This is a genomic window from Peribacillus sp. FSL P2-0133, assembly GCF_037975445.1.
In the GTDB taxonomy this organism is placed as follows: domain Bacteria; phylum Bacillota; class Bacilli; order Bacillales; family DSM-1321; genus Peribacillus; species Peribacillus simplex_E.
In genome coordinates this window covers 2,820,387-3,051,072 of record NZ_CP150254.1, presented here as the reverse complement: position 1 = coordinate 3,051,072, position 230,686 = coordinate 2,820,387, and the positions used below count along the sequence as shown (strand labels likewise).

Genomic DNA, 230,686 nt, shown 5'->3' with positions numbered 1-230,686 from the left:
GTGTTGACATAAATAAAAAAACATTTAATTGCATAAAAATACAAAATAATATATTTTTATAATAAACATTCTAAGATCTAATAAGGAGATAAAATATGGATATTTATCATGCAGTAACTAGTGATGTTAAAAATATTTATAATTTAATACAAATTCACGCTGAACAAGGAGTAGTTTTACCTCGTACAAAATTATCCCTATATCAACATTTACAATGTATGTATGTCATGAAAGAAGATAATAAAATACTTGGGGTTGCCGGATTACATGTTTTAGGTCAGGACCTGGCAGAGGTACGTTCATTAGTCGTTGCTCCAAGTCATTCTGGTCAAGGTATAGGTCGTAAATTAGTTAATCATATTATAAATGAAGCCTCACGACTTGAAATTAGCAGATTAATATCATTAACATACGAAACGGAGTTTTTTAAAAAATGTAACTTTGAAATTATTTCAAAGGATACTTTGCCAGAAAAAGTGTGGATTGATTGTATGAATTGCCCAAAGTTTAACTCTTGTGATGAAGTTGCAATGATTAATTATATTGGATAAAAAATTATCATCAGTCCATTCAATTATGGCTGTCCTTAATAAAGGCGGATTACATATTTCCGTTAATGTAATTTTAAGTAGAAAGCACCTTATGATAAGTGGTTAGAAAGAGAGGGTGACACACGAGAGTGATGAGTATATTTAAGTAAAATATGTATTTATAGCTTTAAAATATAAAAGTAAAGGTTACGAGAGAAAGAGAATGGCCCCCTAACGATGGTGCCATTTTCTTCGTCCTTTCGGAGAGAAGTTAACGCCGAAAAAACAATTTTGGAATAAATTCTAAATAAAGTACTAGCGATTGAATTAGATATTACAAGTCAAACGTCAAATCATATTTCGAAATCTAGGAATATGTTTAAACTCAACATCAGCTAGTGTCCGTGCAAATACATTAAGAAAGCAAAAGTAAAATGTGTTTTTTTACATAACTTTGAGGTAGCGTACCTAGTCTGATCCCGAAGAAGACGGTATTTATCACAAAGATTCTTAAAAAATACAAATGCGAAAATGGGATAATTTTTAAGAAAAAAAAGATTGACAAAGGCAAACAGTTAGTTTAATTTTTAATTAAGAATATTCTGATTAATAAAAAATTTTTAAACTTTATTCTGATTTACACATGGCCGACTGGAAAATGATGGTGTATTTGAATATCTTTTTATAAGATTACATCAAGAACTAAATAACATATTATTTTTTTAAAACATTTGCTTTTTCTGGTTATACTGGTAATACCGGTGTAACCAATAAAAGAAATAAGGTGATTAGAGATGAGTGGAAATTTATTATATTTTGAAGTAGCTGAAGAAATAGAGAACAAAATTAACAAAGGAATTTATGAAGAAGGAGAAAAACTTCCTTCTGAGAGAGAGTTAACACAATCATACAATGTAAGTAGGAATGTGATTAGGCAAGCACTCACTATTCTCAGGGAAAAAGGGTTAATTACCATAAAACCAGGAAAAGGAGCTTATATTACAAAGATAAAAGATACGTTAGTTACTGAAACTTTGAAAAGAGTAATTGACAAATATGACTCCTCTATTGAAGATATCCAGGAGGTTCGTCATGAACTTGAAACTTTAGTCATTAAATTAGCTGTTAAAAAGGCTAGTAGTGACAATATCGAAGAATTAAAAAGCATTTGTAACCAAATGGATGAAGACATCAGTATCAGTAGTTTTTTAGACTGGGATTTAAAATTTCATAGGACTTTAGCTAGTTCAACTCAAAATCCAATTTTTTCTGTTTTAGTTAATTCATTCTTTGATATGACTGAACATACGACTTTCTTATTAACTAACTATACAAGTAGTTTTATCAATGTAATGGATAAAGCTCAAGAACATCATTGGATGTTGATAAAATCAATTGAATCAAGAGATGTTGATCGTGCGATATTAGTCATGCATGATCATATGAATTTATTCGGTGAAGAAATCAGTTTACTCAAGATTGATAAACTAATTTAAATAGCTACTTTGAAAGGGGTGATGTACTAAGGTTTTAGTTATACGAAAAAACAAAAAAGGGGTTGTAAAAAATGGATAAGAAGCTACCGATTTTTCACCCTGGGATTCCAGCTACAGTAAGTATTGTAATTGCGGTAATTACTGCATTGTTATGTGCAAACTGGCTAGACAATATTATGAAATTATAGTTAGGAGTGAAAAAGTGAAACCACCTTTAAAGTATTCTATTTATTCAATTTTATATTTTTCCGAAGATGGAATTTGGGAGTATGAAATATACCAAGGATTAAAGAATCATTACAATAAACAATCGCTAAGTAAAATTCGCTCTATATTACTTGAGTTATCGAATAAAAGTTGGACAGATGAAGTGGAGGTGGTAACTCACAATGACTCTATTTTAAGGAAGTATAAATTACAAGCACGTCACAAGGAATTTATTGATTACCAACTCTCACCTCGAAAAATTATTGATGAATTAGGTTTAAAAATAGGAAATCTAATTACGGGGAGGGGCACTGCATGAGCGCCGAGTCTTTAGAAAAAATTAAAATGTTGCAAGAATCTCGTAAAGTTCGAATAGGGATGGTGTATGCAGCACTTGGTGCTCCTATGCTAGGAGTAGCTTTTGGTTTTGCAGGTTCAGCAGGGACTTTAGCCCCTTTTAATATGGCATTCCCTACAGGTTCAATGGCATTTCAATTTTTTGAATATATGTTTGGTCTGCTTGCTATCTTTATCTATTCTTTTATGGTTGGAAGCGCAAAAGATAATTTTAGAATTTTCAAATCAAAAATTTCATGGTACGGGGTTTTTACCGCCATGACGGGTATGATTGGCGATTTTCTATTCTTTTCAGCTTCTGCGATAGTAGGAGGAGCAATTGCTGGTCCTTTAGCAGCATTGTTTGGATTTTGGGGAGCTGTCATTACTTCACTAGTCTATAGGGAAAAGATACTGCAAAAGTGGACAATAGTAGGAGTTATCTTTATAGTAGCTGGAATTTGGGTTGCATCTGGTGGAATGAGTATTGCAGCTCCAGAGGGTGTTTCGGGAACAATTGTTTTGATAGGTGCTGCTATGGGACTGCTTTCTGCCATCATGTATGGAGTTGAGAACTTTGCGATTGCTGCTGGTTCAGATATGATCCCTGAAGAAAGTACATTGTTTTGGAGAGCTGGCTGGGCATTAGTCGCTTTGATTATTCTTAACTTCACAATAATGCCTAAGTTTACAGATATTGCTAGTATAATGTTTCAAGAACCTATGTGGTGGGCATATGCTGCAGTAACTGGTGGTGCTTGGGGAGTCTATATGATTGTCGCTCTATATATAGGAATAAATACAGCAGGAACTGTTGGTGGAGGATTATTAGCGAGTACAGGGTTTGTATGGACAACACTTCTTTCGATGACTGTTTATGGCGGAACTTGGAGCACTTCATTATTAATAGGTTCCCTAATCATGTTTGCTGGAATTAGTGTTATGTTATTAAGGCCGTCCAATTCAATAAGTAAATTAAGAGAATAGAAAAGGAGTAATGCCAATTGGATGAGATCAAAAACGAATATTTAAAGATATCTGAAAAAGAAGCCAATTACTTAATTCGTGGTGTCCTTGCAAGTTCAATGGTATTTGTTATTCCATTTATCATTATTATTATAAATGGTTGGTGGGAACCGTTAGGTACTTCACAAGACGGCTGGCGTTGGGTCGCTACTTCAACAGTACTTATTGCTTTAGTATATATAGCGTTAATCTTTGATAAGAAGTATCGGAAACATTAATTTTTGAATCAGTAACGGATTTCATTTCTTTAAACGGTCAAGTAACTATATCAATAAATTTTGTAATATTTAAAATAGTTAGAATTAATAAGGGGGAACAAGTATGAGTAAGTACATTTGCGGCATTGACATGGGAGGTACATTTACTGATTTTGTATCTTTTAACACAGAAACACAAGAAGTAGAAGTTTGGAAAAATCTATCTACTCCTAAACAACCTATTAATGGTTTATTGACTGGATTAAATAATTTTGATGATCTAACAAGTGTAGGTCAAATACGTCATGGCACAACCATTGCCACAAATGCAATTTTAGAAAGAAAAGGGGGAAATGTGGCATTTATTACAACAAAAGGCTTTAAAGATGTCCCATTTATTCAACGGGGAAATCGAAAAAAACATTATGATATCAGTTGGATTAAGCCTGAACCACTGGTAAAACGGAGGAATTGTTTTGAGATTACAGAGCGATTAACTCATAAAGGCGAAGTATTACAGGAAATAAATGAAGAAGAAGTAAAACAAATCGCAGAAGAAATAAGAAATAGAGGCGATATTGATTCTATTGCAATTAACACTCTATACTCCTATGTAAATCCCTCACATGAACAACAAATAAAATCTCTCTTTAAAAAATACCTACCTGAAATTCCAGTTTCGATTTCATATGAAGTTCTCCCAAAATGGAAGGAATACGAAAGAGGCAGTACAGTTATTGCAGATGCCTATATTAAACCGATTGTTTCAAACTATGTGAAAACGTTAGAAGAAAACTTTGAAGATATGAACATCACAAAAAATGTAGGAATCATGAAATCAAATGGTGGAATTATGACCATCGATGCTACTGATCAAGCTCCGATTAACACTGCAGTTTCAGGCCCAACTGGAGGAGTTGTAGCTGGAAAATCAATTGCAAATCTATGTGGAATTGATAATCTTGTCACACTTGATATGGGTGGAACTAGTACAGATGTAGCGGTAATCGTAAACGGAGAAGAACAATTTACGACGAACTTTGAAATTGAATGGGGAATCCCTATTCAAGTACCAATGATAGATATTCGTACAATTGGTGCAGGTGGCGGAAGTATTGCTTCTATAGATAAAGGCGGAATGCTAAATGTTGGACCAGAAAGTGCAGGTGCACATCCAGGACCAGTGTGTTATGGAAATGGTGGAGAGAAACCGACTGTAACGGATGCCAATTTAGTATTAGGCCGTTTAAATCCACAAAATTTCCTTGGTGGAAAAATGAAACTTGATTATGATTCTGCTTATAAAGCTATCGAAAAACTGGGTGAACAAATAGGAATGTCTGTAGAAGAAACTGCACTGGCAATTGTGAAGATTGCCAATAACAATATGGTTGGAGCATTAAGAATGGTATTAATTGAACAAGGATATGATCCACGTGACTTTACAATGCTCAGTTTCGGTGGAGCGGGCCCTGTACATGCAAGCGACATTATTGATATCGCTGGTATTCCAAATTGTATTGTTCCAGTGTACCCAGGACAATTTTCGGCGTTTGGCTTTGTCCAATGTGATGCCCGAGTGGATTTGCAGCGAACTGTCCAAATGACCTCTAAGTTTTTTGATATTGATCGAGCAAATCGAGTATTCCAAGAATTAAAAGAAACCGGTATGAATGACTTAATTTCACAAGGATACAGAGAAAATCTTGAAGTTATTACATCCATTGAAATGAGGTATTTAGGCCAAAACTATGAATTAGATATTCCTTTTACTTATGCCCAAATTAATGAAGATAATGTTCAACATATTTGGAATACTTTCCATGATATGCACAATGATCGTTTTGGTTTCAAAATTGACGGTGAAGTGATGGAGATTGTTAACTACAAAGTTACAGTCATTAGTAAACCTGAGAAAGCAAAATTAAAAAATATTGACTTAGCAAATGGAGGAATCGCAGTTCCAAAAGATGAACGTTTAGTTCGATTTGATGATGAATTTTTGGCAACAGCTATTTATGATCGAGATACTCTATTAGCCGGTCATAGAATTGCTGGTCCGGCAATTATTGAGGAAAGTGCATCTTCAACTGTAATTAGGCCTAATCATATCGTAATAGTTGACGACTTTGGAAATCTTCATATTAAAACAAAGGAAGGGTGTTAATAAATGGATTATGTAACAATGAATATTATTAATTCTGCAATGATATCAATTTGCCGTGAGATGGGAATTACTCTCATGAAAACCTCTTATTCTACTATTTTTAATGAAGCTTTAGATTTTACATGTGGTCTTGCAAATACAAAAGGGGAATTAATAGCAGTTGCTGATTTCTGCCCTGCAATGATTGGTGGTATGCCAGTTTTAATTGATAACTGTATCAAAGAAATACCTGTTTCTGAAATGAAGCCTGGAGATGTCATTCTTCATAATGATCCATACAGAGGGGGATTGCATATTCCAGAACATACATTATTTAAACCTATCTTTGTAGACGGGGAAGTGGTTGGTTATGCGGTCGCCATTGGACATATAGCAGAAATTGGTGGAATCGTTCCAGGAGGTTTTGCTGCAGAAGCAACGGAAGTATTTCAAGAAGGGATAAGATTACCTCCTGTGAAAATTATTAACGAAGGAAAAGACAATGAGGCTGTGTGGAAAATTATGCTAGCTAATGTAAGGACACCGAGACATAATTACGGTGATTTAAGAGCGTTAATCAGTTCTGTTAATTTGGGTGAATCAAGATTATCAGAGCTAATCATTAAATATGGAAAAGAAATCTTTACACAGACAGTAGATGATCTATTGGATTACTCTGAACGTCGTATGCGTGCAGAATTAAAGGAAATTCCAAATGGTTATTATGATTTTGAAGATTATATTGAAAATGATGGAATTGAAGATAAGACTTTCACGATTAAAGCAAATGTGTATGTGGAAGATGAAGAAGTCATTGTAGACTATACGGGAACTTCACCACAAGCACGTGGACCGATTAATGCTACTTATGGTGTATCTGTTTCAGCAGCTTATAATGCCTTATTGCATATTACAGATCCTGAAATTCCAAAGAATTCTGGATGTTTTAGACCTATTAAAGTAGTAGCTCCTCCAGGAACAGTAGTAAATGTTGATTTCCCAGCACCGGAAGTAGGGGGCAATACGGAAACACATCCAAGAATAGCATTAGCTATTATAGGTGCTTTCTCTAAGGCAGTGCCAGAGAAGGTCATGGCTTGTGAAGGTGGTACTCATCTAAACTTTGTATTTGGAGGGCATCACGATGACTATGATGAATATTATGTTTGCTATGATTTAGAAGCTGTAGGATGGGGTGCGCGCCCATATGCTGATGGAAACAATATGGTTGACTCGATAAACGGAAATTGTCGTACGACACCAACTGAAGTTTTTGAAACGAGATTTCCATGGCTTATAGAATCTTTTAATTTAAATCAAGATTCTGGCGGCCCTGGAAAGTATCGTGGTGGATTGGGTGCTGAAAAGGTTTTAAAATGTGTGGCCCAAGAAATAACTGTAAGCCAAATGTCAGATCGACATCAAATTGCGCCGTTTGGATTATTTAACGGTCAAGAAGGTGGACTAGGTGCAACGCTCGTGATGAAAAATGGAGAGAGTGAATGGAAAAATGTAAAAGAAGCTTATGGAAAGGTTTCTTCAAGTAAATTCTCCAATCTTACGGTGAAAAAGGGAGATAGAGTAAAGATAGTTACACCTGGTGGTGGCGGATATGGAGATCCATGTGATAGAGATAGAAGTAAACTGGAAGAGGATATTAAGGATGGTTTTGTGTCCGAAGGAGCAGCATTATCAATCTATTAAAATCCCTGAATGTTAAAATATTTAATTATGAGGAGATGATTTGATGAAATTCTCGAGTAATGGTTATTACGTGGAAAAATATGAAAAATGTTCAGTATGCGGAAAATTAGTTTATGAGAATAGAATTGAGACATTAAATATCCATGGAGTACAATCATTATTTTGCTCAGATTGGTGTGTGGATTGGGAAAAGATTAGGGTTCAAAAAAAGAAACAAGCCCAAAATTTATTAATCTAAATAAAAAATTACAGTATTGAATATGATAACAAATTACTAATAACACATTAAATAAGGGCAAGAAAAACGTCATACATGGCCTTTCATACCCAAATGAAAGGCCATGTATGATATGAAAATAAATGAAGTTGTAAATAGTGTAACGGGAGGTCTAAAATGGAAATATTAAAGTCTCCAAAAAAATATCAGCTATTTATAAATGGGGAGTGGAAGGATTCAATTTCCAATCAATTTATTGAAGTGGTAAATCCAGCAAATGGAAATGTTGTGGGGCAAGTCGCTTCCGGAAACATGGTAGAGACAAAGGAAGCAATAGATGCTGCTTGTAATTCTTTTTTGAGTTGGTCAAAAGAGACTCCTAAAGCAAGAGCGGATATTTTATTGAGACTCTACTCCCTTTTATTAGAAAATGAAGATCATTTTGCGTCGGTCATTACAAATGAAATGGGAAAACCTATTGTTCAGGCACGTAGTGAAGTGCAGATTGCTGCTGAACATTTTCGTTGGAATGCTGAAGAAGCACGGAGAATTTACGGTCAAACGATGCAATCATCTGAAAAGCAAAAACGTCTTTCCATTATACGTCAATCAGTTGGACCGGTTGCAGCAATCACACCATGGAATTTTCCTCTTTCAATGGTGGCTAGAAAATTAGCACCCGCGCTTGCTGCAGGTTGCACAGTCGTATTAAAACCAGCCGAACAAACCCCAATATCTGCTATTGAATTTTTTAAACTAGCAGAGAAAGCTGGAGTTCCTAAGGGAGTTATTAATCTTGTGATTGGAAATCCAAAGGAAATAGGAGATATCCTATTAGAAGATAAACGAATTAGGAAGATTACTTTTACTGGTTCAACAGAAGTGGGAAAACTTTTATATAAAAAAGCAGCTAACCAAGTTAAACGAGTTTCTTTGGAACTTGGCGGACATGCACCAATTATTGTTTTTGAAGACTGTGATTTAGAGAGTACAGTGAATCAAGTAGTAAGGAGCAAGTTTAACAATACAGGGCAAACTTGTGTATGTCCTAATAGAATTTATGTACAGGAGTCAATTAAGGATACATTTATTAATTTATTTAAGGAAAAAGTCCAATCTCTAAAAATGGGGTATGGAATAGATGAAAATATTGATGTTGGACCAGTGGTGAATAAAAGTGGGCTAGACAAAGTAAAAAAACATGTAGAGGATGCTCTGCAAAAAGGGGCCACCTTAGTAGTTGGAGGGAAAGTTTCTGATAAAGATCATCACAAAAATGGTTATTTTTATGAACCTACAGTCTTAGATTGTGTAAATGACCAAATGTTAATTGCTAATCAGGAAACATTTGGTCCCGTCGCTCCTATATTTAGCTTTGAAATTGAGGAAGAAGTAGTAAAAAAAGCGAATAATACAGACTATGGTCTGGCGGCATATATATTTACAGAGAATCTTTCTCGTTCAGTTAGAGTTTCTGAGGCATTAGAATACGGAATGGTAGGGATTAATGATACAGTAGTCTCGCAAGTAGAAGGATCTTTCGGTGGAATAAAAGAAAGTGGCATCGGGAGAGAGGGCGGCCCTGATTGTCTTGACGATTTTCTGGAAATGAAATTGATTACTACAATTATTCGAGATTAGACAATGTGTTGACATATGAAAAAAACAGTAGAGAACTTTCTTAAATGGTAATACCAGTAATACCATTTAACAAATTTTAGATAGAAAGGGTGTTTAGACTTATGAGTAACAAAAATAGATTTCAAGAGTTGAGCGAGTTAGATAAAAAACACTTTCTACATCCTACATCCTCGATAAAACAACAACAAGAAGATGGTCCTGCCTTTATTTTTTCTGAAGGAAAAGGTATTTATCTTTATGACATATTAGGGAATAAAGTTATGGATGGAATGTCGTCACTTTGGAATGTGAATATAGGCCATGGCAGAAAGGAAATAGTAGAAGCTGCAGCGGAACAAATGTCAAAGTTAGCATATAGCTCATGTTTTAATACATTTAGTAATGAGCCAGCTATTAAATTAGCAGAGAAAATTTCTCAAATCACACCAGGTGATCTGAATACGACTTTTTTCACTTCTGGTGGATCGGAATCAAATGATACAGCTATTAAACTAGTACGACATTATTGGATATTAAAAGGCGAAAAGGACCGAAAGAAGATTATTTCTAGGAAAAAATCCTACCATGGTTTAGCAATGGGAGCCACCAATGCTACAGGTCTAAAACCATTTCGGGATTTTTCAAACACATTTTCTCCAGACTTTTTCCATGTAGAAGATCAATCAATAGAAGCCCTTGTTGATTTAATTGAAAAAGAGGGACCTGAAACTATTGCTGCATTTATTTCGGAACCTGTTCAAGGGTCTGGAGGAGTGCATGTTCCTCCTGAGGATTATTTTAAAGAATGTAGAAGCGTATGTGATAAGTATGGAATTCTATTTATTGCAGATGAGGTTATAACTGGATTTGGAAGAACAGGGAAATACTTCGGTATGGAACACTTTGGTGTTATACCTGATATTATGATTATTGCAAAAGGGGTTACAAGTGGATATGCACAATTAGGTGGTGTGGTAATAAGTAAAAAAATACATGAAGATCTAATTGAACTTTCTACGGATACTTTTCTTCACGGATATACTTACAGTGGTCATCCAACTGCATGTGCTGTAGCTTTAAGAAATATCCAGGTTATTGAAGAAGAAAATTTGATTGAAAATGCTAGATTGATGGGTGAGGAGATGTTGAAGGGATTTAAGTGGATTCAACAAGAACAAAATATTGTTGGAGAAGTACGGGGACTAGGATTATTAGGAGCAATTGAATTAGGAAAAGATAAGACAAATGAAAGGTTCAATAACCCTCTAGCTCCTTTGGTTGTAAAAGAAGCTGCAAAAAGAGGATTAATGTTTAGATCGGTTATTTTTGAAGGCCAAGATACGCTTGTATTCTCCCCTCCCTTAATTATTAATAAGCATGAGGTTCATAAAATGATAGAAGTTATATCTGATTCTATATCTGCAGTTAAAATGAAGCATAACGAAAAAGAGCTTATCTAAAGTATTAAAGTATTGATTCAGGGAAATTGGATTGATGGCATTAATTCATGAATTAATTTTTTTATATTATGATGGAGAAATCTTATGTTTCTAGCGAATGTTTTCTCCACTCGAAACGTAAACCTGCTGCTAAATTGAAGAAATAAAGAATATAAATTCATTGGGGTTATATCTCAATAATGTTTTTTTTGATTAACTAGGTGGGACCGTATCAATTTTAATGTATTTTTAAGAAGGAAAATTCGATTCTTAGATTAATATTTCATTTAATCAGAAACATTGATCTTGATAAGTTCTTTTGCAATTGTCCGCTTGAATTTAGATGTAAGCACATATACCTATTTTAAAAAGAAGTATCAAAGAACAACTCAACGTTCTTGATACTTCTTTCTTCAATTTTATTGAAGGATTAACTGTAATCTCGTTTATTATGCCATTGCAGGTACCATAGGAAGCATACCAAGGCGCTCATAGCTTCTATCTTATGCTAGTTTCTTTTGTTTTTGGTCTAAGCGATGACTTAGGAAAGTTAGAAGACTTGCAAAGATAGCAACCAGCCCACCGACCCATGTCACACTCATTAAATTTCCCTGATGGTAAACAATTCCCCCTAAAGCGGAACCAAAGGCGATACCGACATTGCTTGCTACTGGCATCAGTGAAGCAGCTAGCCCTGTAGCTTTTGGTTGATAAATACCGGCAAGGTCTATCAAATAAAGCTGGGTAGATGTTGTTAAAAGGATGGCCATTAATGACATCAAGCCAATGTTAATCAATCCAAAGATAAAATTATTTGTCGTCCAATATAAACTGATCAGTACGATTGCTTGCACGAGGAAAACAAACCGGAGGCGTCCGATAGCATTGTGGCTGGCAATTTTACCCGCGAGTATGTTACTGAAAATGGAAATGAATCCGTAGCCAAACAAGATCAAACTAATTGAATTACTTGGTGCTTCCATTCCTTTCAAGATCGGAACAAGATACGTATAAACGGCATACGTTGCACCAAATCCAAGAGATGGAATGAAAAAAGCCATTAAGATTCGTGGGTGTGTTAACAAAGAAAATTGCTCACGCATTGAACTGCGAAATGTACTGTTCATAGTAGGCAAAATGAAGAAAGATGCCAAAAACGCAATTCCACCGAGAAAAGTAGTTAACAGAAAGGTTGCATTCCAGTCGTACCAATCAGCGATGACAGTGCCTATTGGTACTCCAATTACATTTGCAAGAGTAAAACCACCGAAAACGAATGATATAGCAAGTCCACGTTTTGCGATTGGCATGGTTTCGCTTGCAACAATCATGGCAAGCGAAATTAAAACTCCTGTTACGATTGCTGTCATCATCCGAAGAGCAAGGAGCATGATGTAGCTCGTCGAAATTACGCACAAAGCATTCAAGATGATGAACGACCCTATCAAAAACAACATCCATTTACGTTTTGGAAAATGGCTTGTTGCCGACATCACGAGTGGTGTCGCAATGGCAAACGTAATCGCAAACGCAGAAACGAGTGTACCTGCTTTTGCATTTGTAATATGGAGACTCGAGGAAATATCGGTTAAGATCCCGATGATAACAAATTCGCTTGTCCCGAGAACAAATGTTAATAAAGTAAGTGTTAAGATGAGTAGCCAATGTCGCTTGGATAATTCTGTGTCGTGCATAAATACCTCTTTTCTTAGATGAATGTAAATGTGTCACAGGGTAGATAAACAATCTAACTATCATATCATAAAAAATATTTATGAGGAAAACCCTTGCTTAGTTATCGTTTGATATTTTGCTAAAAAGCTTGTACTTGAATCACTAATATTACCGTAACCTGTTTTGTTATAGAACAAAAAATAAAATGGATTAAAAAGGAAAAGCATAAGGATCTTGATGGTTAATGAAAATAAGCAAAAAAAAACAAACGGGAACAATGGAAAAAGAAAGTTAAGGATAATCTGAAGAGGGAAGCTGTCAAAAATATCATAGCAAAAACGGGAGACCTTGAATGCTAAAGTCAATAATACTTACACTTTAAACATCAAGGATGGAAGGATGATAAGCAAAATATAAATTGGAAGTGAGTTGTCATTAATGGAAAAATCCAAGTCAAGAAATTCTGGTGTTAAGTTAATTTCAAACACCTTATGTGGAAACGGCAACATTGTAGGTATGTAACTTATAAAATAACCGAACCGGAACTTATTATTCACTTTGTTTTTTACCCGAATTACATGACAGATTCATGTTACTAACGGTTTTAATTCGGTGTATATTTCTTCTTTCTGATCTCATACTAAAAATAAGAAGGAGGGGTATCCATGGCAAAACGAACAAAGAAAAATGATGCAGACCAAAAGAACAAACAAGGATTCAATTCAAGCAAAACTGATTCAGAATTTTCCCAAGAATTTGGCAGTGCAAAAGCTAATCAAGCACATAAAAATAAAGCAAAAAAAGAAAAAGCATCTAAAAATCAAGGTGAGTGGAAAGGCATGCATTAATTAATACTTGCTAGACTCGAACTGATGATAAGTGATGACTGCACCGAGTAAAAAGACTTTATGTAAAGGAGCTTATTTAGATGACTCAATCTAAGCGACAAGAAGAACGCCAATGGAAAGATCGTAAACAATCGCAGAATCCACATGGTAAGGTTAAATCATTTGAACAATTAGCTGAAGGCATGGGCAAAAATGAATCTGAAAATAAGTAAAACTGCTTAAGAATGAGAGGCTATCCCAAAGGGGCAGAGGCCCACATAATAGTGAGGTCACTTCCTTTGGGGTACCTCTCTTTGTCGTTACCGATGCTAAAAAAATGGTTGAATTAAATGAAAAGGAACTATCGTTAATACAGCATCAATCCATGGGATAATGGCAGCATTTGGAAGTATTAATTACAACCCAGCTAAGGCAGCTGTGGTTATGATGTCTAAATCTGGGGCATTAGAGTTAGCTGAACACGGTATCCGAGTTGTAGGAGTTGCTCCAGGATTCATTGATTCGTCCATACTTGGTGACAATGAAGAAGTGAAAAATGCTCTAGCTGCACAGCATATGCGGGAAAAGCTCATCCAGCCGAAGCAAGTGGCCAGCGTAGTGTTGACGATGGTTTCCTAAGTTTCAAATCTATATAAGATTTTCTTTAAAAAAGACTTAACGGTGTAAATTCGAAAATTCCCGAATTTACACTGTATTTTTATGTATTTATAGTGAATTAGTTTTTATGTCTAATACACTGTAGAAATGTATACCGACTAAAATAGGAATGCAACCTTCCTTCCAGAGCAGTCGTAAGATTGTGATTAGTTTATTGAGGGAGGTTCGAACTGTACTTACCGTTTGTATCCTTTGAATAAATTACTCCTTTAAAAGCCAGATTATTAACATAGGAAATACGAGTGATATAAATGAGGGTACATTATGAACCAAGCTGGTGTGAATGAAAAGTATAAGGTATCGCCATTCTATGTGTTTTTTTTACTGCATTCCATGCAAACAGGATTAGGCGTGTTGAACTTTCAAAGAGATTTAGCCAAGGCGACGGGGACGGATGGCTGGATCTCCATACTCCTAGCCGGACTGATTGTTCATATCTTAATTTGGCTTATATATAAGATTTTCAGTATTGTTCCCGGTGATATCATTTCTGCTAATAATCATGCATTGGGTAAATGGATTGGGAATTTCTTTAGTCTCTTATTCATTCTGTACTTTTTCGCCCTTGGAATGACGATCATAATCGGCTATATAAATGTCATTCATGTTTGGATGTTTGAAGAGGTACCTTCTTGGGCATTTGCTTTGGTTTTCCTGGTCCTGATTTATTACATCATTTCGGGAGGGTTCCGAACCATTACGGGTATTGCCTTTTTAAGTGTAGTTGTTTCATACTGGCTTTTATTTGTACCTCTATATGGTTTTAAATACGCTGATTTCACCAGTTTTCTCCCTATTTTCGATCATACGTTAATCGAAATAATGAAAGGAACCAGAAGTACATCATTATCAATGCTCGGTTTTGAAATGATCCTGATGTTTTATCCGTTCATCAAAAATCCTGAAACATCACAAAAATATGCTCATGGGGGAGCCTTGGCTACTACGCTATTGCTCCTATTACTTTATTTTGTTTCGACAGTCTTTTATTCACAGAAACAGTTGGTCCTTACCCTTTGGCCAACACTCTCATTGACCAGTATTATTGAATTGCCCTTTATACAACGGTTCGAGTACATAACCGTTTCTTGGTGGAACATCGTTATTATAACTAACATGGTCATTCCTTTGTGGGCTGCTAGCAGGGGGGTCAAGCGCCTATTCAACGTCCAACAAAAGTATCCCTTATGGGTAATGTCCATAATCATAATACTCGTCAACATATTCTTTTTCGATGTCGATTCCTTATATGTATTAAATAAAATAATCAATCCTTACAGCGTGGCCTTCCTTGTTTTATACTTGCCTCTTCTTTTGGTTTTAATAAGCATAAAAAAGTGGAGGAACCGTTTATGATCCAATTATCATTTATATAAAATGCAAAAGAATTAATAATATATTACTTAGACAAAACTCGAAGAAAAGAGAGTTTGCCTGCATTTTATTTCATTTGAAAAACGTTCCAGTTAATTTCCGAAATCCGCTCCCTTTCCGCCGACTGTTTGCCAAGCCACCTCGCCGGTAATGGTGATAATTACCTTCAAAATATCGTGAAACATAATATTACTTTAAACAGGAGTTGCTTTGGCAGCTCCTTTTCTTATGGAGCAAACAGGGCAGTTTAGTTCAATAACTGAATATAGTTTATTTAATGTATAATATTGGTAGAAATCATAACAGGAACTGAGGATTTGAAAACAATCAGTTACCACAACTTAAAGGCATTTCCCTGGATGTACTCATAAATGATCATGGCGATGTTATAAGCATGATTAAATCTTTATGCTACCAGTTAACAGATAAACAGTTAAATCAACAAGTTGAATATGAAAATGGTAACGAAGCCACAATTAAATGGGGTATTTGGCACATGGCAGATCATAATAGATATCATCAAGCTCATATTAGCCTAGGTAAATGGTTTAGCCAAAGTTGAGATGTTCGTTATTTTGTTCAACTAACGGGTGCTTCGTATTATAAGGTTGACCAGTAAAAATTACTGGTTGACCTTTTTTTAATAGAATCTATTATATCAGTAGCCAGGGTAGGACGTACGGGTGCGTGGGACATGATCCCGTGAAGTAAACTGTCTGCCCCCTACTTGTAGAAACATGTTTGAGGCTGGTTGGGACGTAGATCTCGTATAACAAGCGAAGCTATGACACTACATGGAGGACTAGGGGTACTGGTTAATAAGTAGAGGAGGTAAAGGTAATGAATCCAGTTGTTGGTCTGGATGTGGCAAAAGGAGAGAGTCAAGTTCAGGCATTCTTAGATCAATCTAAACCGTATGGGAAGAGCTTTTCAATGAAGCATACCAAGGAGGAATTGGATCATTTTTTAGACTTTTTAAAAGAGGTTGAAGAAGTGACAGGGCAGATGCCTATGGTCATTTTAGAATCTACAGGGCATTACCATACTCCTGTTATTCAATACTTGGAGGAACAAGGGATTCTATATATCTTACTAAACCCCATTATTTCTTATCAGGCAAAGAAGACCAGTTTACGAAAGGTAAAAACAGACGCAATCGATGCGTACCAGTTGTGTGTGCTGTATTACAAAGAGGATTTAGAACCTCATAAAATTAGAGAAATTCAGCTATAAGACCTTCGGAATTTGTCCAGACAACAGGAAATCGTAACGAATATGTATGTGGAAGCTAAACTTCAGTTTCACACCATTTTAGATCAAGTGTTTCCTGAATACCGGAAGGTTTTTGGGGATCTATATTCGAAGGTTTCTTTATTGATGTTAAAGGAATATCCTACTTCAGAGGCGGTATTAACAGCCGGAGAAAGTAGACTAGCAAAGAGTGTTATAGAGTTCTGTTCTAGCCGATCGGGTGAATGGGCATGGGAAAAAGCAAAAAAAATAATGGACTCCGCGTCTCGAAATCCATTTCAAATAAACGTGTATCAAAGTCACGTAATCAATCTTCGTATGACCAGGGACACCTCTCTGAGTTGGAAGATCGTATAGTGGCCCTGGCAAATGAACTGGAAGAGTATAAGATCATCCAATCGATTCCCGGTATCGGAGAAAAAATCGCAGCCACGATTATCTCTGAAATTGGTGAAATCGATCGGTTTAATCACCCGAAAAAACTGGTTGCCTTCGCTGGAGTAGATCCAAGTGTTCACTCATCGGGTAAGTTTACGGCGACCATTAATCGTATTACAAAAAGAGGTTCGAGCAGACTACGTCATTCTCTGTATCTTGCCGTACTATGCGGCATAAGAAGTTCAAGGAACAAAAAGCTTAAAGCATTCTATGATAAGAAAAAATCAGAAGGAAAACCTGCCAAAGTGTCAATCGTTGCCTATATGAATAAGTTGCTTAATTGGATTTATGCTTTATTAAAGAGAAAAGAAACGTTCCTAGATTTAGCCTAATTAACGGTTTTGTGAAACAGAGAAAAATCCTTCCAAAAGGGTTTTGGAGGGTTATTTGGCATGGTCAAAAATAGTATATCATAAGGGAAATGAAAATATTAGAGAAAGATATTGACATCCTATTAGCTGGTTTAGTTCTACAAGGATCGCTAAAAATAATCAATCTATTTTATAAAAATTGTTTACTAGAAAAGAATCTATTTTGATCAATCTATATTTCAAAGTTACAGTTGATTCTTTTTCAACAGATGCTTTAGCACTATAAGAGAAATAAAAAAAGTCATTTCCTAACGTACAGGAAACGGCCTTTTTTGCTGGGATTTGCTTAGCGTACAAAATCCGAAATGTTGGCGGTACCCCTTCTATACGCCTTTTTCTATGACAAAAAAACGACAAAACAAATGAAAAGTAACAGTAATTATATACGTGCAAAATAGCACTTAAAAAAAGTGGGAATTATCACCTAAAGTAACAAACATTCATTTCAACGGGAATTTGAGCGTGTTCAGAAAAGGACGAGTTTTGGAACAAATAATAACTTATTTATGAAATGTTTGCTTTTTTACTTTTGTTCAGCAATCGGTCCATTTTGTGGAATAACTCTTTATAAGGAAATTGAACATTTATGTAATAAGAATAAAAAGACCACCAATAAAAATATGAAGGTCTTTAAAAACAATGAGGTATACAATCTTCATTGTATATCGAGATTTACCACTTTTAAGAATAAATGAATATGTTAAAGGATGTCCAAAAATCATCTTCCCAATTATGTAGAATCGAACACAATAAAATATAATGAATTAGAAGGTTGTTCGAAATGAAAATATGGAACCATTAAGTATGACGGGAAGGAATTATAATTATAGTACCGGGGAGTTTTAAAATGGATATTCAACATCTTAAATATTTTGTAGAAGTAGCCAAACAAAAGAATTTTACGAAGGCATCTGAGAGCCTACATGTATCTCAGCCTTCCATTAGTAAGATGATAAAAAGCCTGGAAGTGGAGCTTCAAGTGATGTTGCTAGATCGTTCGGAGAGAAAAGTGGAGCTGACAGATGCGGGCAAGATTGTTTATGATCAAGCATTGAAAATTTTGCAGATGATGGAAGATATCCATTCTTCTGTAAACGAAGTCGTTCATGTAAAAAAGGGAACCATTAAAATGGGATTAATGCCGACTTTGGGTGTAATGTTATTTCCGAACGTGCTGGCTGATTTTAAAAAGGGTTATCCGCAAATTGAAATGCAAATGGTCGAATTTACCGGGAAACAATTAGAACGAAAAGTAGTACAAGGGGAAGTGGATGTGGGTATTACCGTATCACCAGTTGACTCTGAAGTGTTCGGATCCATCCCCTTATTCAAAGAAGAACTAGTTGTCATTGTTGACAGGGATCATTGGCTGTCGGAAAGAAAATCAGTACTTTTATCTGAATTAAAGGAGGAAGCCTTTATTCTTTTTACCGAAGAATATGTTCTGCATGATGTGGTAATGAAGGCCTGTTTGCAATCGGGATTTGAACCCAATTTAGTCTACAAAAGTTCCTTATGGGATATCGTTGGAGAGATGGTAGCGGCACAATTTGGGATATCTGTTGTTCCTAAGTCGGTAGCAAACCGATTTAAGGATCAGGTTTCTATTGTTTCTATTACTTCACCTCAGGTTGATTGGGAATTGGCATTGATTTATAAAAAGAATAAGTATCTTTCCTATGCAGTTCGGGAGTTCATTACTTATCTTCAGGAAGGATAACCTAACTATAACTTCATGGAATAGTTTTGATGTCTTTTATATATTTTACGAATCGTGAATCTCCAAGTAGAATGATCTATATTACATATTGTTCTATTTCGGAGGTGTTGCTCTTGAAAAAGGGCTTAACAATTTTATTGCAAATTGGGGTTATTATTGCATTTACCTGGATCGGTGACTATATTGTCTCTCTTCTTCATGTACCTATTCCAGGAAGTATTATCGGGATGATTTTATTACTCTTCGGTCTTCATTTACGCTTGATTAAATTAAATTGGGTGCAAGCGGGGGCTACGCTTATTATTTCCGAGATGATGTTATTTTTCATACCGGCAGTCGTTGGATTTATGGAATATTCATGGATATTTGGCATCAAAGGCCTAAGTATTTTATTCATTGTTGTTAGTGGTACAGCACTTATGATGATAGCAACAGGTGTCATCTCCGATAGGATTTTAGAAAGAAAAGACGGTGAAGCAAGGAAATGGTTACCAAGATCTTTTATGTAATTATTACTGTCCTTTTTTATTTTTTGGCGAAAAAGATTAATCGGAAAAAACCAGGATTGTTATTTTCACCAATCATTCTCACTCCTGTTATGCTCATTGTTCTCCTTTTGATAATGGATATACCATACAAAGAATATGCTAATGGCACTTTTCCACTAAATAAATTGTTAGACGTTGTAACCGTTGCATTAGCCATTCCATTGTATCGAAACTGGTCGTTTCTGGCGAAAAATTGGCGCGTGATTGTATGTAGTCTTGCAGCCGGTTCCTTGATTGCTGTTGTTTCTGGCATTTTATGTACTTACCTGCTTGCAATGGGAAAGGATTATACGCTCAGTATTATTCCTCGCATTGTCACCATTCCAATTGCTGTCAGTTTGTCTGAATCCATTGGAGGGACCCCTGCCATAACTGTTCTTTTTAGTATGTTGACATGCTTTGTAGGTGTCTTCATAGGGCCAGCTATAATGAAGCACTTTTCCATTAAGCATCCATTGTCTATTGGCATGATGTATGGTTTGGGTGCACAGGCACTTGGGACTGCAAAAGCGTTTAAAATCGGGGAAAAAGCGGGAACAATCTCCAGTGTATCCTACATTCTGACTGCCATCTTTACAGTCATCTGGGCATTAATCCTAACACCTTTTATCCATACTTTGAACGTGTAGGAAAATTGGTGCCACCCCTTACATTAAAGGGCGCGATTCTTTAATAAGAATCGCTTTTCTTAATGAACTCCCTCAGTTTAATAGATAATGCTCACGAATACTCGCTTATTCGCAGGATTTCAAACCACATGGTATAGGTTGCTTTAGATGAACGAAAGAGATAGGACCGTTTTGATAAGATGAGGGCAGAAAACGGCCTGGCAATACCTTTTTGCTAAGGTTCCGTTTGAATAGATGGAAGGATGTGAAATATGCCTAAAACCTTCTCCTTCACTATAATTCAGGATGAGTCAAAAAAGTACAAGCTTAAAATGCTAAATCAGACGAAGTGGGAAAGTATTTAATGACCAAAAAGGAATGACACTTTATTATTTCACAAAAAGTGATTCAAGCGTCAGTAATTGCAAAGGTCAAGGTAGTGAAATTTGGCCGCCTTTCCATGCAGATAACATCATCTCCTCTAAATGGTTGGACAAAAAAGAGTTTAAAACAATCATAGGAGATGACGGACAAAAGCAAACAACGTACAAAGGGCATCCACTTATTACTTTGTGAAAGATAAGCAGGCCGGTGATATAAATGGTCAAGGCGTAAATAATGTCTTTTGCAAAAATAAAGAATCAGGAACGCTGATAAGTAGCAAAAAAGTTGTTTAAGTTAGAAAACTTGAACACCAAAAACCATTCATTTTTTTGAACAGATGAAAGATAAAAATAGTATTTCCAGAGGTGGATTAAAATGAAAAAATTTAGTTGTTTTTTAGTGGTGATGATTTTTATGCTTTTAATGACAGCTGGCTGCAGCTCTAATGTTAACGATGAAAAAGCCAATGAAGAGCAAACAGAATTAACAGAAGACGGAGCAGACAGTGAACAACCAGAAAAGCAGACTGTGGAAGAAGCAACAGCAACAAGTGAAGACATGCCAGATTTTCTTTCAAGCGGTAGCGAAGAAGTGATCATTTCACTGCTGGAACTAAAGGCCAATATAGAAACAGAGTCTGAAAATACCGAGCAAATCCAAACAACAGGCAAAGACCTTGAAGAAAGTTGGGATTCAATAGAAAAACAAGTAGAGGAACAGCACCCTGTAGATTATAAAAACATCGAAGAAAGTCTTTATCCACTCATCGATGAAATAAAAAAGGATCAATCAGATGTGGAAAAAATAAAGCAGTTAACTAATGACACGACAGAAAAAATGAAGGCATTTAAAGAAAAAATAGCATCTGCTTCTTCATAATAGTTATTATGGTGAATTCGAAATCTATACAGAAAAAAAGCGACACGTACAGAATGACAGAAAGGTGTTTTTCCTTTCTGATCAGTCTGTAGTGCTGCCGCCCAAATATATATTTTGGGATCTCTAAAGTTTAAAATAAAAGCTGATCGCAAACCTAACTGAAAGTGAAAACATACCTTTTACCAGACAAAAACACTACTTTTTAAAATAATGTGATGCTGAGAAACGCTCTACAACGAAATTAACTACATTTAGACTTATAATTACCTATTCGATTCAAATAAATAGGGTCATACATTCCATAATTGACGTCCGGAAAATGGGGATTTCCAACGTTAAGAAGGTTTCAACCCCAAAAAAAGATCAATCTCCTGTAGAAATCGACCTTTTTCTAATAATTATACAAAAATATTAGTTTCTTGGATCCACATAATCTGGATAATCCGTAATAATTGCGTCAACTCTCATATCTAATAGGAAATCTGCTGCCTCTTGACTACGTACTGTCCATGATCCAATTTTCATATCAAGAGAGTGAACTTGATTCACTAATTCTTTAGTAACAATTCCATAGCTTGGATTAAAATAGTCAGCATATGTTGAAAATTCCTGTAAGGCTTGTTCTGTTGTGTCAGCTCTTGAAGATGTTAACACACCGATTGGAACTTTAGGAACGAGATCATTCATTTTTTCCATTGATTCATGGTTAAATGATTGTAGAATGATTTTTTCATTTTGTGGTTTATCAAGATTTCGTTTTTTTAATTCTTCAGCTACACTTTCTTCAATCCCAGGATATAGCTCTGGAGCCTTTAATTCTACTAATATTCCAATTTTTCCGTGGTAACGATCAAGAATCTCATCAAATGTTGGGATTTGTTCACCAGCAAATTGCTCACCTTTCCAGCTGCCTGCATCTAGGCTTCTTAGTTCTTCAAACGTGAAATCACCAACTTTTCCAGATCCATCCGTTGTACGATCAACTGTCGTATCATGGATAAGTACTAATTCTCCATCCTTGCTTCTTTGAACATCAATTTCAATATAATCTGCCTTCATTTTTACTGCTTTATCATAAGCAGCAATCGTATTTTCAGGTGCATATGCCGATGCACCACGATGGGCAACATTATCAACCTTTCTTAAGTCTCCTATTGTTTCTGCTGCAAAAGCTTGACTTAGTGGACTGAATAACAACGTAAACGCTACCCCGGCACCTGCTAATAATTTTTTGTTCATGTTCTCCATCTCCAATCTAAAATATGTATACAACTATAATTATAGAAAAGAAATGTTGAAGCATTGTGTTTATAATGTATTGGTTTTATATGTTTAAGATCCTTTTTGATTTATCTAAGTTATGGAATAATCAACTTTTGTTAGTATAATATTTAGTTTTCTTTTTTTCACTTTGAAGAATTCAAATCCTAATGCTACTAGGTGATTGAACAGGGAAATGAGTTCGTTTGCTTGATACTAACTAGATCGCTGTACAATACCAACTTGTTTGGCGATATCTTGTAGGACTACTAGAGATAAAAAGCATTGTTGTGAAATGATTCAGTTCACATGAAATGATGTTTAATTGAAGATAGCTTGCCGAAAAAAGGATTAACCTTAATAAACTCCCTCAGTTTATTAGATAATGCTCACGAATACACGCTAATTCGCAGGATTAAAAAATAATATTAAATAAGAGCATGTTTTGATCAATCTTTTATCTCTAAACATGCTCTTTATATTTGAACTTATATCAAAATTGAAAGCGTTAATTAAATCAAACTTTATTTCAAAGCTACATGATCGTATGAATATAAGATTATGTTAGCTTGATAACGATGCTTTGTTACTAGAGTTGAAAAATTTTAGTTTTATGATGATCAATAAAAACGAAAGCAGTGTAAATGTGAATCCGCTCCAGATAAGCTGGTGAATGCCTAATTGAGAAATGAACGAGCCGCCAATAGAGGTTCCTAAAGCAATTCCAAGGTTGGAAAACGAGACGAATAAGCTATTGCCAAATTCCGGAGCTTCTTTTGCCTCACTTATTAACCATGTTTGACCAACAATTAAACCGCCGGAATGTACGATTCCCCAAATGAATACCATAAAAATCATTGGAACAAGATAAGACCCTAAATAATAAACCAATAAATAAACGACTGAATATAAAATTGGGAAAAATATTAAGGTATTTACTATACTTTTTTGCAGAAAAACTCCAAATAAATGATTACCTAAAATCATAGTGACACCAAATATGAATAGCATGATACTGATGAGAGAGCTATTCATGTCTGTTACTTTTGCAAGGTACTCGGCAAAGTAACTGTAAACTGAAAACATGGCTGCAAAAAGAAAGGTAACAGTTGCGATATTTAACCATAATGCTGATTTACGCAATATACGAATTTGCTTGCCAAAAGACATTTTTTCTTCAACGGGCATGGAAGGAAGCAAAATCAATATTCCGATAAATGCGAGAGCATTTACAAATGCTCCAAATAGGAACGCAATTTCTAATGAAAACTGTTCTGCAAGGTAAGAAGTCAATGGTACACCTAAAGCAAATCCAACAGTAATTCCCGTAAAAACTTTTGTAACTGCTTGACCGCTATTTTCTGGAGGGACAAGTTTAGCAGCAGTTACAAGAGCGATTGAAAAGAAGAGTGGGTGAAGTGCTGCTGGTAGAATACGAAAAATGAGCATAATTTCAAATTGTGTTGTATAAGCGTAAATCATATTAGAGATAGCAAAAATAGATATTGCTGTTAATAAAAGTATTTTACGATTAATCCCAGATACGAGCAGTATTAAAAATGGTCCAGAAATCGCAACAACTAGAGCAAATATACTTACTAATAATCCGGCTTGTGCAGTTGAAATTCCAAATTTTTGAGTGATTTGTGGTAATACGCCGACAATACTCATCTCTGTTGTAATAATTCCAAATACACCTACTGCTAGCATAATAATAAGTAGATGGTTTACTTTTTTCATTTATAAAATTCTCCATTCTTATATTGATTTTAAAAGTATGTATACATAAATGCTTAAAATTTATAGGGATCCAATTCATTAACGTAAAAAATAGTTGGGTATTGTTGCAAGGGGATATCACTAAAAATGTCATTGTTCTCTTGTTTATTCAAACATACAATAACAGATATCTATATAATTAGATATGAAATCTTTAAAAAAATCCTCCTTTCTATTTGTCTCGCATGAACGAGCAGTAAGGTTCCTTTCGCAAAATGGTGAGGTGGAGAACCGGCTTCCTGTAAAAGCAGAATTCGAGAAGACTAAGAATCAGTGAGGGTGAAGAAAACTCCCACTGATTCAAGTTTCACTTTATAATTTGTTTTGGACATAATTGGAAAATTCTTGTATTTTTTTTTCATTTCGCCGATAATACGTCCATTTCCCAATGCGTTCGGATTCTAATAATCCTGCATTTTTCATAGTTAATAAATAATTAGAAACAACAGATTGGGCTAATCCAGTTTTGAGCTGGATATCTCCTACACATACTCCAACTTGAAAACTAATTCCTTGTTCTAAATAAGGCTTTTCGTCAAAAAACTTTTCTGGATTCTTTAGCCATAATAAGATTTGACGTCTAGTATCATTTGATAATGCTTTATAAATTAATGAAGGTTCCATAACAACAATTATATCTACTTTTATAGATTTGTAAATAGGAGATGAAATTTCTATTCTCACATATTCGTACTCAACAAATCGACTATCTCTTCGTTTCCAAGTCGTTTGGCAGCCTCAATAGGGAAATCATTCTTTCATATTCATCATTGTAAAAAGATAAAACGAGAACGATTGGAAAGCCATTTGTATGGGCAACTGATTGCCATTCTATTCTGTTCTTCTACCATGTTTCAAATGCGGCAATTACTCCTCATGAAGAAAAAACGAGAGCTTAGTGAATATAAAGCCATATATATGATTAAAGATTATTTTCTTCTTCTATTCCAAGCTATACAGAAAGACACCCAAGAGCTATCAAAGATTCTAATTCGCCTGTTCAACCTCCTACAGCAAAGCGGGCGAAAATCCCATAGGTATGATAAGAAAACAATCTTTGATATTTTAGGCGTCGTATACAATTATTCCATGTCTCATAATCATGCAGCTTAATTTAAAAAAACAAAACCCGTTAGGGTTTATTTCGTATGCCATTCTTTAAATAATATACAATTAGTCTTTAGAAAATAGGAATCTTCTCACCTGAAATTGGTTTTACATAAGCTTAGCTTGATGGGCATGTGGCGGTACCCCTTAAATAAAATATTTGGTTGATGAACTATTAAGTTTTCCTTGAATATACTAGGTACTTTTATCTATAATCTCATTATTTTATATAAGTTGAAATTTTCATACATTATTTATAAATACTATACGGGAGTGGTGCCGTAGGAGGCATTTTATAATGTAGGTAGACATTTACCTTATTCTATATTTAAAGATAGTTGCCTGCCAGATTTACTATAAATTTACTCTGAGAAAATATAAATATAATATTTTTACATTACAATACAAAAAGAGCCTATCCAAAAAGCACCATTTTTGTTTAATGAGAGCAGCAGAAGGAGAAAATCAAGGTTCCAATATTAGAAACGAAAGGGGGATTTCCGTGACGAAAAATCTCCTCTCATCCCGATCGATGGGAGGATGCCCGCCATCCTTGTAAAGCGGGGCGACCTTCTCCAGCACAATGGAGTCGTCGATATGATCGATATAATCAATGAGTTCCGCACCAAAGTTTCGCTAAGGTGCGTTTTTGTTTTTTTACTTAATTTTACGAGATTTTTGAACAGGCTCTTAAAATACTAAAAATATGGAGGTTTTCTGTAATGAAAAGAATTTTATCCATTTCCCTCGTATTAACGATGATATTCGTTATGTTATCGACCACCGCAGACGCACTTGCAAACAAATCGGGCGACAAAATCGTCAAAATCGACAATATGCAGCCGGTTTACGGTCAAAAGATCACCGCCAGTGTAATCATGGATCATGGTTCAATGGGCAAAAATCTAACATTTCAATGGCAAGTACAGGAATCACGTATAAGCGATAAATATATTAATGTAAAATCGGGTGGTACATCCAAAAGCTACACCGTAACGTTAAATGATATTGGTAAAAAATTGCGCGTTGTAGTTTCAAAGCGAAATGGTGCCAGTAAAACTTCATTGCCCACGAACGCAGTATTAAATGCCAACCCCCTTATTGCATCGATGAAATTCGACAATAATTTAAAGGACGATGCAAATCAAGAGAACTTGGAAGGGAAAGGAAATTATAGTTATGTAGACGGTGTATTACCCGGGACCAAAGCTCTGCACTTAGACAGCGGAAACGGCAATTATGTCGGTACGAAGCATAGCTTGAATTTTGGTAATGACAGTTTTACTCTATCCTTCTGGTATAAGGGCGACACGAACAAAAATCAGGTCATATTATCAAACAAGGATTTTAGTAACGGCTCTAACGCAGGCTGGGCGATTTACACATCAGCCAATTCGGTCAACATGAATTTAGGATTCCCGACCGCAAAAGAAAAGAACATTTCCTTTGGGCGCAATACGTTTAATGCTTCCGATTGGCGTTACGTGACATATGTTGTAGACAGAAATAAAATGCTCGCGTCGTTGTATATTGATGGTTACGAAATGGCTGAAACTACGCTGAAACTCGGAACTTTAGATACATCGAACCCATTAAAAATAGGTGTCGACGGATTGGGCAACCTCGGCGGTAATTCATTCGATATAGCTGATCTGATGATTTGGAAAGGCGTATTAAGCAGTGATGTAGTTCAAGCGAATTATAATAGTTACGCTGTAAACAAAGTAGATTTGACTGCACTTAACGACACAATATCAGAAGCAAATGCAATCAAAGCAGGCGGTCTCGGCAACGGCTTCAGCGAATCCGATTTTGATTATTTGAAAAAGGTTTTGAATAAGGCAACTACGGTTGCAACAACGCAAAAAGAAAAATTATTTACACAGGAAACGATCAATTATTACGAACGTGAACTAACCAATGCCATCTTCATCTATCAAAAAAGTAATAAAACAGCAACGCCCGCCGATTTAAATATGATTGTGAACAGCGACACGGAAATCAGTGGTAATCCTGCTGCAATCGCGCGCGTGGAAGATGATTTCAGAAAAAGCCTGAAAATATTCTCGCAGGCAGACGTAATGTTGATTCCTGGCGACGTTACCGGCGGTAACAATGCTATCGAATATCTATGGATGAATGAGCTGACAAAAGTCCACAATAAACTTAAAGATGAAGGTTTATTTGACAATATCGCGCTTTATTTGGTAAGAGGCAACCATGATATGGGCGGCGCCGAAAAATTAATTCCTGTCGGTTCGGCGGGCGCGTGGAACGAATCTACGAAATCGTACGATAACAATTTCTTTAACGATGCTTATCGGGTCAAGATAAAAGGATATAATCTTGTGGTTTTTGACGGAAATTATGACAACAACAACACGTCTGGAAAAGCTAAAAATTTCCTTGACCAAATTACAAAAGAACCGGACTACGATCCAACCAAACCGATATTTGTATCTTCTCACTTCCCTATCAGCGGAACCAATTGGGGATCGGGATGGAGCACCTCGGCAAGTAATAATGTAGGTAAATATATTGCTGACAATAATTTGTCGCAGGTAGTCTATCTGTCAGGTCATACGCATTACGATCCGACCGACGAACGTTCACTCTATCAAGGTGCAGCATCGTATTTCGATGCTGGTTCGACGAGTTATTCTAGTTATATTGATGGCGGTCCGTCCGGCGGATATATTGAAGGTGCATATATCAATTATAATACCACACCTCGCATCTCGAATTTCATAGAGGTTTATGGTACAAAAGTTATCATCAAACATTATAATTTAAGCACAGAAGAATTTGTAGGCATACCTTCTGTAGTCTACGTTGGCGAAGGCAAAGATGCCTTTACGTATAGCAAAAGCGATACAAGAGAACTCATCGCTCCGGAGTTTGATGAGGGTATTACGATCAATTCCTTCAAAAACAACGAACTTACTTTTACAATGAAGCAAGCCAATGACAATGTGCGTGTGTTGGAATACAATGTTCAGCTTATCAACAAGCTTACCGGGGAAGTTGACAAATCGTTTAACAGTCTTTCGCTGCCGCTAGACAAGCCATTCGATGAACACAGGGAATACAAGATTACAGGTTTGTCGCCGATTACTCCATATACCCTCCGAGTATTCGCTGCGGATTCCATGTATAACCGTTCGTCGCAGGACATTGACATTTCGCCTCAAGGTGTTAATTTAGAGAGCATCACTGCACCTGCTGACAAAACAGGGGTGGCAATCGGAGCGGCGAAGACAGCAGACGCCCTTGGATTGCCAAAGATAGTATCCTTGGTTACCGATGGTGGTGGTGGCGATGCCAAAGTGACATGGGATGTAGATGCTTCAAACTATGATCCTGCTGTAACGACTGTACAGACCTTCACTGTAAATGGAGCTGTAACTTTGCCAACTGGGGTGGCAAATCCAAATAACGTACCTTTGACAACAAGCATTAAAGTAACTGTTAATAAGATCCCTCAGTCACAAATGACGGCAACGGCGACAAGTCAGGAAACAAGTGGTGAAAATAGTGCTGCATCCATGGCGATTGACGGAAACCCAGAAACGCTGTGGCATACAAAGTGGGATAAATCTGATGTTCTCCCTCAATCGATTACTTTAAACCTTGGAGGAGCTTACAAAGTCAATAAAGTCACGTATTTACCAAGGCAATCGGGGCTAAACGGAAATATAACAAGCTATAATGTATATGTAAGTACGGATGGAGTGACCTTTACCAAGGTTGCAAGCGGAAGTTGGTCAAATAACAATGTGGAGAAAGAAGCAATTTTTGACTCGACAGATGCATCATATGTCAAGCTCGAAGCAACGGCGGGTGTTAACGGCTGGGCATCGGCTGCGGAGATTAGCGTCCTTGCATCAAAAACTGTAAAGAATTAGCTTCTAACTTAAAAGAATTTATTGTATTGAATTCTGCATTTGAAGATGAGATTGATGAGGATTAATAAACAAAACTTTCCAATACTAGCTAATTCCGAATAGTTCTATAAATAATTAAGAAACCCAGCTAATCTTCTTATATGAAGGTAGCTGGGTTTTTAAAGTTGGATGTGCAAAATAACACGAGTTTTGGAACAAATATAAAATGTATGCTTGTTTAACTTTGTTCAGCAAACGGGCCAGATAATTGAATAACACAAGGTGTTTTTTTTGTTTTAAAGGCAGACCTATATAAACTGTACCCTGTATACTGTTTGAGTTGGTCAAAGGTCTTAGCAACAAAGAAATTGCTGAAGCTTTATTAATCAGTGACAAGACCGTCAAAATTCACATCAATAAGATTTACAAAAAGCTGAATGTAAAAAGCCGTTCACAGGCAGTCATTTAAGCCGTTCGAAATCAACTTGTTCCGTTTTCTTATTTAAAAATCACTTATAAAAAATGTCCTGTCCCTTATTATGCCACTCTTGGTATAGTACTTTTGTTTTATGTAGGTATAGAACCAATAACAGCAAGAGTTACATCCTATGATTAATTTTCAGAAAAGGAGAAATGTGGGATGATAAGGGTTAATTAGATGATATTTCTGAATATTAAATAAACTACTAGTTAATACTAGATTAGTTGAAAAATTTTAATAATCTGATGTTGAAAGACAGATCAGCGTATTAAATGTGAAGTTAAGTCATCAGCACGAAACCTTCACATTTTTACAAATATATTAATCTACTATTTAGTTAGGAGGGGGAGAGGTTTAATGAGGAAAAGGAGAAAAAAAGCAAACAACAAAAGTAAGGTCGTAAAAAGCTTAGCTGTATTTGCTCTATCATCTAGTTTTATTTTAGGTTCACTTGGACATGAATCAAATGTTACCCAAGCAGTTGGTAATACGAATGTTGATAGTTTACTTGCTAATTTAACATCAGAACAAAGAGAAGCTCTTAACCAACTTTCAACAAAAGAAGAGACAGGTCTTCAAATTTCTTCTGATATTGATTTAACGACAACGGAACAAACCCATGTAATTGTTGAGTTTGCAAATAAACCAGCAAAAGTTGCTAAGTTTGAAGCGGCATCAGAAGGTCAACAACTATCAGATTCTGAAGCATCAAATTTAGTCGATCAAGATCATGAAATATTTCAAAAAGATTTAGGACAAGTATTAGCTGATAAAAATAGTAAAAAAGTAAATTATAAGATTAATCGCTCATATAAACATGCATTTAATGGTGTTTCAATGAGTTTACCTGCTAACAAAATTAAAAGTCTATTAAAATCAAAAGCTGTCAAATCCGTTTGGAGTAACGAAACGTTTACGATTGATCCGCCTGTTCAAGGAAAAGATAATAATCAATTAAAAGCAGATGAATTCAATATCGCCAATTATACTCCTTATGATGGATTAAACCGGTTACATGCAGAAGGCTATACCGGTAAAGGAATTAAGGTCGGTATTCTAGATACAGGTATTGATTATAACCATCCAGATTTAAAGGATGCTTATAAAGGTGGATATGATTTTGTAGATGACGATAGTAATCCGATGGAAACGACCTATGCTGATTGGAAACAATCAGGTAAGCCAGAAATGAATGGATCGTCAGCTTATTATACTAATCATGGTACACATGTTGCTGGGATTATTGGAAGCCGTGGAGTAGCGAAGGATACTGAGTATACAACAGTTGGAGCAGCACCAGAAGCAGATATTTATGCTTACCGAGTGCTTGGACCATATGGCAGCGGACAAGCTGATGACATAATTGCAGCTGTCGATCGAGCTGTGAAGGATGATATGGATGTTATTAATATGTCACTAGGTAATTCACTTAATGATCCATTATATGCAACTTCAATTGCTGTAAACAATGCAGTATTAAGTGGAGTAACAACCGTTGTTGCAGCGGGGAATAGTGGCGATAAAAATTATACGCTAGGTTCACCAGGTGCTGCAGCCTTAGCGTTATCTGTTGGTGCATCATCTGTTGCAATTGATATTTATCAATATGCAGGTGCGCATAATGGGGAGAATTACAATTTAAGACAATTAGCAAAAAACTATAAAGATGATTTGTCTACATTAAAAGGAAAAACCCTCCAACTTGTTGATGTGGGGCTCGGAGATAACTATACAGGAAAAGACGTAAAAGGGAAATTTGTACTCATGAGCCGAGGAGTTTATACATTGGACTCTAAAATTGCGAATGCCAAGGCAAAAGGTGCTGCTGGCGTTATCATGTATAATGATGAAGCAAACAAGGCCGAGGGTGCAATTCAGTCTTTCTTAGGTGAATCAGTTAATGCGATTCCTTCATTCTCTGTTTCAAATGAAGAAGGATTAACGATCTTGGAAGCATTAAAAACTGGTAAAACTGATATCACATTTGGCGATTTTACTAAGATACAAACAGCATCCGATGAGTTAGCATCATTTAGTTCTAGAGGTCCATCTCGAATGAATTATGACATTAAACCGGAAGTAACTGGACCAGGTGTTTCGATACTTTCAACCGTCCCATTTTACGTAAACGATAAAACAGTAGATGGAACAAAACCGGAAGATTATAAATATGCATATCAGCGTTTATCAGGAACTTCAATGGCAACCCCTTATGTGGCAGGTGTTTCAGCATTATTATTACAATCGAATAAGGATCTTGAGCCTGCAGACATTAAATCAATTTTAATGAATACGGCTGATCCACTTTCAAAAGCTTATAGTGTATTTGAAATCGGTAGTGGTCGTGTTGATGCATATGAAGCACTTCATTCTAATGTCGAATTTGAAGTAGTAGATAAAACACCTACAAATATCAATGGAAAACAAAAGGTAATCAAAGAACTAACGGGTGGAATCAGTTTTGGTTCATATGGATTTGATGACCAAGATATTCATGATTCACGTAAGATTACATTGAAAAATAGAAGTGAAAAAGCAAAAACATTTAGTGTAAATGTTAAATTCCAAACAGAATTAAGAGGTTCCAAAGATGCAGCTCAAAATGGAGTGACCTTAACAGGTCCAACTTCAGTTAAATTGACCAGAATTAGTCAAAAATCAATTAAATTTGACTTAAACATTCCGAAAACAGCTGAAAAAGGAACATATGAGGGATATATCGTCTTTACAAATAATGCAGATCCAACTGAAAAGTATCAAATTCCATTTGGTAGTCGTGTAGTAAATGAAGGTTTTGATACACTAACCATTGCTAATCCAATGTATTCTGGTGATACACGTTGGCCAGAACAAGCAGCTCCAGGCATGTCATTTAGTTTTTCAGTAAGATCGCACATGAGATATATTGACGTGGTAGTCCAAGATGCAACAACTGGTGAAGATATTGGATACCTTGGAACTTTAAATGGTTTCGGAGTAAATGAAAACACAGTTTACGGGATTGCATATGCATTTACAGGGGCTTATTTCCCATTCACTGGTGATCCGAAAAATCCGATTAGCAGTGAGCCTGTGTTTGCAAAAACAGGTAACTATAAATTAAAAATGATTGGAACAAATGATCAAGGGAAAACATTCTCTAAATCAGCAGATTTTATGTATGAAAAGGGCGCACCAATTATGACTTCAAGCTTTGATAAGTTAGATCAAAAGGTTATTGAGTATAAAGATAGCCAATTTGATTCAAACGGTGAATATTTATATGACTTTAATATTAATTTAAATGATCCTGAGACAGATGAGGCAAAACAAGAAGGTTTTCCTGTTGATCAGTCAAGTAATAAAATTTTATACCAATATGATAGTCCATATATGTCAGATCCAATAAACACAGATAAAAATGGAAATTACAATGATCAAATTTTAGTTAAAAAAAGAACGAGACCTTTAAAAGTTCAGTTTTATGGAATGGATGCGGCTAGGAACTTTACTTCAGGTCCTTCGGAAATGCTAAGGGTAGCTTTTGTTTCTAATACTTACCCTTACTATTACTTAAAAGCAAATAAACAAGTCGCTTCAACCGGAGATACTATAAATTATTCTATTCGTTCAAATAATATTAAAAACCTAAAAACATCAAAGATTACAATTCCAGTATTAAAAGACAACGGTGACTTAGCTACAATTAATAATGTTGTTGTAAGTGATGCAGTTAAGCAATATGGGGATGCACAAGTATCTGTAACATCAACATCTGATGATGTTTTAACGACTTATACAATTACTTTTAACTATTTAGGAAATAAAACATTACCAGAAGATATGCAATTAGTTAATTTCGATTTAAATACAGTTAAACATCATTCGCCAAAGTCAAGTTTCTCTGTCAATTGGTTTAACATGGAAATGACTGGAACTACAATTGATCAATCAAATGCAGTAACAAATAATGTATATACTTATATGGATAGTGTTAATATGAAAGAAAAATATTCAAGAATACAGGGTTACTTGAAATTAGAAGGAACGACTGATCCTTTAACAGGCCAACCGAATTACGCGTTTGATCACACCAAAATTGGTGCAAAAGTAACGGTAACGTCATATGATGGTAAAACTGTTTTTGAGGCTGCTCCAAATAAAAATGGAAACTACACTGTAGATGGAATGAATGCTGATAAAAATGCTTATACACTAAAAGTAGATGTACCAGGTCATTTTACGATGTATAATTCGTTTGTGCTATCAGATGACGTTCGTGGAAAATTAATCGGAAATTTAAGAGGTTTTTCCAAGCAAGCTAAAGCTGGGGATGCAAATAAAGATAATGTAATTGATATAATGGATGCAATATATCTACAAACTTATTGGGGAACAAATAAATCAGGTGCAGATTTGAACTTCGATGGAGTTGTTGATAAAAAGGATATGGATCTTCTTATTAAAAACTATCGATTACAAAATAGGACAGTTCCGAATGCACCTAAAGCGAAAACTAAGTATAAAGGTTCTACATTAGATACTGTGTTAAATCAGTTAGGATTAAAATAATCCTAAGCTAGTTTCTATAATCAAACGAAGAACCATTTTATGGATTACTACAGTAAATAGACAGTAATTAAATAAGATTTTAAGTAGCCTTAGCCCTGTATTTTATTGGGTTAAGGTTTTTTAATTACTTTTGAAATCAATCTCTCTGCGTTCAAAAAGCATCAGTTCCATCTTCACTTAATTCCAAAAATTTATCTTTTGGTTCTTTTTCTTCAACGTCTTTTATTGGGGATGAAGTTTAGTTTACTTACACTTTTTGTACTATATAATCTACAACAAAAGACCATGACATTTACAACATTTGATGAGCAGGCAAATAAAGAATCTAAGAGTATACTAGTATTGTGTCTTGCCATTTAGGGTAATGGCACAGCCGGTGATTGGCTAGTGGGTATTTTGCCATTTTGCCAGTGCCGGTTTTTTGTTAGATAATGATAGACAATGATTCTTGCAAATAAAGGAAGGTGCCGTTTTGAAAAAGATAGATTCTATCACTAGGAGGGAACAAATAGCGAGTTTTTATCTTTATTCTATTTCTATTCTTGGTATGATTGCTGTAATCAATTCCATATTTAAAAGTGAAATGCCTTCTGAATTCATAATCGTTTTGTTGTTAGCAGTGTTTATGGGGATTATTGAATATTTTCCTATCCGTATTGGAAGAGGAGGTATTACACTCAGTCTTACGCTTATTTATCCAATGAATTGGGAGTTTGGTATACATATAACGGTTGTTGCTTGTGTATGTGTGATGGTTTTTACACATACCCTTCGCCGCTTACCAATACAAAGAACACTATTTAATTGCACTCAATTTGCTTTTAGTATCACTTTGGCAGAATGGTTTTCCAACGAATGTATTTCTTTTTTTATTACGGAGATGAACCTGCCAGTTTTATATGAAGAATTAATAAGCTTGCTTTTATTTACCGTATTTTTTTGCCTTTTCAACACCCTTTTATATGATCTTTTAATGGTGATTCTGCCTCAGCAATATCCACTAGAACAGTGGTACAAGAAAAATATATTTTTATTTTTGAGCGCAAGTTTTTGTTTATGTTACGCCTCCCTTATTTATATCTTAGAACATCGATATCGAGGGGAGTTGGATGGAATTACCGTTCTGTTCTTCTTTTTCCCACTTGTAGCAATCTGCACCATCAGCTCCTTCATGAGGCAAATAAGGATTGAAAAAGAACGATTATATAACCTTTTTACCATTACGACGGAGTTAAGTCACGGGCTGTCTGCCGGAAACTTAGATCAAATGAAACAATCACTTAAAGGATTCTTGGGAATACAAGCATATGCTTTATGGGCAAAAGATGAGGGGGATTGGCAGCTTCTATTAAAGGATGGAAAAGTACATACCAATATTTCAAGTTCTTCTGATATCCATCCGAATTTTGAAGAAATATCTGAAACCTTTGTTGTTACTGATTGGAAAACAGGTATGGCCCCGGGAGATGAAGTATTTGAAGATGTCATACGTTCCCTTGTCTACCTGCCTCTTATAGTAAATCATGAATTAGTAGGGATGTTTGTTGCAGGTAAAAGCAGGGGGGCGAGTTTTATTACCGAAGATATACAGTCCTTATCTACGTTTGCCAATCAATTGAGCAGCTTGCTGAAAACACGGTCCCTCGTCGCTGAACAAGAAAAACGAATGATTCTGGAAGAAAGAAATCGGCTTGCTCGGGAAATTCATGATGGAATTGCACAAGTATTAGCCGGGGTCATATTTCAGCTGGAATCAGCTCTGAGGCAGTCCGCAGATCAATCAGGAAACATGGAGCAAGTGGTAGACAAAAGTATAAAAAAATTACGGAAGAGTTTAGGGGAAGTTCGCTATTCTATCTATGCTTTAAAGCCATATCCTACCCAAAGTCTAGGGTTAAAACAAGCGATTGCAAATAAAATTCAATCGATAAAACAAGAAAATAATCTAGCGATTAAATATCATGAAAGGGGCCGTTCTCGAACACTCAGTTTTACAATAGAACGAGCCATCTTCGATACTTTACAGGAAAGCTTGCAGAATATTGTAAAACATGCAAAAGCGGACGAAGTTGACATTCTTCTAAGCTATCAACGTGAACATGTGCTTTTAAAAGTGAAGGACAACGGGGTTGGCTTTTCCCTTTTTGAATCCATGATTAAAACAAAGCATGAGCCCCATTATGGCATTTTACATATGAATGAACAAGCTGAACAGCTAGGTGCTACCCTTCAGATTGATAGTTCCACAGGAAAAGGTACAGTAATTACATTGTTCATTCCAGATTCAGAAACAAGGGAGGAGTATCATGATTCAAATATTATTAGTAGATGATCATACGGTCTTGCGTGATGGAATTCGGAGTATATTGGATCTCGAATCAGACATCCGAGTCGTGGGTGAAGCCGTGTCCGGGGAAGAGGTGTTGAAGAAAGTAGAGGAGTATCGACCTGATTGTATTTTGATGGACATCAATCTCCCTGGAAAAAATGGCATTGAGGTCACGTCCCTCGTGAAAAGTCAGTATCCGAATTGCCGCGTTCTTGTATTGACGATGTTTGAAGATAATGAATACTTAATGGAAGCACTTCGGGCTGGTGCAGATGGCTATTTATTGAAGGATTCGTCATCCGAACAAGTGGTAGCAGCGATTCGAATGGTGTCACAAGGGGATTCGGTTATTCATCCTCGCATGACCAAAAAGCTGATAACGTATCATCACCAGCAAACGAAATCAGAGCCAAACGAAAATATTTTGACTAAGCGTGAAAAAGAAATACTGTTTGAGTTGGCCAAAGGTCTTAGTAACAAAGAAATCGCTGAAGCCTTATTTATCAGTGATAAGACCGTCAAAATTCACATCAATAAGATTTTCAAAAAGCTGAATGTGAAAAGCCGTTCACAGGCAGTCATTTATGCCGTTCGAAATCAACTTGTTCCATTTTCATAAATCATAATTACTTAAAAGGTTAAAAGAACTGTTCAGTATCCTTATTATTTTTCTTTAATAACAGATCTGGAATAGTTCTTTAGTTATATATTGATCTAGAACCAATAGATGAAAAATTACTTCTTATGATTAATTTTCAGAAAAGTAGAAATATGGGATGATATATTGAATCTTAGTTTACTAGATATATGAATTCATCTTTAAATGAATTGTTTATGAAGAACAAATGTTTAGAGAGAAAATAGTAATTATATAGGATAAGGGGATGCGGTATGAAGAGGAAAAAAATCAGTAAGATTCTTACAGGAACGCTAGCTGTTGGCATGTTATTATCTCAAGGCGCTCCGTATAATGTATTGGCGAAAAGCCCGTTTGAGTTGAATCCAGTTGAAAATGCGGAAGAGATCTTAGCGAGCCTGTCTGTAGAACAAAGAAAGGCGTTAGAGCAATTGGATGCCAATCCAAACTTTACGATTTCTCCGGATATTAATGCAAATAGTCCGGAATTAGTCAAAGTCATCGTCGAATTTGAACAGGCGCCAGCCAAAATAGAAGTGATGAAACAAGCGGCGAAAGGAAAGAAACTATCTTCTGCAGATTCGAATGAGAAAGTGGAAAAAGCTCATAAAGATTTTAAACAGCATGTGCAATCATTGAAATCACAGAAAAATGTGACTAATTACAAAGTGGAAGATGTAAAGATCACAAGAGAGTATAAAAACGCCATCAACGGCGTAGCGATGACACTTCCTGGTGTGGCAGTTAAGGATTTGCTGCAATCTGGAGTAGTTAAACGTATTTTTAAAGATTACGAGGTAAAAGTGGAACCGCCGGTAAAAACGAAAGAAGCCATTGAGCCGAAAATGGCAGACAGTATTCCGCAAATTGGCGTGGACAAGCTACATGCCGAGAACATTACCGGTAAGGGAATAAAAGTCGGCGTTCTTGATACAGGTATTGACTACAATCATCCTGACTTAAAAGAAGCTTATAAAGGCGGATATGATTTTGTAGATAATGATGCCGATCCAATGGAAACGACCTACGAGGATTGGATTAATGCTGGCAAGCCAGAAGAACCAGGCTATGTGTATTACACAAACCATGGGTCACATGTCGCAGGGACGATTGCAGCCCAAAAGAAAAACAATGTTGATTACGCTGTGAAAGGGGTAGCACCTGAAGTAGATTTATATGCGTATAGAGTATTGGGACCTTGGGGAGGGGGATATACAGAAGGAATCCTTGCTGGAATCGATCAAGCGATTGAAGATGGCATGGACGTCATCAATATGTCGCTTGGCGCGCAGACTAACGATCCTTTATACGCCACATCTGTCGCAGTAAATAACGCCATGCTTTCAGGCTTGGTGACCGTCGTTGCTGCAGGTAACGCCGGACCGAACGAGAAAACTCTTGGTTCTCCGGGAACAGCGGCTCTTGGCATATCAGTAGGTGCAAGCGATGCCTCCATGTCCATTCCTGCATTTAATGGAAGCGCTTCCGCCGAGAAATTTGAAAATATGCAGCTGCTAGGCAAAGATTTTTCTGATCGATTAGAAGAATTGCAAGGGAAATCCTTACCAATTGTATTTGCGGGACTTGGTAAAGCAACTGATTTTGCTGGGAAAGATGTCAGCGGGAAAATTGCGTTGATTCAGCGCGGGGAACTTGCGTTTGATGAAAAAATCAAAAACGCCAAAAACGCTGGGGCTAAATCAGTGATTGTGTATAACAATGTCGACGGGCAAATACCTGCCTACTTGGGTGAGGCCGTCGGGTTAATCCCTTCTTTCCGCCTGTCAAAAGCGGATGGTGAGCGATTAAAGGGGCTGGGCGAGGGTTCTTTCACATTTGAAACGTTAAATAACACAAAAACGGAAGGCGATCATTTAGCAGATTTTAGTTCACGCGGACCGGTAAATGGAAATTATGATATTAAGCCGGATGTAGTCGCTCCAGGTGTGTCGATATTCTCTACGACACCGGAATTCATCAACGATCCGCAGGACGGCATTAATTACGGGAATGCCTATGTGCGCATGTCGGGTACATCGATGGCTACGCCACACGTGGCAGGTGCAGCAGCATTGATTTTGCAGGAGAATCCGGAATACACTCCTTTCGATGTAAAAGCGGCACTCATGAATACATCGGATGATTTAAAAGGGAATAATTCTGTATACGAAGTGGGTGCAGGACGAATCGATGCCTATCAAGCGGTTCATACAGACACATCCATCAAAGTATGGGATAAGACAAAAAATATCGAAAATGGAAACCTCGTAGAAATTGACGAACAAACAGGCTCCATCGTATTCGGCAGATATTATAAAAAAGGTAATGAACCAATTGAAGCAAGCAAAAAGGTGAAGGTTCAAAACAACAGCCAGGAAGAGAAATCTTTTAAACTAGAAGTGGAGTATCACGGTGAGCGTAAAGGCATTCAAGATGCCGTAAAGAACGGTGTAAAAGTGGCGGTGCCTTCATCGATTACAGTGGGAGGCGGCCAAGTACAGGAGCTCCAGCCAAAAATAACGATTCCAACCAGCGCTGCGGCAGGAAGATATGAAGGGTATATTCATGTGACCAACGCGAACAATCCAGCCGAATCCTATCAAATTCCATTTGCTGTTATGGCGACGGAAAAAGGATTTGATTATGTCAAAGCGACTAGACCATCCGTGACAAATACAACACCTTTCTGGGAACTTAATGACACAAGGATCCATTTCATCATGAAGTTGAACAGCCCAATGACAACCATGGATGTGCTTGTAAAAGACAGTAAAACAGGAAAATCTGTAGGGTTCATAGGGACAGCGAACACTAACTTTCCAATAGATAGAGAAGTGTATCTTACGGGTGCGTTCAGCGGTACGGTCTTACCATTTACAAATGATCCGTCCCAGCCAATCAGTGATATTCCTATAAAGCTTCCAGCAGGCGACTATATACTGGAACTGATTGCACACGATGAGGATGGGAAATCATATGTTTTCCACAATCCACTTATCGTGGACAATACAGCACCAGAAGTCAACATGGATATAAAATCGGGTGTAATCGAAATCAATGATTCTATGTTTACAGTAGAAGATGGCCAAAAAGCGGTGTGGCTGCATGGAAAAGCTAAGGATGAGACAGTGGATCTATTACAATCTAAAGGGTTGGACATCGATCAATCGTCTAACACTATGGCTTACTATACAGGTGCCTCTGGATATATGGCTGGGTTCTTCCCGATTCAAGCGAATGGAGATGTGAAGTTAGGAATTGAGGAAAGTGATATTGCAAAACAACCTATGAGATTGTGGTTGAGAACGTGGGATACTGCAACGGCAGTTGGTTACCAAAAGTATTACTTCATGAAAGAAGGAACGGAATATACGACTTCCAGTTATAACAAGAAAGAGTTAAAAGTCGGCGATAGCTTTACGATGACACTCAGCCTTAATAATGTGAAACAGCTTGTCTCGGGAGAATTTAATGTAGAGTACTACAAAGACTTCTTCAAGTTTTCGAACGTTAAGCTGAACAAGGCAGTCAAACAATATGCAAAGGAAAAAGGCTTACAGGTATCACTAGATAAACCTGTTGTGACGGAAGGTACATTCAATAATAGTTTGAAAATCGGTGCTTCCATTACTGGAAATGCATTCAGAGGACTGGATGGAGACATGCCGTTCCTCGATGTAACGTTTAAAGTATCGAATGATGAAGTTTACGATGAAATTCCTGGATTTGAGGTAAAGAAGGGGTCTTATAAGAAATCTGGACAAACAGCAGACACTGCTATTCCTTTTTACGGCACTGAAGATCTTAAATTAATTCCTACACATACACAGTTGCTGGGATCCATCTTACCGGAAGCATTTTTGATATATGAATCAGGATCAGCATTTTTGAAAAAAGCGGATTACTCAAAAATAGGAGCACAAGTATACGCTCTCTCTAGAAGTGGTAAAAAATATCCAGGAACAATTAATAAGAGTGGAAAATTCACAGTCAATGATATTCCTGCTTCCGATCAAGTATATACAGCTGTTTTCGATGTTCCGGGGCATCTTAAAGTGATGAAGAAATTCATTCCTGGATATCATGATGCAAATGGAGAGCTACGAGGGCAATTTTTAAGAATTGGTCAGAGAAGTCTTGCAGGGGATGTGAATGGCGACAAAATGATTGATATCCTCGATATCCAGAGTGTCGTTGATGCATATGGTACGAAGGATTCATCCATCGTGCCGCAAGATATCAATCAAGACGGAGAAGTGAACGAGACAGACATTCGCTTCGTTGAGAAAAATTTCTTAACGAAGGGACCGGATGCGCCTGCCGATAAACAGCCGAAAGAAAAAATTGGGAAAAAAGGTCTGGAATACTTCCTGCGCCTGATCGGACTGGAGCCAAAGCAATAGCAAGAAAAGAGGGGAAGGAATGCAGAGCATTCCTCCCTTTCTTTTTTTATAAAATAAGAAGAGCAGAGTTAAGAAAAGTTGCTAAGTCCTCTTTTTTAGAAGATATGAACGGAGTACCAGATTTCTTCAACAAAAGGGCACCGACCCATCAGGTTAGCATAACTGGCCTCCACCCCTTGGAGAGGCATGACGAAGGAATGATAGGGCAATTGACCCGTTGAACATGGGAGGGAAAGCCTCCAGGGGGCCAGTGGAAGGTCAGTACACCGAAAAGTGGTTGGGGAGAATACCCTCAAAAACTAGGTGTAGGTTTACATGGCCAACTAGCAACCGGAAAGGGCTCAGAAAATTCAGCAACTGGTTTGAATACAGGAAATTCCAACCGATCAGCTTCAAGAAATGCATGAGCAGCCATTGTGGATTTAAAGGATTATAAAAGTGAAAAGGATGAAGGGGCAACAGGTTAAGGAAAATAGTAATGGGGAAATCAGTAATGATTGAAGAGTATAACCCTGAGTGGGCCGTTTATAGGTTGTTTTTTGATAATGTAGGATTTTTTCTTATTAAGCAATCGGGCCAGATTGTACAATAAAACTAGATTTTTAGACGACTTTATTGCTAAAGTATCTTTTATAAAAAAATTTAACAACTCATTTACTCCCATCTAAATAAGGACGGGGGTATGTATGTTTGAAGTATTAAAATTAAATAACTTATTGTAATCTTGACATTTCCATATTGTGGGTACTACCAGCGAAGCTGTCACTACCCGCAATATAGGAAGTATGAATATGGGAGGGGAGTAATTTAGAAAATGTACCTCAACCGATAGATGGAGAAATCCCGATATAAATGAAACAGGTTCATAAATAATTCACAACATACCGCAAAGTGAATCCTCCGAATCTTTTAGGTTTTCCCTAAACATCCAGACAGATTATTTGATTTTATTTAAATATCTATAAATAGTGGCTTCGGATACGTCTAAATATTTGGCTACCTCGCTTACGCCGCCTTTAAGTAAAAAAGCTCCCTTTTAGCCGATCGGGTGAATGGGCATGGGAAAAAGCAAAAAAAATAATGGATTCCGCATCTCGAAATCCATTTCAAAAAAGCGTGTATGAAAGTCACGTAATCAATCTTCGTATGTATATTGAGTTGCTTTTTCATTACCAGGGACATCTTTCTGATTTAGAAGATCGTATAGTGGCCCTGGCAAATGAACTGGAAGAATATAAGATCATCCAATCGATTCCCGGTATCGGAGAAAAAATCGCAGCCACGATTATTTCTGAAATTGGTGAAATCGATCGGTTTAATCATCCGAAAAAACTGGTTGCCTTCGCTGGAGTAGATCCAAGTGTTCACTCATCGGGTAAGTTTACGGCAACCATTAATCGTATTACAAAAAGAGGTTCGAGCAGACTACGTTATTCTCTGTATCTTGCCGTACTATGCGGCATAAGAAGTTCAAGGAACAAAAAGCTTAAAGCATTCTATGATAAGAAAAAATCAGAAGGAAAACCTGCCAAAGTGTCAATCGTTGCCTGTATGAATAAGTTGCTTCATTGGATTTATGCTTTATTAAAGAGAAAAGAAACGTTCCTAGATTTAGCCTAATTAACGGTTTTGTGAAACAGAGAAAAATCCTTCCAAAAGGGTTTTGGAGGGTTATTTGGCATGGCCAAAAATAATATATCATAAGGGAAATGAAAATATTAGAGAAAGATATTGACATCCTATTAGCCGGTTTACTTCAATAAGGGAGATTGCTGAGGCAGCCTTTTTCATTGTTGATGAACCAATCACAATAAATGTGGGGTGAATGATACGTGAAGTCATTTCAACTAAACGAAAAAACAATGTCTTTTTTATCGAAATATCAATTATTCGAGGATGATTTGATCCAACAAGTTCAGTTGCAGCACCGGTTGGAATTAGTAAAAGCATTTGGGATTCAAAAAGGAATGCGTGTATTAGAAATAGGTTGCGGGCAGGGGGATACAACTGTTGCATTAGCCGATGCGGTAGGAGAAAACGGATGTGTTGTCGCAATAGATATTGCTAGTCCCGATTACGGAGCACCGTTAACTTTAGATCAAGCAACTGAACGTATTAAGAAATCTCTATTAGGAGAACGTATTAACTTCCATTTTGAAATGGATTTTGATTTTTTTGAAGCAACTATGCCATTTGATGTGGCGGTATTATCCCATTGTTCATGGTATTTCAAGCAACCAGAAGATTTATTGAATTACTTTAGAAAAATTCGTGGTTTGGCAAAACATATATGTTTTGCAGAATGGGACCTTGATTTTACCTGCATTACGCAACGTTCCCATTTTTGTGCGGTATCCATTCTGGCATTGTATTCAAACTTCGTTAAGAATGAAGGAAATATCCAAAACTTGTTTCATAAAACTCAAATTCACCAGCTACTCCAGCAAGCAAATTTTGAAGTGGTGAAACAACTTACAGTCGATGCAACCTTATTACAAGACGGTCAATGGGAAAAAAGTTATGCAAATAGTATCCGTGCAGAATTTATTAAAGTTCCTTCCATGATACAAACGTTGATAACTAGTTATTATGAATTGATGAACACTTCAAATGGAAATGAGAATTCATTAAATTGTTTCATTGTTTGTGCAAAGTAATACTTTCCTCTTTTAAGATATGCTTTTCGGTATTTGTATGATTGTGAAGGAATGTACTGCAACTAACGAGTTCAAGACTAGATCCGCCGTATGGGTTGCTTTTTTGCTAATAGAATGAACAGGTGGTTCAGTTCAGCAATAAATTAAATTAGGACTGCACATTTTAGAAATGTCTAAAATGTGCAGTCCTTTTCATATCAACTGTTACGCTAATTCACCTTAATATAAAAAAGTGTTTTGTTTTAGAAGGTGATTCATTTATTTTGTTGTATTTTTAATAATTGGTAGATTAATTAAAAATATAGAAAAAATGGAGGTAAATTCACATGTTTAACAATTGGAAAAAAACACTAATGGCTGGAGTGATCAGCTTATCCCTGCTAGGTACAGGGTACGTCGGTCACGATCTGATCTCCTCGCAAAACGTCTCGGCTGAACCGGCATCAGAAAAGGCCCCAGGGCATTTGAAAAAAGTTGAGGCTTCCCAGCTTGATGAAATAATCAAACGTGGATACATTCGGGTTGGAATGACCGGCGACTACAAACCTTTTACCTATTTGAATCCGGAAACAAATGAGTATGAAGGCTTTGACGTGGACGCTGCCAAAGAACTTGGCAAAGACCTTGGTGTGAAGGTGGAATTTGTCGCTACTACATGGCCTGCGATGTTGAAAGACCTGGAAGCGGACAAATTCGATATCGCTGTGGGCGGTGTGACTCGCAATACAACGAGACAAAAAAGCGCTTATATATCCCAAGGTTACCTTTCATTCGGTAAGGTGCCTTTAATTCGCAAAGAAGATAAAGACAAGTATCTTACCATTGAGGATATTAACAAGCCATCTGTACGCATCGGCGTAAATCCAGGCGGAACAAACGAAGAATTTGTCCGTCAGTATCTAAGCAAAGCTAACGTAACCGTTGTAGAAAACAACCTTGATATCCCACATCTTGTTGCAGAAGGTACGTATGATGTCATGATCACTGACACAGTAGAAGCAATGCTGTATGCAAAAGCTGATCCCAGACTGTATGCGGCTCAAACTGACAAGCCTTTCACAAACAGTGAAAAAGGTTATATGATCCCGAGAGGTGATTTCATTTATGCAAGCTACTTGGAAATGTGGATGGATGAAATGAAGCTACAGGGAAAATTTGATGCCCTATACAAAAAGTGGATGGAATAGAATATAAAGGTGTGTGGTCAGTTTTTAGGGTAGATTTTTTTGTAAAAATAAAAACAGAAGAGTAAATTACTTCTCCTTTTTCTTCAGGAAGTATAGGGACGGGTTAAAGGAAAAAGGAACAATTCTATCTATTAAGTAATAAATAGAAAAAAATTTGTTTCTGATTATTTCGACTGTAAATAGATGATGAAGGAGGAGTACTCATAGAAAAAATACCTGTTAAAACTTTAAAGAAGATAGAAGAGGACATTAAAAATAATGATTTAGGAAAAGCAAGAGATAGAATACACGGGTTAATTATCACCTTTCCAGATGAATTAGAACTCCGTAAAAAGTTAGGCGATATTTATTTTGCATTAAAATATCCCTCGATGGCCGGTCGATATTGGTATCTAGAAAAGAATAAGACACCTGAAATGGTAGATGCGTGCATTCAGTTCGAAAAGTCCATGGGTAACGATCCTATTAGAATTGCCAGAGTTCTAAAGTTTAAAGGAGATAGTGATATTATAAAAGGACTGCAAGATCAGGCAATTTCTCCTATACAAAATAAAGTTAAAGAAAAATTGACTGAAGAACCTGATGAGACATTGGAGGATAAGTTATTTACTATTGGGTGTATCACGATATTAATATTAATCATTTTCTTTACATTAATCGGAATTTACACACTCTTTAGCTGGATTTTTTGATTCCTGGAATCTTTCTTCAAGAAAGGTATTTATAGTTGTTGTTCTTTAGCCAACAGTCCTTTACTTCATTACCAAGAGTTGATCAGCAGCTCCTTTTCTTATGAAACAAATGCGGCAGGTTAGTTTTACAAACAGGATTTATTTTACGGGTTAAAGAAAGTCAGATTAGGGGGATATTTAGATGTCAAACAATGAAAACGAAGAAATGCTGACAGGAGGGAATGTCTCTAACGTTTATCGTTCGGGAGATACTGTGCGACGGGAATTAAAGCCAGAAAGTCCTAAAGTTCATAAGCTATTAAAGCATTTAGAGAACAAAGGTTTCAGTTATGCCCCAAAGTTTTTAGGTATTGATGAAAAAGGAAGAGAGATATTATCATTTATTGAAGGAGAAGCTGGTAATCATCCTTTAAAAGAATACATGTGGTCTGATGATGTCTTAATGGAAATAGCGAAAATGCTCCGTCTTTATCATGACTCTGTCAGCGATTTTTCATTTGATGATAGCTGGCAAACGATAGATAACACCCCCCAACAATTTGAGGTACTATGCCATAATGATTTTGCGATATACAACATTATTTTTAAACATGAAAGACCAATAGGTATTATTGATTTCGATGTCGCTGGACCTGGCCCAAAACTTTGGGACATAGCGTACACTCTTTATACTGTTGTCCCCTTAAGTAGATTTAATCTTTCTGAAACAGGTGAGAAAGTTTATTATAATTCATTACAGCACGCTAACCGTATAAAACAAAGAGTTAGATTGTTTTTTGAATCTTACGGTGAGGGAATAGAAGAAGATTATTTGGAAATGGTATTGCTACGATTGGAAGGGTTATGTAAAACAATTACAAGAAAAGCCAGTGAAGGTGACATTGCTTTTCAAATGATGATAGATGAAGGGCATCTTGAACATTATCAAAACGATATTAAATTCATTCGTGAACATGGAAAAGAGTGGATTTAAGCGTAGGTTTTTTGTTGAACTAACGGGTACGTTAGCTGAAGATCGGAGCTGTCTTTAAGGCAGCTTTTTCTTTATGCAACTAACGGGGCAGGATAGTTGAAAAAGAAATGATAACAGTGAGGGTGTTATTGGTTGAATATATAGAACTATATAAAGAAATTTAATTGCATCTGTACTGATATCAAATGGTATTATTTAGTTATGGATGATGTGTAACATTTTACCAAAAATAATGTGTTCAAATGCAAATGGAAGGTAATTTTATAAGAAAAAAGGTGAGTGAATGACCAGTTGGAAAAATCCTATTCTTTTAATATCAGGAATAGGGGTTTCATATTTAGGGAATTGGATTTACTTAATTGCACTTAATATTTCGATATTAAACTTAACTGGCTCTGCAACAGCAGTTGCGGTGCTCTATATTATAAGGCCTATTGCCGTATTAATCACTAATACGTGGTCTGGGAGTGTCATTGACCGTGTTAATAAACGAAGATTAATGATTTCAATTGATATTATAAGAGGTGTCTTAATATTTGTGATTCCTTTCATATCATCATTATGGACTATATATACAGTACTTTTATTGATTAATATTGTCGGTTCATTCTTTGGTCCAAGTTCATCCGTTTACATAACAAAGCTGGTTCCTCCTGTAAATCGAAAAAGATTTAATTCGATTATGAGTTTGGCCAGCTCCGGTGCATTTTTATTAGGCCCAGCTATTTCAGGGATAATTATTATGTATGCAGGGACAGAATTATGCATAGTAATTAATGCGATTACTTTTATAATTTGTGCATTTTTTATCTATCTTCTTCCTGACGTTGATGAAGATTTAGATAATATAAGAGAACCAGTTCGGTGGAAAACTCTCATAAACGACTGGAAAGCAGTTAGGGAATTTACAAAGGATGCAAAGTTCTTTGTATCAGTTTACTTATTGTTTCAATGTGCAATGCTAATTGGCTTTGCACTAGATTCACAAGAGGTTACTTTTATTAAACAGCACTTGGAGTTGTCTGATAGTGATTATGGCTTAATTGTAAGTATTACTGGTATTGGGGCGTTGGGAGGAGCTACTGTCGCTGCCGTTGTATCTAAGAAGTTGCAACTAAGGTTATTTATAGGTGGTGGAATGTTACTGACATCAATAGGATATGTTTTGTTTTATGCATCTTTTAACTTTATAACCGCAACATTGTCATTTGTATTTTTAGGCTTCTTTATGGCATTTGCGAATGCAGGATATGCTACCTTTTTTCAAAATAAAGTACCAGTAGCAATTATGGGAAGGTTCGGTAGTATTGCAGATATGGTTCAAGGTATAATTCAAATTGGATTGACACTGCTTTTAGGGTTAACAATAGAATGGGTTTCATTACAAGTTGTTTGTATTATTTTTTCTATTGTCGGAACAATTCTTGCAACCGTACTTTTCATTACAATATTTATTCCTTCAAAGGCTGAATATTTTGAAGAAAATAAAAAAATAATTACTGGCTAAAAAGACAATATTTAAAATATCTTCATCAACTAACGGGTGCGTTAGCTGAAGATTAGAGCTGCCTTTAAGGCAGCTTTTTCTTATGGAACTATCGGGGCAGGTTAGTGGAATAAAAAATTTTCAATCGAAACTCAATCGAAAACCTTTAAATGGTAAAATTGAAAAATAATGAAATTTTATAATTGAGGAGGAGTTAAGTTGAAGAAAATTTTTACTGTATTATTTTTAATGATGGTTTTAATAGCTTGTTCAGATACAACTAACAAGGATGCTAAATCGGAAACCACTAAAAAAGATACAAGTTCGGAAGCGACTGAACATAATTATCAATTTATAGGAGAAAGCGAACATTGGGAAGCTGTATATTCTTATATAGGAACCGAATTATGGGGAGAAGATGACGGACAAACAACTCATTCTAGCAAAGATAACTATAAACTTGTATTAACATACAAGGGGTCTTTGGAAGAGTTATCCTCGATAAAAAACCTTGAATATACTTATGAAACAACCACATCAAGCGGAAGTAAAACAGAGGCATACACTGAACCACCTAGCGAAAAAGTATTTACTATTGGTGGAGGTTCAGAAAATGGAGCAATAGTAGGTGAAGGCGAAGTTATAAAAGTAAATGTAAAATGGGATGGCTTTGAAGAGTCATTTGAACTGCATAATAAAGTTAAGTGATTTTGTTGAACTAACAGGGCAGTTTAGTTTAATAAGACTTTTAGAATCAAACTGTCAGATGGAACCTTTTTAGGAGAAATCTCGTATACAGATTTAGGAAATTTTTTTTAGAATAGGAGAAACAGGTTATGTTTATAGGGGATATAATATTTCAAGTTATTGTTTTCGGAGGTATAGCATTAATTTTAGGTGTTATAGGTTATTTATTTTTTAAGAGGATCAAGAAAAGCTAATTAAATTTCTTATTCAACTAACAGGTGCGTTAGTTGAGATCCAGGGCTGCCATTTGGTAGCCTTTTTTGCTAAATGAACTACCGGGGCAGGATAGTTCTAGAAGCGTAACTTATTCGAACCTTGTTCATTGACTATTTATGTAACATCACCTAAAATTTAGTTAATGATATTAATTGGGCGGTGCAAATTTGTTAACTACTATAAATATTCCAGGATTAATTCTAACTTCTCTTTTCGCAATATTAGTTTTGTTTTTACTAAGAAAACTAGTGCAATCTATTAGACGGTAAAACCGTCTTTTTTTATGTCACTGTATATGTCACCTCTACAATAAGTCTTATGGAACTACCGGGGCAGGATAATAAAGGAGTGTTTTTTTGAAAAAAATGTTAATAGGTATTATTAGTATTGTGGTTTTATTTATAGGTTTTTTCTTTTTTTTGAAATTAAACCAACCCTTAGTAGCTTATCCAAGTGCTTCAGCGAATGATAGACAGGTACAATTGGTTTCGGTAGGAAATAAAAGTCCATTTGGGGATATTCAAATTGAAGAAGTTCTTGTCAATGATAAAGTTGTACCCTCCAAAGTGAAATTACAAGTGAGTTATCATCCAAAAGGGTTTATTATCTCTGACCATTTTAATGGAGAAGAAGAAAGTGAATATACCTTCAAAGGATTAGATTCTATAACTCTTAAACCAAAGACAGACCCACAAAAGCAACTCGATAAAGTAAATGCTGGTACTGCAACAGAAGATGATACTATTTATGCTCTTTCGTTAGGGCATGAACATAGTATTGACAGAGTCATAATTAAATACCACCATCTTGGCATGTCACATGAATTGGTTGTGTCAATGGTTGGATTGTGAAATCCTATACTTTAACTAAAGGGTACGTTAGCTGAAGATCGGAGCTGTCTTTAAGGCAGCTTTTTCTGATGGAACTATCGGGGCAGGTTTGTTGAAGAAGGATTGAAACTTTATTAGTTTAGGAATCGTATAAAAGAGAGTAATGCGGGTAGGATACGATAGCTTATTAGGGATGATAAATAGTGGAAACTTGTAGCAAATGCGGCAACGAACTTACGAAGGCCTATATTTCTGGAATTCAAGGAGAATTTCAGATAAACAAAAAACCAAGAGGTTTTTTTAAGGATAGTCCGATTTACAGCAAAGTATTTCCTTATGTTTGTTCTAAATGTGGGTATATAGAGTTCTATGTAGAACAACCAGGCATATTCAAATTATGAAAGTGATTTCTACCTCTTGTACAAGACTCAAGGTTGCTGCGGCAGCCTTTTTCATTTGTCACTGTCACTAACGGGGCAGCATTCCTGTTAGAAGGATGTTCGAAGTCTTGAAAGAAAAAGAGCCCTCTTGTATGATGCATGAGTGTCAACGACCATTGACTCAGCATCAAACAAGGAGGACTTCTCTATGCAGTTTAAATGGAATGAAAAAATTAATCAAGTTACTGAAAATACACTCGTTGTTGGTATGGATATTGCCAAGCGTGTTCATTACGCTTGTTTTGTTGATGAACGAGGGCGCGTGATAGAAAAAGCCTTCGCAGTACATCAATCAAAAGAGGGCTTTGAACACCTGTATGAAAAGATTCGTCAAACGATGAAGGAAGCTAAGAAAACAGAAGTAATTGTTGGAATTGAGCCAACAGGCCACTACTGGATGAACTTAGCTAATTTCTTAGATCATTACGGCATACCACTAGTCATGGTGAATCCAATGCATGTCAAACGATCGAAGGAACTGGACGATAATTTACCGACAAAGAACGATAAAAAAGATGCATTAGTCATCGCTCGTTTATTGAAAGATGGGCGTTTTAGCTATCCACGTTTATTAAAAGAAGTAGAAGCAGAACTTCGTATCGGATCTACTCTTCGTTCAAAGTTAACGGAAGATTTAGCGAGTATTAAAAACCGGATCATTCGTTGGCTTGATCGTTATTTTCCCGAGTTTACTCAAGTCTTTCCGGCTTTCGGAAAGATGGCTCTAGCTACATTGGAAATGACTCCGTTGCCACAGGATATCGATGGAAAAAGTGCTGAGGAGCTTGTCTTTCTTTACCGTAAGGTAAAGGGAATGAGAGCCCCACAGCTACCAAAAGCAAAGCTACTCATTGAAGCAGCGACGAACTCAATTGGACTGACAGAAGGGACACAGATGGCCCGACATGAAATTGCCACGCTCCTGCGTCAGTATCGCTTACTAGAAAACGAAATTGAATCTGTGAATAGTCAATTATCCGAAATGGCCCAAACAACTATGGAATATGAGCTGCTGGCTTCAGTTCCTGGATTAGGAGATGCAACCATTGTTGATTTGCTTTCAGAAGTTGGAAGTTTTTCACTTTATGAAAATCCACGCCAATTGATTAAACTAGCGGGATTAACATTACGTGAAAACTCATCTGGTCAACATAAGGGACAAAAACATATCTCCAAACGAGGAAGAAAGCGACTTAGATATATTCTTTTCAAAGTAATAGTACCACTCATTCGTCACAACGAGGGGTTTAAACAGCTTCATGAATATTACACAACACGCCAACAAAATCCCTTACGCGGAAAGCAATCGATGGTGGTACTCTGTGGTAAATTGTTGAAAGTATTGCATGGTATTTGTAAAAAGAAAGTCCATTTTAATGAGCAGAATATGATGAAGGATCTCTACTGCCTCTCAGAGGCAGCGTAAGCATTTCTAACTATCGATTTATAACAAGAAGGATGACACGGAGAAGCCAGCAACATTACTAAACTAAGACCAAGAGTCCCCGGGGCAGCTTAGCAGGCCTCTGCCTTATGAATAGACCGAACGAAGGAATGTAAGCGCAAATGACGCTAAGAGACATGGGAGGGTACGTCATCATAAGTTTCGCAGAGATCTATTGTGCATCACAAAGTGGAGAAAATAGCTAATGATTTCCATTAGTTTTAGCGAAGCGTACGCTCAATTTAGTAATAAAAACCAGAATTTCAATACTCTGTTTAAAAGTAGAATGAAAAAATAATTCCCCTAATACACCGAGTGGTGCAAACCGTTGATACATCAATGTTTATAGAGGGAGGTTAGTTCCACAAGAAAGTTTGTAGCACGGGAGAGATAAATGATAAAAAAAAGGAAAAACCGTTCAGTTTTCTGAACGGAAACACTCCGGTTTTTATACCAAAGTCCACTAAAAATAAGCCAGTTGATTTTGGAAAACATTTTGGAATTTTTTGCGTAATCTATTAGATATACAAGAGTTAGAAACCATAATAGGTACATTAGGTACATTTTATAAATGATTAACTTTCTACATTTATCCTCCTTTGGTGAAGCAAAGAGAATTGTTTCGCTAGAAAAGTCGGAGTATATGGCATATCATTTTGAAGCCACGAAACGATTGTGCCTATTAAAGCTGAAGTTTCATACCATATCAAAATGTCTTCCTTTACAATTTCAGTTAGAATGTGGGATGACCTTCCGTTTTCCTCTATCTTAGTAACTATCCTTTCCCTTAAAAACATTGTTAGACGTTCTCTAAAGATAGGGACTTTCTTAGAAGCCAAAAGGTTTTTATAAAAATTCGAATGTTCAGCTATATGCTCAAGTAAATTTTCGACTATTTTCCAACTATTCTCTTCAGAGGATGTCTGGTCCGTTGGTGTATTACAAAAAATCGTTGAAATGTCTTCAATCATATCGTCTGCCATCTTTTCCAACATATCTGGAATATCACGATAATGTAGATAAAAGGTAACACGATTGATGGTTGCTCTCTCTGCCAATCGATTAACCGTTATTTTTTGCACATCCATTTCCTCAAGTAATTCAACAAATGCATCTTTAATTAATTGTCTTGTACGGAGTATGCGAGGGTCTGTGTGAAGCTTTTTCTTTTCCATCAGTCTCTTTCCTTTCTTATCAAATAGTAAGCTACACTTCATAGTGTTACGTCGTATTTCTTCTCGATAAACAACATAAACCTTATTTTTGTAAATTAATATACACTTTTTGGAATTTTGTAGCTTGAAAACATTATAAATTGTACTTATAATCTCATTTATACATTGTAAATTATACAACACAGTGTAAATTTAATCCACGATGGCTCGAGAGGATGTATGAAATTGAGTAAGAATTCAACAATCAAAAATTCTATCAAAAAGGGACCAATCATGTTTGTGTTGATAATAGGTGCTTTCCTGGCCACGTTTAATCAAACAATCATGAGCGTTGCCATTCCGGAATTAATGAATGATTTTAATATTAAAGCTTCAACAGCTCAGTGGCTTACAACAGGTTATATGTTAGTGAATGGCGTTTTAATTCCTATTACAGCCTTTTTAATCCAGAGATTTTCCACTCGTCAATTGTTCCAAACTTCGATGATTATTTTTCTAGCCGGAACGATTGTTTCTGCAGTCGCATCCAATTTCCCTGTACTTCTGACTGGGCGGCTGATTCAAGCAGCCGGTGCTGGCATTATTATGCCTTTACTCATGAATGTTGTGTTATCCCTTTTCCCGCCAGAGAAGAGAGGGTCTGCTATGGGTTACGTCGGGTTAGCGATTATTTTTGCGCCTGCAATTGGACCAACACTTACCGGCTATGTTCTTGAGACATTTCCTTGGCAAGCCATGTTTTATGGCATGATTCCATTTACAATTATTGTTATCATCTGCGGTTTTATTTATCTGAAAAATGTTTCAGAACCTGTTCATTCCAAGGTAGACTTTATTAGTGTAGCCCTTTCAACCATCGGATTTGGTGCATTAATGTACGGCTTCAGCGAAGCAGGCAATGCTGGTTGGTCAAGTACAGAGGTAGTTGTTTCTCTAGTAATAGGAATCCTGGCCCTTGTCCTGTTTACTTGGAGGCAGCTGATCTCCAAAAATCCGCTACTGAATCTCCGAGCATTTAAATACAATATGTTCACCTTGACTACCCTTATAAGTATAGGTGTTACCATGATGATGTATGCAGATATGATGCTGCTTCCTCTGTACCTTCAAAATGCCCGCGGTTTTACTGCATTGGAGTCAGGTATACTGATGCTTCCAGGGGCACTCCTAATGGGGTTACTAAGTCCTGTAGTTGGAAAGCTCTTCGACCGATTTGGAGCCAAATGGCTTACTATTATTGGTATAGCAATTATTATCATCTCAACCGTTGGCTTTATAGATTTGACGGACTCGACCAGCTACACGTTTCTCATTGTGATGTCTACAGTTCGTCGTATTGGGATGGCTATGTTCCTTATGCCTGTACAGACTGCAGGTTTAAATCAATTACCATCCAGTCTTTATGCACATGGTACTGCTATTTCCAACACTATCAGACAAGTAGCTGGCGCAATAGGTACTGCACTACTTGTGACAGTAATGACAAACAGTACAAGTAATCATCTTCAGGACTTAGCCACTGGAGGAGCCCGGGGTGAAACACAACAACATATGGTTATGGAAGCTTCTATCCAGGGGATAAATGACGCATATTTTGTTATTCTTATCATCGGAATTTTTAGTTTATTGCTTTCCTTCTTTATCAAACGTGTTAAGAACGCTTCCGAAGGAAGGCAACACAAGATTAAAGAAGCCACTAAGAATTTAAGAGGCAAATCCACAATATAAAATATGTATAAATTATCCCAATTGTAAACTAAGGAGGAAATGGGATGTTATTTAAAACTTAAAGATTATCATCCTGATGGTTTTTAAAAGGTATTTTTAGGTCAACAAATAATTCCTTGGACAATATTTAAACAAACAGATGACTCCCGTAAAGGGCACAATGAGAAAGGAAGGTTGTCATGAATAATTCAGATCAAAACTTACCAGAGAAATCCATATTGGACGTGTTTAGTGGTGAAAGTGGTGAAAGCCCATTTCCGATATTCGTTAAGATGCGGACAATGGGAGCCGTTATTCCTATCCCGTCTCCGATTAGTGGGATGGATGGCCAAGCATGGATGGTTACGCGTATGGAAGAAGCAATGCAGGTGTTAAAAGATCACGCCCGCTTTACTGTAGACGGGGGCTCCATCAATGGTAATAGTGATATCAGGCAAAAAAATGCTGATCCATCTGCTCCCCCTACCTTCCTTAACGCAAAATCCATGCTTTCTGTCGATGAACCCGATCATCGACGGTTGCGCAGGTTGGTGTCCAAAGCTTTTACGCCCAAATATATGGAAAGCTTACGCCCTCGCGTCCAGGAAATTGCTGACGAATTACTTGACCAGGTACAAGATAAAGGCGAGATGGACCTTGTCAAGGACTATGCCTATCCCTTACCAATCAACGTCATTTCACATATGCTTGGGGTGCCTCAAACAGACCAGGTACGAATTCGGGGCTGGTCTGAGGCCATCGCGCACGGTCTGGGCCTAGGAAGACAAGATCCGGGGGTAGCAGAGCGGATACGAGCATTCGGGGAATACATCGTGCAGCTTGTCGCCGACAAACGTCAGCATCCTGCAGATGACTTAATTAGTCAGTTGGTTGCTATCGAAGAGGAGGGAGATCGACTCGACGAAGCAGAACTAATCTCGATGATCTCGCTATTGATCTTTGCCGGTCATGAGACAACCTCGAATCTGATCGCTACAGGCACTTTGATGTTGCTGGATCATCCTGAGCAACTGGAAATGGCAAAAGCCGACCACAGTCTCGTTCCTGCAGCTGTGGAAGAACTACTGCGCTTCAATGGGCCTGCCACAATCGCGGGACCACGTTTTGCCACTGAAGATATCGAGCTAGCAGGGCAGCAAATCAAAAAGGGAGATATGGTTATTCCCGTATTAAAATCAACGAATCGGGATGAGCTCCAGTTTACGGACCCAGAGGGGCTGGATATTACGCGCACAATCAAACGTCATCTCGCCTTTGGACATGGCATTCATATGTGTTTGGGAGCGCCACTAGCCCGTGTGGAAGGTGACGTTGCGTTTTCCACCCTGTTGAGACGCATGCCCAACCTACGACTCAGCGTCCCTCGGGAGAACGTCAACTGGCACTTCATGCTGAGTTCACAGGGGTTAACATCCCTGCCAGTCGCTTTTTAGTGGAGAGAAAGAACTCCCTACTTGACGGGTGTAAGTTCAAAAGCCAACCTTTCAAATTTTCACTGAAAGCTAAAACTAAAGTACTGATAAAGAGCTGCTCAAATGATGGGCGGCTTTTTTTAGCCTGATTTCAGAAGCGGGGATACAGATACCAAAAGGTACAGTAATTGTTGGGTTATTTATTCTATATATAGGTAAACAACAAGTAGCCCCAAATACGTTTACGAATAGAGTATTTAGGTCCCATTAAAAAAAGATGTATAGACTTTTTGCAGTTTAAAAATCGTCTTTTAACCTATTCATTTTTCACATTTAATGGAGACTAGGAAGGTCAATGTGGTTATCCTGAGGGTTCACTTCTTTGCAGACCCTGATGTTCCATAATTGTTAATCGTTAATTTTACATTGTAGTTGACCGGGGTTTCACTGAATGTTTGGTCCCAATCCTTTTTGACCTTCTTCCATACTTTGGGGTTCTCAATTCTCAATCGATTTCCGAAGCCAGCAACGTCCACTTGGTATTCTTTTTGCATTTTTTCTACTACATTTCTCACCAAGCGTTTTACTTCTTTTTCAGAGGATTTTTCTGCTTTTTTTAGAAATTCATTATTAAAAGCATTTCCCGGAACCACCCAAGTTTCAGATAGTCTTCCCTCTGATTCAATGTTTACATCAAAAGAGATGTTGTTTCCATTAACTCGAGGTTTAATTCTGCTTTTCATGGACTCTATCTCATACACAATCTGCTGACCAGTCTCTTTATCATAGCTTTTCACTACACCGCCTTTTCCCTTGCCTTTTATCCACGTTATGCCTTCTAGTTCTTCCTCATTCAAAACACCTGTCATTTTGTGGGTCTTTCCGTTGATTACTGCGGCTCCGGCAAATTTGACTTGCCCATTCACTGATAATACTTTTTGCAACAGAAAACTAGATCCTGAAAGGAGCATGCTCTGTACTTTAATTTGCGGCATAGGAGGCAAAATCCTCGTTGTTCGATAGGCATTTTCTACAATGCCAACCAGACGAAACGATGGAATCTCTCCTGCTGTCTTTGTTTCCAGTGTCTCACTTGCTTTTCCTTTACTAATGAGCACAAGACAGCTTGGTCTAATTTCATTATCACGAAGAACTTGATCAAGTAAATTTCCCAATTTAAACGATTTTGCAAGATCTTCACTTATGACAATCACTTTCATATGAGTACTTGTTATGGGATTTTCAATTTTTAATGAGAGTTCACGAACCATCTGATGGACGGAATCTCCAGTTTCCGAAAAATTAATATAAGATTTTTGTTGTGGTCCGGCTTGTATAGTTGTTGAACTTGCAACTTCTGGGGTGATAAATTGATAGGTTGATGTAATCAGGTCTTTTTTTGAATAATATCCTTCCTTTTGTCCATTAAACTTTTTCTCAATGATGGACTCCTTGCCTTTATCGAATGCCAAACCTATACCTAAACTTTGCTCTTCAATTTCACGAGTGCTCCAACATCCTGTAAGAGATAAGAACAAGAGAACGGAGAGTGAAACGAAGAGGGGCCGTATATTGATTTGTGATTGTTTCATACTTTCCTCTTTTACTCTTAAGATAATAAGCAGGGGTAGTGGGAGTAAACCGAATAACAACAATGCGCCATTGCCGACAGAATCTCCAAGTTTTAAAAGGTCAATGATATTTTTCGGTATCATGGCAATCATATATAAAATCGGAAGCAAACCATAGGTACTTGTGTGAATGCTCTTTTTCGAAAGTAATAAATCGACATGATTTATAATGTGCTGTTTCAAAGAATAGTATGCATGAAGTAATAGATATGAATAATTTACAAAAAATCTTTTTTAGCTCACGTAATTACACACACTATTCGAGATGAAAAAAACCTAAATTTAACCTTGTATTTACTCTTTTTTAATCTCGCATTGCTCCTGCCTCTCGGGAAGTCATTGCACCTTGTCCTTCGCTTACATCTTTTTGAATTTCTTGTTTTACTTTTTGTGCATCAGTTCCTGAAAATCCTGGTTTCATAATTGAACCCGAATTCTTTTTAGCTTGGTGATCCTGTTGCATACAAGTCCTCCTTAATCCATTGTTTAACACTCTTATTATTCACAAATGGTACTCAGTATATCCCGAGGATTTGAGCGGATATTAATACAAAAGGGGAAGGTTAGTTCCATAAACGTAGCAACAGCGTTATGAATGAATTTGATACCTGGTGTTTTTTTATCACACAAAAAAAACGCTCTCCTTTCCAGCGTTTTTCCCATAATACATGCTCTATTCTTCATTTCTTTTGTTTAAAAGCCATTTTACCCCTAAATATAAAATAAATAATCCTCCAGCAGCAAGTGATACAGCCGAGATTAATTCCTGTCCTGTCAAGGAGAGGGCTTTTGCCAATTCGACTGAATATGATAGGGACGAGGCTGTCATTAGTTTTGATAGTGAAGCGATCAGGATAAATCTGCTGAAAGATACTCCGCTTATCCCCGATCCGAGGCAAATGATTTCATCTGGGAGAATCGGGATAACGAACAGAAGTAAAAGGATAGCCGTTTCATTTTTTTGCATATATTTCTGGTAGCTTTGCAAGTGTTTTTCTTTTACTAATCTTAATGCAAGCTTTTGCCCACCAATCCTAGCTATAAGGAACATGACTGCTATTCCGGAAATAGTTCCGAAAAAACTTAGATAAGTTGCGGTGAATGAGCCAAAAACTGCACTGCCTGCAGGAACCGTTAAAGCTTCAGGCAAGGGCAATATGATTGGCTGAAGGAAACAAATAAGGAGGAAAAGGAGTTTACTTAAGAGGGGGGTTCCTCCTAAAACGCTCCCAATACAGATCCCGTCTGTCAGAACCAAAAACTTTGTTGTATAAAAAATCAGACAAACAATAATCAAAAAAATGCTCAAGTACACTAGTGCGAGGCGTGTAAGTTTTAAATAGTTTTCTTTTTTCATGATTATCAAAACAAGATTAATAGACAGAATGCTTATTAAAATGACTATAAATATAACTTTATATATTGTCAGCAGCGATGGCAAAAACACAAAAATGCACATGGCTACAAAAGCGCCCATCAATAAATGCGTCCACAGCTCATGTTTCTTTCCAAGAATCACAGTATTCTTTCTCCCTTTAAGTGAATTTTATTTGTATGATTAAGTGTACTGACAAAGCCATCTTAAGAAAACAGGCCTGGGGTTTAATTGAAAGTAAGACCTGAGGTTTAGAATCCCTACTAGGACACGGGCGAGTTTTCATGATGGATTTAATTTTCTTAATCTTTTTCACTTTAACATTGTTGGAGTGTAGGGCTTTAAACTCAGGGTTATTCATCACCAGGCTCATGGTCGCAAGGAAGGATAACGCCGCAGTCGTGATCCTCCACATTTGGAAAGGACAATTTGGCTTTTTCACATCCCGGAGCTTGCCTCAGCGAGATGCAATCGTGCATGACGAAGGAGCGCAAAGCCGAAATAACGAACTACAGGAATGCTAATAGGGGCAGGACAGTTCAACAAGGAATTAGAATTAGACTTCATCCTGGAACTAGCAAGGAGTAAGAGGTGTTATAGGAATGGTTGTGGTTTTAACTAACATATTGCTACTTGGGGATTTAAACGTAAAGTTCAAAAAGACGAAGGGGATATATCTTTATTTGCAACCCTGTCTCTTACTTTAGTTGTCTTTCCTATTGTTCAATTCTTTTCATCCAGACGTTATATTAACGGAACCCATACACAAAAAGCCTTAGATTCTATTGAATTCAAGGCTTTTCGAAATGTAACCTTATTTTCGTTTATCTTTTTTATTCCATTATTGGAACCCATTCCCGCATTTGATAAAGTATAGTATCATGAATAGGTATTTCAAACAAGGAGGGGATATGACCAAAAGCCATGCAAGCTAATGTCGTTCCATTTCAAAAAGTACTAATTTCGCAAGTACACGAAAAGATTGACTACAATCAGAAAGCGCTTACTGACGAAAAACCAAAACGATATCTTCAGAGCTATTTACGACAATTTATTCATTGGATCGATCACACTCCTGTTCTAGTTTAACAAAAGGAGATTATCAGTTTTAGATAAACTTCTTTTAAGTTGCATTCATGATAAAAAAGGTATTGGATGGGGAATTGTTACAAAACAGAAAATGAATCATCGGAACAATAGGATTCATTATGCTTGGAGTCCGCGACATAAAACGTGAATAAATAGGCTACGGGATTCATCCGTATTATTAGAGAATAGGATATATATCGGAATATTTTTTGGAGGTAGAAAAATGGCAAAAATTACTGTAGGAACCGAAAATGAAACACCGATTGAATTATATTATGAGGATCACGGTACAGGGAAGCCGGTAGTATTAATTCACGGATGGCCATTAAGTGGCCGATCTTGGGAATATCAAGTTCCTGCTCTCGTTGAGGCTGGATACAGAGTCATAACTTATGACCGTCGAGGGTTCGGGAACTCTTCTCAGCCATGGAACGGTTATGATTATGACACATTCGCTACTGATTTACACCTGTTACTAGAGCATTTGGATATCCAAAATGTGACACTGGTCGGATTTTCAATGGGGGGTGGAGAAGTAGCCCGCTATATCGGAACTTACGGAACAAATAGAGTAGAGAAGGCTGTATTTGCAGGAGCTGTACCACCATTTCTTTACAAGTCAGCAGAACATCCTGAGGGAGCATTTGATGATGCAGTCATTCAAGGATTAGAAAATGGAGTAAAAAATGATCGCCTAGCATTTCTTGATGAGTTTACGAGAGGATTTTTTGCTGCTGGAGAACGAACTGACTTAGTCAGTGAACCATTCCGACTTTACAATAGGGATATTGCAGCAGGTGCATCGCCTAAAGGGACACTAGAATGTATTTCTGCTTTCAGCAAAACGGATTTCAGAGAGGATTTAGCCAAGTTTAATATACCTACCCTTGTTCTTCATAGTGATTCAGATGCAATTGTTCCATTTGAATATAGTGGGAAGCTGACACATGAAGCAATTCCTGATTCAAAGGTAACTTTAATAAAGGGTGGTCCACATGGGTTCAATGCAACACATGCCAAAGAATTTAATGAAGCACTGCTAACATTTTTAAAGGGCTGATTACAAATGACCGTAAATTGTTGCAAACTGATCGATAAAAATCGTTTTTTTTTTGATAAAATCAACAATGAATATAACAGAGCCACTTTAAAAACGGGTGCGTTAGTTTAAGATTGGAGCTGTCTTTAAGGCAGCTTTTTCTTTATGATTGGGGCAGGATAGTTGAACAAGAAATCATGGTGGAATTCATAAGAATTGTCGAGGTGATTGTATGAAATATACTTGTCCTTGCTGTGGATATAAAACATTAGATGAAGAACCTCCTGGAACGTATGATATTTGTGAAATCTGTTTTTGGGAAGATGATGGTTACCAATATGAACATCCAGATGAGGATGGAGCAAATTATGTTTCCTTTAGAGAAGCACAACAAAGTTTTAAAAAATTTGGGGCTAAAGGTGAAAGAAGTTTACAGTATGTAAGAAAGCCAAATAAATCCGATATAAAGGACCCAAATTGGAAACCGTTAGAGTGAGGTACATATAGTAGTTATTATTTTGATCTTCAACTAGCGGGTGCGTTAGCTGAAGATCAGAGCTGTCTTTAAGGCAGCTTTTTCTTTTTGCAACTATCGGGGCGGATAGTTCATTAAGAGTTATAATTTAAAAGGAGAATTTTTACTTGCCTTCGTTATTTAATAGGAAGTTTTTACTTTGAAGAAAACAAATATTTCTTTGGTTACATTTGCCGTAATCATTACAGTTTTAAATCACTTTGTTTCTCCAATTTTCTTAGATGTAGGACCTGATAGTTCAGGGACTGGCTTATCAATTCTTTTATTGGCTATTGCACTATTAAATCATCTTAGGGAAAAATAATAATTGTACTAATAGGTGCTTGAAATAAAAATTTTACTGTTATTAAGCTGTTTTCTTGTTACACTAACGGGTGCTTTCCTTCATTTAGGCCTAGTCACCACAGGGGTGCTGCTTTAATCCGTCGTGATTTACTGAGGTAAACCTAGTGTGCCTTGTCTAAATACTTATACAGGTCTCCCGCCTTTCTTACCTCTTGATCTTGCTGCTTGAAGATCCGACTTTATTCGTTCACTAATAATAAGCTCGAAAATGGAGAAATACGCTACAAAGTTTTTTGATTTTGCCATGGTCCGCCAAAAGGTGACAGAACTGCAAAAAAAGCTCAGGAGCAAGCTTCGCTTATAGTCGAATTAACGTGAAAAAATTCTTTCAAGTTCTTTATTTTGAAACGAAGCGATAGAAGTAGGAGTCATTAATTATACAAATATGCGAAAGAACAAGTACTCCTATACTTGTTCTTTCGCATATTTGCATGCGTAAAAAAATGGGCGCGTTTACATTTCAGAATATTCTAAAATAATAAATGTGAGTTTTTGTAGTTTTTTGTAGGATGTTGTAATTTCGATGATAAAGTAAATGAAAAGTTAAGTTTTTATTAACAATGGTAATCGTTAGGGGATACAGAGTCATGGTAGTAAAGGTCAAAAAGTAAAAAGAGCTTAAGCATAATGAAAAGGGAAAGGTGAGGAAAGTAAATGAAGAAATTTAAATTAAGTTTAGCTAGCCAAATTTTCATTGGTTTAATTCTAGGGATTATCGTTGGTGCCATTTTTTATGGAAATGAGACGGCCCAAAACTTTTTACAGCCATTCGGAGACATTTTTCTACGAATGATTAAAATGATTGTTGTGCCAATCATTGTGTCAAGTCTTATCGTTGCAGTTGCTGGTGTAGGTGATTTGAAAGCGGTAGGTAAACTAGGTGCTAAATCATTATCATACTTTGTAGTGGTAACTATGATAGCGATTGCTGTTGGTTTAATTTCAGCGAATATCATCCAGCCTGGTGCTGGTGTGAATATGAATAATCTGGAACAAACTGATATCTCTACATATGTGGATACAGCAGAAACTAAGCAGCATGAATCCTTTGTAGATACACTCGTTCACATTGTACCATCCAATCCAGTTAAAGCCATGGTAGAAGGCGATATGCTAGCGATCATTTTCTTCTCCGTGTTGTTTGGGCTTAGTATTGCGGCTATCGGTGATAAAGGTAAACCAGTATTCCGTTTCTTCCAAGGTACAGCAGAAGGAATGTTCTACCTAACTAACATGGTCATGAAATTTGCTCCTATCGGGGTATTTGCACTAATCGGTGTGACCATCTCCAAGTTCGGTTTGGAATCTTTAATTCCGTTAGGAAAGTTAGCGCTTTCTGTATACGGCTCAATGATTTTCTTTGTAATTGTCATTCTGGGTCTTATAGCGAAATTTGTAGGATTCAATATTTTTACGTTGATTAAACTTCTAAAAGAAGAATTGATACTTGCGTTCTCTACAGCAAGTTCAGAAGCGGTTCTTCCGAAAATCATGGAAAAAATGGAGAAAGCGGGATGTCCGAAACATATTGCTACATTTGTTATTCCGACTGGATACTCTTTTAACCTTGATGGCTCTACATTATATCAAGCGTTAGCAGCTATCTTCATCGCTCAAATGTATGGAATTGATTTAAGCGTGTATGAGCAAATTACGCTAATGCTAGTGTTAATGATCACGTCTAAGGGGATTGCGGGTGTACCAGGTGTATCTTTCGTAGTTCTTTTAGCGACATTAGGAACAGTTGGTATTCCTATTGAAGGTCTAGCATTTATTGCCGGTATCGACCGTATTCTTGATATGGGACGTACAGTAGTAAACGTTATTGGTAATTCACTTGCGGCAATCGTCATCTCTAAATGGGAAGGTCAATTTAATGAAGTGAAAATAAAGTCGCATAATGTTTCATGACCGAGTTTAATGACTAAGAATAGGAATCGGAATTCTCTTTGAAGAAATTAACCTAAATGATTGGAGGTTCATCCTCAACATAACCGCGATAATGTTTTTATGGTTCTGGTGTAAAACTTCAAGATTATAGTTGAGAAGAGATGGACTCTTTATATGAAGCAAGTAATCCAGAGTGATTTCCAAATTTCGATTATCATATACTATATATCGGTCTTCCGCAATCGGGCGCTTTTATTGAGTAAGGATCACAGAAGTGATCAAACTTTTTTATAAAAGAATGATTGAATTGAATATATTAAGAGCGTGTTTTGATCAATCTTTTTTTCAAAACACGCTCTTTCTTTTTGTTGTTTATCAAGGTTATTATTATCAATTTGATCAAACATTAATCTAAAGCTACAAGTCTTATGCAACTAACGGGTGCGTTAGCTGAAGATCGGAGCTGTCTTTAAGGCAGCTTTTTCTTTTGGAACTAAATGGGCAGTATAGTTCAATAAGGTTTCATTCCTTTATATGGGTTAATTTGGAAACAGATAAATTGAAACACCATTGATTCGGAAAACGTATAAGAAGAAACTCTAAAAAAGGAATTGAAGAATATTGGCACAGTATTTCTCTTTACTAATCTTGTCATTTGTAATGCTTGTGGGAATGTCGGCTTATTTTTGGCATTTTTATAAATTGAAAAAGAAAAACGGAGATTCGTATAAGATACCGATCAAGGACATTCTTGGAGTCGCCTCTTTATTTCTCCTATCAGGGTCCCTATTTGTTTATTCTTTGTTAGACCTGCCTAACGTTTTAGCTGATAAGACGAAACAATATAAAGGGGATTGTGAGATCGTCATATTCGATATTCCCACGAGGGGGGCATACGGAGGCTAACTTTGGAAAGCATAGCATTATGTTTCCTAAGAATTATCAGGGTGTAGGAGAAGGTAACTACTACTGTGAAGTGGATTTTTATCCACGAACTGAACAAGGAAAGTCATTGAGAATATGAAGGCAACAAAATTGGATATGTAAATTTATATTATTACAAAAAAAACGTGGAGAGGGTCTAGGAAAAAAATTGCATGAATATGCCTTGAATTTCTTTAGAAACAATGGAGTTGATGAATACCACCTTCGAGTGTCACCAAGTAACAAACAAGCAATTGCCTATTATAAAAAAAACGGAATGCTAGAACTTAAATCTGAGTTAGTTGGGAAGGTAATTAGAATGAAAGGTATAATTTAACTTCACTCTTTTCAACTAAGAGGATTCTTTACTTCAATAAGGGAGTTGCTTCGGCAGCTCTTTTTCTTATGGGGCTAAAGGAGCAGGATAGTGCGCTAAGACACAATTTATGAAAAATAGATTATACCCCATTACCTCGGACTTCTATGAACATAAACTAATTTAATGAAAGGAGATAGATACGTATGGGTATAAGACCTGGTACTGATAAATACAATATATTTGATTATATTGTCATAGGAGCTGGAACGGCAGGCGGGGTAGTCGCTAAGAAATTAACGGATGACCGAAAAACTTCCGTACTTGTGTTTGAGCCTGGAACAAATATGACTGCTCAGTTAAGCACCCCGAACATTTTAGATGCCATTATTTTGGCCAGTGATAATAAGTTTGCCTCTAACCTTCTATCCAGAATAGAGTCTTCCATTCTACGGCAGCTTATTACGGTTAATGGGCGGGCCATTGGTGGAAGCTCAGAAGTTAACGATATGTATTCTGTACGCGGGAGTAGAGAGCTGTATGACGAATGGGCTGATCTTGTTGATAACGACCAATGGAACTACAACCAAATTCGTCCTTTGTTTATCGAAAATGAAACCTATACTGGACAAACACAAAGTCCGAACGAAAGGGGAAGTAAGGGACCAATATTTGTTAGACAACAGCATATTCCTCCGAATGGGCTCATACAAACGCTGACAAATGCAACAGCCAAAGTATTGGACATTGACATTGTTGAGGACTATAACACAGGCGTACGTGACTGTACTTTTTACAAATCCCAATTTAACCAGAAGGAGGTTGGTAGTACCACTACCCGTTCTTCGACCGCAACAGGATATTTAAATGAGATTATTGTTAGTCAGGGTAACGAGTTTCATCCAGATGAGTTTGGAGTTGGAAAGAGAAAGTTGGTCATTTTCGCTAAAACAACGGTGAACAAAATCTTATTTAAGAAAAAGAAAGGGCAGATGATTGCGATCGGAGTTGAATATATCAAGGACGGTGTTTCTTATAAAACGTTTGCCCGAAAAGGTATTATCGTTTCGGCAGGATTTTCCTCCTCAGTAATCCTTCAACGATCAGGGATTGGTAGATCCGATGATTTGATTAACGCAGGGATTACACCATTGATTGAAAATCCAAATGTAGGTTACAATCTGCAAACTCAAGCATATGCCGGTTTGGGAGTCAGGGTGGATACATCTCAGATAATTCCTATAGCTGTAGCCGATCCTAATCAGCCTATCGCCTTAGGTGCTTTTAAAGCAGAGCATAAGGATAGTTTGGAGGGCCGCCGCCTTCAACTGATAGGAGCCCCAGCACCCCTATTTATACCTGCTTCGGATATAACTAGTAATGCGTGGAATCAAGATTTAACCAAGCCTACCAATATCATGAGTTTTGGCATTATAGACCTTAATCCAAGAAGTAAGGGGACAATTATGGCCTCCCATAGCGATCCAGAAGCTCTTCCGTCGTTTTCCTTCAATCCGTTACAGCCAGATACGAATGATCTAGATTTCATGGTGGATCAATATATCAACACTTACAATATTATTAAAGAGGCTAGAAAAAATAACAGTGGCATTCATGAAGTGGTATACCCTCCGGAGCAAATCTTCACTTTAACGGATGAGGCAGAAAAAAGAAAGCAGCTTGGAGATTATGTCAAAGCATCTTATTCGAATTTCTTCCATTATGGCGGGCAATGTAAGATGGCGAAGACAATTCAAGATGGTGTTGTCAATGAAGTCCTAAATGTCTTTGGTACCAAAAATCTTAAAGTCGCTGATCTTTCTGTTTCTCCTATTTTACCAGACGGTAACACTTCAATACCTGCTCAGATGATCGGTTTAAATGCTGTAAGATTCATTCAAAATAATCCTCACCCTATCGTAATTGATGATGATGAATTTGAGGATTTCGAAGAAAGTGAATCAGACGAGTAAAACAGGGAATAAATTTTGGATTATAGACTCTAAGAGAGGTTTACTTTTTATTTAAGTAGAAAATAACACCTTCTTCTTCAACTAACTGGTGCTTTCGTATTATAAGGTTGACCAGTAAAAATTACTGGTTGACCTTTTTTTAATAGAATCTATTATATCAGTAGCCAGGGTAGGACGTACGGGTGCGTGGGACATGATCCCGTGAAGTAAACTGTCTGCCCCCTACTTGTAGAAACATGTTTGAGGCTGGTTGGGACGTAGATTTCGTATAACAAGCGAAGCTATGACACTACATGGAGGACTAGGGGTACTGGTTAGTAAGTAGAGGAGGAAAAAACAATGAATCCAGTTGTTGGTCTGGATGTGGCAAAAGGAGAGAGCCAAGTTCAGGCATTTTTAGACCAATCTAAACCGTATGGGAAGAGCTTTTCAATGAAGCATACCAAGGAGGAATTGGATCATTTTTTAGACTTTTTAAAAGAGGTTGAAGAAGTGACAGGGCAGATGCCTATGGTCATTTTAGAATCTACAGGGCATTACCATACTCCTGTTATTCAATACTTGGAGGAACAAGGGATTCTATATATCTTACTAAACCCCATTATTTCTTATCAGGCAAAGAAGACCAGTTTACGAAAGGTAAAAACAGACGCAATCGATGCGTACCAGTTGTGTGTGCTGTATTACAAAGAGGATTTAGAACCTCATAAAATTAGAGAAATTCAGCTATAAGACCTTCGGAATTTGTCCAGACAACAGGAAATCGTAACGAATATGTATGTGGAAGCTAAACTTCAGTTTCACACCATTTTAGATCAAGTGTTTCCTGAATACCGGAAGGTTTTTGGGGATCTATATTCGAAGGTTTCTTTATTGATGTTAAAGGAATATCCTACTTCAGAGGCGGTATTAACAGCCGGAGAAAGTAGACTAGCAGAGAGTGTTATAGAGTTCTGTTCTAGCCGATCGGGTGAATGGGCATGTGAAAAAGCAAAAAAAATAATGGATTCCGCATCTAGAAATCCATTTCAAAAAAGCGTGTATGAAAGTCACGTAATCAATCTTCGTATGTATATTGAGTTGCTTTTTCATTACCAGGGACATCTTTCTGATTTAGAAGATCGTATAGTGGCCCTGGCAAATGAACTGGAAGAATATAAGATCATCCAATCGATTCCCGGTATCGGAGAAAAAATCGCAGCCACGATTATTTCTGAAATTGGTGAAATCGATCGGTTTAATCATCCGAAAAAACTGGTTGCCTTCGCTGGAGTAGATCCAAGTGTTCACTCATCGGGTAAGTTTACGGCAACCATTAATCGTATTACAAAAAGAGGTTCGAGCAGACTACGTTATTCTCTGTATCTTGCCGTACTATGCGGCATAAGAAGTTCAAGGAACAAAAAGCTTAAAGCATTCTATGATAAGAAAAAATCAGAAGGAAAACCTGCCAAAGTGTCAATCGTTGCCTGTATGAATAAGTTGCTTCATTGGATTTATGCTTTATTAAAGAGAAAAGAAACGTTCCTAGATTTAGCCTAATTAACGGTTTTGTGAAACAGAGAAAAATCCTTCCAAAAGGGTTTTGGAGGGTTATTTGGCATGGTCAAAAATAGTATATCATAAGGGAAATGAAAATATTAGAGAAAGATATTGACACCTATTAGCTGGTTTACTTGAATAAGAGAGTTGCTTTGGCAGCTCTTTTTCTTATGGAACTAACGGGGCAGGTTGGTTCATTAAGTGTAGTGTCTTCGTACTGTGTCATAAATACGAAATAATGAAAATAGAATAATAATTATTGGTGTTTAAATAACCTAATTGTATTTTAATGGTAAAATTAGCTATTGACCTAATCATTACCAAAGAGGTGATTTAATGGATATTATATTCTCTTCTTATACTAGCTACTTGATAACCTTTATTCTTCTAGTTACTTTTGGAATAGCCCTTACAAAGAACAAAAAAAGAATAGCCATTGCTTGTCCACTTATTTTCATCTTTTTAGGCATTATTAATTTTGTATCTGGCCTTTTAGTTGTAGGAGGTTTTGAAGGAATGGCTGTTTCCATATTTGGTTTTGTTTATTTAGGACTAGGAGCTATTACACAACTTATAAACAGTCTATTTATTTATTACAGGACAAAAAAATATTCATAAATTTTTAGATTTCATTATTTCACAGTTTGTGTCAACTCTACAATAAGGCAGGTTGCTGGGGCTGCCTTTTTCTTATGGCACAAACGGGGGAGTTTAGTAATTACATGAGCATATGTCCTCAGCTATTTCGAAGGAAAAAAGCGATTTGGAAAAATCCCAAATCGCTTTTTTAATATTATTACTTTTTAGGTTTCTTATTTAAAATAAAGCGTAGTTCATTGATATCATCATCAGATAGGGTATCTTCCTGAATGAATTGGACAAGCATGGATTTCAGGGTACCTCCATAGATACGGTTGATAAATGATTCAGTCTCGGCACGCTGGCACTCTTCCTGTGTATAGAGCGGGTAAAAGGTGTAAACTCTTAGATTTTTATTGACACCTACTACATCTTTTTGAACCAATCGATCGAGAAGAGTGCGTATGGTTTTCGGCTTCCAATGGGTATTCTCCTGTAAGGAACCTATGATGTCATTTGCTGTTTGAGGGGCCTTATCCCAAAGCACGTTCATGATTTCCCATTCTGATTCTGATATGCTAGGAATGTTTTTCTCCATTTTTCTCCCCTCCGTTTTCTTTATAGATTCCTAAATCTTTTAAAATTGATAAAGTAATTTCTCCCGCCTTGCTTCCAGAGGAATCATCTTCATTTTGTATATTGGTAGCAAAGAAATAAGTATTGTTCTTCGTCTCTACATACCCGATAAACCAACCATTGATGTTTTTTCCATTCACTGTTCCTGTACCTGTTTTTCCTGATAGGCGAGCTTCCTCACTCTTTTCTAAGCGCAGTGCTTTCTTTACAGCTTGGATATGCATTTCATTATATCCCAATTGATTGTAATAAAAGGCTTGCAGCAGTTGGACTTGCTCGACTGGAGAAATTTTCAATGAGGATTCGAGCCAGAATTCACCCAATTCCCCAGATACATCGGAATTTCCATAGTTTATCGCTTGTAGATTGGATTGGATTGTTTCAAATCCTGTTCTATGATCTAATTCCTGGAAATACCAGTTTACAGAATTTTGTAAAGCAGATGAGACATCCTGATCCATATTCCAAGCGTCATAGGGTTGCTTAGTCCCATCCCAGGAAAGGGTGGATTCTTCGGGTGATATCACATTTGATTGTAGTGCAAATAAGGCACTATAGATTTTATAGGTGGAATCAGGTGATACCCGCAACGTACTTTTCTCTTCATTATAAATGCGATATTGCTGTGCGTCATGATCATATAAAACAAAGCTTCCTTCATACCCTTTAAAGAATTGATGTAAATCCACAAAAACCACTCCATCATTATTAAAATAGTATCGGTCATTTTCCGTCGCAAATGCGGAAACGAAAGGTAATTGGATTGTCAAAATGATACTGGCCAACACATAAATAAAGACGCTTTTTCTTATTGATTTTTTTGTGGAATGTTTATAGGCAGAAATTCGTTCAATTCGTTTTTTGATTTGAAGCTTCGAACCGTTTAAATGTGTAACTATCTGTAGCTTACTTGACCGTTTTGAAAGATCCAAAAAATTAATGATTGTATTTCCATATTCACTAAATGAATGATCATCTATTAACTGTAAAACAGATGTATCACATGCGATTTCCCGATCCAATCTCATTTCTCTAAAAGCAAGCCAGACAAGGGGATTAAACCAATAAATGATTTGATAGAACAATATCACGTAATTAGTCAGCAAATCCTTGTTTTTATAGTGACTCAGTTCATGAAGAAAGATATACTCGTAATTTTTCAAGCTAAGCCAGTTTTCATGCTGGGAAGGTAAGACGATATATGTTTGAAAAAGTCCGAATATCATTGGAGACTGGACTCTTTTCGAAATAACAATCTTTATAGATTTTTTTATCTGCAGTTTTTTCATGCATTCTTCGAAAAGCACGAGAACTTCTTGATTGGAAAACGGAGAAGAATAATTCTTTATCCTTCTAAGTGTGAGCCATCCACGAACCATAGTAAAGGTAAATAAAAGCATCCCTGACATCCAAAAACCCATCACTCCAATATTAAGTAAGGACAGGTCCGGCCGATTGACCGATACAGAAAAGTCTTGTATTAGGTGGAGGCCTTGCATCATATCAGTTCCAGGTATGTTCATATTAGAGCTGGGTGCATTAGTCTGATATGTATCCCCACCGCTAAAGAGAGTACTAAAATTATATAAATCAGTAGGTATGAATGGAAGTGCTAAAGCCATAAAAAGAAACATCCACAAATGATAGTACCATTTTGCTGTTAATTGTCTTCCAAACCATTTTCGTATAAGTAGAATAACAGCAACGGAAAATGAAGACACCAATAGACCTATTATAAAATGAGTTAAAAACATGTCCTTCAATACCAACTCTCTTGACTTTTAAATTTTTAAAAAAGGTATATAGCATATTTATAGTGGCTTGAGGGTGAAAAAATAAAGAATTGACTTTATTTGATTACATATGTAATACTGTACTACAGATGTAATAAGACTACAAATGTAATCCGTTAAAACTCCTTAGTTTTTTCAATCCGTACACAAGAGTCTAATCAAAATCAGGAGGTCTACATCATGAACAAAAGATAGGGTGCAAGTGTTAAAGATCCGGCTGCTATCCCAGGAGAATACATACTAAATATTTTTTAGAAAGAGGTTGAATCTTATGAAATCATTGAGTAACATTTTTAGTACTTCCGCATTCAGAAAAATTGTGCCTGTTCTATTTCTTTCATGTGCAACGCTTGTAGGTTGTTCAAACAATAACGTTAATGCTGAATTAACTAAACCTAAAAAACAAGCAACTGCCAATAATCATCACTTTGCTAAGCTTGAAGAAAAATTTGATGCTAAACTTGGTGTCTTTGCGTTGGATACTGGTACAAACCAAACCGTAACCTATCATCCAGATGAGCGTTTTGCTTATGCATCTACTCATAAGGCTCTAGCTGTAGGAGCACTTTTACAACAGAAATCAATAGAAGAACTTAATCAAAGAATTACCTATACACGTGAAGATCTTGTTAATTATAATCCGATTACAGAAAAGCATGTTGATACGGGGATGACTCTTAAGGAGCTTTCTGATGCTTCTCTTCGATACAGTGACAATACTGCTGGAAACCTTATTCTTAAACAACTGGGGGGACCGACTGGATTTAAAAAGGCATTGGAGGAAATCGGGGATAATGTTACCAACCCTGAGCGATTTGAGCCAGATTTAAATGAAGTTAATCCTGGTGAAACTCATGATACGAGTACACCAAGAGCACTTGCTACTAGTCTTCAGGATTTTACATTGGGAGATGCACTTCCAACTGAGAAACGTGAACTTTTAATAGATTGGATGAAGAGAAATACTACTGGAGATGCGTTAATTCGTGCTGGAGTGCCGAAAGGTTGGGTAGTGGCTGATAAGACTGGAGCAGGATCATATGGTACGCGAAATGACATTTCGATCATTTGGCCATCAAAAGGAGACCCTATTGTCCTTGCTGTACTTTCAAGTCGTGATAAAAAAGATGCTGATTATAACGACGACCTTATTGCTGAGACAACAGAAGAAGTAATTAAGGCCCTTAAAGTAAAAAATAAATAGAATATGATTCTACTAAAAAAGGTTACGTAAAGTTGCCTTTTTTAGTAGATTGATTCTAAAATGATTGTTATGGTGACCCTTCAAGAACGGACTAAAAGGTCGGTTCCTGGATTCAACATTCAATTTTAAAAGGTCAACCAGTAATGGTTGACCTTATTTTAATATTTATTTAACTACTAGTTGGGGGATTAAGACCGAATTTCCCTCGTAGTATGCTACTGCTAAACCCTATAAATCCTCCAACAATTGCTGGAATAATCCACCCTAGTCCGACATCGTACATAGGAAGAATTTCATTAAAAAAATTATTAATGGATGAAAAGTGTATACCAGCTCGATTTAATCCATCAAATAAACTAATTATAAATGTTAAAAGTAAGCTTCCTTGATACACTTCAGCTTTCCTTTTAAATAAAGAATGAAAAAATGTCAAGAAAATTAATACAATGGCTAATGGATAAATAGCTGTTAAGAGAGGAACAGAAACAGCAATTAACTGTGTTAGCCCAATATTGGCAACTATTGCACTAAAAATAGATAAACTTATAGCAATTGTTTTGTAAGGTACCTTTGGAAATAGTTTATGGAAGAATGAAGAACAAGATGTAACAAGTCCTACGCTTGTTGTTAAACAAGCTACTGTAATCATTAATCCTAATAATATCCCGCCATAAGCTCCAAAATAATAATCCGAGACTTTTGCTAAGATGGTACCTCCATTTTCCAGGTGCCCAAGTTTTTCTACACTTGAAGCACCCATATAAGAAAGAGCTGAATACATGGTTGCCAGGAAAAAGGCAGCAATTCCAGTTGCTTTTGCACAAACAACCATAATTTGTTTTTTTGTTTTAGCACCTTTTTCTTTAATGGCATTAATGATTATGATGCCAAAAACAAAAGATGCAAGCGTATCCATTGTTAAATAACCTTCTCTAAACCCATTAAAAAATGGTTGAACTGAATAATTCTTAATAGGTGATTGAAAATCTCCGATTGGATGATTAAAAGCAACTACTACGAGGATTCCAATGAACGTTATCTTGATTGGTGTTAATATTTTCCCGACAATTCCGACAACTTTCGCGGGATTGATCGAAAAAAGGCACGTAATACTAAAAAAGATGATTGTGAAAATAAGTAAAGGTAGAGGGCCTGAATTTTCGGACAAAAAAGGTTTTACACCGATTTCAAAAGAAACGTTTCCTGATCTAGGCAAAGCAAATAAAGGACCAATGGCTAAATAAAGAACGGTTGTGAATACAATACCAAATACAGGATGTACCCTACTTGCTAACGACTGTAAATCATCTTTCCCCGAAAAACCAAGTGCTAACACACCAAGTAACGGTAAGCCAACTCCTGTTATTAAAAACCCTGCATTTGCTGACCAAATATTCATTCCTGCTGATTGACCAAGCATTGGTGGAAAAATTAAATTTCCTGCACCAAAAAATAGAGCAAATAACATTAACCCAATAACTAATATAAATGAAAATGGTACTCTAGTAGCCAAATTAAAACCTCCATGAAAGAACAAAATTTTACTTTAAAAAAGAAATAATTTTCAAAAAAATGATCACAAACTTAATACATAAGATTGTATAATGACCTGATAAAATTAATTTTTTAAGTTTTTCCTTATGGGCGGCCTTATTTAATATGCAATAAGGTTCTTTCAAATTTTAACGACAAGCAGATTGTTACTACCATGATTACGATTCAAATGATAACTGCTGTGAATTACAGAAAATTCCCCTACTTAGCCCCCTATTAGTGATATGTAATCATTAACTAATATTCCATTTTATAACTATTGATATATTGTAATACATACTTCTTTCTCTTAAAAGGATACAAAGGAGGAAAAAACAAGAAATAAAGTTGTCATTAAGGGGGATAAAAGTGGTAGCTGTGAAAAAACAACGTATCAGATTAGTGAAACAAGAACTAAAGGAGATATAAATGTAGAAGAGAATTAATACAGATATTAATTAAGAAGTGTTGTTAACTCGCTTGAAAATGCAAAAATGCGTGTTGAGAATAATAGGATGCTTAACATTGAAGAAGTCTTTTAAAAATTAATGGAATGTTATCTGTGAATAAGACATTTTTGTTTATTTCGTTATCGGGGATATGGTGGAAGTAGTCACTATAAATACCTAGTCAAAAGAGCTTAGATAGGAGTCTCCAAGCTCTTTGACTAGCCTTGGTCTTTTATTCAACTAACCTTCTATTATTAAGGGATTGCATAGACTTCGACAGTGAAGCTTTCTCCATCGGTGTTTTCCGGTCTGGCGATGTAGAAATCTTCACTCGTTTTGATTTCTGACTCGGACCCGTCTGTAAGATCATAGAAGATCGTTTCGTCGATACCGAAGCTGATGTCTTTCATGACATCGAATTTTGCATCTTTAGGACCGTCGACGATTTTCCATTGTAACTTGGTCGCGTAAGTAGGGATGTTCCCGATCGTGAAGTTATCACTTGATCGGTTATCCTGGCCGTCCTGAGGCTGACCTTCCGATCGGATCGTCGCGATTTTCTCAGGAGCTTCGACCTCCACATTAAAAGCATCTCCATCCAGAATCCGGTCATAGGCGTACCAGGCACCGAGCCATGTCCCTGCAGCACCGTTCGAATCAGCGGAAATCATTCTTACAGAAAAATTATCCGATCCGTTCGTCGATGAACCTTCCCAGGTGGAAGCGAAAGGATATTCGTCACACTGCTTTCCTGTCCGATCCTCATCTCCGAACTCCCGGTCACAAATCCTTCTTGTCTTGTTTCTATTACGGTTGTATTCCTCCTGATGACGTTTTGTATACATCCGTGTCAGTGTGCTGTCTCCTACAGCTCCCGGTATTTTCTTTCCAACCATTTGAGGCTTTGTCTGTTCTGGGTGGTCCATAGCGTCCTTCCAATGCTGGCCGGCTTCAGTTAGCATTTCGAATTCCGGTTTCGTGATCGGGACATTGAAGACCGGTGTGGCTTTGCTGAATACGGCTCCTTGCCAGAAATATTGATCTGGGAAAGCGAACATGTATTTTGCAGAGTCATAACGGACGGTCTGTTTAATGCCATCTATGCTTTTTTTGTATTTCCTTGCTGAATGGGTAAGGGTGAGTTTCGGCCAAAATTCCATGTATCCCAACTGGTCAGGATTTGAATCAGTTGCTGGGGGCGCTTCTGAGGTGAAGATTTCTGTATCGAAATTTGTGTTTTTCCAGTGGGCGATCGTTCGTTCCGTCGGTGGATAGTCGGGATCCTCTTTACAGTCACCTGCGTTCAATTTCGATTCACATACCATATCGATTTTCAACTTGGCTCCATTTAAAGCTGGATCGGTCACGATGATATCGTCAAGTGTATAATAGATTCTCATGTTCCGGCTTTGGTTGGAACCATAACCTATTTCCGTGAATTGAAATTGAACTCCTGCGTTTATACAGATTCCTCCGATGCATTTTACAGGGACTTGATATGTCGCAACATGGGACCAACAGAAGGAATAACGGTTCTTGATATACCCTGTTTCTGAACTGCTGTCAGGACTTCTCCGGCATTCATCTACAGTCTGGATATGATCATAGTCAAATTCCGGGGGTACCCATCCGACCGCCGTCTTGATCGGAGGTGCCAAGTTCGCTCTGTATGTCGCTTTACTTTGCTGGTCTACTTCCATCAATTCATCTAATGTCTGAATGCCTTCTTTTTGCTGGATTTGATCTTGTTTGATTTCGAGCTCCCCGAGGGATTTACCTTGCTTCATCAGTTCGGTTGCCTTCTTGATCTTGCCGTCTGGGACCCAGTATCCTCCACCTTCTGAAGTTGCCTGTGTCTGTACAGGTGCAAAGATGCCAAGGGTCAAAATCATGACAAGGACAATTGAAAATAATTGCTTGTGTAACCTGGACATTACAATTCCTCCCTTATTGAAATAGTAACAGCTGTTTATTACCCATGGACTAGTGCGCTATTAGGTCGGTGCGATTTAAATCGCTGATAGGTTACTACAAAATAAAATGTTTTACAATACATTCCAAATCAAATAATGCTATCAACCTACATTTTTTACCAAATAATATTTAAATAGGAAGATGGTGACCGATTCAAAAGACCTGATAATGTTAATGACAATAAAGATGTTGCATTAAATAAAGTTGGTTAAAGACGAAGATATGATTAAGGCGATTGTTCAATAACACTCGGAGTAGGGAATGTATCGGGCATTTTAGTTGAAGAGGAAATAAAACATAATAAATGATGAAAAAAACAAGGAAGGGGAGAACAATGATTAAACTTAAATATTTTGAACGTTCAGAAATTTTGGTGCTTACTCTATAGTTTATAAAATGATATAATTTCATTTATTGGGAAATTTTATTAATATTTCTTCATTTGTAAATTGTTCATTATTGTGAAGTGGTTCACTTGAACTAATGGGTGATTTAGTTCATTACCAGAGTTGATCATCAGCAATTTATATTTAAGGGGCGGTTTCGAATTGAAAAACAGCAACATTTGGATATTAAGCTTCGTTAGTTTTTTTACAGATATGGGCACCTATATGGTGACTCCTTTAATACCAATTATTCTTGCTTCGTCAGGCCCTTTAATTATTGGGATTGTAGATGGTTTATCAGAAACCTTGGCAAGTTTTTTGAAATTTTTCTCTGGTCGTCGTTCGGATCGTTTGAAAAATAGAAAAGGGTTTGCTTTGATTGGTTATGGCTTATCAGGTTTAGGAAGAATATCTTTGATTATTTCAAGTTCCTGGGTCGGCGTTTTCATATGGAAACTGATAGATCGTACGGGAAAAGGGATACGAACGGCTCCAAGAGATGCTCTTATATCTGAGTCTGGAGGAAAAAATAAACAAGGAAGAGTTTTCGGATTACATCAAATGATGGATATGTTGGGTGCTTCTATCGGGATTGGAACTGCTTATTTCATATTACAGATGAATGGAAATCAAAACATTCATGATGTTTTCCTGTATTCTTTAATCCCTGTAATTATTGGTTGGTTACTGTTATTGGGCATAAAGGAAAGAAAGTATGAACCAATAGTTAAAGAAATGCCGCCTACCACGAAACCTAAACTTGACGTGAAACTTCTAAATCCGAATGTGAAAAAATTATTGTTTATTGTTTTTCTCTTTACTATTGTGAATTCATCAAATTCGTTTCTTTTACTAAGAGCAGCAGATTTAGGAGTTTCTACTGCCAATGTTCTATTATTATATCTACTCTTTCACCTTACTGCGTCTTTATTTTCATATATTTCCGGAGCGTTTTCAGATCGATACGGACGAAGAGGTATACTAACTGTAGGATATGCGTTATATGGATTTGTATATATTGGTTTTGCGGAAGTAAATACAACGATTGGTTTAATCGGTCTATTTACATTATATGGGCTTTATTCAGCTTTTACTAAAGGGGTTGAAAAGGCGCTGGTTGCTGATATATCCAATCCAGAAAGTAAAGGAACTGCACTTGGTTTATATGCTATGATTACGGGGATTGGTCTATTTCCGGCTTCTTTGCTTACAGGTTTGTTATGGCAGATATTTGGCGCTGAAGTTTCATTCCTTATTAATGGGATCATCGCATTGTTTGCATCTATTTTGTTATTTAGAATGCTCTCTATTAACGTAAGAAAAGCAACATAGATCTTAATGATTGATATATTCTTATATAACGTCTCCATGAGTAGTTAAGCAGATTATGAACAAAAAATGAATTTGCTTCCATTAAACGCGCGATTCTTTTATAAGAATCGCACCATACTAACAGGTGCGTTAGCTGAAGATCGGAGCTGTCTTTAAGGCAGCTTTTTCTTTATGGAACTAAAGGGGCAGGATAGTTCAAGAAGGTATTAGTAAATCTTTTGACGAAAATATAAAGAGCTTAGTAAGAAGTGCTTAAAATACTATCTGATATTTAATGAAAAACAGGAAAAAACTAACTGCTAATAACTTTAGGGGGGAAAATATTGAAACAAACATTACTGATAATCGATGCTCAACAGGAATTAATAGAAGGTAATAAAGAAGAACAAGGAGTCTTTGAGAAAGAAAAAATCGTTAATAACATTAATACTGTAATTGAAAAAGCGATAAATGAAAGTATCACCGTTGTTTTTATAAGAGATTTAGATGTTTCAAAAGGAGAAGGACCTGGATTCCAGATACACAGGGATATTAAAGTACCATCAACTGCTATCATATTTGATAAAGCTGCCACAAATTCATTTTATGGCACTCCATTACTCGAACATTTAAGTAAAAACAATGTAGATCATATTGTAATAATGGGATGTAAGACGGAACATTGTATTGATACAGCTGTTAGAACAGCAACAATCAATCATTTTGATGTGACATTAGTTGGTGATGGACATTCTACTTCTGATTCCAAAAACTTATCTGCAAAACAAATAATCCTTCATCACAATGAAACCCTTCACGGTCACTATAATGTAGACAATTTTTCACTTGTTAGAAATTCTTATGAAGAATTGTTTAACCCTGTTCACAATAATTACCGATAATAATCATCTTCAACAAACGGGTGCGTTAGCTGAAGATCGGAGCTGTCTCTAAGGCAGCTTTTTCTTATGGAACTATCGGGGCAGGATAGTTGAAGAGTGCTGTTTGACCTTTGTTAACAATTGGGCCAGATAATTGAATAACAGCAGGAATTTTCACGTAAAAACTATGTTTCGTTATAAACAACGGACAGCTTACCCTATTGGAACCTTCATTTCACCAATAAACTCTTATTCTTAAAGACTAAAAAGCCTTGAGATATAAAATCTCTAGGCTTCTTACATCAGTTATTCAATAAAATACATCTTCCCATTTACTTCAAGAGATACTGATGATTGTTTCATCTCTTCCTTTAGAGACTTGGCATAGGCAACTACTTGATTAATTTTTTTCTTATCCAAATCTTCTGCATAGCTATATACAATCGTTACTTTCTCCTTGACCAATTGATTATCATCAGATAACCACGATCCTGTCCCATCGATCGCTGTTGCTCCTCCAAACATTCTTGAGAATTCTTCTAACGACTTGTTAACATATGGAGTATTATCAATTGGTTGGTTAACATTATATGTAGATGGTACGTAAATTTTTACTACATCTTCTAGGTAGAATTGCTCCTTTAATGCGGAAGATTGTTTCACTTTAGATGTTTCTTGTTGTTCTGTAGCGTACACAGCATTTCCTAAAAAGACAATTAATAGCATCGGGATGATCCAATAGAAGATTTTTTTCCTTTCCAACATTGCCACTCCTTTTTATTCAACAGTTTGGCTGCAAAACAATGGTGAGTTTGCTATCTATCATTATACATGCCGAAATCAGTTTGTTGTGGGTAATTTTAACTTTTTTTATTATTTTTGGAAATGTCTTAGTAACCTTTCTTATTAGGTTCTTGAATTTGAAGCTATTTAATAAAAACACATAACATGTCCTGTATTTGAATTTGAATATATTTTATGATATGAGTAAAAAAGATTTTATATATGATAGCCATGGACAAGAAAAGGTATTGCCTGGTCTTGATGATAAGGCGATTTTTGGAAACAAAGGAGACACTTATTTCTTTGCAGAAGAGCCTGAACCGAACCAAGCAGTTACTCGTATATTTTCGGCCTCAATGTCAGCTCCTGGGTTAAAGGAAGAGTGTTGCAATCCAGGGTATAATTTAAAAGGGGAATTTTTACATACTTTCGGTATTTTATGGGAGGTTTTTTCCTTTGAAGAAAACAAATATTTCTTTGGTTACATTTGCCGTAATCATTATAGTTTTAAATCACTTTGTTTATCCAATTTTCTTCGATGTAGGACCTGATAGTTGAGGGACTGGCCTATCAATACTTTTATTAGCTAGTGCACTATTAAATCATCTTAGGGAAAAATAATAATTGTACTAATAGGTGCTTGAAATAAATCTCTAAACTCTATTAGTAAGCTGTTTTCTTGTTGCCATAACGGGTGAGTTAGCTGAAAATCGGAGCTGTCTTCTAGGCAGCTTTTTCTTATGCAACTAAAGGGGCAGTTTAGTTGAAGAAGGTTTCAGTATAGAGGTTATTCAAAATAGAAAAAGAATAGATAAGGATATAAGTTTTTTAGTCTGGGGGTTCATATGTCATTTGAGCAATGTCATAGCATTACTTCTTTAATGGCAGGATTTAATAAAACGTGGTTCTTTGCAGGTGGTTGGGCAATTGATCTTTTTATTGGTAGAGAAACAAGACAACATCAAGATATAGAGATTGCACTATTTCGAAAAGACAAATTATATTTGAAGGAAAATCTTAAAGAATGGGATTTTAAAAAGGTTATTAAAGGTAAATTCTATACTTGGGAAAATGAGTTTTTAGAGTTACCTATTCACGAAATACACGCTTTGAATAAGTCAAATGGAGATAAATTAGAAGTTCTTCTAAATGAAACAAGGTTTTATGATTGGAAATTCAGAAGGGATTTAACGATTTCTCATCCGCTTAAGTCAGTTTGGAGTTATTCTGATACAGGCATTCCTTATCTAAATCCAGAAATTGTACTTTTATATAAAGTAAAAAACACAAGAGAAAAAGACCATCAAGACTTTATGACGATATTAGACAATCTAGATAACCAGAGGAAAAAATGGCTTCAGTATGCTATACAATTGCACGAACCAGAACATAAATGGCTTCAATTCTTAAAATAATGGCACTAACAGGTGCGTTAGCTGAGGATCGGAGCTGCCTTAAAGGCAGCTCATTTTCTTATGCAACTATAGCGACAGGTTAGTTGAACAAGAAAAATAGGGAGCATACTATATTGAATGGTTTTTATCTTTATCATAATTTGGTGATGGACTAGAGTGTGTTAATATGCGGTCTAATACTTTTTCAGTAAATGGCATAAAGTAATTAAGTATTAGCCCCCCTAAACAAACGGTTAATAAAGTTCCAACGCCAATTGGTCCATTTAAAATCATTGCCATTATCAAGAATACGAGATAAATGAATGTTCTCGAATAAAATATATTTGTTCTAGTTAATTCTTGTATGATTAATGTTAATCGGTCAACTGGAATCGGTGCAAAATTTGTATGCAAATATGTTGCAGTTCCTAATCCTATAGTAACCAAGCCGATTCCAAAACAAAAAACTTTGCTGTACCATAGTTCAGGTGTTATCAAATTGTGCAATAAAAAAAGCCACATATCAATACCAATACCCGTTATAAATGCTGTTAACAACCCCAAAACTTCTGGTCTTTGCCTTTTTAAAAATGAATTACAAAATATCAATATTAAAGCTATTATTATTTCCCAACTTCCGACAGTAAGCCCCACATTTATGGACAGTCCTACCAAAAGTGCATCAAATGGTGAAGTTCCAAGGTCTGATTGTATAGTGAAAGAAATACCAAGAGTTAGTATTAAAATTCCTAATACATAAAAAACATATTTCACTTTGCTCGACCCCTTTATCTTTATTTTTTTTGTTGCAAACGCAACAAAGTAAGGTTAAATTTAATATATGCTATTTTTATTGCATTTACAACAAAAATCCAAGCTAAGGAGTTAATTATGAAGTGAATTCTTCGTGAAATTGGAATGATGGCAAGGGCATTAGATTCTATAAGTAAAAAAGAATTTAAAGAATATGACCTTACAAAAGGACAGTATTTTTACCTTGTGCGAATATGGGAAAACCGAGGAATCATTCAAGAAAAGTTAGCTGAGATGATAAAAGTAGATCGAACAACAGCAGCTTGTGCTATAAAAGAACTTGAAATTAATGGCTTTATTGAAAAGAAAGGAGAAAAACATAACAATCATTGCATAGAAGTATTTTCCGAAAGAGCAGTAGAAACCATTTTCAATCTTCTTCAAAGAGTAAGAAAAAATATAGAAAAAGACTGGGAGTTTGTTAAAAAGGAAAACTAGAGAAATTATTGATTATATAAAGGAGCGACATATTTAAATGACTAAAAATATTAAAAAGTGTACTCTTAAAGATTCACGCGAACTTCAAGAAATTAGTTATGAAACATTTAATGAGACATTTAAGCATCAGAATACACCTGAAAATATGAATGCCTATTTGGAAAGGGCATTTAACTTAAAACAATTAGAAAAAGAATTATCCAATATTTCTTCGCAATTCTTTTTTGTTTATTTTAATAATCAAGTCGCTGGATATTTAAAGGTCAATACCAATGATGCTCAGACTGAAGAAATGGGTGATGAATCACTTGAAATCGAGAGGATTTATATAAAAAACAAATTTCAAAAACATGGGCTTGGTAAATATCTGCTAAATAAAGCTATGGAAATTGCGGAGGAACGTAATAAAAAGAAAATCTGGCTCGGCGTATGGGAAAAAAACGAAAATGCTATTGCTTTTTATAAGAAAATTGGGTTTGTTCAAACTGGTGCCCATTCTTTTTATATGGGTGATGAGGAACAAATGGACTTTATAATGACAAAAACACTCATCTAACTTTTTTGGAAGGGTGGATTATTATGTAAAAGTGAACTGAAAGGTATAGTTTGATTTAAGATTAAGGCGGGAGAAATTTAGGCTGCATATAAAATAAGTCAGGACCGAAATGAAACGGATTATCAAGAATTAAAGAACGGAACGGAGCTGTCATATTGGCAGCTTCTCTTCAGTTTGTAAAGGATTGTACTTAAAGTCCATGGTGCGTTAGTTCATTAGAGAGCTGTGACGATCAGCAGCTCTTTTCTTATGGAGCTAACGGGGCATGTCAGTGGAATAAGGACCTGTGTTTTAAAAGTCCATGATTTGCCCCGCCATTATTTGATATAAGCTGCAATTACGGGGATAACCAAGCCTTTTTTAGGAGCTCCACGCCAAGCTCGATTTCCTCACAAGAAAGATTACTGAAACCAAGTTTGATAATTGGTTTATCGGTATTATTTTTAATGAAGTAGAGTGAGGTAGGATACACTTTAACACCATGAAAGGAAGCGCGCTCTATTAGCCATTCTTCTGAACGGTTCAGGTGTACTTTGATTAATAAATACAAACCGGACTGATTACCGATAATGGATATATGTTGATCGAATTGCTTTTTTAATACTGATACCAAGTGCTGCATTTTTCGTTTATAAACAAGACGCATACGATTAATATGGCGATTCCATTCTCCCTCTTCCATAAATTTAGCCATTGTGAGTTGGCTTAGAAGTGAAGTGGTACTCTCGAAATGAAGAAATTGATTTATATAACGGTTTAAAAGCGGCTCGGGCAACACCATATAACTTAAACGAATTCCTGGAAGAAAGGACTTTGAGAAATTCCCTAGATAAATGACTCTTGCAGAATCAATGGAAGCGAGAGCTGGAAATGGTTGTTGCGTATAACGAAATTCACTATCATAATCGTCTTCGATAATATACCCTGGCATCTTGTTAGCCCAATGAATAAGCGTTTGCCGTTGGTGAATGGACATGCTTACCCCATATGGACTGTGATGGGAAGGTGTTACATAGATTAATCGTGATTTGATTTGTTCCAATTGTGAAAAATCAGCACCTGCCTCATAAACTGGTAAAGTTTCAATCGTAAAACAATGGAATTGAAAAGCTTCCCTAGCGCCATCATATCCAGGGTCTTCTACTGTAATGCTTGGAAAATCATCCTTCAGTATATGTCCAAGATTGATAAGCATTTGTTGGGTACTGCTGCCGATAATAATGGCATTTGCATTTGTTTTCACCCCACGAGATTGGAGTAAGTATGTGGCAATTTGTTCACGTAGGCACACCTCACCAAAGGGTTCCCCATATTGAAAACTCTCCTGTAACGTTAATACTTGATTGGCAATCCTCCTCCAAATTTTCAGAGGGAAATGTGCTTGATCTACGGCACCAGCCCGGAAATCAATGAGGGTAGGTGTAACTGGCTCTCTTTGCGTTTTATTATGAGGAATTAACTCATCATGGGATAAAAGTGGTTCTAATTCATTTACAAAATAACCTTTTCTCCCTTCTCCACGAATATAGCCTTCAGCTACAAGTTGATCATAAGCCATTAATGTCGTATTGCGACTTACTTGAAGGGAATCTGCAAGTTGACGGATGGAGGGCAATTGTTCATCAGCAAGTAAGTCACCCCGTTCAATAAATAACTTAAACTGTTCGTAAATTTGTTTGTATCTGGGAGAATCCTCCTTAAAAGCAAAGATGGTATTTATCATTTAAGATCTCCTTTGACATGTTTATTTATTTAGAATTGTACCTTTTTATATGTCAGTTTGTATAATACTATATTTTACAGATGAGGTTCTCGGGTATTCAAGGTAGAAATGAGGATGGGCACTTAGTAAAAGACGCTATGATTGTGAATGGAATAATATTGACGGATGAAAGGAGATTTTTTATGTATATCCCTAAACAATTTGAAATAAAAGAATTAGCAGTAGCCTACGATATAATACAGGAGAATGGTTTTGCAACATTGTGTTCAATGCATGAAGGCATGCCTTTTGCTACACATTTACCACTGCTGTTGAATAAGGAGAAAACCTATTTGTATGGTCATTTTGCTCGTCCGAACCCTCAATGGAAAGATATTGAAAATCAAACAGTCTTAGCAGTCTTTCATGGTCCTCACTGTTATATCTCTTCCTCTTGGTATGAGACGAACCAAGCAGTACCAACATGGAATTATGTGACTGTTCATGTATACGGCGAAGTTGAACTTATTGAGGATGAACAAGAGTTAACGGATACCTTGGATGACATGGTATTGAAGTATGAAGCCCCTGATAGTTCATACAATTTGCAAGATTTAGATGCTGGCTTTCTCGCTGGGATGAACAAAGGAATTCAAGGCTTCAAAATAAAAATCAACAAGATAGAGGGGAAAGCGAAGTTAAGTCAAAACCATTCTTTACATCGGCAAGAGCTGGTTATTAATCAGCTGGAACAGATCCAAAATACAGATGAGCAAAAAATTTCCTTTTTAATGAAGGAAAACCTAAAAAAATAACGTTGAATGTTACTGCACTAACGTGAGTGTTGATCCATTAAGGATTTACACTCTTTTTGTTGAACTACTTTTACAACGGAGCAGATTTCAATACTAACTGTAATTAGCAGTAACATTTTTTTCACTATCGGGTTATGAACATTTTTAAAAAGATATGCACATGCTGGCTTAATTTAACAATCGTTATATAAAATATAACAAAAAATCACGGTCCCTTTATACGGATATAAAATTCTAGAGTTATTCTTAATTTACATCCAGAGGGAGGGATCGGAAGTTGTCAAAATTTCAGGCCATAACTTCTTTGTTCATCTTGGTATTTATTATCATTTTCGTAACTTATAAAATCACAGCACACTCATCCAAGCATTCCACAACGAATCATTCCACATCCAACCGCCTCATTCAAGTACAATTGTTAGGCGTTAATGATTTTCACGGCCAACTAAACAAATATCAAATGGTTTCAGGAACCATGGCAGGGGGGGCTGAATACCTGGCTGCCTATTTAAAAAAATATATACAAGAAAACCCGAATACACTACTTGTTCATTCTGGTGATATGGTAGGAGGAAGTCCTCCAATCTCTTCTCAATTTAAAGACGAACCCACGATCGAGTTTTTAAACCTCCTGCACTTTGATGTCGGGACACCTGGAAATCATGAATTAGACCAAGGCGTAAATGAAATGAAACGTCTTATTTATGGAGGCTTCAATAAAAAAACAGGTTATTTTCAAGGAGCCAATACTTCTTACAGTTCTGCAAATATCATCGATACAAAGTCGGGTACACCCTTGTTACCACCGTATGTTATTAAACAAATTGACGGAATTAATATTGGATTTATCGGTGTCGTCACAAAAGAGACCAACCTGTATGTGGCACCTGAAAATCGAAAAGAAGTAGAAATTACGGATGAAGTTTCAGTCATTAACCGAACCGTTAAGCTTTTAAAGGAAAAAGGGATTAAAGTAATTGTTGTACTTGCACATGAATCAGCTAAATCAGATCAGTCAGGAGCAAATTCCAGTGGAGCTTTAGTGGAGATGGCTCCAAAAATCGATGATGAGGTCGATGTCATTTTTGCCGGTCACAGCCATGAATATGCCAATACCGTTGTAGCCGGTAAACTGATCGTTCAAGCATATTCTAATGGGAAAGCCTTTTCTCAAGTAAATCTTGAAATTGACCCACATACTAAAAATATTGTTAAGAAACAAGCAAAGATTATTGTCACTTCACATCATAAAATAAAACGAGATAAAGAAACAGTTGCTCTTCTAAATAAATATAGAAAAAGATTGGGGAGCTATTTTAATCAAATAATAGGAGAAATGCCTGAAGAAATCTCACGAAATCAAAATGCAAACGGTGAATCCCCATTAGCGAAAATGATTGCAGAATCTGAGCGGGAAGCCATGGGGGTAGATATAGCTTTTGTCCATCAAGGAGAAATGCGGAAAAATTTAAAAAAAGGGGACATCACTGTAGAAGACCTTTATACAGACTTGCCTATGGGTCATAGTGTCAGTAAGTTAATTTTAACAGGAAACCAAATAAAACTTGCTTTAGAACAGCAGTGGGCGAAAGATTATGAAAATAGGTTACAAACGGTTGGTTTAACGTATAATTGGGACCCAAATGCTCCAATTGGCAACCGCATTGTTGGGCTGAAAGACATGAAAGGTCAAGAGATACAGCCAAACAACGAATATGAAGTAGCGGTTAGTAATTATTTAGCTTCAGGAGGTGATAACTTCACTGCATTTAAACAAGGCAGGCTAGTGGAATCCGGTCCACAAGTTGTCACTGCACTTATACGCTATATCCAACAGAAGTATCCCGATGAAATTTCTCTCCGTTCATTGAAAGAATGAAGGGGAAAATACAAGGACTTGCATAACTGGCTTTTGAGGGAGATGAAGCTGGAGAATTTAATGAATTTGATGAAATGGCTTTAGGAATAGCACAAGATATTGAATGTCAATGGGATTTGTTTTTGGTGAATACTTAATCATTAAAAGAATCTTAGACCTCTATTTTATAGAGTGGTTAGAGCAATTAAACGAGAAATAAAAGGTAACTACTTATTCAAATAATAAGTGCTTTACTTCAATAAGGGAGTTGCTTTGGCAGCTCTTTTTCTTATGGAGCTAAACAGGCAGTTTAGTTGCATAAGAATAGGATTCTAGAAGAACGTCATTAGAGTAGATCCTTTTCTTTTCACTGTTTCAGATAAAAAAGTTACTATCTGAAAGCACGCAACCAAATTTATAGTAATAATATTTTATGAATTAGAAAAAAATAGAGGAAAGGAGGGATTGCGAATGTCTGTGAAAAAGTGGGTAACAGGATTGGTCGGTGTACTTGCAATGTTTGTAGTTGTGACAACACTAGGCCCACTCGGTGTATTTGCCGAATCCGGTGTTGTAACACAGCCTATGGAGACAAGGAAATCGATTGAGTTCGAGTTGAACGATGATTTCTTTAATCCGAAAGTCATCACTATTCCGAATGGAACAGCCACAACGGTGATATTGAAAAACAAAGGCAGTAAAGAGCACACCTTCACAGTTGAAAAGCTCGGAATTGACGTTGAGGTCCAGCCAGGTGAAGAAAAAAACATTAACGTGAATCCGAAACAGCCCGGTACATATGAACTGATATGTCGGTACCATTTCCAGGAAGGAATGGTTGGGAAAGTAATAGTCGAATAAAATGCAGGGCCAATAAGGCCTTGTTTTTTTATAGGCAAAGGAAATTACTTACTTCCTCCGCGAATGGACTTCTTTACTTTGTATGATTGATCAAGGTTTAGAGAGGTTTTTTATTAAGCTTATTTTTTCATTACAGAGGATATTGATGCTTGGATTAATAATAATTGTTCCACCTCTAATAAATGGTAAATATAATGTAAAGTAACGCATAAACCATTTAGAATGAGGTGGAAAGGTGTATTTTTTTAAACCTATTTCTGATGAGGTTCGTTTATCTCAAATAATATTCAATAAACATAAAAAAACGATGAAGCTCATTTTAGTGTCTATTTTTGCCTGTATTGCTGCTATTCTGCAGGCTGCTGGGGTTTTACCAGGGATAGGATATTTTATAAGTCCGCTGGCCACTGCACCTATCCTGTTATGTTCCATGTTTTCCATTCCATTAGGAGCAATGTCCTGCTTTCTGACAATTATGCTGTTATTCATCCTACAGCCAACTGAACTAATTATATTTCCTTTTACAACAGGATTGTTAGGACTTGGAATAGGGGCATCCTTTTGCCTTTTTAAGAAGAGGTTAAGTATTATTGCTACTGGTGCCATTCTTTTAATGTTAGGAATTATAAGTCTAATATTTATTTTTCACTTTCCGGTTTTAGGTCCAGCCGTCTCTGTTTCCTTTTCATTTCTTATATTTGGCTTTTTATTTGCCATCATTTATAGCTGGTTATGGGTTGAAATTGCTATAATCATTTTTAAAAGATTAAAAATGATTATAATTTAGTGATTCTCCATCACATGGTTTTAATTTCGGTTCATTAGATCCATGTAAGAGATTTATCAAGAATAAGTGGAAATTTATTGTTTTCATGGAACTAATTCAAAAACAGTGCCTTGGTTAAAATCAGTCACTTTCATAGAGCCATAAACCGCTAAATATAAGCTGGTTTGATTCAGATTCGTTCCCAAACTAACATAATAGGCTGATTGAGACCCAAAATCATAATCGGTTTGTATCACACTAAAATCATTTTGTTCACCATTTGGTCTTAAGGTGGTATAAGCTAAAGCCCCTCTAACCTGAGGTTGAGATTCTTTCCGAGCAAGATCGGTAAACACAACGCTTCCTGTTAAACCAGGGATTGTATTCCCCATATAGGCTTGCACTCCTGTAAGTGCAGTTCCTCCAAACTTATCGGGTCTGGTATCTTTATGAAAATAACTGGTTAAAGGCTGAAGACGACTCGCTGAAAGTGTTACTGCTTCATTGAAATATGCAATTGTTTTCTCATCCAAGGTCTGATTTTCAGTGCAGCCTCTTATAATCGAAGTAGGAAAAGAACCTTCCCAACCTCGCCAGCCAAAGTTAATGAATCCTTCTTTGTCAGCTTCAGAATTCATGAAAGAAGCTTGAACAAGCTCAGTAACCGGTATTGGTTTATAATGAACGAATGAAAAAATCGATTCGACCAAATTTTGGCCGACATTTCCCGCATATTTAATATACTGATTATAAAACCTTTGAAATGAAATGCCTGGTATATTGCGAACCCCTTTGGCCATTACCATGAGCGTTTCCTGAATAGTTGTGGGAAGTTCATTAAAACGTGTGACAATGGGTGGATTATTGAAGGATATATTCTTATCTACATCAATTTCAATTATTTTACCGGCGATTTCCAGATCGTCCTGGCTTAAGTTAAATGGACTATAGCCTGATCCACCATCCCCGGTTGTTAAAACAAGTTTTCCTGTTTCAGGTGAAAAGTTTAAACTATTGACCCCATTATGATTTAAAAATGGTCTTCTTAAGTTAAGTAAAGTCCGTCGTTTTTGGGGTTGACCATTCGATTGTAAAATCCATTCTTCAATTGTATCAATATGATTATATTGAGTTTCTCTATTCATCCACCTTAGGTTTAAAGTTCTAGGATCACACGGGTCAGGATTAAAAGATTCAGGAAGAGCACCTGGTCCTTGTGTTCCAGCTACTGAATAATGAAGATAAAACAGACCGTTATAATAAAATTCGGGATGAAACGCTAGCCCCAGCAATCCCCGTTCATCATATCCGCCACCAGAAGTACCTAGTTTTAGGATTCGCTGGCGAATATCTAAAAAAGTCCTTATAACTCCGTTTCCTATGTAAAAGATCTCTCCTACCTGGGTTGCAATAAATAATCTTTCAACTGAGTCACCTGGAAGTATAGTTGTCTTTAAAACAGTAGGTAAATTTATATTCTTTACAATGGGCCGTAAACCAACCTTAACTTTTATCAACTGACTTTGCACTCCTTCTCATTGTTTTCTTATAAGAATATGAATAGAACCGTCTATTAGTACCAAATTAGGCCGGGAAAACGAGCGTAAATAAACTAAAGGAGTGCGTTAGTTGAACTGAAATAAGTGAAATTTATAAGAATGAGGATAAATTCAAGCTATTCCATTAAAGGACGCTATCCTGAAAAGGATAAGCGCTCTGATACAAGTCATATGAGAATATTGAACTCTATTTTTTATGTGATTAGATTGTGTCTCAAAAGGCTCTACACTATTGGGATTGTGAAAGCATGTACTTAAACTGTAGGGGCAGATTAGTTAACAAGAAATCATCGAAGCATAAAAATGCTATATATTACTTGTACAAGTAGTTGAATATATTCAGGGGGATAATTTAGCTATGTTAGATTTTCTTTTAGGCATTTTTTCCGCAGGATTCGGTGATAATTCTTTGGATACTCGAAAAATTGATCGAAATATAGAAATGCTCAAGAATCACACTTGGTTTAAAAATATTTACGAAGATGAAAAATATCATCGACTGTTTTTTGTAAATAGAAATGTTAGGCAGTATTTACAAAGTACAATGCGTGTAAAAAGAATTATAAAAAAGGAAAAATCTCAAAGAGTATTTCTTGTATTTTTAAATAAACAGGTTAAAAAATAAAATCTCTTTATAGAACTAACAGGTGCTTTACTTCAATGCAGGAGCTGATCAGCAGTTCTTTTCTTATGGAGCTAAAAGCAAGCTAGTTCAACCGTGCAGTTTGATTTTTGTTCAACAATTGGGCCATTTTCTTGAATAAGAGAAGGGATCTTTCGTAAGGAAATCGAAGTTAATCAAAGGAATAAATGTTCAAAGCACTTTTGAAAAATATTCACCTCCACTGACATACTGTTGTTAGCATTAGACGTTAACAATAGCTATTGGAACAGCAACTAGGAAATAACCCGGCGACCCTAAATATTAAAGTACAGTTACATACTCGACATTGAGGAGGATATCGAATATGAGCGACACAAAGACATTACGAGGACTTACCACCGTCAGTTTTTGGGCGGCTGATCTAGTGGCGGCGAAGAAGTGGTACGCCGAGCTGTTGGGTATCGACCCATACTTCGAACGCCCAGGATATGCCGAGTTTCGCATCGGCGACTACCAGCACGAGCTTGGCCTGATCGATAGCAGCTACGCGCCCGATGGTTCGTCGACCGGTCAGGCCGGTGGTGCTGTCGTGTACTGGCACGTCGATGATGTGACAGCAACTTTCGAGAAGCTGTTGTCCATGGGAGCGAAAGAACACGAAGCACCCACAGTTCGCGGTGAGGGGTTCATTACTGCCTCCGTGGTTGATCCCTTTGGGAACATCCTAGGCATTATGTACAATCAGCATTATTTGGAGGTTCTAGGTTCGACCAGAAAAGCGTGATTCGAGCTGTCGGCATTTTAGCTTAACGCATGTCCAGTTTGTACTACTCACATAAGCTTTTCTTAATGAACTAACGGGTACGTTAGCTGTAGAGCGGAGCTGTCTTTAAGGCAGCTTTTTTCTATTGGGACTGGCGGGACAGGTTAGCTTAAGAAGAAACTTTCCATGGAGAAGAACCTTTAATTATTCAATCTAGTGATTAAATGGAACTTGGTCAAAAAGAGATGAAGTTAAATTAAGACCACATAGAGGATAAAGTAGAAAGACTAAAAGATTAATGCATGATGATATAATAAAAAAACTAATATTGTGTAATTTACTGTTATAGTCGAAAGGTTGTGAGGCGAAATGAAAGATACTGAAAATGTGATTCAAACAAATGCTAAGTATCATGAATTAGATGCAAAGGCGAATATTATCTATAAATTTGTTATGAATTACAATGATTATATAAAAACAGCTCGTGATTATGGTACAGGGGAAATCATTAATATGGTTGAAGTACATACTCTTACGGTTATTGAAGAGAATCCGGGAATCACTGTTACTGAAGTAGCGTCGGAGTGGAAGCGTACAAAAGGTGCTGTATCACAGATTATTACCAAACTAGAAAAGCGAAGTTTGATTATACGAAAAAAAAGAAGCTGGGAATGCCAAGAACGTACATTTGTATGTCACTGATAAAGGAAAACTTCTAAGTAAAGCACATAAAGATTATGATATTAAAGAACTCACCTGGGCTGATAAAACATTGCGTAAGAGTTTTACTCCTGAAGAGATTAATCTATTTTATAAAGTTATGCAAAAGTATACTGAGGTGTTGGATATGCCTGATATAGAAAAAAAAAGATGTGGAAGTAGTCAAACATAAATTAAAGCTTTCTTAACAAAATATTGTTTAGTTTCTAAACTATTTATTATTTAGATCCTAAACATTTTTTTGTTTTAGTAGTAAAGCCCATAAAATTATTACTACTAATGTTTTTAGGTCAATCCAGTTAGGAAAGGGGTTTTAGACAAGATGATTTCTTTAAGAAATGTTCAAACTACAGATTTAGAACAGCTGTTATTTATTGAGAATGAAGGCTTTTCAATAGAAGAAGCTGCCACAAAAGAAGCATTAGTGGAGAGGATTCAGTTGATAGCTGATACCTTTATTGTGGCAGAAAAGGAAGGGGAAATACTTGGTTATATTAATGGTCCTATTATTAATCAACCTTATATAACTGATGATCTTTTTGAGGAAATCAAAAAGAATCCGAAAAGAGGAGGATATCAGAGTATTTTAGGGTTAGCAGTGTCCAAACAGGCTAGAAATCAAGGAATTGCAAAGATTTTAATTAAGAAAATGGAAAAACTTGGAGAAGAAAATGGAAGAGAAGGAATCACTTTAACATGTAAACAGGAATTAGTTTCTTTCTATGAAAAATTTGGATTTGTTAGCCATGGCATGTCTGAATCAAAGCATGGTGGAGTAAGCTGGTACAACTTGGTCAAATTAAGAGAGGGTAAGAATTGATTCTTTTACTCTGTAGTGGATAAGGGTGAAACCTACTAAACTGGGCAGCATTCCTCCACTAACGGGGCAGTTTTGTGCAATAAGAAATCAAAAATTGGGGATAATACCTTTAATATTGTTAAAGGTATTATCCCCAATGAAGAGTAAATTTTCTTTTTTATTATTTAAATACTGCTGATAATAAATAATCAGAAATGATTGTTAGACATTACCTAAAAGTTGGAGTGAGAAAGTGGAAAATCATGTTGCTTACCTTCTAGAACATTATGGGTACTTCGGAATAATATTTGCTTTAATCGGAGGTATTGTAGGACTTCCTATACCAGATGAGGTTCTTCTTACATATATTGGTTACAGTGTGTTTCAGGGTGAATTATCTTACTTAATTTCAATAGTAAGTGCCTTTGTAGGAGCAACGGGGGGGATTTCGCTTAGCTACTTCATTGGTTATAAATTTGGGTTGCCTTTATTAGAAAAGTTTGGACCAAAACTTCACATAACCGAACAAAAAATTAATAAAACAAAGAAATTATTCAAGAAATTTGGACCCTATCTTTTATTATTTGGTTATTTTATTCCTGGGGTACGGCACCTTACAGCGTATATAGCATCTGTCAATCGCTTCCCTTTTAGAAAATTTGTTGTTTACGCCTATACTGGTGCATTAATATGGAGTTTTACTTTTATCACATTAGGAAGAATATTAGGGGAAAATTGGAACAATGTTGAACTATATATGTCAACATATAGTATTTATGTAATTACGAGTTTATTGCTCCTTTCAATATTCATTTATTTTTTATGGAGGAGAAGAAATCGATTAAGAAGGGGTATTTCATAAAAGTGACGGTTTAGATGGAAGACTTTAATAAAATTATATTTAGAGCTTATAGAACTATCGGGTGCTTTAGCTGAAGATCAGAGCTGTCTTTAAGTCAGCTTTTTCTTTATGGAGCTATCGAGGTAGTTTAGTTCATAAAGAAAATACAAATAATTATTTTTAAAACTTATGGGAACAGTAAACCTAAAAAATATTAGGTAGGTTATATCTTGAATAAATTCTTCTTAGGTCTGTCCATAAGTTTGTTACTATTGAGTGTTCGACCTATTATGATTACTTCAGCAAAAACTGAATTAAATAATAAGTTAGTTTATGATACATTATTGACTTTACTTGACCCATATATTTCAGAAGAAGTGATTAATTATTATGGCTATCATAAACAGTACGGTTTATTTGATGCCAAAATCATAAGGTTAATTAGGAAAAGTGAAGGAGGTTTTAGTTTTTGGGTAACAGTTCAAGTAATTACATTTGAACACGCTCATAATCCTCCATATGGCAAAGAAACTATCACTTTTGATGTAAGCCCTTTTGGTGTAAAAATGATTAATTTTATTCATAAAGGGGATGAAGAGGAAAAGAAAATTAATGAATTTTACAAGGAGGTTCTGTTAGATATACTTCAAACATTCAATTTAAGGTTGGAATCCTTTTCAAAATATAGTTATGAACAACTACTATATAAATCAGAAAAACAAAAAGAATACAAAGTTCTTTCAGATATTGTAACTGACATTATAGAAAATGATTTAAATTCTAATATAAAACCTCCATATAAAAATGTCATAGATCCAGTTACTTTCATTAAGGGTAACCAAGGATACATTCTTTTTAAAAGGTCTGATGGAACAAATATAGTTTTGCATGTGGCTAAGGAAATTGATAAATGGGTGGTCGTAGAAAAGAAAGACAAACAAGGTAAGAAAATGAAAAATGAATTGATTTGGTATATGTAATGTCAGTATTAGGCTAACAGGTGAGTTAGCTGTAGAGCGGATCTGTCTTTAAGGCAGCTTTTTTCTTATGGAAATGAAGGGCAGGCTAGTTAACGAGTGCTGTTTGCTCTTGGTTCTACAATTGGTCTTAGGATGTTGAACAATACAGGCTGGTGTAGATTTAAAATAAAGGTTGAAAATACTTTGGTCATTTGCAAAAAAGATAGAAAAAAATATTCGTAAAAGACCATCTTCTAGAAAACCAATTTTTAAGAGATGGTCTTTTATTTTTCTGGAAAATGCTGTTTTTAAGGATGAATAATTCAATAAAATACTCATTAATAGGTTGTTCACTCTATATTTAACCAAGCGTCTGCCAACTTTTCAATTCCTTTACGTATTTCCAATTCTTCTAAGCCGGCAAAACCGAGTTGAATAGTGGGGTGACTCGGGAATTTCTCCATGTAAAATGGGGAGCATGGATATACTTTAACGCCGTTTTTGAGCGCTTCTTTGACGAGCCACTCTTCACTTTGCTTTGTTGCAACTTCAATGACAATATAGATGCCAGAGGAGCCACCTATTATTTTTACAGTATCTTTAAAGTGCATATGAATGGTGTCACATAACACCTTTATTTTCCGTTTATATATTGTTTTCATTTTACGTAAATGGGCATACCAATGTCCTTCTTCTATAAAATGATGGATTGTACGTTGGTGAAGTGTTGAAGCTGTTTGCTGTAGTAATGATGAAATTTGATGATATCTAACTAGTATTTCTTTTGGCAACACCATATAGCTAAGCCGAATGGAAGGCAATAATGCCTTAGAAAAAGTACTCAAGTATATGATATGCTCGCTGTTTGTTAAACTTTGTAATGAAGGTATAGGCTGCTGTTTATAGCGAAATTCACTATCGTAGTCATCTTCAATGATATATCCATTCACTTTTTCAGCCCATTCAATTAGATTATATCTTTTGTTGATAGGCATTGTTATCCCTAGTGGAAACTGATGTGATGGTGTTACGTAAACCAACCGGGCATTACACATATCTAAGTGTGTGATGTCAATACCGTCCTCTTTAACTGGTATGGGGACAACTGAATAGGATTGTAATGAAAAAAGTTCTCTGGCCCCATTATATCCGGGATCTTCTACAGCGATTTGAGTATGTTCTTCTTTTAAAAGGATGGATAAGATCGTCAAAAGTTGCTGTGTGGTACTACCAATAACAATTTGGTCACTGGTTGCTCTTACCCCTCTAGATTGAAATAAATACTTTGCTAAAGATTCCCGTAATAATAAATCCCCTTGATTCTCTCCATATTGATAAATCAGATTATCCTTTAGGACTTTATTCGAAAGATTGCGCCATTTCGCAAGAGGGAAATTGATTCCATCTACAGCTCCAGCTTGAAAATCAATTGTAGGATTTACAATATTCTTGGAGGAAGCTTTGGTATGAGGGATTATCTCGGAAATAGATAATAGTTCCGAAATAGAAGCTTGTACATAATACCCTTTTTTATATTCACTGCGAATGTAACCCTCTGCTTGTAATTGTTCATACGCCAGCTGTGTGGTATTACGGCTCACTTGTAGCAGCTCTGCAAGCTGCCGAACAGATGGCAATTTCGAATTCTCTGCAATTTTACCTGAGACAATTTGGGCTTTAATATAGCGATAAACTTGTTGATACATAGGAAGAGTGCTATTTCGATCAACATTAAATACAAGTTCTTTCATTCTATGCACCTCATCTGTCATTTTTAAATAGTATAAACTGTACCTTTTCGAAATGACAACGGAAGTGAATAATAGCATTATATATAATTCATTGAAAAGGGGAATGTAACATGGAATTTCAAAAAGTCCTTTATTAATATAATTCCCTCTTTTGGGTAATATAAGCTTTTAATTATTTTAGGAGGAATGGAAATGGAACAACGCATTAATTATCTTGAAGTAGCACCTGAAGCAATTAACATTATGATGGAAATGGAGAAGTATACTAAATCTACTGAAATAGACCGTAAACTGCGTGAACTAATTAAAATCCGTGCTTCTCAAATTAATGGCTGTGCTTTTTGTCTTAATATGCATACCTCTGAGGCACGAAAAATGGGTGAAACGGAACAGCGTTTATACTGCGTAAGTGCATGGAGAGATTGTAATTTTTACACAGATGCTGAAAAAGCGGCATTAGAATTAACTGAACATGTGACGTTAGTTCCAACTAAGGGTGTACCTGATGATCTTTATAATCGAGTGCGTATCCATTTTAGTGAAAAAGACTATGTAGATCTTGTTATTTTGATCAATCAAATTAATAGTTGGAATAGACTCTCCATTTCAATGGGGAATTTCGCAACTGCCGAAAAATAAGAAGTTTTTATCTCTATATAAGTAAAAATTTTCAGCAAGCGGGCGCTTTAATGGCATAAGAATCACGGAATGATCAAACTTTTTTATAAAAGAATGATTCAATTGAATATAGAAAAAGCGTGTTTTGATCGATCTTTTTTTCAAAACACGCTTTTTCTATTTGCTTTTTACAAGGTTCATTAATTTAATCAAACTTTATTTCAAGGCTAAAAACTGGAGGTTAATTCATTAAGCGCTGTATAGTCGAACTGTGTTTTGGATAATTATGGTATACTTAGTCAATCTGTAAAGGTGGGAACTATTATGACCATTAATGGCGGCGATGCAATATATTCGATATTTTTCCTTATTTGTATATTTGGGATATTTTCTGGAGTGTTTTTTCTTGTACGGTCACTCGTTACTAAACAGCCAAGCAAGTCAGATCGTATCGAACAAAAACTTGATAGAATAATTGTGTTACTTGAAAAGGATAAGAAAGAGTAATCTTTTTTGTCCTTTTTAACTTAAATTTTACCTCACAGTTTGTGTCACCTCTGCAAGACTTATAGAACTAACGTATTACGAAAGGAATGTATATATTGTTTTTCTTATATACAATTTTATTTTTCATTTTTGGATATAGTTTTATATTAACATTAATAAAAGCTATAAAAGAGGAAGTATCCCAGCATCTTGCTGCAATCCTTTTTCTTGTATGGGCTTCATTAGCAATAATTGTTACTGTGAATTTAATGAGTTTATAATTATTGTTCTTATTCAACAATCAGGTGCTTTACTTCAATAAGGGAGTTGCTTCGGCAGCTCTTTTTTTATATAGCTAACGGGGCGTTAGTTCAACAAGCTTTAATTAAGAAATATTCCCATCTCAAACTTATTTAGAGCAAGTTATTTCATGCTTTTTTCTGTTTTAAAGTTGCTTTTTATTCAAAAATAGGATTTTTTGTTGAAAAATAATACTTTTAGTGTAAAATTACACTAAAAAGGAGTATTTAGTATATATGGAAAAAGAAGAATTCATCAATTTAATATCAGAAAAAATGAAACTTGTCCGAACAGAACAAAGTTTTTCTCAAGATAAGATGTCTGAAATTCTAGGGATTTCAAAAAAAACACTAGTTCAAATTGAAAAAAGAAGAACAGAAGCCAATTGGACCACCGTTGTTGCATTTTGTGCTTTGTTTAATCATAGCCAATTGTTGGTAGCATCTATTGGTGACAATCCAGTTGAATTTGTTCAGTTAATTGCTATAAAAAATGGTGGTACGCCTAAAGAAAAAACAATGGGTGGTAAGATATGGTGGAAAGAAATCGAGTATAGAGGGGATTTTCGTTTGCAACAAAATTTGATTAGTAACCATTACCGTATATTGGATCAATATGATTATCGTTGGCATAGTTCTTTTAATAAAGAAGAGAGTTTAAGTCGTTTAAATGAATTACACGAGGCGGGGACTATCGAGAAAGACAAAGGTATAGGGATATATGAAGAATAAGATTTTGCTTTTTCTATTGATAATAAGTTTAGGAGCAAATTTGTATATATTCGGAAAATAGTTTCTGGCTGAACAATGGTATGAACCTTCCTCTGAAGAATAGATTATGTTAAGTGAAATGGTTCAAAAAACGGTTGAGAGTGAAGATTATAAAAAGATTGTAGAAAAAGAGAATATCATTGCTATTGATAAAAGTATTGATAAAAATAAAGGGGGAGGATAGGTGCAAAAAAATTTCCCAATAGAAATCCAACCGAAACCCTTTAAATGGTAAAATTGAACAAGGATTCAATTCGATCATTGAGGAGGAGTGAAGTTGAAAAAAATACTCACCGTATTATTTATAATAATGGTTTTAACAGCTTGTGGTTCGGACACCACTAACAAAGATAATAATCCGAAAACCATTAACAATGATTATAAATTCATAGGAGAAAGCGAACATTGGGAAGCCGAATATTCTTATAAAGGAACCGAATTATGGGAAGAAGATGACGGTAAAACTGCATACTCTAACGAAGATAGCTATGAACTTATATTAAAATATAAGGGGTCTTTGGAAGAGCTGTCTTCCATGAAAAAACTTGAATACACTTATGAAACAATCACTGAAAGCGGTAGTAAAACAGAGACATACACTGAACCACCTAGCGAAAAGGTATTTACAAATAGTGGAAGTTCAGAAGGTGGATCAAAAGTAAGTAAAGATGAAGTTATACAAATTATTGTAAAATGGGATGGCTTTGATGAGTCATTTGAACTGCATAATAAAGTTAAGTGATTTTGTTGAATTAACGGGTGATATATTTCATTATCAGAAGCTGATCAGCAGCTCCTTTTCTTATACAACCATCGGGTGCATTAGTTCATTAGTGAGTTTTGATGATCAGCTCTTTTCTTATGGAGCTAACAGGAGCAGGATAGTTTAAATAAGATATAAAAATAATTTTCATTTCAAAATAGATTCATATCCGTTTCGGATCTATTCATTGATTCATATCCTATTAATATTAGGGAGGGGACGAATAGATGGCATCTAATGATGAATTAATTTGTCAAAAGTTTGCTAGAATTATCGGCGGACAAGAAGGGTTTGCGGGTGGAAAATGTGTGACAACCATAAATCGAAATGAAATAAAAGCAAAAATTTTAGGAAAACGTTTTAGAGTAACCTCTTCTTTCTCATTTGAATCAAGAGATAATCAGACTGGACGAGCATTGTGCCTAGGTAGGGTTGCACTCTTGCAAAGTGAAGTCGAGAATTTTGTTGCTTTGATTCTTAAACAAGGAATAATAGTTTCATCCATACACAATGAGTGGCTATTTGATAATCCGAATTTGATTTACGTTAATATCGAAGCTGTTGATGATCCATTAGTTTTTGCAAAGAAAGTCAGAAAAGCGCTAAGGAACTAATGGATTTCCCACTTGTCTGATTTTTTAATGAACATAATTCACGGTAAAATACTGGTTTTGTTGAACTGACAGGTGCCTTAGCTGATGATCAGGGCTGTCTTTAAGGCGTCTTTTTATTATGGAACTAAAGGGGAACTTTTAACAAACGGTTAGTCAAGGAATTGTTTGACAATTCTTATGGTTTTGATTAATATTCAAGTATTCAATAAAACATTTGAATAGATAGATGGTGATTTTACATGTTTAATGAACGATATTTAAAAGATTTATTGTATCAAGAGTTCGCAAGAATAGGTAAAAGTCTTTCTAGTCCAAAACGATTGGAAATTCTTGATATTTTATCTCAAGGTCCAAAGTCGGTGGAGGCATTATCTAAAGCTGCTAATATGTCTGTGGCGAATGTTTCTCAACATTTACAAACCCTTGCTAATTCTAGATTGGTAAAGTTTCAGAAGAAAGGGAACTACGTCATTTACGAACTAGCAGATGCAGCCATTTCGGATTTTTTAACTTCCTTGCATACATTATCAGAAAAACAGTTTGTACAGGTTCAACAAATCAAGCAAAAGTTCTTAAATGTCAATCTTGAAATGGATGGGATTTCACTTTCAGAAATTAAAGATCGGATGGATAAAGGTGAAGTTATTTTGTTGGATGTAAGACCTATGGAGGAGTATGAAGAAGCCCATATTCCTGGTGCAGTTTCTATGCCAATTGAAGAGTTAAGCGAGAAACTTTCAACTTTACCAAGCAATTGTGATGTTGTTGCTTATTGTCGCGGTTGTTACTGTTTAATGTCAGTGGAAGCTGTTGAACTTTTAAGATCCAAAGGTTTTAATGCATTTCGTCTAGAGGAAGGTGTACATGATTGGAAATTACAGAATGATAAATGAGGTATTAACAAATGTCTAATAAAGCATATCAATTGAATCAGAGTTATGTAGATTCTCAAGAAAAACAAAAAATGTTATACAAACGCACATTAATTATTGTAAGTATTTCACAAATTTTTGGTGGTGCTGGATTAGCGGCTGGAATTACGGTGGGGGCACTTCTTGCACAACAAATGCTTGGCACAGATGCATTTGCTGGACTTCCTTCGGGTTTATTTACTTTAGGGTCTGCAGGGGCTGCTTTAATCGTAGGGAGACTTTCTCAACGTTACGGTCGTCGTACAGGTCTAACAGCTGGTTTTATGATAGGTGGACTTGGGGCAATAGGAGTCATAACTGCAGCTATAATAAATAGTGTTTTCCTTTTATTTGCTTCCCTGCTTATTTATGGTGCAGGAACAGCGACAAATTTACAAGCTCGTTACGCTGGTACGGACTTAGCGAACAATAAACAACGAGCTACTGCTATTAGTATTACAATGGTGTTTACAACATTTGGTGCAGTTGCAGGTCCAAATTTAGTGAATGTAATGGGGGGGTTTGCTACTTCTATTGGCATACCATCACTTGCTGGTCCTTTCATTTTATCAGCAGCAGCATTTATCCTGGCAGGTCTTGTACTTTTCGTCATGCTACGCCCAGACCCATTAGTTATCGCAAGAACGATAGAAGCGTCCAACCAAGAAAGTAAGCGAATAGAACATTCGACGGATACTGAACAAATAGCAAACAAAAGAGGTATTATTGTTGGTGCGACAATTATGGTTCTTACTCAAATCGTAATGGTGGCTATCATGACAATGACACCAGTTCATATGGGACATCATGGACATAACTTGGGTGAAATAGGTCTTGTAATTGGATTTCATGTAGGTGCCATGTATCTCCCTTCACTAGTTACAGGTGTCCTTGTTGATAAGTTTGGTCGTACTGCTATGGCTATTGCCTCTGGGTCCACTTTGCTTCTGGCAGGCTTAGTATCAGCGATTGCACCAGGTGATTCCATGATTCTCCTAGTAATTGCTCTTTCATTACTTGGATTAGGTTGGAATTTTGGTTTAATAAGTGGGACTGCTCTTATTGTTGATTCAACTGAAACTTCAACTCGTGCTAAAACTCAAGGTAAAGTGGATGTTTTAATTGCATTATCAGGAGCTTCTGGCGGAGCCTTATCCGGAATGATTGTGGCTGGTTCAAGTTATACAACATTATCATTTATTGGAGGGTTATTATCTTTATTATTGATTCCAGTGGTTATCTGGTCCCGGGGAAGTAAAAAATAAAATTTGAAGTAACAGATGCTTTAGCAAAATAAGAGAAATAACAAAGTCATTTCCCGACTCAAAAAAAGGTCATTTTCCACATTTTTCTCGAGAAGTCCGGGAATGATTTTCCGAATTTTTGGAGGGTTATATCGCTCTCTTTTCAAATGAAACAAGTCGAAAAGCCATCAGACTTTGCCCTGAAATTGAGCGAAAAAAAGCACCTTGCTTACCTATTAAATAGGCTGTTGCAAGGTGCTTGTATTATTTGTTTGAAAATTATCTGAATAAGGTTATAATTAAAAGTGTTGGAGAATCTAGCCAACCAGACACCCTTAGAGAATTGCCTTGTCCGCTACTTTCTAAGGGTGTATATTAATGTTCTGGCTCATACTTGGTTGAATATCGGGTATGGAATGATGGTGTGTAATAGATGGATTTGATTTTCCATTCAGGATGGCATTTAGCACAACTAGAGTTATTGTACCCATTACTACTCCATTTCCACATATTAATTGGACTGTTTCAGGGAATTTATCGAATGCTTCTGGGACCCCCTTGATTGCTAGACCGACTCCTATTCCAAGTGCAATCGTCAATTGATTGGAAGGTTTGCTTAAATCAGCTTTGGCTACCATTCCCAAAGCTGCAGATAGAAGCATTCCAAACATTGGTATCATAGCCCCACCCAGAACGGGTAAAGGGATCATCGTCGTAAGACCGGCAACCTTAGGCACAAAAGCTAGAGTGATTAGAATACAACCTGCCGTGACTACTACCGAGCGCTGAGTTATCTTTGTCAGCAGGACCAAGCCGACATTTTGTGAGAAGGTAGAATGGTTAAAAGAGTTGAAGATGCCACTTATGAAGCTCCCTATTCCTTCTGCCCGGAGCCCCTTTTCCACATCTTTTTCGGTTATTTCCTTCCCGCATACTTCCCCGAGTGTCAAAAAGACGCCTATGCTTTCAACAGCAATGATTAAAGATATGATTGTCATAGTGATAATAGATGAGAAGTCGAAGGTGGGTACCCCAAAATAGAAAGGAGTCACCATTGTAAACCAGCTGGCCTCTGTAAAGCCAGAGGTATCGACCATACCTAAGAAACCAGCCAATATAGTACCAAGAACCATGGCAAAAAGCACTGAAACCGCTTTCGAGAAACCTTTAGTAAGTGTATTCAACAGAAGGAAACACAGTAGTGTAAAACAAGCTAGCATTAGATTCATAGGATCTCCAAAGGTGGGGGAACCGCTTCCACCCGCTGCATTTTTCATGGCAACTGGCATTAATGACACGCCTATAATTAAAATGACGGACCCTGCAACAATTGGTGGGAAAAAGGGGATTAATTTACCAATTACTCCTGATAAAATAGCAACAATTACTCCAGATACCATAACTGCGCCTAAAACCCCGGTTATACTATGGACTGTTCCTATAGCTATTACTGGCTCAACCACGATAAAAGAAACAGCCATTAAGGCCGGTAATCTTATACCAAATCCTTTACCGCCAATAACTTGAAGCAAGGTGACTATCCCACAGGCGAGTAAATCAAACGAGATCAGGTATATGATTTGTTCTTGTGTCAAGCCGATTGCAGGACCGACGATTAGTGGAACAGCTACCGCTCCTCCATACATTACACAAACATGCTGTAAACCTAACAATAGCGTGTTTACTTTGCTCAAATTTTCCATGATTGCCCCCTTTTAATTAGTAAGAGCTTTCCAATTATGTGGATTTAATGAAATCGCCTCCTTGTGAATTTGTAAACGCTTCCTTATGGTCGGTTTTATCGTTGCTTATTAAGAAACAGCATTTACAAAATTAAGATGTTTTTATATTATCACCGCCATAATGCTAAATCAAGACTATTTTTTGGAAAAATATGAATATTATTTTAATTACATCCTGTTTATAATTAAGAGGAATAGGGGGAGAAATATGTATTTAACGATCGAAAAAGCTTTGAAGCTTCCTGCCCTAAACCAAGTGGAAGTTATTGGAGGGAATCAAGGGTTAGCTCGGGTAATTAATTCAGTAAGTATAATGGATCATCCGGATATATCATGGATTAAACGAGGGGAACTCCTACTGACAACTGGTTATGTGTTTAAAGATGACCTGAATGCTCAAATCAATCTTGTTAGGGAATTGTCGAAAAGAGGAAGTGCTGGATTAGCTATCAAGATTAAGAGGTTTCTTTCTACGATTCCTCCTGGAATGGTAGAAGAAGCGAACAAGTACAATTTCCCATTACTGGAGATTCCCTATGAAATGCCTTTATCCGACTTATTATTCAGCTTTACACATGAACTTGTTAATAAGGAGAAAGTGAAAAACAATGAAAAAGGAAGTTTTAAAGTTTTTCATTCTCTTTTGAAAGGGGAAAATAGGAGTTCATCTTTTATCCCCCAATTACAGGAATTTGGCTTTAATCCCGATAGGCCATATATTCTTCTCTTAATAAATGAAACGAAAAAAGAAGGGGATTCATTCTTTCCAATTGGTAGAATGTTGGAGAAATTAAACCAAACGGAAAAAAAAGATTTTAAGTATTGGAATATCAACTTCGATGGTCAATTGATTATCCTACAAGGAAAAGGAATGGTGACTGATGAACACCTACTTCTGCAGGCTCAAAGAATTGCCGGCGTTTTAGAAGGTCTTATATCCGAAGATAATCCTGGCACTTCACTATCCATGGGGTTAAGCAAGGTAAAAAAAGAAATCTACAATTTGAAAGAAGGGTTTATTGAAGCTAAAAAGGCTATTCAACTTGGCTCGAGGGTCAACCCGACTAATATCAATGATTACGCAAGCATTGAAGTTGAAGATTTAATAAATCAAATCCCTAAGGATGCAATAACTCAATACGTGCTATCCATGATTCAACCGATTATTGTATATGATAGGGAAAATGAGGGGGAGTTGTTAAAAACGCTAGAAACATATCTATTTTCTAGAGGGAGAATAGAAGATGCGGCACGAGCTTTGTTTGTTCATCGAAATACTGTAAAGTTCCGTTTGTCTAGAGTTGAGGACTTATTGGGAGTTGATTTAAAATCGAGGGATATTGCTTTTAAATTGCAGTTTAGTATAAAAGCTGCGAAGTTATTATTACATGACTAGGTAAAGGAAGCAGTATTTGAAGGAATCGGGAATCAAGTGTTACTGAACTTAGAAAAAAACTGCCAGGGAATTAGGTTTCTCTGGCAGTTTTTCATATGGTATGGACTATTTCTTATCGGTTATCCAGTAGTCGTTTGGCATATAGTGCAAGTTTTAAAGTGAACAGATCATCATTGCTTAAGTCCATTCCTAATAGTTTTTTTATGCTTTTTATTCGAAAATGGATAGTGTTTCGATGTACCCCCATTTTTCTGGCCGTTTCAGCAGGTCGAAGATTGCATTCCAAAAATGCCTCCAAGGTTTTGATAAGGTCAGACTGGGTTTCATCGTCATAGTCCTTCAGCGGTGCTAAATTACCTGTAACAATATCCATGAGTACATTTTTTGGAGCATACTGCAAAATTTTAAATGTTATTAATTCTTTGTAGCTGTAAATTTCCTTTCCTGGGTTCAATCGTTTTCCCAAATCAATAGATTGTAAAGCTTCCTGTAAGCTATTAGCTAGGTTATTAATACCTGTATGATAGTTACCGACTCCCAGCATAAGTTTCATTGGCAGGTGTTTAGATAAAGTGGAGATAATTTGTTGGCTTATCTGGGTGACTTGTGAATAAAAGTGGGTGTTCCCTAGGGGGATGGTTTCCAGATAAATGATGACTAGACTGCCCTTGATATTCCTTATGAGCTTATCGATTTTATATTGCTCGGTTAATGTTTCAATTGTCTTGATAAGCTGTTTATAAGTAATGGAATCATTCCTTTGATTCCATTGCAGCGTTAAAGGTAAAACAGTACATATGTATCCTCCAGTAATTTGAGGGAAGCTGGATTTGACCTCCGTCATCCCTAAAATCCCGTAACTTATATTTTCAGCACCAACTCCTGAAATATCTTCAATACTATAACTCGACTCTTTTTGTTCATTCTGTCTCGTTACAATTTCACGAAGTAGGGGAGACATGATATCTGATAGCGAAAACTCAGGGGGGATTTTGAGAATGGGCAAATTGGCCATATTGGCGATGCTGATAGTAGTTTGTGGAATTTCTTCAAGTTTGATGAACAGTCCTGAACAATTCATTTTTGCTAATTCGATTACGAATTGGTCCAATTGTTGCGGATTATCTTGAAATAAGTATCCTGTTGTTAGAATCAATTCATTTGGCTTCAACCAGGAAAGCACATCAGGAGCATCAAAGCTATTGATGGATTCTATTTCTCTATAAAGTCCCTGAATGCCAGCTACCACTTGGCATTGTTTTATCTGTGGTAATTTTAATGCATCAGTCATCGTTAAATGCATGATAGGTCCCCTTCGCTGTGGCTTTTTTCTCTAATTTAACTAATTTTTTGAATATTGGCAACTGAAAATAAGCTATAAGGATAGCCTGTTCTTTATAGGTGAGTGCGGTGAGCACAAAGTGTTTGGAAAAATATTAGCTTTTTCAGCTAATGACCTATAAATAAACACACGTATATAATTCAATTAAGTTAAGAATGTTTTGAATTGTAAAAATAATCGGAAGAAGGGAGGGCCCGTATTGATATCTGACCTTAATAGCATAAATGAGTTGAACAAGGAGGAATTCATCCAAAAGTTAGGATGGGTATATGAAGATTCTCCATGGATAGCAGAGCGTTCATGGGATTACAAGCCATTCATTTCCTTAGAGGACCTAAAAGAGAAAATGGAAATAGTTGTGCAGAATGCCTCATTATCGGAACAGCTCCAATTAATCAAGTCTCACCCGGACTTAGCAGCCCGGATTGATATGGCTGAAGCATCAGTTAAAGAACAATCCGCAGCAGGTTTGAATTCGCTTTCTCCGGATGAATATGAAGAATTTCATGCGTTAAATAATCAGTATAAAGAAAAGTTTGGATTTCCGTTCATATTTGCTGTCCGTGGCAGCGATAAAACGTTGATAAAGGCAGAGATGAAAAGAAGGATTGTTTTGGATCAGGCAAATGAACTTAAGGAAGCGATCAAGCAAATCCACTTAATTGCTACCCACAGGTTATCTGATTTTATTAAATAGGAGGAGGAATAATATGACAGTTCAAAATGAAAACAGAACGATGTATTACGGTAAAGGGGATGTATTTGTATATAGGACTTTTGTGCAGCCTCTTACAGGTTTGAGGAAAATACCGGAATCAGGTTTCACAGAAAGAGATAACACTATTTTTGGATTTAATTGCCGGATTTCTCTGAAAGGGGAAGCTTTCTTATCTTCTTTTACGGAAGGAGATAATAGCTTAGTGATTGCAACGGATTCCATGAAAAACATCATTCATCGCCAGGCCGCCAATTATCAAGGAAATACGGCGGAAGGATTTTTAAAGTTCTTATGTGAAGTTTTCCTTGATAAGTATAGCCACATAGATGCAGTAGAATTGACAGCAAATGAAGTTCCCTTCGATCATGTACTTGTTCCAAAAGGGGAAGGACATGAAAATAGTGATGTTGTGTTTCGATGTTCCAGAAATGAGAGGGCTACCACTACAATCGAAGTGAAAAGGACACCTACCGGAAGCAAAATCGTTAAGCATTCAAGTGGAATAGTTGATGTCCAGTTAATCAAGGTTAAAGGAAGCTCTTTTTATGGATTTATTCAAGATGAATACACCACACTGCCTGAAGCTCAAGATCGTCCACTATTTATCTACTTGGATTTCGATTGGGAATATAGCCGCTGGGAGGATGCCACTGGAGCAAATCCAGAAAAATATGTAGCAGCAGAACAAATTAGTGATATTGCAAACACAGTGTTCCATGAACTGAATAACCGTTCGATTCAGCAGCTCATTTATCATATTGGCATCAGGATTCTGGAACGTTTCCCTCAGCTGGCGAATGTTCAATTTAAAACCAATAATCGTACCTGGGAAACGGTTGTAGATACTATTCCAAATTCAGAAGGAAGTGTTTATCAGGAACCTCGTCCTCCGTTTGGCTTCCAAGGCTTTGTCGTTACACAAGAAGACGTTAAACAAAAAAAGGCAGCAGATTCAACTGTAGGGGTTTCCCGATAATGGATAGTAAGCTGACCACACATGTTTTAGACCTGTCTAAAGGCCTGCCGGCAAAAGGGATGAAGATAGAACTTTGGGCCATAGGAGAACAGGGAGACCATTCTTTCATTAAAGAAGTCTGTACAAACAAAGATGGAAGAGTGGATGATCCGCTACTTCAAGGGGATCATCTCAAACCAGGGGAGTATGAGCTTGTCTTTTATGTTGGGGAATATTTCAATGATGGAGCGAATGATCCTTATATAAGGCCATTTTTAAATAAGGTCCCACTGCGTTTTGGAATAAGAAGTAATGAAGAACATTATCATGTTCCTCTGCTTGTTGCTCAAGGAGGTTATAGCACCTACCGAGGAAGCTAGTGAATTAGTAAGGGAGTTGGAGGGGTCAATTTGGCACATGAGCGTACTGGTGTAGTGACTTTAGGCGGTAATCCAGTGACCTTAATTGGTCCTGAACTAGAAGTAGGGGATAAGGCCCCTGACTTTTCACTATTAACAAACGACCGCCGTAAAGCACATTTAACAGACTATAAAAATAAGACATGCATAATCACGACTGTTCCTTCGCTTGATACGGGTGTATGTGATTTACAAACAAAGCTCTTAAATGAAGAAGTAAGCAAAATGGGTGATGATGTAGCAGTGTTGGCAATCAGCGCAGACCTTCCCTTTGCTCAAGCAAGATGGTGTAAAGAGAGTAATGTGGATGCTATAACCATTCTTTCCGACCATTTTGATTTGTCATTCGGTACTGCATATGGAACGTATATAAAAGATCATCGACTGGAATGCAGGGCAGTATTTGTAATAAATCAAGAAGGAACTATGAAGTATGTGGAATACGTACCGGAAGTCACGGATCACCCAGATTATGAATCCGCATTGCAGGCAGCGAAGGAAGTGATAAATAAAGCTGGTACAGCTAAATGAACATTTTCCCTCACGAAGGATATTATTAATTTCATTCTATTATTCGTAAGACCGTCCGATTTAAAAAAACTGGACGGTCTTTTGATGATACTGAATTAAATTGGAGTAGTTTTCCCGTGACTCCATTAATGCAAAAGGAGAAAAGTACTTCTACCCAAGTCTTTTTCAAATGTAAAAATATAATATAAATAACTAAAATTTATCATTAATTCCTGTTATTTGAAGGGTGACTCATGCTATAATGAAAGTCCAATAGCTTAATATAACATGGAAGCGCTTCCTTGTACGAGGAAGTGCCCTTTTTATGTTTTTCACTTACTAATTAACATAACAACACTAAAAACACTAAAAACACCTGAAATAGAAATAAGTATAAGTATAAACTCCTGTTTAACGTCCAAAATCCCTCATCTCTACCCCTTCCACTTCAATTTCTTGATGATACAACAAACAGACCCTGCAACGGAGTATTTAGTGGTAAATGGGTGATATATTCTACATCAGCGAATGGCAAAATCTATCGAGGGAGATTAGTTGAACAAGCCAATCAATGTCTATGCTACAATCATTACAAGCATGGCCATTAAAATAAGTTGATATTTGGGAGATCACTATGGGAAAAATAAAAATAGCTTTATTACACCTATTGCCTATTGCTGGTGATGTGGAGTATAACCAAAAACTAATTGAACAAGCCATTCAAATAGCATCAAATAATAATGCCGAATGGATTATAACACCCGAACTATGTGTCAGCGGACTTCAATTCAATCATAAGATTGGCACTGAATGGATTAACAGGCAACCTGATGCTTGGATGAGTAATTTGAGCCGTAAACTAAAGAATTTGAAAAGCACTGTATTTTTGGGTTGCCCTGAAAAAGGCAGTAACGGAGAGTTGTATAATTCTGTGCTTGTCATAGATAAAAGCGGTCATTTATTAGGTAAACAGAGAAAAATCAGTGTTATTGATGATTGGTCAGCTTCGGGAGATGTAATAGAGCCAATAAAAACAGACAATGTTGAGGTTGGTATTATGATATGTGCTGACGCATATACCAAAGATATTGCTAACAACTTATTTGAAAAAGGAGCAAAAATATTAATTGCACCGTCTTCCTGGGGTCCAGGATTACATGGTCCAGAGGGAGAATGGGAACAAAGGTCATTAGAAACAGGACTGCCTGTAATTGTCTGTAATCGTACTGGTGAAGACGAAACTGTCCGTTTTTGGGATGCAGAAAGCATGATCATAAAAAATGGTGTACCCCTCCTAACACATAAATCAAAACAATCAGCTATACTTACCTTTGAATGGGATTTACAAAGCATGGAATTAATATCCCCTCATTTCGACATCGATTACATATAATGAGAACTTAATTTACTACATACACTGCACTCGCGTTCAATTAAAGGTGGGTAAGTTCATTAAGGAACAAACTTTGTTTCAATGCATAAACGGAGAAAACCCCTTGGCCGCCAAGGGGTTTTTTTGATGGGTTCCTTAATGAGTTTTTATGCCAAAAGAAGCCCGACCAATTAAAGTCGGAATTTTCATATACAGCAGAAGCCAACATATCCATGATCGCCGCCGCTCTTGTGCAGTTTCCAAGTTATTCAGATTAGGGATTATTGGACCATCAACACGAATATGACTGAGCATTATTAAGCCTTTATAGCTGATTCCCCAAAACCTTGTGTTTCGAACATGAATGAACAAGGAGGAGTTTAATTTCCAAATATTCAAAGGTATTCAACTGATAAAGTTCTGAAATAATAAGAAAAAAATGCGGGAGAAACCAAATGAAAAACAATAAATTTAATCAAGTAATTATCGCTATTTTTATACTTGTCTTAATGGTCGATCACTCGGTCTATGCAGTGGAATGGGAAGATGAAGAAGGACCCATAAGCTTTAAAATTGAAATGTTACCTTGGGAGATTGTGAACAACATTATTCCTAATAAAACTAATTTCACCATTATTGATATTGAAACTGGTTTATCATTTAAGGTACAGCGAAGAGCAGGCAGCCATCATGCCGATGTACAGCCACTAACCAAAGAAGATACTCAAATCATGAAGAAAATTTATAATAATAAATGGAGTTGGAATAGAAGAGCCATTATTGTATTGATCAATAATCAAATGATTGCTGCATCTATGCACGGAATGCCACATGGTGCCGGTGCTCTTCAAAATGGTTTTTCGGGTCATTTCTGTGTTCATTTCTCTGGAAGCATTACGCATCGTTTGAAAAACGAAGATCTTTCTCATAAATTAATGGTATTGAAAGCGGCTGGTAAGCTTGATGATTATATACAAACGGTAAGTCCCTATGAACTTATACGCATTTTTACCATTGCCGTTAATCAAGGAGATCAGAAATTATTAGCAATGACCTTATCAAATCCGGGACATTCTAATCGTGTCAATAAACTTGTTAAAGATATTACATATTTTGGAGTTGATGACCCTTTAAGACAACCGCCGGAACAACTAAATGGGCTATTTCTCGTGGATGTACCCGTTCAAGTAGCTATTTATAAGAAGAGAGAAGGCAAAGAAAAAAAGGTTATGCATTTTATGATCCGAAGGGAAAGTTTGACTGATCGTTGGTTTATTGATCAGGATTCGCTCCATGAAGACATAAAATAGGATTTGGTAAGTTAGATATTGAAATGATTAATCCTAACTATATTAGTGTGGGGGTGCATTCAATTGAGATTAACATGGATTGCCGGAATTTTACTATTCGTTCAACAAGTGAATATCTCTGAAAGCTTATCGGTAACTCAACATGGACAAACCATCGCCACTGTCAACCGTGCTGATGTTACTATGCCCATACTAAATGTTCCTATGATGGACTTGGATAAATACAATCGGTTTATCGAAAAACTAGACCGCCAAGTGTACCAAAAACCTGTAAATGCCACTATCGATAAATATGGTAATATTCTACCTGGCCGGGTAGGTTATAAGCTTTACCATCAGGCGTTTAATGAGCAATTTTATTCCTTTTTGAATAATAGTAAAGCATACAAATTGGAAGTGCCTTTGCTTGCTATTTATCCAAAAGTTGACATCGAATTGCTTGCTCAGATTCGTGTGAAAAAAATAGGTGAATATAGAACCTATTTTAATCAGAACAATAAAAATCGTTCAAATAATATCTTGCTTGCTACAAAAGCCATTAATAATTATGTCGTGTTTCCAGGAGAGAAGTTTTCTTTTAACCAAGCCGTTGGCAAGAGGACAGGAGACAAAGGATATATGCTTGCTCGGGTCATAGTCGAAGGAGAGTTTTCTGAAGGGATTGGTGGAGGGATCTGTCAGGTGTCATCCACGCTGTTTAATGCTATCGACAATGCAGGATTGCAAACAATTCAACGCTATTCCCATACTAGGAGCGTTCCTTATGTTCCATCTGGTCGGGATGCTACAGTAAGCTGGGATGGTCCTGATTTTAGCTTTAAAAACAAGTACAATCAACCTATCCTAATCCGAGCTACAACACAAGGAGGAATTGTGAACATCACGGTGTATTCTTCGGATATGATTAATTATGAAACCCGAAAAGTTCCCAACGCTTCAAAACACATATCAAAAGAAATATCGGTGTGATTAATAAGTAAACGCAAGCATGTTCTGTCCAGGGGAGCTAGATACCAATACTCATTTAAAAGATAGATACTGCCCCATTAATACAATATTCCATAAAAATAAGGTTAGTAAAACAAGGAAAAACATGTTCGTAAAAGTACACTTTTACGAACTTTTTTGTTTGTTAATTTAAAACTGGCTCTGTTATATGGTAACTTTAAATTAATGAATTTTATTAGGAGAGCTAAAATTATGGGGATTATACTTTCAATTTTTTACGGCTTTGTTGGTAGTCAAAAGAAAAAAGAAAAAGAATTTTAGGGGTATTTTAGGCATTTTGTATTTTTTGCACACTTTATGCATAAATTTGTAATCATAATGTAAAATTAGGTAAATATGTTTGTCACTTAAAGCTGATAAAATCAAAAAAAAGGATTTTATCGGGGGAGAAAATGAAAAAAATTATAGCATCTTTTGTCGTGTCTGGATTGTTACTATCAAATCCGTTGGTTAGTAATGCTGCATTGGGCGATCGTACATTAAAAAGTGGAATGACCCATACCGAAGTAAAGCAATTACAAGAGGTTCTAAAGAAAAAAGAATATTTTAAGAGTAAGAATACAACTACATATTTTGGGACGGTTACTAAAAGTGCAGTTGTAAAGTTCCAAAAAAGTAAAGGCTTAAAAGCTGATGGCATTGTAGGTCCGAATACATATAGAGCATTGGGTGTAAAAAAGCAGACATCCAACGTAGCTAATGTGAATAAAGCAAGCAATAAATCTTCTGCGATAGTGAAAGAAGCAAAAAAACATTTGAATGTACGGTATGTATGGGGTGGAACTACACCAAAAGGTTTTGATTGCAGTGGATTCCTAAAATACGTTTTCGATAAAGGTGCAGATGTCACTTTACCAAGAACGGTATCTGAAATTTATAAAAAGGGGACAAAGGTGTCCAAACCACAAGTTGGAGATTTGGTCTTTTATGAAACCTATAAACCTGGTGCCTCACATGCTGGTGTTTATATCGGTGGTAATCAATTCATACACAGCTCCTCATCAAATGGTGTAAGCATTTCCTCTATGGATAATAGTTATTGGAAGAAAAGATATTTAGGAGCAAAAAGAATGTAATAGAGAAAGTTGCCAGTTCTTTTTTTAGATACTGGCTTTTATTTTTTTAAATTGTTATACCAATAGGTTGCAATACTGAGAAGTCCTATGTGATCTTTATCAATCAAATAAGGATGCTAGCATTAAACCCCACAAATCCATACTATTCATTAAGTAACGTGGACCAAGTTCTCCAAATGTTCAATAAGATTTATTTCATTGTTTTCATGGGTGGATGTATCCTTTTAAAATGAAAAATAAAAAGACGAGTTGCCTCGCCTATCCATTCCTTATGAAACTGTTGATTTATCCTGCTTCTTTTCAACAGTCGTTAACTCAGGATTTTCCCCTTCATCCTTATCTTCATCATTTACTAATCCCTTGGTAGCACTCTTGAATTCAGTTAAAGTACGTCCAAAGGCTCTACCGATTTCCGGCAGCTTTTTAGGTCCAAAAATTATCAAGGCAATGACAAGTATTAAAATTAAACCTGGTATACCTATACTTTGAAACATAATGCTTCCCCCAAGTAATTAAATTTTGTAATTCCTTTAGCTCATTTTTAGAATAACCTCAGTAAATAAAATCGTTTGAATCCATTTTCTTATCAAGTTTTTTTAAATCTAGATTTATTTTAATTACCGTTTCTTTCCTCTTCAATGTTGAACCCACAGCTCTACCAAGTTCGAATTGTTTATGCGTCCAAACAAGATTAAGGCATCCCTTAAAATTTCACAAAAAATGCAGTAAAGTACATGATTAATAGTCCAATCGCGAATCCCGAGAGGTTTAACCATGAAACAGATTCTTCATTATGTTTTCTATGATCTTCAATGAGCATTTTCGTTATTACATAAATTACTTGAAGAATTGCCCCTGCACCAATACCAAGGAACAAAGCTCCCCAAATTGGTGAGAAGATGAATCCGCCAACCCAAGTACCTACAATGGCGGGTGCACCTGCGATAACTCCCAATAATAAAAAGTCTCTAAATCGAGGTGTGGTCTTTAATAAAGGAGCAGCGATTCCAATCCCTTCCGTAATGTTGTGCAGGGTAAACCCGATAATTAAAAAAGTTCCTAAAGCAGCTTCACCTAGTGCAAAGGAAGAACCAATTGCCAAACCTTCTCCAAAGTTATGAAGCCCTATGCCGGTAGCCATCAACAAAGCCAGACCAAAAGGAGAATATCCTTTCTTTTCTTGTTTTCTTTGTTGATACTGATCAAATCCGATCAATAATAAGAACGTTAAGGAAGCCGCAATAATGACAACCATATTTCCCTGAAAGACAGAAGGTGCTTCTGCACCAATTTCAAATCCATCAGCCAGAGTCCCAACAAATAAGAATAAAAGGAGCCCAACGGTAAGGGCAAGAATCCCATTTATGGATTTTCGTGAGAAGCGTTTCATAAAGGGATACCACAACAGCCCCAATGTAATCGGGACAATACCAACGTAAAAGCCGATTAAGCCGTAATTAAGAAAGTTGCTCCAGGTGGTTTCCGGAGTGAGTGTGGCAGCTGCCACTTCACCTTCCGTGATAATCCCATTCTCTGTGATTAACTTAATGGTATGTGGATCACCTTCCACCCATGGGTAAGAGATGGTCACCTTTCCCTCATCAAATCGTTCAAGTTTTGCTTGAGGAGCGACATTGAAATTCCACACTGAATCATTAACCATCACTTGAGAAATCGTTAAAGGTTTGGGTCCGGTATTACTAACAAATAATTCGAAACCGATTTTAGTTACCTTGATGCGTTCAATGTTCAAGACTTCAATCGGTGCTGCGGGATCTTTTTCTACACCTGCACCATTCTTTAGCACCCATCCTAGCACCCCTATAAGTAATACTAACGGTATTAAAACAGTAATTAACCATTTGCCCTTCATATTATCCCTCCTTTTTTACTCGACCTCAAAGAATCCCATCCAGCCTAACTCAGCAAATTCACTTACATGGGCATGAAACATATATATTCCCTTGTATGGAAACCGAACTTCAATAATTCCACGCTCTCCCTGGCATTGCATAATGGTATCTGTGAACTGGGAGGGGTTATCGTTTCTGCCTGTTGGATAATACGTAAAGTAATTCGCATGCAAGTGAAACGAATTTAATAAGTCAAATTCTGTTAAATTACTTAGATAAATTCTTACGAGTTGATCTTTTTTGATTTTAATAGGGTGATTCATAAATGCGAAGGCATAGCCATTTACCGTATAAAACTCGTTTTCGCCGTCTAAATCCAAGTCATATCCATTCATAACCATGTTTAACTCTAATGCCGGTTCTCTTGGCTTCTTTGGATCAATAATAAAATTACCGTATAAGCCTTTATGGATATGGCGGGCTAGAGGGAGTACATGGCAATGGTAAATTTGCAAACCGTAGGGTTTCGCTTCAAATTCGTACGTGAATCTTTGTCCAGGATAAATGGAAGTTAAACCGTCCATCTCAGGAGGGTGGATTCCGTGAAAATGGATAGAGTGGGGATGGCTGCCCTCATTAATAAAGTTAAACCGCAAAAGGTCCCCCTCGGTACATCGAAAAGTTGGTCCTGGAATAGTTCCGTTATAAGTCCAGCCTGGGAATTTAATTCCTTTGGCAATTTCGATTTCCTTATCAATTGCCACGACTTCATATTCCCGGAGTGTTTGGCCATTTGGCAACTTGGTAACTTTTCCGTAATCAAACTCAGTAAGGAGTCGTTCAGCCATTTTATAACCGGTTGTTATTGTCTTATCACTCATATTTGCATGATTGGAATGATTGCCCTTCTTATGAGACGAATCATTGGAAGCCTGAGCCACCGTTGGAATTTGTGTCATTTTATTTAAGTAATAAGATCCAGCTATTCCAAACGCACCTGCAGTCCCCATCTTTAAAATATCTCTGCGGGAAACCTTTTTCTCTTCAGACATTACTTGACCCCCTTCTAAAAAGTTTCCTCAAGGAAACTTTTTGTTGTATAAGCTATACTTTAAGTTAGGTACAAGTTTCGTGTCAACTCTTTTTTTAGGCCATATTCGTATTAAATTATTGCTCAGGTGGGGGAGATTCATCCGTATTAAGACTGGGGTGTTTTTTTATGCATCTTTAAATAAAACTATATGTGCTCTTATGAATCGGAAACTCTACAATAAGTCTCCTTTCATTTACCTGTGTAATCTTCTCAAACCTATGGATCTCGTACAGCCACTTTTAATATAATCCTTAATTGAATCGAAGGATTGCTGTATTCTCCAGTCATAATACCTGCTTTTAGTTTCTATAGCCTCGCGCTTCGTTTTACCTGCTTTTTTAACTTACATTGAAAAAAATTCCATGTTGAGCTAGAGGTAGCGTGCTTCTGTAGCTTACTCATACAAAATGTGGATTAAAAATTGAAATGAAAAGAAGCAATTCCTTGTCAATAATAGAGTTCTAATGTTAAGTAAAATAATCAGGTTAACAAGTTTGTCATAGTGGATTATTTACAAACTATTAATAAGCTTTAATAATCTGCATCAATCTTTTTATGACAAAATCCTTAGTTTTTTCTTCACTTTGGACTCATACCATCAATTTCCACCTTATGCATGCTGCAAATGTGGTAATAACCTCCATTTTTTTCGTACAAACTGTGACTTCTGGCTTATTTTTCATGCAAAGGAATAAAATCACATGGTATTAACAGAGTATTTAAAAAGGTCTGTTAATTTTGAGGGTAGAGTTTGCTATAAGGAATATAGCATCCCTCAAAAAAAATTTGGAGGTAATGTTAATGATATCTAGAAATAGTGGTTTAAACAGACGTAATTTCTTAAAAGTTGGTGGAATGAGCACTCTAGCATTAACACTTGGTTCAACTGGGGTATTTTCTCTTGCGGGAGCTACAAAAGGATTTGCAGTGGAATCTAGCAATCCAACAAGCGGTTTTGGTGGATATGGCCCGCTAGTAAAGGATCCAAATGGAGTTCTTGATCTGCCAAGCGGATTTCATTACAAAATGCTTTCACGAACTGGTGATGTCATGCCTAATGGTGATCTTGTCCCTTCTGCTCACGATGGAATGGCTGCCTATAAAGGGGAGAAGGGTACAACCATTCTTGTAAGAAACCATGAAAATGGGACAAATTCTGATTACCCTGTAAACGGAAAAAAACCTTGGAGCGCTGGTGCTGCGGGCGGCACAACCACATTAATCGTTGGACAAAATAATAAAGTCATTGATCAGTATGTATCAAGTTCAGGTACAATCCGTAACTGTGCGGGTGGAGCTACGACTTGGGGTACCTGGTTAACAATGGAAGAAACTCGTGATATGGGACATGGCTTTGTATTTGAAGTAAATCCGCTTGATCCTGAAAACGAAATGTCAAGAACACCGATCCGTGATATGGGCTATTTCTCCCATGAAGCTGGGCATGTTGACCCTTCAACAGGGATTTGGTATTTAACGGAAGACGCAAGTCCAAGCTTCTTGTACCGTTTTACACCACATGACCGAAGTCAAAAACTAGGTTCTCTGCAAAAGGGCGGTACACTTGAAGCCGCAGCGATTGATGAATTACCAGCTGCTGCTGCAAGTCAATTTAGTACTAGACAAAAATTCGGGATTGTTTGGAAAAAATTAAATCCTGAAATCGCACAGCAAGACGCTAAGGAAAAAGGCTGTATTCAGTTTAGCCGCTTAGAAGGGGCTTATTTTTCTGAAGGTACTTTATGGTTTGATGATACAAGTGCAGGTTCAGCACGCCTTGGCCGTGTTTATCGCTACACGCCAGCGACAAACACCTTAGAACTATTTTATGAGTCTACGGATAAAAATGATTTAGAAGCACCAGATAACATTACAATCACTCCTTGGGGAGATTTATGGATCGCCGAAGATGGTGGCGGTAATGATCGTATTGTCGGATTAACTCCTGAAGGAAATATTTATACTTTCGCTGAAAATATGATGAACGGTTCTGAATTTGCTGGCCCTACATTTTCTCCAGATGGAAATACTTTCTTTGTAAATATGCAAACACCAGGTATCACCTTTGCGATTTGGGGACCATTTGCACGCAGAAATTCAACCCGTAGACGAGCTATGAACCAGGCTCTGCCGCCAGCAAGTCTTGCTCCTGTTGTTTCGGAAAAACTTACTGCATTTGCAGATGAACAAGGCATGTCTATATTAGAAGCAGCAGCTTTAGAGCGTCATGGTATGCCAATTTTATAAGTAATGATCGCATTTTTGAGTACGAACAAACCATCATGGTTTAGGAGGTGAGAAGATTGTTATCTAGTATCGGAATTCCTGGCCTAATTCTCATTCTAGTCATAGCGTTAATCATTTTTGGTCCTTCTAAATTACCAGAAATCGGAAGATCTTTCGGGAAAACTTTAAATGAATTTAAAAAAGCAACAAATGATTTGATCAGTAATGACAAAGAAGAAAAATCTAACTCTGAAGAAAAAACTAAATTAGTCGCACTTGAGAAAAACGAAAAGACTGGAAACTAAATAACTTGTTTTACCATTTTTTAGTGTAATTGCTTGGAGGAAATAGTATGAATAAAATGGTAATGAATTTATTGACGGGCTGCTTTTCGCTGGCGATGGCTGCTGCTTTTGTCGGAAAGCCCGTAACAGCAGCTGCGGAGGAAAAGCTCAAGGAGGGAGAGAAGTTTGAACTCACCATTCTCCAGACGAATGACTTTCATGGTCATTTGGATGACATCGTCACGCTGGATGATGGAACCATTCATCACAATTCTATTGCGAAGTATGCCACCATCATTGAAAATGTGCGCAATGAAGAGGAGAATCTGCTTCTCGTCGATGGCGGGGATGTCTTCCTGCGCGGCGAGTTTCAGGCGGGTCAAGGAGAGTTGGAGACGTCTCTTTTGAAAGCTTTGGGCTATGATGCAATGGTTCTCGGAAACAACGACTTCCGCGTTTACCCTGCCGGAGAGGGAACACAGGACAGCCGTTATGAACAGTTAAAGAATTACCACCGCAACGTCAATTTCCCCATCCTTACTGGTAATGTCATTGACAGGGAAACAGGAAAGTACATTCAGAATGTCAAGCCTTGGAAGAGTTTTACTTTCAATGGCGTTAAAGTCGGCATGATCGGCCTTACTTCGATGAAGCCGGAAATTCGCGGTTGGAATGATGTTGCAGACCTCGATTTCATCGAACCGGTTGAGGCGTTGAATGAGTTGCTTCCTGAAGTGAGTGAAAAGTCGGACATTAATATTGTCCTTTCGCATGCCGGAAATACTGAAGACCACAAGTTGGCTCAGGTTCCAGGAGTTTCAGCGGTAATCGGAGCAGATACACACAAGGTCATCCAAACGCCCGAATACGAATTCAACGGGGAGGTGATGGTGCCAATTACTCAAGCCGGCGGAGAACAAGAACATTATTTGGGCCGCCTGGATTTGACTTTTGAAGTTGTTGACGGCAAAATGACGTTAGTCGAATCCGATGGATTCCTCTACGACGTCACAAATGTGCCAGCTGATTCGGAGGTACAAGCGATTATAGACGAATATCGTTCAGAGTCTAATGCACAATAATCCAAATGAAGTCTTCATAATGCTTTGAGGTATGGACAAGGCGAGTTTTTCGCTTTGTCGTTTCTTTATTAATTATGCAGTAGGAATGCAAGGGGGTGTGCAGAAAGTTTGTGAAAACTAACGACTGCCGGCCTTTTTATTTTTGCGCATTTCCGCCCTTTCCACGGAGAACGTCGATCTTAGTGTAGATTTTATCTGTGTCGTTTAGCTTAATTCCGCTACTTTTTTATAAAAAGGATGGTTAGGGAACTAAGCATTTGTTATGCCATTGAGATTGCGAATGATTTGTACTTAAACTACCATGAATAACTTGATTTAAACAATTATTGATATCCATAAATAACCAATTATATTTTACCAGCAGATGGTCATAATAAATAAAGAAGAAGGGGCTAGTGATTTACGTATGATTCTTATCATAGTAAATGAGGTGTCAGTTAAAGACGTTTAACTTAACTACTGAAAGGCTTCATTAAAAAATCGTTTCGAGCAAGGGGATGGTTCGCTTGCACGTAAAAGCAGAAAACTCATTCAATAATTGTCAATTATGCTTTGAAAGTTGATAAAACTTTTAAGATATAGGGGATGGTTGCTTTGGATGGTAAACTCTAGTCAGATACCGGTATTTACTCTAATGTAGATGAGGTGTTTATCGCAGAGAATTTATGCTGATTCGAAATGAAGCAAACCCCTTTTTCAAGCAGGGTGCAACATTCAGTTGCATCCTGTTTTTATGTGTGTTCATTTCTTGATATCACTAGCGTGAGCCATTTTATTAATTTCCTCTTTACTTACCTGTTACATTATAAAATAAAAAAAGACTCAATTAGGAAAAGCATAAAGGTAACAAGATGATAAAAATATAATACACTATTATCGGAGAAGACATAAATCAAACAAAAAGGATGGGATCCTGATGGTTGATGAAAATAAGAAAAAAAACAAACGGGAACAATGGAAAAAGAAAGTCATGGATAATCTGAAGAGGGAAGCTGTCAAAAATATCATAGCAAGAACGGGAGATTTAGCAAGATTAGATGCTAAAGTCAATAATACTTACACTGTATACATCAAGGATGGAAGGATGATAAAGCAACCTACAAATGGGAAGTGTGTTGTCATTAATGGAAAAATCCAACATTAAAGTTTGTGAAGGAATAGAGAATATACATTATAGAAGGCGAAGGTATATAGCGGCTGGACCACAGTAATTGGTGCAAGGCCATAATAAAGTTTATTAACGTGCTTGTTAAAGAGCCAAGATAGTGTAATAAATCTCGAGTCCTTACTTTTATGAGTTGTAATTTGATTAGATTTGGTACATTTGAAGTGTACGACCGAGCAGACCAAACTAGAAACCCACATACAGGGGAAGAAATTCAAATTGCTGCTTCCAAAGTTTACTGCTTTTAAACCGGATAAGGAAAAGAGGCGGCTAAATGAAAAAGTAGTATTGCGTAAAAAAATACTCTGGGATGAGATATTCTCCAGAGTATTTTTTGCTTTATGAAAAGTTTAGGTTATATACTTTCGCTTCTGTTTTTACATAGATAAGTGCTACGGGTAAAATGCAAAACACTCTTAAATGAGCTTGAGAGGATACTTGGATTTATTTCAAGCTTCAAATATAAACGAATGGAGATTATGTGGGATTCTTTTTATAAAAAAAATTCTAATATATCAGTAGCCTAGGCAGGACGTACGGGTACGCGGGACATGATTTCGTGAAGAAAACTGTCCGCCCTCTACTTGTAGAAACATGTTGGAGGTTGGTTGGGAATTAGATATCATATAACATACAAAAGCTATGACACTGCAGGGAGGGCCAGGGGTACTGGTTAATAAGTAGAGGAGAAAAAACAAAGATATTGACAACCTTTAGATGGTTTAATGAGTTAACAGCCCTTGTTAAAGCACCCATTTTAGTATGCAATTATAACAGGAATTTTGTTAAATGAATACCAAGTGTATTCCAAAAATAACCTCGACAGAATATATGATAAACCCATATTCCAAGCAGTTAAGTAATAAACAAACAAGATTTAAAATGGTAAAAAATTGATTTATAAAAGGGAATTCAATACTTTTGTTGAACAAGAATATTGTGGGTCATTTTAACAGTTTGATATTTGTGGTTGTAACCGTTTACATCGAGGTATTTAACTTGAGCATGTTAGTGGATTATTAGTATAAAATCGTTAGAGAATGGAGGTTAACCCATGGTTAGCACGATGGCAATCAATAAAGATGATTCTCGTTCCTTCCTAACGGAAGAACACTTATTATTTAAACAATCAATTCGTGAATTTCTCGCCAAGGAGGCTGTCCCCTTTTATGATCAATGGGAAAAGGAGGGGGGAATACCTCGCTCATTTTGGAGAAAGATTGGAGATAATGGTTTTTTATGTCCATGGCTTGATGTGGAAATCGGAGGAATAGGAGCAGATTTTGGATATTCAGTTGTACTGGCAGAGGAATTGGAAATGGTTGGATCAGCGTTAAGAGGAATATCCATTCATTCTGATATTGTAGCCCCTTATATTGCCTCATTCGGAACAATAGATCAGAAACAAAGATATTTACCAAAGTTCATTACTGGTGAATTGATTTCAGCTTTTGCATTGACAGAGCCGGGAATGGGCTCGGAATTAGGGGATATTCAAACCACAGCGATCCAAAAAGATGGGTATTATATTGTCAATGGAGCCAAAACGTTTGTCACAAATGGCTTTAAAGCTGACTTCATGATAGTGGCATGCAAAACTGATCTTAATGCTGTTCCTTCCCAGTGCGGAATCAGTTTGCTGCTCATTGATAAAGATACACCAGGATTTTCAAGGGGAAGAAAGCTTGGTAAAACAGGACAGGGATGCTCAGACACAGCCGAACTATTTTTCGATGATGCTTCAGTTCCTGTTGGCAACCTTCTTGGGGAGGAAGGGAAGGGTCTCTCATATATCATGCAAAAACTGCAGCAGGAAAGACTAATGTGTGCGATTGGGTCATTAATGGCAGCGAAAGATATGCTTCACTTAACGATGAATTTTATAAGTGGACGAAAAGCATTTGATAAGAAAATAAGTAAATTTAAAAATGCACAGTTTACCATTGCTGAAATAGCGACAGATATTCATCTGGGAGGAACGTTTGTTGATGGTTTGATCTGTAAACATATGACTGGGGAGAATATCATAGCTGAAGTATCGATGGCCAAATATTGGATAACGGAAATGTCTAAGCGAATATCCGATAAGTGCATGCAATTACATGATGGCTACGGAAATATAGGAGACGATAAAATTGCCCAGCGTCACCGGGACATTCCTTTAACAACTTTCTTTACAGGGACAGATGAAACCGTAAAAACCCTGATTGCTAAAAATATTGGGTTTTAATTCATCTTTTAAAAATCTTTCAACTACCTCAATTAACATGAGGTGGTTTTTTTATACCATTTATTCAATATAATTCCAACGAACTAGTTTTTTAAAATAAAAGGTTTATACAGTTTGCTATATGGGTATAAGAGACTGTGCAAATGAAAATTAATATATTTGTAAAATTTGTAATTGTATGCGAATGATGGAGGTGCTTGTTATGTTAAAAATCGAAAATGTATCGAAAATCTATAAGGGAGGAAAGAAAGCTGTAAAAAATATATCATTGGATATTAAAAAAGGGGAGTTCATTTGCTTCATTGGTCCGAGTGGATGCGGTAAGACAACGACAATGAAAATGATTAACCGTCTTATCGAACCGTCGGAAGGAAAGATACTTATTAATGGTGAAAATATCATGGATAAAGATCCAGTCGAGCTAAGAAGACAAATCGGGTATGTTATCCAGCAAATCGGACTTTTCCCTCACATGACGATTCTTGAAAATATCACCCTCGTTCCAAAACTTCTTAAATGGAATGAACAGAAGAAAAAGGAACGTGCACTGGAATTGCTTCAGCTTGTCGATATGGGACCTGAATACCTGGAAAGGTATCCCTACGAATTGAGCGGCGGGCAGCAACAAAGGATAGGCGTTCTCAGAGCACTAGCTTCCAATCCTCCACTCATTTTAATGGATGAACCTTTTGGCGCACTTGATCCAATCACCCGCGATGCCCTTCAGGAGGAATTTAAAAATCTACAGCGCACACTTGATAAAACTATCGTTTTTGTTACCCATGATATGGATGAAGCCATTAAGCTAGCCGACAGGATCGTCATCTTAAAAGCTGGTGAAATCGTCCAAGTGGGAACACCGGATGAAATCCTCAGAAACCCAGCCAATGAGTTTGTGGAAGAATTCATCGGCAAAGATCGCCTGCTTCAAACAAGACCAAATGTTGAGTTGGTTGAACAGATCATGAGTCGAAATCCAATATCCATTACAGAGGAAAAATCCCTTACAGGTGCTATTACGATCATGCGCGAGAAAAGGGTAGATTCTTTACTTGTGGTCGATGAGCAAAATGTGTTGAAAGGGTTCGTGGATGTTGAAACGATCAGTGAATATCGAAAAAAGGCTAAATTTATCAGTGAAGTCATCAATACTGAAGTCTATTCAGTGAAACAGGATACTTTAATCCGTGATTCCGTTCAGAAGATTTTAAAACGAGGATTCAAATACGTGCCGGTAGTTGACCACAATAAACATTTGGTCGGAATTGTCACTAGGGCCACATTGGTGGACATCGTATATGACAGCATTTGGGGAGAGGAAGAAAATCAAATGGCAGAAATGGCAGAAATGTTTTAGGAGGTGAATGAGATGGAAACTTTGCTCGATTTTTTACAAATGAACTGGCAAGAATTGGTTTTTAAGGCATGGGAGCACTTATATATATCCTTGATCGCTGTTTTCCTTGGAATAATAGTTGCCGTACCACTAGGGATCATGTTGACGCGAATGAAAAGGAGCGCTTCGATAATAATCGGAATAGCAAACATCATGCAGACATTGCCGAGTTTAGCGGTCCTAGCCTTTTTCATTCCTTTCCTCGGAGTTGGGAAAACACCCGCAATCATTGCGTTATTTTTCTATTCCGTTTTACCCATACTCAGAAATACATACACAGGCATTAAAGGCGTAAATGGAAATCTTCTGGAATCCGGACGCGGCATCGGGATGACAAGCTGGGAGAGAATTCGTCTGGTTGAATTCCCGCTTGCACTTTCCGTCATTATGGCTGGCATCCGTACTGCTTCCGTCTATTTAATTGGATGGGCCACCTTAGCCTCCTTTATTGGAGGCGGGGGATTTGGAGATTACATATTTATCGGTTTGAATTTATATCAAACAGAATATATCATCGCAGGTGCAGTTCCGGTAATCATCATGGCTATCCTGGTGGATCATGTATTCTCGATCATTGAACGAAAAGTCGTACCAAAAGGATTGAAAGGTATGAAGGAAGTTGCTTGAGGAGGATTACCATGTATAAAAAAATGCGACGTACAATTTTAAAGGCCCTTATTGTTTGTTCATTAGTGATCACCGGCTGCTCCTTGCCTGGTTTAGGGTCATCTTCTGAAACTACTATAAAGATCGGGGCCCAAAGCATGACCGAATCCGAGATCTTGGCGAACATGATCGCTCAACTCCTTGAAAGGAATACGGAAGTTGATACGAAAATCATTAAAAATCTAGGTTCCAATTTCGTTCAGCAAAAGGCGATGGAGACCGGTGACATAGACATAGCCGCAACTCGATATACAGGGACTGATTTAACGAGTGTACTGGGACAGGAAATTGAAAAGGATCCAGTAAAGGCGATGGAAATTGTTCAAAGGGAATTCAAAGAACAATATGGGTTCAAATTTTTTGATTCTTACGGATTCGATAACACTTATGCCTTTACGATTTCAAATGAATTGGCAGAGGAAAAGGGGTATCAGAAAATATCCGATCTGGAAAAGGATGCAGATAATTTAAGGTTAGGTGTAGACAGTGCTTGGCTGAAAAGAAAAGGGGATGGTTATAAAGGATTCGTCGATACATATGGATTGGAATTTGGGGAAACTTTTCCGATGCAGATTGGCTTGGTGTACGATGCAGTCAAAAGTGGTCAGATGGATATTGTCCTTGCATATTCCTCAGATGGACGGATTAAGGTTAATGATTTGAAACTTTTGGAAGATGATAAACAATATTTCCCTCCATATGACTGTTCACCGGTCGTTACCGAAGAATTATTGGAACGATATCCTGAAATTGAAGATGAGCTTAACAAGTTAATTGGTGAAATCACTACTGAAACCATGCAGGAACTGAACTATGAAGTTGATGGGAACTTGAAGGAGCCATCGGTCGTAGCATCTGAATTCCTTAAAGCACATAAATATTTTGAATAAATGGGAGGTGCACACTAATGGAAACCTTGCAACAGCTGGGAACTTATTATTCCCAAAATTGGATGTATGTACTTACTGAATTTTATCGCCACTTTTTAATGTCCGCCTATGGAGTTTTATTTGCAGCAATTGTAGCCATCCCGTTAGGAATTTTCATCGCGAAACATAAGAAATTGAGCAATTGGGTATTTTCGATAACGAATGTCATACAAACCACACCAGCATTGGCTATGCTCGCTCTCCTGATGCTAGTAATGGGGTTAGGAACAAATACGGTAATCTTATCATTGTTTTTATATTCCTTACTGCCAATCTTGAGGAACACTTATGTCGGAATTACAAGTATCGATCATGCTTATTTAGAATCTGGCAAGGCTATGGGAATGACGAAGTTCCAATTACTGAGAATGGTCGAACTGCCATTATCTCTGTCTGTCATCATGGCTGGCTTACGTACAGCGCTTGTCGTTGCAATTGGAGTAACCGCTGTCGGTACATTCGTAGGCGCAGGCGGACTGGGGGATATCATTGTCAGGGGAACGAATGCTTCGAATGGAACGGCGATCATACTTGCAGGAGCAATTCCGACGGCATTGATGGCCATTCTCTCAGATCTTATACTCGGCTGGCTGGAACGAATTCTTTCACCGATAAAAAAGAAAAAAATTCATACTGCCTAAACCAAAAGAGCCATTGCATGTTAATGCAATGGCTTTTCCATGGCCAGAAATGACAAATACCGATTAGAAGTCAGAAGCTTAGAGTGGCAGACTTAGTTTTTTATTTCAGAAAAAGGGTAACTATAAGGGTAGTCGTAAAAAAATATAAGGGGAATCAATCATGAAACTTACACCAGAGCAGCGTATTGAACTTCATGGCTTTAATAATCTTACGAAATCTTTAAGCTTTAATATGTATGATATTTGTTACACAAAAACCAGGGAAGAGAGAGAGGCCTACCTGGATTATATCGATGAACAATATAATGCAGAGCGGCTTTCGAAGATCTTGCACAATGTTTCTGATTTAATAGGGGCACATGTTTTAAATACGGCCAAACAGGATTATGTCCCTCAAGGCGCAAGTGTAACCATTCTTGTTTCGGAAGGTCCTGTCGTAGAAGTACCTACGGGAACTTATGAAGAATCACCAGGGCCTTTACCTGATAATGTGGTCATGCAACTCGATAAAAGCCATATTACCGTACATACATATCCTGAATTCCATCCAAATGAAGGCATAAGCACATTCAGGGCCGATATTGATGTCTCTACTTGTGGGGAAATATCACCTCTTAAAGCCCTTAATTATCTCATTCATTCCTTCGATACCGACATTATCACGATCGATTACCGAGTAAGAGGCTTTACGAGAGATAAGGATGGGCGGAAATTGTTCATTGATCACGATATTAATTCCATTCAAAACTATATTCCTGATGAAGTGAAGGGTTTATATGACATGATTGATGTGAATGTATACCAGGAAAATATATTTCATACAAAATGTAAGCTGAAAAGATTCGATATTAATAATTACCTATTCGGCTATACAGAGGAAAAGCTGAATACAGATGAAAGGCAAGAAATTATAGAAAGGCTTCGAACGGAGATGGATGAAATTTTTTACGGTGCCAATGTTCCGCATCCTATAGAAAAAAACAAGCATGCCGATTAAGGGATGCTTGTTTTAATTGAAAAGTTAATTTAAATGGAAAACCTGAACTAATACATACCCGAGACAAGTCAATAATATAGAGCCAATCAGTCCAGCTATAAAAGGTTTACCGCCATATTTTCTAAAGGTTAAAAGGTCAATATTCAATCCTAGTCCTGCCATGGACATAGCCATGAGGATATAGGAAAGCATAACAAGTTTATCGGCTATGGGTTCAGGAACTGCACCTGTAGAATAGAGGGAACTCATTAACAAAAATCCAAAAATAAACCAAGGTATTTGAATGGACTTCCAGGAAAATTTCTTTCCGTTATCTCTTGATCGATCTTTCCAATTCATGATGAAACCGATTAAAATGGCAACGGGAATGAGCAGGGCCACCCTAGTCAATTTGACCACGACTGCCAAGTCAACTGCCTCATTTCCCCCTGGCGCTGCTGCAGCGATCACGTGAGCGATTTCATGGAGTGTCGCTCCCGAGAATATCCCATATCCTTGATCGGATAACTCCAATAATGGATATAGGATTGTATAACCGAAAGTGAAGGTTGTACCTAAAACAGCAACCGTCGCTACGGCTATTGCAGTATCTTTTTCTTTTGCTTTTATTTGGGAGGAAATTGCCAGGATGGCAGCAGCTCCACAAATTCCCGTTCCGCAAGCTGTCAATATGCCTAGCTTTTTATCAACTTTAAAAAGACGGGTCAATCCATAAACTACTAATATAGCAAATACAAGACAAATTGCACCCACTGCAAATGTTTTCGGACCGGCATTAAATATATCCTTTAGGTTCAGGCGCATTCCCAATAAAATAATGCCCACTCTCAAAAGGACTTTACTTGAATAATTTGTACCTGCAACGGTGTAAGCTGGGACGCCAATGATCGCTTTCCAAACAACACCAATCAGTATCGCAATGACTAACTGTCCCATTATATGAAGGAATGGAAGCTCTGCTAAGTATTTTGCAGCAATGGCAATTAGCAAAGTCAATGCTATTCCTTTTGTAAATCCAAGTTTTTTAGTTTCAACGTTTGTTTGTTCCAGTGTGATCACTCCATCTATGTTGATGCCTTAACTTTAAAGCTTAATTAAAAATAAGTGAAATATATTTTTGCTATTTCAATGATTACTTCTACTTATGATAAAATGAAACACAAAGGTAAATAAGGGAGGTAACCATGGATCCGTTAAAAGTATTCGTCACCGTAATCGAACAGAAAAACTTTTCAAGAGCAGGGGATATTCTGAACTTGTCTCAGCCAGGAGTCAGTCTTCACATAAGAAATCTGGAAAATGAATTAGGAACGAAATTAATTTATCGTTCTCCCAAACAAGTGCAAATAACAGAGCCGGGAAAAATTTTGTATAGACATGCAAAGCAAATGCTTGATCATTATGAGACAGCAATAAGAGAAATAAATGAATTTAATAACGTGGTTAGCGGAACGATGAAAATAGGAGCAAGCTTCACGATAGGGGAATACTACCTTCCAAAAGTTTTAGCGGAATTTGCGGCTCAATATCCGATGGTGGACATACAAATCATCATCTCGAATTCCAATGAAGTCATACAAGGAATACGTTCGAATAAGCTTGATATAGGCTTGATTGAAGGTGAAACGAATTATAAAGATATTGATGTCAGACCATTCATGAATGACGAGATGATAGTCGTCGTCCCCCCGGTTCATCCACTTTCACAGATGGATCTCATCGAGGGCACATTGCTCCAAAACCAAACGTGGGTGCTTAGGGAGCAAGGATCTGGAACCCGTACATATTCCGATAAACTTCTGAGCAGCCTGGAGTTAAATATAAAGAAAACGTTTATTTTCACCAGTATCCAAGGAGTGAAAGAAGCGGTGATGGCTGGGCTTGGCATTGCCCTGTTATCACGATTGACTGTACAAAAAGAACTGAAGTCCAATGAATTGAAAACCTTTCATTTGAAAAATGAACCCATTATAAGACCTTTTTCGATCGTGAAAAAGTTAGACCTCGAAGCCTCAAAAGCCATCGAGTTGTTTTTAAGGAAGGTCGAAGAATTTGCGATAAAGGGTCCGTCCTAAATAAATCACCTAAACTTTTGCTCATCCTTTCATTTTCAATGAAGAGGTTGGGCATTTTTAACGACGAAATATTTTTAATTTTAATGAAAACGTCGAAAGTATTTTGGAATATGTCAATCATTATACGAATTTTACGTATTTTCACATAATTATAAACATATAAATTAAATAGATAGTCTCCAGGAAGTTCTAAGTCCCTGTAGACTTTTCCTGATATTAATAATATTAAAAGGAGCAACCACATTGGCTATAGAGGAGCAGAAAGATAAGCGAATTTCTGTTTTCGACAGGATTATAGGATTCATGCCGAAATTTTATGTGATTGGGACAATTTTAATTTTTGTTTATACGCTAGTTGCAATGGCTCATTTAGGTATCCAAACTTTGAAAAGGCCAGAGGAAGCCGTTGGTCCTACCACAAATCCCCCTATATCTCAGGGCTTTGAACATACATTGATATCGTTAATCATCGAACCGATTGTGACGTCTGAATTTTATCAAATCATCTTTAACACGTTATTTCTTTACCTTGTTTGGATATTGCTTTTCCTATTAGCACCGATTGCTTTTTACCGTTTAAAACACTTTAAATTTTTTAATATCGAAATTGAAATTGAAAAACAAGATGCAGCCGTTTATGAAGTATTCAGCATGAGCAGTTCAAAAATGAAATTTGCTGCGTATTTAACATCCGAGGAATATCAATTGGAGATATCAGAGGAAATTGCTAACAGCAAGGACTTTAAAACACCCTTAATCTATACATTGGACTGTGCCGTAGATTTTTATTCCGATCAATTAGGACTTTCATTTACCTACGATATTTATACCCTGAACCAGTTCAAAAAAGCAAAGCTGCCTAAATCCATCAAAGCGATGCTAGATAAATCCATTCAAACCGGCGATCCATGCATTACGAATAAAAGTAATAGTGATAGTGAATATCACAAGAACTTTCTTATCCATTATTTCGAAAACATTGACGGGAAATTTGTCACTGTCTTAAATAGTTACCAAACTGAATTCGATACATTCGATAAATCACTGCTTAAGATCCTGCAAAATGTCATATACGATTACTATTTACAGTATCACTATATTTACGATGCGAGTGAGAAGCTGGAAAAGAATGAAACGATTTCCCTTAATAATTAAAAAAACCACCCTACAAGTGGTTATTTTTTTTGGAAAGGTGATTGTTAATTATATTTTGGACAATTACATTATTACCAATGAGCTCAGACGATTTCTTTACGTGTTGTTCCCGAAAATCCATGTTCTTTATTTTCTTGGACTTTTTCCCGTTTTTAAAATTATTGAAGGCATTTAAAAAAGCTATCTGAATCACTCCCCTTATAGATTAGTATATTCATATTTTGGATAAAATTTCATGAAAAACTACAATTTACAGAAAAATATTTTGCGGTTTTAAGTGATGAAAATTACCTAAACAAAACAATTAAAGACTTTCTAGAAGAATTGATTTTAATTTAGAACGAGGGATTTATTAGCTCAAATTAATGATTACTACGGCTTTTTTATAAAAAATAAAGAAATTCCCCCAAAAATATTGTATAGTTAGAATACAGGAGTTCGAACAAACATTCGTTTCTTGGAAACAGAGATTACTTCTTAGTGGGACAGGAGAGAGACAGTGAACGGTACAGCACACATGGCATTAGGGGCAACAGTTGGATTCTTGACGGCAAACACACTTCAAACAGATCCAACTACCACTTTATTCTTGGTTGGCATTGGGGGAGTTTCAGGTCTTATGCCCGATATGGATATTGATGGGAAGTTAAGTAATAGGATTACTTTTTCACATAAGTTTATTCGAACGATAGCACAAACGATTGGGATACTAATGATCATTTATAGTCTTTTTGAAGGCTCTGAAACGGAAAAATGGATCGGTGTAGGGGCAGGAATCGGAATCATCATCATTTCATCTTTCATCAGACAAAGGCATATGCTGACCTTGACTGGATTAGCGGTTTTAGGCGGTGGTTTATCTTTGCAGGAAAGCTGGCTGTGGCTGTTAGGAGTTTATATTATCCTAGCATCCTTTACACCACATAGAAGTTATACACATTCGATTGCAGGTATCGCTTTCTTTGGCATCATTGCCCATCAATTCGAAGCCTTTATGGGGATTGACGGAATTTTCACTACTTGTATATTAGGATACATAAGTCATTTAATTGCAGATTTGAAATGTTTACCTTTTAACAAACGTGGGGTAAAGTTATTTCTTCCATTTTTCTCAAAAGAATTTTGACAGTGGTTCGCTTACCGCTGTTTTTTCTATGAGGTAAAATAAATTTAAATTGAAAGGATACCTGATTCGACTTTTTTTTATGTTTTATATGGTCATTCTTCCTAAATCTACTAAATGTAACATATTTGTAAAGATCCTGTGATGCGAGTGATATGCATATTCTAGTATATTAAGTTTAGCAAATCACATCAGGGGGTAAAATAATTTGTTTAAGAAAATTGTCGTCGGATTGTCATTGGCTATCATGCTTGTATCCGCATCTTTTGCTGGGGACCAAGTGGAAGCTGCTTCATATCATACAAAAGCGATTAAAGTGGCTAAAAGTGAATTAGGTACAAAATATAAAATGGGTGGCATTTCTTCTTCAGGTTTTGATTGCTCCGGTTTAGTGAAGTATTCATATCAAAAGGCTGGTAAGAATTTACCAAGAACCGCTGCTGACATATATAAAAAAGGAAAGAAAGTTAAAAGCCTGCAAAAAGGTGACTTAATGTTTTTTGCACCAAATAAAGCGAAAAAACCTACACATGTGGCTATATACATAGGAAACAATGAATTCATACACTCATCATCATCTAAAGGAGTTTCATACGCTAAAACCAATAATAGTTATTGGAAGCCAAAGTATATTGGTGCGAAACGTATATAATAGAAGGAAATCAACCTTAATATAAAAAACTAAGAGACTTAATGATATCTCTGACTGCAGGGAAACTCGAAATAATTGAGTTTCCCTGCAGTTTTTTCTTTATAAACGTTCAAATTGCTTGGCAGACAATCCGCTCCCTTGTTTTCTACAAAAAGAGACTTTAATGAAGTCTCTTTTTTTGTTTTAAATATTAAGAGGGGATGAGGCATATGGGCAAGGAAAAAGGGAATTGATGTTATGTTAATAGATTAGGTTTGGTTATCCTGAAGTGGGTAATCAATAATATCTGAATGTACAAAGAGGCATACATAGAATCTTTTTATTTGACTGGAATTGGATAGTTTAATATGCTTAGCAAACCAAATCGAAGGAATTTCTTTTTTATTGCAAAAAAATTCCCAGACAAAATTATTGAAAGTCAAAGAAGGTCAATGTATAATAAAGTCAGAAAGTCAAAGAAGGTCAAAGATTTATAGTGAATTCAATTTTTAAAAGGAGGAGTACTACATGCTTTGTGAAAAATGCCATGTAAACCAAGCAAATATTCAAGTTCATCTAAATATGAATGGTCAGGAGCATGATGTGAAACTGTGCTCCACTTGTTATAAAGAAGAGCGAAACAAACTTGGAGCAGCAATGGGCGGAATGGATACAGGAAAATTCCAATATAATGGATTTCCAAATTCATTCAATCCATTTAATTATAATGATGTACCAAAGCCGGATTCAGCTGAACATGGCGAGGACGGAGGATTGCTTGAGGAGTATGGCCACAATTTGACCGATGCTGCTAAAGCAGGACTTATCGATCCGGTTATCGGAAGAAATGAAGAAATCAAACGCGTCATTGAAGTTCTAAATAGACGCAATAAAAATAATCCCGTTTTAATCGGTGAACCTGGTGTCGGTAAAACAGCCATTGCCGAAGGTCTTGCTTTAGCGATTGTTGAAGGTTCTGTACCTGTTAAATTACGTAATAAGCTTGTATATATGCTTGATATAGCGTCCCTTGTTTCGAATACTGGAATTAGAGGGCAATTCGAAGAACGAATGAAGCAATTGATCAGCGAATTGCAGGAAAGAAAAAATGTCATTTTATTCATAGATGAAATTCACCAACTTGTGGGAGCGGGTTCAGCCGAAGGATCAATGGATGCAGGAAATATCTTGAAGCCTGCACTTGCACGCGGCGAGCTTCAGCTTGTCGGAGCAACCACTTTATCCGAATATAGGAAAATTGAAAAAGACGGTGCCCTTGAAAGACGCTTCCAGCCTGTACACGTTAATGAGCCGACAACGGCTGAGGCATTGGTCATCTTACATGGTTTAAAAGATAGTTATGAATCTTATCATGGTGTAACATATAGTGAGGAAGCCCTAAAAGCGGCTGTTGAACTCTCGAACCGCTACATTCAAGACCGATTCCTGCCTGATAAGGCAATAGACCTAATGGATGAAGCTGGTTCCAAATTGAACTTGACCATCGAAGACGGCCAGGTAGAAAAGATGAAAGAGCGTCTGGTGCAAATTTATAAAGAAAAAGAAATGGCCTTGAAAGAAGAAGCATATGAAAAAGCTGCCCTTCTCCGTGATGAAGAAGAAAAACTGGAAAAGTCCTTACAGGCTGGGGAAGATGCAATTAAGCCAACAGTTACCGTTGAAGACATTCAAAATATCATCGAACAAAAGACTGGTATACCTGTAGGTAAGCTCCAAGAAGACGAGCAAGAAAGAATGGTTCATCTCCAAGAGGAGCTGATGAAAAAAGTAATCGGGCAGCAAGAGGCTGTCAAAAAGGTTTCCAAGGCCGTTCGAAGAAGTCGTGCAGGGTTAAAATCCAAAAATCGTCCTACCGGTTCTTTCCTTTTCGTTGGTCCGACGGGAGTAGGTAAAACCGAATTGGCGAAAACTCTTGCTGAGGAATTGTTCGGGGACAAGGAAGCAATGATTCGTCTTGACATGAGTGAATTCATGGAGAAACACAGTGTTTCTAAATTAATCGGTTCTCCTCCTGGATATGTAGGGCATGAGGAAGCTGGACAATTGACGGAAAAAGTTCGCCGCAAACCTTACAGTATCATCTTATTGGATGAAATCGAAAAGGCACATCCGGATGTATTGCATATGTTCCTGCAAATCATGGAAGATGGCCGCTTAACCGATAGTCAAGGGCGGACCGTTACTTTTAAAGATACCGTGATCATCATGACGAGTAATGCTGGGGTCGGAGAGAAACAAAAAGTAATGGGATTCGGTACAAGTTCAGCTGTGGAAGAGGCTTCAATCCTACAATCTTTAGGCAGTTTCTTCAAACCGGAATTCTTGAACCGATTCGATAGCATCATTGAATTCTCGGCATTGAAAAAGGAAGATCTTCTGCAAATCGTTGATATCATGATTCACGAGCTAGACGAAACCCTTGCTGCAAATGGTTTATCTTTAGATGTAACGAATGAAGCGAAACAAAGGCTAATTGAACTCGGATATCACCCAGCTTTCGGGGCGAGACCGCTCCGCCGTGTTCTTCAAGAACAGCTCGAAGACGGCATCACTGACTTTATCTTTGAGCAGCCTGAAGTTAAGAACTTCACTGCAATTGTTGAGGATACCTCTGTGAAAATTATTAAAACACCATAAAGAGTACTAGAAATGCCTCCAAGACCGTAAAACTGTTATGGAGGCATTTTTTTTTGAATTCACTTTTCATAAAATGATAGGTAAGGTTCAGCTAATTGACATGCAGCTTTCGATTAATAAATATAGATTTCTGAATTTTTGATATAATTTGCTGATCGAATGTTTTGGTGGAAATTGCCTGTGGAATCATACCATAAGGGAAGATTCGCTCATGATTATAAAAATTAATAATTCCTGTTCCAAAATGGGAATTGCAATGGAGGAATGACCTATTAAAGATTCACTTTCTTATTTTGAAGAAGAAAATAAAAATAATCGAAAACCTATGGATAATGAAGCGGAAAATCAGTTGGAATTTCTGCCGATTGCAAATATTAATCCAGTAAACCCGTCGGAATTGGATGAACTATATTTCTATGAAGGCAAAGATTTAGGAAATTCCTATCTTAAAGATAAAACGGCATTCCGATTATGGGCACCACTTGCATCTGAAGCTAAGCTAGTCACTTATAAACATTGGGATGATACAGATGGAATGGAGATTCAGATGGTTCGTTCGGAAAAGGGGACCTGGACCATTGAGCTGAACGGAGATCAGAATGGTTTGATTTATACATATAAAGTGAGAGTGGGAGAAACCTGGAGTGAAGCCGTCGATCCCTATGTTCGTGCAGTTACTGTTAATGGTAATAAAGGAGTTGTGATAGATTTAACTGATACGAACCCTGAAAGGTGGACTCGGGATAAACCGCCTCTCGAAAAAGCTGAGGACATAGTCATTTATGAATTGCATACACGGGATTTGTCGATTCATCCTGAAAGCGGAATCCATCATAAAGGTAAATTCTTAGGAGTGATTGAAGCCGGCACCAAAGGTCCAGATGGAGCGAAAACGGGTCTTGATCATATTAAAGATCTAGGTGTTACCCATGTTCAGTTTATCCCGATATTCGATTTTGCTACAGTCAATGAAATGAAATTGAATGAACCACAATATAACTGGGGATATGATCCACAGAATTATAACGCTCCCGAGGGCTCTTATTCGACTGATCCATATCAACCAAAAGTCAGGATCCGGGAGTTAAAGGAAATGATTCAAGGTTTACACGATCACGGTTTACGCGTAATCATGGATGTTGTATATAATCACGTTTATTCAGTGGAGGACTCAAACTTCCATAAACTCGTTCCTACTTACTTTTTTCGCTATAACGCCGACGGCACCTTATCTAATGGAACAGGTGTAGGAAATGATACCGCGTCTGAACGTAAAATGATGCGAAAATTCATCGTTGAATCCGTAACCTATTGGGCAAAGGAATTTAACCTTGATGGTTTTCGTTTCGATTTAATGGGGATTCATGATGTGGAAACGATGAATGAAGTGAAAAAGGCACTGGAAGAAATTGATCCGTCCCTCATTGTTTTGGGAGAAGGCTGGGATATGGATACTCCCTTGGCCCAAGAGCTGAAAGCAAATCAAAAGAATGCTTTTAAAATGCCTGGAATCGCTCACTTTAACGATGCGATCCGTGATGGTTTAAAAGGGTTTGTAATGAATGAACATGATAAAGGATTCGTGAATGGCAAACCAGGAATGGAAGATATTATAAAAAAGGGCATCGCTGGTGGTTTGAAATATGACGAAGATATAGCAACATATCAAAGACCAGATCAAGTGATCAATTATGTTGAAGCACATGATAATTATACTTTATGGGATAAGCTTCTCATCACTAATCCAGATGCGACAGAACAGGTACGGAAACAGATGCATAAATTAGCTTCGGCCGTCGTCTTACTGTCACAGGGAATTCCAATGATACATGCTGGACAAGAGTTCATGCGTACGAAGGATGGGGATGAAAATAGCTATCAATCTTCCGATTGGATTAACCGGTTGGATTGGAAAAGGAGAGCGGAGTTAAATCGGGAAGTAGAGTATATGAAAGGACTAATTTCGCTCAGGAAAAATCATTCTGTTTTTAGGTTAAGCACACCCGAAGAAATTGAGGAGCACTTACAATTCATTGATGCTCCTCCAAATGCGGTTGCATTTACTTTAAAACATAAGGATTACAAAATTGCAGTGATTCATAATGCAAATTGGGACGCGATAACCATTTCTCTTCCCCACGAAGGTGAGTGGTCCGTTTTAGTGGATGATCAGCGGGCGGGCCTGGAAGAAATAGAAAGGGTTAAAGGGAGTCAGATAACCGTTGCCCCTTTGAGTTCGTTTGTACTAAAAAACAAACTCTAACCAATGATAATATAGTCGAAGTGAGTGAATACTATGTCTCACTTCGGCTTTATTTCATTTTTTGATATGAAAATTATTGGTCAAATGAAGTCTTCCATTATTTTCTTTCGCAAGTTTGAGAAAAAATGTGCGGGGGTAGAAAATACTTAATGATGAATTTTATCGTTTTTTAAGAGGGGAGCGATTATTTTGCCAGAGAAAGTACAGATAAAAATCAATGGTGCTGAGGCCAGCCTGGAAGGTAATCAAACAATTTTACAAATGCTGACGGATAGCTCGATTGAAGTCCCGAATGTTTGTTACCATCCTAGCCTAGGTCCTATCGAAACATGTGATACATGTTTAGTAAGCGTTAATGGAGAACTCGTAAGGTCTTGTTCCACCAAAATCAAGAATGGGGATGTAATCGATACAGTTGCACCAGATGTAAAAGAAGCACAGGTCATGGCGATGGACAAGATATTGTATAACCATGAGCTTTATTGTACGGTTTGCGATTATAATAATGGCACTTGTGAAATACACAATACTGTTAAGGAAATGAAGGTAAATCATCAAAGTGTTCCTTTTGATCAAAAGCCATATGAAGTGGATCGGTCAAATCCATTTTATCGATATGATCCGGATCAATGCATCCTTTGCGGCCGTTGTGTTGAAGCTTGTCAAGATGTACAGGTCACTGAAACATTGACCATTGATTGGGAAGCAAAACGTCCACGTGTCATTTGGGATAATAATGTTCCAATCAATGAATCTTCATGTGTGTCATGTGGACACTGTTCCACAGTTTGTCCGTGTAATGCAATGATGGAAAAAGGAATGGAAGGAGAAGCCGGATTTTTAACCGGCATCGCTAAACAAACTCTTCGACCCATGATAGAAATAACGAAAAATGTAGAAACGGGATATGGTTCGATTTTAGCGATTTCAGATATGGAATCAGCCATGAGGGAAGCAAGAATCAAGAAGACGAAAACGGTTTGTACATACTGTGGGGTAGGATGCAGCTTTGACGTTTGGACCAAAGATCGTAAAATCCTAAAAATCGAACCGCAAGTGGAGGCACCTGCAAATGGAATTTCGACTTGTGTAAAAGGGAAATTCGGATGGGATTTCGTGAATAGTGAAGAAAGACTCACAAAACCTTTAATTAGAGAAGGAGATGCGTTCAGGGAAGCTGAATGGGAAGAAGCCCTTGAATTGATTTCCCGTAAATTCTCCGAAATCAAAGAGTATCACGGATCGGATTCGATGGCTTTCATAACGTCCTCCAAATGCACCAATGAAGAGTCCTATTTAATGCAAAAGCTGGCAAGGGGAATCATTGGCACCAATAATGTGGATAACTGTTCCCGGTATTGTCAGACTCCTGCTACTTTGGGATTATTCAGAACGGTTGGATATGGCGGAGATACAGGGGGTATAAAGGATATCGAAAAGTCCGAACTTGTATTGATCATAGGCTCGAATACATCCGAATCCCACCCCGTTTTGGCTACCAGAATCAAACGTTCCCATAAACTAGGTAAACAGAAGCTGATTGTGGCGGACATCAGAAAGCATGAAATGGCTGAACGTTCCGACCTCTTCATCCAGCCTGCTCCGGGAACGGATATCATATGGCTGTCGGCCGTGACTAAATATATCGTCGACAAAGGTTGGACAGATAATGACTTCATCAAAAATCGTGTAAATGGGATGGAGGAATACATCAAGACTTTAGAACCTTACACAATGGAATATGCCGAAAAAGTAACAGGCGTAGCTAAAGAAGATTTAATTACGCTTGCAGAAGCCATTCATGAAGCGGGGAGCGTTGCATCGCTTTGGGCAATGGGCGTTACGCAACATGGCGGAGGAAGCGATACGAGTACTGCAATTTCCAATTTATTGCTCATAACAGGTAACTACGGTAAACCTGGAACAGGTACTTATCCGTTACGCGGACATAATAATGTCCAAGGAGCCAGCGACTTTGGCAGTATGCCGGATCGCTTGCCAGGTTACGAAAAAGTAACGGACAAAAACGTACGCGCGAAATATGAAAACATCTGGGGTGCCAAAATACCCGAAAACCCTGGCCTTAATAATCATGAAATGGTCGAAGGGATTCATGCAGGTACCATCAAAGCAATGTACTTAAAAGGTGAAGATATGGGGCTGGTCGATTCCAATATCAATCATGTTCATGAAGCATTTGAAAAACTGGAATTCTTTGTGGTACAAGATATCTTCTTATCAAGGACGGCAGAATTCGCGGATGTCGTCCTCCCAGCAAGCCCAAGCTTTGAAAAAGAAGGTACTTTCACGAATACCGAACGCCGTATTCAACGTCTATATCAAGTCTTTGAACCGTTGGGCGACTCAAAGCCTGATTGGCAAATCATTATGAATGTAGCTAATTCGTTAGGAGCAGGTTGGAATTATGAACACCCAAGTGAAATCATGGACGAAGCAGCTAAACTATCACCATTATATGCTGGAGTAAGTTATGAACGCTTGGAAGGATATAAAAGTCTTCAATGGCCAGTGGCACCAGATGGTAAAGATACGCCGCTTTTATTCACGGACGCTTTTCCATTCCCCGATGGAAAAGCAAGGTTATTTCCAGTCAAATGGACCAAACCGATTAACTTTGGGGATGAGTTTGATATACATGTGAATAATGGCCGATTGTTGGAACATTTCCACGAAGGAAACATGACTTATAAATCAAAAGGCATCACTTCCAAAACGCCAAAAGTATTCCTTGAGGTATCCCGGGAATTGGCAAAAGATAGAGGGCTTGAGGATGGCACTCTTGTTCGGCTTACTTCACCATATGGAAATGCAAAAGTGCAATGCCTGATTACGGATCGTGTAAAAGGTAAAGAGGTTTATCTGCCAATGAACGATTCGGGTGACGGGGCAATCAACCAATTGACTAGCAGTCATTCAGATAAAGATACTGATACCCCTGCCTATAAGGAGGTTCAGGCAAAAATGGAAGTGCTCATGGTCAAAGGAGATAATCCATTGCCGAGCATCAACCATCGTAATGGTAATCCACAACCACAGATAGGTGTACAAGTACAAAAAAAATGGGCCCGCGAAGATTATATATTCCCTGGTGACCTCTTGAAAATCAAAAAGGAGGAGAGGAACCGTGGCTAAAGCGACAAAAGTGATCAATCGAATCACCTTAAGCGATGAAGAAAGAAGAAGAATTGAACTCGAGGATATAGAGCGTACCCTTTTGGAAAATAAAGAAGTGATTAAAGAAACGTTTGAAGTTATGAAAGGCATGCAGGATCGTGGGATATTATCAATGGTTAACAGTTTGTTGAAGGAAGGGGACAAAGTGCTGAACATTCTGGTCAAAACAGCAGACACCCCAGAAACGGCAAATACGCTAAAAAATCTCCTTCTCATACTTGGCACGTTAGGGACACTTAATGTTCAACAGCTTGAACCGCTTATCCTCAAAGTCAATTCAGGGATTGCCCGTGTGGCCGAAGCTGATAAAACTCCTGATAAGCCAAGCTATCTAGCGTTGATGCGATCCTTGAATGACCAAGAAGTCAAACAAGCCATGACTTTTCTGATGACCTTCCTTAAAGGAATGGGAGAAGATACAAGCGATTTAGAAAGAACCACTCAACTACCAGAGAATCAGCAATTGCATAAAGCGAATGAAACAGCAGACATAGAACGGCCGACCACCAGAAAATCATACGGATCAAGTATACCCGGTAAAGGCGGAAGAGGAAAAAAACGAAATACAAGCTGGTTTTGGATTGCAGCAGGAGTTTCACTCATAACCATTCCGCTAACTTTATCGAGTAGTAAGAAATAAAGACCTTGCTCGTTCATTTTTCGAATATTGAGCGCAAACCCTGTAAACAAGAAATTAAATTATGAACGATATATATTAAAGCCGATGATTCCCCCTAATAAGGAATCATCGGCTTTTTTCGGTGAAAGGTGAGGTAATAAAATTACTATCAATATTTTTCTCACTAGCCTTTAATTACATATATTTATAATCAATCAATAGTGAAACGAACATATTAAATACACTTAATCCAAAAGGGGCGGAAAAGTGCGAATAGGACGTTCTCTTAAGAGGTCTAAAGAAAAACCTACAACAAATAATCAAATAAAAGTAAACACCTTATCCGACGTGGTGAATGAAAATGTAGTGAAATTAATGAACGAGCTCGGGCACAGTTCAGATTTGTCAATTCGAATGATTGAGTCTCCACACCATAAATCGGTACAAGCAGCTGTAATCCACCTTGACGGATTGGCTGATAGTAACATCATTAATGAAAACATAGTAGATCCATTAATACAGTGGTTTAAAGAAAATAATCAAATATTGACAGGGTTAGAGGAACGAGCTATTCATATTTTAACGGTATCTCAATTAACCGTTAAAGAAAGTTGGCAGGATTTCATGTCAGCGGTTTTGACAGGAGATACTGTTGTATTGTTGAATGGCAGTACAAAAGCATTCATCGCAAGTACGAAAAAACAGCCATCCCGTGCGATAACTGAGCCGACAAGCCAAACGGTCATTAGAGGACCAAAAGATAGTTTTACTGAGAATTTAAGAACCAATACGTCCTTAATTCGTGCTAGGATTCAAAATCCTGATGTACGCTTAGAGAGCCTGAAAGTCGGAAATGTCACGCAAACGGATATTGGGATCATGTACATTCAGGGAATCGCGGATGCAAGTATTGTAGAGGAAGTCAAAGAACGAGTAAAGGGCATTAATATTGATGGGATTCTTGAATCGAATTACATTGAGGAGTTAATTCAAGATGATGGAACGACCATTTTCCCCCTTCTTTTGAATACGGAACGACCTGATGCGGTTGTTGGCAATTTATTGGAAGGGCGAATCGCCATCATTATTCAAGGAACACCTTTTGTATTAATCGTACCAGCGGTTTTTTCTCAATTTTTTCAATCTCCGGAGGACTATTATCAAAATCAATACATCAGCTCCTTTTTAAGGATGTTAAGATTTGCAGCCTTTTTTCTATCGATGTATGCATCCTCTATTTATTTGGCCCTAATTACTCATCACCAGGGGCTTATCCCTACAACTTTAATCGTTAGTTTAATGGCACAAAGGGAAAATGTTCCTTTTCCAGGAATTGTCGAAATACTGGTAATGGAAATGGCCTTTGAAATTTTACGCGAGGCAGGAATTCGGATGCCAAGAGCGATCGGGCCAGCTGTATCAATTGTAGGAGCACTTATTTTAGGGCAGGCAGCTGTTGAAGCGGGATTTGTGGGAGCGGCAGTGGTTATCATAGTAGCCATTTCTGCAATCAGCAGTTTTACACTGCCGAATACCAGTCTAGTTAATGTGACACGTGGAATTCGATTTATGTTGATTTTTATTTCAGCATTCATAGGCTTATATGGCATATTGCTTTTCACTTTATGTATCTGGCTTCATATGAGCAGCCTGAGGTCAATTGGTGTACCATATTTTGCACCATTTGCTCCATTTCGTTTCAAGGAGCAAAAAGATGGTTTTTTTCGATTCCCACTACCATCACTATTAAAAAAACCATCAAGAAAATAAAACTCGGCTAAAAACGATTGGGGATGAAAAATGAAAATTAATATTTCGCTTTTATGGATGGCAGCCATTTGCTTATTGATTTCAGGGTGTTCAAATTATCGGGAATTAAACGAGCTTGGGGTCATTATAGGGATGGGAATCGACCATAACGATGATCCAAAAAACCCATACAAAGTAACCTATCAAGTCATTAATCCAAGCGGGCTAGCCCAAACCAGCACTTCCGGAGGTAAAGGTCTTGCTGTCATCAACTATACTGTAACGGCAAAAACGCTAGTTGAGGCTTTTGCAAGGGCATCAGCCATTATTCCTAGAGAAAACAATATTTCACACCTTTCTCTCATTATTATCGGGGAAGAGTTAGCACGAAATGGTATTGATTTATTATATGATTCTGTCGATAGAGGCAAAAATCAAAGGGTAAGTGTCCCGATCTTTATTGCTCGCGGGAAGACTGCAGAGTATTTGTTTGGTGTAATTGAACCACTTGAAATTACTCCAGGTAAAAATATCATTACCACAACTAAAAGTGAGCAAAGCGACTATGGATCCACTAATGAAGTGTTATTATATGAAACCATTTCAGCACTTACGAGTGAAGGGAAGGATGTATCACTTCCTGGAATCAGTATAAGGAATGATTCAAAAGAGGCAAAGCAATTAAGCAATTTTGAGACGACTTCCCCGGCTTATATAGAGGCAAAAGGATTAGCCCTATTTAGAAAAGGAAAAATGGTGAGATGGCTTGATGGAGAAACGGCCAGAGCTGCTCAGTTTGTGACATCGGAAATAAACAGGACAGATGTTGTGATACCCTGCAGTGAGAAGGGAAATGTCACGATCACGGTAATCAGAGCAAAAAGCAAAATGAAAACCAAAATCCACCATGAAAAACCTGTCATTCAAACTAGTTTGAATGTGATGGGAGAAATGATGGAAACATCTTGTGACCTGGATATGAGCAATCCGAAGTTGTTAAAAGAGTTCGAAAGAAAAATGGAAAATGATCTAAAAAAGCAAATTAAAAGGACGATTAGAATCGCTCAAAAAGAAAAGTCGGACATTTTTGGTTTTGGTGATGCCTTGTCTCGAACAAACCCGGATTATTGGCGTCTGCATAAAAAAAATTGGGATAACCTATTTTCTGATGCGGAGATATCTATGAAGGTAAACGTTGACATTATTAATTCCGGAATGCGAATGGAACCTTATAAGTCGAAATAAAAAAATGAGGAGGTGAGGAGACATTGCCTAAAATAAAAATTGATGGAGTTCAGTTATTTTGTATGATGGTCATTTTTATGTTTGGCAGTAATTTACTGCTTGATATAGGAAAAGGGGCCAAGCAGGATGTCTGGATTGTGAATCTCTTATCAACTCTTTTTGGGTGTTTACTGTATTTCGTGTATATTTCATTATTTAAAAAATACCCTGACTTACCGATGACCGGTTATGTCCGAAAAATTTGGGGTAAATATTTTGGCGGTTTATTCAGTTTTTTCTATATCATCTATTTTGTTTATCTTGCTGCAAGAGTGTTACGGGATTTTGAAGAATTATTAATTAGCTCCACTTATAGACGCACTTCCATTATAACGCTGGGGATATGCATGATACTTGTTTTAATTTATGGAGTTCACCTAGGGGTAGAAGCATTTGCACGTGTTACATGCTTATGCTTTACCATTATTATCGTGACCCTTTTGATTCTGAACATTATGTTTGTACTAGGAGGATATACAAAATTGGTAAACCTTCAGCCTGTTTTAGGCAATGGATGGGGAAAGGTATGGAAAGAGTTGATTCCTTCTGGTATCACCGTACCTTTTGGAGAATTGATTACGTTCACGATGATTCTTCCGTATTTGAATAAAAAGAGCTCTGCCGTTAAAGTGGGCCTTTTAGCGATAATTATAGGTGGCGTTTCTTTAACTCTTAATTCGATCATTCTTTTGTCCGTATTGGGTCCAGAGGCGGTATTAAGATCAAATTTCCCTGCTCTTACAGCGGTCAGTTATATAAATATCGCTGATTTTATAGAAAGACTGGATTCGTTCATTCTTGTTTTAATGATCATTTTAGGTTTCATTAAGATATCAATCTTTTTCTTTTGTGCCATTATTGGCGCTGCAGACTTATTTCAAATGAAACCTTCCCCTGTATTCATTTATCTGGTTGGCGGTGTTATTTTCTTCTCTTCGCTTATGATTGCACCTAGCTATCAGGCTCATATAGATGAAGGGTTAAAAGTCGTCCCTTACCTTTTGCACCTACCATTACTCATTGGCGTTCCCATTTTATTATTGATTACGGCATATATAAAACAAAAAATGAAACCAGCAGTTTCATGAAGAGGGAGTCTGCCGGTTTTTGACGGCTGAGAAAACTATCAAACATAAAAAGATTATAGTGAATGAAATGAGCAGAAAGTAATCTTCTCCACGAGCTACTATCAAATATTGTTTGATGCTATAGAAAGAGTGCAATATATTCAAGCCCTGTAGGTTGTCAAGGAGTATAATAAGTAAATACGTGCCTAACAAAATTAACAATGATGGAAACATTCTCACGACAATATCACCTCATTCTTTTTACCTTAAAGTGTGGTTAATACTCTAAAAATATGCACGAAATCGTATTTGGGTTATGTGGTCTGGATACTTGATACTTGTCATTTTCAATCCTGATTTTGTTGGAACCTTATGCTTGTAGAAATGTCTTCCGTGCCATAAAATGGGAGTATGAAAATGATAAAGGAGTGTATAAATGAAGTTTAAATTAATGACCATCACTTTGGGTATCTGTTCTTCGTTAGTACTTTCAGGTTGTTCAAATGAAAAGGAAAGTGTTGTTCAAAACGAAAGCAGTCATGAAGGACATTCCGAACATACAGTATCCGGAGATCTTCAAGAGGAGACCAGCAGTAAGGAAATAGCACCGGATTTCTTGGCTGATAAACCTGAGGATATGAAGACAATCTATTTAGCTGTTGCTCAAAACAAAGATTTACTTGAAAAAATACCTTGTTACTGCGGTTGTGGAGAGTCAGCTAACCATAAAAATAATTACGATTGTTTTATCCATGAGAATAAAAAAAATGGTGAAGTCGTTTGGGATGACCACGGTACGAGATGTGGAGTTTGCTTAGAAATAGCTGCACAATCCATATTGGACTTGAATGATGGTATGAGCATCAAAGAGATCCGGAATAAGGTCGATGAAAAATATAAAAGTGGATATGCCAAACCGACCCCGACCCCTCCAGTGTAAGAACAAAAAAAGAAATGAAATTCTAGCGTGAAAATGAATATTTGAAAAATGGTTTTTGCCCGATAAACATTTGGAAAAAGGCCATTTTTTAATTTTTGGAAGGATGGTTGCTTACATATATAATATTGATTGCAAAGGGGAATACTTCCAATAACCATAAAACCGTAAAGGAGCTATCCCATTGACATTAATCCGCCTTGGTTATGTAGCCATGAGTAATCATGTTCCAAACTGTTCACCATCCCAAACGATGACTTTTGCTCAGTTTTCGAAAATTAAGGACAGAGATGCCGCGATAAGGAAGCTCGAACGCATTTCAATTTCCAATCTTCATAATTGCTGGCGTTTACTGATACATAACGAATCTAATAATATTCAGTTCTTTAGGCTTTCTTCAAAACTTATCCCTTTAGCCAATCATCCAGAAATTCCAGAATGGGATTACATCGAGCCTATTTCAGAAGAGCTGGCTAAATTAAAAACATTCATAACGGACCACCCAAAAATAAGGATAGATTTTCACCCAGATCATTTCGTCATCTTGAATAGTACAAATATCGATATTCTGAAGACATCATTAAAAACATTAAGGATGCATCATACGTTATTAAAAAAAATGGGAGTCGATCCCGAGCATCGCTGTGTTCTGCATGTTGGTGGCGGTTATGGGGAGCATGTACAGGCATTAGAGCAGTTCATCCATAATTGGGGTTTGATTCCTGAATCGATTCAAAGAATGGTCATTCTTGAGAATGATGATACTACCTATACTTTGTCGGAAACCCTTTATTTATGTGAGAAATTAGGGATTCCAATGGTTTTTGATTATCACCATTACCTCGCACATCAGTTACCAAGTGAAGATTGGAAAGACCATTGGAATCGAATATTAAATACCTGGAGTAATTCCAAGCTACCTCCGAAAATGCATATTTCAAGTCCAAGGTCCGATAAAGAATTCCGAGCACACGCTGACTTTGTGGATACAGGAATGTTCATGGAATTTTTGCAACAAATAAAGGGAAGCTTACCACAGCTGGATTGCATGATTGAAGCAAAACAAAAGGATGGAGCACTTTTCCAATTGATGGATGAGCTGAAAGGTTACAAAGAAATAGAAATCATAGATGATGCCAGTTTTTATATTCATTAATTGATTGATTGGGTTACATTTGACAAAGGGAAGTATCTAAGATTCTCTTTATCAAATATATTAGTTTACATAACATAATTATTGTTAATATATATGAATCTAACAACAATCGAGGAAAAGAAATTCCGGGACCGATTTTAGAAATCCTTAAACAAAATAAAGCCCCAAATTGCTGCTTGGTCGCTAATCCAGCATCGGATTTCTGTTCTCATTGATAAATTATTCAGAAAGATAAAGGGTAATAACTTATAGGTATAATGACCTTAAGGGAACGCTTACATAACAAAAATTCTCTTTTTGGGTGATAGCATTACGGACGTTCTCAAGTGTCACCTGCGCTTCTTCCATGGCTTCTTTCACAAGCAGAGTAAAAAATCTCTTCTTTGGATTTGAAATAGTGGTAGGAAAGACCTTGGTTAATTCCGGCCTCAGCAGCAATCATACTCATTTTTGTTCCTATGATTCCTCGGTGTGCAAATACTTTAAGACTGCAATGTTAATCTGTTCTCTGCATCATCATGAGGTTCATCTAATTGCGTCAACGATTGTTCACTCTCCAATTTTCAGGTAAGATAGGACTACTCTTTATCAATGGTGTCCGAGCACTGGATCTGTTCCTTGCTTACTTCCCACAAACGCTTTGCCGCGTCCATATTTTGAGCGGGTACAGATGGTATTGTAATTTGCATGTCGGTGTAATAACGGCCATTGTGACTGGTAATTTCGGCTGAGTCCGCCAACCATACCAAAGTTTCGGCACCTTTCTCAGGGCTTTGGGAGAATATCTTCATCACGGACATGGTCAACCGGGCCAATAGTCCGTTGTTCTGGTTAAAGTTCGTGGAAACTAGCCCAGGATCGAAGCAATGAGCTGTGACTCCGGTTCCTTCCAGTCGCCCCGCCAATTCAGCGGTGAATAAGATGTTGGCGAGCTTTGTTTCCGCGTAGCGAAATGTAGGGCCGCCAACGAACTTTTTGGGAAAGCTATAGAGATGCTCGGCGCTAAGATCGTCAAAATTAATCCCCTTCTTGGCCATCTTGTGACCGTGGGATGCGGTTGTGATTACTCGTGATTGCTCACTTTCCTTTAACCGATCTAGGAGCAGTGTCGTAAGCAGGTAGGGTGCTAGATGGTTGACCGCCCAGGTCATCTCCAATCCGTCGACAGTTAGTTGTCGAGTTTCGAACAAGGCGCCGGCATTGTTAATTAAGACATCCACTTTCGGGCACCTTGCCAGAATTTCGGCAGCAACCTGACGTATGGACTGCTGAGAAGACATGTCTGCTAGGAACACATCCACTGTGGTGCTATTTCCGGTTAATGCCTTAATTCGATTCACTACTTCAGTCGCTTTGGTCTGATTACGTGCGACAAGTCCCAGGTTTGCGCCTCGAATTGCGAGTTCTTTGGCTGTGGCCAGCCCAATGCCGCTAGTTGCCCCGGTAATCACGACGTACTTGCCTTTCACTGTCCACTTATTCGTAATTATACTCTCCATTGTTATTAAACCTCTATCCCTGAAAGTTTATGAATGAACAATTCATTCTTTAGGCAAATAAACGAACATCATAATTTATTTTCGAGCGCTTTTCACTTTACTTGGATTTGTGCCTACGTTAGGAGCCTTATTTTCGACAATTTCTGTTAGAAAAGGGAGTGCAGTCTTATTTATGGCCTATATACAATTATTCGGTACCGCTGCATAATATTCAATTTAATTCTAAAACGATATACCGAATTGCTACTCCGACACATTTTGGTATCTTTATTACGAACATTCCTGCGGAAGTGTTCGCTACGATTCCTATATATATTCGTCCCCTTATCGGTAATGGTCTGTTAATGGGCGTACTTTTAGCTCTGGATCTGGAATGTTTTGTGGATTGGTCAAATTATAAATGGTTGGAATCAAGTTACTAGAGTTACATTCAATAATATTAAGGGCCGATGATTCCTTAGTACAGGGAAAATTGGCTTTTTTTAAACAGAAATTACTTTTAGCGTATGTTTCCTGCCTTTTGTTGGTATGGACTCTATGAAAATAGGTAATGCATACAATTTTAGAAAATGTTTTAAAAAATAGTGAATTTTAATATGATGCATTTTCGTACAAAAATATAGATAAGATAAAAAACGAGCTCCATATTTAGCTTTTAAAGGCATTGGTTGAAATCATTAGAGTCATTCATTAAGGATGATATAAAAACGCTCTATGAGGCTGTAAATGCCGTTAATGAAGAATACTAGATTTAACATTATTCACGGTCATTTTTATAAGAATATTCCGAATGTAACAAAGGACCTCTATTGATACATTCGAAAACGCGTTAAATCAAGGTTTATAAGGGTATCGAAATTTATAAAACTTGCCTTTTTTTCACCTGTTCACGTACAATGAAAGAAGGGGAAAGGAGAATGAGCCACTCATGCAAGCAACCTCTCAAAGAATAAAGAATGTCCAGCCGATACGCCGGTTGGATCACATAGAAAAGATGAAAAAGTCATTATTAAAATATTGCAGCTACAGGGATTATATGATGTTTTCAATCGGGATAAACATTGGGTTACGTATAGGGGATCTTTTACAATTGCGCGTGAAAGATATTCTTGAGGGTACGCATATAGTCATTGTGGAGCAAAAGACTGATAAAATTAAGCGATTCCTTGTCAATCCTCAGCTTCGAAAGGAAGTAAGGAAATATGTCCGGAAATCGAACCTGAAAAATGAACAGTATTTATTTCCGAGTCGAAAAGGAAATGGTCCAATCACTAGGGTACAGGCCTATCGGGTCCTGAACAAAGCAGCTGAAATGGCAGACATTCCGGATGTCGGTACACATACCCTTCGAAAAACTTTCGGCTATTTGCATTATCAAAAATTCAAGGATATTGCTTTACTGCAGCAAATCCTTAATCATTCCAATCCAAAAGATACAATGATTTACATAGGACTCACACAGGATTTAATGGACGAAACATTAATGGATTTCTATTATTAACTGAACGGACAAAGATAACTCCTGTATTACTCATAATTTATTTATTGATATTACAGTCTTGTAATAGGAAGTTTTTCCAGTTCGAACATTATTACGATATATCTAAATGCGCAGAGGAATCGGGTATTGCGGGTAATTTGACAGGGCCTTAACTCAATCGAATGACTTCTAAAAAAGACTAGAATATAGTCTTTTTTTGCTGATAACATCTAGGGTTCTAAAAAATCCCAATTTCTTTTCAAACAATATATTAAAAACATTTAGACTTCTGAAAATCTGTTATTCTGCTTATTGTATAAATATGAAACAGAAGTTATCAAAATGAGATGGGGTTTTACAAAGGATTACTATAATAATATTATGGTAACTAACATTGGCCGTTTTCCTCCCGTCCAAAAAAGGATTCCACCATATGTACTGCCCCCCAATTGTTAGTGAACATGTAATAATTGAGGGGCAGTAAAGTGCTTGTAAGGAATGGTTATTAGGTACCAATATCCGCCTTCTTATCTAACTCCAAAGGCAAAAAAGCATATTCTCCGTCCTTAATAATTTCACATTTTCGAACAGGAATTGGCTGTTTAAAAATAGGCCCATCTATTACTGTGGTATGGAACTCTCCACCTTCTCCACAGGGGTCAATGCCGCGAGCTTCAAGTTCCTTCACGTATTCATGGGTTAACTTTCGCCCTAAATCATCATCACGCATTCCCAATGATAAATTAACGGTTACAATGATCGTTACAAATCCTAGATTCAAGAACTCTTCGACAGCTTCACGATGGTTCATTTCCCACAAAGGCATTCCAAGCTTCAATCCAGCATTCTTCGTAACTTTATCATGCCAACAGCCATGGGCGGGCATATCCAAGTCTCCAGTTACTAACACTTCAGCACCTTGATTTTTTGCATTTTCTAAAAGGCGCATAAATACTTCTTCATAATCACTCCAACTGGCAGCTGCAGTATATACGGGCAAACCTATAGATTCAGCTTGGGCACGTATGAGTTCCGGAGGCATGCCATGGGATCTGGAACGTTTTCCTTCTTCCTCCAGCATGACGATCAGTCCTGCAGGTTCGCCAATCTTCATTGCTTTATATAGAGCTAAGACACTATCCTTTCCTCCGCTAAAAGAAGCTATGAATTTATGCCCGCGAGCACTATTTTTCCATTCATTTAATTCCGCCATTCATATTTTCCCCTTTATTCAATGACTTTTTGGAAATTTCATATTTTATATATGATGTTTCATAACTATATTTGTTTGATTTTATCACGGTTGGAGCCATCAGATAAAATATTAATGCATCCTGATACAAAAAAACTATTATTAAAAGAGAAGTCCATCTCTAAGAAACTACTACATAATGGACTGGACAAGATAAGTCATATTGCTAAAGGAGGATTATCTCAAATCCCTAATGAACAAAGGTGAAATAAAAAGGCATGAGTCCCGGTGGGTGACGGGGTTCATGCCCTTAAGGCGAGCTAAATAAAGTATCTACTTTTAAGGCTTATTTCACATAATAGATGCTTTTATCACTTATATAATTACAATATGTATTTCCACTTTTCCATCAGGATAATACTTTTCAAAATCCAGACTATATTTTCAACGGGGGCCAGAAATAATAATCAGGTCTCAAGTAGATGGTTATCTAATGTTTTGTATCCATTTATTTTTAGATTGGATACAATATATTTAATTTTCAGTATTGTAATCGCTTTATATAGTTGATATAGTTAAAATTGTATCCAATATCGAAAGGTGGAAGCTGAATTGGATAATGCTAATTCTGGAAGAGATAAATCAACAATCGTTAAAAATGTAACCAAAAGTCTTAGGAAAGCGATTTTGAATGGGACTTTGAAAAAGGGAGAGCGACTCATCCAAGAGGAGTGGGCCGATCGCCTGAAAGTTAGCAGGATGCCTATACGTGAGGCCCTTACACAACTTCAACTGGAAGGGTTGGTGGAAATGGTTCCCCATAAAGGAGCAATCGTCACACCGATTACCCGTGATGATATTGAAGAAATTTATCATACCAGGTCTCTGCTTGAAGGTCTTGCAGTAGAAAAATCACTTCCTTACTTAACAAAGGAGGACAAAGAAAAACTAAAGGGAATTTTGATTGAAATGGAAGGAATTCAGTTATCTGATGAAACCAATGAGCATTATATCCTTTTGAATGCGGCTTTTCATGAAACCCTCCGAAAAGGGTGCCCATGGCCAAGGGTTCAAAAAATGGTAGAAACGCTGGGGATCTCACCCATTGCGCCGAATTTGCTGATTGATTATTACCCAGAAACGCAACGGGAACACCGGATGATATATGAAGCGGCACTAAGAGGGGATCCTGCAGAACTAAGGGCAGCAGTAGAATTTCACATCTTACGGACTAAGAACAATTTAATTACGTATATGGAGTTGCTGAATACTAAAAATCATCAATAAAAGGAGTGTTAATTGTGTATGATTTCGCAATTGTTGGCGGAGGAATTGTAGGATTATCGACGGGAATGGCACTTTACCAGCGTTTTCCTAATGCTAAAGTGGTAGTCATTGAAAAAGAGGCTGTTGTTGCAGATCATCAAACGGGACATAACAGCGGCGTCATTCATTCAGGAATTTATTATAAACCGGGCAGTTTCAAGGCACGGTTTGCCCGTCAAGGTAGCAAATCAATGACGGAATTCTGCCGGACGCATGGAATTGAACATGATATTTGCGGAAAGGTCATTGTTGCAACAAAGCCAGAAGAGTTGCCCCTTTTAGATGATTTATATTCTCGCGGTTTGCAAAATGAACTGGCTATACAAAGAATCGGTGTGGATGAATTAAAGGAAATCGAACCACATGTTAATGGGCTTGGTGCGATTCGCGTCCCGCAAGCCGGCATTGTCAATTATCGTCAGGTAAGTGAAAAGATGGCGGATATCATCCGGGGCAACGGCGGTGAAATTAAGCTAAAAACAAAGGTTGAGAAGATTGACGAGGGTTTTGATGATGTTATCATCGATACGAACAACGGTACCATTAAGGCAAAAATGGTCATTAATTGCGCAGGGCTGCACAGTGACCGTATCGCAGCAGCAGCAGGGTATAAAACTGATATGAAAATTGTCCCTTTTCGCGGTGAGTATTTTAAACTGAAGCCCGAAAAACGCTTCCTTGTCAATCATTTAATTTATCCGGTACCTAACCCGAAGTTTCCATTTTTGGGGGTTCATTTTACGCGGATGATTAGCGGTGAAGTAGATGCCGGTCCAAACGCTGTACTAAGTTTCAAACGGGAAGGTTATAAGAAAACGGACTTCAATGCGAAAGATTTAACTGAAGTTTTAAGCTATAAAGGTTTTTGGAAGCTGGCTAGTAAATTCATGAAGGAAGGGATGGATGAATATGTCCGTTCATTTAGTAAAAAGCAATTTACGAAAAGCCTGCAGGAGTTAATTCCGGAAATTCAAGAAGATGATTTAATCCCTGCACCTGCTGGAGTACGGGCCCAGGCATTACAGGATGATGGTAATATGGTGGATGATTTTCATATTATAATGGGGAAACGGACCATCCATGTATGTAATGCACCGTCACCTGCTGCAACAGCCTCAATTGAAATTGGAAAAGAGGTTGTTAACCGCATTCCGGAACAATCACACTTATTGGAAGCTGTATTGACAAAATAAAATTCGTTAAGAGAGAGGAAGAAGCCTCATGTTCAATGGTAAAACAATTTTTATTGCAGGTCATGCACGTTTACCTCAAGGGATGGCAGCGAAAAGTGTCTTTGAAACACTGACCATCACTGCAGAAGTCGATGCTAAATATGGGGTTGTCTTGGAAGCTTCCTGTACACTGGCAACAGAGCATGGCCGGGAATTTATTGGGCGTTTATTAAAAGGGATCAGTCTAAATGATGGTGTTGATGACGCGATAGAATCAATTCAATCTTATTATCGGGGGAAAGCGGCAAATGCACTGATTGCTGCCTTGAAGGACCTGGATCTCCATTTTCAGCAAATTAAAGCAGGAGATAAATCGAAACTGCCAAGTTAGGAATATAATTTATCAGAATAATATGTTAAAAGTGTTGACAATTTTACGAAAAAACGTTTTAATGGAATTAAGCCAATATTATGACATTAATACCTTTTGGAAAATACCTTTTCAGAATCGTGTAAAGATCATAATGATTGGAAACAGGAAAAATAAATCATACATAAACTGCATATTCGCTGTGACTCTATTCGCATAGAGCAGTGAAGTGAATATAAGCCAGTTGTACAGTTTGATTCCTATTTTATTTGGGGATCATGTGCGACTGGCTTTTTATATTTCCCGTTAACTTTGTCACCTATATTACAAATAACAGGAGGAATTATTCATGAGCATTGCAGAAAAAAAGAGAGCAAAGTTTGAAAGGAAAACAGAAAAATATGAGGTGAAAGTTCACCCTCAATCCAGCCGTTTATATCATATTGAAATTTCAAAAGAGGCAATCGCCGCTTTTTTAGAAACCGTATCGAAGGATAATCAGTCTGTTCAGCATCTGGAATATACACCATATGCACGACTCATCATTGCTTCATATCTATTGGATCAAGTAGGTGAAGATTTTGGTGAAGTGCTTCGGAACATCGTTCATGATCGGGAATCCGGCGGCTTCACCCTAGGCTTGGAGGGTGTCACGGAAAATACGGATGAATACGTCATTTTTGCAACGGCCATTTCATACTTGCTAGGTACTCCAAACCATGATTCAATGTCAGGAAAATATTATGCCCGCTTTAGTGTTCAAGACACGGATAGCAGTGATTCGTATTTGCGTCAGGCTTATCGATTATTTACCCTTCATACGGACGGCACCTTTGTAGATGAACCGACAGATTGGTTACTAATGATGAAGATGATCGAACAAAATGCACGCGGTGGCGAATCACGTTTATTGCACTTAGACGATTGGAAAGAGCTTGATATGTATGTGAATCATTCATTATCCAGCCACAAATTCACGTATAAGGCTCCAAAAAGCAAGAACATTGATCAGGAGATTGAAAGATTGACTTTCTTTAATCATAATAACAAACCTGGTATATGTTTTATCGATCAATTCGTTTATCCAGAATCAATCGAACAAGCCAAATACTTACGCGATTTATCCAATTCATTAGAAAGCGATGAAAGCGTCCTTGAACTGGAACTGCCTGTTGGAGATTTAGTTGTCGTAAATAATATATTCTGGCTTCACGGACGCGCTGCATTTGAAAAAGATCCGAACCTGAACCGTGAATTACTTCGCCAGCGCGGAAGATTCAATCAATAGTTTCATTTTGTAAACCCAAATTTTTATTCATCCCCAAACACCATTTTAAGATAAATTCTTTTCAACCGAAGGGTTGGAAAGCAATTTATCTTTTTTTTAAGGTTCGGTTAAAGAGTAATGTTGTTAATGGAAGGGAAAAAGAGGACCTTAACCATGGGGCATCTAAGAGGAGGGATTTATGCTCAATGAAACTTATATAGGTATTAAAGGATGGGGAAACATTTGATTAAGCATTCTATAATTCATCTAATAGTGTTAAAAGTAAAATTAACTATTTACTAGTGATATTTTGAAGATTATAATAAGAACAAATGTTCTTTATTATAGGAGGCATTAACATGGATGAACTAGAGGAATTTTTAAAATCACTTACTATAGAAGAGTTAAAAGTTATTTATGAAGAAGTATGTGGACCTGATGTTAATAAATAGAGGAAAAAATTTGAAATAGAAGAATCTCATTTTTTCATTTCATACAATGGAAAAAATAAATAGATACATTACTTTATTGAAAACGATTAAAGTAACTGAACCATCAACAGTCAAGTATGAGAGAAAAAATGTTTGGATGGTTATTTGTGGCTTCAACAATTTCCTTTAGAGAAAAATCATTCGGTATAAACGATGTTTGCTGCGCAAGCAAATATTGTTTAATGGTAAATAGATATTTGCGGTAGTTTTGAATCGAAGAATTTGTCAAATTCCCACAAGAATGTCCTGCTCGAAAAATTAAACAATTTATAAATCAAGGACCCATTAAAGGTCCTTGATTTTTTATGAGAGGACCATTTGAAAAAAACTGAATCTGGGTATTTTTCAGATCAGTCGATATTCATCATTAAGCCAATAGGTAATGATTTGGAAGTTATGTGAAAAGTGCGCCTCTTACATCATAATTTTCTATATCGATTTCGATTTTTCTATCAAGTGCGAGGTTTGCCAATAGGGAGCCTAAATATGGGCCCATTGTTAAACCGGAAGCTCCAAGACCATTGGCTACGATTATGCCTTCCCAGTCAGGTAGAGGACCCATGACAGGAAGGAATCCCGGCGTGAATGGGCGAAAACCCACCCTTGCTTCAACAAACGTACTATCCGTCAAACCGGGAGCGGTTTGCAAGGCTTTGTTGAAAACTTCCTGCAGCCCACCTGCGGTCATTCGGTTATCGAAAACTACCGTATTTTCATGAGTTGCCCCCGCAACGATTTTATTATTATCGAAAGCCAAAAGATATTGATCACTCGGAGGCATGACTACAGGCCAGTTATTCGTATTTTCATTTGGCGTTTCCAGATGAATGATTTGAGCCTTTTGGAAGGTGACTTGAAAATTCACGCCCAGTGGCTTCAGTAATTCCGGTGCCCAAGCGCCAGCACAAACAATGACTTTATCAGCAGGTATGAATTCATCTCCAAATGTTACACCTGTCACTTGTGCACCGTTATATGAAAGTATAGCCTCACCATACAAAAGTTGTGCACCGTTTTTTTGTGATGCCCGCAATAAGGAATCACGAAGTGCGCGTCCATCAACCCGCGCGGCACCACTCACGTGAACGGCTGCATATTCACTGGAAAGAGGCGGGAATAAGGCACGGGTCTCCTCTGCGGAAAGCAATGTGATCGCCCCAATCTCCGGTGCATCTTCTTTCCGTTTTGCCGCCCGGTTCTTCATGGCATTCAATTTAGCTTCATCTGTATGTAGACTTATGGCCCCAACTTGGGCATAACCAGTTTCTGTTTCCCCGTCCCGTTCAAGTTCTTCAATTAAACCGGGATAAAAAGCCGCCCCATTTTTTGCAAGGAGATACCAAGCTTGGTTGCGCCTTTGCGATATCCACGGGCAAACGATTCCTGCAGCTGCAGATGTTGCCTGACCGACATCTTGACGGTCAATAATGATCACTTCAGCCCCATTTTTAGCCAACTGATAAGCAGTTGAAGCCCCCAAAATTCCTGCACCAACTACAATGATTTTTTGCATATTCAACATCTCATTTCTCTCAAATGTATTAACTCTTACCACTACTATATCGAAGCCACGAATTGATTGCTACAATCGATATTGTAATTTCTTTCACAAAGTTATTTTATCTATAGGGAATATGCTATGATTGAAATTGCGAGAGCTTGAAAAGATACTAGGAGGACAAATCATGTTAAAAAAACAAATGGAATCATACATATCAAAATCCGTAACCGATAAAAAGGTTGAGTTGTTTAATGAAGAAAAGGATTATGTAGAAAAGCATAAATTAATTGCTGATGATATCATTATAGTGGAAAAAGAAAATGCATCCCGTTTTACAGATGCTTATATGGAGCGCAGTAATAAAGAGAGCGAAGAATTAATCTCTGAAGAGAACTCTGCATTTTTATCACAACCTATCGAGTATTTGAAAAAAAACAAAGATGAATTCCTTTACTTTGAATCACAATGGTTCGAATTAATCGGTGTTGAGGCACTTTCGTTAGAAGTCGATGATGTTTTCGGTACATATAACGCGATGTTCGGATTGAAATTCCAGAAAAAAATGGCTGAAGTTTTAAAAACGTATTTAACTAAGGAACTTCAAGGAGGAATTGGATCGTTCAGTTTAATGTTTAATCAGGGCGACGGGCTATGGGACGTGAATTTTGCCTTGGATAACTTAAAAGGGTTTAGAGAAGACATGTTATTAGAAGAAGCTTTTAATTTAATCTATCATTTTCTTTTTATCCTTGTTCAAACAATCGAGGAAGATATGTAAAACGAGGTGCCGCCATTAATTTTAATAATACGTCAGTTTGTAGACAAAAAGGTTTCGGAATGCTCTCATTCCGAAACCTTTTTGGTTTTTTATTGGATTTGAAGCAGTAATAGAGAATAATAAATGGATCATACCTGGGTGTCATACCTCTGAATACATATCTTACACCAAGTCATACATGAAAGAGAAAACAATGGCCGTCTCCAGTTTACTACCAAATGGTTCTATGGCACCAGTTGATCTATAGTAATCATTTCAAGTTGATCTCGCTGAATAGAATAATGTTTAGAAAGTACCCTTATCACATTAAGCTTTAATTCTTCTATATTTATAAAAAGACTGTAGGCAAAAAAGGAGTTCTTTCCTATTTTTAAAACAAAGTTGATTGGAACGGAAGTGGCGAGACTCCCTCGGAAAGCGAGTGCCTGTAGTGGAAATAAACGGTCATATTTTTACAGTCCCCCAAAAAACTGTAGCCATTAATTTTAAGGGCAGTTTTTTTTATTTCTTGAGTTAACCAATGCCCCAGGCCACGGCTTCTGGATTTTAATCGAATGGCTATGGATATTGATTAAAGGAACTTGAAAGAATTCGTCGAATTGATTAATGATATACCTTTATTTAATAAACTTAAATGTTTTGTTTTTTGATTTTTTGTTCATGTAAATAAAGTTACATCGGAAGGGGAAGTTATATTTGCTGAATGAATTGAAAGTTACACAAGTTACCATTCCAATGCCTTTTAGGTTGGATCATGTCCATTGTTTTCTAGCAGAAGGTAAAACAGGGTGGACAATCATTGATACGGGATTAAATAACAAAACGACAAAGGATTTATGGAACCCAATTATCGAAAAACACGATATTACCAATATTATCATCACCCATTATCACCCAGACCATTTCGGATATGCAGGGGCATTACAACAATTAACCGGTGCGGATGTTTGGATGACACAAGTGGATGAACATGCGGGAACTACGTATTGGGAAACGGATTCGCTGAATCTGCTTAAAGAAAATTATAAGGCATGTGGAATGGAAGACGAGGTAGCCGTCGCCTTATCCAGTGACGAAAGTGGATTCATGCCCCAAGTAAAACCCTATCCTACCGTAAATCATCATCTTGAAGAAGGAATGAAGCTGCATTTTGGCAAATATGAGTATGAAGTAATTTTCACGCCGGGGCATTCTGATGGCCTGATATCATTATACAATAAGGAAAAAAGTGTCCTTTTCTCGACAGATCATATATTGCCCAGGGTATCTCCAAATATTTCGTATTGGTTTAAAGGTTTCTGCAACCCATTGGAAGAGTTTTTTACTTCTTTGAAAAAAATACAAAAGCTGAATGTTGAATATGTCATCCCTTCACATGGGAAACCTTTTCAAAATGCCAATAAAAGAATTGTTGAATTGTTGGACCACCATCAGGACAGGTTGCATATAATTCATGAAAACATGAAAGAGCCGATTTCTGTAAAAAGTGCTTGCCATATCTTATTTGGAAATCTGCCCATTCACGAAACCAGGTTTGCTGTTGGTGAAACATTGGCCCACCTTGAATACCTTCTTTTGAATGACCAATGCAGAAAGTTTAAACGTGATGGCAAATGGTATTATCAATCCATTTGATATATTGAACATTGATTCTAGCTCATGTCATATGAGCTTTTTTTGCATTCAAAACGCAAGTCACACTGTCTTAAATATACTAGTTAATGAATAAATGCCGGTTCATATCCCGGTTTAACAGAGCTTTTCCCAAGAGCTTCCGGTTCTGCCAGCGTAATGGTGAAAGCATTCATGTCTGCTGGAGCATTTCTTCTCTATTTCATGATATTATTTTTCTCGAATCATGAGATGTTTTATGGATATGCCTTTTTTATTCCTGCTGCCATTTATCTATTGAATCTGATGTTTTTTTTTTCACCGTTTCTTTTCCAAGTACGAATATGTATAAGGAAAAACAAGTGGACGATCGTACCGGGAGAATGAAATTCATTTCAGAACCAGTATTACGTAAAGAGGGACTTGCTCTCGTGATAATCGGTTTCACGTCAACAGGATTATTCACGGTTTCACAGATATGGCTTCCGACTTATGGTCAGCAAGCTGTGGGCATGACAATGGCCAGTTCCATCAAATTACTGAGTTATTATAGTTTAGGGGCGCTTATTTCTGTATTGGTTTTATCCGTATTATTAAAAAAGATCGTCCGGCCAATAACGGTTATCATGATTTATCCGATCATAACTTTTATTTCAATCCTTACGATCCTTTTGGTTAAAGTACCGATCATTGTTTCCATCACGGCATTTTTCATCGGACTTTCCACTGCGGGGATCTTTCAATTAGCCATTACGATAATGACGGATTTTTCTGGAGAAAAAAAGGAACAGTGACCGGGATCGTGGCAACAGCTGCTGGATTGGCGTCTATAGTTATGCCGCTTGTAACGGGTTGGGTGTCGAAAAGCGGGAATATATCAATCATCTTCATATTTGATACATTCCTGTCTGTAACTGGTTTTATAGCTGCAGTTTATGTTTATTTTCGCTATGGAAAGCTGATGGGTAAGGGAAAAGAGCAGACAGGGGATATTCGTTTACATGCCTGATACATTTTGGAGCAGCCAAAAACGGCTTCACTTATTAATAAAGTGAAAACCACCGCCCATCAAACTTGGGCGGTGGTTTTTTCATTGCCTGGCACCTATTTGTCCTTTTACTTCTTTCATGATATCTTCAAGGGATGTGACAATTCCTTTATCATCCTTATAGCTAATGTGCTTAGGTTGAAAATGGATAGGTGAATCCAAACCAGCAGCGGCTGAGATTCGATATAATCCTTTTCTAAGGGTAACAAGAAAATTGACCACACGGTATTTCTTTTCATCGATGACAAGTGCCTTTTGCAGTTCCGGATCAGTGGTTGCTACCCCGACCGGACAAGCATTGGATTGACATTTCATCGTCTGAATACATCCTATCGCAATCATGAAACCACGTGCTATGTTAACAAGGTCGGCTCCCATGGATAGGGCAATGGCGATTCTATCAGGCGTGAACAATTTACCGGAGGCGATGATTTTAACCCGATCTCGGACGCCGTATTTTTCCAGTGTCGATACTAAAATCGGCAACGCGGATTTTAGCGGCAATCCTACGCTATCGATCAATTCCTGATAAGAAGCACCCGTGCCGCCTTCACCGCCATCCAATGAAATGAAATCCGGACCTTTCCCGGTTTCTTTCATATAACTAGCAAGCTCTTCGACACTGTCATTGCCGCCGATGACCATTTTGATACCGACCGGGATGCCTGTATGTTCCCTGATTCTTTCAATAAAATCGCACATGGATTTTACGTCATTGAATTGATGGAACCGATTCGGACTATCGATCGCTTTGTACGGAACGACCTTACGGATTTCAGCGATTTCCGGATTCACTTTTTCAGCATCAATATGCCCTCCGCGAGTTTTGGCACCTTGAGCCAATTTGATTTCAAATGCTTTGATTTCTGGTATTTCACTTTTTCTTTTTAACTCATCCCAATCCATCTCGCCTTTACTATCACGAACCCCAAACATGGCTGGCCCGATTTGCATGATTATATCGACACCGCCGGTTAAATGATAAGGAGAAAGTCCGCCTTCCCCTGTATTCATCCATGTGCCTTTTGCTGCAGCCAATCCCTCAGAAAGGGCAGTGATTGCGTTCTTCCCCAAAGAACCATAACTCATGGCGGACATGCCGATAAGACCTTTTAATCGAAAGGGGTGCTTAGTGTTTGGGCCGATGATCACGGCATCTGTATCATCCAATAAGAATGCAGAGGACACTTCATCTCCCCATTTTTCTTCTCGCTGTGAGAAAAGCGGGTCTTTCATTAGAATGTATCTTTTAGTCGTCACTTTTGTTTCTCGATCGTATTTTTCTTCTTCGGCCAATTTTGGGAACATGCTATTCTTAACAAAGAATCCTTCTTCATCAAAATCCCGTTTTGAACCAAAACCTATTACATCCCGTAAATATTTTGAACTTTTCACCATATGTTCATAGTCATCCCGGGAAAAGGGTTTTCCTTCGTTATCACTGTTAAACCAATATTGCCGCATTTCAGGCCCGATTTTTTCCAGAAAGTAACGTATTCTCCCGAGCACGGGGTAATTTCTTAAAATTGCATGATGCTTCTGCGTGCGGTCAAAGAAAACCATATAAAGTAATAGGAAAACCAAGACGATGATAACGATGACAATAACGGTAAATCCAAGGATAATTAAAATATTTGCGATGCCACTCATTCAAAATCCCTCCTGATATGCAAAAAAAATCATGTATTGTTAATCTACTCGGTTATTCGATCAATTATACAGATTTCCAATGCAAGGATTTAATAGGGATAGAATGAGTTAATTTAAATAGACCGTCTTGTTCTTAAAATATCTTCAATTTCTCCTTTTCGTTTGTTTTACCCAAATGGCTAACTGCAAAGTTACGTCATCATGCAGCTCCTGTGGATTATACCCGGTAATTACCTTGATTTTTTATTCGGTATATAAGGGCACATACCCGGACATTTAAGTTACTAAGGAAAAATTGTTACAGCGTCTCGACCAACTTTTCATAAGCTGCTTAGTTTCATTTCCTGAAATTCCCTTTTCGTCCGGTCATCTATCCTTTCCAACAGTGACTTTGTTTCCGCAGTATATTTAGTAAAAGTGCTGATTTAGCTTCCCGGAAAGAGTGACATTTGTATGATTCCTTTTCCACAATTGAGCCAAAACCGATTCGAATAACAAAGTGCTTTTAATTGTTTGATGACTGTATCCAGTCTTTGGTCTATACTATTTTCCGCAATCGCAGTAGTTACGATGCGTCACGATTTCCAGAGGCGATGATGGTTCCATTATCATCCGTAATAATAATAATATTTCGGTTGATTCTATTGGTTTGACAATTTCCATTGTACTTTCTTACATACAAGTCATCCTTATAGAATTTTTAGTTATTATCAAGTTTTCGATAACAGAATGGTATTCGTTTTCATGCAAACAAGCTATGACTTATAATGAAAAAGGGGATGGTCGTTAGTTTACGCCTTTAGCAACCTTATACTTTAGGAAGTTGGGAAAATAACAGAATACTTACTGGTATAGCCAAAAAACAAACAACATGTCATACTAATTTCGTATAGAATGAACGGTGATTAAAATATTTCCAAAGATTATAATTTATAATATATTCAAAGGGGGCCTGAGCATGAAAATTGTTATTGCACCAGATTCCTATAAAGGAAGTTTGTCAGCATTAGAAGCTTCCAAAGCAATCGAGCGAGGGGTCAGGAAGGCACTGCCGGATGCGGAGACAGAATTGGTTCCTGTAGCGGATGGCGGGGAAGGTACGATGGATAGCCTTGTGGCAGCTACGAATGGTCGAAAAGTTGAAGTGACTGTTAAAGGACCTTTACTTGAAGACGTTCAGGCAGCATATGGAATCTTGGGTGATCAGGAAACATGCGTGATTGAAATGGCCAGTGCATCCGGACTGTGCCTAGTAGATCCAGATGATTTGAACCCATTGATCACTACTACATACGGAGCAGGGGAGCTTATTCAAAAAGCATTGAATGATGGCTGTAGAAAGTTCATTTTAGCGGTAGGTGGAAGCGCTACCAATGATGCGGGTGTTGGAATGCTCCAGGCTTTGGGAATGAGGGTGTTTGATGAAGATGGTAAACCGCTGGGATTCGGGGGTGCCGAATTATCGCGGATATCAGAAATTAATACGGAAGATTTTGATTCCAGAATTGCAGATTCCGAGTTTTTGATTGCCTCGGATGTCCAGAATCCGTTAGTTGGTCCGGATGGAGCATCAAGTGTATTCGGACCTCAAAAAGGTGCCACTCCTGCCATGGTTGAATTGCTTGATAAAGCTTTATCATCATGGGCTGATTTAGTGGAAATCAAGACAGGCATACACTTGCATGATAAAGCAGGTGCGGGTGCTGCAGGTGGAATTGGAGGTGCATTTCAAGCCTTTTTCCCAGCAAAAACAAAAAGGGGCATCGATATTGTGTTGGAGCATACGAAAATGGTTGAAAAATTGTCCGATGCTGATTGTGTCTTTACCGGTGAGGGCCAAATTGATTACCAGACAGCTTCTGGCAAAACACCAATGGGAGTTGCACAAGAAGCCAAAAAGCACGATATTCCAGTATTTGTTTTAGCAGGATCAATCGGAACTGGAATTGAAGTTTTATATGACCATGGAGTAACTAGTGTTCATAGTTTAGTGAACGCTCCTATGCCATTAAAGGAAGCTATGGAAAGAGGAGCTGAATTGTTGGAAGTTTCAGCCGAACAAGTAATGCGGACTTTTTTGGGAGGGATTAAAAATAGGAGGTAATTAATTGTTTTCTAAAAGAGCTTCAAGATAAAAGAAATCTTATCAATTCAAGTTAAAAATGAAGAAGAGCTTGAAACGATTGGATACTTTTTGAATGGGTTCGAAATAAATAATTCGCTTAAAAGATCAGTCCTCAAGGTTTATAAGAATTCCTATTTAGTTAACTGTGGGCATTTTTTAAAATTGGTGACGATGCCTTTCCTATTGAACAAACGGGTACGTCAGCCGTAAATCGGAGCTGTCTTTAAGGCAGCTTTTTCTTTATGCAACTATCGGGGCAGGTTAGTACAAAGAACTGAAAATGGTGAAAGTGAATGAGTATAGAAAATTAACTAGATTTGCTTATCAAGTGTTAATTGAATTCCTATCTTTAACACCCTTTAACAAAAATCTATTGTATTTGTTTTAAGAAAGGTACTTACCCTATTTTATTTAATTACTGACGAACAAAACATACAATACACAATAGTATAGGTATACATAATGAATATAAGAAGAAGTATGTTAATTATTCAAATTGACAAGCTTGAAAGAAGAAAAAAACAAGTGGTGATGTTGCTGTCATTTGGGATAATCAATTATTCTGTCCTTAACATTTTCTTGAAGTATCCATAAGAATAAATGGAGAGTTAAGGACGAATGCAAAGCAAAATAGTTCTAAGAAGCTGAGAAAAATTCTATTGGGATAAATTTTGCATCGATGCTTAAACTAACTCAAAAAAGGAGTGAAACTTATGTCCCAAACAAAGTTTGATTCGAAAGTTCTTTCAGTTATAGAAGATAAAATTCGGCTAATTAAAATAGATAATAAGGCCATTTATTTAGTTGGTCCCATTCGACTACCAGTTAACTTATATGGGGAAACGGTAGTGTTCAAATGGTATTGTTGGCTAAATTGTGACGAAGTAACAGAAAACTATGAGAGAATTATTGAGAAATTATCTTCTGTTAATTTAGCTGAATTGCAGCAATCAAGTGTGTTAGTATATGGTGACTTTTCATATAGTGATGATGCCATTATCAGAATGCATTCCATTTGTCATACAGGAGACATATTTGGCAGTAAGCGATGCGACTGCGGTTATCAATTGAAAAAATCCATGAAAATGATTGTGGAACATGGTGTGGGTGCGTTGTTTTATCTAGCCAATCATGAAGGAAGAGGAATTGGCCTCTTTAGTAAGGCACTGGCTTATATCCTTCAGGAAAATGGCTATGATACAGTTGATGCTAATAGAAAACTGGGTTTTGTTGATGATTCCAGAAACTATAATGACGCGATACTAGTACTGAAAGCACTAAGATCCAAGCCGGTTACACTTATAACCAATAACCCAAAAAAGCTGGAAGCACTGAAAAACGCTGGTTTGGAGGTTGCAGGTAGAAAGCCTTTATGGGGAGATATTTCGGAGTTTAATGAGAATTATCTCCAGACAAAGATAAAACGTTCAGGTCATTTAGAGGAAGAGAGGATTTGTCCAAATGACTAATCTCATCCTGGATCTACACCTATAATTGTTCTGGGCCTATATCCTAAACCACCAAGAAAATATAATATACTTAATTTACTTTATTAATGTGAATTGTAGTTGTTTTAATTGGAAAGATAGATATGATCGCTATCTCTGAAGCACTTCCTTGGCAGCTTTTATGTGCATTATTGGAGTAGTATATGTGCAATTAGCGATTATTGCTGTTTCGAAAATTGGAGTAATTACTGCCGTTATCCCAGTCTTGATGCTGCCGATACAATAATTTCCCTGGATATTCCGAGAATAATAAGAAATGCAACTTTACTTGTGAAAAGTGCAAAAATAGAAAATAATCGTTGTTGAACTAGGGCTTTTCTTTATTATTTAGAATCTGATCAGCAGCTCCTTTTCTTATGAAACAAAAGGGGCAGATTAGTTCACTAAGGGTTAGGGAATGGTTTGTTACCAGAAATTTATTTCCCCGAATTATTTCACGCTATATAACTAATTCGAACGCTATCACCAAAATACTTCGCAATCAAGACAGTGCTCCTTTTTTATTAAACCGTGCAACTTTATTAACTTACATAAAAATTATGCTAGGAGTGACTAAGTATATTATATACTTTCCTTGCTGAACATAGTTAAGAGTGTTAACAGAGAATATTAGAATTAGAAGGGCCCAGCATTTATGAAGCCTGTAACTTATCAAGGACCAAATCATGTACAAGTTAACCAAGTAGAGGATGCAAAATTAGAAAAAAAGACGATATTATAGTTAAGATTACTTCTACTGCTATTTGCGGATCTGATTTGTATTTATATCAAGGTAACATGCCATTACCCCCAGGATATATAATTGGCCATGAACCAATGGGTATTGTAGAAAAAGTTGGACCTGAAATCACTAAAGTAAAAAAGTGAGACCGTGTTGTGCTCCCTTTAATCTTTCATGCGGACATTACTTTTATTGCCAACATGAAATGAAAAGCCAATGCGATAACTCAAACCCTCATTATGATTCTGGAGGGCTGAATATTTAAAAGTCCCTTTTGGAAATTTCACTCCCTTTGTTATCGAGGAATTATGCGAATTGGAAGTTGAGTCACTGCTCTTTTTATGATGTTCTGCCAACAGCTTATTGGAGTGTAATAAATACAGGTGTAAAATCAGAATTGTTTGAAAAATAAGAAATAACGAATTTGACCCAAGGGAAATTATCACACACAAAATGTCACTTGAAGAAGCAAGTCATGGTTATCAAATTTTTAATAATCGTAAGGATAAATGAATTAAAGTCGTTTTAAAACCAAAATCCCTGGAGCATGGCATTACGCAGAGTTTGTCTCGCAAAGGGAATTTGTTACGATAACGCTGTTATGGAAAATTTTTTTGGTATCATGAAATCGGAACTGTCTTTAAGGCAGTTTTTTTCTTTATGGAACTGTATGTTTTTTATTCTGGACAGGCGTTATATTATCCGACATGGGATAAAATCAATTGTCCCAATTAAAGATTTTAAAATGGTAAAAGAAAATTATTTGAATATTTTTATCTTGAATTATTGTATTTATGTTACTATAATTACATGGAAAGTACGCGAATCGAATAAACGCACGCGAAACGAATACTTTCTTTGAAAAACATATTGTAGTAAATAGATAGGGGAGTCATTATCATTGAAAAAATTAATGTTGATTACAACTGGTGGAACAGTAGCCTCACTTGAAGGAGAAAACGGACTTGCACCTGAACTGCATGCTGGTGATTTATTAAGTTACATACCTGAATTAAATGTACGTTGCCGTATTGATACGAAGGAGTTAATGAACATTGATAGCACCAACATGCAACCAGAGTTTTGGATAGACTTGGCAAATGTAATTTACGATCATTACGATCATTACGATGGCTTTATTATTACGCATGGCACCGATACAATGGCTTACACATCAGCTGCACTTTCTTATATGTTACAAGATGCATCAAAACCGATTGTTATTACAGGTTCGCAAATTCCAATTTCGTATAGTAAAACAGATGCTAAACGAAACATTTCAGATGCCATTCGTTTTGCTTGTGAAGAAATAGGTGGGGTATATATTGTATTTGACGGCAAAGTCATTCAAGGGACAAGAGCGATTAAACTTAGAACGAAAAGCTATGATGCCTTTGAAAGTATTAATTATCCGTATGTTGCATCGATGCATGATGACCATATTGAATATAATAAATCCATTCATATCAAAAAAAAGAAACACATTCAATTAGATACATCACTTTGTACAGATGTGGCGGTTGTGAAATTACATCCTGGGATAAAACCAGAATTTTTTGACTGCTTAAAAGGTTTGTATAAAGGAGTGGTTGTGGAGAGCTATGGAAGTGGTGGTGTACCTTTTCAAGTGCGCAACATTTTAGCGAAATTAATTGAATTAACAGAGCACGGTGTATCGGTTGTCATTACGACTCAATGTCTAGAAGAAGGGGAGGACATGAGTATATATGAAGTTGGTCGGAAAATTGACCATGATCGTGTAGTACGTTCTAAAAATATGAACACAGAAGCAATCGTGCCGAAATTGATGTGGGTGCTAGGAAAAACAACAGATCCTAAAAAGGTAAAAGAAATGATGGAAACAACGATTGCAGCAGATATTTCGTTGAATTTTTGAAATACTGCCATTAAGTCTATTAACTCAAATATTTGAGGGCTATAAATTCCTGACTTTGGACAGACTTCATCAGTTGATGAAGTTGATCTTTTTTTATAGTGAAAAAACCATGTATCTTCTAAGCTAGTAAATTTTAATAAGAGGTGTTTAAATGCAACAACTATTACATGACGTAATTGGCGTAACGAATGATTTCCTTTGGTCAAAATTATTAATTATTATGCTTGTTTCTTGTGGGATTTATTTCACATTTAAATTGAAATTTGTACAGGTTAGAATGTTAAAGGAAATGGTCCGTGTTTTAATGGAAGGAAGAAAGGGTTCTAAAGACAGCGTTTCCCCCTTTCAAGCGTTCTGTATCGGTATGGCCGCTCGCGTTGGAACAGGAAATATCACAGGAATTGCGATTGCGATTGCATTAGGCGGTCCTGGAGCGATATTCTGGATGTGGATTATTGCAATTATTAGCTCGGCAACCAGCTTTATTGAAAGTACGTTAGCGCAAGTATATAAAGTTAAAGATAAAACTGGTTTCCGAGGTGGTCCATCCTATTATATGGAAAAAGGATTAAACAAACGTTGGATGGGAGTATTATTCTCCATTTTAATTACGCTTTCTTTCGGACTTGTATTCAATTCAGTACAATCAAATACCGTTACAATTGCTTTTGAGAACTCATTTGGTGCAGATCGTTTAACTGTAGGGATTCTCATGACAATTGCTTTCGCTGCGATTATCTTTGGCGGTGTGAAACGTATTGCAAAAATTGCTGAATACAAGGTTATGATTCTAGGTGTGTTATATCTCGGAATTACATTATTTGTCATTGTAATGAACATAACCAAAATGCCGGAAATTCTTTCTCTTATTATTAATAACGCGTTTGGCTTTGAACAACTAGCAGGCGGTTCAATCGGCGCTGCGTTCATGAATGGAGTTAAACGTGGTTTATTCTCGAATGAAGCTGGTATGGGGAGTGCGCCAAACGTTGCCGCAACGGCAAAAACAAGTCATCCGGTGAAACAAGGGCTTATTCAGGCATTTGGCGTATTGACGGATACACTGATCATCTGTACAAGCACAGCATTTATTATTTTACTTTCGGATGCTTATAAACAACCAGGGCTAACTGGCATTGCACTTACACAAACTTCATTAAGTGAACACATCGGTTCCTGGGCATCAGGTTGTCTTGCTATCTTTGTTTTCCTATTTGCATTCGGTTCGTTAATTGGTAACTATTATTATGGGGAAACAAATATTCGATTTTTACACTCAGGTAAAGCATGGTTAGTTCTATATCGAATAGGCGCGTTCTCCATGATTGTATTCGGTTCGATTGCAAAGGTCGAGCTTGTATGGGATTTAGCGGATTTATTTATGGGCTTGATGGTTATCGTAAACTTAATTGCTGTTTTCTTATTATCAAAAGTAGCTTTTGCAGCATTAAGTGATTATATGAAACAGAAAAAAGCTGGTCAAGATCCTGTTTTTTATAAAGACAGCATTAAGGGTCTTGAAAATCTTGAATGTTGGGAGCATTCTCAAGATGCTGCCACTTTTATAAAAAGAAAAACCATGTAAACATATAAAAAAAGATCTTCAGACATATTAACTATCAACCGCATACGTTTCCGTCTGACTGTTTTAAAGTAAGTATCAGTGCTTCAACTACATTTCATTGCTCATTATTGAACTTTTCGATGAAATCGAATAAAATAATCTACCACCAGGGCAGCACTTTCTGAGCTCATTGTTGAGCTATCTGTTATGGAGTTGGAATCTTCGGTGGAGACCCGAATTTTATATTTTCTAAGGTCAGTATACCTTAATTATCAAAGGAGTTTTTTCATAATGCATGTGCTACAAAAAATAGTTCGCTATCAGAATCAACAGGGCAATATACATTACGGTATTGTTGAGGATGAGATGATATTACAACTGTCTAGCAGTTTTGCTGAACTTGTCAACAAGGAAATAAAGTATGACGGGGTAGAGCTGAAATATAGTGACGTAAAAATTCTGGAACCTGTAAAACCATCGAAAGTTGTTAATTTCGGCTGGACATATGCAGGTCATGCAAAGGAAACCGGGGGAGAGGCAAACCTTGTAGAACCATTTCTCTTCTTAAAGCCATTATCTTCGCTTATTGCAGACAAGGAGAAAATTATCCTTCCTCCAAACGATCTATCCAACCAAGTGGAACTCGAAGGGGAAGTAGCCTTGGTGATTGGAAAGCGCGGAAAAAACATCAAAGAAGAAGATGCGCTTGATTATGTGTTCGGTTGCACGATATTTAATGACGTCACAGCAAGAGATCTTACAAAAAAAGATCCACAGTTTACGCGGGGCAAAGGATTTGATACATTCGGACCTTTGGGACCGTGCATCGTTACCGGGGTAGATCCCACTAATTTGCGGATTGTGACCACTTTAAACGGCCGCGTTGTCCAAGACGGTAATACCAATGAAATGTCTCTAAGCATTCCGTTTCTAATCAGCTGGCTTTCACAGGTAATGACACTGGAGCCAGGTGACATTTTGGCCACGGGTTCACCATCTGGCAGCTGCCCGATCAAGCAGGGGGATGAGGTGGTTGTTGAAGTCGAGAACATCGGTCGATTAAGTAATGCTGTTCAGTAAGATTTGCCAGCATTTGAAAGTGACGGATCCCTACAAAGCTCAAACGATGGAAACCTTAATACAAGGAGTGGTCCAATTATCACGACGATGATATCATGGGTCATTCTTGTGTGATATTAATAAAGGAAAAACGGAGAGGCGTGAAACGCTTCTCTTTTTTATGCTTTAAATAAAATATATTTTCATTTTTATGGTGTTGTAAGAACTAAAATAGTGTATGATGCATAGTATAAGGTATGGTGTACGTCACATAGTATAGAGAAGAGGTGATTGGATGAGCACTTTACTGAATTCATTAACCACTGAGCTACGCAGAGGCACTTTGACGTTAGCTGTTTTAAGTCAGCTCAAAACCCCTCAGTATGGGTACTCGCTTGTCCAGCGTTTAGAGAAGTCGGGAATTACCATTGATCAAAGTACTTTATATCCATTGCTTCGCCGCCTGGAAAAACAAGAATTGGTAACCAGCAGCTGGGATACTTCTGAAAGTAGACCGCGCAAGTACTATTCTTTAAGCGATTATGGGGGAGAAATCTTCACCCAGTTAAAAGAAGAATGGGAAAAAACTTCTCAAGAGCTTTATATATTATTAAAAGGAGAGGGATAAGATGGAGCTGATTGAACTTTATATTCAGGAAGTGACCCGCAGGCTGCCAGAAAAAAACCGGGAGGATATTGCGCTTGAGCTTCAATCTACAATCGAAGATATGCTTCCAGTGGATCATACGGAGCAAGACGTGAAATCCGTTCTTTTAAAATTAGGAGATCCGGTTACACTGGCAAGCCGTTATCGCGATCGGCCGATGCATCTGATTGGACCGCGTTATTTTGATGTTTATATCTGTCTGTTGAAAATGATTTTACCAATCGCTGCAGTCATTTCACTGATCGGATTAATAGGGGATAATCCTTTTCGGGATATGGGGAATACGGTTGTGGACGCAATTTTAATAATAATCGGAAAAGGGATTGCGGGTATCATCAGTACAGGTATTCAAGTGTTTTTCTGGTTAACGATTTCATTTGCCATTTTAGAACGCGTGGATACTTCAAAAGACCAGTCGCCTTTAACAAAAGACTTGAAACCATGGACACCGGAAAACCTAAAAGATATTACGAACATTTCAAAGAAAAAAGCGGTTCCTATGATCGAGATTTTTGCGAGTTTGTTAGGTCTTTCTGTCTTCGCGGCCCTTTATTTCAATGCAGCAAACCTCTTAGGAGTCTATGAAAAAAGAAATGGCAGTCTCATTTTCGTGACACCTTCTTTCAATCAAGACGTCTTGAATTCCTATTGGCTGCTGGTATCATGCGTCGTCATCATTGGGGTGCTCTTGGCGATTTATAAATTATTTTTAAGGCGATGGACCATGAAACTAGCTTTATTTCATGCCATATACCAGCTGTTATCCACTCTGACTTTCATCATCATCATCAGTAATCCTGATTTATTGAACCCGGAATTCATTGCGTACCAAAAAACACTATTTTCAACCGATGAATGGAAAACCTCGATTTACTGGGGGCTCATACTCATCTCCATCTTTTTTGCTGTCTACGATTCCTATCAAGGCTTCCGTAAGGCAAAAATCCGTTAAGGCACAGCATCTAGCTGTGTTTTTTTTTTTTTTGAAAGTTCCCAGAAGTGAAAAGGAGCTGTTACAAGTCTGTAAGATTATATCTTAAATTACAATGGAAAACAGAAAAACGCCTCATATACTGTATAGTTTATAACTAACTATACAGTATATGAGGCGTTACATTTAAACCATTTTTTTATTGAACTGCATCGAACTGATTAACTTTCCAAGTGGATCCGGACTTATAAAAGGTAACTGTTCTTTTTACTGAGTCACCGTCGACTGTAGGTACAGTTAAATTGTAGGATCTAACGTTAGTTTTTTGATAAACTAATTTAATTTTTGCTTTTCTCCACTCTAACATGCTGTCGCCGTCTCCGATTGGACGGGCTAATTTCCCTTTATGGGTAATGTAACTATATTTGTTCAGCCCTTTTTCAACTGCATTATTAGTAAATGTCTCTGCTAAGTAGGTAGTCAATTTATCTTTTGTATTAAACTCTTGGCAAAGGTATGAATACGCTGTTCCTTTATAATTGAAAGTTTTTTGTGAACATGAACGGGTTTTGTACCCATGTAAAGCATTCCAAAAATGTTTGCTGGCATTATCGGCTATCTTTAATGCATTTGCGTCAGACAAATTCTGTGATGTCGTTTTTGCGGTAACCTGACCACTTAATGTGAAAAATAAAATGATAATGGATAATAGCACACCTGAAAATTTTTTCATATTTTATCTCCCCAATCCCTATTAGGATACTTATGTAACGAACGTTTAATTAATATTACATTTGTTACATTTATATTACAACACGATTGGCATAAGTAAAAGAGAAATCTTGTTAATTTTTAAATAAAATTTTATATATACATAGTTTGTTCACTTTATTCTTTTTGAAAGGAGCGTTCACCCATTTGTAAGGACTTGGCTGATACATACTTATTCCACCAACTGGCCTATTTAAAACCCAGCAGTTAATTCTTTTCCAAAAACGGGACAAGTTAATTCATTATATTTTCATTAATATCAAGATATGTACAAAGAACCCGAATTTCCCGGGCAGATCCCGAAAATAATAAAATATAAAGGTTTGACAAACTTTCTAATCCTACCGTATTATAAATTATATACTTGAATACATTCTCCAAAGGGGAGTAGCTTTTACAACAATGTCGTCATTACAGAGCTCTTTGCTCTCGGTGTTGTTGGCAGCATATTGTTGTTAGCCAGACCTTACCTATTGGTAAAGGTCTATTTATTTTTAGTAAACCTTTACCAAAATGGTAAAGGTTTTTTTGTGCAGGATAATGCAGCCCTTAAGGAAATGTATAAATATATTGGGAATAGTAGAATTACAAATAAATATATAATTGGAGTGTATTCTTTGATACTTAGAAAATCTTTGTTACTTTTAGGGATAGGTTCTGCACAAATAGATTTAATCCTTCCGAAAAACACGTATAAATCTGGTGAATGCATAAATGGATATTTCTTGATTAAGGGTGGTACCCTTACGCAAAGAATAAGGAGAATCGAATGTGATTTAATTATGGATACTCATTCTACCGGAATCGACGAAATCCTTAAAACGAGCACCATTTTGTCTTCAAGAGAGATAAATTCAGGGGAAAGCAATGAAATTCCTTTTAACTTTTGTCTGCCTATATTGAAGGAACCTTATAAGCGAGGGGTTTCCTATCGCCTTAAAACGAGACTAATACTGGATAAAGGGATAATAGGCAAGGATGATGACTGGATTTTAATCGATTCTGAATAAAGTGGAAATGGAGGTGGGAACATGAATATCTTGAAATTTACTGAGCTTGCTATGGATTATTTAAAAGAATTTTTAATATTGAGGCTTTTTATATTAGCTTTACTGTTATTGGCGGTTTATTATATTTTGAATAAAATGGTTGAATGGTTCTTTAAAAGGTCCAATTTTTTTGAGGAAGAAGTCGAGAAAACGATACAGGGGGTTACTCGTTCTTCTCTTAGGTACGGCATTTCCGCGCTTTTCCTTATTTATTTGATTGGACAGTTTATAGACCTAAAAGGAATTTTAGCTGGAGCTGGGATTTTAGGGGTCGTTATCGGATTTGCCGCTCAGCAAATGCTTAAGGATATCTTATTGGGATTCGTAAGGCTATCAGATAATGAATTCCGAGTGGGGAATTTTGTGACATTCAATGAGACAAGTTCTGGGACGATTGAGGAAATCGGTATCCGGTTCATGCAGATCAGGGAATGGTCAGGGAAATTGCTGACTATCCCACACAGTGAAATCAGGACGATTCAAAATTTTAATAAAGGGAGAATGCGAATCATTGAACGCATTACAGTAAGTTACCAAGAAAATCCTGAAAAGGTAAAACGACTGTTGGAAGATATATGCCTTATCTGCAATGAAAAGTATGGTGAAACACTTCTAAGGCTAGAGGATGGTACACCTGAAGAGGATTTTAGATATATTGGCATCACGGATTTAAATCCGAATCTTAAATATGTTGGTTATGAACTATGCTTAGTGGGACTTGTTAATCCTGAACATTACTTTGAAACAGCGAGAAGCGTGAGGTTTGAAATGATGACAGCTTTTCATGAGCATCAAATTATAATGCCATCTGCCCATTTGCTTGTTCAGGGCAATCCTATTCATGAACGTATATTGGAGAATTGAAAAGAAGAATCACAATTGTTTGAGGTGATTCCGGTATAGGGTCATGAAAAAGTGATAGAGAAGATAAAAGAGGGCAGTAAGCATAACTAGTAATTATTGGTAACTAATGGAATTTAAAATACTTTTTTAATGAAAGTGTTTGAACGTTGATTGGAAAGTAGGGCACTCGCTTTCCACGGGCGGTCCGCCCTCAACGCGTTTACGGCTAGGAGGCTTGGCAGACAGTCGGCGGAAAGGGAGCAGATTTCTGAAATCAAATGGAACGTTTTTTAATAAAAAAACCGCAGGCAAACTCGCTTTTCTTCGAGTTTGTCTACAGTCTGGGCTTTCTTTTAAAGAAAGTCCATTTTTTATACAATACGTCGAACAACCCTGCCCAAAAAAATGGGTTATTTTTATGGATTTCACCTTGATTTATCAGATTAAATAGATTATTATGAAATTAACATAAAATGGAAGGGTGACCTTTAAACAATGATCATTTAATCCTATTCTTTAAGAAAAAAATGCGTGCTAAATACGAACTTTTTTCTGGATAGGATTAGTCTGTACATTAAAATACAAACAAAGATCATTGTGTTCCGTCCATTAGGGATATTTTGCTCTGTTAATTTTGTATTGTACTGCCTCCTGTCCAGATATCTCACAGGAGGTTTTTATATTGGGGGAAAACACATCAGTAACATTGAGTAATAAGGAACCTAACTTATTTAAAAATCGGGTATTCCGGGCCATTATCTTTTCAGGCTTGTTTTTACAAATAGGGATATGGGTACGGAATTTTGCAGTTTTGCTATTCGTCATGGAAAAGACAAACGGGGATGCCTTTGCCATTTCCATGATATCAGTAGCGGAATTCGCGCCCATTTTTATTTTTTCATTTATTGGAGGGACGTTTGCTGACCGCTGGAGTCCGAAAAAAACGATGGTTTGGTGTGATATATTAAGTGCAATATCCGTATTTGCTGTGCTTATCTCGCTTATCTTCGGCAGTTGGAAAATGGTATTCTTCGCTACTTTGATTTCGGCGATACTTTCCCAGTTTTCTCAGCCATCAGGCATGAAGCTATTTAAGATGCATTTGCCAGAAAGTCAAATTCAGACGGGGATGTCTGTTTATCAGACCGTCTTTGCAGTATTTATGGTTTTAGGTCCGATTCTCGGTACATTCGCCTTCCAATCATTCGGGATAAACATTTCGATTGCGATTACTGGCCTGGCGTTTTTACTTTCAGCTGGTGCACTCGCCTTTCTTCCAAAAGATCGTAAACTGAATGAAGAGACCGCAAAAACAACGATATGGCAGGAAATGAAAAGCGGAGTGAGGTATGTGTTGCGAAAAAAGGAACTAAGTTTGCTTGGTTTATGTTTTCTGGCAGCCGGGCTCGGACTTGGTTTCATTCAGCCGCTCTCTATATTCCTTGTTACAGAACAACTGGAACTGCCCAAGGAAAATCTGCAATGGTTATTTATGGTGAATGGGTTTGGCATGATTTTAGGTGGAGCCGGTGTGATGATTTTTGCCAAAAAGGTGGCACCTCAAAGATTATTAGCTTTAGGAATGCTTGTGAATGCCATCGGATTAGCGGTAATGGGGCTTTCAACAAATCTTTGGATTACACTTACAGCCGAGTTCTTTAATGGGCTAATGCTGCCTTGTATTCAAATCGGGATCAATACATTGATATTACAGAGGACCGAAGGTGAGTTCATCGGAAGGGTCAATGGAATCTTAAGCCCGTTATTCACTGGATCGATGGTGTTGACCATGAGTGCAGCAGGCGTACTGAAAGAGCAATTTTCACTCGTCGCCATATTTGAAACAGCCGCTTTCTTTTTTATTCTAGGGATGTTTTTCATTTTGCCATTGTACAATCAAAAGGCCGAAACAAAACCCCTGGAAATTCAATCGTAATTATCTTGCAGTATGCCAACACCTAAATACAGCTATAGCCATAAGAAAAGCAGCCAATTTTGGCTGCTTTTCTTTCTTTTTTTCCTTCTGACTGTAATTACAACTAACAAAATCTAGATTGACAATTATTTTTAGAGTACTGGTAAATACTAAAAATGGGCTTATTGGTACTTATGCATTTAATTTTCAAAAGTTGGTGAATAGCTTACATGAAAAAGGAGAAAAGTTAATGATCCTTAAAGACATATTGAAAGAAGCAATAAACGGGGAGATGCCGAAGGATGTTGAAAATATATCCATCACAGGTGTAACCGATAACTCTAAAGAAATTAAAAAGGGATACCTTTTTGTTGCCGTAACCGGATATAAGTCCGATGGCCATAATTACATTAAAGATGCAATTCGTTTAGGGGCATCGGCTGTGATTGGCAATCGCGATATTAAGGAATTGGAAGTTCCTTTTTTACGAGTGGAGAACAGCCGAAAAGCATTAGGGCTAATCGCCAAAAGGTTTTATGGAGATCCCAGCAATCAAAAAATAATGATAGGAATTACGGGCACAAATGGAAAAACCACAACTAGCTATATGCTTCAGCAAATATTAGAAGAGAATGGGGTAACCTGTTCCGTCATTGGAACGATACATCATATTATCAATGGAAACAAAGTCGATTCCCATAATACGACTCCAGGTACCATGGAACTGAATTCCTTGCTGGCAGCCAGTCAGGACATGGTTGTCATAATGGAAGTGTCTTCTCATGGATTAGCTCAATACCGTTTAGAAGGAATTGAATTTGATTTCTGTGTCTTCACGAATTTGTATCATGACCATCTCGACTTCCACGGTACGATGGAGGATTATTTTCTGGCAAAATTACTGCTTTTTGAAAAATTAAAACCAAATGGTCTTGCGATTATCAATGGGGATGATTTCTGGGGAGAAAAACTACAAGAATACTTACGGGAGAAGAATGTCAGTGCCTTTGTATTTGGAAAATCCAATCACTGTGATTTAACCATCACCAATTATAATACTGCAATAAACCCCTTTATTTTATTGAATGAGAATCATGACTTTGTGAAAATTATGTTACCTATACCTGGACTTCATAATTTATATAACGCAACAGCTGCATATTCCGTAGCGAAGATGTTTCCAATTTCAAAAGAGGAAATCCTCACTTCACTGAAACGATTTTCCGGTGTGCCAGGAAGATTTGAAATGTATAAGAAAGAATTTGGACCGACAATAGTCATCGATTATGCACACACTGCAGATGCCATTCAACATATGCTTCAAACTGCCAAAGAATGCGGGGCCAAAAAGATTTATCATATTTTTGGTTTCCGAGGTGGACGAGATACAACCAAAAGGGCTGAAATGGTTAAAGTATCATCGGAACATAGTGATGTTTCGATTTTGACGATGGATGATCTGAATTCGGAGGGAATAGAGGTGATGGAATCGTCACTAAATAAACTCCAAAGCGATTACTCTGCTGTAAATGGGAAGGTTATTCCAGATCGGACACTTGCTATACAGGAGGCGTTGCAAGCAGGAAAGGAAGGGGATTGGATTATCATTACAGGTAAAGGAATTGAGAGGTATGAACAACATTTCGGACTGCCTACTATTTCTGACAAAGAAACGGTACTATATCTGCAAAATATAGACCATGGGGATTTTATCGGTTATTTTGATCAATAGTTTTAGTCTAATACGAATTCTTTTAAAAAGGGCTAATAGGGCTTCTTTTCCCTTCTACAGCCATAGGTGATGTGATTTATATGGTGATTATTAACATTGTAACTTATGAGGATTACAGGTATTATAATAATACAAGCTGCACTGTTCGTAATGATAATAAAGTTTTAACCTTTAAGCTGTAATAGGGAGTTTTATATTGAAACAGGAATGTTATGCCTCGTCACTGACTTGGACAACAGGATTTTTTCTGCAAACACCCACTTTGAGGAGTGGTGGTTTAAAACTTTCTTACTGAATACGGCAATGGCGGCTTATATCTTTAAATGTTAAAGCCGGTCTCGTTCTGAGGCCGGTTTTTTGCTGTTTTTCGATAGGGATTGCATGTACCAATTATCCATATTTTTCTAAAATTTTCATTTTGATAAGCCTAAAGAAATCCAATGATGAGAACTCTGGCTTATTAAATGTTTTTGAGGCATTACTCTTGCTTTGTATACCGGTTGGCATAACTTGAAGCAACGAAAGCATTGGGTTTGATTTTCGGTTCCACGCCCATGGATTCCATCCTGGCTACCATTTCTTTTACAAACTCACTGGTTTTGTTCCGCTTCCCAATCCCGATATCAATGTGCCCTTCCATTGTGAACGTTGCCCCTTGATATACGGCAGGCAGTACAATATCGATTAACTGATTTTTTCTTTCTTCCGTAAACAGTGATACGATCTCCTCTGTTAACGACAATTCTTGGGAAATTCGTTCATGTAAATGCAGCATCCTTCTAGGAATCATCACTTTTCTTATACAACCCCATACACCATTTCCGACCTGCCGTATCACGATGCCTGTAATGAAAACCGTATGTTTTTTATGTACTTGCGAATCGGTACCGACCATTAATCGATAGTCACCGGAAGGATTTAATTTCATGAACTCAACAATATGAACAAATACCTCTTCAAATGACATGTCTTTTTTCTGAAGGTTTTGAAATGGAATGTTGTGAAATGGATATTGCCTCATATTATCGCACCCAACCTTTCCCCGGATATAATCAAATTATTAAATATCTCATGCTGCTCATAACACATCATATGAAGGAGGTCCTTGTTTCGTGCGGTGGGAAGAACCCGCAACCTATAGAAAATGCAGTCATTTTTTAAAGTTGATCTCGCTGAATAGATATCACCTCCAGTTTTAATTCTTCTATTTTAAACAAAAAGGACTTTAGGCATAAGGAGTCCTATCTTAATGTTAAAACAAAGTTGATTGGAGCGGATGTACGGACTCCTGCGGAAAGCGAGTGCCTGGAGTGGAAATTAACGGACAAATTAAACTGTAAACAAACTCAATTTTAATCGGGTTTATCTACATTCTAGAAGAGAAGCTAAAGCATTAGGTTTCTCTTTTTTTGTATGGAGAATATTACGAAAAAGCTTATTGGTTTTGGTATATCCCCTTCCATAACTGAAAAGTAAACTTTACATCACCTAAGTAAACCACAATATCATTCAATTTATATTAGAAAAAGGAAATGAAATTATTAAATTTTGACCAATAACTCCTTTAAAGTATACACATTTAATAACTTACAAAAAAAGCGTGTGATGTTTTCTTACATAAACAAAGAAATCTTGCTTTTATAAGAGTAAAATAAACAAATATTCAATTAATAAAGTATTGGAGAGATGAAAAATGAAAATATCTGAATTGAAAAAAAGCGGTCATGCTCCGTCATTATTAGCTTCATTCCTTTATTTTGATATCAGTTTTATGATTTGGGTATTATTAGGTGCACTGGGTGTCTATATTACAAAGGATTTCGGACTTTCCCCAGCTGAAAAAGGCTTGATTGTAGCTATTCCGATTTTGGGAGGCTCGTTTTTTAGAATCGTCCTTGGTTTTTTGACTGACCGCATCGGCCCGCGGAAAACAGCGATCGGCGGGATGCTTGTTACGATGATTCCGCTTTTTTGGGGATGGTTATTCGGAGAAAGTTTAGCCGAGCTCTATTTAATTGGGATTTTGCTCGGAGTGGCAGGTGCAAGTTTTGCTGCAGCACTTCCTATGGCCAGTCGCTGGTATCCCCCGCATTTGCAGGGTCTAGCGATGGGAATTGCGGGAGCCGGTAACAGCGGAACTCTTTTTGCGACATTGTTTGGACCGCGTATTGCAGAGTCTCTTGGCTGGCATAATGTTATGGGATTAGCTTTGATTCCTTTAACCGTCGTATTCGTCATTTATATTTTAATCGCAAAAGACGCACCATCTCAACCGCCTGCAAAACCGCTCAAGGAATATTTCAACGTATTTAAAATAACGGACACTTGGTATTTCTGTATTCTTTACAGTGTGACATTTGGGGGCTTTGTCGGGTTTACTAGCTTCTTAAGCATCTTTTTTGTTGATGAGTATGGGTTAACACGAATAAGGGCAGGGGAATTTGTTACATTATGTGTCATCGCCGGAAGTTTCTTTCGTCCTGTCGGAGGATTTATTGCCGATAAAATAGGTGGGGTTAAACTGCTTATGTTTTTATTCGTTGGACTCACAATATGTATGTTTGGGATTAGTTTTCTTTATTCTCTTACTGTCGTTACGATCCTACTGTTCATCGGAATGCTATTTCTCGGTATGGGCAACGGGGCTGTTTTTCAATTAGTTCCACAGCGATTCTCTAAAGAAATTGGTTTTATCACAGGAATTGTAGGAGCTGCCGGAGGTGTTGGCGGATTCTTGGTTCCAAACATACTAGGTACGTTAAAACAGATTACTGGGACATATGCTACTGGATTTTTAGTATTTTCCGCAGTTGGAATCGTGGCTTTGCTTATCCTGGGCCTAGCTCAGCTTTCATGGAAAAAAACATGGGTACTCGGAAAAAATTCAGTTAAGATCTAGATCTTTGTTTACTGGTTATATTGGCTTGTTTCAGTACTTGTTTGGGGGGATAAAATGTATAAACAAAAACTGGTTTTAGTAGGGAACGGTATGGCGGGATTACGCTGCGTTGAGTCAATTATAAGTAAGGATCCGACTGCATTTGAGATTACTATTTTCGGTAGCGAACCACACGTTAACTATAACCGAATCTTATTGTCGACTGTGCTTCAAGGCAACACTTCGTTTGAAGATCTTGCGATAAATGATAGGGGCTGGTATACGAAGAATAGTATCCAATTGTTTACAGGGGAAACGGTTGTGAAAATCGATAAAGAGACTCGGAAGATAAAAACAGACAAAGAACGGGAAGTTTACTACGATAAGCTGATAATTGCCACGGGTTCTATCCCATTTATTCTTCCTGTTACCGGTGTTGATAAAGAAGGAGTCATTGCATTTCGGACGATTGAAGATTGCCAAAAGATGATTGAAACTTCGCGCAAGCATAAAAAAGCAGTCGTCATCGGAGGCGGTTTATTAGGTTTAGAAGCAGCGAGAGGGCTGTTAAACCTTGGTATGGAAGTGAATGTCGTTCATATTGCTGACCATTTAATGGAAAGACAGCTTGATTCAACGGCATCACTTTTGCTGCAAAAAGAGTTGGAAAACCAGGGAATGAACTTTCTTTTAAAAAAGGAAACACAGGAGATAATCGGTAACGAGCGTGTAGAGCGCGTCCGTTTTAAAGATGGAACGGAGGTGGAAGCAGATTTAGTCGTTATGGCTGCGGGAGTCAGACCGAATATTCAGTTGGCCAAAGACAGCGGAATTGATACAAATCGTGCCATTATTGTAAACGACTATTTAGAAACCAGCATCCCAAATATTTATGCGGTTGGTGAATGTGTTGAACATCACGGAATTGTTTATGGATTGGTTAAACCCCTATATGAACAAGGCGAAGTGCTGGCAAAGCATATTTGTGAGATGAAATGCACCGGATACCAAGGTTCGGTCCTTTCCACCCAGTTGAAAATATCAGGAGTTGAGTTATTCTCTGTTGGAGATTTCCTTGGTGATGAAACAACGAAATCAATCACAACTTTTGATGAATTAGATGGTGTTTATAAAAAGGTGGTTTTTCAAGGAAGAAAAATCATAGGTGCTGTTCTGTATGGAGATACAAACGGCAGTTCACGATTACTCGATATGATTTTAAAGCGGCAAGAAGTAACGTCAGAAGAAAAGCATGTACTGTTCCAATCACCTAGTACGGCTGAGGGATTAATCGCTTCTATGGCAAATCATGAAATCATTTGCAATTGTAATGCTGTTTCAAAGGGGGCAATCATTGAAGCGGTTCAAAATAAGGGATTAACAACCGTGGAACAAGTTAAACAATGCACAAAGGCTTCAGGTTCTTGCGGTGGATGTAAGCCCGCAGTGACCGAGCTTTTGGCATATATTCAAGGTAATCTTTCCGATCAGGCTAATGAACAAACTGCAATGTGTTCATGTACGACATTAACGGAAGATGAAATCGTGTATAAAATGCAGCTCCAAGATTTAACATCCGTCCAAGAAGCGATGGATGTTCTTGGATGGGAAAATACAGGAGGTTGTTCAACATGTCAGCCAGCCCTGAACTATTATTTAGGGATGATTGATCCAGAGTACGAGATCAGACATCAAACTCTTTTCATAAACGAACAAAAGAATGCAACAATTCAAAATGATAACCGATACTCTGTTATCCCGCAAATGTACGGCGGGATGACGAATGCGAAAGACTTGCGAAAAATTGCAAATGTTGCAGATAAATATGATATATCCCAGGTGGCGGTAACAAGTGAACAAAGGATTCATTTAATGGGTGTGAAAAAAGAAGATCTCCCAGGTGTGTGGGCTGATTTAGACATGCCGTTAAGTTCGAAATATGGTAACACCGTTCAAAACGTCAAAACATGTATCGGTGAACATGTTTGTTCTTGTGATAAAAAGCAATCCCTTTTACTTGCTGTAGATTTGGAAAAAAGATTGGAGCATGTATCAACACCTTACCGGATAAAGATGGGCATATCTGCTTGTATGCATAACGGTGCAGGATCAACAACGAAAGATATAGGTGTTATGGGCATTGACAGGGGCTGGGAAATATATGTGGGCGGAAGCAGCGGGCGTACTGTACGTGCCGGTGAACTGTTATGTGTAGCTGGAACAAATGAAGAAGCAATTGAAATCATCATCGGCTTTATTCAATATTATCGGGAAACGGCCAATTATTTAGAACGGACTTGGCAATGGATTGAGAGAGTGGGTTTAATTCATGTTAGAGAAGTATTGTTTGATAATGAACTTAGTCAGCAACTATCTCAACGACTGGAAATGGCTTAGGTCAGAGAAGGAACGTAGTGGAAAGTACCTTTTGATGCACGAAAACTAACGGGTAATTGTTATCTATAGAAATCCATGAGTAAAGGGTGAGGAGCCTTGACCGAATTATTATTAAAGTATTTCCGAACGAAGCAACAAGAGGTCCAATCAGAGAAACGCTATGATACACAATGTCCATTTTGCAGCATGCAATGTAAGATGCAGCTGTTGGAACAAAAAATAGTGACAAGAAAAAAGTATATGACGATTGGAAAAGATAATCCAACCTCAGAGGGGCGCTTATGTATTAAAGGAATGAATGCACACCAACATGCTCTGCATAAAGATCGAATTAAATACCCATTATTTAAAAAAAATGGTGAATTTGTTCGAATAACATGGGAGGAAGCATTAAACCACATTAAGGAGAATTTCACTAAGATTCAAGCAGAAGATGGTGTAAATGCATTATCTGTTTATGGGAGTGCATCCATTTCAAATGAAGAAGCATATTTGCTTGGGAAATTTGCCAGAGCAGCTTTAAAAACAAAATATATAGATTATAATGGCCGTTTGTGCATGTCCGCAGCTGCTTCGGCAGCAAGCCAAACGTTTGGCATGGACAGAGGCCTAACCAACAGCTTATCAGAGGTTCCGTTCACAAAGTGCATTATCTTGGCAGGCACGAATATTGCGGAATGTCAGCCGACAATCATGCCGTACTTTGAGAAAGCGAAACAAAATGGTGCATATATCATTGCTGTAGATCCACGAGAAACAACAACAACGAAAATGGCCGACTTGCATCTAAAAGTAAAACCAGGGATGGATGCCGCCTTGGCAAACGGATTATTGAAAGTGATCATTGAAGAGGATTTTATTGATGAAGCATTTATCCGGGAACGTTCAAATGGCTATAACGAAGTTAAAGAGTATGTTACATCTTTACAGTTAGAGGAAATTGCCGAAATGACAGGGGTTCCTAGCGACCAAATTCAAAAAGCGGCTGTCATGTTCGGGAAAGAAGAATCAGGAATGATTTTTACAGCAAGGGGCGTTGAGCAGCAAACTGATGGTTCAGCCGCCGTTCGTAATTTTCTTAATATTCTTATTGTTACAGGGAAAATCGGAAAAGTGAATTCGGGCTATGGAGCTATTACTGGACAGGGGAATGGGCAGGGAGCAAGAGAGCATGGCCAAAAGGCAGACCAGCTACCGGGATATCGCATGATTGAAAATGAGAAACACAGATTACATATTGCAAGAATATGGGGAATCGATGAGGCTGATTTGCCACGTAAAGGTGTCTCAGCATACGAAATGATAGAGAAGATAAATGAAGGTGAAATTACCGGCATGTTTTTAATGTGTTCCAACCCAATTGTTTCAAATCCAAATGCTAACTTTGTCAAAAAGGCTTTGGAAAAATTAAAGTTTCTTGTCGCAGTGGATATGTTCGTTTCTGAAACTGCTAGAATGGCTGATTTGATTTTACCTACTTCGTCTTATTTAGAGGATGAAGGAACGATGACAAATTTAGAAGGACGGGTAACGTTGCGGGAAGCAAGTTTTTCGTTGCCTGGGGAAGTGAAGCATGATTGGCAAATCATTTGTGATATAGCAAAAGCTCTGGGAAAAGGGGAGTATTTTCCCTTTCAATCTGCAAATGAGATTTTCGAAGAATTAAGAGTGGCAAGCCGCGGGGGAACCGCTGATTATTATGGTATAACGTATGATCGATTAAGAAAAGAAGGAGGCATTTTGTGGCCATGCCCAACAATTGACCATAAAGGGACAAAAAGGTTATTCGAAACGTCTTTTGCCCACCCGGATGGAAAGGCGGCAATGGTTGTGGTTAATAATGTGCCTCTTGTTCCAAAAGAACAGCCATGTACGGATTTCCCACTTTATTTAACAACAGGAAGAATCATGTCACATTATTTAACAGGAGTACAAACGAGAAAAAGCTCATCATTATCCGCTAGAAATTTTGAATCATATATGGAAATCCATCCGGAAACAGCCAAGAAATATCATATTCCAGACAATACTTTGGTGAAAATTGAATCAAGGCGCGGAAGTATTGTTGTAAGAAGCAAATGGTCAGCAACCATTCGCCATGATACTATATTCGTTCCTTTTCATTGGGCAGACTCACAAAATGTCAATCGTCTCGTTTCAAAGGAATTAGATCCCGCATGCAAAATGCCTGGCTTTAAAGTCAGTGCTGTAAAAGTACATCCTATAGTAGAGTTAACGTCTAATTAAAGGGAGGTTTTCTTCCCTTTAATCATAACTTTTTTAGGTTCATTATGGGTAAGCCTAACCACATAGCATTCCATATCAAATGGATTTTACATGACTAAAAATAAAAGGGGAAAAAGGATGAAAAAAGGTAAGGTCTATATTGTTGGTGCTGGACCAGGTGATCCGGACTTAATTACTGTCAAGGCAACCAAATGCCTCGCGGAAGCGGATGTCATCTTGTATGATCGATTGGTTAATCGTGAATTGCTTTTATATGGTAAATCTGAAGCTGAATACATTTATTGCGGTAAAGCGCCTGGTAAACATTGTGTCTCTCAAGAGGACATTCAAAAATTGTTAATTAGTAAATCAATAGAAGGAAAAACGATCGTTCGTTTAAAAGGGGGAGATCCTTTCATCTTTGGACGAGGGGGCGAGGAAGCAGAAGTGCTAGTTAAGCACGGAATTCAGTTTGATATTGTTCCTGGAATCACATCCGGAATCGCTGCGCCAGCTTATGCTGGAATTCCCGTGACTCACAGGGAATGGGGGAGTTCCTTCGCAATTGTCACAGGACACGGCGTGACCGGCAAGCCTGATAACATCAACTGGCATCATTTGGCACATGGTGTTGATACCATTGCTATTTATATGGGTATTAAAAACCTGCCATATATCTGTAAACAAATACGTTCCTGCGGAAAGAAGGCTGAAACTGCTGTTGCTGTCATTGAACAAGGAACGACAGGTTTTCAACGAACTTTCACAGGAACAATCGATTCAATAGTGGCGATTGTTACAAGAGAGCAGGTTGCCAATCCCGCCATGATTGTAATAGGAGAAGTGGTGAATTTATCCGAGAAATTATCATGGTTTTCAGAGAAGACAAAAGATAAGGAGTTCGCTTAGAAGAGGAATGATTAAGTTAGAAAACTTTTATTGTAATGAAAATGTGAAAATGGAAAACTGGACATGAAAGTCATCATGTCCAGTGTAACAATGTTAACAGTTATTTTAAAAGTGCAAGGTGAAAATATTATCGAAGACTGAAATATGGACATTGAATTAATAGTTCCGTATTCTTAGCGAAAATCAATTACGTAGGCCAAAGTGAGCATTTAATTGGCCCTGCAGCATTTTTTTTCGCATTTTTTCCTGTTCAATTTTTCTGTTCTCTTTTAATTTTTCCTGTCTAATTTCATTGGTTTGCACTCCATCCTCTATTTTATCAGCGATTTCCACTAGTGCCTTGACGTCGGAAAAAGAGTATTTACGGTTACCACCCTTAGACCTTTCGGGGAAAACGAGTTTTCTTTCTTCATAATACCGAATTTGTCTATCTGATAGTCCGGTTAATTCTCTGACCACTCCGATGGATATTACTTTTCTGTCAATATAAGATTCTTTTTGCAGGACGATGAAAATCACCTCATTTTGGATTTATGCTAGATCAATAAGGATATTATATCCTAATTTTCTGAATATTTGTAATAAAAACTAACATTAATTATTGATTTTCAAAAATCATGTGAGATTATATAACATACTTGTTGTTATAAATAGTGACCTCTCCTATAATCAAACACATAATCCTTTCAAAAAAATCTTATTGGAGGACAAAACATGGCTAAGCAGAAATTGGCACTCATTGGGAATGGTATGGCTGGAGTAAGGTGTATAGAAGAAATTTTGAAAATTCAACCAGAAAGGTTTGAGGTGACTGTCTTCGGAAGTGAGCCACATCCGAATTATGATCGAATCCAACTTTCGAATGTATTGCAAGGGGCTACGACGATAGATGATATTACAATAAATGATTGGAACTGGTACAAAGAGAATAATATTACACTTTTTTCAGGTGAAACGGTCACGAACATCGACACCGCAAAGCAAATCATATACTCAGACACAAATCGGGCAGTCGAATATGATCAATTAATTTTAGCAACCGGGTCAATCCCTTTCATTCTACCGATAAAGGGTGCTGATAAAAAAGGAGTGACAGCCTTTCGAAATATTGAAGATTGCGAAAAAATGATTGAATATTCAAAAAGTTATAAAAAGGCAGCAGTCATTGGCGGAGGATTACTGGGTCTTGAAGCGGCCAGGGGTCTTTTAAATCTAGGTATGCAGGTAGATGTTATTCACCTTTCTGAATATTTGATGGATAGGCAGTTGGACCCAACAGCAGGAAAAATGCTGCAAAGGGAACTTGAAAGCCAGGGAATGAATTTTTATCTTGGGAAACAAACACAGGAGGTTTTAGGTGAGTTTGATGTTAAAGGATTACGCTTTAGTGATGGGGAGGAAATCAGCGCCGATTTAGTGGTCATGGCAGTTGGGATTAAGCCCAATGTTCAATTGGCCAATGATTGCGGTATCCCTGTCAATCGTGGAATTATCGTGGACGATTATATGAAGACAGGAATTCCGAATATTTATTCGGTCGGTGAATGTGCGGAACACCGTGAGATGGTGTATGGTTTGGTCGCTCCCCTTTATGAACAAGGCAAAGTATTAGCCAAAAAGATTTGCGGGCTGGATGGCAAATCTTACGAGGGTTCAGTGCTGTCTACTAAGTTAAAAGTATCTGGTGTTGATGTATTTTCGGCTGGGGAAATTTTCGAGGATGAACAAGCTAAATCAATCAAAGAATTTAATGAATGGAATGGTACTTACAAAAAAGTAATGATTCGAAATGGGAAAATTTCTGGTGCGGTATTATTCGGGGATACAAAGGAAAGCAATAACCTATTGAGCATGATCAATAAAAATGCCGACGTTTCCGAATATCTAAAAGTTGGAACGAGTGGAGATCCCAGCAGTCTTGTCACTTCGATGTCACATGAAGAAATCGTCTGTGGTTGTAATGGTGTAACGAAGGGCGATATTGTGACGGCTATTGAATCTAAAGGGTTAACAAGTATCGAGGAAGTAAAAGGCTGCACAAATGCTTCCAGATCATGTGGGGGATGTAAGCCGTTAGTCGGTGATATTCTCGAGCTGACATTGGGCGCTGATTTCAGTGAGTCAAACCATAAGGAATCCATATGCACGTGCACCACTTTATCCAGAGATGAAGTTGTTGCTGAAATACGCGAAAAAAACCTGACCCATACTCGAGAAGTCATGAATGTTCTCGGCTGGAATACAAGTGATGGATGCTCGAAGTGTAAACCGGCACTGAACTATTACTTAGGCATGATTCATCCTGTTGAATATGAGGACGAAAAAGAATCCCGCTATGTAAATGAAAGACTACATGCAAATATTCAAAAGGATGGTACATTTTCCGTTGTGCCAAGAATGTATGGGGGCGTCACTAATCCCGATCAATTACGGAAAATAGCAAATGTTGCCGATAAGTATAATGTTAAGTTACTTAAGGTTACAGGCGGGCAAAGAATAGATATGTTCGGCGTTGAAAAAGAAGACCTTCCAAGTGTATGGGCCGACCTGGATATGCCTTCCGGATATGCTTACGGAAAAACCCTTCGAACTGTGAAAACATGCGTAGGGGAAAACTTTTGCCGCTTTGGCACCCAGGATTCAATTGGGCTTGGCATTGCCCTGGAGAAGAAATTTGAACGTGTAGGCACACCGCATAAGGTTAAGATGGCCGTGTCGGCATGTCCTCGTAATTGTGCTGAATCCGGTATCAAAGATCTTGGTGTTGTCGGCGTGGATGGTGCATGGGAAATTTATATTGGCGGCAACGGCGGAACCCATTTAAGAGCTGCTGAATTATTATGCAAAGTGAAAACAAGTGATGAGGTAATAGAAATTGCAGGTGCATACCTCCAACATTATCGGGAGACTGCCAATTATTTAGAAAGAACGTCTGTCTGGGTGGAGCGTGTAGGGTTCGATACCATTAAGACGATTATTGGTGATAAGCAAAAAAGAATTGAGCTTAATCAACGTTTAGATGAGGCCATTTCGGTATTGCAAGAACCGTGGAAAGAAATCATTGAGAGCAAGGCGATCCAAACCGGTTTATTTCAAAAAGTGAAAATTCCAGCTAAATCAAATAAATGAATATGGGGGAAGCCTACATGGGGAAAACTCTTCAAAAAATAAAGGTTTCAAAAGTAAATGAGATGCCAAAAAAACTAGGGAAAACAGTAACCATAGGCTCTCATGAAATTGCTCTTTTTCATTTAGCAAATGGTGAATTCCGAGCTATTGAAAATCGTTGCCCACATAAAGGCGGTGTTCTGGTGGAAGGCATTGTGAGTGGTGATCACGTCTTTTGCCCGATGCATGACTGGAAAATCAGTGTCAAGAATGGAGAAGTCCAAAAACCTGATAATGGTTGCGTAAAAACATTCAATGTTGAAATAGAAGATGGTAATGTTTATATTGTTTTATAAAAATGTAGATAACCCGCTGCTCTGGATAGTCTCTTAAGGGACTATCCATTTTTTCTTTTAGGAGATATGAACTAAATTACCATGACGAAATAATTGATAAATATTTCCAAAACAAATATAATTTCCAGTAAAGGAGTGTCTTAATAAAACGAAAAGAATGTAAGCGACTTCAATGATAAACAAATGAATAAAGTTATTGGGGAAAGGTTGGCGTTCTTATGAACAAATTATCTGTTGGTGTTTTTACCTTTATGCTGTATTTTGTTCCTTTATCAAGTACTTCACCTGGATCAGCAGAAGTAAAACCAGATTACAAGCTTTATGTAATGGCCCCATTGGGTGAAATAACAGATTGGGATGCATTTGAAGCAGAGCTGACCCAGTTGAAGGAAAATGGAGTTTATGCAATAACGACAGATATCTGGTGGGGATTAGTCGAGAGTAAAAAAGATAATCAGTTTGATTGGACTTATTATAAAAAATATGGGGAAACAGTGAAAGCTTCCGGTTTAAAATGGGTGCCCATTTTGTCTACACATCAATGCGGCGGTAATGTGGGGGATGATTGTAACTATCCCATCCCGAGTTGGCTCTGGAATAAAGACACTGCCGAAAACATGGCTTTCAAGAGTGAAAGTGGTTTCTGGAATAAGGAAGTACTTGCTCCTTGGTGGGAAGGTACAGCTGATCAATACAACGAATTGTACAAATCATTTGCAGAGAACTTTGCTGATCAGAAGGGTCTAATAGCTAAAATATATTTAAGTGCAGGACCAGCTGGGGAACTTAGATATCCCTCATACCAGAATGCTGATGGCTGGAATTATCCTGAAAGGGGACAACTTCAAGTTTATACAGAAGGAGCCAAACGGGATTTCAGGCTAACCATGAGAGAAAAATATTCAACGATAAAAAAATTAAATGCTGCTTGGGGCAAAACGTATAAAAACTGGAATGAGATACAGCCGCCAGGAAACGGGGATGAATTTTTCACAAAGGGCGGAGCAATCGATACACAATTTGGATATGACTTTATGCAGTGGTATCAAGGAGCACTCGAAAAGCATCTTGCAAAAATCTCTAAATTCGCCCATAAACATTTTGACAAAGTCTTTGGCGTGCCAATTGGAGCTAAAATCTCGGGAGTCCATTGGAAAATGAATGATCCCGTACTGCCGCATTCAGCAGAGTATAGTGCCGGCTACTATAACTACTCCAAATTATTGAATCAATTTAAGAAATCGAATATGGCCCTCACGTTCACCTGTTTGGAAATGGGAGATCAAGAAGCACAAACTGCTCCATCCTATAGCGCTCCAAAAACGTTGGTGACCCATATTGCCTCTTTAACTAATGAAAAAGGAATTTCTTTAAACGGGGAAAACGCACTCCCGCTGATCAATAATGAAAGGGGCTTTGACAATATAGCAGAAATGGTTTTTAACCATGGTTTTGAGGGATTTACCTTGCTAAGGATGTCCTATTTATTCGACGATGAAGGAAATCCAACAAATGAGTTCAGGATGATGGCTGATAAATTGGAAGGCATGTCGATTCCAGTTACATTCACAGTTGAAAATGCACCTCCCACACATGGAGTTTACTTAATTGGGGATAGAGGAGAAATCGGCAGGTGGAATCCTGAAGATTACGAATATAAACTCACTCAAAACAAAGATGGCAGCTGGAGTGGAACATTCCGTTTAGCCGCAGATCGATTCTATGAATTCAAGTTCGTCCTGAAAGATGAAGATGGCAATATTACTTGGCAAGATGGGGAAAATAATAGTTATAAAACTCCTTTGAATGGAGAAGGAAACTATATAACTTCATGGTAGATGGATATATAGGGCAATGAGGAAATCGACGTTCAAAACCTCGCTTTCCGCCCTCGGTTTTTGCGCTTGTGGGCTCTCAATTGGACGCGCTTTTCCCGCATTAGTCTTGAACACTCGTTCTAATCAACTTTGTATAAAAAATTTAGATAGAAACCCTTTTGTCGACAAAAGGAGGTTCGGAATGCTCTCACAACTATGATTCTAAAGGTAAACTTAATATCCTTCTGTTTTTTTACTTCTTTATATGCATGAATCCCTGAATAGATTTAAGAATTTTGCGACACTCCTGCCGAATAACTGGCTAGCCGAGACCCCACAGACGCTTTGCTTTGATGAGGCTTGGCAGACAGTCGGCGGAAAGGGAGCGGATTTCTGAAATCATCTGGAATATTTTTTAGAGGTTTTAAAGCCTGAAGAGTTAAAGTTCAAATTTAACAGCATGACTAACTCAATAGGACTTGTGGGAAGAATATAAGGAATGGAAAGTCATCACAAGTTAGGGTCATAGTATAAATCCTGAAGTCAATTATTCTGTAAATTTCTTAATGACCGCAATATTTGGGGCAATATTATTTTAGGACTTAAATGATATGGACTTACATTAAATAAACATGTGGACTATTTTTGAACTAAACAACAAGTAAGGGAGGAATTGAAATAAATGAAGACAATGATTACATGGACAGGGGAAATGGCCTTTTCTGGCACAACTCCGTCGGGACATGAAATAAAGATGGATGCTGCCGAAGATGTAGGAGGAAAAAATAGCGGAGCAAGACCTACTGAGTTACTTTTGCATTCTCTTGCAGGGTGCACAGGCATTGATATTGTAATGATTTTAAAAAAGATGCGATTTGAAACAAAAGCCTTTCAAATAGAAATAGAAGGGGCACGATCGGAAAATCACCCTAAGCGGTTTACCGATTTTCAAATCCACTATTTATTGGAGGGGGATCTTCCTGAAGATAAAGTGGTCCGTGCGATTCAATTATCCAAAAATACGTACTGTTCAGTATATCACTCATTAAATGCCAACATTAAAATCAGCTATTCGATAAATGGTGTTAAAGGAAAACAAGACTTATAATGTTTTAGTTAAGGGACTATCATTTAACAGAAAGTTGTATTACATCCATATAAGAAAAACAGCCTTCATTTTCTATACAAATGGAGGCTGTTTTCGACTGAAATGAACATCCTTGTTTTATGGATAATCATTTATAAACCTAAGAAAAAAATCCCTCTATATGTTAATCCAAGCCGTATTCTTAAGAAAAAATCATCCTACAATTTGTTTTTCAGGTAACAGAACTCCATTTTCCGGAAGGAAAGGGTTTATTTAGTTAGCAAGTAATCAAATTGTAATCGTTTGTCATTGGAATGCCCTTGATGTTAGGAGTTTATCCATATAAACTTTAGATACAATTGAGGAGTGGTTAAGTTGAAAGAGATAACAATTGACAAATTAAATTTTAAAGATCATTTATCGATGATTGAACAATATTCATTGAAAGATTTCATGTTTAAGTGGCTCGGCAGCCCCGAAGAAGGATTGGATGATCTTCTTCCGCTTACATACACAGATCAAGTTTTTGCAAAAATGGAAACGACATTGGAGACAAAAATAAAGATCAACGGAGAAGAAACCTTCAGATATGTCACTATTACGGAAGATAATCAAATTGTAATAGGGGGCTTGGACTCGAATCAAGAGTTAAAGTTTAGAATTGTGTCCCTGGAGGAGCGTTTGAAAAGCTACTAAAGCTTTAGGTTTTGCATTGTATACTTTTTAGATTGAATCATATTTTCAGATAAATAATTTAAGACCGTTCCTGTTTATTAAAGGAACGGTCTTTTTATTTTTTTCATCACTTAAGATCAGCGTCAATACCATATAAGATTTTGATCTGTACTTGAAAGCAATAGGAAATTCATACCTTTGGCCCGTTGAGCGAGTAGTTCTATAAACTTGCGATATTTTTTGGATTTATTTAACAAAATATAAACGATTATTGATTTGTCTTAGTGTATTATAAAGTAATGAAGTCAATTAAAACACTTGGGGGGAATTGAGATGAGCAAGGCTTTGGCTAGTTCAATAAAAACGCTTTTGAAAGAAACGTTTGAAGGACCGGGAAATGAAGGGAGCTATTATACTGAATCGAAACCGAATACCGGGGTTTTTGGTACACTTGATGGTTTAACCGCAGAAGATGCTTCACGTTCCATAAATGGATCAACCATTGCTGCTCATTCTGACCATATACGGTATTATTTGTGGGTGATCCGAACAATGATCAGTGGTGCAAACTTCGAGAAAGATTGGGACGCAAGCTGGACCATTCATCATGTTGATAAGGTGAAATGGGCGGAAATCAGGGAGGGATTACATAAAGAATATGTAACTCTTTTCGAAGAAATCGACACAATCGATTTAGGAAAATGGCTAACAAATGTAAATGCGACCATTGCCCACTCGGCTTATCATCTTGGAGCGTTACGGCAAATGTTAAAAAGCCTTGAAATAGAAAAATAATTTACAATATTGAGGGTTTGTAAAATGATTGGAGCGATTTGCACCTGTGGGGTCTCCTTTGGACGCGCTTTTCCCGCGGGAGTCTCGTACACCCGTTCCAATCAACTTTGTTAAAAAATTAGATAAAATGGTCCCATCCCGAAGCATGATTTTGAAACAAGCCTAGGAAGTCCTTTATGTTTTTTCCTGTAATCCTTATTGGGTTGAATAAATTTGCGACACTTCGGCCGAAGAACTGGCTATTCGGGACCCCAGAGAAGCTTACGGCGAGGAGGCTTGGCAGACAGTCTGCGGAAAGGAAGCGGATTTCTGAAAAGAAGCTGGAACTATTTTTGGGGTTTGTAAAATCTTATCGTTTATTTTCATTTTCATATACTTTAATGAAGTCATTATTCATTCATACATATCACGCCGTCATTCTTTGCCACTTCAATTCCTTCAGCCTGTCGTTTGCTTATTTTTTTATGTTCTTGCTCAGCCACATATGAAAGCAGAGTTAAAAATTGGTCCTCCAATAATTTTTCAGTATCACCCATACCTCTCGATTTCCTACTATCAAAAAGTGCCTCATTTTCAAGTATCACAATATCAGCGTTCAAATCTCAAGTAATCTATTGAACAAATAATAAAGAAGGAATCTATAAGCTTAATGATGGGTGAATAAAACAAATAATGTGATGTCAATAATAAAATTGACAGGACACCAGTTGGTGTCATATAATAAGACACCAATTAGTGTCCTATTAAAAAGGGGGGGTGATTTTGAACGAGAAAAATCAAGAGCGTGATATTTATGTAGCCATCGCTGACCCAACAAGACGTAAATTGCTACGTTTGTTGGCGGACGTGGAAGAATTGCCACTCAATGGGATGTCCGTTCATTTTGAAATGGGTCGTACTGCGGTTTCAAAGCATTTGGCAATCCTTAAGGAGGCTGGTCTCGTAATCAGCAGAAAGGTCGGTAGGGAAACGCGTTATCGGCTGAATGCTGCCCCGTTGAAAGAAATTGAGGATTGGGTATCGTTTTACAAGAGATTCTGGAGTGAAAGAATGTTACTTTTAAACCAAATATTACAGGAGGAACAAAAAATGACTTTAACAGTATCACAAGATTTTAATTTTAAGAGCCCGATCGAGAAGGTATGGCTCGCCTTAACAGATGCAAATACTCTTGCAAAATGGGTAATGGCTAATGATTTTAAACCTGTCGTCGGGCATAAATTTCAGTTCCGGAATGAACAGTGGAATTTAATTATTGATTCCGAAGTTCTTGAAATGGAGGAGCCTTATAAGTTATCTTACACTTGGGTAGGTGGCGGGATAAACACTACAGTCACATGGACATTAAAGTACGAGGATGGAACAACCTACTTACATCTTGAACAAACAGGATTCGAAAAAGAAGATCAAGCGTTCAATGGTGCGAAATTTGGTTGGGCGAGAATGGGCGAAGATCTAAAAAAAGTGTTAGAGGAAATGTAAGACCAAACTTCCGAACTTGTTTTTTAGTATTTAGCTAACAGATAGGAAAAAGCAAACTGCTCGGAAAGAGGAGTGTTCCGTGATGACAAATAGTAGAATGAATCCTAAAGTTGATGAATTTATAAGTAAAGCTAAAAAGTGGAAAGAAGAATATGAGACGTTGAGAAATATCGTTCTTGACTGTGAGTTGACCGAAGAATTTAAGTGGATGCATCCTTGTTACACGTTTGAGAATAAAAACATAGTTTTAATACATGGATTTAAAGAATATTGTGCGCTCCTGTTTCACAAAGGTGCCTTGTTAAAGGATGCCCATGGGATTCTAATCCAACAAACGGAGAATGTACAGGGGGCGCGCCAGATTCGCTTCACCAATGTTCAAGAAATAGTTGCAACGGAAACCATTCTGAAAGCCTATATCCATGAAGCCATTGAAGTTGAAAAAGCCGGTTTGGAAGTGAATTATAAAAAAAATACAGAATTCATAATTCCTGAAGAACTTCAAAAAAAATTCAATGAAATTCCATCCTTGAAAACAGCTTTTGAGGCATTGACCCCGGGACGGCAAAGAGCGTACATTCTTCATTTTTCACAACCCAAACAATCCAAAACTCGAGAGTCAAGGGTTGAAAAATGTATGAAGAAAATTCTCTATGGAAAGGGATTAAATGATTAGTATATTCGATGAGAAAATAAATTAATCAAGTTTCAAGATATTTCCTCTACCTGCGTTCATCCAAATAACCTACTGGTAAAAAACAAAAGTGATACGTAGAGTATATGCAAACTACTACCGTACAACAGGCTTACGCATTCCAGCTAAGAAAAGAAAAATACACAAAAAAGTGTACCCTTTGGCTTTTATTGAAAGGTACGCTTTTTTGAATTAAAGGGTGTTTATAATGAACTCCAACAAAACCACCTAATAAAAATAATGTGTAAATCCATTATAGGGCGCTTCTATGGAGTAATAAAAAAGCCTAATTTCTCAGTAAATTGGGCTCTTAATTCTGGAATTTCGATTTAAGAAAATGGCGTTTCTTTACATTTGGCAATGTCTGGAGGTTCCCGATGGTTTAATCCCGAACCATGTTTATAAAAGAAAACTTCGTTATCCTTCATGTTATTTATTTTATATGGAAGAAACCCTTATTAAATTGAAGAAATTTGCGACACTCCTGCCAAATAACTGGCTAGCCGAGACCACACAGGCGCTTGCTATGATGAGGCTTGGCATACAGTCGGCGGATAGGGAGCGGATTTCGGAAATCAACTGGCTCCTTTTTAGGTAAACTGAATCTTTTTCTGATTTCATAAAAATTAGAAGTCTATTCCTAATCTAAAACCCGGCAAAGGTTGCTGGGTTTATATTTATTTCGTTTGATAGAATCACATACCTTTTTGTAGGTTATTGTTAGATTGTGTCAGATTATACTAAGAATTTAAAGGGTTCAAGTCCTAATTGGAGAAGTATATTATCATGATGTTTTTAGCCGAGGAATATTAACTGCAGGATTTTGACATAGGAGGAGGGCTCTTAATTAAAAAGCAGCTGTTTATAATAAGTATATTTTGCTTGATAGTCTTTGTTCAAACGCTTTGGTCTCCCGCTGTTTATGCTGAACAAAAAACCTTTATAATTGCTGGGGAAAGTGCTCTTCCTCCATTTTCATTTGAAAATGAAGCTGGTGAGCTGACAGGCATCAATATTGATTTAATGGAGGAAATAGCAAAATTTAATGGCGTGGATTTCAAATATATTCCGATGAGAATGGAAGAAGCCGAAAAAGCTTTAAGTAATGGAACAATTGATGCAATTGTTGGAAGTACCTATAATACCGAAAAAGATAACCAACTTGATTTCACTCAATCCTATTTTACAATGTCCCAATCAATTATCATTCCTAGTAATAGGAAACAGGATATTCATACGTTAACGGATCTACGTGATTCACATGTTGTCCTTGACCAAAACACTCCAGTAATCAGTACATTTCTCAATATGAGGAATACAAATTTAACGACCGTTTCAAATCAATACTCGGGTATTTTAACATTATTGAACAACCGTGCAGATGTATTCATCGGAAACAAATGGACTGCAGATTTCTATTTGAAAAAGTTCCGCCAAGAAAAGAATTACATCATTCTCAATGAAGTCATTGAACCAGCGGATTATACGATTGCAGTGAAAAAAGGGAATCAATCGCTTCTTTTCATGATGGATAATACACTCACAGAACTTAAAGCCAACCGAAATATCAATGGGATAATCGATAAATGGGTCATGCCACAATCCAATCAAAAAATTGCCAGGCTGGAGCAATTCATATTCTGGTTGATCATAATTCTAACTGCCGTGGCCCTTATCCTTCTAATCATCTACATATGGAATCAAAAGCTAAAAAAATCCGTTCATAACCAGACGTTAAAATTACATTTATTAAATAAGGATTTGGAGAAACAACGGCAAAACATTGCTAATGCTGAAGCGTTCAAAGATCAAATCTTAAACAATATCAATCATGGAATCATTACATTCGATCTCGATTTCATGATTACCAGCTGCAATGCAAAGGCATCAGAAATTCTTAACATTTCCAAGGAAATGATTCTGAATTTTATGAATCATTCACAATTAATGAGGAATTTCGGGGCTTTACATCAAGAACAAAATGAGAATAATCGTACGGGTTCTTTTCGAATCTTGGTATTTGATGAGGAAAATGAACAGAAGGTGATTTCATATTCGATGCATAAGATGTTCAACTCTGAAGATATACAAACCGGATACTTACTTTCCATGAATGATGAGACGGAAAAGAAAACATTGGAGAAAAAATTGGTCACACAAGAAAAGCTGCACGCTCTTGGTCAACTAGTTGCAGGTGTCGCACATGAAATAAGGAATCCTTTGACATCGATTAAAACATTCATTGATTTACTTCCAAGTAAATATGATAACCCTCAATTCCGACAAGTTCTAATGGAGCACTTGCCTACTGAAGTTAACCGTTTGAATGCGATTGTTACTGATTTAATTGAATATGCACGTCCGCGTCCGCCAAATATTACAAATTGCCGCGCTTATGAACTTATATCATTACTTGCTTTTCATAAAGTGACAATGGGAAAAAAACAAATAAATTTCGAGCAGACGATTGAGGAGGACCTTATTTTTTATATAGACTTACAACAAATTCAACAAGTACTTCTTAACTTGGTGTTGAATTCGATTCATGCCGTTGAAGAAACAAAGGAAAAGACCATTAAAATCACCATTGATAAAGAGAACGAAAAGACAGGCCGGATTACTATATCCGATACTGGAAAAGGGATGAAACAGGAGGAACTGAACCATATTTTCGAGCCTTTTTTCACAAATAAAGAAAAGGGCGTCGGTTTGGGACTAACGTTATCGTATAGGTTAATTAAAGAAAATAACGGAGATATCCATGTGAAAAGTTATCCTAATTCAGGTACGAAATTCACCATTTCACTACCTTTATATATCGAATAGAATCCTGGAAAGAGGAGGAGTAATATGAAAATGCATGTATTGGTGATTGATGATGAACCTGCTATTTGCACCGCTCTTAGCTTTGCATTGGAAGATTCTTATCAGGTCGTGACAACTACTGACCCGGATGAGGGGCTCCGGAAGATCGACAATCAGGCTTTTGATATTGTGTTACTTGATTTGAGAATAGGAAATAAAAGTGGACTTGATGTCCTGCCGAAAATCAAACAAATAGCACCTAACGTAACAGTCATCATGATGACTGCCTATTCATCCATTGAAACTTCCATCGAGGCCATAAAAAAGGGGGCCTACTACTATATTGAAAAGCCAATTAATATTGAAGAACTTTCTTTGCTCTTGATGAGGGCAGCCGAATTCAAACAGATGTCCAATCAATTGGAGACATTACATGAAGAATTGGAGATTCAAAAGGGATTTGGTAACTTCCTTGGTAACAGCAAGGCGATGCAGCGTATTTTCTCAATGATCGAAAGAGTGAAAGATATTGATTCCAGTGTTCTTATCACGGGTGAAAGTGGTACTGGAAAGGAGCTTGTAGCCCGAAACATCCATACGCTAGGAAGAAGGAAAAACAATCCAATGCAGATTGTCAATTGTGCAGCAATTCCTGAGATGCTACTGGAATCTGAGTTGTTCGGTTATGAGAAGGGAGCATTTTCCGGTGCAACACAGAGGAAGGAAGGGAAATTCGTTGCGGCTAATGGAGGCATCCTTTTTCTCGATGAAATTAGTGAAATGCCCCTTCCTCTTCAAGCCAAATTATTACGAGTATTGCAGGAAAGGGAAGTGACGCCTCTGGGGTCCAATACAAAAATCTCATTGGATGTCCGTATTATAAGTGCAGCAAATAAAAACTTGGAACAAATGGTGATGGAAGGGGAATTTAGGGAGGATTTGTATTTCAGGCTAAATGTCATTCCCATCTCGATGCCGCCTCTCAGAGATAGAAAAGAAGATTTACCGATCCTTATGGATTATTTCATAAAAAAGCACGCTAAGGATATGAATCGAGAAGATAAGACTTTCTCGGCAGCCGCACGTCGGATTTTACTGGATTATCATTACCCTGGGAATGTCCGTGAGCTTGGTAACGTTATAGAATATGCTGTCGCCCTATCAAACTCGAAAAAAATGGAGGATACCGACTTGCCGCAATATGTTCAAGAGCAGAAGTTCATTCTCCACCCGGATGGCAATGACGACGATTTTAATAGTTTCAAAATCCCAATTGGCATATCCATGAAAGAGATAGAAGAAAAAGTCATAACGGCCACTCTTCAATACTGTAAAAACCATCGGCAAAAAACAGCTCAAATCCTAAAAATTTCTGAAAGAAGCCTGCGTGATAAAATCAAGCTCATTTCAAAAGGAGAATAAAAGGTTCAACGTGTTAATCGGCATTTTTTTCTGGATAACCGGCAAAAATTGCCGATTTATACTTGTATATCATGCAATAAATCGGCAGGATTTGCGTTTTAAAGCAGAAAATCGACTTGGCATGGTATTTGCATCTAAATACAATAAGAAAGGAGGGCCACAATGAAGAATGGAGCACTCTTTATAAAAGTCGCTTTGTTATTTTGTTTCATGACAGGATGTTCTTTTATGAATGAGCAGCAGGAAATATCTAAACCTGCTTCTACCTTGATTCAGAGTCAACTAACTTCTGAAGGACAGGACTTAAATAATAGGATGCTAATCATTGGAACTGGAGATATGACAGGAGTTTATTTTTCATTAGGTCAAAGATTATCAAATATGTATGAAAAATATAATGGAACTGTGTCAGGTACCCAGGTAACCCAGGCTTCCATCGAAAATACTGAATTGGTTAGCCGCCATCGTGCAGAAATTGGTTTCACCACAGTGGATGTACTGGATTTGCCTGAAACGGATAAATCCAAGTTAAGAGCTTTAACGGCCCTATATTCCAATTATGTACAAATTGTTACTACTAAACAAAATGATATTGATTCCTTAGAAGATTTAGTTGGTAAACGCATTAGTGTGGGAACGGCAGGAAGCGGTACAAGGCTTATTGCAGAGCGGATACTGTTAGAATCTGATTTACCGACTGATCAATTGAATTTATCCTATCTTTCTTTTTCTCAATCTGCAGAAGCATTACGAAATGGTACCATTGATGCAGCTTTCTTTTCTTCGGGAATCCCGAATAATGAAATCGCTTTCATATCCAAGCAGACGGAACTATCTTTTATTCCAATCCCGGGAGACATCATTGAAGGTCTTCAAAAACAATATGGAGTTTATACTCATGATGAAATTCCCAGAGATACATACGGGGGAATGAAAAAAAATGTCCAAACGATTTCAATTAAAAATGTCCTGGTAACCTACAAGGAAATGTCTGACCCTCATGCATACAGTCTTGTGAAAACATTATATGAACATCTGCCTGAACTACAGCATACACATCCAGCTGCTTTTGATATTTCAATAAATGAAGCAACTAAACAAGTTCCCCTTGATTTTCATCAAGGGGCCATGAATTATTTTAACGAACAAGGAATTATTGGAGATCAATGAAAAACGGGAGGTAATGACTATGAAAAAACTGCTGAGTCTTTTATCAATAATAGTATTGATCGCTCTTGCGGGATGTGGTAATCCTACTCCGCAAAAACCGGGGGAATCCGTCCAAACGGGTGCAGGTGAAAAAGGAGAGAAAAAAATAACGATTGCTGGTAATGGCGGTGTCATTGAAAGTGCCATCAGAGATGTCATCGCACCAAAGTTCAAAGAAGAAACGGGAATCACTGTTAATTATATTTCCGGTTTATCAGGTGAAATCCTATCCAAAGTGGAATTACAGAAGAACGCTCCGCAAATAGATGTTGCTCTTTTTGTACCGGTTGATGTAATTCGAGCTAAGGAGAAGGAACTGATCGTACCAATTGATGAGTCCAATGTTCCCAATATGAAATCGGTGGATTCACGTTTCATTCCGGTTGAAAATGCTGCCGCGCCAGCATTCGGTTTAGTCATTGCACCAGCTTATAATACGGAAACCTTTAAAAAGAAAGGGTTAAAATCAATTGAATCATGGAATGATCTTGTCTCACCGGATTACGAGGGTAAAACGGCATTTTCAGATATTACGAATGACTGGGGTTTCAATACCCTTAATGGTCTGGCGATTTCAAACGGCGGCAGTACGGAAGACATGGAACCAGGCCTTGAAAAAGCAAAAGATCTTGCAGCTTATTCCAATACGTTTTATAAAAACTCAACGCAAATGATGCCAGCTGTCCAACAGGGAGCTGCTGACGTAACGGTCATGGGAAGTTATTCCATAGGCGAACTAGCCGTTTCAGGTATTCCCATTAAGATGGCCGTACCTAAAGAAGGCGTACCGCTTCAAGCTTTTAGTGCTGGTCTCGTGAAAAATACGCCTAATAGCAAAGAAGCCCTTGAATTCATCAACTATGTAATCAGTGAAGAAGCGCAAGCGTTAATTTCCGAAAAAGGATTTTATCCGACGGTAGAAGGAATGAAAATTCCAGAAAAATTTGAAGAGTCAATCGGCCTTAAAGCAAGTGATAAAACATTCAAACCTGATTTCGCCAAGTTTGCCGAAATCCGCGCCGAGGTGTCAGACAGATGGGCGAAAGAGGTTACTCCTGAATTAGGGAAAAAACTCAAATAAAAAAGGAGCTTGTTGATCACATGGAAGTATTAAAAAAAGATGTGGAAATGAATAGGCAACCCCTGGAGGCAGTTCAGGGGTTTGGATCAAACAAAAATGATGTAGAGATAAAAGGCGCATTTAAACAATTTGGAGCGAATGTTGTCCTGAATGGCATTGATCTGGAGGTGAAACAAGGAGAGTTACTTACTCTTCTTGGGCCCTCAGGGTGCGGAAAGTCCACAACCTTGAACCTAATTGCAGGGTTCCTCGATGCAGATCGGGGTGAGGTCCATATTAAAGGCAACAATGTTACGAAGGTTCCGCCTTATAAGCGTGATTTAGGAATGGTTTTTCAAACTTATTCGCTTTTTCCTCATATGACAGTCTATGAAAATCTCAGTTTTGGCTTGAAACTGCGCAAAGTTAGTAAAGCTGAGCAAAAAAAGAAGATAAGTAAAGCGCTTGAATTAGTGAAAATGTCAGGATTGGAGAATCGTTATCCAAGGGAATTATCAGGAGGTCAGCGTCAGCGTGTTGCGATTTCCAGAGCACTTGTAGTTGAACCGGAGCTCCTTTTGCTTGACGAACCGCTTTCAAACCTTGATGCAAAGTTGCGCCATGAACTCAGGGCCGAGATAAAGCGCTTACAAAAGGAAATTGGCGTAACGACCATTTTTGTGACTCATGATCAAGAAGAAGCTCTTTCCATGTCTGATCGAGTCGTGGTCATGAATGCAGGGAAAATTGAACAAATCAGTACTCCGACTGAGATTTACAATCATCCCAAGACTGAATTCGTGTTTCAATTCATCGGGAAATCGAATTGTTTTGAAGGGAATGTGTCTGCTGTGGATAAGCGGAAAGTTTCAGTCAAGATAGGGCCTGATATCACTCATGTCGATGCAAACAACATCATGGGAAATGATAGTGATTTGAAAACCGGTGATGAGGTGAAGCTTTATATTAGACCAGAAAAACTGCAAATTGTTTCTCTTGATGAAAAATCTACCTCTCCATTGGATTTCCAACATGCTAAGATAAGCCAAATTAACTATCTTGGTACCTCTTGGGAAATCAATGTTCTATTACATGGGAAAAGTATTCAAGTATTGACTTCCGCTTTCGATTCATCATGGCAAAATGGAAGTGAGGTGTTGATTGGATGGAGCCCATCAGAAGTTATGCTAGTCAAGAAATAGAACAGGAAACGAATCCTATTGAACCGCAAAAGGAACCTAAAATCAAGAAAAGGAAAGTCTGGGTGCCGGGATTACTCCTTTTAACGCCGATTCTGCTTTTCATATTTGGTTTCTTTGTGATACCGATGTTATACATTTTATATTTAAGCTTCATATCAACAGATAATCTTGGAGGAGCGGATGCAGTTTATAGCCTAAAAAACTATACACAATTATTTACCGATAGCTATTACTTATCTTCTTTATGGCTGACAGTGAAAATCAGTTTATATTCGGTCTTGGTTGCTTTATTTCTTGGATATCCGGTAGCTTTGACGATGGCCAAAAGTTCAGCTCGGATCAGAGGGTATATCACTCTCTTGATCGTGTCACCGCTCTTGGTAAGTATAGTTGTCCGTAATTTTGGCTGGTACCTTTTGCTATTGCCTAACGGAACGATTAATCAAACCTTGATGGCCCTTGGCATAATAGATGCACCATTGAAACTATTGTTTTCGGAAATCGGAGTTGTGATTGGGCTATCCAATGCATATCTTCCTTTCATGATCTTATCCATCGTTGCAAGTCTTTATAATATTGATCCTTCTCTGGATAAGGCTGGAGCAATACTTGGGGCAAGCCCATTCAGAAGGTTCTTTTCGATTACATTGCCGTTAAGTATCCCTGGTATCGTATCTGGCTGCATTCTCGTATTCAGTTTATCAATGAGTGCTTATGTTACGCCTGCACTAATGGGGGGAGCCAATGTGCCCGTAATGCCTGTTGTCATCTATGATCAAATAAATAACTTGCTGCATTGGACATTCGGATCTGCTCTTTCTTATATTCTATTAGCAACCACTGTCATATCAGTGGCCGTCTTTACCAGGGTGTTTGAAAAAGGGAAATTCAAGGAGGTATTCCGATGATGAAAACGTTTGGCGGCCTTCGGATTGCCGTAGCCGTGTTAGCAATTATCTATATCTTGATACCGCTCATTGTCGTTATTCCCGCTTCTTTTACAAGTGCCAATTATCCAAGTTTTCCGGCTGAAGGCTTCTCACTGCAATGGTATGCCAAGATCTTGGAGCGTCCTGAATTTTTGGAAGCCTTTTTGAACAGTGCGAAGTTCGCAGCATTAGCTGCCCTTTTCTCCGTCATATTCGGAACTTTGGGTGCCCTTGGCATCGCAAAGTATGATATACCTGGAAAATCGTATATTACGGCCCTATTAACTTCTCCATTAAGTGTGCCGCAATTAGTCTTGGGGATTGCACTTTTAATGTACTTTACACCAATGATGCTTGCCGGTACGTCTACAGGATTTTTAATTGCCCATATCGTCATTTGCATACCATATGTTATGCGGCTCGTATTAACCGGTTTAAGTGGATTTGATTATAATCTCGAACGGGCCGCGGCGATACTTGGAGCGAATCCACTAACAGTATTCATGAAAGTGACACTGCCGCTAATTGGATCTGCGGCCATCTCAGGGGGATTATTCGCATTTTTAACATCATTTGATAATGTAACGGTCTCTCTCTTTATGGTATCACCGGAAATGAGAACGCTGCCGATCGAAATATTCTCGCAAATGCAGGATGCCTACAATCCAATCGTTGCATCCGTGTCAAGCGTGGTTATTTTCATATCAGTCCTTCTAATCGTCATACTTGAAAAAATTCAAGGTGTCGGGAAAGTTTTTGGTGGTTCCCATCATACTAACGGTTAAAAACGAGATGAATGATGCGACAAACGATCATGCTGGCTAAGTTCTGATATTACGAAGAAAACTCATCCAAACGTTCCATTCAAATGAGCCAAACACCTTTTAGCAGCCAATAGCGGAGCCGTTAGGACAGGGACAGAGGGATTAACCTGCTTTGCGATATGTTCCATACTATATTGTGAAAGCAAAATCACTTCTGTCTTTCCATCCAATTGTTCCACCATCTTTTTAACCCGATCGTCATGTTCCTTTCTTTTTCCTTGTGATAATAAATGGATGATCCCGGGATCCACCAATGATTCGATCATACAGTCAGGATTCTTATTTAATAAGTAATTTTGAAGGGCGATTGGCGTTTCTTTTACGGTTGAAACCAGGCCGATGCTAGCATAACGAAGCGCTTCATCAAGCATGGCCTCATCTGAACGAAATAACTTTACAGGGTATAGAGGTTGTAAGATTGAAGTGATGTCATTAAAAGCAGAGCAAGTAAGTTGGACGCCTAAAACATCAGATTCATAGGCTATATTCACTAATGCAGAAAAGCGGCGGATGATTTCCGGAGTCAACTTGCCGCTCTTTTCCATCAAGGCGAGAAGACCCGTGTCCATGAAATGAAGTAGTTCAATGTTTGGAGCAACAGTTTGAAAGGCCACTTCAATTGGGCGTAGTGCAGTTGTGGTTGCGTGAATCAGTGCGATTTTCAAAAAAAGACCTCCTTTTCCTTTCATCATTATATCTAGCAGAATCATAAAATGCCATTATATTACATACAAATAGTTCTTCTCCAATTTACTATTAAGAAAGGAAGTGAGAGGCATGGAGAAAGAAGCCCTGGACGACCTTAGGCAGGTAATTCCAGATGACAGAATGTTCCTTGATTTGGCAGAAAGGTATTGTTATAGCTATGACGCTTCTTTTGGGGAATATTTACCTGAAATCGTTATACAGCCAAAAAATGCGAAGGAAATCAGTGAAGTGATTAAATTGGCCAATACTCACAAAATACCTGTTTACCCTAGAGGATCTGGAACTTCGCTAAGTGGAGGCCCATTACCTGTTAAAGGGGGGATGGTTCTTGATATGACCCTTTTACGGGATAAATTGATCATTGATCGGGAAAATATGCTTGCCATTGTCTCTCCAGGTGTGATTACAGCAAATATCCATAAAAAGGCTGAAGAAGCCGGCTTGTTCTATCCACCGGATCCAAGCAGTTCCAATGTTGCCACTATAGGCGGGAATCTATTAGAAAACTCCAGCGGCCCAAAGGGATTGAAATACGGAACGACAAAAGAATATGTGATAGGCATGGAGGTAGTCACCCCGACGGGAGAAATCATTCGTACTGGCGGAAAGACCGTAAAAAATGTAACAGGTTATGATTTGACCCGATTGATCGTAGGATCGGAAGGTACCCTGGGCATCGTTACTGAGGCAATCATCCGCTTAATACCAAAACCTCAATCTAAACAAACTTTTGTCGCCCACTTCAATCATTTGATAGACTCTGGCCATGCCATTACCAGCATTTTATCGTCAGGGATTCTACCATCTGCCCTGGAACTGATGGATAACGCGTGTATCCGTGCTGTCGAAAGCTATCGGCCTTCAGGATTGCCTCTACAGGCAGAAGCCATTCTGATCATAGAAATAGATGGTCACCCATTGGCGATTGAGGAAGAAATCAATAAATGCGCCGATATATGCACGGCGGAGGGTGCTTCCTACGTCAAGATAGCGGAGACAGAGGAAGAACGCCAAACTATTTGGAGTGCGCGTAAATCTGTTTCCCCGGCCATTACACAAATGGGTCCTACAAAAATTTCTGAAGACGCGACCGTTCCACGCAGTCAAATACCGGCGATGATGGAGAGATTAAACACTATCCGGGAGAAATACGGGTTGAACTTGGTTGTATTCGGTCATGCAGGGGATGGCAATTTACATCCGAACATCATTACCGATAAACGAAATATTACGGAAATGAAAAAAGTGGAGCTTGCAGTCAGTGAAATTTTTGAAGCCGCAATCGAACTAGGCGGAACACTTTCCGGGGAACATGGTATCGGTACTTTAAAGTCACCTTATATGGAAATGGAATTAGGAATAACAGGGGTGAATATGATGAAAAAGATTAAAGAAGCATGGGATCCCAATAATATCCTGAATCCAGGAAAGATTTTTCCTGATAAAGGCCAGACAAGGGTCGTGTTGGTTACATGAATCTATCCGTCAAACCGAACGAGACAAATTCAGTGGCCAATAATTTATATTCAGATGCCTATGATTGGACAAACCAATGCGTAAAATGCGGTTACTGTTTACCAGCTTGTCCTACATATGAATCAATGGGAGTGGAATCTGCCTCTCCACGCGGTCGAATCAATCTAGTGAAAATGGCAGCCGAAGGGAAAATAGATTTCCAAAAAGATTTAGCTGAACCGATCGACCTATGTTTAGGCTGCCGTGCTTGTGAAACCGCATGTCCTGTCGGTGTGCCATACGGACATATACTGGAAGCGGCAAAAGAAGCCATTGAAAACTCCCCGTCAACTATCCAAAAAAACAAAATGAACAAGATCAAAAAACTTGCATTGGTTCATCTTTTTCCATATCCAAAACGGATGAACAGGATTGGTAGTGCAGTACAGTTCTATCAAAAAACAGGATTATCCAAGCTTATCCGTTCATTGAATGTACTGCAAAAGGTTTCCCCAGCCCTTGCACATTTAGAACAAGCACTTCCAGCCATCGAGACGTCCTCCAAACGAATCCGGACAGGTACGATAATGCCGGCAAAAGGGGAAACGAAATTAAAAGTGGCATTTTTTGCTGGGTGTATCATGGATTCCATGATGTCACGAATAAATCGTCTTACCATTGAGCTGCTCACCTTAGCAGGTTGTGAGGTCATTCTCCCTGAAAATCAGAATTGCTGCGGTGCACTGCATTCCCATCAAGGTGAAACAAAACAAGCGAAAGCATTGGCAAAGAGGAATATCCAAGCCTTCATGCAATCAGATGCTGATGTAATTGTAAATAACGCAGGAGGCTGCGGCGCTTCGCTTCTTGAATATGGACATTTATTGGCAGATGATCACGAATGGGCTGGGGCGGCAAGGGCTTTCTCAGAAAAATCAAAAGACATCAGTCAAATTCTTCATCAATTAGGGCCACTCCCCTTTACTGAAGAATGGCAAGGCATCGTTTCCTATCAAGATTCATGTCATTTACGCAATGTTCAAAAGGTCCAAAAGGAGCCTCGTTTATTATTGCAATCCATACCAGGTGTTTCCTATGTGGAAATGGAGGGATTTGACCGTTGCTGTGCATCTGGAGGTATTTACAATCTTCTTCACTTTGATGAATCCATGAAGATATTGGATGAAAAAATGAAGAACCTAAAAGATACAAAAGCCACTACAGTAGTGACCGTTAACCCGGGCTGCCAAATGCAAATGAGTATTGGCATTCAAAGGGAGGGGGCAGCAAACCAAATCAAAAGTATGCATCTTGTTGAAATACTTGCCAAGGCATGCGGCTTGGATTGACAAAAAGGATATTAAAACTTCATAAGACATTACTCGTCAGCATTTTCACACTTATGGGGAAATGCTGACGTTTTATTTTTCAATTAATTAATGACCATGTTAGGGAACTTAATGAATGAGGAAAAACTCTTTGTAGATTAATAATGCAGTGCCATTTGTACGGATGAAAGATTGATTATATGCAACTTACAGTGCAGGTTAGTATACAGTATGTTAATTGCATGTATATACATATGAAAAAAACCGTTCAATTTTCTGAACGGATAGAATCAAATTAGATGTGTAAGTAAATGAACTTAAATTCCTGTTTTTATGCCAAAACCTATTAAAATTAAGCCAGTTGATTTTTGGAATGCTTTCTGGAATTTAGAGTTGTTCATCCATTTTTTTGCGTAATCAATTAGAAAAACAAGAAAAAGAAACCACAATACAGCGAGTAAGGTTAAGATGAAGGCTAATATAATCAATTGCTGGTTTACATTTCCGTTCAAATTGATAAATTGAGGCATGATTGTTATATAAACTAAAACGGTCTTTGGATTAAGAATATTATTAAGTAATGCTTGCATAAAGGAATCTTTATTATGCCGGCTTGAATACTTCGTAGGTGTATTTGCTTGTGCTTGAATTTCTTTTAAGGAAAAAACGCTTTTAGAAAAAAAACTTTTTATCCCTAAATAAATTAAGTAGGCGGCTCCCAAATATTTGATTGTACTGAACAGAATCACAGACTTTGCGATGACAACAGATAGTCCAAGAATGGCAATAAGCGTCCAAAAAGAAAGTCCCGTTGCCATTCCGAGAACGGTATAGCGCCCAGCTTTTGGACCATAGCTTAGTGTGTTTTTCACTAATAGCATTGTATCTGCTCCAGGTATAATAACCATCATTGCAACTATTGATATGTATGTAAGTAAGCTATCCATACTACTTCTCCCTTCCTTTCAATAGTGGTTACTAAAGTAACTACTTATGTAAGTATATTAGATGAAAATGGAAATCGTCAACAGATTTTGCTAAAATATTAGTTACAAAGGTAGCAACTACGGTTGTGTGGAGGGTTTATGAAAGAAAACATTTTAGACACATTAAAAAATCTAAATTTTACCGAATATGAAGCGAAAGCATATCTTGCCTTATTGGAAGAATCGCCATTAACAGGTTATGCAGTTGCAAAAAACTCCGGTGTACCACGTTCAAGAATATATGAAATTCTGGACAGTCTCGCAATAAGAGGAGATATTCTGGTTAGTCCTGGAAACACACCCCAGTATACTCCCGTTCCTGCAAGGGAGCTAATAAAAAACCGCCGCATGAAAGCAGAAGAAAATTTTGAACTGGCAGAAAAATCATTAGCGGAGTTTGAACGTTCTGCAAATGATCGTGAAAACATCTGGAATATCATGGGACGCAATGAAATACTTGATAAGGTAAAAGCTTGTATATTATCTGCTAAAAAAAGAATACTCTTAGAGATTTGGGAAGACGAGTTCGAAGAATTAGAGTCTGAACTAAGACAGGCTGCAAATAAAGGAGTCAATGTAACAATTATTGCCTATGGGGAAATCGTCTGTGATTTTGCTAATGTTTACCTCCATTATATGGGGCATGAAATTACAGAAGAGTATGGTGGACGATGGCTTGTTATTAGTGGAGATGATTCAGAAGTAGTAGCAGGTATTGTCTCGCTTGGTAAAGATAGCCGTGCAGCATGGACCATGCATGTAGGTTTGGTAATGCCCATTACAGAAGTCATGATTCATGATTTGTATCTCATGGAAATCATAGAGAAACATAGAGAACTTTTAGAAGAAAGCTTTGGTGTAAACCTCGCTAATTTACGTAAAAAATTTTCTATCCATCCAGATTATAAAAAACATTACGTGGACTAGATTTGTGCTATTATTGTCTGTTTTTACAACATAATAAGAAAAGCTTACTTCATAGTCAACAATTGGGGCATGAATCCATGCAGAATTTATGCCCTTTAAAGATGAAGTTACTTATTGAGCATAGGTGCAGGGAAGTTTTTAGAAGCAAAGCATCGCCCCCGGTACCCGACTGATTGAAGATACAGCAGATGATTAAGAAATAAAACTATATTAAAATATGGAAACGGGTATAATGAAGAATGGAATAAACCATTCTTGGTAATGGGATTATTGTAGTATCGGATTAACATTTTGATATCCGGATTACATAAAGACAGAAGGAGAAATGATTCATTTGAATAATAAAGAAACAAAAGGTATCGAGTTACCTGCCAACTATGAGGAATTAAAAAAATCTGCCAATCGCAAATCTAATTGGAGAGAACGTTTAGATGCGATCGAAGAGTTAGGTCAGTCAAAAAATAAACAAGTAATCGATATTCTCACACATATTATGAATAGTGATTCTGTATATAAAGTTCAAGAGGCTGCATACCGTCAACTGAAAAGATTAGGCGAAGATGTCCAATTGCCACCAAGGAAAAAGGGCGAATTGGTTAAAGGATTAACCAAAATCTTAGTAAGGATCAAGAAGAGTTTACCAGAAAATCACTCATATACTGAATTCAAAGAGAAACTTCAGAAAATGAGAATGGATATATATGATACCTATGAGGGTGAAAAAGGGGCAGATTTTGATAATTGGTTAGAAAATACTTGGTCTGCTTTATCGAAAAAATAAAATTTATTCAAAAGGAAAACAAATAAGATTGGATGCAGGAGCAAAATTTTTGCTCCTTTTTGTTTACCAATAAAATAGGAATACATTTATATCCCTCCCCTTTTTTTAAACCATCGAATGAGACACTCTCTTGCATACAAGGATTAAATGACTGTGAACCTCTAAAGCACAATTCAAGAAAAACCACATTTCCCATGTGTTCAGTCCGCACTAGAATAATTCTATTTCTATATAAACACATTTTTTTTATAAATCAACATAATGATATTAATAGAATGAATGAACTCATAGAAGACCAGGGGGAAGACAAGTGAATCAAATGTATACTATCCTTGAAGAGATTCAATCGACATCCATGGAGTGTGTATTGGCTACCATCATTCATGTGGAAGGTTCAGCATACTTGCGTGAAGGTACCTCCATGCTTATAAAAAAAGATGGTACTTCTTTAGGCGTTATTAGTGTTGGGTGTATCGAGGAAGATCTTATTCTTCATTCTTGCAGAGTGTTTGAAAGGAAAAATACAGAGACCTTTGTATATCACATGGAACGTGATGAAGATCTAGAATGGGGAATTGGAACAGGTTGTAACGGAACTATATATATATTACTGGAGTATGTGGACCATAAATTAAAAGAAAATCTTTCATATGTCTTGGCTTCCATTAAAAAAGCTAAGGTAATCGTCCATCAAATTGAGTTAGATGATGAGTGGAACTTATTGGGGTCTTCTTTCCGGCCAGAGGATGAGAATAATAATGAACACAAAGATAATGATGTTAGCTTTATTTATATGCAAAAGTTTATACCTAAACCGCGTTTAATCATTTTTGGAGCTGGATGTGATGTATATCCAGTTGTTACTATGGCTACCTCAATAGGGTTTTTAGTTACTGTTTGCGATTGGAGGTCCGAGCTTTGTAACGAAAATAATATACCCGACGCAGTTAGCCATATTATAGGATTCCCAACTGAAATTATGGAACAATTATCTTTTAAAAAAGATGATTATGTTATCATCATGACTCATAACTTTCAGAGAGATAAAGAAATACTTTCACTAATGATGAATCAGTCATTACCCTATATAGGCGTTTTAGGTTCCAAAAAACGTACAGCCAGTTTATTTGACATGAACCCCCCTAATAATATACACTCACCGATCGGTTTATCAATTGGAGCTAAGGGCCCTTTCGAGATTGCAGTTAGCATTATAGCCGAATTAATTCAGCATAAAAGAATGAAGGGACATTCCGAATGAAAATAACTGGGGTATACCTGGCCGCTGGAAATAGTTATCGAATGGGTATAAATAAATTAGCATTGCCATTAGGAAATAAAGAAATGGGAAGATGGGGATTAGAAAAAGCGGTTCTATCTGAACTTAACAATATTATCATTATTTCAAATCATTTAAACCACCTAGATTTATCTGGTTTTTGTTCTGAAAAAATAATTACGGTCGAAATTAAAGAACCTGAAGCAGGTCAATCCCATTCACTCCAAACAGGTATACGATCAGCAAACAACATACATTCGGACGCCGTAGTAATTTTACTTGCTGATCAGCCCTTTATAACAACAAATATGATAAACAAACTCATCGAAATATACAAAAGAAACCCTAATTACTCCTTTGTTGCCTCTAGTTTTTATGGTTGTATACGACCTCCCATACTTATTGACAAAGATCTCTTTTCCGACATTCACCTTTTACGAGGAGACCGAGGCGCAAGACAGATTCTAATGGCCAAGAGAGAAAAGGGGATACTTGTTCCTTTTTATGTGGAAAAATGGTTTGTTGATATTGATAATATGAAAGAATATCTTTTTTGGAAAAACAAAATAGATAACCATTAAATAACAATTAAATAAGAATAATAATGAAAATGAGGAGACTATATGGATATTATCGGAAAAGGGGTAACTCGAAAAGATGCCTGGGAAAAGGTGACTGGGCAGGCGATTTACACAGGAGACCGCGAAGAAGTAAAAATTCTCCATGTTAAAAAGGTAATTAGTCCTTATGCACATGCCCTTATTAAAAATATTAATCTAACCAAAGCTGAAAAAGTTCCAGGCGTTCGTGCAATCATAACAGGTGGGAATTTACCACTAACAGGAGAAGAAATCAGGGATCGGTACCCCATAGCTCAAGATAAAGTCCGCTATCATGGAGAAGTAGTAGCACTTGTTGTTGCTGATACAATGAAACAAGCAGAGATTGCAGCTGACAATATTCAAGTTATCTATGAACCTTTAGCCGTTGTCAATTCACCAACGGAAGCCTTAAATCCCAATTCCCCTCTACTCCACCCAGATTTAGACACCTATAAAAAAATATCCGAGGTATTTCCCGAGCCAGGCACAAATATAGCAAATCGAACCAAAATCAGAAAAGGTGACAGAAAAACAGGTTGGCAAGAGAGCGAAATCATTATTGAGGAAAAGTTTTCTTTTTCCCCCTCCGACCATGCAGCCATGGAAACAAGATGTTCATTAGCGGAAATTCACTCAGATGATAAGATCATTATCACTTCTTCTTCTCAAGCTCCCTTCATGATCAAGCGTTTGATAAGTGATTACTTTGATGTTGAAATTGGAAACGTCATAGTAAACACTCCACTTGTTGGAGGGGCATTCGGTGGTAAAGCCTCGGTCCAACTTGAACTATTAGCTTATATCGCGTCAAAGGCCGTTAATGGCAGGCTAGTAAAAGTTGAAAATAGTCGTGAAGAGGATATTTTGACATCACCTTGTCATATTGGATTAGATGCTACCATTAAATTAGGTTGTACACAATCTGGTTTGCTAAAGGTCGCAGAGCTGACGTATTTATGGGACGGGGGAGCATATGCCGACAAAGCTACAGATCTAAGCCGTGCTGGAGCTGTAGATTGCACCGGACCTTACAATATAGAAAATATTTGGTGTGACTCTCTCTGTATGTATACAAATCATCCATATGCCTCGCCTTATCGAGGTTTCGCCCATTCAGAAGTTCTGTTTGCTTTTGAGCGGACTATGGATTCTCTTTCAAAAAAGCTTGGAATGGATCCACTTGAACTTCGTGAAATGAATGCGATACTGCCAGGGAACTCCACCCCAACACAAGTTAAATTAAATTCAAGCACGGTAGGTAATCTTCCTAAATGCATACAAGTACTTAAGAAAAAAATGAATTGGGAAGAGGGCCAGTTAGTTAAAATAAACGACAAGATAATAAGGGCAAAAGGGATCGCTTGTATATGGAAAACTTCAACGATCGATACCAACGCTGGATCTGGTGTCATTTTAACCTTTAACCCTGATGGCAGTGTAAACCTTATTTCAGGACTAGTAGAAATTGGTACAGGAACGAAAACGATATTAGCACAGATTGTATCAGATAAATTAAAGGTCTCAATTGATCGTGTAAACGTTCAGATGAAGGTAAATACACAAAATACTCCAGAACATTGGAAAACGGTAGCAAGCCGTGGAACATTAATGGCAGGAAGGGCTGCGATTCAAGCTGTGGAAGATGCTCTTTTACAAATAAAGAAACTTGCTTCTTGTGTATTACGAGCTCCAATTGAAGACATCGTCCTTGGCCAGGAAAGGGTCTTTATGAAAGGGGAACCGAATATAGAAATTCCTTTCAAACGGCTAGTGTATGGGTATACATATCCTGACGGAAGCACAATTGGAGGACAAATCATCGGTAGAGGGCAATATACCATACCACATATAACAAATTTAGATCCCAATACAGGTGCGGGCAGACCAGGTCCTGAATGGACTGTTGGCGCACAAGGGGTAGAAGTAGAGTATGACATAAATGAATATACTTACAAGATAGTAAGGGCAATATCTGTCATTGATGCAGGAAAGGTTCTGAATCAAAAAACTGCAGAAGGACAAATAATGGGTGCAATGAGCATGGGCATAGCATTTGGTGGGCGTGAAACATTCTATTTCGATCACCTTGGCAGAGTATTAAACCCTCAACTCAGAACCTATAGACCGTTAAGGTATGGAGAAAACCCTGAATATATCTGTGAATTTGTAGAAACACCACACTTAGATGCCCCATATGGCGCAAGGGGCCTTGGAGAACATGGGCTTCTTGGTATGCCAGCTGCTTTAGGTAACAGTTTATCTTTGGCTGCTGGGATTCCTTTGAACCAGTTGCCATTACTTCCTGAACTCATTTGGAGGGGGAAGAGAGGGAGAAGAGCGTAATGTTACCTTATAATTTTGATTATTATAAACCTCAATCGATAAAAGAGGCGATTGAACTTTATCAACTATTAAAATTACAAGAAAAAAAACCTATGTATTATGGTGGAGGGACTGAAGTTTTAACATTAGGACGTTTAAATTTTATATACACCGATGCGATTATTGATTTAAAAGGGATTCCCGAATGCAATGCATTCGGGTTTAAACACCAAGAACTGATCATTGGCTCAACATTGAGTTTACGCGCAATCGAAGAAAATAGGCTATTTCCGCTATTAGCGGATACTTCAAAAGAAGTTGCTGATTATACATCAAGAAATAAAATCACTATAGGTGGAAACATATGTGGTCAAATTTTTTATAGAGAGTCAGTTCTTCCATTTTTATTATCAGATAGTACTGTCATTATTGCAGGACCAAAAGGAACGAGGAAAGAATTTATTAATGAAGTTTTCCATAAAGAGCTACGACTTGACGAAGGGGAATTTCTCGTACAAATTGTAACAGAAAAAGATTATCTGAAAGCTAAACACATTAGTGTAAAGAAAAGGCAGCAATGGAAAACGGGATATCCGCTTTTAACAGTTGCCTCATTAAAAAAAGAAGGATTTATTCGATTTGCATTCAGCGGGGTATGCCCATATCCTTTTCGGTCAATTCAAATGGAAAACAAACTAAATGATAAGAGTTTATCTTTTAAAGATCGAATTTTAACCTCTTTTGAGTTTTTACCAACTCCTGTTTTAAACGATATAGAAGGATCCAATGAATATAGATTATTTGTTTTAGAAAATACCCTTTCATACATTTTGTCATATATAGGTGGTGAGGAACATGAATAGCCATTCGGCGGATCGAAAAATTACCATTCAATTAGAAATAAATAAAGAACGGTATGAGAGGGATATATTGGCATCAGATATATTGCTAGATGTTCTCCGAGATAAAATTGGACTTACAGGAGCTAAACCTGGATGTTTAAATGGAGATTGCGGCGCTTGTACGGTTATAATGAATAAACAGCCAATGAAATCCTGTTTAATGTTAGCCATTGAAGCCATTGATTCAGAAATCCTTACAATAGAGGGCCTCAAGAATACCCCGATTCAGAGAGCATTTGTGGAACATTTTGCTTTTCAATGTGGGTATTGTACATCAGGATTTATAATGATTTGCCAGGCTTTACTCCTTAATGACAGGAACCCAAGTCCTGAAAAAATTGAAACATGGCTTTCTTCGAATATTTGTCGATGTACCGGATATAAAGAAATTGAAAAAGCAATATATTCAGTAATAGAACTTTTAAATATAAAAAATCAAACAAATCAGTGACGTTTGCCCGTTTATATGAATAAAATGCCTACATGGGGAGTGGTGATATTGATTGAAACCTGTGTAGATAATTCAGAAAAAAAAGTAATTCACTCCTTTCAGCGTAATCTCGAAATTACAACAGCCATCCTATTATTAACTGGACAAATCACAATCATTGGCGTTTTTGTAAGAGCAGGCAGATTTAGTCTCTCATTAGGTGGGCCTCTTTTTGGGGGCCATCGTTTAGAAGGGAAGGGCCACTCGCAAGTGGGAAATCTTTTTATCGATATATTGGACATCATTATAGCTATATTATTAATCAATGATGCCATACATGTGACTGGAATATTTATTTCGTCAGGTGATTTCTCAATTAATGTTTCCGGTCCTATTTTTGGTTATCCTGAAGTTGTTCCGGCATTGCCAATTGAAGATTATAATTTTTTTAATACGATTGTAAAGAAGCACTATAATGTACCACCAGAATTATTAACTACATTAAAAGGGAATGAGTAAAAATGTCATTAACAGATATTCCTACAATTAAAAGTTCGAGAAACAATGCCTTTCTAATAGCCATTCCCATTATCATCTTCATATTTTTTTTCACTCAGCAAAAGTCCACAGATGTCTAAATTACAATAAAGGAACCTACCTAAAACCTAGAAAAGATTGGGTTAGAAACTTTGAATCATTTACGGATTCAAATGAACTAGATGAAACACCCGTAATGATTAGATCATGCATTATAGAGCGGAAGTACAATTTAAGTGGATTGATCAATTAACTTTGATACCTTTAGAGTAATAAAGGTTTTAATCATTTCAGAGGTAAGGCCTTTTTGTGGCTTTACCTTTTTTTGTTGTGCTGTTTGATGTTATATATTGGAAGCGAATAAATTTCGGACAAAGAATTGAAGGAGTCCATATCCACGATAAATCCATTTTTGAATAAACTTTGGATAAAAATCTAAAAACACAAGCATTAAATAGCAAACTAACATAGAAATGAGAGAGGGAATTTGATAGTAATTCCATTTAAACTCTCTATATAGTGATTTTATCCATAGTCTATTCTAAAGAAATCCCCATTCTAGCCAGGAACTATGACCTGGCTTAATGCTAATAAGGTTTCAAAATACTCTATACAGGAGGTAGATAAAAGTGAAAAAGAAAAAAATGATAATAAATGGAAAGATGGTATCTTATATCGAGAAAGGCAATGTTAATGATCCCCCAGTTCTTTTATTGCACGGGGTACCTGAGTCCAGCCTTTTGTGGAAGGAAATGATTCCATGCATTGTGTCTTGTGGATTTAGAACCATTGCACCGGACCTCCCTGGATTCGGCCAAAGTGAACAGTTTGATGAATCCTCAACATGGGAAAGATATGAACAGTTTGTATCGGATTTTACAAGGGAACTAAAACTAGATAAATTCCACCTTATTGTACATGACTGGGGCGGACTTATTGGACTGAAATGGGCATGTGATCATCCAGAGAGAATACTAAGTCTCTTTGTTTCAAATACAACCATATCAGTTGATTATAAGTGGCACTCACTTGCTCAGATTTGGAGAACACCATATGCCGGGGAGAAAATAATGAAGCGTATGTCAGATGATCCCCAAGCTCAAACTGAATTGAAGAAAACGATTCCGAGCATAGTTGACGAAATTCTGGAAGACTTCTTTCGTGTCTTTAGAACACCCGAATCTTGTAAAGTCATCTTAGATCTATACCGTTCCGGAAATATAGAAAAGGTAAAATCGTACAATCAAAAACTAAATCAGATCAAAATACCTGTCACAATAATTTGGGGAGAGATGGATCCTTATATACCTTTTGAATTTGCCTACAAGCTCCAGAAAGAAGGTTTCCCACATGCACAGGTTCACATTATTCAAAATGCCGGGCATTTTATCCAAATCGAAGTGCCTGATAAAGTGAATTCTTATATCCAACAGCATTTTAAAAACGTGTAAACCTTTTATAAGATAATAGAAGGGGAGAAGTGGATGAAACGTCAGCTTTCCCCTTTTCGAATAATGTTAACAAAACTTTATATAATCTTATTGTATTATTAAAAAGAGAACCTATAAAATAGAGAAATAGAAAGCCCTAAAGCAGTGAGTCTTTGGACAAAACGCTGCAAGTAGTTGAGTATGACCAATTCTAATATGTTGAGAGATTATAATATAAAAAGGTTTTGTTCATTATCAGGAGCTGATTTGCAGCTCTTTTTCTGTTGCAACTATGGGGTAAGAGTAGTTTAAGAAAAAATTATTATACATAAATTATATAATTTGAGGAGCGTGCGGATGAAAACCGATAATTTTGATTATATTGAACTTTGGAAACAGGCAATGGCAGATCATACAGGGAAGATACCTAACAGGCTAAAAGATGATGCAGCAGAAGAAGCTTTTTGGTCTTCCAAGGTGGCAGAGAAAAAACAACATAAAGCGGATCCTTATGCAAAACATGTGCAGCAAGAGTTATTGGCATTATTAAAACAGGATGATCATGTTTTGGAAATCGGCCCTGGATGGGGCAATTATACATTCGATATTGCAAAAGAAGTCAGGAAGCTAACTTGTATAGATAGTTCCAAAAGCATTATCAGTTTTTTGGAATCCCAGGCGAACGAAAAAGGTTTCGAAAACATGGAATTGATTCATGATAAGTGGGAAAGTGATACTAAAAGAGACAGATATGATGTAGTATTTGGTTTTAATTGTTATTACCGTATGACAGAAATCGGTCAAACCTTATTAAAAATGAATGATTCTGCAGCCCGGTTAGTGATTGTAGGTATGACAACCGGCCCAGAAAAACCTCATTATATGGAATTGAAGCAACGAGGATATACGATCAATTTAAGAAAGCGGGATTACATACACATCTTGAATGTTTTGTATCAACTTGGAATACTGGCGGACTGTAAGATCGTTAAATTGAAAAGTAAAAAAATCTATTCCACCTATGAAGAAATGATTCGCGATAATACAACAAAAATTCTCGATGAACATTTTTCCTATGATGAAGTAAAAACGATTCTAAATAAATATGTGGTGGAAAAAGAAGGAGTTTTCGAATACGAATATCCGTTTCATGCCGCTTTGATGTATTGGAATCCGAAGGGTAATTGAATATCTTGGTACCTTTTTCTCTGAATACTTTTCCCTCTTTTTGAGGAACTTCAGGAAAAAGGTATTTTTTCTGAAGGATATTCGCAAAATAATATTAACAAGGCTACAAACAATGATGGGAAAACGGAGTGTGAATGATACATGAAAGAAATAACCGAAAAGAGATTTTGTGAAACTTGTAAAAAAGAGACAGTACATACAGTAACTGAAGACGCATTAGAAATAGAATATTCCTGTAATGAGTGCGGTCAGCACCAAGACATTTTCAAGACATTTTTTTAGAAAACATTCGAAACAATTCGAATGGAATTCGCAATCGAAATTTTGCTGCAAGGGAAGAGGTTTGACTAAAGTCGTCTTTCTTTGGTATTTTGACATGACCAACCCTAATGGAATGACTCCCCGAATAAAGGAATGCCAGTAGGAGTTCTTTCAACACCGCGCAGATATTCCCACTTCCCAGTTGAATTAGTCAATCTCAATGATGCCGAAGGGGTCTTGAAGATTGCAAAAGGAATCGTTTTGGACAATGGAGGGAAAGATTTAAGTTTTATTTAACATATTATTGCGTAAAGAATGAGTTAAGTTTCTTATACCGTTCTTACTTTAGAAAATAAATAAAGGTTAGCAGTTTTCCGCTTTCCAAGGGCAAAAGAATAACTTATTAATGATGGGATAATCTCAAATAAAAAGACAGCACTCTGGTTGTGAGTGTTGTCTTTTTGGTTTGAAAAGAAAATGTTTGAATTCTATTATTCTTGGCTTTTACTTTCTCCGTTGACGAGACCATCACGACTGAGTCTTACGCCATGTGGTGGAGCAATTATGAAATCAATTAAAAAATACAGCGGTAAAACTTTCTTATTTCTATTTCAACGGCATGCAGTATGTGATATATTGCATATTATATATTGGTATTTCAAGGAGGTAAAGCCGTTGGTGCATTCAAATTCATCACATAAAATTAAACGTACTTCTGTACGTGAAGAAGCATACATGATTTTGCGGGATTGGATTGTGCAGGGAATCCTAACGCCAGGCCAACAATTACGCGACAAAGAATTAGCTGAACAATTGGGAGTAAGCAGAACCCCCATTAGAGAAGCACTTTTAAGGCTTGAGGATGAGGGATTTGTAGAGACTAAGCCTAGTCGTTCAACTATTGTTTCCCCTATTCAATTCGAAGGGGTATTAAACATATATTCCATTGTTTGGACACTGGAAAAGTTGGCTATGGAACAGGCTTTTGATTTTATTGAAGAAAAACACTTAATTGAGATGGAAGCCATCAATCATGAAGTGAAAAAAGCAATCGACGAGGGAAATCAAATAATGGCAGTTCAGAAAGATGATGACTTTCACTCCATTTACATCAATCTTTCTACAAATGATGAATTGAAGCGGATTCTATCAGGACTCAAACAAAAGCTTATACGAATGGAACTGTTTTATTTCAATCAGGTAAGTGATGTTCATCTTTCCATTGATGAGCATGATCAGATCATACAGGCATTAAGAAATGGAAATCTCACTATGGTGCTTAAGGTGATAGAAAAGAATTGGAAAGAAAGTTACTTTAGAATTCAAGCCCATACGGAACGTGTAAAAAGTGGGGAAGAAAAAAATGAGTAATGATACTTTAGTTGCTATATCAACTTCAAGAAATAAAGGAATTGCACTAGTACTGACTGGCGCTGCGTTATGGGGAGTATCAGGAACGGCCGCTCAATATCTATTCCAGCAGCAAGGTTTCAGTCCAGAGTGGCTCACTGTTGTACGCTTGTTGCTTTCTGGGATCATCTTATTGGGGGTCGCGTATAAGAATGAAAGACTGAAAGTTTTTGAGATTTGGAAAACTAAAAAAGATGCGCTTCAAATTATCCTTTTTGCAATTTTGGGAATGCTCGCTGTTCAATACACATATTTTGCAGCAATTGAACATGGCAACGCAGCCACTGCCACAGTCCTTCAATACTTGGCACCGGCCCTGATCACTTGTTATTTAGCCATTCATTCCAAACGTTTTCCAAGCATTACTGTGAGTGTAGCTGTGATCATAGCGATTTTAGGCACTTTTTTGCTTGTGACAGGAGGAAACATACGTACACTTTCCATTTCCGGGTGGGCAGTATTTTGGGGAATAACATCAGCCTTTGCATTGGCATTCTATACATTGCAGCCTTCTAAACTCCTTTCAAGATGGGGTTCAATGATTGTTGTGGGATGGGGCATGTTGATTGGGGGCATATGCTTTAGCATGATTCATCCTCCATGGGCATTCGAAGGCAATTGGACGTTACCTTCATTTTCAGCGGTATTATTCATCATCATTTTCGGAACGATCATTGCTTTTTATTTTTATTTGGAAAGTACAAAATTCATCTCTGCTTCAGAGGTAAGTTTATTAGCTTCAGTTGAGCCATTATCCGCAACTTTAATATCCGTTTTCTGGCTGAATGTAACATTCGGTTTTGCCGAGTGGCTCGGCACACTCTGCATTATAAGCACCATTACGATTTTATCAATCGTAAAAAACAAGTAATATCTGTTGTAAACCGGGCAAAATAATGGAATCTCTGCTGTAGAATATAAAGCGATATATAGACTTTAACTTATAAACTACCATGAAGCTCGAACATACATTAAAAAAAGCAATTACACTACATGTGAATTGCTTTTTTTGTATTTTACGAGTTTTACGCATGCATTTAATCATTCAAAAATACATTGATTTTTAAAAATGCTTTTCTAGCCTGAGCAATTTTTACATATTACGGCTGTTGTCGAGATGGTCTTACAATAAACTCATTAACAGTACCATCTTCAGGTTGAATTAAAGCAAAAAAAATCGTTTCCGCAATACGATCTCAAAAGCATCGTATAATTCTTCTATGAAATGTAATTGAGAAGAGTTTACCTTATATCTATATAATGTTGCAGAACCTTTGACGGGAAGAATTTGAGGGGCAGGGGGCGTAAGGAAACAATAATGGCAGGGGGCATTGTTAAATTCCGTTGTGCTTGCTTTAAACAGTTATACATTGCTTTACCGCCAACTGAATTGGCAGAGTGAATAGTGATGCGGTTAGCAAAAAGTTTTTCTTTGACCATCTTTTGAACAAGCATAAAACCATTCCTAGTTTTATTTAATAAATCATGGTCCAAAGAGAGGTGTTCAATATCAAAGTTTTGCAATAGCTCTATACATTCGTCAATAGTCTCGACTAACACATAGCCATCGGGAGCTTTCCGATAGTCATCCAGAAAAACGCTGATTTTCTCCATTTCTTATACTCCTTCCCTTATAGAAGTGTGATTAATAAAAGTCAAAAAACCCCAAGAAAATATGGTTTTATATATTAAGTCTAACACAACAATGTAAGAAGGGGACATTTTCGACGTTAAAGGCTAATATACGACAGCCTTTTTTTATAAATATTCTTTATACTTATCGTTGTGCTTCTTCAGCCACTCCCTTATGAAACTCAGTTGCATGGTTTTTTTAACTAACCTATTGTCTTCGGACAGTTTAGTAACTCCCTCTAAATATTCCTTGTGAAATATGATACAAAACATCCGCTTAAAAGTTAATAATTGTAATAATTAGGGTAAAAGGTAATATCTTACCTAAAAGGAGAAGTGATATGTTACATCCAGAAGAGATTTTCCTTGTACTAAGGGACAAAACGCTGCTGTTGGAGTTAAAGGAACAAATAAATGACTATCATATTTTCTACTTATCAATGATTGATGATCAGCTTTCATTGATTGATAATGCTTTAAAAGAATGTAACGTTGATTCCTGCACTATATCAAAAGGGTAAAACCAACATTCACTGTCTTATATAAAGGGAATCAATTTATTAACTATAAATAACCAGCTTAGCACCCCTGAGAAAGGCGCTTTTTTATGTCAAATTTAACTTGCTCCTAAATTACACCCACTATTTCTTGGCGTCTCATTCTTGAAGTTTCAAGTAATTTAAACATTAGTTCATCATATTTTAAGCACAAATTGCGACGTTGTAGTGTCCGTGTATTAATACTATGATAAATGACCTAATCTTATAAAAAACAGCTTACATAGGACCATGTGAAGTAGAACCATTATTATGAATATTAAAATCCTATATATCAATAATAAAAAGGTGTTATTAAACTTTGGAAGGAGATGGTGTTATGAAAAAATTATTGTTGATGGGATTTATTTTTTTATTTCCTCTAAGCATGGTGTCTGGAACAACCAGTGTATACGCTAAACCGCAGGTACAAAGTGTTAGTCAATCTGAGGTAAAGTTCGCAAATGAATTCAGGAAACTTTGGATTGATCATGTTTTGTGGACAAGTAATTACATTACAAGTGCAACAACAGCTGGAGCGGAGGATCAAAAACAGGTATTGGCTAGGCTTCTGAAAAATCAGGAGGATATTGGAAATGCTATAAAGCCAATATACGGAGAAAAAGCTGGGAACAAACTTACGAATTTGCTTAAGGAGCATATTGTTATTGCGGGAAAGATTGTAGATGCGGCTAAAAGCGGAAATGAAGTCTTGGTGAAACAGCTAAACAAAGAATGGTATAGAAATGCTGATGAAATAGCAGCTTTCCTTAGCGGTGCCAACCCCTATTTGAAAAATGAAGATCTAAAAAATTTGCTTTATATGCATTTGAAATTAGTGACAAATGATTTATCTACAAGCTTAGCAAAAAATTGGAACGGAAGAATCGTTTCAATTGACGAAGGGGTCACACATATAATCTTAATGGCGGATACTATCTCTGCGGGAGTTATAAAGCAGTTTCCGGATAAGTTTTAAAAATAATCTTAAGAATCCTCCAGCATTCTGTTGGAGATTCTTTCATTTTGAGAGGCAATTGATTATGTTTATATACTGATTTAATCAAAAGCCGCACGCTGGTTGGGTAACTGCATTATTACACTAAATCGCCTGGTTACTTTAAGTACATTCCTTCACAACCTCTATTATAAAAGAGATTTCTTTAGCATCATGCCAGTACATATAAGGTAATTACAACATCAGAAATGCTTTGATAATGAATTGTTTATGGTATGAGGTATCAGGAAAGCATCTAGATAGTAAAGCTACTTCAAGAAAATTTATGGATTAGGAAACCGAACATTCTTTAGCTAAGGAATGTTCGGTTTTAATTTTATTGATGCTCCTACTTTATTTGAATGCTTTAATGACCAACCAAACATCTTAGTAATGTTTGGTTAAACGTTTTCTTAAACTCTCGAGCAAT

General features: G+C 37.2%; 187 protein-coding genes, 1 other RNA gene and 14 pseudogenes (1 of these 202 running past the window's edge). 164 read left to right on the top strand and 38 right to left on the bottom strand.

Going from position 1 to position 230,686, the window contains the following annotated elements; all coding sequences use genetic code 11:
* The 11 genes from MKY17_RS14565 to MKY17_RS14515 form a co-directional block, all read left to right on the top strand.
* Positions 1-12, top strand: partial view of a hypothetical protein gene (locus MKY17_RS14565; RefSeq protein ID WP_098369599.1) — the 3' portion only. 285 nt of this gene lie to the left of the window's left edge; only the last 12 of its 297 coding nucleotides appear in the window; the start codon falls outside the window, past its left edge; the stop codon is at positions 10-12.
* An 83-nt stretch (positions 13-95) separates the two neighbouring features.
* Positions 96-551 carry an N-acetyltransferase gene (locus MKY17_RS14560; RefSeq protein ID WP_098369600.1) on the top strand — a complete coding sequence of 152 codons (456 nt, stop codon included), beginning with the start codon at positions 96-98 and terminating at the stop codon, positions 549-551.
* 773 nt (positions 552-1,324) lie between these two features.
* Complete coding sequence (locus tag MKY17_RS14555) at positions 1,325-2,026, top strand: FadR/GntR family transcriptional regulator (RefSeq protein ID WP_098369601.1); 702 nt, start codon at positions 1,325-1,327, stop codon at positions 2,024-2,026.
* A 202-nt stretch (positions 2,027-2,228) separates the two neighbouring features.
* Positions 2,229-2,552: a hypothetical protein gene (locus MKY17_RS14550; RefSeq protein WP_098369602.1), complete on the top strand. Its 324-nt coding sequence runs from the start codon at positions 2,229-2,231 to the stop codon at positions 2,550-2,552.
* On the top strand, positions 2,549-3,556 hold the full coding sequence (locus MKY17_RS14545) for a DMT family transporter (protein ID WP_098369603.1): 1,008 nt from the start codon (positions 2,549-2,551) through the stop codon (positions 3,554-3,556). Before MKY17_RS14550 ends, MKY17_RS14545 begins: the two co-directional genes overlap by 4 nt.
* Positions 3,557-3,573: 17 nt before the next feature.
* The gene (locus tag MKY17_RS14540) at positions 3,574-3,813 is read left to right on the top strand and encodes a hypothetical protein (RefSeq protein ID WP_098369604.1); all 240 of its coding nucleotides are present in this window, start codon (positions 3,574-3,576) and stop codon (positions 3,811-3,813) included.
* Positions 3,814-3,916: 103 nt separating this feature from the next.
* Complete coding sequence (locus MKY17_RS14535) at positions 3,917-5,959, top strand: hydantoinase/oxoprolinase family protein (protein WP_098369605.1); 2,043 nt, start codon at positions 3,917-3,919, stop codon at positions 5,957-5,959.
* Positions 5,960-5,962: 3 nt separating this feature from the next.
* Positions 5,963-7,642, top strand: coding sequence for a hydantoinase B/oxoprolinase family protein (locus MKY17_RS14530; RefSeq protein WP_098369606.1), 1,680 nt, complete (start codon positions 5,963-5,965; stop codon positions 7,640-7,642).
* A 43-nt stretch (positions 7,643-7,685) separates the two neighbouring features.
* Complete coding sequence (locus MKY17_RS14525) at positions 7,686-7,880, top strand: hypothetical protein (protein WP_098369607.1); 195 nt, start codon at positions 7,686-7,688, stop codon at positions 7,878-7,880.
* A gap of 156 nt (positions 7,881-8,036) precedes the next feature.
* A complete protein-coding gene (locus MKY17_RS14520; RefSeq protein ID WP_098369608.1) occupies positions 8,037-9,500 on the top strand; it encodes an NAD-dependent succinate-semialdehyde dehydrogenase in 1,464 nt (487 codons plus the stop codon).
* 101 nt (positions 9,501-9,601) lie between these two features.
* On the top strand, positions 9,602-10,939 hold the full coding sequence (locus MKY17_RS14515; protein ID WP_098369609.1) for an aspartate aminotransferase family protein: 1,338 nt from the start codon (positions 9,602-9,604) through the stop codon (positions 10,937-10,939).
* Between the two features lie 482 nt (positions 10,940-11,421).
* Here the strand turns inward: MKY17_RS14515 and MKY17_RS14510 are convergent, their stop codons facing one another.
* Positions 11,422-12,612 carry an MFS transporter gene (locus MKY17_RS14510; protein WP_098369610.1) on the bottom strand — a complete coding sequence of 397 codons (1,191 nt, stop codon included), beginning with the start codon at positions 12,610-12,612 and terminating at the stop codon, positions 11,422-11,424.
* 645 nt (positions 12,613-13,257) lie between these two features.
* Here MKY17_RS14510 and MKY17_RS14505 point away from each other — a divergent pair.
* The 9 genes and pseudogenes from MKY17_RS14505 to MKY17_RS14465 all read left to right on the top strand — a co-directional run bounded on the left by MKY17_RS14505 (position 13,258) and on the right by MKY17_RS14465 (position 21,670).
* Positions 13,258-13,440 (top strand): hypothetical protein, encoded by a 183-nt coding sequence (locus MKY17_RS14505; RefSeq protein ID WP_098369611.1) that lies wholly within the window; start codon positions 13,258-13,260, stop codon positions 13,438-13,440.
* Positions 13,441-13,520: 80 nt separating this feature from the next.
* Entirely contained in the window at positions 13,521-13,652 is a 132-nt protein-coding gene (locus MKY17_RS14500) for a DUF6254 family protein (protein ID WP_220127011.1), read from the top strand.
* A gap of 160 nt (positions 13,653-13,812) precedes the next feature.
* Positions 13,813-14,058: an SDR family oxidoreductase gene (locus MKY17_RS14495; protein WP_339200130.1), complete on the top strand. Its 246-nt coding sequence runs from the start codon at positions 13,813-13,815 to the stop codon at positions 14,056-14,058.
* 303 nt (positions 14,059-14,361) lie between these two features.
* The gene (locus MKY17_RS14490; RefSeq protein ID WP_339200129.1) at positions 14,362-15,453 is read left to right on the top strand and encodes a GerAB/ArcD/ProY family transporter; all 1,092 of its coding nucleotides are present in this window, start codon (positions 14,362-14,364) and stop codon (positions 15,451-15,453) included.
* Between the two features lie 858 nt (positions 15,454-16,311).
* A pseudogene (locus tag MKY17_RS14485) lies at positions 16,312-17,492 on the top strand (IS110 family transposase).
* An 886-nt stretch (positions 17,493-18,378) separates the two neighbouring features.
* A complete protein-coding gene (locus MKY17_RS14480) occupies positions 18,379-19,251 on the top strand; it encodes a LysR family transcriptional regulator (RefSeq protein ID WP_098373770.1) in 873 nt (290 codons plus the stop codon).
* Between the two features lie 113 nt (positions 19,252-19,364).
* Positions 19,365-19,760: a CidA/LrgA family holin-like protein gene (locus MKY17_RS14475; protein WP_098373771.1), complete on the top strand. Its 396-nt coding sequence runs from the start codon at positions 19,365-19,367 to the stop codon at positions 19,758-19,760.
* On the top strand, positions 19,736-20,428 hold the full coding sequence (locus MKY17_RS14470) for an LrgB family protein (protein ID WP_098373772.1): 693 nt from the start codon (positions 19,736-19,738) through the stop codon (positions 20,426-20,428). Before MKY17_RS14475 ends, MKY17_RS14470 begins: the two co-directional genes overlap by 25 nt.
* Positions 20,429-21,166: 738 nt before the next feature.
* Entirely contained in the window at positions 21,167-21,670 is a 504-nt protein-coding gene (locus tag MKY17_RS14465; RefSeq protein ID WP_098373774.1) for a hypothetical protein, read from the top strand.
* A 411-nt stretch (positions 21,671-22,081) separates the two neighbouring features.
* Here the strand turns inward: MKY17_RS14465 and MKY17_RS14460 are convergent, their stop codons facing one another.
* The 3 genes from MKY17_RS14460 to MKY17_RS14450 all read right to left on the bottom strand — a co-directional run bounded on the left by MKY17_RS14460 (position 22,082) and on the right by MKY17_RS14450 (position 25,333).
* Positions 22,082-22,909 carry a glycerophosphodiester phosphodiesterase family protein gene (locus MKY17_RS14460; RefSeq protein ID WP_098373775.1) on the bottom strand — a complete coding sequence of 276 codons (828 nt, stop codon included), beginning with the start codon at positions 22,907-22,909 and terminating at the stop codon, positions 22,082-22,084.
* 585 nt (positions 22,910-23,494) lie between these two features.
* Positions 23,495-24,670, bottom strand: a complete 1,176-nt coding sequence (locus tag MKY17_RS14455; protein WP_098373776.1) for an MFS transporter — start codon at positions 24,668-24,670, stop codon at positions 23,495-23,497.
* A gap of 351 nt (positions 24,671-25,021) precedes the next feature.
* The gene (locus MKY17_RS14450; protein WP_098373782.1) at positions 25,022-25,333 is read right to left on the bottom strand and encodes a metalloregulator ArsR/SmtB family transcription factor; all 312 of its coding nucleotides are present in this window, start codon (positions 25,331-25,333) and stop codon (positions 25,022-25,024) included.
* Positions 25,334-25,456: 123 nt separating this feature from the next.
* Between MKY17_RS14450 and MKY17_RS14445 the strand changes: the two are divergent.
* The 7 genes and pseudogenes from MKY17_RS14445 to MKY17_RS14415 form a co-directional block, all read left to right on the top strand.
* Positions 25,457-25,822, top strand: a pseudogene (locus MKY17_RS14445) (IS4 family transposase); the annotation flags it as partial.
* A 716-nt stretch (positions 25,823-26,538) separates the two neighbouring features.
* A complete protein-coding gene (locus tag MKY17_RS14440; protein ID WP_339200128.1) occupies positions 26,539-29,721 on the top strand; it encodes a discoidin domain-containing protein in 3,183 nt (1,060 codons plus the stop codon).
* Between the two features lie 307 nt (positions 29,722-30,028).
* Positions 30,029-30,169: pseudogene (locus MKY17_RS14435) on the top strand (LuxR C-terminal-related transcriptional regulator); the annotation flags it as partial.
* 369 nt (positions 30,170-30,538) lie between these two features.
* Positions 30,539-34,732, top strand: a complete 4,194-nt coding sequence (locus MKY17_RS14430; protein WP_339200127.1) for a S8 family serine peptidase — start codon at positions 30,539-30,541, stop codon at positions 34,730-34,732.
* 472 nt (positions 34,733-35,204) lie between these two features.
* A complete protein-coding gene (locus tag MKY17_RS14425; protein WP_339200126.1) occupies positions 35,205-37,064 on the top strand; it encodes a GAF domain-containing sensor histidine kinase in 1,860 nt (619 codons plus the stop codon).
* Positions 37,039-37,680 (top strand): response regulator transcription factor, encoded by a 642-nt coding sequence (locus MKY17_RS14420; RefSeq protein WP_098373780.1) that lies wholly within the window; start codon positions 37,039-37,041, stop codon positions 37,678-37,680. Before MKY17_RS14425 ends, MKY17_RS14420 begins: the two co-directional genes overlap by 26 nt.
* 272 nt (positions 37,681-37,952) lie before the next feature.
* Entirely contained in the window at positions 37,953-42,101 is a 4,149-nt protein-coding gene (locus MKY17_RS14415) for a S8 family serine peptidase (RefSeq protein WP_339200125.1), read from the top strand.
* Positions 42,102-43,038: 937 nt separating this feature from the next.
* Here the strand turns inward: MKY17_RS14415 and MKY17_RS14410 are convergent.
* Positions 43,039-43,137: pseudogene (locus MKY17_RS14410) on the bottom strand (helix-turn-helix domain-containing protein); the annotation flags it as partial.
* Between MKY17_RS14410 and MKY17_RS14405 the strand changes: the two are divergent.
* The 9 genes and pseudogenes from MKY17_RS14405 to MKY17_RS14365 all read left to right on the top strand — a co-directional run.
* Positions 43,122-43,721 (top strand): annotated as a pseudogene (locus MKY17_RS14405) (IS110 family transposase); the annotation flags it as partial. The pseudogenes MKY17_RS14410 and MKY17_RS14405 overlap by 16 nt on opposite strands.
* Positions 43,722-43,933: 212 nt before the next feature.
* A complete protein-coding gene (locus MKY17_RS14400) occupies positions 43,934-44,758 on the top strand; it encodes a class I SAM-dependent methyltransferase (protein ID WP_339200124.1) in 825 nt (274 codons plus the stop codon).
* A gap of 326 nt (positions 44,759-45,084) precedes the next feature.
* Positions 45,085-45,945 carry a transporter substrate-binding domain-containing protein gene (locus MKY17_RS14395; protein ID WP_098373838.1) on the top strand — a complete coding sequence of 287 codons (861 nt, stop codon included), beginning with the start codon at positions 45,085-45,087 and terminating at the stop codon, positions 45,943-45,945.
* A gap of 179 nt (positions 45,946-46,124) precedes the next feature.
* The gene (locus MKY17_RS14390; protein ID WP_098373837.1) at positions 46,125-46,637 is read left to right on the top strand and encodes a DUF6584 family protein; all 513 of its coding nucleotides are present in this window, start codon (positions 46,125-46,127) and stop codon (positions 46,635-46,637) included.
* 181 nt (positions 46,638-46,818) lie between these two features.
* Positions 46,819-47,610, top strand: coding sequence for a phosphotransferase (locus tag MKY17_RS14385; RefSeq protein ID WP_098373836.1), 792 nt, complete (start codon positions 46,819-46,821; stop codon positions 47,608-47,610).
* Positions 47,611-47,893: 283 nt separating this feature from the next.
* Positions 47,894-49,117: an MFS transporter gene (locus MKY17_RS14380; RefSeq protein ID WP_098373835.1), complete on the top strand. Its 1,224-nt coding sequence runs from the start codon at positions 47,894-47,896 to the stop codon at positions 49,115-49,117.
* A 198-nt stretch (positions 49,118-49,315) separates the two neighbouring features.
* Positions 49,316-49,804, top strand: a complete 489-nt coding sequence (locus tag MKY17_RS14375; protein WP_286177284.1) for a hypothetical protein — start codon at positions 49,316-49,318, stop codon at positions 49,802-49,804.
* A gap of 611 nt (positions 49,805-50,415) precedes the next feature.
* Positions 50,416-50,910, top strand: a complete 495-nt coding sequence (locus MKY17_RS14370) for a hypothetical protein (RefSeq protein ID WP_339200123.1) — start codon at positions 50,416-50,418, stop codon at positions 50,908-50,910.
* A 567-nt stretch (positions 50,911-51,477) separates the two neighbouring features.
* Complete coding sequence (locus MKY17_RS14365) at positions 51,478-52,755, top strand: IS110 family transposase (protein ID WP_289314804.1); 1,278 nt, start codon at positions 51,478-51,480, stop codon at positions 52,753-52,755.
* Positions 52,756-53,348: 593 nt separating this feature from the next.
* On the opposite strand, the gene MKY17_RS14360 is transcribed toward MKY17_RS14365, so the two are convergent.
* Positions 53,349-53,948, bottom strand: coding sequence for a TetR-like C-terminal domain-containing protein (locus MKY17_RS14360; protein WP_098373832.1), 600 nt, complete (start codon positions 53,946-53,948; stop codon positions 53,349-53,351).
* Between the two features lie 273 nt (positions 53,949-54,221).
* Between MKY17_RS14360 and MKY17_RS14355 the strand changes: the two genes are divergently transcribed.
* Complete coding sequence (locus tag MKY17_RS14355; RefSeq protein ID WP_286177286.1) at positions 54,222-55,676, top strand: DHA2 family efflux MFS transporter permease subunit; 1,455 nt, start codon at positions 54,222-54,224, stop codon at positions 55,674-55,676.
* Between the two features lie 179 nt (positions 55,677-55,855).
* Positions 55,856-57,109: a cytochrome P450 gene (locus MKY17_RS14350; RefSeq protein WP_339200122.1), complete on the top strand. Its 1,254-nt coding sequence runs from the start codon at positions 55,856-55,858 to the stop codon at positions 57,107-57,109.
* 353 nt (positions 57,110-57,462) lie between these two features.
* Here the strand turns inward: MKY17_RS14350 and MKY17_RS14345 are convergent, their stop codons facing one another.
* From MKY17_RS14345 to MKY17_RS14330, 4 genes and pseudogenes are all read right to left on the bottom strand, one after another.
* Positions 57,463-58,680 carry a Ger(x)C family spore germination protein gene (locus tag MKY17_RS14345; protein WP_098373841.1) on the bottom strand — a complete coding sequence of 406 codons (1,218 nt, stop codon included), beginning with the start codon at positions 58,678-58,680 and terminating at the stop codon, positions 57,463-57,465.
* Positions 58,681-59,023: 343 nt separating this feature from the next.
* The gene (locus MKY17_RS14340) at positions 59,024-59,182 is read right to left on the bottom strand and encodes a hypothetical protein (protein WP_179891228.1); all 159 of its coding nucleotides are present in this window, start codon (positions 59,180-59,182) and stop codon (positions 59,024-59,026) included.
* Between the two features lie 210 nt (positions 59,183-59,392).
* The gene (locus MKY17_RS14335; RefSeq protein WP_339200121.1) at positions 59,393-60,238 is read right to left on the bottom strand and encodes a VTT domain-containing protein; all 846 of its coding nucleotides are present in this window, start codon (positions 60,236-60,238) and stop codon (positions 59,393-59,395) included.
* A gap of 39 nt (positions 60,239-60,277) precedes the next feature.
* Positions 60,278-60,592: pseudogene (locus MKY17_RS14330) on the bottom strand (IS110 family transposase); the annotation flags it as partial.
* A 420-nt stretch (positions 60,593-61,012) separates the two neighbouring features.
* On the opposite strand from MKY17_RS14330, the pseudogene MKY17_RS14325 reads away from it, so the two are divergent.
* From MKY17_RS14325 to MKY17_RS14310, 4 genes and pseudogenes are all read left to right on the top strand, one after another.
* Positions 61,013-61,183 (top strand): annotated as a pseudogene (locus MKY17_RS14325) (NAD(P)H-dependent oxidoreductase); the annotation flags it as partial.
* 223 nt (positions 61,184-61,406) lie between these two features.
* Entirely contained in the window at positions 61,407-62,243 is an 837-nt protein-coding gene (locus MKY17_RS14320; protein WP_339200120.1) for an alpha/beta hydrolase, read from the top strand.
* A 211-nt stretch (positions 62,244-62,454) separates the two neighbouring features.
* Positions 62,455-62,718: a CPCC family cysteine-rich protein gene (locus MKY17_RS14315; RefSeq protein WP_144553931.1), complete on the top strand. Its 264-nt coding sequence runs from the start codon at positions 62,455-62,457 to the stop codon at positions 62,716-62,718.
* A gap of 178 nt (positions 62,719-62,896) precedes the next feature.
* The gene (locus MKY17_RS14310) at positions 62,897-63,061 is read left to right on the top strand and encodes a hypothetical protein (RefSeq protein ID WP_179891114.1); all 165 of its coding nucleotides are present in this window, start codon (positions 62,897-62,899) and stop codon (positions 63,059-63,061) included.
* 170 nt (positions 63,062-63,231) lie between these two features.
* Here the strand turns inward: MKY17_RS14310 and MKY17_RS14305 are convergent.
* Positions 63,232-63,315: pseudogene (locus MKY17_RS14305) on the bottom strand (recombinase family protein); the annotation flags it as partial.
* A 441-nt stretch (positions 63,316-63,756) separates the two neighbouring features.
* Here MKY17_RS14305 and MKY17_RS14300 point away from each other — a divergent pair.
* From MKY17_RS14300 to MKY17_RS14275, 6 genes and pseudogenes are all read left to right on the top strand, one after another.
* Positions 63,757-65,013, top strand: a complete 1,257-nt coding sequence (locus MKY17_RS14300) for a cation:dicarboxylase symporter family transporter (protein ID WP_144553929.1) — start codon at positions 63,757-63,759, stop codon at positions 65,011-65,013.
* A 600-nt stretch (positions 65,014-65,613) separates the two neighbouring features.
* Positions 65,614-65,898: a hypothetical protein gene (locus tag MKY17_RS14295; RefSeq protein ID WP_339200119.1), complete on the top strand. Its 285-nt coding sequence runs from the start codon at positions 65,614-65,616 to the stop codon at positions 65,896-65,898.
* A 133-nt stretch (positions 65,899-66,031) separates the two neighbouring features.
* Entirely contained in the window at positions 66,032-66,253 is a 222-nt protein-coding gene (locus MKY17_RS14290; RefSeq protein ID WP_339202393.1) for a GNAT family N-acetyltransferase, read from the top strand.
* A 185-nt stretch (positions 66,254-66,438) separates the two neighbouring features.
* A complete protein-coding gene (locus MKY17_RS14285; RefSeq protein ID WP_339200118.1) occupies positions 66,439-68,205 on the top strand; it encodes a GMC family oxidoreductase in 1,767 nt (588 codons plus the stop codon).
* Positions 68,206-68,544: 339 nt separating this feature from the next.
* Positions 68,545-69,747: pseudogene (locus MKY17_RS14280) on the top strand (IS110 family transposase).
* A gap of 336 nt (positions 69,748-70,083) precedes the next feature.
* Positions 70,084-70,365, top strand: coding sequence for a YesK family protein (locus MKY17_RS14275; RefSeq protein WP_339200117.1), 282 nt, complete (start codon positions 70,084-70,086; stop codon positions 70,363-70,365).
* A 178-nt stretch (positions 70,366-70,543) separates the two neighbouring features.
* On the opposite strand, the gene blaI is transcribed toward MKY17_RS14275, so the two are convergent.
* Positions 70,544-70,924 carry a penicillinase repressor BlaI gene (blaI, locus tag MKY17_RS14270; protein WP_339200116.1) on the bottom strand — a complete coding sequence of 127 codons (381 nt, stop codon included), beginning with the start codon at positions 70,922-70,924 and terminating at the stop codon, positions 70,544-70,546.
* Positions 70,905-72,716, bottom strand: a complete 1,812-nt coding sequence (locus MKY17_RS14265; RefSeq protein WP_339202391.1) for a BlaR1 family beta-lactam sensor/signal transducer — start codon at positions 72,714-72,716, stop codon at positions 70,905-70,907. Before MKY17_RS14265 ends, blaI begins: the two co-directional genes overlap by 20 nt.
* A gap of 310 nt (positions 72,717-73,026) precedes the next feature.
* Here MKY17_RS14265 and bla point away from each other — a divergent pair, with 310 nt between their 5' ends.
* Positions 73,027-73,959: a class A beta-lactamase gene (gene bla, locus MKY17_RS14260; RefSeq protein WP_339200115.1), complete on the top strand. Its 933-nt coding sequence runs from the start codon at positions 73,027-73,029 to the stop codon at positions 73,957-73,959.
* A 169-nt stretch (positions 73,960-74,128) separates the two neighbouring features.
* Here bla and brnQ read toward each other — a convergent pair whose 3' ends face one another.
* A complete protein-coding gene (gene brnQ, locus MKY17_RS14255; RefSeq protein WP_339200114.1) occupies positions 74,129-75,472 on the bottom strand; it encodes a branched-chain amino acid transport system II carrier protein in 1,344 nt (447 codons plus the stop codon).
* Between the two features lie 723 nt (positions 75,473-76,195).
* Positions 76,196-77,875, bottom strand: a complete 1,680-nt coding sequence (locus MKY17_RS14250; protein WP_339200113.1) for a NucA/NucB deoxyribonuclease domain-containing protein — start codon at positions 77,873-77,875, stop codon at positions 76,196-76,198.
* Positions 77,876-78,463: 588 nt separating this feature from the next.
* Here MKY17_RS14250 and MKY17_RS14245 point away from each other — a divergent pair.
* Positions 78,464-79,633, top strand: a complete 1,170-nt coding sequence (locus tag MKY17_RS14245) for an MFS transporter (protein ID WP_339200112.1) — start codon at positions 78,464-78,466, stop codon at positions 79,631-79,633.
* A gap of 323 nt (positions 79,634-79,956) precedes the next feature.
* Entirely contained in the window at positions 79,957-80,514 is a 558-nt protein-coding gene (locus MKY17_RS14240) for an isochorismatase family protein (RefSeq protein ID WP_098372418.1), read from the top strand.
* Positions 80,515-80,799: 285 nt separating this feature from the next.
* Here the strand turns inward: MKY17_RS14240 and MKY17_RS14235 are convergent, their stop codons facing one another.
* Positions 80,800-81,258: a DUF3574 domain-containing protein gene (locus MKY17_RS14235; protein WP_339200111.1), complete on the bottom strand. Its 459-nt coding sequence runs from the start codon at positions 81,256-81,258 to the stop codon at positions 80,800-80,802.
* Between the two features lie 194 nt (positions 81,259-81,452).
* Between MKY17_RS14235 and MKY17_RS14230 the strand changes: the two genes are divergently transcribed.
* Together MKY17_RS14230 and MKY17_RS14225 are read left to right on the top strand one after the other, a co-directional pair.
* Positions 81,453-81,827 carry a hypothetical protein gene (locus MKY17_RS14230; protein ID WP_339200110.1) on the top strand — a complete coding sequence of 125 codons (375 nt, stop codon included), beginning with the start codon at positions 81,453-81,455 and terminating at the stop codon, positions 81,825-81,827.
* A gap of 294 nt (positions 81,828-82,121) precedes the next feature.
* Entirely contained in the window at positions 82,122-82,691 is a 570-nt protein-coding gene (locus MKY17_RS14225) for a hypothetical protein (RefSeq protein ID WP_339200109.1), read from the top strand.
* Between the two features lie 108 nt (positions 82,692-82,799).
* Here MKY17_RS14225 and MKY17_RS14220 read toward each other — a convergent pair whose 3' ends face one another.
* On the bottom strand, positions 82,800-83,444 hold the full coding sequence (locus MKY17_RS14220; protein WP_141994950.1) for a YitT family protein: 645 nt from the start codon (positions 83,442-83,444) through the stop codon (positions 82,800-82,802).
* 144 nt (positions 83,445-83,588) lie between these two features.
* Here MKY17_RS14220 and MKY17_RS14215 point away from each other — a divergent pair, with 144 nt between their 5' ends.
* Both MKY17_RS14215 and MKY17_RS14210 read left to right on the top strand, forming a co-directional pair.
* Positions 83,589-83,921: a MarR family transcriptional regulator gene (locus tag MKY17_RS14215; protein WP_339200108.1), complete on the top strand. Its 333-nt coding sequence runs from the start codon at positions 83,589-83,591 to the stop codon at positions 83,919-83,921.
* A 37-nt stretch (positions 83,922-83,958) separates the two neighbouring features.
* Entirely contained in the window at positions 83,959-84,477 is a 519-nt protein-coding gene (locus MKY17_RS14210; protein WP_098372422.1) for a GNAT family N-acetyltransferase, read from the top strand.
* A gap of 337 nt (positions 84,478-84,814) precedes the next feature.
* On the opposite strand, the gene MKY17_RS14205 is transcribed toward MKY17_RS14210, so the two are convergent.
* Entirely contained in the window at positions 84,815-86,200 is a 1,386-nt protein-coding gene (locus MKY17_RS14205; RefSeq protein WP_339200107.1) for a PLP-dependent aminotransferase family protein, read from the bottom strand.
* A gap of 182 nt (positions 86,201-86,382) precedes the next feature.
* Between MKY17_RS14205 and MKY17_RS14200 the strand changes: the two genes are divergently transcribed.
* From MKY17_RS14200 to MKY17_RS14185, 4 genes are all read left to right on the top strand, one after another.
* The gene (locus MKY17_RS14200) at positions 86,383-86,994 is read left to right on the top strand and encodes an FMN-binding negative transcriptional regulator (RefSeq protein WP_141994953.1); all 612 of its coding nucleotides are present in this window, start codon (positions 86,383-86,385) and stop codon (positions 86,992-86,994) included.
* 277 nt (positions 86,995-87,271) lie between these two features.
* A complete protein-coding gene (locus MKY17_RS14195) occupies positions 87,272-88,873 on the top strand; it encodes a bifunctional metallophosphatase/5'-nucleotidase (RefSeq protein ID WP_339200106.1) in 1,602 nt (533 codons plus the stop codon).
* A gap of 450 nt (positions 88,874-89,323) precedes the next feature.
* Entirely contained in the window at positions 89,324-89,713 is a 390-nt protein-coding gene (locus tag MKY17_RS14190; protein ID WP_098372426.1) for a cupredoxin domain-containing protein, read from the top strand.
* A gap of 235 nt (positions 89,714-89,948) precedes the next feature.
* Entirely contained in the window at positions 89,949-90,500 is a 552-nt protein-coding gene (locus MKY17_RS14185; protein ID WP_339200105.1) for a hypothetical protein, read from the top strand.
* A gap of 83 nt (positions 90,501-90,583) precedes the next feature.
* On the opposite strand, the gene MKY17_RS14180 is transcribed toward MKY17_RS14185, so the two are convergent.
* Positions 90,584-91,996 carry a PQQ-dependent sugar dehydrogenase gene (locus tag MKY17_RS14180; protein WP_339200104.1) on the bottom strand — a complete coding sequence of 471 codons (1,413 nt, stop codon included), beginning with the start codon at positions 91,994-91,996 and terminating at the stop codon, positions 90,584-90,586.
* A 400-nt stretch (positions 91,997-92,396) separates the two neighbouring features.
* On the opposite strand from MKY17_RS14180, the gene MKY17_RS14175 reads away from it, so the two are divergent.
* From MKY17_RS14175 to MKY17_RS14145, 7 genes are all read left to right on the top strand, one after another.
* On the top strand, positions 92,397-92,663 hold the full coding sequence (locus tag MKY17_RS14175; RefSeq protein ID WP_142323984.1) for a hypothetical protein: 267 nt from the start codon (positions 92,397-92,399) through the stop codon (positions 92,661-92,663).
* Positions 92,664-93,006: 343 nt separating this feature from the next.
* Positions 93,007-93,426, top strand: coding sequence for a VOC family protein (locus tag MKY17_RS14170; protein ID WP_098372429.1), 420 nt, complete (start codon positions 93,007-93,009; stop codon positions 93,424-93,426).
* 348 nt (positions 93,427-93,774) lie between these two features.
* A complete protein-coding gene (locus tag MKY17_RS14165) occupies positions 93,775-94,107 on the top strand; it encodes a helix-turn-helix domain-containing protein (protein ID WP_286177153.1) in 333 nt (110 codons plus the stop codon).
* Positions 94,094-94,297, top strand: coding sequence for a hypothetical protein (locus MKY17_RS14160; protein WP_260399873.1), 204 nt, complete (start codon positions 94,094-94,096; stop codon positions 94,295-94,297). Before MKY17_RS14165 ends, MKY17_RS14160 begins: the two co-directional genes overlap by 14 nt.
* A gap of 150 nt (positions 94,298-94,447) precedes the next feature.
* Positions 94,448-94,945 (top strand): GNAT family N-acetyltransferase, encoded by a 498-nt coding sequence (locus MKY17_RS14155; RefSeq protein WP_339200103.1) that lies wholly within the window; start codon positions 94,448-94,450, stop codon positions 94,943-94,945.
* A 232-nt stretch (positions 94,946-95,177) separates the two neighbouring features.
* Entirely contained in the window at positions 95,178-95,786 is a 609-nt protein-coding gene (locus MKY17_RS14150; protein ID WP_339200102.1) for a DedA family protein, read from the top strand.
* A 209-nt stretch (positions 95,787-95,995) separates the two neighbouring features.
* Positions 95,996-96,745 (top strand): DUF3888 domain-containing protein, encoded by a 750-nt coding sequence (locus MKY17_RS14145; RefSeq protein WP_142323985.1) that lies wholly within the window; start codon positions 95,996-95,998, stop codon positions 96,743-96,745.
* A 329-nt stretch (positions 96,746-97,074) separates the two neighbouring features.
* Here the strand turns inward: MKY17_RS14145 and MKY17_RS14140 are convergent, their stop codons facing one another.
* Positions 97,075-98,475 (bottom strand): PLP-dependent aminotransferase family protein, encoded by a 1,401-nt coding sequence (locus MKY17_RS14140; protein WP_339200101.1) that lies wholly within the window; start codon positions 98,473-98,475, stop codon positions 97,075-97,077.
* A 192-nt stretch (positions 98,476-98,667) separates the two neighbouring features.
* On the opposite strand from MKY17_RS14140, the gene MKY17_RS14135 reads away from it, so the two are divergent.
* The 7 genes from MKY17_RS14135 to MKY17_RS14105 all read left to right on the top strand — a co-directional run bounded on the left by MKY17_RS14135 (position 98,668) and on the right by MKY17_RS14105 (position 104,202).
* Entirely contained in the window at positions 98,668-99,114 is a 447-nt protein-coding gene (locus tag MKY17_RS14135) for a carboxymuconolactone decarboxylase family protein (protein WP_339200100.1), read from the top strand.
* Between the two features lie 303 nt (positions 99,115-99,417).
* Positions 99,418-99,600 carry a DUF4083 family protein gene (locus MKY17_RS14130; protein ID WP_098372434.1) on the top strand — a complete coding sequence of 61 codons (183 nt, stop codon included), beginning with the start codon at positions 99,418-99,420 and terminating at the stop codon, positions 99,598-99,600.
* Between the two features lie 515 nt (positions 99,601-100,115).
* Positions 100,116-100,610 (top strand): transcriptional regulator, encoded by a 495-nt coding sequence (locus tag MKY17_RS14125; RefSeq protein WP_339200099.1) that lies wholly within the window; start codon positions 100,116-100,118, stop codon positions 100,608-100,610.
* A gap of 316 nt (positions 100,611-100,926) precedes the next feature.
* Positions 100,927-101,391 (top strand): hypothetical protein, encoded by a 465-nt coding sequence (locus MKY17_RS14120; protein WP_339200098.1) that lies wholly within the window; start codon positions 100,927-100,929, stop codon positions 101,389-101,391.
* 248 nt (positions 101,392-101,639) lie between these two features.
* Complete coding sequence (locus MKY17_RS14115) at positions 101,640-102,026, top strand: DUF1259 domain-containing protein (RefSeq protein WP_141992093.1); 387 nt, start codon at positions 101,640-101,642, stop codon at positions 102,024-102,026.
* A 239-nt stretch (positions 102,027-102,265) separates the two neighbouring features.
* Positions 102,266-102,919, top strand: coding sequence for a metalloregulator ArsR/SmtB family transcription factor (locus MKY17_RS14110; RefSeq protein WP_098373260.1), 654 nt, complete (start codon positions 102,266-102,268; stop codon positions 102,917-102,919).
* A gap of 11 nt (positions 102,920-102,930) precedes the next feature.
* The gene (locus MKY17_RS14105; protein ID WP_339200097.1) at positions 102,931-104,202 is read left to right on the top strand and encodes an MFS transporter; all 1,272 of its coding nucleotides are present in this window, start codon (positions 102,931-102,933) and stop codon (positions 104,200-104,202) included.
* Between the two features lie 341 nt (positions 104,203-104,543).
* On the opposite strand, the gene MKY17_RS14100 is transcribed toward MKY17_RS14105, so the two are convergent.
* A complete protein-coding gene (locus MKY17_RS14100) occupies positions 104,544-105,884 on the bottom strand; it encodes a nucleobase:cation symporter-2 family protein (RefSeq protein WP_339200096.1) in 1,341 nt (446 codons plus the stop codon).
* Positions 105,885-106,131: 247 nt separating this feature from the next.
* Between MKY17_RS14100 and MKY17_RS14095 the strand changes: the two genes are divergently transcribed.
* Complete coding sequence (locus MKY17_RS14095; protein WP_339200095.1) at positions 106,132-107,319, top strand: PucR family transcriptional regulator; 1,188 nt, start codon at positions 106,132-106,134, stop codon at positions 107,317-107,319.
* 112 nt (positions 107,320-107,431) lie between these two features.
* Here the strand turns inward: MKY17_RS14095 and MKY17_RS14090 are convergent, their stop codons facing one another.
* A complete protein-coding gene (locus MKY17_RS14090; protein ID WP_339200094.1) occupies positions 107,432-108,622 on the bottom strand; it encodes a PucR family transcriptional regulator ligand-binding domain-containing protein in 1,191 nt (396 codons plus the stop codon).
* A gap of 238 nt (positions 108,623-108,860) precedes the next feature.
* Between MKY17_RS14090 and uraD the strand changes: the two genes are divergently transcribed.
* From uraD to MKY17_RS14050, 8 genes are all read left to right on the top strand, one after another.
* A complete protein-coding gene (gene uraD, locus MKY17_RS14085) occupies positions 108,861-109,358 on the top strand; it encodes a 2-oxo-4-hydroxy-4-carboxy-5-ureidoimidazoline decarboxylase (RefSeq protein ID WP_339200093.1) in 498 nt (165 codons plus the stop codon).
* Between the two features lie 13 nt (positions 109,359-109,371).
* Complete coding sequence (gene pucL, locus MKY17_RS14080) at positions 109,372-110,355, top strand: factor-independent urate hydroxylase (RefSeq protein WP_339200092.1); 984 nt, start codon at positions 109,372-109,374, stop codon at positions 110,353-110,355.
* Entirely contained in the window at positions 110,355-110,714 is a 360-nt protein-coding gene (uraH, locus tag MKY17_RS14075) for a hydroxyisourate hydrolase (protein WP_185151546.1), read from the top strand. The genes pucL and uraH overlap by 1 nt, the downstream gene beginning before the upstream one ends.
* 30 nt (positions 110,715-110,744) lie before the next feature.
* Entirely contained in the window at positions 110,745-111,284 is a 540-nt protein-coding gene (gene tpx / locus MKY17_RS14070; protein WP_339200091.1) for a thiol peroxidase, read from the top strand.
* 613 nt (positions 111,285-111,897) lie between these two features.
* Positions 111,898-112,656, top strand: a complete 759-nt coding sequence (locus MKY17_RS14065; RefSeq protein ID WP_339200090.1) for a carbon-nitrogen hydrolase family protein — start codon at positions 111,898-111,900, stop codon at positions 112,654-112,656.
* 434 nt (positions 112,657-113,090) lie between these two features.
* Complete coding sequence (locus MKY17_RS14060) at positions 113,091-113,945, top strand: hypothetical protein (RefSeq protein WP_339200089.1); 855 nt, start codon at positions 113,091-113,093, stop codon at positions 113,943-113,945.
* Positions 113,946-114,008: 63 nt separating this feature from the next.
* The gene (locus MKY17_RS14055) at positions 114,009-114,914 is read left to right on the top strand and encodes a VanW family protein (RefSeq protein WP_260398188.1); all 906 of its coding nucleotides are present in this window, start codon (positions 114,009-114,011) and stop codon (positions 114,912-114,914) included.
* A 431-nt stretch (positions 114,915-115,345) separates the two neighbouring features.
* Complete coding sequence (locus MKY17_RS14050; RefSeq protein ID WP_339200088.1) at positions 115,346-116,029, top strand: NlpC/P60 family protein; 684 nt, start codon at positions 115,346-115,348, stop codon at positions 116,027-116,029.
* A 269-nt stretch (positions 116,030-116,298) separates the two neighbouring features.
* On the opposite strand, the gene MKY17_RS14045 is transcribed toward MKY17_RS14050, so the two are convergent.
* The 3 genes from MKY17_RS14045 to MKY17_RS14035 form a co-directional block, all read right to left on the bottom strand.
* Positions 116,299-116,523 (bottom strand): twin-arginine translocase TatA/TatE family subunit, encoded by a 225-nt coding sequence (locus MKY17_RS14045; RefSeq protein WP_179891178.1) that lies wholly within the window; start codon positions 116,521-116,523, stop codon positions 116,299-116,301.
* 209 nt (positions 116,524-116,732) lie between these two features.
* Positions 116,733-117,902, bottom strand: coding sequence for a ZIP family metal transporter (locus MKY17_RS14040; protein ID WP_144529597.1), 1,170 nt, complete (start codon positions 117,900-117,902; stop codon positions 116,733-116,735).
* A 15-nt stretch (positions 117,903-117,917) separates the two neighbouring features.
* Entirely contained in the window at positions 117,918-118,934 is a 1,017-nt protein-coding gene (locus MKY17_RS14035) for a multicopper oxidase domain-containing protein (protein ID WP_098373275.1), read from the bottom strand.
* Between the two features lie 842 nt (positions 118,935-119,776).
* On the opposite strand from MKY17_RS14035, the gene MKY17_RS14030 reads away from it, so the two are divergent.
* From MKY17_RS14030 to speD, 11 genes and pseudogenes are all read left to right on the top strand, one after another.
* Positions 119,777-121,222 carry an alkaline phosphatase PhoX gene (locus MKY17_RS14030; protein ID WP_098373276.1) on the top strand — a complete coding sequence of 482 codons (1,446 nt, stop codon included), beginning with the start codon at positions 119,777-119,779 and terminating at the stop codon, positions 121,220-121,222.
* Positions 121,223-121,278: 56 nt separating this feature from the next.
* Positions 121,279-121,506 (top strand): twin-arginine translocase TatA/TatE family subunit, encoded by a 228-nt coding sequence (gene tatA, locus MKY17_RS14025; RefSeq protein WP_339200087.1) that lies wholly within the window; start codon positions 121,279-121,281, stop codon positions 121,504-121,506.
* 47 nt (positions 121,507-121,553) lie between these two features.
* Positions 121,554-122,567 carry a metallophosphoesterase gene (locus tag MKY17_RS14020; protein WP_286177215.1) on the top strand — a complete coding sequence of 338 codons (1,014 nt, stop codon included), beginning with the start codon at positions 121,554-121,556 and terminating at the stop codon, positions 122,565-122,567.
* 916 nt (positions 122,568-123,483) lie between these two features.
* Complete coding sequence (locus MKY17_RS14015; protein WP_098373278.1) at positions 123,484-123,711, top strand: hypothetical protein; 228 nt, start codon at positions 123,484-123,486, stop codon at positions 123,709-123,711.
* 161 nt (positions 123,712-123,872) lie between these two features.
* Positions 123,873-123,980 (top strand): annotated as a pseudogene (locus MKY17_RS14010) (HU family DNA-binding protein); the annotation flags it as partial.
* A gap of 806 nt (positions 123,981-124,786) precedes the next feature.
* On the top strand, positions 124,787-125,962 hold the full coding sequence (locus MKY17_RS14005; protein WP_339200086.1) for an acyl-CoA dehydrogenase family protein: 1,176 nt from the start codon (positions 124,787-124,789) through the stop codon (positions 125,960-125,962).
* Positions 125,963-126,164: 202 nt separating this feature from the next.
* A complete protein-coding gene (locus tag MKY17_RS14000; RefSeq protein ID WP_339200085.1) occupies positions 126,165-127,319 on the top strand; it encodes a betaine/proline/choline family ABC transporter ATP-binding protein in 1,155 nt (384 codons plus the stop codon).
* A 12-nt stretch (positions 127,320-127,331) separates the two neighbouring features.
* A complete protein-coding gene (locus MKY17_RS13995) occupies positions 127,332-127,985 on the top strand; it encodes an ABC transporter permease (protein WP_339200084.1) in 654 nt (217 codons plus the stop codon).
* Positions 127,986-127,996: 11 nt separating this feature from the next.
* The gene (locus MKY17_RS13990; protein WP_141992079.1) at positions 127,997-128,914 is read left to right on the top strand and encodes an osmoprotectant ABC transporter substrate-binding protein; all 918 of its coding nucleotides are present in this window, start codon (positions 127,997-127,999) and stop codon (positions 128,912-128,914) included.
* Between the two features lie 17 nt (positions 128,915-128,931).
* Positions 128,932-129,594 (top strand): ABC transporter permease, encoded by a 663-nt coding sequence (locus MKY17_RS13985; protein ID WP_339200083.1) that lies wholly within the window; start codon positions 128,932-128,934, stop codon positions 129,592-129,594.
* Between the two features lie 160 nt (positions 129,595-129,754).
* Complete coding sequence (speD, locus tag MKY17_RS13980) at positions 129,755-130,591, top strand: adenosylmethionine decarboxylase (protein ID WP_098373285.1); 837 nt, start codon at positions 129,755-129,757, stop codon at positions 130,589-130,591.
* Between the two features lie 24 nt (positions 130,592-130,615).
* Here speD and MKY17_RS13975 read toward each other — a convergent pair whose 3' ends face one another.
* Entirely contained in the window at positions 130,616-131,641 is a 1,026-nt protein-coding gene (locus tag MKY17_RS13975; protein ID WP_339202389.1) for a YeiH family protein, read from the bottom strand.
* 134 nt (positions 131,642-131,775) lie between these two features.
* Here MKY17_RS13975 and MKY17_RS13970 point away from each other — a divergent pair, with 134 nt between their 5' ends.
* The 13 genes and pseudogenes from MKY17_RS13970 (at position 131,776) to uvsE (ending at position 150,503) form a co-directional block, all read left to right on the top strand.
* Entirely contained in the window at positions 131,776-132,666 is an 891-nt protein-coding gene (locus MKY17_RS13970) for a selenium metabolism-associated LysR family transcriptional regulator (RefSeq protein ID WP_098373286.1), read from the top strand.
* A gap of 243 nt (positions 132,667-132,909) precedes the next feature.
* Positions 132,910-133,821 (top strand): hypothetical protein, encoded by a 912-nt coding sequence (locus MKY17_RS13965; RefSeq protein WP_339200082.1) that lies wholly within the window; start codon positions 132,910-132,912, stop codon positions 133,819-133,821.
* Positions 133,822-134,320: 499 nt separating this feature from the next.
* Positions 134,321-134,947, top strand: a complete 627-nt coding sequence (locus tag MKY17_RS13960; RefSeq protein WP_098373289.1) for a metal-dependent hydrolase — start codon at positions 134,321-134,323, stop codon at positions 134,945-134,947.
* Positions 134,948-135,152: 205 nt separating this feature from the next.
* Positions 135,153-135,596: a C40 family peptidase gene (locus MKY17_RS13955; RefSeq protein ID WP_260398190.1), complete on the top strand. Its 444-nt coding sequence runs from the start codon at positions 135,153-135,155 to the stop codon at positions 135,594-135,596.
* 507 nt (positions 135,597-136,103) lie between these two features.
* The gene (locus MKY17_RS13950) at positions 136,104-138,233 is read left to right on the top strand and encodes an ATP-dependent Clp protease ATP-binding subunit (RefSeq protein WP_144553140.1); all 2,130 of its coding nucleotides are present in this window, start codon (positions 136,104-136,106) and stop codon (positions 138,231-138,233) included.
* A gap of 394 nt (positions 138,234-138,627) precedes the next feature.
* Positions 138,628-140,496, top strand: a pseudogene (gene pulA / locus MKY17_RS13945) (type I pullulanase); the annotation flags it as partial.
* A 189-nt stretch (positions 140,497-140,685) separates the two neighbouring features.
* Positions 140,686-143,649 (top strand): formate dehydrogenase subunit alpha, encoded by a 2,964-nt coding sequence (fdhF, locus tag MKY17_RS13940; RefSeq protein WP_339200081.1) that lies wholly within the window; start codon positions 140,686-140,688, stop codon positions 143,647-143,649.
* Positions 143,642-144,331 carry a DUF1641 domain-containing protein gene (locus MKY17_RS13935; protein ID WP_339200080.1) on the top strand — a complete coding sequence of 230 codons (690 nt, stop codon included), beginning with the start codon at positions 143,642-143,644 and terminating at the stop codon, positions 144,329-144,331. The genes fdhF and MKY17_RS13935 overlap by 8 nt, the downstream gene beginning before the upstream one ends.
* Positions 144,332-144,577: 246 nt before the next feature.
* The gene (locus MKY17_RS13930) at positions 144,578-146,080 is read left to right on the top strand and encodes a spore germination protein (RefSeq protein WP_286177216.1); all 1,503 of its coding nucleotides are present in this window, start codon (positions 144,578-144,580) and stop codon (positions 146,078-146,080) included.
* A gap of 30 nt (positions 146,081-146,110) precedes the next feature.
* On the top strand, positions 146,111-147,304 hold the full coding sequence (locus tag MKY17_RS13925; protein WP_339202294.1) for a Ger(x)C family spore germination protein: 1,194 nt from the start codon (positions 146,111-146,113) through the stop codon (positions 147,302-147,304).
* A 23-nt stretch (positions 147,305-147,327) separates the two neighbouring features.
* On the top strand, positions 147,328-148,431 hold the full coding sequence (locus MKY17_RS13920) for a GerAB/ArcD/ProY family transporter (RefSeq protein ID WP_098373295.1): 1,104 nt from the start codon (positions 147,328-147,330) through the stop codon (positions 148,429-148,431).
* Between the two features lie 415 nt (positions 148,432-148,846).
* Positions 148,847-149,350, top strand: a complete 504-nt coding sequence (locus tag MKY17_RS13915; RefSeq protein ID WP_098373296.1) for a PCYCGC motif-containing (lipo)protein — start codon at positions 148,847-148,849, stop codon at positions 149,348-149,350.
* 181 nt (positions 149,351-149,531) lie between these two features.
* Entirely contained in the window at positions 149,532-150,503 is a 972-nt protein-coding gene (uvsE, locus tag MKY17_RS13910) for a UV DNA damage repair endonuclease UvsE (protein WP_144553149.1), read from the top strand.
* Between the two features lie 322 nt (positions 150,504-150,825).
* Here uvsE and MKY17_RS13905 read toward each other — a convergent pair whose 3' ends face one another.
* The gene (locus MKY17_RS13905; protein ID WP_339202387.1) at positions 150,826-150,945 is read right to left on the bottom strand and encodes a TetR/AcrR family transcriptional regulator; all 120 of its coding nucleotides are present in this window, start codon (positions 150,943-150,945) and stop codon (positions 150,826-150,828) included.
* Between the two features lie 136 nt (positions 150,946-151,081).
* Positions 151,082-152,002, bottom strand: coding sequence for an SDR family oxidoreductase (locus MKY17_RS13900; protein ID WP_339202292.1), 921 nt, complete (start codon positions 152,000-152,002; stop codon positions 151,082-151,084).
* A gap of 928 nt (positions 152,003-152,930) precedes the next feature.
* Between MKY17_RS13900 and MKY17_RS13895 the strand changes: the two genes are divergently transcribed.
* Positions 152,931-153,503, top strand: coding sequence for a site-specific integrase (locus tag MKY17_RS13895; RefSeq protein ID WP_194719377.1), 573 nt, complete (start codon positions 152,931-152,933; stop codon positions 153,501-153,503).
* Positions 153,504-153,987: 484 nt separating this feature from the next.
* On the opposite strand, the gene MKY17_RS13890 is transcribed toward MKY17_RS13895, so the two are convergent.
* The gene (locus tag MKY17_RS13890) at positions 153,988-154,695 is read right to left on the bottom strand and encodes a diphthine--ammonia ligase (protein WP_339202291.1); all 708 of its coding nucleotides are present in this window, start codon (positions 154,693-154,695) and stop codon (positions 153,988-153,990) included.
* 591 nt (positions 154,696-155,286) lie between these two features.
* Here MKY17_RS13890 and MKY17_RS13885 point away from each other — a divergent pair.
* The 4 genes from MKY17_RS13885 (at position 155,287) to glaH (ending at position 158,830) form a co-directional block, all read left to right on the top strand.
* Positions 155,287-155,961: a GntR family transcriptional regulator gene (locus MKY17_RS13885; RefSeq protein WP_339202290.1), complete on the top strand. Its 675-nt coding sequence runs from the start codon at positions 155,287-155,289 to the stop codon at positions 155,959-155,961.
* 14 nt (positions 155,962-155,975) lie between these two features.
* On the top strand, positions 155,976-157,193 hold the full coding sequence (gene lhgO, locus MKY17_RS13880; protein WP_098373301.1) for an L-2-hydroxyglutarate oxidase: 1,218 nt from the start codon (positions 155,976-155,978) through the stop codon (positions 157,191-157,193).
* Between the two features lie 28 nt (positions 157,194-157,221).
* The gene (locus tag MKY17_RS13875) at positions 157,222-157,563 is read left to right on the top strand and encodes a DUF3870 domain-containing protein (RefSeq protein ID WP_098373302.1); all 342 of its coding nucleotides are present in this window, start codon (positions 157,222-157,224) and stop codon (positions 157,561-157,563) included.
* 328 nt (positions 157,564-157,891) lie between these two features.
* A complete protein-coding gene (gene glaH / locus MKY17_RS13870) occupies positions 157,892-158,830 on the top strand; it encodes a glutarate dioxygenase GlaH (RefSeq protein WP_098373303.1) in 939 nt (312 codons plus the stop codon).
* A gap of 864 nt (positions 158,831-159,694) precedes the next feature.
* Here glaH and MKY17_RS13865 read toward each other — a convergent pair.
* Positions 159,695-160,813: an FAD-binding oxidoreductase gene (locus MKY17_RS13865; RefSeq protein WP_144529557.1), complete on the bottom strand. Its 1,119-nt coding sequence runs from the start codon at positions 160,811-160,813 to the stop codon at positions 159,695-159,697.
* 172 nt (positions 160,814-160,985) lie between these two features.
* On the opposite strand from MKY17_RS13865, the gene MKY17_RS13860 reads away from it, so the two are divergent.
* The 4 genes from MKY17_RS13860 to MKY17_RS13845 all read left to right on the top strand — a co-directional run bounded on the left by MKY17_RS13860 (position 160,986) and on the right by MKY17_RS13845 (position 164,199).
* Positions 160,986-161,579 carry a branched-chain amino acid aminotransferase gene (locus MKY17_RS13860; RefSeq protein WP_098373304.1) on the top strand — a complete coding sequence of 198 codons (594 nt, stop codon included), beginning with the start codon at positions 160,986-160,988 and terminating at the stop codon, positions 161,577-161,579.
* 696 nt (positions 161,580-162,275) lie between these two features.
* Positions 162,276-163,214, top strand: coding sequence for an MBL fold metallo-hydrolase (locus tag MKY17_RS13855; protein ID WP_098373305.1), 939 nt, complete (start codon positions 162,276-162,278; stop codon positions 163,212-163,214).
* 338 nt (positions 163,215-163,552) lie between these two features.
* On the top strand, positions 163,553-163,984 hold the full coding sequence (locus tag MKY17_RS13850; RefSeq protein ID WP_339202284.1) for an MFS transporter: 432 nt from the start codon (positions 163,553-163,555) through the stop codon (positions 163,982-163,984).
* Positions 163,981-164,199 (top strand): hypothetical protein, encoded by a 219-nt coding sequence (locus MKY17_RS13845; protein ID WP_339202282.1) that lies wholly within the window; start codon positions 163,981-163,983, stop codon positions 164,197-164,199. The genes MKY17_RS13850 and MKY17_RS13845 overlap by 4 nt, the downstream gene beginning before the upstream one ends.
* A gap of 81 nt (positions 164,200-164,280) precedes the next feature.
* On the opposite strand, the gene MKY17_RS13840 is transcribed toward MKY17_RS13845, so the two are convergent.
* Positions 164,281-165,888 (bottom strand): FMN-binding glutamate synthase family protein, encoded by a 1,608-nt coding sequence (locus MKY17_RS13840; protein ID WP_098373306.1) that lies wholly within the window; start codon positions 165,886-165,888, stop codon positions 164,281-164,283.
* Between the two features lie 958 nt (positions 165,889-166,846).
* Between MKY17_RS13840 and MKY17_RS13835 the strand changes: the two genes are divergently transcribed.
* From MKY17_RS13835 to MKY17_RS13800, 8 genes and pseudogenes are all read left to right on the top strand, one after another.
* Entirely contained in the window at positions 166,847-167,992 is a 1,146-nt protein-coding gene (locus MKY17_RS13835; RefSeq protein ID WP_339202279.1) for a glycerate kinase, read from the top strand.
* Between the two features lie 734 nt (positions 167,993-168,726).
* Complete coding sequence (locus MKY17_RS13830; protein ID WP_098373308.1) at positions 168,727-169,482, top strand: GTP cyclohydrolase II; 756 nt, start codon at positions 168,727-168,729, stop codon at positions 169,480-169,482.
* A 673-nt stretch (positions 169,483-170,155) separates the two neighbouring features.
* A pseudogene (locus MKY17_RS13825) lies at positions 170,156-170,755 on the top strand (alcohol dehydrogenase catalytic domain-containing protein).
* Positions 170,756-171,143: 388 nt separating this feature from the next.
* On the top strand, positions 171,144-172,139 hold the full coding sequence (locus MKY17_RS13820) for an asparaginase (RefSeq protein ID WP_098373309.1): 996 nt from the start codon (positions 171,144-171,146) through the stop codon (positions 172,137-172,139).
* 151 nt (positions 172,140-172,290) lie between these two features.
* Positions 172,291-173,724 (top strand): alanine/glycine:cation symporter family protein, encoded by a 1,434-nt coding sequence (locus MKY17_RS13815; protein WP_339202276.1) that lies wholly within the window; start codon positions 172,291-172,293, stop codon positions 173,722-173,724.
* A 270-nt stretch (positions 173,725-173,994) separates the two neighbouring features.
* A complete protein-coding gene (locus tag MKY17_RS13810) occupies positions 173,995-174,783 on the top strand; it encodes a fumarylacetoacetate hydrolase family protein (protein WP_339202274.1) in 789 nt (262 codons plus the stop codon).
* A 274-nt stretch (positions 174,784-175,057) separates the two neighbouring features.
* The gene (locus tag MKY17_RS13805; RefSeq protein WP_339202273.1) at positions 175,058-175,390 is read left to right on the top strand and encodes a PadR family transcriptional regulator; all 333 of its coding nucleotides are present in this window, start codon (positions 175,058-175,060) and stop codon (positions 175,388-175,390) included.
* 1 nt (position 175,391) lies between these two features.
* Positions 175,392-176,381: a hypothetical protein gene (locus MKY17_RS13800; protein ID WP_339202271.1), complete on the top strand. Its 990-nt coding sequence runs from the start codon at positions 175,392-175,394 to the stop codon at positions 176,379-176,381.
* Between the two features lie 178 nt (positions 176,382-176,559).
* Here the strand turns inward: MKY17_RS13800 and MKY17_RS13795 are convergent, their stop codons facing one another.
* A complete protein-coding gene (locus MKY17_RS13795; RefSeq protein ID WP_098372401.1) occupies positions 176,560-177,093 on the bottom strand; it encodes an IseA DL-endopeptidase inhibitor family protein in 534 nt (177 codons plus the stop codon).
* Between the two features lie 655 nt (positions 177,094-177,748).
* On the opposite strand from MKY17_RS13795, the gene MKY17_RS13790 reads away from it, so the two are divergent.
* From MKY17_RS13790 to ssrS, 5 genes are all read left to right on the top strand, one after another.
* Positions 177,749-178,141 (top strand): sporulation protein, encoded by a 393-nt coding sequence (locus MKY17_RS13790; RefSeq protein ID WP_286177144.1) that lies wholly within the window; start codon positions 177,749-177,751, stop codon positions 178,139-178,141.
* A gap of 21 nt (positions 178,142-178,162) precedes the next feature.
* The gene (locus tag MKY17_RS13785) at positions 178,163-179,044 is read left to right on the top strand and encodes a mechanosensitive ion channel family protein (RefSeq protein WP_339202269.1); all 882 of its coding nucleotides are present in this window, start codon (positions 178,163-178,165) and stop codon (positions 179,042-179,044) included.
* A gap of 661 nt (positions 179,045-179,705) precedes the next feature.
* The gene (locus MKY17_RS13780; protein ID WP_339202268.1) at positions 179,706-180,959 is read left to right on the top strand and encodes an MFS transporter; all 1,254 of its coding nucleotides are present in this window, start codon (positions 179,706-179,708) and stop codon (positions 180,957-180,959) included.
* Positions 180,960-181,188: 229 nt separating this feature from the next.
* Positions 181,189-182,670 (top strand): UDP-N-acetylmuramoyl-L-alanyl-D-glutamate--2,6-diaminopimelate ligase, encoded by a 1,482-nt coding sequence (locus tag MKY17_RS13775; protein WP_339202267.1) that lies wholly within the window; start codon positions 181,189-181,191, stop codon positions 182,668-182,670.
* Positions 182,671-182,800: 130 nt separating this feature from the next.
* A non-coding RNA gene (ssrS, locus tag MKY17_RS13770) (6S RNA) lies at positions 182,801-182,987 on the top strand.
* A 161-nt stretch (positions 182,988-183,148) separates the two neighbouring features.
* Here ssrS and MKY17_RS13765 read toward each other — a convergent pair.
* Positions 183,149-183,691 (bottom strand): ribonuclease H-like YkuK family protein, encoded by a 543-nt coding sequence (locus MKY17_RS13765; protein ID WP_098372396.1) that lies wholly within the window; start codon positions 183,689-183,691, stop codon positions 183,149-183,151.
* 672 nt (positions 183,692-184,363) lie between these two features.
* On the opposite strand from MKY17_RS13765, the gene MKY17_RS13760 reads away from it, so the two are divergent.
* The 4 genes from MKY17_RS13760 to cobA all read left to right on the top strand — a co-directional run bounded on the left by MKY17_RS13760 (position 184,364) and on the right by cobA (position 191,080).
* Positions 184,364-185,569 (top strand): nitrate/nitrite transporter, encoded by a 1,206-nt coding sequence (locus MKY17_RS13760; protein WP_098372395.1) that lies wholly within the window; start codon positions 184,364-184,366, stop codon positions 185,567-185,569.
* 54 nt (positions 185,570-185,623) lie between these two features.
* Positions 185,624-187,945 (top strand): nitrite reductase large subunit NirB, encoded by a 2,322-nt coding sequence (gene nirB, locus MKY17_RS13755; RefSeq protein ID WP_339202265.1) that lies wholly within the window; start codon positions 185,624-185,626, stop codon positions 187,943-187,945.
* 96 nt (positions 187,946-188,041) lie between these two features.
* Positions 188,042-190,192, top strand: coding sequence for a nitrate reductase (locus tag MKY17_RS13750; RefSeq protein WP_339202264.1), 2,151 nt, complete (start codon positions 188,042-188,044; stop codon positions 190,190-190,192).
* Positions 190,193-190,309: 117 nt separating this feature from the next.
* Positions 190,310-191,080, top strand: coding sequence for a uroporphyrinogen-III C-methyltransferase (cobA, locus tag MKY17_RS13745; protein WP_339202261.1), 771 nt, complete (start codon positions 190,310-190,312; stop codon positions 191,078-191,080).
* Positions 191,081-191,263: 183 nt separating this feature from the next.
* Here the strand turns inward: cobA and MKY17_RS13740 are convergent, their stop codons facing one another.
* Positions 191,264-191,590, bottom strand: coding sequence for a MerR family transcriptional regulator (locus MKY17_RS13740; RefSeq protein WP_286177147.1), 327 nt, complete (start codon positions 191,588-191,590; stop codon positions 191,264-191,266).
* Positions 191,591-191,794: 204 nt separating this feature from the next.
* Between MKY17_RS13740 and nirB (MKY17_RS13735) the strand changes: the two genes are divergently transcribed.
* The 6 genes from nirB (MKY17_RS13735) to MKY17_RS13710 all read left to right on the top strand — a co-directional run bounded on the left by nirB (MKY17_RS13735) (position 191,795) and on the right by MKY17_RS13710 (position 198,918).
* Positions 191,795-194,209 (top strand): nitrite reductase large subunit NirB, encoded by a 2,415-nt coding sequence (gene nirB, locus MKY17_RS13735; RefSeq protein ID WP_339202258.1) that lies wholly within the window; start codon positions 191,795-191,797, stop codon positions 194,207-194,209.
* 17 nt (positions 194,210-194,226) lie between these two features.
* Positions 194,227-194,544: a nitrite reductase small subunit NirD gene (gene nirD / locus MKY17_RS13730; protein ID WP_339202257.1), complete on the top strand. Its 318-nt coding sequence runs from the start codon at positions 194,227-194,229 to the stop codon at positions 194,542-194,544.
* A gap of 218 nt (positions 194,545-194,762) precedes the next feature.
* Positions 194,763-196,382, top strand: a complete 1,620-nt coding sequence (locus tag MKY17_RS13725; protein ID WP_339202255.1) for a family 14 glycosylhydrolase — start codon at positions 194,763-194,765, stop codon at positions 196,380-196,382.
* 661 nt (positions 196,383-197,043) lie between these two features.
* Complete coding sequence (locus tag MKY17_RS13720) at positions 197,044-197,469, top strand: OsmC family protein (protein WP_141994451.1); 426 nt, start codon at positions 197,044-197,046, stop codon at positions 197,467-197,469.
* Positions 197,470-197,823: 354 nt separating this feature from the next.
* On the top strand, positions 197,824-198,144 hold the full coding sequence (locus MKY17_RS13715) for a hypothetical protein (RefSeq protein ID WP_098372388.1): 321 nt from the start codon (positions 197,824-197,826) through the stop codon (positions 198,142-198,144).
* 312 nt (positions 198,145-198,456) lie between these two features.
* Positions 198,457-198,918: a hypothetical protein gene (locus MKY17_RS13710; RefSeq protein ID WP_339202254.1), complete on the top strand. Its 462-nt coding sequence runs from the start codon at positions 198,457-198,459 to the stop codon at positions 198,916-198,918.
* 410 nt (positions 198,919-199,328) lie between these two features.
* On the opposite strand, the pseudogene MKY17_RS13705 reads toward MKY17_RS13710, so the two are convergent.
* Positions 199,329-199,529 (bottom strand): annotated as a pseudogene (locus MKY17_RS13705) (recombinase family protein); the annotation flags it as partial.
* A 145-nt stretch (positions 199,530-199,674) separates the two neighbouring features.
* On the opposite strand from MKY17_RS13705, the pseudogene MKY17_RS13700 reads away from it, so the two are divergent.
* The 10 genes and pseudogenes from MKY17_RS13700 to MKY17_RS13655 form a co-directional block, all read left to right on the top strand.
* A pseudogene (locus MKY17_RS13700) lies at positions 199,675-199,914 on the top strand (metalloregulator ArsR/SmtB family transcription factor); the annotation flags it as partial.
* A 93-nt stretch (positions 199,915-200,007) separates the two neighbouring features.
* Positions 200,008-200,400, top strand: a complete 393-nt coding sequence (locus MKY17_RS13695) for an SRPBCC domain-containing protein (RefSeq protein WP_339202385.1) — start codon at positions 200,008-200,010, stop codon at positions 200,398-200,400.
* Positions 200,401-200,482: 82 nt separating this feature from the next.
* The gene (locus MKY17_RS13690; RefSeq protein ID WP_339202252.1) at positions 200,483-201,076 is read left to right on the top strand and encodes a YdeI family protein; all 594 of its coding nucleotides are present in this window, start codon (positions 200,483-200,485) and stop codon (positions 201,074-201,076) included.
* Positions 201,077-201,976: 900 nt separating this feature from the next.
* A complete protein-coding gene (locus tag MKY17_RS13685; RefSeq protein ID WP_339202250.1) occupies positions 201,977-203,920 on the top strand; it encodes a transporter substrate-binding domain-containing protein in 1,944 nt (647 codons plus the stop codon).
* Between the two features lie 24 nt (positions 203,921-203,944).
* On the top strand, positions 203,945-205,321 hold the full coding sequence (locus tag MKY17_RS13680; protein WP_339202249.1) for a sigma-54 dependent transcriptional regulator: 1,377 nt from the start codon (positions 203,945-203,947) through the stop codon (positions 205,319-205,321).
* A 162-nt stretch (positions 205,322-205,483) separates the two neighbouring features.
* Positions 205,484-206,491 (top strand): TAXI family TRAP transporter solute-binding subunit, encoded by a 1,008-nt coding sequence (locus tag MKY17_RS13675; RefSeq protein ID WP_339202247.1) that lies wholly within the window; start codon positions 205,484-205,486, stop codon positions 206,489-206,491.
* 19 nt (positions 206,492-206,510) lie between these two features.
* Positions 206,511-207,611, top strand: coding sequence for an ABC transporter substrate-binding protein (locus tag MKY17_RS13670; protein WP_098372381.1), 1,101 nt, complete (start codon positions 206,511-206,513; stop codon positions 207,609-207,611).
* A 47-nt stretch (positions 207,612-207,658) separates the two neighbouring features.
* Positions 207,659-208,792 (top strand): ABC transporter ATP-binding protein, encoded by a 1,134-nt coding sequence (locus MKY17_RS13665; RefSeq protein ID WP_098372407.1) that lies wholly within the window; start codon positions 207,659-207,661, stop codon positions 208,790-208,792.
* Positions 208,756-209,700, top strand: coding sequence for an ABC transporter permease (locus MKY17_RS13660; protein ID WP_098372380.1), 945 nt, complete (start codon positions 208,756-208,758; stop codon positions 209,698-209,700). The genes MKY17_RS13665 and MKY17_RS13660 overlap by 37 nt, the downstream gene beginning before the upstream one ends.
* Positions 209,700-210,506 (top strand): ABC transporter permease, encoded by an 807-nt coding sequence (locus MKY17_RS13655; RefSeq protein ID WP_094246734.1) that lies wholly within the window; start codon positions 209,700-209,702, stop codon positions 210,504-210,506. Before MKY17_RS13660 ends, MKY17_RS13655 begins: the two co-directional genes overlap by 1 nt.
* Before the next feature lie 62 nt (positions 210,507-210,568).
* Here MKY17_RS13655 and MKY17_RS13650 read toward each other — a convergent pair whose 3' ends face one another.
* Positions 210,569-211,210, bottom strand: a complete 642-nt coding sequence (locus tag MKY17_RS13650; protein ID WP_098372379.1) for a hypothetical protein — start codon at positions 211,208-211,210, stop codon at positions 210,569-210,571.
* A 112-nt stretch (positions 211,211-211,322) separates the two neighbouring features.
* On the opposite strand from MKY17_RS13650, the gene MKY17_RS13645 reads away from it, so the two are divergent.
* Positions 211,323-212,729, top strand: a complete 1,407-nt coding sequence (locus MKY17_RS13645; protein ID WP_098372378.1) for an FAD-linked oxidase C-terminal domain-containing protein — start codon at positions 211,323-211,325, stop codon at positions 212,727-212,729.
* Between the two features lie 32 nt (positions 212,730-212,761).
* Positions 212,762-214,057 carry a (Fe-S)-binding protein gene (locus tag MKY17_RS13640; RefSeq protein ID WP_339202245.1) on the top strand — a complete coding sequence of 432 codons (1,296 nt, stop codon included), beginning with the start codon at positions 212,762-212,764 and terminating at the stop codon, positions 214,055-214,057.
* A gap of 296 nt (positions 214,058-214,353) precedes the next feature.
* Here MKY17_RS13640 and MKY17_RS13635 read toward each other — a convergent pair whose 3' ends face one another.
* A complete protein-coding gene (locus MKY17_RS13635; protein WP_098372376.1) occupies positions 214,354-214,983 on the bottom strand; it encodes a homoserine/threonine efflux transporter in 630 nt (209 codons plus the stop codon).
* A gap of 138 nt (positions 214,984-215,121) precedes the next feature.
* Between MKY17_RS13635 and MKY17_RS13630 the strand changes: the two genes are divergently transcribed.
* From MKY17_RS13630 to MKY17_RS13575, 12 genes are all read left to right on the top strand, one after another.
* Positions 215,122-215,949 carry a TrmB family transcriptional regulator gene (locus tag MKY17_RS13630; protein ID WP_339202243.1) on the top strand — a complete coding sequence of 276 codons (828 nt, stop codon included), beginning with the start codon at positions 215,122-215,124 and terminating at the stop codon, positions 215,947-215,949.
* Positions 215,950-216,283: 334 nt separating this feature from the next.
* Positions 216,284-216,730 carry a HEAT repeat domain-containing protein gene (locus tag MKY17_RS13625; protein WP_179891112.1) on the top strand — a complete coding sequence of 149 codons (447 nt, stop codon included), beginning with the start codon at positions 216,284-216,286 and terminating at the stop codon, positions 216,728-216,730.
* A 319-nt stretch (positions 216,731-217,049) separates the two neighbouring features.
* Complete coding sequence (locus MKY17_RS13620; protein ID WP_339202382.1) at positions 217,050-217,991, top strand: XdhC family protein; 942 nt, start codon at positions 217,050-217,052, stop codon at positions 217,989-217,991.
* On the top strand, positions 217,988-218,590 hold the full coding sequence (locus tag MKY17_RS13615; RefSeq protein WP_339202239.1) for a nucleotidyltransferase family protein: 603 nt from the start codon (positions 217,988-217,990) through the stop codon (positions 218,588-218,590). The genes MKY17_RS13620 and MKY17_RS13615 overlap by 4 nt, the downstream gene beginning before the upstream one ends.
* A 42-nt stretch (positions 218,591-218,632) precedes the next feature.
* Complete coding sequence (locus MKY17_RS13610) at positions 218,633-220,954, top strand: xanthine dehydrogenase family protein molybdopterin-binding subunit (protein ID WP_339202237.1); 2,322 nt, start codon at positions 218,633-218,635, stop codon at positions 220,952-220,954.
* On the top strand, positions 220,954-221,796 hold the full coding sequence (locus MKY17_RS13605) for an FAD binding domain-containing protein (protein WP_339202235.1): 843 nt from the start codon (positions 220,954-220,956) through the stop codon (positions 221,794-221,796). Before MKY17_RS13610 ends, MKY17_RS13605 begins: the two co-directional genes overlap by 1 nt.
* A complete protein-coding gene (locus MKY17_RS13600) occupies positions 221,789-222,286 on the top strand; it encodes a (2Fe-2S)-binding protein (protein WP_098372369.1) in 498 nt (165 codons plus the stop codon). The genes MKY17_RS13605 and MKY17_RS13600 overlap by 8 nt, the downstream gene beginning before the upstream one ends.
* A gap of 48 nt (positions 222,287-222,334) precedes the next feature.
* Positions 222,335-222,784 carry a hypothetical protein gene (locus MKY17_RS13595; RefSeq protein WP_339202233.1) on the top strand — a complete coding sequence of 150 codons (450 nt, stop codon included), beginning with the start codon at positions 222,335-222,337 and terminating at the stop codon, positions 222,782-222,784.
* Between the two features lie 647 nt (positions 222,785-223,431).
* Positions 223,432-224,253: an alpha/beta hydrolase gene (locus MKY17_RS13590; protein WP_339202231.1), complete on the top strand. Its 822-nt coding sequence runs from the start codon at positions 223,432-223,434 to the stop codon at positions 224,251-224,253.
* 336 nt (positions 224,254-224,589) lie between these two features.
* Positions 224,590-225,420, top strand: coding sequence for a methyltransferase domain-containing protein (locus MKY17_RS13585; RefSeq protein WP_098372367.1), 831 nt, complete (start codon positions 224,590-224,592; stop codon positions 225,418-225,420).
* 825 nt (positions 225,421-226,245) lie between these two features.
* Complete coding sequence (locus MKY17_RS13580) at positions 226,246-227,052, top strand: GntR family transcriptional regulator (RefSeq protein WP_185150923.1); 807 nt, start codon at positions 226,246-226,248, stop codon at positions 227,050-227,052.
* Positions 227,045-227,962, top strand: a complete 918-nt coding sequence (locus tag MKY17_RS13575) for an EamA family transporter (RefSeq protein WP_144529186.1) — start codon at positions 227,045-227,047, stop codon at positions 227,960-227,962. The genes MKY17_RS13580 and MKY17_RS13575 overlap by 8 nt, the downstream gene beginning before the upstream one ends.
* A gap of 371 nt (positions 227,963-228,333) precedes the next feature.
* Here MKY17_RS13575 and MKY17_RS13570 read toward each other — a convergent pair whose 3' ends face one another.
* Positions 228,334-228,705 (bottom strand): cyclic-phosphate processing receiver domain-containing protein, encoded by a 372-nt coding sequence (locus MKY17_RS13570; RefSeq protein WP_098372364.1) that lies wholly within the window; start codon positions 228,703-228,705, stop codon positions 228,334-228,336.
* A 359-nt stretch (positions 228,706-229,064) separates the two neighbouring features.
* Between MKY17_RS13570 and MKY17_RS13565 the strand changes: the two genes are divergently transcribed.
* Both MKY17_RS13565 and MKY17_RS13560 read left to right on the top strand, forming a co-directional pair.
* Positions 229,065-229,244: a hypothetical protein gene (locus MKY17_RS13565; RefSeq protein ID WP_141994468.1), complete on the top strand. Its 180-nt coding sequence runs from the start codon at positions 229,065-229,067 to the stop codon at positions 229,242-229,244.
* Between the two features lie 355 nt (positions 229,245-229,599).
* On the top strand, positions 229,600-230,238 hold the full coding sequence (locus MKY17_RS13560) for a glycosyltransferase (protein WP_339202228.1): 639 nt from the start codon (positions 229,600-229,602) through the stop codon (positions 230,236-230,238).
* Positions 230,239-230,686 lie beyond the last annotated feature (448 nt).

Coding starts and splice junctions, on each gene's coding strand:
- MKY17_RS14430 (WP_339200127.1), top strand. CDS start 30,539: ATGAGGAAAAGGAGAAAAAAAGCAAACAACAAAAGTAAGGTCGTAAAA.
- MKY17_RS14345 (WP_098373841.1), bottom strand. CDS start 58,680: ATGAAACAATCACAAATCAATATACGGCCCCTCTTCGTTTCACTCTCC.
- MKY17_RS14200 (WP_141994953.1), top strand. CDS start 86,383: ATGTATATCCCTAAACAATTTGAAATAAAAGAATTAGCAGTAGCCTAC.
- MKY17_RS14020 (WP_286177215.1), top strand. CDS start 121,554: ATGAATAAAATGGTAATGAATTTATTGACGGGCTGCTTTTCGCTGGCG.
- MKY17_RS14225 (WP_339200109.1), top strand. CDS start 82,122: ATGTCATTTGAGCAATGTCATAGCATTACTTCTTTAATGGCAGGATTT.
- MKY17_RS13925 (WP_339202294.1), top strand. CDS start 146,111: ATGAAAATTAATATTTCGCTTTTATGGATGGCAGCCATTTGCTTATTG.
- MKY17_RS13670 (WP_098372381.1), top strand. CDS start 206,511: ATGAAAAAACTGCTGAGTCTTTTATCAATAATAGTATTGATCGCTCTT.
- MKY17_RS14420 (WP_098373780.1), top strand. CDS start 37,039: ATGATTCAAATATTATTAGTAGATGATCATACGGTCTTGCGTGATGGA.
- MKY17_RS14560 (WP_098369600.1), top strand. CDS start 96: ATGGATATTTATCATGCAGTAACTAGTGATGTTAAAAATATTTATAAT.
- MKY17_RS14385 (WP_098373836.1), top strand. CDS start 46,819: ATGTCAAACAATGAAAACGAAGAAATGCTGACAGGAGGGAATGTCTCT.
- MKY17_RS13675 (WP_339202247.1), top strand. CDS start 205,484: ATGAAGAATGGAGCACTCTTTATAAAAGTCGCTTTGTTATTTTGTTTC.
- MKY17_RS14005 (WP_339200086.1), top strand. CDS start 124,787: ATGGTTAGCACGATGGCAATCAATAAAGATGATTCTCGTTCCTTCCTA.
- MKY17_RS13585 (WP_098372367.1), top strand. CDS start 224,590: ATGAAAACCGATAATTTTGATTATATTGAACTTTGGAAACAGGCAATG.
- MKY17_RS14500 (WP_220127011.1), top strand. CDS start 13,521: ATGACTCAATCTAAGCGACAAGAAGAACGCCAATGGAAAGATCGTAAA.
- MKY17_RS14505 (WP_098369611.1), top strand. CDS start 13,258: ATGGCAAAACGAACAAAGAAAAATGATGCAGACCAAAAGAACAAACAA.
- MKY17_RS14440 (WP_339200128.1), top strand. CDS start 26,539: ATGAAAAGAATTTTATCCATTTCCCTCGTATTAACGATGATATTCGTT.
- MKY17_RS14545 (WP_098369603.1), top strand. CDS start 2,549: ATGAGCGCCGAGTCTTTAGAAAAAATTAAAATGTTGCAAGAATCTCGT.
- MKY17_RS14035 (WP_098373275.1), bottom strand. CDS start 118,934: ATGTCTGAAGAGAAAAAGGTTTCCCGCAGAGATATTTTAAAGATGGGG.
- MKY17_RS14045 (WP_179891178.1), bottom strand. CDS start 116,523: ATGTTTCAAAGTATAGGTATACCAGGTTTAATTTTAATACTTGTCATT.
- MKY17_RS13610 (WP_339202237.1), top strand. CDS start 218,633: ATGGATATTATCGGAAAAGGGGTAACTCGAAAAGATGCCTGGGAAAAG.
- MKY17_RS14300 (WP_144553929.1), top strand. CDS start 63,757: ATGAAGAAATTTAAATTAAGTTTAGCTAGCCAAATTTTCATTGGTTTA.
- MKY17_RS13580 (WP_185150923.1), top strand. CDS start 226,246: ATGAAATCAATTAAAAAATACAGCGGTAAAACTTTCTTATTTCTATTT.
- MKY17_RS13795 (WP_098372401.1), bottom strand. CDS start 177,093: ATGAAAAAATTTTCAGGTGTGCTATTATCCATTATCATTTTATTTTTC.
- uraH (WP_185151546.1), top strand. CDS start 110,355: ATGGATAGTAAGCTGACCACACATGTTTTAGACCTGTCTAAAGGCCTG.
- MKY17_RS13810 (WP_339202274.1), top strand. CDS start 173,995: ATGCATGTGCTACAAAAAATAGTTCGCTATCAGAATCAACAGGGCAAT.
- MKY17_RS13860 (WP_098373304.1), top strand. CDS start 160,986: ATGTTAAAAAAACAAATGGAATCATACATATCAAAATCCGTAACCGAT.
- MKY17_RS14190 (WP_098372426.1), top strand. CDS start 89,324: ATGTCTGTGAAAAAGTGGGTAACAGGATTGGTCGGTGTACTTGCAATG.
- MKY17_RS14130 (WP_098372434.1), top strand. CDS start 99,418: ATGACCATTAATGGCGGCGATGCAATATATTCGATATTTTTCCTTATT.
- speD (WP_098373285.1), top strand. CDS start 129,755: ATGAAACTTACACCAGAGCAGCGTATTGAACTTCATGGCTTTAATAAT.
- MKY17_RS14235 (WP_339200111.1), bottom strand. CDS start 81,258: ATGTTGGAAAGGAAAAAAATCTTCTATTGGATCATCCCGATGCTATTA.
- MKY17_RS14340 (WP_179891228.1), bottom strand. CDS start 59,182: ATGCAACAGGATCACCAAGCTAAAAAGAATTCGGGTTCAATTATGAAA.
- MKY17_RS14155 (WP_339200103.1), top strand. CDS start 94,448: ATGATTTCTTTAAGAAATGTTCAAACTACAGATTTAGAACAGCTGTTA.
- MKY17_RS14030 (WP_098373276.1), top strand. CDS start 119,777: ATGATATCTAGAAATAGTGGTTTAAACAGACGTAATTTCTTAAAAGTT.
- MKY17_RS14320 (WP_339200120.1), top strand. CDS start 61,407: ATGGCAAAAATTACTGTAGGAACCGAAAATGAAACACCGATTGAATTA.
- MKY17_RS13815 (WP_339202276.1), top strand. CDS start 172,291: ATGCAACAACTATTACATGACGTAATTGGCGTAACGAATGATTTCCTT.
- MKY17_RS13660 (WP_098372380.1), top strand. CDS start 208,756: ATGGAGCCCATCAGAAGTTATGCTAGTCAAGAAATAGAACAGGAAACG.
- MKY17_RS13765 (WP_098372396.1), bottom strand. CDS start 183,691: ATGAGGCAATATCCATTTCACAACATTCCATTTCAAAACCTTCAGAAA.
- MKY17_RS13895 (WP_194719377.1), top strand. CDS start 152,931: ATGCAAGCAACCTCTCAAAGAATAAAGAATGTCCAGCCGATACGCCGG.
- MKY17_RS14000 (WP_339200085.1), top strand. CDS start 126,165: ATGTTAAAAATCGAAAATGTATCGAAAATCTATAAGGGAGGAAAGAAA.
- MKY17_RS14060 (WP_339200089.1), top strand. CDS start 113,091: ATGAAAAACAATAAATTTAATCAAGTAATTATCGCTATTTTTATACTT.
- pucL (WP_339200092.1), top strand. CDS start 109,372: ATGACAGTTCAAAATGAAAACAGAACGATGTATTACGGTAAAGGGGAT.
- MKY17_RS14100 (WP_339200096.1), bottom strand. CDS start 105,884: ATGGAAAATTTGAGCAAAGTAAACACGCTATTGTTAGGTTTACAGCAT.
- MKY17_RS13695 (WP_339202385.1), top strand. CDS start 200,008: ATGACTTTAACAGTATCACAAGATTTTAATTTTAAGAGCCCGATCGAG.
- MKY17_RS13760 (WP_098372395.1), top strand. CDS start 184,364: ATGAAAATATCTGAATTGAAAAAAAGCGGTCATGCTCCGTCATTATTA.
- MKY17_RS13800 (WP_339202271.1), top strand. CDS start 175,392: ATGGAGCTGATTGAACTTTATATTCAGGAAGTGACCCGCAGGCTGCCA.
- MKY17_RS14530 (WP_098369606.1), top strand. CDS start 5,963: ATGGATTATGTAACAATGAATATTATTAATTCTGCAATGATATCAATT.
- MKY17_RS13635 (WP_098372376.1), bottom strand. CDS start 214,983: ATGGATAGCTTACTTACATACATATCAATAGTTGCAATGATGGTTATT.
- MKY17_RS14515 (WP_098369609.1), top strand. CDS start 9,602: ATGAGTAACAAAAATAGATTTCAAGAGTTGAGCGAGTTAGATAAAAAA.
- MKY17_RS14175 (WP_142323984.1), top strand. CDS start 92,397: ATGTTAGATTTTCTTTTAGGCATTTTTTCCGCAGGATTCGGTGATAAT.
- MKY17_RS13615 (WP_339202239.1), top strand. CDS start 217,988: ATGAAAATAACTGGGGTATACCTGGCCGCTGGAAATAGTTATCGAATG.
- MKY17_RS13645 (WP_098372378.1), top strand. CDS start 211,323: ATGGAGAAAGAAGCCCTGGACGACCTTAGGCAGGTAATTCCAGATGAC.
- MKY17_RS13605 (WP_339202235.1), top strand. CDS start 220,954: ATGTTACCTTATAATTTTGATTATTATAAACCTCAATCGATAAAAGAG.
- MKY17_RS13720 (WP_141994451.1), top strand. CDS start 197,044: ATGAAGACAATGATTACATGGACAGGGGAAATGGCCTTTTCTGGCACA.
- MKY17_RS13840 (WP_098373306.1), bottom strand. CDS start 165,888: ATGAGTGGCATCGCAAATATTTTAATTATCCTTGGATTTACCGTTATT.
- MKY17_RS14470 (WP_098373772.1), top strand. CDS start 19,736: ATGGTTACCAAGATCTTTTATGTAATTATTACTGTCCTTTTTTATTTT.
- MKY17_RS14495 (WP_339200130.1), top strand. CDS start 13,813: ATGGCAGCATTTGGAAGTATTAATTACAACCCAGCTAAGGCAGCTGTG.
- MKY17_RS14275 (WP_339200117.1), top strand. CDS start 70,084: ATGGATATTATATTCTCTTCTTATACTAGCTACTTGATAACCTTTATT.
- MKY17_RS13630 (WP_339202243.1), top strand. CDS start 215,122: ATGAAAGAAAACATTTTAGACACATTAAAAAATCTAAATTTTACCGAA.
- MKY17_RS14095 (WP_339200095.1), top strand. CDS start 106,132: ATGTATTTAACGATCGAAAAAGCTTTGAAGCTTCCTGCCCTAAACCAA.
- MKY17_RS13725 (WP_339202255.1), top strand. CDS start 194,763: ATGAACAAATTATCTGTTGGTGTTTTTACCTTTATGCTGTATTTTGTT.
- MKY17_RS13890 (WP_339202291.1), bottom strand. CDS start 154,695: ATGGCGGAATTAAATGAATGGAAAAATAGTGCTCGCGGGCATAAATTC.
- MKY17_RS14265 (WP_339202391.1), bottom strand. CDS start 72,716: ATGTTTTTAACTCATTTTATAATAGGTCTATTGGTGTCTTCATTTTCC.
- MKY17_RS14170 (WP_098372429.1), top strand. CDS start 93,007: ATGAGCGACACAAAGACATTACGAGGACTTACCACCGTCAGTTTTTGG.
- MKY17_RS13575 (WP_144529186.1), top strand. CDS start 227,045: ATGAGTAATGATACTTTAGTTGCTATATCAACTTCAAGAAATAAAGGA.
- MKY17_RS14205 (WP_339200107.1), bottom strand. CDS start 86,200: ATGATAAATACCATCTTTGCTTTTAAGGAGGATTCTCCCAGATACAAA.
- nirD (WP_339202257.1), top strand. CDS start 194,227: ATGGGGAAAACTCTTCAAAAAATAAAGGTTTCAAAAGTAAATGAGATG.
- MKY17_RS13665 (WP_098372407.1), top strand. CDS start 207,659: ATGAATAGGCAACCCCTGGAGGCAGTTCAGGGGTTTGGATCAAACAAA.
- MKY17_RS14555 (WP_098369601.1), top strand. CDS start 1,325: ATGAGTGGAAATTTATTATATTTTGAAGTAGCTGAAGAAATAGAGAAC.
- MKY17_RS14535 (WP_098369605.1), top strand. CDS start 3,917: ATGAGTAAGTACATTTGCGGCATTGACATGGGAGGTACATTTACTGAT.
- MKY17_RS14465 (WP_098373774.1), top strand. CDS start 21,167: ATGAAAAAATTTAGTTGTTTTTTAGTGGTGATGATTTTTATGCTTTTA.
- MKY17_RS13905 (WP_339202387.1), bottom strand. CDS start 150,945: ATGATTGCTGCTGAGGCCGGAATTAACCAAGGTCTTTCCTACCACTAT.
- MKY17_RS13570 (WP_098372364.1), bottom strand. CDS start 228,705: ATGGAGAAAATCAGCGTTTTTCTGGATGACTATCGGAAAGCTCCCGAT.
- blaI (WP_339200116.1), bottom strand. CDS start 70,924: ATGGAGAAAAACATTCCTAGCATATCAGAATCAGAATGGGAAATCATG.
- MKY17_RS13710 (WP_339202254.1), top strand. CDS start 198,457: ATGAGCAAGGCTTTGGCTAGTTCAATAAAAACGCTTTTGAAAGAAACG.
- MKY17_RS14210 (WP_098372422.1), top strand. CDS start 83,959: ATGACTAAAAATATTAAAAAGTGTACTCTTAAAGATTCACGCGAACTT.
- MKY17_RS14090 (WP_339200094.1), bottom strand. CDS start 108,622: ATGCATTTAACGATGACTGATGCATTAAAATTACCACAGATAAAACAA.
- MKY17_RS13560 (WP_339202228.1), top strand. CDS start 229,600: ATGAAAAAATTATTGTTGATGGGATTTATTTTTTTATTTCCTCTAAGC.
- nirB (WP_339202258.1), top strand. CDS start 191,795: ATGGCTAAGCAGAAATTGGCACTCATTGGGAATGGTATGGCTGGAGTA.
- MKY17_RS14490 (WP_339200129.1), top strand. CDS start 14,362: ATGAACCAAGCTGGTGTGAATGAAAAGTATAAGGTATCGCCATTCTAT.
- MKY17_RS14040 (WP_144529597.1), bottom strand. CDS start 117,902: ATGAAGGGCAAATGGTTAATTACTGTTTTAATACCGTTAGTATTACTT.
- MKY17_RS14415 (WP_339200125.1), top strand. CDS start 37,953: ATGAAGAGGAAAAAAATCAGTAAGATTCTTACAGGAACGCTAGCTGTT.
- MKY17_RS14250 (WP_339200113.1), bottom strand. CDS start 77,875: ATGTCCAGGTTACACAAGCAATTATTTTCAATTGTCCTTGTCATGATT.
- MKY17_RS14350 (WP_339200122.1), top strand. CDS start 55,856: ATGAATAATTCAGATCAAAACTTACCAGAGAAATCCATATTGGACGTG.
- MKY17_RS13680 (WP_339202249.1), top strand. CDS start 203,945: ATGAAAATGCATGTATTGGTGATTGATGATGAACCTGCTATTTGCACC.
- MKY17_RS14125 (WP_339200099.1), top strand. CDS start 100,116: ATGGAAAAAGAAGAATTCATCAATTTAATATCAGAAAAAATGAAACTT.
- MKY17_RS13655 (WP_094246734.1), top strand. CDS start 209,700: ATGAAAACGTTTGGCGGCCTTCGGATTGCCGTAGCCGTGTTAGCAATT.
- MKY17_RS13950 (WP_144553140.1), top strand. CDS start 136,104: ATGCTTTGTGAAAAATGCCATGTAAACCAAGCAAATATTCAAGTTCAT.
- MKY17_RS13970 (WP_098373286.1), top strand. CDS start 131,776: ATGGATCCGTTAAAAGTATTCGTCACCGTAATCGAACAGAAAAACTTT.
- MKY17_RS14285 (WP_339200118.1), top strand. CDS start 66,439: ATGGGTATAAGACCTGGTACTGATAAATACAATATATTTGATTATATT.
- MKY17_RS13690 (WP_339202252.1), top strand. CDS start 200,483: ATGACAAATAGTAGAATGAATCCTAAAGTTGATGAATTTATAAGTAAA.
- MKY17_RS13865 (WP_144529557.1), bottom strand. CDS start 160,813: ATGCAAAAAATCATTGTAGTTGGTGCAGGAATTTTGGGGGCTTCAACT.
- MKY17_RS14525 (WP_098369607.1), top strand. CDS start 7,686: ATGAAATTCTCGAGTAATGGTTATTACGTGGAAAAATATGAAAAATGT.
- MKY17_RS14015 (WP_098373278.1), top strand. CDS start 123,484: ATGGTTGATGAAAATAAGAAAAAAAACAAACGGGAACAATGGAAAAAG.
- MKY17_RS14140 (WP_339200101.1), bottom strand. CDS start 98,475: ATGAAAGAACTTGTATTTAATGTTGATCGAAATAGCACTCTTCCTATG.
- MKY17_RS14520 (WP_098369608.1), top strand. CDS start 8,037: ATGGAAATATTAAAGTCTCCAAAAAAATATCAGCTATTTATAAATGGG.
- MKY17_RS14395 (WP_098373838.1), top strand. CDS start 45,085: ATGTTTAACAATTGGAAAAAAACACTAATGGCTGGAGTGATCAGCTTA.
- MKY17_RS14135 (WP_339200100.1), top strand. CDS start 98,668: ATGGAACAACGCATTAATTATCTTGAAGTAGCACCTGAAGCAATTAAC.
- MKY17_RS13835 (WP_339202279.1), top strand. CDS start 166,847: ATGAAAATTGTTATTGCACCAGATTCCTATAAAGGAAGTTTGTCAGCA.
- glaH (WP_098373303.1), top strand. CDS start 157,892: ATGAGCATTGCAGAAAAAAAGAGAGCAAAGTTTGAAAGGAAAACAGAA.
- bla (WP_339200115.1), top strand. CDS start 73,027: ATGAAATCATTGAGTAACATTTTTAGTACTTCCGCATTCAGAAAAATT.
- cobA (WP_339202261.1), top strand. CDS start 190,310: ATGAAAAAAGGTAAGGTCTATATTGTTGGTGCTGGACCAGGTGATCCG.
- nirB (WP_339202265.1), top strand. CDS start 185,624: ATGTATAAACAAAAACTGGTTTTAGTAGGGAACGGTATGGCGGGATTA.
- MKY17_RS14480 (WP_098373770.1), top strand. CDS start 18,379: ATGGATATTCAACATCTTAAATATTTTGTAGAAGTAGCCAAACAAAAG.
- MKY17_RS14355 (WP_286177286.1), top strand. CDS start 54,222: ATGTTTGTGTTGATAATAGGTGCTTTCCTGGCCACGTTTAATCAAACA.
- MKY17_RS13565 (WP_141994468.1), top strand. CDS start 229,065: ATGTTACATCCAGAAGAGATTTTCCTTGTACTAAGGGACAAAACGCTG.
- MKY17_RS13775 (WP_339202267.1), top strand. CDS start 181,189: ATGATCCTTAAAGACATATTGAAAGAAGCAATAAACGGGGAGATGCCG.
- MKY17_RS14105 (WP_339200097.1), top strand. CDS start 102,931: ATGTCTAATAAAGCATATCAATTGAATCAGAGTTATGTAGATTCTCAA.
- MKY17_RS14365 (WP_289314804.1), top strand. CDS start 51,478: ATGCAGTTTAAATGGAATGAAAAAATTAATCAAGTTACTGAAAATACA.
- MKY17_RS13985 (WP_339200083.1), top strand. CDS start 128,932: ATGGAAACCTTGCAACAGCTGGGAACTTATTATTCCCAAAATTGGATG.
- MKY17_RS14115 (WP_141992093.1), top strand. CDS start 101,640: ATGGCATCTAATGATGAATTAATTTGTCAAAAGTTTGCTAGAATTATC.
- MKY17_RS13830 (WP_098373308.1), top strand. CDS start 168,727: ATGTCCCAAACAAAGTTTGATTCGAAAGTTCTTTCAGTTATAGAAGAT.
- MKY17_RS14065 (WP_339200090.1), top strand. CDS start 111,898: ATGGGAAAAATAAAAATAGCTTTATTACACCTATTGCCTATTGCTGGT.
- MKY17_RS14510 (WP_098369610.1), bottom strand. CDS start 12,612: ATGCACGACACAGAATTATCCAAGCGACATTGGCTACTCATCTTAACA.
- MKY17_RS14315 (WP_144553931.1), top strand. CDS start 62,455: ATGAAATATACTTGTCCTTGCTGTGGATATAAAACATTAGATGAAGAA.
- MKY17_RS14050 (WP_339200088.1), top strand. CDS start 115,346: ATGAAAAAAATTATAGCATCTTTTGTCGTGTCTGGATTGTTACTATCA.
- MKY17_RS14215 (WP_339200108.1), top strand. CDS start 83,589: ATGATGGCAAGGGCATTAGATTCTATAAGTAAAAAAGAATTTAAAGAA.
- MKY17_RS13875 (WP_098373302.1), top strand. CDS start 157,222: ATGTTCAATGGTAAAACAATTTTTATTGCAGGTCATGCACGTTTACCT.
- MKY17_RS14460 (WP_098373775.1), bottom strand. CDS start 22,909: ATGAACAAAAAATTATTAGCAGGTGCCGGGGTAGCGTTTACGTTGTTA.
- MKY17_RS13995 (WP_339200084.1), top strand. CDS start 127,332: ATGGAAACTTTGCTCGATTTTTTACAAATGAACTGGCAAGAATTGGTT.
- MKY17_RS13620 (WP_339202382.1), top strand. CDS start 217,050: ATGTATACTATCCTTGAAGAGATTCAATCGACATCCATGGAGTGTGTA.
- MKY17_RS13900 (WP_339202292.1), bottom strand. CDS start 152,002: ATGGAGAGTATAATTACGAATAAGTGGACAGTGAAAGGCAAGTACGTC.
- MKY17_RS14165 (WP_286177153.1), top strand. CDS start 93,775: ATGAAAGATACTGAAAATGTGATTCAAACAAATGCTAAGTATCATGAA.
- MKY17_RS14380 (WP_098373835.1), top strand. CDS start 47,894: ATGACCAGTTGGAAAAATCCTATTCTTTTAATATCAGGAATAGGGGTT.
- MKY17_RS13915 (WP_098373296.1), top strand. CDS start 148,847: ATGAAGTTTAAATTAATGACCATCACTTTGGGTATCTGTTCTTCGTTA.
- MKY17_RS13600 (WP_098372369.1), top strand. CDS start 221,789: ATGAATAGCCATTCGGCGGATCGAAAAATTACCATTCAATTAGAAATA.
- MKY17_RS13990 (WP_141992079.1), top strand. CDS start 127,997: ATGTATAAAAAAATGCGACGTACAATTTTAAAGGCCCTTATTGTTTGT.
- MKY17_RS13805 (WP_339202273.1), top strand. CDS start 175,058: ATGAGCACTTTACTGAATTCATTAACCACTGAGCTACGCAGAGGCACT.
- MKY17_RS13785 (WP_339202269.1), top strand. CDS start 178,163: ATGAATATCTTGAAATTTACTGAGCTTGCTATGGATTATTTAAAAGAA.
- MKY17_RS14455 (WP_098373776.1), bottom strand. CDS start 24,670: ATGAAAAAAGTAAACCATCTACTTATTATTATGCTAGCAGTAGGTGTA.
- MKY17_RS14360 (WP_098373832.1), bottom strand. CDS start 53,948: ATGGAAAAGAAAAAGCTTCACACAGACCCTCGCATACTCCGTACAAGA.
- MKY17_RS14450 (WP_098373782.1), bottom strand. CDS start 25,333: ATGGAACCTTCATTAATTTATAAAGCATTATCAAATGATACTAGACGT.
- MKY17_RS14110 (WP_098373260.1), top strand. CDS start 102,266: ATGTTTAATGAACGATATTTAAAAGATTTATTGTATCAAGAGTTCGCA.